General features: G+C 71.2%; 204 protein-coding genes, 2 pseudogenes and 1 riboswitch (2 of these 207 running past the window's edge). Of the genes and pseudogenes, 96 read left to right on the plus strand and 110 right to left on the minus strand.

Annotated elements, in window-relative coordinates:
• On the plus strand, positions 1-1,033 hold the 3' end of the coding sequence (locus ABD830_RS00720; RefSeq protein ID WP_344984233.1) for an AfsR/SARP family transcriptional regulator. It extends 1,895 nt beyond the left edge of the window; only the last 1,033 of its 2,928 coding nucleotides appear in the window; its start codon lies beyond the left edge, outside the window; its stop codon occupies positions 1,031-1,033.
• Between the two features lie 411 nt (positions 1,034-1,444).
• Here the strand turns inward: ABD830_RS00720 and ABD830_RS00725 are convergent, their stop codons facing one another.
• Together ABD830_RS00725 and ABD830_RS00730 are read right to left on the minus strand one after the other, a co-directional pair.
• Positions 1,445-1,894 carry a DUF1772 domain-containing protein gene (locus ABD830_RS00725; protein WP_344984234.1) on the minus strand — a complete coding sequence of 150 codons (450 nt, stop codon included), beginning with the start codon at positions 1,892-1,894 and terminating at the stop codon, positions 1,445-1,447.
• A gap of 48 nt (positions 1,895-1,942) precedes the next feature.
• Positions 1,943-2,311 carry an antibiotic biosynthesis monooxygenase family protein gene (locus tag ABD830_RS00730; protein ID WP_344984235.1) on the minus strand — a complete coding sequence of 123 codons (369 nt, stop codon included), beginning with the start codon at positions 2,309-2,311 and terminating at the stop codon, positions 1,943-1,945.
• A gap of 138 nt (positions 2,312-2,449) precedes the next feature.
• On the opposite strand from ABD830_RS00730, the gene ABD830_RS00735 reads away from it, so the two are divergent.
• A complete protein-coding gene (locus ABD830_RS00735) occupies positions 2,450-3,205 on the plus strand; it encodes a TetR/AcrR family transcriptional regulator (RefSeq protein WP_344984236.1) in 756 nt (251 codons plus the stop codon).
• Positions 3,206-3,650: 445 nt separating this feature from the next.
• Here the strand turns inward: ABD830_RS00735 and ABD830_RS00740 are convergent, their stop codons facing one another.
• From ABD830_RS00740 to ABD830_RS00780, 9 genes are all read right to left on the minus strand, one after another.
• Positions 3,651-3,779, minus strand: coding sequence for a hypothetical protein (locus ABD830_RS00740; protein WP_344984237.1), 129 nt, complete (start codon positions 3,777-3,779; stop codon positions 3,651-3,653).
• Between the two features lie 121 nt (positions 3,780-3,900).
• A complete protein-coding gene (locus ABD830_RS00745; protein ID WP_344984238.1) occupies positions 3,901-5,361 on the minus strand; it encodes an aldehyde dehydrogenase family protein in 1,461 nt (486 codons plus the stop codon).
• The gene (locus ABD830_RS00750) at positions 5,358-6,563 is read right to left on the minus strand and encodes a P1 family peptidase (protein WP_344984239.1); all 1,206 of its coding nucleotides are present in this window, start codon (positions 6,561-6,563) and stop codon (positions 5,358-5,360) included. Before ABD830_RS00750 ends, ABD830_RS00745 begins: the two co-directional genes overlap by 4 nt.
• Positions 6,563-7,735: a M20 family metallopeptidase gene (locus ABD830_RS00755; protein WP_344984240.1), complete on the minus strand. Its 1,173-nt coding sequence runs from the start codon at positions 7,733-7,735 to the stop codon at positions 6,563-6,565. Before ABD830_RS00755 ends, ABD830_RS00750 begins: the two co-directional genes overlap by 1 nt.
• Positions 7,732-8,532 (minus strand): ATP-binding cassette domain-containing protein, encoded by an 801-nt coding sequence (locus ABD830_RS00760; protein WP_344984241.1) that lies wholly within the window; start codon positions 8,530-8,532, stop codon positions 7,732-7,734. Before ABD830_RS00760 ends, ABD830_RS00755 begins: the two co-directional genes overlap by 4 nt.
• Entirely contained in the window at positions 8,501-9,415 is a 915-nt protein-coding gene (locus ABD830_RS00765) for an ABC transporter ATP-binding protein (protein WP_344984242.1), read from the minus strand. Before ABD830_RS00765 ends, ABD830_RS00760 begins: the two co-directional genes overlap by 32 nt.
• Entirely contained in the window at positions 9,402-10,223 is an 822-nt protein-coding gene (locus ABD830_RS00770; RefSeq protein WP_344984243.1) for an ABC transporter permease, read from the minus strand. The genes ABD830_RS00765 and ABD830_RS00770 overlap by 14 nt, the downstream gene beginning before the upstream one ends.
• Before the next feature lie 8 nt (positions 10,224-10,231).
• The gene (locus tag ABD830_RS00775) at positions 10,232-11,170 is read right to left on the minus strand and encodes an ABC transporter permease (protein ID WP_344984244.1); all 939 of its coding nucleotides are present in this window, start codon (positions 11,168-11,170) and stop codon (positions 10,232-10,234) included.
• Entirely contained in the window at positions 11,167-12,663 is a 1,497-nt protein-coding gene (locus ABD830_RS00780) for an ABC transporter substrate-binding protein (protein ID WP_344984245.1), read from the minus strand. Before ABD830_RS00780 ends, ABD830_RS00775 begins: the two co-directional genes overlap by 4 nt.
• Positions 12,664-12,751: 88 nt before the next feature.
• Here ABD830_RS00780 and ABD830_RS00785 point away from each other — a divergent pair, with 88 nt between their 5' ends.
• The 6 genes from ABD830_RS00785 to ABD830_RS00810 are packed head-to-tail and all read left to right on the plus strand — an operon-like array spanning position 12,752 to position 18,430.
• Positions 12,752-13,504, plus strand: coding sequence for a FadR/GntR family transcriptional regulator (locus ABD830_RS00785; protein ID WP_344984246.1), 753 nt, complete (start codon positions 12,752-12,754; stop codon positions 13,502-13,504).
• 58 nt (positions 13,505-13,562) lie between these two features.
• A complete protein-coding gene (locus ABD830_RS00790) occupies positions 13,563-14,528 on the plus strand; it encodes an adenylate/guanylate cyclase domain-containing protein (RefSeq protein ID WP_344984247.1) in 966 nt (321 codons plus the stop codon).
• A 45-nt stretch (positions 14,529-14,573) separates the two neighbouring features.
• Positions 14,574-15,098, plus strand: coding sequence for a SigE family RNA polymerase sigma factor (locus ABD830_RS00795; protein ID WP_344984248.1), 525 nt, complete (start codon positions 14,574-14,576; stop codon positions 15,096-15,098).
• A complete protein-coding gene (locus ABD830_RS00800) occupies positions 15,095-16,096 on the plus strand; it encodes a hypothetical protein (RefSeq protein ID WP_344984249.1) in 1,002 nt (333 codons plus the stop codon). The genes ABD830_RS00795 and ABD830_RS00800 overlap by 4 nt, the downstream gene beginning before the upstream one ends.
• Before the next feature lie 5 nt (positions 16,097-16,101).
• Complete coding sequence (locus ABD830_RS00805; RefSeq protein ID WP_344984250.1) at positions 16,102-16,857, plus strand: aminotransferase class IV; 756 nt, start codon at positions 16,102-16,104, stop codon at positions 16,855-16,857.
• Between the two features lie 55 nt (positions 16,858-16,912).
• Positions 16,913-18,430, plus strand: a complete 1,518-nt coding sequence (locus ABD830_RS00810; protein WP_344984251.1) for an acyl-CoA synthetase — start codon at positions 16,913-16,915, stop codon at positions 18,428-18,430.
• 29 nt (positions 18,431-18,459) lie between these two features.
• Here ABD830_RS00810 and ABD830_RS00815 read toward each other — a convergent pair whose 3' ends face one another.
• The 3 genes from ABD830_RS00815 to ABD830_RS00825 all read right to left on the minus strand — a co-directional run bounded on the left by ABD830_RS00815 (position 18,460) and on the right by ABD830_RS00825 (position 21,116).
• On the minus strand, positions 18,460-19,380 hold the full coding sequence (locus tag ABD830_RS00815) for an NUDIX hydrolase (protein WP_344984252.1): 921 nt from the start codon (positions 19,378-19,380) through the stop codon (positions 18,460-18,462).
• Between the two features lie 2 nt (positions 19,381-19,382).
• On the minus strand, positions 19,383-20,027 hold the full coding sequence (locus tag ABD830_RS00820; RefSeq protein ID WP_344984253.1) for a GNAT family N-acetyltransferase: 645 nt from the start codon (positions 20,025-20,027) through the stop codon (positions 19,383-19,385).
• A 7-nt stretch (positions 20,028-20,034) separates the two neighbouring features.
• Positions 20,035-20,134: riboswitch (SAM riboswitch) on the minus strand.
• Between the two features lie 52 nt (positions 20,135-20,186).
• Positions 20,187-21,116, minus strand: coding sequence for a LysR family transcriptional regulator (locus tag ABD830_RS00825; RefSeq protein WP_344984254.1), 930 nt, complete (start codon positions 21,114-21,116; stop codon positions 20,187-20,189).
• Between the two features lie 54 nt (positions 21,117-21,170).
• Here ABD830_RS00825 and ABD830_RS00830 point away from each other — a divergent pair, with 54 nt between their 5' ends.
• Complete coding sequence (locus tag ABD830_RS00830) at positions 21,171-22,394, plus strand: MFS transporter (protein WP_344984255.1); 1,224 nt, start codon at positions 21,171-21,173, stop codon at positions 22,392-22,394.
• Here the strand turns inward: ABD830_RS00830 and ABD830_RS00835 are convergent.
• From ABD830_RS00835 to ABD830_RS00850, 4 genes are all read right to left on the minus strand, one after another.
• Positions 22,381-23,187, minus strand: a complete 807-nt coding sequence (locus ABD830_RS00835; RefSeq protein ID WP_344984256.1) for a transglutaminase family protein — start codon at positions 23,185-23,187, stop codon at positions 22,381-22,383. The two genes, ABD830_RS00830 and ABD830_RS00835, sit on opposite strands and share 14 nt — an antisense overlap.
• Complete coding sequence (locus ABD830_RS00840; RefSeq protein ID WP_344984257.1) at positions 23,172-24,062, minus strand: alpha-E domain-containing protein; 891 nt, start codon at positions 24,060-24,062, stop codon at positions 23,172-23,174. Before ABD830_RS00840 ends, ABD830_RS00835 begins: the two co-directional genes overlap by 16 nt.
• Before the next feature lie 19 nt (positions 24,063-24,081).
• Positions 24,082-25,599 carry a circularly permuted type 2 ATP-grasp protein gene (locus ABD830_RS00845; protein ID WP_344984258.1) on the minus strand — a complete coding sequence of 506 codons (1,518 nt, stop codon included), beginning with the start codon at positions 25,597-25,599 and terminating at the stop codon, positions 24,082-24,084.
• A 68-nt stretch (positions 25,600-25,667) separates the two neighbouring features.
• Positions 25,668-26,588 (minus strand): MerR family transcriptional regulator, encoded by a 921-nt coding sequence (locus ABD830_RS00850; RefSeq protein WP_344984259.1) that lies wholly within the window; start codon positions 26,586-26,588, stop codon positions 25,668-25,670.
• Between the two features lie 187 nt (positions 26,589-26,775).
• On the opposite strand from ABD830_RS00850, the gene ABD830_RS00855 reads away from it, so the two are divergent.
• Positions 26,776-27,318, plus strand: a complete 543-nt coding sequence (locus tag ABD830_RS00855; RefSeq protein WP_344984261.1) for an MOSC domain-containing protein — start codon at positions 26,776-26,778, stop codon at positions 27,316-27,318.
• Positions 27,319-27,814: 496 nt separating this feature from the next.
• Here the strand turns inward: ABD830_RS00855 and ABD830_RS00860 are convergent, their stop codons facing one another.
• Positions 27,815-28,684: an NAD(P)H-binding protein gene (locus ABD830_RS00860; RefSeq protein ID WP_344984262.1), complete on the minus strand. Its 870-nt coding sequence runs from the start codon at positions 28,682-28,684 to the stop codon at positions 27,815-27,817.
• A 77-nt stretch (positions 28,685-28,761) separates the two neighbouring features.
• Between ABD830_RS00860 and ABD830_RS00865 the strand changes: the two genes are divergently transcribed.
• The 3 genes from ABD830_RS00865 (at position 28,762) to ABD830_RS00875 (ending at position 31,079) form a co-directional block, all read left to right on the plus strand.
• On the plus strand, positions 28,762-29,133 hold the full coding sequence (locus ABD830_RS00865; protein WP_344984263.1) for a winged helix-turn-helix transcriptional regulator: 372 nt from the start codon (positions 28,762-28,764) through the stop codon (positions 29,131-29,133).
• A gap of 346 nt (positions 29,134-29,479) precedes the next feature.
• Entirely contained in the window at positions 29,480-30,238 is a 759-nt protein-coding gene (locus ABD830_RS00870) for a maleylpyruvate isomerase family mycothiol-dependent enzyme (RefSeq protein ID WP_344984264.1), read from the plus strand.
• Positions 30,239-30,371: 133 nt separating this feature from the next.
• The gene (locus tag ABD830_RS00875) at positions 30,372-31,079 is read left to right on the plus strand and encodes a sulfotransferase family protein (RefSeq protein WP_344984266.1); all 708 of its coding nucleotides are present in this window, start codon (positions 30,372-30,374) and stop codon (positions 31,077-31,079) included.
• A 22-nt stretch (positions 31,080-31,101) separates the two neighbouring features.
• On the opposite strand, the gene ABD830_RS00880 is transcribed toward ABD830_RS00875, so the two are convergent.
• The 4 genes from ABD830_RS00880 to ABD830_RS00895 form a co-directional block, all read right to left on the minus strand.
• Positions 31,102-31,773 (minus strand): LuxR C-terminal-related transcriptional regulator, encoded by a 672-nt coding sequence (locus ABD830_RS00880; RefSeq protein ID WP_378520860.1) that lies wholly within the window; start codon positions 31,771-31,773, stop codon positions 31,102-31,104.
• A 160-nt stretch (positions 31,774-31,933) separates the two neighbouring features.
• Positions 31,934-32,242: a YbaB/EbfC family nucleoid-associated protein gene (locus ABD830_RS00885; protein ID WP_344984270.1), complete on the minus strand. Its 309-nt coding sequence runs from the start codon at positions 32,240-32,242 to the stop codon at positions 31,934-31,936.
• Between the two features lie 21 nt (positions 32,243-32,263).
• Positions 32,264-33,142, minus strand: a complete 879-nt coding sequence (locus ABD830_RS00890; protein WP_344984272.1) for a hypothetical protein — start codon at positions 33,140-33,142, stop codon at positions 32,264-32,266.
• Positions 33,142-33,477, minus strand: a complete 336-nt coding sequence (locus tag ABD830_RS00895) for a hypothetical protein (RefSeq protein WP_344984273.1) — start codon at positions 33,475-33,477, stop codon at positions 33,142-33,144. Before ABD830_RS00895 ends, ABD830_RS00890 begins: the two co-directional genes overlap by 1 nt.
• On the opposite strand from ABD830_RS00895, the gene ABD830_RS00900 reads away from it, so the two are divergent.
• Positions 33,440-33,889, plus strand: coding sequence for a hypothetical protein (locus ABD830_RS00900; RefSeq protein ID WP_344984275.1), 450 nt, complete (start codon positions 33,440-33,442; stop codon positions 33,887-33,889). The genes ABD830_RS00895 and ABD830_RS00900 overlap by 38 nt on opposite strands.
• Positions 33,890-33,942: 53 nt before the next feature.
• Here ABD830_RS00900 and ABD830_RS00905 read toward each other — a convergent pair whose 3' ends face one another.
• Positions 33,943-36,777, minus strand: coding sequence for a hybrid sensor histidine kinase/response regulator (locus ABD830_RS00905; RefSeq protein ID WP_344984277.1), 2,835 nt, complete (start codon positions 36,775-36,777; stop codon positions 33,943-33,945).
• A 163-nt stretch (positions 36,778-36,940) separates the two neighbouring features.
• Here ABD830_RS00905 and ABD830_RS00910 point away from each other — a divergent pair, with 163 nt between their 5' ends.
• The 6 genes from ABD830_RS00910 (at position 36,941) to ABD830_RS00935 (ending at position 41,636) form a co-directional block, all read left to right on the plus strand.
• On the plus strand, positions 36,941-37,627 hold the full coding sequence (locus ABD830_RS00910; protein ID WP_344984279.1) for a response regulator: 687 nt from the start codon (positions 36,941-36,943) through the stop codon (positions 37,625-37,627).
• Positions 37,624-38,451 carry a glutamate ABC transporter substrate-binding protein gene (locus tag ABD830_RS00915; protein WP_344984280.1) on the plus strand — a complete coding sequence of 276 codons (828 nt, stop codon included), beginning with the start codon at positions 37,624-37,626 and terminating at the stop codon, positions 38,449-38,451. Before ABD830_RS00910 ends, ABD830_RS00915 begins: the two co-directional genes overlap by 4 nt.
• A gap of 81 nt (positions 38,452-38,532) precedes the next feature.
• On the plus strand, positions 38,533-39,276 hold the full coding sequence (locus tag ABD830_RS00920) for an amino acid ABC transporter ATP-binding protein (protein WP_344984281.1): 744 nt from the start codon (positions 38,533-38,535) through the stop codon (positions 39,274-39,276).
• A gap of 9 nt (positions 39,277-39,285) precedes the next feature.
• Positions 39,286-40,122, plus strand: coding sequence for a glutamate ABC transporter substrate-binding protein (locus tag ABD830_RS00925; RefSeq protein ID WP_344984282.1), 837 nt, complete (start codon positions 39,286-39,288; stop codon positions 40,120-40,122).
• Positions 40,123-40,126: 4 nt separating this feature from the next.
• Complete coding sequence (locus ABD830_RS00930; RefSeq protein WP_344984283.1) at positions 40,127-40,795, plus strand: amino acid ABC transporter permease; 669 nt, start codon at positions 40,127-40,129, stop codon at positions 40,793-40,795.
• A gap of 43 nt (positions 40,796-40,838) precedes the next feature.
• Positions 40,839-41,636 (plus strand): amino acid ABC transporter permease, encoded by a 798-nt coding sequence (locus ABD830_RS00935; RefSeq protein WP_344984285.1) that lies wholly within the window; start codon positions 40,839-40,841, stop codon positions 41,634-41,636.
• Positions 41,637-41,729: 93 nt separating this feature from the next.
• On the opposite strand, the gene ABD830_RS00940 is transcribed toward ABD830_RS00935, so the two are convergent.
• From ABD830_RS00940 to ABD830_RS00960, 5 genes are all read right to left on the minus strand, one after another.
• The gene (locus ABD830_RS00940; RefSeq protein WP_344984286.1) at positions 41,730-43,877 is read right to left on the minus strand and encodes a peptidase domain-containing ABC transporter; all 2,148 of its coding nucleotides are present in this window, start codon (positions 43,875-43,877) and stop codon (positions 41,730-41,732) included.
• A complete protein-coding gene (locus tag ABD830_RS00945) occupies positions 43,874-44,065 on the minus strand; it encodes a hypothetical protein (RefSeq protein ID WP_344984287.1) in 192 nt (63 codons plus the stop codon). Before ABD830_RS00945 ends, ABD830_RS00940 begins: the two co-directional genes overlap by 4 nt.
• Positions 44,050-45,030, minus strand: coding sequence for a TIGR04500 family putative peptide maturation system protein (locus ABD830_RS00950; protein WP_344984288.1), 981 nt, complete (start codon positions 45,028-45,030; stop codon positions 44,050-44,052). Before ABD830_RS00950 ends, ABD830_RS00945 begins: the two co-directional genes overlap by 16 nt.
• A 13-nt stretch (positions 45,031-45,043) precedes the next feature.
• On the minus strand, positions 45,044-46,036 hold the full coding sequence (locus tag ABD830_RS00955) for an MvdC/MvdD family ATP grasp protein (protein ID WP_344984289.1): 993 nt from the start codon (positions 46,034-46,036) through the stop codon (positions 45,044-45,046).
• Positions 46,037-46,129: 93 nt separating this feature from the next.
• Positions 46,130-46,273: a hypothetical protein gene (locus ABD830_RS00960; RefSeq protein WP_344984291.1), complete on the minus strand. Its 144-nt coding sequence runs from the start codon at positions 46,271-46,273 to the stop codon at positions 46,130-46,132.
• A 302-nt stretch (positions 46,274-46,575) separates the two neighbouring features.
• Between ABD830_RS00960 and ABD830_RS00965 the strand changes: the two genes are divergently transcribed.
• The 3 genes from ABD830_RS00965 to ABD830_RS00975 are packed head-to-tail and all read left to right on the plus strand — an operon-like array spanning position 46,576 to position 47,741.
• Positions 46,576-46,929, plus strand: a complete 354-nt coding sequence (locus tag ABD830_RS00965; RefSeq protein WP_344984292.1) for a DUF2809 domain-containing protein — start codon at positions 46,576-46,578, stop codon at positions 46,927-46,929.
• Between the two features lie 46 nt (positions 46,930-46,975).
• The gene (locus tag ABD830_RS00970; protein WP_344984293.1) at positions 46,976-47,416 is read left to right on the plus strand and encodes a hypothetical protein; all 441 of its coding nucleotides are present in this window, start codon (positions 46,976-46,978) and stop codon (positions 47,414-47,416) included.
• Positions 47,406-47,741, plus strand: coding sequence for a hypothetical protein (locus ABD830_RS00975; protein ID WP_344984294.1), 336 nt, complete (start codon positions 47,406-47,408; stop codon positions 47,739-47,741). The genes ABD830_RS00970 and ABD830_RS00975 overlap by 11 nt, the downstream gene beginning before the upstream one ends.
• Positions 47,742-47,760: 19 nt before the next feature.
• On the opposite strand, the gene ABD830_RS00980 is transcribed toward ABD830_RS00975, so the two are convergent.
• From ABD830_RS00980 to ABD830_RS00990, 3 genes are read right to left on the minus strand one after another with little or no spacing between them, the layout of a single operon-like run.
• Positions 47,761-48,396: a CoA-binding protein gene (locus ABD830_RS00980; RefSeq protein WP_344984295.1), complete on the minus strand. Its 636-nt coding sequence runs from the start codon at positions 48,394-48,396 to the stop codon at positions 47,761-47,763.
• A 5-nt stretch (positions 48,397-48,401) separates the two neighbouring features.
• Positions 48,402-49,748, minus strand: a complete 1,347-nt coding sequence (locus ABD830_RS00985; protein ID WP_344984296.1) for a 6-phospho-beta-glucosidase — start codon at positions 49,746-49,748, stop codon at positions 48,402-48,404.
• 10 nt (positions 49,749-49,758) lie between these two features.
• A complete protein-coding gene (locus ABD830_RS00990) occupies positions 49,759-50,538 on the minus strand; it encodes a DeoR/GlpR family DNA-binding transcription regulator (protein ID WP_344984297.1) in 780 nt (259 codons plus the stop codon).
• A 140-nt stretch (positions 50,539-50,678) separates the two neighbouring features.
• Between ABD830_RS00990 and ABD830_RS00995 the strand changes: the two genes are divergently transcribed.
• Genes ABD830_RS00995 through ABD830_RS01015 form a run of 5 tightly spaced genes read left to right on the plus strand, consistent with a single transcriptional unit; the run spans position 50,679 to position 57,599 of the window.
• Positions 50,679-51,869: a carbohydrate kinase family protein gene (locus tag ABD830_RS00995; protein ID WP_344987597.1), complete on the plus strand. Its 1,191-nt coding sequence runs from the start codon at positions 50,679-50,681 to the stop codon at positions 51,867-51,869.
• 7 nt (positions 51,870-51,876) lie between these two features.
• Complete coding sequence (locus tag ABD830_RS01000; RefSeq protein WP_344984298.1) at positions 51,877-53,235, plus strand: ABC transporter substrate-binding protein; 1,359 nt, start codon at positions 51,877-51,879, stop codon at positions 53,233-53,235.
• Positions 53,232-54,128 (plus strand): carbohydrate ABC transporter permease, encoded by an 897-nt coding sequence (locus tag ABD830_RS01005; RefSeq protein ID WP_344984299.1) that lies wholly within the window; start codon positions 53,232-53,234, stop codon positions 54,126-54,128. The genes ABD830_RS01000 and ABD830_RS01005 overlap by 4 nt, the downstream gene beginning before the upstream one ends.
• Positions 54,125-54,925, plus strand: coding sequence for a carbohydrate ABC transporter permease (locus ABD830_RS01010; RefSeq protein ID WP_344984300.1), 801 nt, complete (start codon positions 54,125-54,127; stop codon positions 54,923-54,925). Before ABD830_RS01005 ends, ABD830_RS01010 begins: the two co-directional genes overlap by 4 nt.
• A gap of 19 nt (positions 54,926-54,944) precedes the next feature.
• Entirely contained in the window at positions 54,945-57,599 is a 2,655-nt protein-coding gene (locus ABD830_RS01015) for a sugar-binding protein (RefSeq protein ID WP_344984301.1), read from the plus strand.
• 233 nt (positions 57,600-57,832) lie between these two features.
• On the opposite strand, the gene ABD830_RS01020 is transcribed toward ABD830_RS01015, so the two are convergent.
• Positions 57,833-58,198: a DUF488 domain-containing protein gene (locus tag ABD830_RS01020; protein WP_344984302.1), complete on the minus strand. Its 366-nt coding sequence runs from the start codon at positions 58,196-58,198 to the stop codon at positions 57,833-57,835.
• A 233-nt stretch (positions 58,199-58,431) separates the two neighbouring features.
• Between ABD830_RS01020 and ABD830_RS01025 the strand changes: the two genes are divergently transcribed.
• Positions 58,432-60,369, plus strand: a complete 1,938-nt coding sequence (locus ABD830_RS01025) for an alpha-glucuronidase (RefSeq protein ID WP_344984303.1) — start codon at positions 58,432-58,434, stop codon at positions 60,367-60,369.
• Between the two features lie 9 nt (positions 60,370-60,378).
• Here the strand turns inward: ABD830_RS01025 and ABD830_RS01030 are convergent, their stop codons facing one another.
• The 7 genes from ABD830_RS01030 to ABD830_RS01060 all read right to left on the minus strand — a co-directional run bounded on the left by ABD830_RS01030 (position 60,379) and on the right by ABD830_RS01060 (position 69,543).
• Positions 60,379-61,665 (minus strand): sialidase family protein, encoded by a 1,287-nt coding sequence (locus tag ABD830_RS01030; protein WP_344984305.1) that lies wholly within the window; start codon positions 61,663-61,665, stop codon positions 60,379-60,381.
• Between the two features lie 64 nt (positions 61,666-61,729).
• Positions 61,730-62,605 carry a YesL family protein gene (locus ABD830_RS01035; RefSeq protein ID WP_344984306.1) on the minus strand — a complete coding sequence of 292 codons (876 nt, stop codon included), beginning with the start codon at positions 62,603-62,605 and terminating at the stop codon, positions 61,730-61,732.
• Positions 62,606-62,745: 140 nt separating this feature from the next.
• Complete coding sequence (locus ABD830_RS01040) at positions 62,746-64,383, minus strand: ABC transporter substrate-binding protein (RefSeq protein WP_344984307.1); 1,638 nt, start codon at positions 64,381-64,383, stop codon at positions 62,746-62,748.
• 27 nt (positions 64,384-64,410) lie between these two features.
• On the minus strand, positions 64,411-65,286 hold the full coding sequence (locus ABD830_RS01045; protein WP_344984308.1) for a carbohydrate ABC transporter permease: 876 nt from the start codon (positions 65,284-65,286) through the stop codon (positions 64,411-64,413).
• On the minus strand, positions 65,283-66,263 hold the full coding sequence (locus ABD830_RS01050) for an ABC transporter permease (protein WP_344984309.1): 981 nt from the start codon (positions 66,261-66,263) through the stop codon (positions 65,283-65,285). Before ABD830_RS01050 ends, ABD830_RS01045 begins: the two co-directional genes overlap by 4 nt.
• Complete coding sequence (locus ABD830_RS01055) at positions 66,263-68,578, minus strand: beta-xylosidase/alpha-l-arabinosidase (RefSeq protein WP_344984310.1); 2,316 nt, start codon at positions 68,576-68,578, stop codon at positions 66,263-66,265. Before ABD830_RS01055 ends, ABD830_RS01050 begins: the two co-directional genes overlap by 1 nt.
• A gap of 212 nt (positions 68,579-68,790) precedes the next feature.
• The gene (locus ABD830_RS01060; RefSeq protein WP_344984311.1) at positions 68,791-69,543 is read right to left on the minus strand and encodes a Stf0 family sulfotransferase; all 753 of its coding nucleotides are present in this window, start codon (positions 69,541-69,543) and stop codon (positions 68,791-68,793) included.
• 135 nt (positions 69,544-69,678) lie between these two features.
• Between ABD830_RS01060 and ABD830_RS01065 the strand changes: the two genes are divergently transcribed.
• Positions 69,679-70,242, plus strand: a complete 564-nt coding sequence (locus ABD830_RS01065) for a hypothetical protein (RefSeq protein ID WP_344984312.1) — start codon at positions 69,679-69,681, stop codon at positions 70,240-70,242.
• The gene (locus ABD830_RS01070) at positions 70,242-70,697 is read left to right on the plus strand and encodes a hypothetical protein (RefSeq protein ID WP_344984313.1); all 456 of its coding nucleotides are present in this window, start codon (positions 70,242-70,244) and stop codon (positions 70,695-70,697) included. Before ABD830_RS01065 ends, ABD830_RS01070 begins: the two co-directional genes overlap by 1 nt.
• Before the next feature lie 10 nt (positions 70,698-70,707).
• On the opposite strand, the gene ABD830_RS01075 is transcribed toward ABD830_RS01070, so the two are convergent.
• From ABD830_RS01075 to ABD830_RS01130, 12 genes are all read right to left on the minus strand, one after another.
• Positions 70,708-70,968 carry a hypothetical protein gene (locus ABD830_RS01075; RefSeq protein WP_344984314.1) on the minus strand — a complete coding sequence of 87 codons (261 nt, stop codon included), beginning with the start codon at positions 70,966-70,968 and terminating at the stop codon, positions 70,708-70,710.
• A gap of 207 nt (positions 70,969-71,175) precedes the next feature.
• The gene (locus ABD830_RS01080; protein WP_344984315.1) at positions 71,176-72,786 is read right to left on the minus strand and encodes an acyl-CoA carboxylase subunit beta; all 1,611 of its coding nucleotides are present in this window, start codon (positions 72,784-72,786) and stop codon (positions 71,176-71,178) included.
• On the minus strand, positions 72,773-74,173 hold the full coding sequence (locus ABD830_RS01085) for a cytochrome P450 (protein WP_344984316.1): 1,401 nt from the start codon (positions 74,171-74,173) through the stop codon (positions 72,773-72,775). The genes ABD830_RS01080 and ABD830_RS01085 overlap by 14 nt, the downstream gene beginning before the upstream one ends.
• On the minus strand, positions 74,170-74,712 hold the full coding sequence (locus tag ABD830_RS01090; protein ID WP_344984317.1) for a flavin reductase family protein: 543 nt from the start codon (positions 74,710-74,712) through the stop codon (positions 74,170-74,172). Before ABD830_RS01090 ends, ABD830_RS01085 begins: the two co-directional genes overlap by 4 nt.
• Before the next feature lie 21 nt (positions 74,713-74,733).
• A complete protein-coding gene (locus tag ABD830_RS01095; RefSeq protein WP_344984318.1) occupies positions 74,734-75,168 on the minus strand; it encodes an acyl-CoA thioesterase in 435 nt (144 codons plus the stop codon).
• Positions 75,165-80,810 carry a type I polyketide synthase gene (locus tag ABD830_RS01100; RefSeq protein ID WP_344984320.1) on the minus strand — a complete coding sequence of 1,882 codons (5,646 nt, stop codon included), beginning with the start codon at positions 80,808-80,810 and terminating at the stop codon, positions 75,165-75,167. The genes ABD830_RS01095 and ABD830_RS01100 overlap by 4 nt, the downstream gene beginning before the upstream one ends.
• A complete protein-coding gene (locus ABD830_RS01105; protein ID WP_344984321.1) occupies positions 80,807-81,778 on the minus strand; it encodes an enediyne biosynthesis protein in 972 nt (323 codons plus the stop codon). Before ABD830_RS01105 ends, ABD830_RS01100 begins: the two co-directional genes overlap by 4 nt.
• 5 nt (positions 81,779-81,783) lie before the next feature.
• Positions 81,784-83,736, minus strand: coding sequence for a CRTAC1 family protein (locus tag ABD830_RS01110; protein WP_344984323.1), 1,953 nt, complete (start codon positions 83,734-83,736; stop codon positions 81,784-81,786).
• Positions 83,733-84,743: a DUF1702 family protein gene (locus ABD830_RS01115; protein ID WP_344987598.1), complete on the minus strand. Its 1,011-nt coding sequence runs from the start codon at positions 84,741-84,743 to the stop codon at positions 83,733-83,735. The genes ABD830_RS01110 and ABD830_RS01115 overlap by 4 nt, the downstream gene beginning before the upstream one ends.
• A gap of 162 nt (positions 84,744-84,905) precedes the next feature.
• The gene (locus ABD830_RS01120) at positions 84,906-85,877 is read right to left on the minus strand and encodes a DUF1702 family protein (protein WP_344984325.1); all 972 of its coding nucleotides are present in this window, start codon (positions 85,875-85,877) and stop codon (positions 84,906-84,908) included.
• Positions 85,878-85,887: 10 nt separating this feature from the next.
• On the minus strand, positions 85,888-86,817 hold the full coding sequence (locus ABD830_RS01125; protein WP_344984327.1) for a hypothetical protein: 930 nt from the start codon (positions 86,815-86,817) through the stop codon (positions 85,888-85,890).
• 126 nt (positions 86,818-86,943) lie between these two features.
• Positions 86,944-87,135, minus strand: a complete 192-nt coding sequence (locus tag ABD830_RS01130) for an acyl-CoA carboxylase epsilon subunit (RefSeq protein ID WP_344984328.1) — start codon at positions 87,133-87,135, stop codon at positions 86,944-86,946.
• Positions 87,136-87,403: 268 nt separating this feature from the next.
• Between ABD830_RS01130 and ABD830_RS01135 the strand changes: the two genes are divergently transcribed.
• Both ABD830_RS01135 and ABD830_RS01140 read left to right on the plus strand, forming a co-directional pair.
• Positions 87,404-88,153 carry a 4'-phosphopantetheinyl transferase family protein gene (locus ABD830_RS01135; protein ID WP_344984330.1) on the plus strand — a complete coding sequence of 250 codons (750 nt, stop codon included), beginning with the start codon at positions 87,404-87,406 and terminating at the stop codon, positions 88,151-88,153.
• Positions 88,154-88,249: 96 nt separating this feature from the next.
• Entirely contained in the window at positions 88,250-89,014 is a 765-nt protein-coding gene (locus ABD830_RS01140; protein ID WP_344984332.1) for an alpha/beta fold hydrolase, read from the plus strand.
• On the opposite strand, the gene ABD830_RS01145 is transcribed toward ABD830_RS01140, so the two are convergent.
• Positions 89,015-90,001 (minus strand): LuxR C-terminal-related transcriptional regulator, encoded by a 987-nt coding sequence (locus ABD830_RS01145; protein WP_344984333.1) that lies wholly within the window; start codon positions 89,999-90,001, stop codon positions 89,015-89,017.
• Between the two features lie 230 nt (positions 90,002-90,231).
• Entirely contained in the window at positions 90,232-92,268 is a 2,037-nt protein-coding gene (locus ABD830_RS01150) for an ArnT family glycosyltransferase (protein WP_344984334.1), read from the minus strand.
• 201 nt (positions 92,269-92,469) lie between these two features.
• Here ABD830_RS01150 and ABD830_RS01155 point away from each other — a divergent pair, with 201 nt between their 5' ends.
• The 3 genes from ABD830_RS01155 to ABD830_RS01165 all read left to right on the plus strand — a co-directional run bounded on the left by ABD830_RS01155 (position 92,470) and on the right by ABD830_RS01165 (position 95,597).
• Positions 92,470-92,838 carry a YciI family protein gene (locus tag ABD830_RS01155; RefSeq protein ID WP_344984335.1) on the plus strand — a complete coding sequence of 123 codons (369 nt, stop codon included), beginning with the start codon at positions 92,470-92,472 and terminating at the stop codon, positions 92,836-92,838.
• A gap of 296 nt (positions 92,839-93,134) precedes the next feature.
• Complete coding sequence (locus ABD830_RS01160) at positions 93,135-94,325, plus strand: SagB/ThcOx family dehydrogenase (protein WP_344984337.1); 1,191 nt, start codon at positions 93,135-93,137, stop codon at positions 94,323-94,325.
• A 3-nt stretch (positions 94,326-94,328) separates the two neighbouring features.
• Entirely contained in the window at positions 94,329-95,597 is a 1,269-nt protein-coding gene (locus ABD830_RS01165) for an MFS transporter (protein ID WP_344984338.1), read from the plus strand.
• Between the two features lie 140 nt (positions 95,598-95,737).
• Here ABD830_RS01165 and ABD830_RS01170 read toward each other — a convergent pair whose 3' ends face one another.
• Entirely contained in the window at positions 95,738-96,751 is a 1,014-nt protein-coding gene (locus ABD830_RS01170) for a methyltransferase (protein ID WP_344984339.1), read from the minus strand.
• A 10-nt stretch (positions 96,752-96,761) separates the two neighbouring features.
• Positions 96,762-97,928, minus strand: coding sequence for an epoxide hydrolase family protein (locus tag ABD830_RS01175; protein ID WP_344984340.1), 1,167 nt, complete (start codon positions 97,926-97,928; stop codon positions 96,762-96,764).
• Positions 97,929-98,245: 317 nt separating this feature from the next.
• On the opposite strand from ABD830_RS01175, the gene ABD830_RS01180 reads away from it, so the two are divergent.
• The 5 genes from ABD830_RS01180 to ABD830_RS01200 all read left to right on the plus strand — a co-directional run bounded on the left by ABD830_RS01180 (position 98,246) and on the right by ABD830_RS01200 (position 103,341).
• Positions 98,246-99,538 carry an FAD-dependent oxidoreductase gene (locus ABD830_RS01180; RefSeq protein WP_344984341.1) on the plus strand — a complete coding sequence of 431 codons (1,293 nt, stop codon included), beginning with the start codon at positions 98,246-98,248 and terminating at the stop codon, positions 99,536-99,538.
• A 2-nt stretch (positions 99,539-99,540) separates the two neighbouring features.
• Positions 99,541-100,923 (plus strand): FAD-binding protein, encoded by a 1,383-nt coding sequence (locus ABD830_RS01185; RefSeq protein ID WP_344984342.1) that lies wholly within the window; start codon positions 99,541-99,543, stop codon positions 100,921-100,923.
• Positions 100,924-100,959: 36 nt separating this feature from the next.
• Positions 100,960-101,379, plus strand: coding sequence for an SgcJ/EcaC family oxidoreductase (locus tag ABD830_RS01190; protein ID WP_344984343.1), 420 nt, complete (start codon positions 100,960-100,962; stop codon positions 101,377-101,379).
• A 174-nt stretch (positions 101,380-101,553) separates the two neighbouring features.
• A complete protein-coding gene (locus ABD830_RS01195) occupies positions 101,554-103,044 on the plus strand; it encodes an MFS transporter (RefSeq protein WP_344984344.1) in 1,491 nt (496 codons plus the stop codon).
• 33 nt (positions 103,045-103,077) lie between these two features.
• Positions 103,078-103,341 (plus strand): DUF1905 domain-containing protein, encoded by a 264-nt coding sequence (locus ABD830_RS01200; RefSeq protein ID WP_344984345.1) that lies wholly within the window; start codon positions 103,078-103,080, stop codon positions 103,339-103,341.
• Between the two features lie 66 nt (positions 103,342-103,407).
• On the opposite strand, the gene ABD830_RS01205 is transcribed toward ABD830_RS01200, so the two are convergent.
• Entirely contained in the window at positions 103,408-104,280 is an 873-nt protein-coding gene (locus tag ABD830_RS01205; protein ID WP_344984346.1) for an alpha/beta fold hydrolase, read from the minus strand.
• A gap of 474 nt (positions 104,281-104,754) precedes the next feature.
• Here ABD830_RS01205 and ABD830_RS01210 point away from each other — a divergent pair, with 474 nt between their 5' ends.
• From ABD830_RS01210 to ABD830_RS01235, 6 genes are all read left to right on the plus strand, one after another.
• Entirely contained in the window at positions 104,755-105,753 is a 999-nt protein-coding gene (locus ABD830_RS01210; protein ID WP_344984347.1) for a cytochrome P450 family protein, read from the plus strand.
• A gap of 16 nt (positions 105,754-105,769) precedes the next feature.
• Complete coding sequence (locus ABD830_RS01215; RefSeq protein ID WP_344984348.1) at positions 105,770-107,194, plus strand: MFS transporter; 1,425 nt, start codon at positions 105,770-105,772, stop codon at positions 107,192-107,194.
• Positions 107,195-107,275: 81 nt separating this feature from the next.
• Positions 107,276-108,535, plus strand: a complete 1,260-nt coding sequence (locus ABD830_RS01220) for a glycosyltransferase (RefSeq protein WP_344984349.1) — start codon at positions 107,276-107,278, stop codon at positions 108,533-108,535.
• Positions 108,513-109,229 carry a class I SAM-dependent methyltransferase gene (locus ABD830_RS01225; protein WP_344984350.1) on the plus strand — a complete coding sequence of 239 codons (717 nt, stop codon included), beginning with the start codon at positions 108,513-108,515 and terminating at the stop codon, positions 109,227-109,229. Before ABD830_RS01220 ends, ABD830_RS01225 begins: the two co-directional genes overlap by 23 nt.
• On the plus strand, positions 109,226-110,065 hold the full coding sequence (locus ABD830_RS01230; protein WP_344984351.1) for a ChbG/HpnK family deacetylase: 840 nt from the start codon (positions 109,226-109,228) through the stop codon (positions 110,063-110,065). Before ABD830_RS01225 ends, ABD830_RS01230 begins: the two co-directional genes overlap by 4 nt.
• Positions 110,066-110,086: 21 nt before the next feature.
• Complete coding sequence (locus ABD830_RS01235) at positions 110,087-110,809, plus strand: class I SAM-dependent methyltransferase (protein ID WP_344984352.1); 723 nt, start codon at positions 110,087-110,089, stop codon at positions 110,807-110,809.
• 90 nt (positions 110,810-110,899) lie between these two features.
• Here the strand turns inward: ABD830_RS01235 and ABD830_RS01240 are convergent, their stop codons facing one another.
• The gene (locus tag ABD830_RS01240; protein WP_344984353.1) at positions 110,900-111,598 is read right to left on the minus strand and encodes a class I SAM-dependent methyltransferase; all 699 of its coding nucleotides are present in this window, start codon (positions 111,596-111,598) and stop codon (positions 110,900-110,902) included.
• Between the two features lie 33 nt (positions 111,599-111,631).
• Positions 111,632-117,073, minus strand: coding sequence for a type I polyketide synthase (locus tag ABD830_RS01245; protein WP_344984354.1), 5,442 nt, complete (start codon positions 117,071-117,073; stop codon positions 111,632-111,634).
• 220 nt (positions 117,074-117,293) lie between these two features.
• Between ABD830_RS01245 and ABD830_RS01250 the strand changes: the two genes are divergently transcribed.
• Complete coding sequence (locus tag ABD830_RS01250) at positions 117,294-118,928, plus strand: (2,3-dihydroxybenzoyl)adenylate synthase (RefSeq protein ID WP_344984355.1); 1,635 nt, start codon at positions 117,294-117,296, stop codon at positions 118,926-118,928.
• A gap of 69 nt (positions 118,929-118,997) precedes the next feature.
• Here the strand turns inward: ABD830_RS01250 and ABD830_RS01255 are convergent, their stop codons facing one another.
• The 9 genes from ABD830_RS01255 to ABD830_RS01295 form a co-directional block, all read right to left on the minus strand.
• A complete protein-coding gene (locus ABD830_RS01255) occupies positions 118,998-119,801 on the minus strand; it encodes a TIGR03084 family metal-binding protein (RefSeq protein ID WP_344984356.1) in 804 nt (267 codons plus the stop codon).
• 18 nt (positions 119,802-119,819) lie between these two features.
• Positions 119,820-120,857, minus strand: a complete 1,038-nt coding sequence (locus ABD830_RS01260) for a carboxymuconolactone decarboxylase family protein (protein ID WP_344984357.1) — start codon at positions 120,855-120,857, stop codon at positions 119,820-119,822.
• Positions 120,854-122,512, minus strand: coding sequence for a GMC family oxidoreductase N-terminal domain-containing protein (locus ABD830_RS01265; RefSeq protein ID WP_344984358.1), 1,659 nt, complete (start codon positions 122,510-122,512; stop codon positions 120,854-120,856). Before ABD830_RS01265 ends, ABD830_RS01260 begins: the two co-directional genes overlap by 4 nt.
• Positions 122,509-123,069, minus strand: a complete 561-nt coding sequence (locus ABD830_RS01270) for a DUF5987 family protein (RefSeq protein WP_344984359.1) — start codon at positions 123,067-123,069, stop codon at positions 122,509-122,511. The genes ABD830_RS01265 and ABD830_RS01270 overlap by 4 nt, the downstream gene beginning before the upstream one ends.
• 51 nt (positions 123,070-123,120) lie before the next feature.
• Entirely contained in the window at positions 123,121-123,726 is a 606-nt protein-coding gene (locus tag ABD830_RS01275) for a response regulator transcription factor (RefSeq protein WP_344984360.1), read from the minus strand.
• 111 nt (positions 123,727-123,837) lie between these two features.
• Positions 123,838-126,087: a sensor histidine kinase gene (locus ABD830_RS01280; protein WP_344984361.1), complete on the minus strand. Its 2,250-nt coding sequence runs from the start codon at positions 126,085-126,087 to the stop codon at positions 123,838-123,840.
• 308 nt (positions 126,088-126,395) lie between these two features.
• Entirely contained in the window at positions 126,396-127,865 is a 1,470-nt protein-coding gene (locus ABD830_RS01285; RefSeq protein ID WP_344984362.1) for a SagB family peptide dehydrogenase, read from the minus strand.
• A gap of 27 nt (positions 127,866-127,892) precedes the next feature.
• Positions 127,893-130,166 (minus strand): TOMM precursor leader peptide-binding protein, encoded by a 2,274-nt coding sequence (locus ABD830_RS01290; RefSeq protein WP_344984363.1) that lies wholly within the window; start codon positions 130,164-130,166, stop codon positions 127,893-127,895.
• Between the two features lie 13 nt (positions 130,167-130,179).
• Positions 130,180-130,446, minus strand: a complete 267-nt coding sequence (locus ABD830_RS01295; RefSeq protein ID WP_344984364.1) for a hypothetical protein — start codon at positions 130,444-130,446, stop codon at positions 130,180-130,182.
• A 203-nt stretch (positions 130,447-130,649) separates the two neighbouring features.
• Between ABD830_RS01295 and ABD830_RS01300 the strand changes: the two genes are divergently transcribed.
• Positions 130,650-131,363 carry a helix-turn-helix domain-containing protein gene (locus ABD830_RS01300; protein ID WP_344984365.1) on the plus strand — a complete coding sequence of 238 codons (714 nt, stop codon included), beginning with the start codon at positions 130,650-130,652 and terminating at the stop codon, positions 131,361-131,363.
• A gap of 115 nt (positions 131,364-131,478) precedes the next feature.
• On the opposite strand, the gene ABD830_RS01305 is transcribed toward ABD830_RS01300, so the two are convergent.
• Complete coding sequence (locus ABD830_RS01305; RefSeq protein ID WP_344984366.1) at positions 131,479-133,044, minus strand: DUF11 domain-containing protein; 1,566 nt, start codon at positions 133,042-133,044, stop codon at positions 131,479-131,481.
• Between the two features lie 305 nt (positions 133,045-133,349).
• Here ABD830_RS01305 and ABD830_RS01310 point away from each other — a divergent pair, with 305 nt between their 5' ends.
• The 3 genes from ABD830_RS01310 to ABD830_RS01320 all read left to right on the plus strand — a co-directional run bounded on the left by ABD830_RS01310 (position 133,350) and on the right by ABD830_RS01320 (position 134,788).
• Positions 133,350-133,673, plus strand: coding sequence for a sensor histidine kinase (locus tag ABD830_RS01310; RefSeq protein WP_344984367.1), 324 nt, complete (start codon positions 133,350-133,352; stop codon positions 133,671-133,673).
• The gene (locus tag ABD830_RS01315; RefSeq protein WP_344984368.1) at positions 133,670-134,326 is read left to right on the plus strand and encodes a response regulator transcription factor; all 657 of its coding nucleotides are present in this window, start codon (positions 133,670-133,672) and stop codon (positions 134,324-134,326) included. Before ABD830_RS01310 ends, ABD830_RS01315 begins: the two co-directional genes overlap by 4 nt.
• 78 nt (positions 134,327-134,404) lie before the next feature.
• Positions 134,405-134,788, plus strand: a complete 384-nt coding sequence (locus tag ABD830_RS01320) for a hypothetical protein (protein WP_344984369.1) — start codon at positions 134,405-134,407, stop codon at positions 134,786-134,788.
• A 77-nt stretch (positions 134,789-134,865) separates the two neighbouring features.
• Here the strand turns inward: ABD830_RS01320 and ABD830_RS01325 are convergent, their stop codons facing one another.
• Positions 134,866-135,495, minus strand: a complete 630-nt coding sequence (locus tag ABD830_RS01325; protein WP_344984370.1) for a DUF2306 domain-containing protein — start codon at positions 135,493-135,495, stop codon at positions 134,866-134,868.
• A 116-nt stretch (positions 135,496-135,611) separates the two neighbouring features.
• Positions 135,612-136,271 (minus strand): rhomboid family intramembrane serine protease, encoded by a 660-nt coding sequence (locus ABD830_RS01330; RefSeq protein WP_344984371.1) that lies wholly within the window; start codon positions 136,269-136,271, stop codon positions 135,612-135,614.
• 61 nt (positions 136,272-136,332) lie between these two features.
• Between ABD830_RS01330 and ABD830_RS01335 the strand changes: the two genes are divergently transcribed.
• Complete coding sequence (locus ABD830_RS01335) at positions 136,333-136,983, plus strand: carboxymuconolactone decarboxylase family protein (RefSeq protein ID WP_344984372.1); 651 nt, start codon at positions 136,333-136,335, stop codon at positions 136,981-136,983.
• Between the two features lie 55 nt (positions 136,984-137,038).
• Here the strand turns inward: ABD830_RS01335 and ABD830_RS01340 are convergent, their stop codons facing one another.
• Together ABD830_RS01340 and ABD830_RS01345 are read right to left on the minus strand one after the other, a co-directional pair.
• The gene (locus tag ABD830_RS01340) at positions 137,039-138,085 is read right to left on the minus strand and encodes a LacI family DNA-binding transcriptional regulator (RefSeq protein ID WP_344984373.1); all 1,047 of its coding nucleotides are present in this window, start codon (positions 138,083-138,085) and stop codon (positions 137,039-137,041) included.
• Positions 138,069-140,492 (minus strand): beta-xylosidase/alpha-l-arabinosidase, encoded by a 2,424-nt coding sequence (locus ABD830_RS01345; RefSeq protein ID WP_344984374.1) that lies wholly within the window; start codon positions 140,490-140,492, stop codon positions 138,069-138,071. The genes ABD830_RS01340 and ABD830_RS01345 overlap by 17 nt, the downstream gene beginning before the upstream one ends.
• A gap of 355 nt (positions 140,493-140,847) precedes the next feature.
• Between ABD830_RS01345 and ABD830_RS01350 the strand changes: the two genes are divergently transcribed.
• From ABD830_RS01350 to ABD830_RS01360, 3 genes are read left to right on the plus strand one after another with little or no spacing between them, the layout of a single operon-like run.
• Positions 140,848-142,212: an extracellular solute-binding protein gene (locus ABD830_RS01350; protein ID WP_344984375.1), complete on the plus strand. Its 1,365-nt coding sequence runs from the start codon at positions 140,848-140,850 to the stop codon at positions 142,210-142,212.
• A complete protein-coding gene (locus tag ABD830_RS01355) occupies positions 142,209-143,135 on the plus strand; it encodes a carbohydrate ABC transporter permease (protein WP_344984376.1) in 927 nt (308 codons plus the stop codon). Before ABD830_RS01350 ends, ABD830_RS01355 begins: the two co-directional genes overlap by 4 nt.
• A gap of 1 nt (position 143,136) precedes the next feature.
• Positions 143,137-144,027 (plus strand): carbohydrate ABC transporter permease, encoded by an 891-nt coding sequence (locus ABD830_RS01360; RefSeq protein ID WP_344984377.1) that lies wholly within the window; start codon positions 143,137-143,139, stop codon positions 144,025-144,027.
• Positions 144,028-144,088: 61 nt separating this feature from the next.
• Here ABD830_RS01360 and ABD830_RS01365 read toward each other — a convergent pair whose 3' ends face one another.
• Positions 144,089-145,033, minus strand: a complete 945-nt coding sequence (locus tag ABD830_RS01365) for a LysR family transcriptional regulator (RefSeq protein ID WP_344984378.1) — start codon at positions 145,031-145,033, stop codon at positions 144,089-144,091.
• A gap of 70 nt (positions 145,034-145,103) precedes the next feature.
• On the opposite strand from ABD830_RS01365, the gene ABD830_RS01370 reads away from it, so the two are divergent.
• Positions 145,104-145,988, plus strand: a complete 885-nt coding sequence (locus tag ABD830_RS01370; protein ID WP_344984379.1) for an NmrA family NAD(P)-binding protein — start codon at positions 145,104-145,106, stop codon at positions 145,986-145,988.
• A gap of 12 nt (positions 145,989-146,000) precedes the next feature.
• Here ABD830_RS01370 and ABD830_RS01375 read toward each other — a convergent pair whose 3' ends face one another.
• Positions 146,001-146,360, minus strand: a complete 360-nt coding sequence (locus ABD830_RS01375) for a hypothetical protein (RefSeq protein ID WP_344984380.1) — start codon at positions 146,358-146,360, stop codon at positions 146,001-146,003.
• 507 nt (positions 146,361-146,867) lie between these two features.
• On the opposite strand from ABD830_RS01375, the gene ABD830_RS01380 reads away from it, so the two are divergent.
• Positions 146,868-147,056 (plus strand): hypothetical protein, encoded by a 189-nt coding sequence (locus ABD830_RS01380; RefSeq protein ID WP_344984381.1) that lies wholly within the window; start codon positions 146,868-146,870, stop codon positions 147,054-147,056.
• Positions 147,057-147,080: 24 nt separating this feature from the next.
• Here the strand turns inward: ABD830_RS01380 and ABD830_RS01385 are convergent, their stop codons facing one another.
• Positions 147,081-147,248, minus strand: coding sequence for a hypothetical protein (locus ABD830_RS01385; protein ID WP_344984382.1), 168 nt, complete (start codon positions 147,246-147,248; stop codon positions 147,081-147,083).
• Positions 147,249-147,357: 109 nt separating this feature from the next.
• Here ABD830_RS01385 and ABD830_RS01390 point away from each other — a divergent pair, with 109 nt between their 5' ends.
• Positions 147,358-147,831: a MarR family winged helix-turn-helix transcriptional regulator gene (locus tag ABD830_RS01390; protein WP_378520858.1), complete on the plus strand. Its 474-nt coding sequence runs from the start codon at positions 147,358-147,360 to the stop codon at positions 147,829-147,831.
• Positions 147,832-147,931: 100 nt separating this feature from the next.
• Complete coding sequence (locus ABD830_RS01395; RefSeq protein ID WP_344984384.1) at positions 147,932-149,554, plus strand: IS1182 family transposase; 1,623 nt, start codon at positions 147,932-147,934, stop codon at positions 149,552-149,554.
• Positions 149,555-149,748: 194 nt separating this feature from the next.
• Here the strand turns inward: ABD830_RS01395 and ABD830_RS01400 are convergent, their stop codons facing one another.
• The 8 genes from ABD830_RS01400 to ABD830_RS01435 form a co-directional block, all read right to left on the minus strand.
• Complete coding sequence (locus tag ABD830_RS01400; RefSeq protein ID WP_344984385.1) at positions 149,749-150,264, minus strand: XdhC family protein; 516 nt, start codon at positions 150,262-150,264, stop codon at positions 149,749-149,751.
• A 65-nt stretch (positions 150,265-150,329) separates the two neighbouring features.
• On the minus strand, positions 150,330-151,064 hold the full coding sequence (locus ABD830_RS01405; protein ID WP_344984386.1) for a dienelactone hydrolase family protein: 735 nt from the start codon (positions 151,062-151,064) through the stop codon (positions 150,330-150,332).
• Between the two features lie 243 nt (positions 151,065-151,307).
• Positions 151,308-153,005 carry a CBM35 domain-containing protein gene (locus ABD830_RS01410; protein WP_344984387.1) on the minus strand — a complete coding sequence of 566 codons (1,698 nt, stop codon included), beginning with the start codon at positions 153,003-153,005 and terminating at the stop codon, positions 151,308-151,310.
• Positions 153,006-153,009: 4 nt separating this feature from the next.
• Positions 153,010-154,899, minus strand: a complete 1,890-nt coding sequence (locus ABD830_RS01415; RefSeq protein ID WP_344984388.1) for a glycoside hydrolase family 127 protein — start codon at positions 154,897-154,899, stop codon at positions 153,010-153,012.
• A 28-nt stretch (positions 154,900-154,927) separates the two neighbouring features.
• The gene (locus ABD830_RS01420) at positions 154,928-155,740 is read right to left on the minus strand and encodes a carbohydrate ABC transporter permease (protein ID WP_344984389.1); all 813 of its coding nucleotides are present in this window, start codon (positions 155,738-155,740) and stop codon (positions 154,928-154,930) included.
• Entirely contained in the window at positions 155,737-156,651 is a 915-nt protein-coding gene (locus tag ABD830_RS01425) for a carbohydrate ABC transporter permease (RefSeq protein WP_344984390.1), read from the minus strand. Before ABD830_RS01425 ends, ABD830_RS01420 begins: the two co-directional genes overlap by 4 nt.
• Positions 156,652-156,682: 31 nt before the next feature.
• A complete protein-coding gene (locus ABD830_RS01430; RefSeq protein WP_344984391.1) occupies positions 156,683-157,990 on the minus strand; it encodes a sugar ABC transporter substrate-binding protein in 1,308 nt (435 codons plus the stop codon).
• A 68-nt stretch (positions 157,991-158,058) separates the two neighbouring features.
• Positions 158,059-159,096, minus strand: a complete 1,038-nt coding sequence (locus tag ABD830_RS01435; RefSeq protein WP_344984392.1) for a LacI family DNA-binding transcriptional regulator — start codon at positions 159,094-159,096, stop codon at positions 158,059-158,061.
• Positions 159,097-160,219: 1,123 nt separating this feature from the next.
• On the opposite strand from ABD830_RS01435, the gene ABD830_RS01440 reads away from it, so the two are divergent.
• Positions 160,220-161,011 carry an SAM-dependent methyltransferase gene (locus ABD830_RS01440; RefSeq protein WP_344984393.1) on the plus strand — a complete coding sequence of 264 codons (792 nt, stop codon included), beginning with the start codon at positions 160,220-160,222 and terminating at the stop codon, positions 161,009-161,011.
• A 9-nt stretch (positions 161,012-161,020) separates the two neighbouring features.
• On the opposite strand, the gene ABD830_RS01445 is transcribed toward ABD830_RS01440, so the two are convergent.
• Positions 161,021-162,355 (minus strand): serine/threonine protein kinase, encoded by a 1,335-nt coding sequence (locus ABD830_RS01445; protein ID WP_344984394.1) that lies wholly within the window; start codon positions 162,353-162,355, stop codon positions 161,021-161,023.
• Positions 162,356-162,510: 155 nt separating this feature from the next.
• On the opposite strand from ABD830_RS01445, the gene ABD830_RS01450 reads away from it, so the two are divergent.
• Together ABD830_RS01450 and ABD830_RS01455 are read left to right on the plus strand one after the other, a co-directional pair.
• On the plus strand, positions 162,511-163,485 hold the full coding sequence (locus tag ABD830_RS01450; protein ID WP_344984395.1) for a pirin family protein: 975 nt from the start codon (positions 162,511-162,513) through the stop codon (positions 163,483-163,485).
• A gap of 1 nt (position 163,486) precedes the next feature.
• A complete protein-coding gene (locus ABD830_RS01455; RefSeq protein ID WP_344984396.1) occupies positions 163,487-163,807 on the plus strand; it encodes a tetratricopeptide repeat protein in 321 nt (106 codons plus the stop codon).
• Between the two features lie 9 nt (positions 163,808-163,816).
• On the opposite strand, the gene ABD830_RS01460 is transcribed toward ABD830_RS01455, so the two are convergent.
• A complete protein-coding gene (locus ABD830_RS01460; protein WP_344984397.1) occupies positions 163,817-166,531 on the minus strand; it encodes a helix-turn-helix transcriptional regulator in 2,715 nt (904 codons plus the stop codon).
• A 63-nt stretch (positions 166,532-166,594) separates the two neighbouring features.
• Between ABD830_RS01460 and ABD830_RS01465 the strand changes: the two genes are divergently transcribed.
• From ABD830_RS01465 to ABD830_RS01475, 3 genes are read left to right on the plus strand one after another with little or no spacing between them, the layout of a single operon-like run.
• Positions 166,595-167,323 (plus strand): ABC transporter ATP-binding protein, encoded by a 729-nt coding sequence (locus ABD830_RS01465; protein ID WP_344984398.1) that lies wholly within the window; start codon positions 166,595-166,597, stop codon positions 167,321-167,323.
• On the plus strand, positions 167,317-169,857 hold the full coding sequence (locus ABD830_RS01470; RefSeq protein WP_344984399.1) for an FtsX-like permease family protein: 2,541 nt from the start codon (positions 167,317-167,319) through the stop codon (positions 169,855-169,857). Before ABD830_RS01465 ends, ABD830_RS01470 begins: the two co-directional genes overlap by 7 nt.
• 52 nt (positions 169,858-169,909) lie before the next feature.
• Positions 169,910-171,862, plus strand: a complete 1,953-nt coding sequence (locus ABD830_RS01475; RefSeq protein ID WP_344984400.1) for a protein kinase domain-containing protein — start codon at positions 169,910-169,912, stop codon at positions 171,860-171,862.
• Here the strand turns inward: ABD830_RS01475 and ABD830_RS01480 are convergent.
• Positions 171,859-172,335, minus strand: a complete 477-nt coding sequence (locus ABD830_RS01480) for a MarR family winged helix-turn-helix transcriptional regulator (protein WP_344984401.1) — start codon at positions 172,333-172,335, stop codon at positions 171,859-171,861. The genes ABD830_RS01475 and ABD830_RS01480 overlap by 4 nt on opposite strands.
• 70 nt (positions 172,336-172,405) lie before the next feature.
• Here ABD830_RS01480 and ABD830_RS01485 point away from each other — a divergent pair, with 70 nt between their 5' ends.
• The 3 genes from ABD830_RS01485 (at position 172,406) to ABD830_RS01495 (ending at position 176,914) form a co-directional block, all read left to right on the plus strand.
• Positions 172,406-173,086 (plus strand): hypothetical protein, encoded by a 681-nt coding sequence (locus ABD830_RS01485; RefSeq protein ID WP_344984402.1) that lies wholly within the window; start codon positions 172,406-172,408, stop codon positions 173,084-173,086.
• 87 nt (positions 173,087-173,173) lie between these two features.
• Positions 173,174-173,950 carry an SDR family oxidoreductase gene (locus ABD830_RS01490; RefSeq protein WP_344984403.1) on the plus strand — a complete coding sequence of 259 codons (777 nt, stop codon included), beginning with the start codon at positions 173,174-173,176 and terminating at the stop codon, positions 173,948-173,950.
• A gap of 168 nt (positions 173,951-174,118) precedes the next feature.
• Positions 174,119-176,914 carry an FAD-binding and (Fe-S)-binding domain-containing protein gene (locus tag ABD830_RS01495; RefSeq protein WP_344984404.1) on the plus strand — a complete coding sequence of 932 codons (2,796 nt, stop codon included), beginning with the start codon at positions 174,119-174,121 and terminating at the stop codon, positions 176,912-176,914.
• A gap of 378 nt (positions 176,915-177,292) precedes the next feature.
• Here ABD830_RS01495 and ABD830_RS01500 read toward each other — a convergent pair whose 3' ends face one another.
• Positions 177,293-177,970: a 2'-5' RNA ligase family protein gene (locus ABD830_RS01500; RefSeq protein ID WP_344984405.1), complete on the minus strand. Its 678-nt coding sequence runs from the start codon at positions 177,968-177,970 to the stop codon at positions 177,293-177,295.
• Positions 177,970-179,175 carry a helix-turn-helix domain-containing protein gene (locus ABD830_RS01505; RefSeq protein ID WP_344984406.1) on the minus strand — a complete coding sequence of 402 codons (1,206 nt, stop codon included), beginning with the start codon at positions 179,173-179,175 and terminating at the stop codon, positions 177,970-177,972. The genes ABD830_RS01500 and ABD830_RS01505 overlap by 1 nt, the downstream gene beginning before the upstream one ends.
• 234 nt (positions 179,176-179,409) lie before the next feature.
• On the opposite strand from ABD830_RS01505, the gene ABD830_RS01510 reads away from it, so the two are divergent.
• The 9 genes from ABD830_RS01510 to ABD830_RS01550 all read left to right on the plus strand — a co-directional run bounded on the left by ABD830_RS01510 (position 179,410) and on the right by ABD830_RS01550 (position 189,344).
• On the plus strand, positions 179,410-179,751 hold the full coding sequence (locus ABD830_RS01510) for a hypothetical protein (RefSeq protein ID WP_344984407.1): 342 nt from the start codon (positions 179,410-179,412) through the stop codon (positions 179,749-179,751).
• Between the two features lie 493 nt (positions 179,752-180,244).
• Positions 180,245-180,379 (plus strand): hypothetical protein, encoded by a 135-nt coding sequence (locus ABD830_RS01515; RefSeq protein ID WP_344984408.1) that lies wholly within the window; start codon positions 180,245-180,247, stop codon positions 180,377-180,379.
• Positions 180,379-181,500, plus strand: coding sequence for a methyltransferase domain-containing protein (locus ABD830_RS01520; protein WP_344984409.1), 1,122 nt, complete (start codon positions 180,379-180,381; stop codon positions 181,498-181,500). Before ABD830_RS01515 ends, ABD830_RS01520 begins: the two co-directional genes overlap by 1 nt.
• Positions 181,501-181,813: 313 nt before the next feature.
• A complete protein-coding gene (locus ABD830_RS01525) occupies positions 181,814-182,326 on the plus strand; it encodes a SigE family RNA polymerase sigma factor (RefSeq protein ID WP_344984410.1) in 513 nt (170 codons plus the stop codon).
• On the plus strand, positions 182,323-183,513 hold the full coding sequence (locus ABD830_RS01530) for a TolB-like translocation protein (protein ID WP_344984412.1): 1,191 nt from the start codon (positions 182,323-182,325) through the stop codon (positions 183,511-183,513). Before ABD830_RS01525 ends, ABD830_RS01530 begins: the two co-directional genes overlap by 4 nt.
• A 99-nt stretch (positions 183,514-183,612) precedes the next feature.
• Complete coding sequence (locus ABD830_RS01535; protein WP_344984414.1) at positions 183,613-184,140, plus strand: PadR family transcriptional regulator; 528 nt, start codon at positions 183,613-183,615, stop codon at positions 184,138-184,140.
• Positions 184,137-184,829, plus strand: coding sequence for an ABC transporter ATP-binding protein (locus ABD830_RS01540; RefSeq protein WP_344984415.1), 693 nt, complete (start codon positions 184,137-184,139; stop codon positions 184,827-184,829). Before ABD830_RS01535 ends, ABD830_RS01540 begins: the two co-directional genes overlap by 4 nt.
• Entirely contained in the window at positions 184,826-187,039 is a 2,214-nt protein-coding gene (locus tag ABD830_RS01545; RefSeq protein ID WP_344984416.1) for an FtsX-like permease family protein, read from the plus strand. Before ABD830_RS01540 ends, ABD830_RS01545 begins: the two co-directional genes overlap by 4 nt.
• Before the next feature lie 7 nt (positions 187,040-187,046).
• Positions 187,047-189,344, plus strand: a complete 2,298-nt coding sequence (locus ABD830_RS01550) for a penicillin acylase family protein (RefSeq protein ID WP_344984417.1) — start codon at positions 187,047-187,049, stop codon at positions 189,342-189,344.
• A gap of 12 nt (positions 189,345-189,356) precedes the next feature.
• On the opposite strand, the gene ABD830_RS01555 is transcribed toward ABD830_RS01550, so the two are convergent.
• Complete coding sequence (locus ABD830_RS01555; protein ID WP_344984418.1) at positions 189,357-190,853, minus strand: FAD-dependent monooxygenase; 1,497 nt, start codon at positions 190,851-190,853, stop codon at positions 189,357-189,359.
• 75 nt (positions 190,854-190,928) lie between these two features.
• Here ABD830_RS01555 and ABD830_RS01560 point away from each other — a divergent pair, with 75 nt between their 5' ends.
• The 5 genes from ABD830_RS01560 to ABD830_RS01580 all read left to right on the plus strand — a co-directional run bounded on the left by ABD830_RS01560 (position 190,929) and on the right by ABD830_RS01580 (position 194,093).
• A complete protein-coding gene (locus ABD830_RS01560; RefSeq protein ID WP_344984419.1) occupies positions 190,929-191,540 on the plus strand; it encodes a TetR/AcrR family transcriptional regulator in 612 nt (203 codons plus the stop codon).
• Between the two features lie 172 nt (positions 191,541-191,712).
• A complete protein-coding gene (locus ABD830_RS01565; protein ID WP_344984420.1) occupies positions 191,713-192,147 on the plus strand; it encodes a hypothetical protein in 435 nt (144 codons plus the stop codon).
• On the plus strand, positions 192,144-193,373 hold the full coding sequence (locus tag ABD830_RS01570) for an NRAMP family divalent metal transporter (protein WP_344984421.1): 1,230 nt from the start codon (positions 192,144-192,146) through the stop codon (positions 193,371-193,373). Before ABD830_RS01565 ends, ABD830_RS01570 begins: the two co-directional genes overlap by 4 nt.
• Positions 193,370-193,747 (plus strand): hypothetical protein, encoded by a 378-nt coding sequence (locus ABD830_RS01575; protein ID WP_344984422.1) that lies wholly within the window; start codon positions 193,370-193,372, stop codon positions 193,745-193,747. The genes ABD830_RS01570 and ABD830_RS01575 overlap by 4 nt, the downstream gene beginning before the upstream one ends.
• Entirely contained in the window at positions 193,734-194,093 is a 360-nt protein-coding gene (locus ABD830_RS01580; RefSeq protein ID WP_344984423.1) for a PRC-barrel domain-containing protein, read from the plus strand. The genes ABD830_RS01575 and ABD830_RS01580 overlap by 14 nt, the downstream gene beginning before the upstream one ends.
• Before the next feature lie 81 nt (positions 194,094-194,174).
• On the opposite strand, the gene ABD830_RS01585 is transcribed toward ABD830_RS01580, so the two are convergent.
• Positions 194,175-194,738: a hemerythrin domain-containing protein gene (locus ABD830_RS01585; protein WP_344984424.1), complete on the minus strand. Its 564-nt coding sequence runs from the start codon at positions 194,736-194,738 to the stop codon at positions 194,175-194,177.
• 141 nt (positions 194,739-194,879) lie between these two features.
• On the opposite strand from ABD830_RS01585, the gene ABD830_RS01590 reads away from it, so the two are divergent.
• The 3 genes from ABD830_RS01590 to ABD830_RS01600 all read left to right on the plus strand — a co-directional run bounded on the left by ABD830_RS01590 (position 194,880) and on the right by ABD830_RS01600 (position 197,165).
• Positions 194,880-195,305 (plus strand): nuclear transport factor 2 family protein, encoded by a 426-nt coding sequence (locus tag ABD830_RS01590; protein WP_344984425.1) that lies wholly within the window; start codon positions 194,880-194,882, stop codon positions 195,303-195,305.
• A gap of 178 nt (positions 195,306-195,483) precedes the next feature.
• Entirely contained in the window at positions 195,484-195,621 is a 138-nt protein-coding gene (locus tag ABD830_RS01595; protein WP_344984426.1) for a hypothetical protein, read from the plus strand.
• Positions 195,621-197,165, plus strand: coding sequence for a glycoside hydrolase family 140 protein (locus ABD830_RS01600; RefSeq protein WP_344984427.1), 1,545 nt, complete (start codon positions 195,621-195,623; stop codon positions 197,163-197,165). Before ABD830_RS01595 ends, ABD830_RS01600 begins: the two co-directional genes overlap by 1 nt.
• A 55-nt stretch (positions 197,166-197,220) precedes the next feature.
• On the opposite strand, the gene ABD830_RS01605 is transcribed toward ABD830_RS01600, so the two are convergent.
• From ABD830_RS01605 to ABD830_RS01615, 3 genes are all read right to left on the minus strand, one after another.
• Positions 197,221-197,850, minus strand: coding sequence for a Rid family hydrolase (locus tag ABD830_RS01605; RefSeq protein WP_344984428.1), 630 nt, complete (start codon positions 197,848-197,850; stop codon positions 197,221-197,223).
• A 14-nt stretch (positions 197,851-197,864) separates the two neighbouring features.
• Entirely contained in the window at positions 197,865-199,451 is a 1,587-nt protein-coding gene (locus ABD830_RS01610; protein ID WP_344984429.1) for a flavin monoamine oxidase family protein, read from the minus strand.
• A 118-nt stretch (positions 199,452-199,569) separates the two neighbouring features.
• The gene (locus ABD830_RS01615; RefSeq protein WP_344984430.1) at positions 199,570-200,553 is read right to left on the minus strand and encodes a DMT family transporter; all 984 of its coding nucleotides are present in this window, start codon (positions 200,551-200,553) and stop codon (positions 199,570-199,572) included.
• 138 nt (positions 200,554-200,691) lie between these two features.
• Here ABD830_RS01615 and ABD830_RS01620 point away from each other — a divergent pair, with 138 nt between their 5' ends.
• Complete coding sequence (locus ABD830_RS01620; RefSeq protein WP_344984431.1) at positions 200,692-201,537, plus strand: AraC family transcriptional regulator; 846 nt, start codon at positions 200,692-200,694, stop codon at positions 201,535-201,537.
• 10 nt (positions 201,538-201,547) lie between these two features.
• Here the strand turns inward: ABD830_RS01620 and ABD830_RS01625 are convergent, their stop codons facing one another.
• Positions 201,548-202,912, minus strand: a complete 1,365-nt coding sequence (locus ABD830_RS01625; protein ID WP_344984432.1) for a sensor histidine kinase — start codon at positions 202,910-202,912, stop codon at positions 201,548-201,550.
• Between the two features lie 241 nt (positions 202,913-203,153).
• Here ABD830_RS01625 and ABD830_RS01630 point away from each other — a divergent pair, with 241 nt between their 5' ends.
• Together ABD830_RS01630 and ABD830_RS01635 are read left to right on the plus strand one after the other, a co-directional pair.
• The gene (locus tag ABD830_RS01630; RefSeq protein WP_344984433.1) at positions 203,154-204,833 is read left to right on the plus strand and encodes an HAL/PAL/TAL family ammonia-lyase; all 1,680 of its coding nucleotides are present in this window, start codon (positions 203,154-203,156) and stop codon (positions 204,831-204,833) included.
• A gap of 91 nt (positions 204,834-204,924) precedes the next feature.
• A complete protein-coding gene (locus ABD830_RS01635) occupies positions 204,925-205,617 on the plus strand; it encodes a DUF6069 family protein (protein ID WP_344984434.1) in 693 nt (230 codons plus the stop codon).
• Here the strand turns inward: ABD830_RS01635 and ABD830_RS01640 are convergent.
• Positions 205,599-206,450, minus strand: coding sequence for a class I SAM-dependent methyltransferase (locus ABD830_RS01640; RefSeq protein WP_344984435.1), 852 nt, complete (start codon positions 206,448-206,450; stop codon positions 205,599-205,601). The two genes, ABD830_RS01635 and ABD830_RS01640, sit on opposite strands and share 19 nt — an antisense overlap.
• Positions 206,451-206,588: 138 nt before the next feature.
• Between ABD830_RS01640 and ABD830_RS01645 the strand changes: the two genes are divergently transcribed.
• On the plus strand, positions 206,589-206,933 hold the full coding sequence (locus tag ABD830_RS01645) for a sensory rhodopsin transducer (RefSeq protein WP_344984436.1): 345 nt from the start codon (positions 206,589-206,591) through the stop codon (positions 206,931-206,933).
• An 18-nt stretch (positions 206,934-206,951) separates the two neighbouring features.
• Here the strand turns inward: ABD830_RS01645 and ABD830_RS01650 are convergent, their stop codons facing one another.
• The 7 genes from ABD830_RS01650 to ABD830_RS01680 form a co-directional block, all read right to left on the minus strand.
• Complete coding sequence (locus ABD830_RS01650) at positions 206,952-207,656, minus strand: crotonase/enoyl-CoA hydratase family protein (RefSeq protein WP_344984437.1); 705 nt, start codon at positions 207,654-207,656, stop codon at positions 206,952-206,954.
• 26 nt (positions 207,657-207,682) lie between these two features.
• The gene (locus ABD830_RS01655; protein ID WP_344984438.1) at positions 207,683-208,510 is read right to left on the minus strand and encodes a PIG-L family deacetylase; all 828 of its coding nucleotides are present in this window, start codon (positions 208,508-208,510) and stop codon (positions 207,683-207,685) included.
• 66 nt (positions 208,511-208,576) lie between these two features.
• A complete protein-coding gene (locus tag ABD830_RS01660) occupies positions 208,577-209,476 on the minus strand; it encodes a tetratricopeptide repeat protein (protein WP_344984439.1) in 900 nt (299 codons plus the stop codon).
• Entirely contained in the window at positions 209,401-209,973 is a 573-nt protein-coding gene (locus tag ABD830_RS01665) for a tetratricopeptide repeat protein (protein WP_344984440.1), read from the minus strand. The genes ABD830_RS01660 and ABD830_RS01665 overlap by 76 nt, the downstream gene beginning before the upstream one ends.
• Positions 209,974-210,069: 96 nt before the next feature.
• A complete protein-coding gene (locus ABD830_RS01670; protein ID WP_344984441.1) occupies positions 210,070-211,158 on the minus strand; it encodes a glycerophosphodiester phosphodiesterase in 1,089 nt (362 codons plus the stop codon).
• On the minus strand, positions 211,092-211,841 hold the full coding sequence (locus ABD830_RS01675; RefSeq protein WP_344984442.1) for an RNA-guided endonuclease InsQ/TnpB family protein: 750 nt from the start codon (positions 211,839-211,841) through the stop codon (positions 211,092-211,094). The genes ABD830_RS01670 and ABD830_RS01675 overlap by 67 nt, the downstream gene beginning before the upstream one ends.
• Positions 211,793-212,413: an RNA-guided endonuclease InsQ/TnpB family protein gene (locus ABD830_RS01680; protein WP_344987599.1), complete on the minus strand. Its 621-nt coding sequence runs from the start codon at positions 212,411-212,413 to the stop codon at positions 211,793-211,795. The genes ABD830_RS01675 and ABD830_RS01680 overlap by 49 nt, the downstream gene beginning before the upstream one ends.
• 59 nt (positions 212,414-212,472) lie before the next feature.
• Here ABD830_RS01680 and ABD830_RS54070 point away from each other — a divergent pair.
• The 3 genes and pseudogenes from ABD830_RS54070 to ABD830_RS01690 all read left to right on the plus strand — a co-directional run.
• Positions 212,473-212,623, plus strand: a pseudogene (locus ABD830_RS54070) (IS200/IS605 family transposase); the annotation flags it as partial.
• Positions 212,624-212,897: 274 nt separating this feature from the next.
• Entirely contained in the window at positions 212,898-213,626 is a 729-nt protein-coding gene (locus tag ABD830_RS01685) for an SDR family NAD(P)-dependent oxidoreductase (RefSeq protein WP_344987600.1), read from the plus strand.
• A gap of 126 nt (positions 213,627-213,752) precedes the next feature.
• Positions 213,753-214,931, plus strand: coding sequence for a DUF418 domain-containing protein (locus tag ABD830_RS01690; RefSeq protein WP_344984443.1), 1,179 nt, complete (start codon positions 213,753-213,755; stop codon positions 214,929-214,931).
• 102 nt (positions 214,932-215,033) lie between these two features.
• Here ABD830_RS01690 and ABD830_RS01695 read toward each other — a convergent pair whose 3' ends face one another.
• The 4 genes from ABD830_RS01695 to ABD830_RS01710 are packed head-to-tail and all read right to left on the minus strand — an operon-like array spanning position 215,034 to position 218,849.
• Positions 215,034-216,044: a LacI family DNA-binding transcriptional regulator gene (locus ABD830_RS01695; RefSeq protein WP_344984444.1), complete on the minus strand. Its 1,011-nt coding sequence runs from the start codon at positions 216,042-216,044 to the stop codon at positions 215,034-215,036.
• 24 nt (positions 216,045-216,068) lie between these two features.
• Positions 216,069-216,884 (minus strand): ATP-binding cassette domain-containing protein, encoded by an 816-nt coding sequence (locus tag ABD830_RS01700; RefSeq protein WP_344984445.1) that lies wholly within the window; start codon positions 216,882-216,884, stop codon positions 216,069-216,071.
• Entirely contained in the window at positions 216,881-217,852 is a 972-nt protein-coding gene (locus ABD830_RS01705) for an ABC transporter permease (protein ID WP_344984446.1), read from the minus strand. Before ABD830_RS01705 ends, ABD830_RS01700 begins: the two co-directional genes overlap by 4 nt.
• 1 nt (position 217,853) lies before the next feature.
• Positions 217,854-218,849, minus strand: coding sequence for a sugar ABC transporter substrate-binding protein (locus tag ABD830_RS01710; protein ID WP_344984447.1), 996 nt, complete (start codon positions 218,847-218,849; stop codon positions 217,854-217,856).
• 148 nt (positions 218,850-218,997) lie between these two features.
• On the opposite strand from ABD830_RS01710, the gene ABD830_RS01715 reads away from it, so the two are divergent.
• Both ABD830_RS01715 and ABD830_RS54075 read left to right on the plus strand, forming a co-directional pair.
• On the plus strand, positions 218,998-220,023 hold the full coding sequence (locus tag ABD830_RS01715) for a carbohydrate kinase family protein (RefSeq protein WP_344984448.1): 1,026 nt from the start codon (positions 218,998-219,000) through the stop codon (positions 220,021-220,023).
• 73 nt (positions 220,024-220,096) lie between these two features.
• A pseudogene (locus ABD830_RS54075) lies at positions 220,097-221,154 on the plus strand (NACHT N-terminal helical domain 7-containing protein).
• Positions 221,155-221,172: 18 nt separating this feature from the next.
• On the opposite strand, the gene ABD830_RS01730 reads toward ABD830_RS54075, so the two are convergent.
• Genes ABD830_RS01730 through ABD830_RS01740 form a run of 3 tightly spaced genes read right to left on the minus strand, consistent with a single transcriptional unit; the run spans position 221,173 to position 228,343 of the window.
• On the minus strand, positions 221,173-225,582 hold the full coding sequence (locus ABD830_RS01730; protein WP_344984452.1) for a TIGR02680 family protein: 4,410 nt from the start codon (positions 225,580-225,582) through the stop codon (positions 221,173-221,175).
• On the minus strand, positions 225,579-226,763 hold the full coding sequence (locus ABD830_RS01735; protein ID WP_344984453.1) for a TIGR02678 family protein: 1,185 nt from the start codon (positions 226,761-226,763) through the stop codon (positions 225,579-225,581). Before ABD830_RS01735 ends, ABD830_RS01730 begins: the two co-directional genes overlap by 4 nt.
• Positions 226,760-228,343 carry a TIGR02677 family protein gene (locus tag ABD830_RS01740; protein WP_344984454.1) on the minus strand — a complete coding sequence of 528 codons (1,584 nt, stop codon included), beginning with the start codon at positions 228,341-228,343 and terminating at the stop codon, positions 226,760-226,762. The genes ABD830_RS01735 and ABD830_RS01740 overlap by 4 nt, the downstream gene beginning before the upstream one ends.
• Before the next feature lie 145 nt (positions 228,344-228,488).
• Here ABD830_RS01740 and ABD830_RS01745 point away from each other — a divergent pair, with 145 nt between their 5' ends.
• A protein-coding gene (locus ABD830_RS01745; RefSeq protein WP_344984455.1) for an SRPBCC family protein crosses the window boundary here: on the plus strand, positions 228,489-228,769 show its 5' portion. Its footprint extends 133 nt past the window's final position; the window shows 281 of its 414 coding nt (coding positions 1-281); its start codon is at positions 228,489-228,491; its stop codon lies off the right edge, out of view.

The raw sequence follows: 228,769 nt of genomic DNA on the forward strand, positions 1-228,769 counted from the left end.
GCGGACCCAGCAACGGCACCGCGCCTGGGTGCTGGCCCAGGCGGAGAGCGCCGAGCGCCGGCTCCACGGCCCTCAGGCGGCCGTGCTGCTGGGCCGGCTGACCCGGGAGCAGCCGGAGTTCCGCGCCGCGTTCGCTTCCGCGCTGGCGGCCGGGGACGGCGACTACGCGCTGCGATTGGGCGGAGCGCTGTACTGGTTCTGGTACCGCATGGGCCACATCGCCGAAGGCCTGTCGTGGATGTCGAAGGCTTTCGCCGCGGCGCCGTACGCCGAGCCGGCGGTCCGTGGGAGGGCCCGGCTCGCCGTCAGCGGGCTCAGCTACCTGGCCGGGAAGCCGGCGCAGGCGTACGAGGCCGTCGTGCTGGCGGAGCAGGAGGCACGGGAGGCCGGTGACCTGATGGTCGAGGCTTCCGCACGGATCTACCAGACGCACTTCGGCGTACTCGCCGGAATACCCGTTGACGCTCCGGCGCTCGCCCGCAGCGCGGTCGAACTCGCCCGGCGTGCCGGCGAGGACTGGCTGGTGGCCGAGGCGCTGATGGTCCAGGGCACGCTCGCCCGCGTTCTAGGAGATCTCCCGACCGCCGCCGCGGTCCTGGCCGAAGCCGTCGCGACCGCCGACTCCTGCGGCCACGACTGGGCGGCCGGCTCGTCCGCGTGGGCCGTCATGAAAACCGCGTGCGATCGTGGCGACGGTCGGCGTGCCCTGGAGGTCGCCGGCGGCATCCTGAACGCGCTCGACCGTCACCAAGACGTCACCTCCAGGCTTGTGCTGATCCACACCGCCGCCCACGCCCTCGTGCTGACCGGGCAGGCCGAGCAGGCGGCCGTGCTGATGGGCGGAGTGGAGGCCGTCGGCCGCCGGGTGGGCTTCTCTCCCGAGTTGATGGACCCGGTGGATGGTCCCCGCGAGGCCGCCGCCGTACGCGCAGCCCTACCGCAGGACGAGTACGAACGCCTGACGGCCCAGGGACGCGACCTGTCCCTGGAGGAACTGACCACCCTCCTGGTGGATCTGCTCAAGATCCGCTGACCGAGGCCGGATCGCTCACCTCTTCGCGACGTCGTGCACGAGGTGCGTCACGCGGTCCCCCCGGATGATCTGGGAAGGGTTGTCGAGCAGGATCGGATCGGCGGGCCTGTCGCGAAGAACGGACGGCCCGAGCCGCAGTGCCTGGGATCCGATCGCCGGCGTAGTCGTGAGCGGCGCTGATGGCCGCGACTGCGGGGAGTGGCTGGCCAGACGGCCGTCCGGCCGTCGATCAAACGTGGGCGAAGCACTGGGCCAAAACACCCACTTAGACAGGCCGGCGGCGCCGGGCGGGTACGTACGGTGAGGAATCCGCATGGTGTGCCCCTTTGTGGCGTGGTTGACCAGCGCAGGCCATGGTGAGGCGACATCGTGAGCGCAGCGTTAACCCCCACGTCGCGGCACTGCGGCGGGTCAGCTCGCTGTGGCGAGTACGGCGGACAGGAACGCGGCCGTCGCCGCCGTCGACCGGAGTACGTCGATGCGCGCCCAGTGGCGGATCACGGCCTTCCAGTCGGCCGGTGGAGCGTCGGCCCGCCAGTCGTCGACCTTGATGTTGATCGGCACCGTCCCCAGGAACGACAGCAGCAGGAACACCACCATCGCGATCAACGTCGCCCACCGCAGGGCCAGCCCCGGACCGGTGACGACCACGAGGGCCGTCACGGCGAGGGCCGCGGCGGGCAGCATGACGATCGGCACCACCACGCGCAGACGGCGTACGAGGGCTTGGCGTGCGAGCAGGTGCGTGTGGTCGTCCAGGCCGGCCAGTGCCGGATGGACGCCGTAGCGGACGATCAGCTCCTCGCCCGCGAGGATGCCGGTCAGGAACAGGCCGGCGTACTGCACCAGCTCACCGGTCATGTCGCGCCTTCCGGGTCGAGCGCCACAGCGGTGCTGCCGGCGGCGTGCTCACGACTGCGTACCAGAGGTGGTGGGGCGCGGGTCGGGCGTGACGTGCACGACGGTGTACAGCGCGGGGTGCGCGGACACCGCGTTCCAGCCGCCTGCCTGCCCGCCGCTTTGCCCGGCGTCTTCGCGTCGGCTGGGGCCGGCGAAGTACTTGTCGAACGCCGCCTGCCAGTCCTCGACGCTGTCCCAGCGGGCGATGTTGATGACGGGGTACGTCGCGTCGGGGTCGAGGGACCGGTGCAGGCGGGTGCCCCGGAAGCCGGGCGCGTCCTTGGCGGCGGCGATGCCGGCCTCCCACTGGCCGACGAACCCGTCGACCATCTCGGCGGGCATCGAGAACAGGTTGATCAGGACAAGGGGCTCACTCATGAGACGGCTCCGATCCGTTCGACTGCAATTTCTACTGACACTGAAACATTACGGTGACTGAAGATTGCCGCGCAAGAAGGCGAGCGACACTACTTTCAGTCGCTGGAAAATTACAGGCTCGGAAACTACAGTTGGGGCATGAGCTCGCCCACGGTGGACTGGTGGACGTCCGAGGCCCCCGGCACGGAGGGACTGCGCGAACGCAAGAAGCGGCTGATGCGCCAGCAGCTGACCGACACCGCCACCACCATGTTCCTGGAGCGCGGGTTCGACTCGGTGCGCGTCGCCGAGATCGCCGAGGCGTGCGGGGTGTCGGAGAAGACCGTCTTCAACTACTTCCCCAGCAAGGAAGCGTTGGTCCTCGACCTCCCCCAGGCCACGATGGCCGCGCTGCGCACCGGGCTGGCACGGGCCGACCGCACCCCGACCGAGGCGGTGCTGGAGATCCTGGCCGGCGAGCTGGACGCCTTCCTGTCCTGGCTGGCCGCGCAGCCCGACCCGGCCCAGGCCGGCGCGAGGATCCAGAGCTTCAACGCGATGATCCTGTCCACGCCCTCACTGCGCGCGCACTACCGGGACATGACCGAGCAACTCGCCACGGTCGCCTCCGAAGCGCTCGCCGCCCGGACCGGGACCGACGTCGACGATCCGCTGTGCCAGATCGCGGCCACCGCACTGCTCGGGCTCTGGCGCGTCCAGTTCAGCGCGCTGCGCAGGAGCGTGGACGGCGAGCACACACCCGCGCAGGTCCGCCACGCCGTCACCACCGCCGTACGCGGCGCGGCCCGGCTCATCGAGGGCGGGCTGGCGGACTTCGGCAACAGCCCCGGTCCCCGGCCCGGCCGGACAGCCGATGGCGTACCGCTCGAACACGCCCCCGGCGGGCTGGGGTGAAGTGTCCGAGGGCGGGGGCTGCCTGAGGTCACTGAGCCCCACCTCACCATCGTCCGGTGAGATGGCCGTACGGACCTCGGCGCAGCGCACCCGGGTCGCCCCGACGAAAGCGGACCACGCCTGACGACCGGGTGAGCCGTGCCGGCGATGTAGGCGTCTAGCCGTTCCTGCGTGGTGGCGGGGTCGGCGATCAGCACCTCCCGCTCGGTCTCACCGCGGATCGCCCGAGTGACCAACGGGCACCGCCGGCAAGCCTCGACGCCGACCTGTGTCCACCAGGTGCAGCGCGGCCTCAGGTCGCAGCGTGGCACCGCATGGTCGCTTGCCGGCGGTTGGAGGATCATGATGCGGTCGATCAACCGCCGACTCCGGCGCGTCCACCGGACCGCTGGGACGCCACGTCCGGCCGACATGGTCATCGTTGTCATCGCTGACCGTCATCGAATCACCATTCACCCTTCGGCTCCGTCGTCGTGGCCTTCACGCGCACGGTCGTGCCCCTCCGATGCACCCGCTCGATACGAACGGCGGCAAGATGCGGGAACACGACCGCCAACAGCTCCATGATCGACACAGAGCAGCGTCCCGACACCGGCACCCGCCCGCATCCGGCTCGACATAATTGTGATCCTGGAAGGACGGCTGATCACGGAAAGTGGGCCAGACCCTCTCCAGAGCCGGTGCGGAGAGCTCGATCAGGAAGGCCGGATGATCGCCATTCTGGTCACGGTCAGCTCCTCGATGGCGAACCGCGGCCCCTCCCGCCCGATCCCGGAGTCCTTCACCCCGCCGTACGGCATGTTGTCCGCCCGGAACCCCGGCACCTCGTTGACCACCACTCCCCCGGCCTCGATCCGCTCGATGGCGGCGAAGGCCGTGGCCAGCGACCGGGTGAAGACCGCCGCGTGCAGGCCGTACCTGGACCGGTTCACGGCGGCGAAGGCGGCGTCGATGTCGGGCACCGAGCGCACGACCACCACGGGCCCGAAGATCTCCTCGTCCCAGACGGCTGCCCCGTCGCCGACACCGGCGAGCACGGTCGGGGCGATGGCCCGGCCCTCGCGGCGCCCGCCCGTGACCGCCTCGCCGCCGGACCCGGCGATCCACTCCAGCACGCGGTCGGTGGCGGCCTGGTCGATGAGCGGGGCGACGCGGGTCTCGGGAAGGCGGGGGTCGCCGACCGCGACGTTCTTGACGCGCTCGGCCAGCAGGGACACGAACCGCTCGCGTACGGGCTCCTCGACCAGCACCCGCTGGACGGAGATGCACGCCTGGCCGGAGGCGTAGTAGCCGCCGCGCACGACGGCGTCGGCGGCGGCCTCCAGGTCGGCGTCGGCCGCCACGACGAGCGCCGCGTTCGACCCCAGCTCCAGCAGGACCTTCGTGGGGGCGGCGTTGCGGGCGATGGCGTGCCCGGCGGCGGCCGAGCCGGTGAACGAGACCGCGCCGATCCGCCGGTCCTCCACCAGCGCCCGGCCGACCTCGACGTCCCCGGTGACGAGCTGCACGGCTTGCGGGGGGAGCGCGTTCGCCGAGCGGATGAGGTGCGCCAGCCAGAGCGTGGCCAGCGGGGTCGCGGGCGCGGGCTTGACGATCACGGGGCAGCCCGCGGCCACCGCGGGAGCGATCTTGTGGGCGGCGAGGAGCAGGGGGTAGTTGAAGCCGGTGATCCCGACGACCACCCCGATCGGTCGGCGCGTCCAGAACCCGATCAGTCCCTCGCCCGAGGGCAGCAGGTCGAGCGGCACGGTCTCGCCGTGCAGCCTGGCGACCTCCTCGGCGGCCGTGGCGAGGGTGACGAGCGTCCTGGCGACCTCGACCTTGCAGTCGACCAGAGGCTTGCCGGTCTCGAGCACCAGCAGCCGCTCGAACTCCTCGCGGTTGGCCTCGACGGCGTCGTGGGCCTGCATGAGGGCGGCACGGCGGGCGTGCGACGGCAGCGCCGCCATGGCGGGCGCCACGGCGAGCGCCTCCTCCACGGCCCGCTCGGCGAGGGCCTTTGTGCCTCTCGGAGCCTTGGCCACCACGGAGCCGTCGTAGGGGAAGGTGATGTCGTCGGTCTCCGCCGTTGCCACCCATCCGTCGCCGATGGGCAGGCCGGAGGGCCATGCGGTGTCGATGGGCAGGCCGGAGGGCCACGCGGTGTCGATGGTCATGAATGCTTCCGTTGGGCGCTGGGGAACACGTCGAGGTACGCGGGCGCGTCCTCGCGGCCGGTGGCGGCGAGGACGGCGTGCGCGATGGCGCGGCTGAACACGTCGGCTCCGGCGGCCAGGATCTCCTGGAGAGCGTCATGGCCGGGCTCGGGGCGGGCGCAGGTCGCCAGGGCGAAGATCGTGTCGCCGTCGGTCATGGTGTGCGCCGGTCTGATCGCCCTGGCCAGGCCGTCGTGGGCCACCGCGGCGAGCTTGCCGCACTGCGCCTTGGTGAGGGTGCGGTCGGTGGCCACCACGCCGATGGTGGTGTTGAACGACGGGGCGTTCTCGGGCTGCCAGGCTTCGATCTCCTCCTGGAGCGGGGGCCGCAGGTAGTCGAACTCGCCCGGGAGGCCGTACCTGGCGCCCGCGACGGTGCCGTCGCGGGGGTCGAGGACCGAGCCCACGGGGTTGGCCACGACGAGGGCGGCCACGGTGGTGCCGTCCGCGAGCACGACGCTCGCCGTCCCCACGCCTCCGGCCAGGCCGCCGGCCTGCGCCCCGGTGCCCGCGCCGATCGACCCGCTGGCCGTACCCGGTGCGACCGCCCCACCGATCGACCCGCTGGCCGTACCCGGCGCAACCGCCCCGCCGTTCGACGCACCGCTCAGCGGTAGCCCGCCGCGTGCGCTCGCCTTCCTCTTCCTCCTCCCCAGAGGGACCCCCGCCGCCAGCGGCGGGAGAGCCGCGTCACCCGCGTCCGCCACCCCGGAGAGGGTGAATGGCGCACCGCCGTCAGGGGCGACGGCCGCGTCGTAGGCGGCCGCGCCGAACGTCGCGTCCGGGACGGCGCGGAACGTGCCACCGCGCCCCAGATCGAAGATGACCGCGGCCGGGACGATGGGCACCACGCCCCCGGCCACCGGGTACCCGATGCCCGCGTCCGCCAGCCGGTCCATCACCCCGCAGGCCGCCGACAGCCCGTACGCGCTCCCGCCGCTCAGCACCACGGCGTGGACCCGCGAGACCAGGTTGCGCGGGTCAAGCAGCTCCGTCTCGCGGGTACCGGGGGCGGCGCCCCGCACGTCGACCCCCGCCACGGCCCCCGAGGGAGGGGCCAGGACGACGGTCGTGCCCGTGAGGTGGCCGCCGCCCACCCGCTGCGCGTGGCCGACCCGGAGACCGGACACGTCGACCAGCGAGTTGGAAGGCCCCGGACGCATCAGAGGTCACCGTTCAGGAACCGCCGGGCCGCCTCGGCGAAGACACGGGTGCACTGGACGATCTCGGCGACCTCCACGAACTCGTCCGCCTGGTGCGCGATCCACTTCCCTCCGGGCCCGTACACCACCGAGGGGATGCCGCCCCAGTGCGTCAGCACGGTCCCGTCCGTGGACCCGGGCACCCCGCCGTAGACGGGCTCCTCCCCGGTGACCGCGCGGTGGGCGGCGGCCAGCGCGGCCACGACCGGGTCGGACACGGGCACGTCCACCGGCGGCCGGTCCACCAGCACCGACACCTCGGCCGCGACCCCGTCGTACGAGGCCAGCGAGGCCACCCGGTCGGCGATCAGCTTGTGCTCGACGCCGGGGATCGTCCGCACGTCCACGAACACCGACGCGAGCGCCGGGATCACGTTCACCTGCTCCTCGGACCCAGCCCGGAGCACGGTCGGCGTGACGTACACCTCGCCGAGGTGCTCGTGCGCCGGATGGCGGTCCTGCAGCTCCTCCTGCAGCGACCCCAGCCCCACCAGCAGCGAGCCCACCGCGGGAAGGGGGTTGCGGCCGTGCTGCGGCATGGCGCCGTGCGCCATCTTGCCGGTGAAGTCGACCCGCAGCCGCAGCGCCCCCTTGGCGACCGCGCAGATCTCGCCCGCCTCGGGCTCGGCCACGATCGCGCCGTCCACGTCGGCGGTGAGCCCTTCGGAGACGAAGTGGTGCGCGCCGATCATGAGGCCTTCCTCGTCGGCCAGCGCGCACACCTTGATCCGGCCGGGGAACGGTCCAGCCAGCTGCAGCGCCCGGGTGGCGTACAGGGTGGCGGCCAGGCCGGACTTCATGTCGGCGCTGCCCCGCCCCCACAGCTTCCCGTCGCGGATCTCCCCGCCGAACGGGTCCACGGTCCAGGTGGACAGGTCGCCCTCGGTCACCACGTCCGTGTGGCCCTCGAACATCAGCGTCGGCCCGTCACCGCCGCCGCCCTCGACCACGGCCACCACGTTCGGCCGGTCGGGCTCGACCTCGTACACGGTGGGCTGCCAGCCCCATTCGCGCATCCTGGCCGCCACCAGCTCGGCGGCGGCCCGCTCGCGCCGCCCCGGGTCGTTGGTGCTGGGGATCCGCACCAGCGCCCGGGTGAACTCCACCACTCCGTCGGCATCGACGTCGATCAAAACAATCCCTCCAGAGTCGGTACGGCCTGCAGCAACGTACGCGTGTAGGGGTGGGCGGGCGCGGCCCAGACCTCGTCCACCGGCCCGCTCTCCACGATCTCCCCGCGGCTCATCACCGCGACCGTCTCGCACACGTGCCGCACGACGGACAGGTCGTGCGAGACGAACACGAGGGTCAGCCCCAGCTCGTCCACGAGGTCGGCCAGCAGGTTGAGTATCTGCCCGCGCACGGACACGTCCAGGGCGCTCACCGGCTCGTCGGCGACCAGCACCTTGGGGCGGGGCGCGAGCGCGCGGGCGATGGCGATGCGCTGCCGCTGGCCGCCGGAGAACTGGTGCGGGTACCGGTCGGCGGCCGACGCGGGCAGCCCGACCTCCTCCAGCAGCTCGGTCACGCGGCCGCCGACCGGCAGGCCGAGCGCGACGAGCGGCTCGGCCACGAGGTCGCGGACGCGCATGCGGGGGTCGAGCGAGCTCATCGGGTCCTGGAAGACGATCTGCAGGTTCTCCCGCAGGAAGCGCAGCCGCCGCTCCGGCCTGCCGACGATCTCCTGCCCGTCGAACCGGATGGATCCGCCGGTCGGCTGGTCGAGCCCGCAGAGCAGGCGCAGCAGCGTCGACTTGCCCGAGCCGGACTCGCCCACGATGCCGTACCGCTCGCCCCGCCCCACCGTGAGGGAGACGTCCTTGAGCGCCTGCACGGCGGCGCCCGGCCTGGTGAGCGAGGTGCGCGGCCGGTGGTAGACGCGGCTCAGGTTCCGGGCCTCAATCAGCGGGGTGCCAGCATGCGAAGGCATGGCCGTCTCCTGTCAGCGCCGGTACGGTCTCGCACGTGGGGGTGGCCTGCGGGCAGCGGTTCCGGAAGACGCAGCCGGCGGGGAAGCGCCCGGCCGGCGGGACGCTGCCCTTGATGGTGGGCAGCCGGGTGCCGCGCGGGGTGAGCCTGGAGGCGGCCAGCAGGCCCTCGGTGTAGCGGTGGCGGGGGCTGGTGAAGACCTCGCGGATGGGGCCGCTCTCGACGACGCGCCCCCCGTACATGACCAGGACCCGCTCGCAGACGGAGGCCACGACGGCGAGGTCGTGGGTGATGAACAGCAGCGCGGGCGCGACCTCGGCGATCAGCTCCAGCATCTGCTTCTGCACGGTGACGTCGAGCGCCGTGGTGGGCTCGTCGCAGATGAGCAGGCCGGGCTCGTTGGCCAGGGCGATGGCGAGCATGACGCGCTGCCGCTGGCCGCCGGAGAGCTGGTGCGGGTACGCGCGGGCGATCTGCTCGGGATCGGGCAGTCGTACGCGTTCCAGCAGCTCGGCCGCCTTCCGCCGGGCCTGCGGGCGAGGTGTGCCGTGCAGGGTCATCACCTCGGCGACCTGGGCGCCGATGCGCATGAGCGGGTTCAGCGCGGTCATCGGCTCCTGGAAGACCATGGAGACGTCCCGGCCGCGCAGCCGCTTCAACCGGCTCTCCGGCACGCCGACCAGGTCGTTCCCGCCCATCGTGGCCCTGCCCACGGCGGTGACGCCCTCGGGGAGCAGGCCCATGAGGGAGAGCGCGGTCAGCGACTTGCCGGAGCCGGACTCGCCGATCAGCCCGACGCGCTCGCCGGGCGCGATGTCGAACGACACCTCGTGCACCAATTCCAGGGAATCGGCCCGTACCGTCAGCCCCTCAACTCTCAGCACGGATCCTCCTGAGCTTCGGGTCGAGGAAGTCGCGCAGGCCGTCCCCGAGGAGGTTGAAGCCGAGCACGGCCAGCGCGATCGCCAGGCCCGGCCAGAGCGCCAGGCGCGGCGTCGCGAACAGCAGCTCCTGCGACTCCTGCAGCATCCGCCCCCACGACGGCGTGGGCGGGCGGGTGCCGAAGCCGAGGAACGACAGCGCCGCCTCGGCCAGGATCGCGATCGCGAACGACACCGACGCCTGCACGATGAGCACGGAGCCGATGTTCGGCAGCACGTGCCGGACGGCGATGGCCGTGCGGCGGCGCCCGGCGGCCCTGGCGGCGAGGATGTAGTCGGTCACCATGACCTGGAGCGTGGCGGCGCGCGCCACCCGGGCGAACGCGGGCACGGTGGCCACGCCGATCGCGATCATCGCGGTGAGCGTGCCCGCCCCGTAGACCGCGCCGAGCATGACGGCCAGCAGCAGCGCGGGGAACGCGAACACCAGGTCGTTGACCCGCATGATCAGCTCGGAGAGCCAGCCGCGCGGCGTCATCCCGGCGACCACGCCGAGCGGCGTGCCGATCACGGCGGCGATGCCGACGGCCACGATGCCGACGTACAGGGTCGTCCTGGCGCCGACCATGAGCTGGCTGAACGTGTCGCGGCCGAACTTGTCGGCCCCCAGGAGGTAGCCGCCGCCCGGCCGCTGGAGCTTGCGCGCGGCGTCCACGAGCGTCGGGTCGTGCGGCGTCCAGAAGAACGACACGACCGCCGCCAGCACCACGAGCCCGACCAGCAGGCCGCCGACCACCAGCCCGGCGTTCACGCGGCCCCTCATCGCAGCCTCGGATCGAGCAGGTGGTACGCCACGTCCACCACGAAATTGATCAGCAGCACGGCCGCCACCAGCACCATCACCACGCCTTGGACGAGCAGCAGGTCACGCCCGGCGACGCCGTTGAGCAGCAGGTCGCCGAGCCCGGGGATGACGAAGACCCGCTCGACCACGACCGCGCCGATCAGCAGCGTGGCCAGCTGCAGGCCGAGCACGGTGACGACGGGGATCGAGGCGTTGCGCAGGCCGTGCCGCCACAGGGCGCCGGTGCTGCCCCGGCCCTTGGCGCGGGCCGTGCGCAGGTAGTCCTCGCGCATCACGTCGAGCACGGCGCTGCGCACGTACCGGGTGAGCACCGCGCCCTGCACGAGCCCGAGCGACAGCCACGGCAGCAGCAGGCTGCGCAGCCACTCCCCCGGGTTCTCGGCGATCGGCACGTAGCCGCCGGACGGCAGCGCCTGGGCCTGCACCGCGAACACGAACACCAGCAGGATGCCCGCCAGGAAGGCCGGGATCGCGATGCCGACCTGGCTGACCGCGCTGATGGCCGCGCCCAGAGGGTTGCGGTGATGCACGGCCGCGAACGTCCCGAGGGGCACCGCGATGGCCAGCGCCACCACCATGCCACCGAGCACCAGCACGGCCGTAACGCCGAGCCGGTCGCTGATCTGCGGGCCGATGGGCGAGCTGGTCACGTACGAGGTGCCGAAGTCGCCGTGGAGGAGCCCGCCGAACCAGTCGAGGAACTGCGCGACCGGCGCCCGGTCGGTGCCGAACTGCTTGCGCAGCGCCGCCACCGCCTCAGGGGTGGCGTTCACGCCGAGCGCGACCTCGGCCGGGTCGCCGGGCAGCAGGGCCATGAACGCGAACACCACCACGCCGGCCACGGCGGTGCTCGCGACGAGCACCGCCAGGCGTTTGATCAGGTAGAGCGTCACTGCTGCTTGGCGAGTGCGGTGAAGTCGAAGGACTCCGCGATGGCGTTCTTCGGCAGCCCGGTGACGCCCTTCTTCGCCACGATCAGGTTCGGGAAGAGGAAGAGCCAGTCGGCCGCCGCGTCATCGGACAGCAGCTTGGCGGCCTTCTTCAGGTCGTCGGTCTGCTGCTGCTCGGTGCCCTCGTCGGCGGAGGCGAGCAGCTTGCCGAACTCGGGGTTGTCGTAGCGGAAGTAGTACGACTTATCGGCGAATATGCCCATGTCGCGGGGTTCGACGTGGTTGATGATGGACAGGTCGTAGTCGCCCTGCTTGAACACCACGTCCAGCCAGCGGGCCGGGAACTCCAGAGGCTCGATCTCGGCGTTGATGCCCACCTGCGCGAGCTGCGACTTGACGACCTGGGCGCTGGCCACCGCGTACGGCAGGTTGGGGATGCGCATCTTGACGCTGAGCGTCTTGCCGCCGAGCAGCTGCTTGGCCTTGGCCGGGTCGTACGGGTAGTCGCCGGTGCGGTCCTCGTACCAGGGGTCGGTGGGCGGCACCATCGAGCCGATCAGCTGGCCGCGCCCGGCCCAGGCGGTGTCCAGGAGCGCCTTGTGGTCGATCGCGTAGCGGACCGCCTGCCTGGCCTTCTTGTCGTTGAACGGCGGGCGGCTGTTGTTCATCGACAGCACGACCTCGCCGTTCGTGGTGCCCTCGACCGTCTGGAAGCGGTTGGGGTCGGCGAACTGCTGCAGCGACTCGGGCGCCTGCACGGCCGAGATGACGTCGATGCCGCCGGTCAGCAGCGCGTTGTTCATCGCCGTGGCGTCCTTGAAGTACTTCAGCGTGATGGACGTCAGCGACGGCTTCGTGCCCCAGTAGGAGGGGTTCGCGTTCAGCTGGATGGAGTCGCCGCGCCGCCACGAGCCGAGCGTGTACGGGCCGGTGCCGACGGGCTTGTTGGCCAGGTCGGAGACCCCGGTCCGGCTGAACATGGCACCGAGCCTGGTGGCCATCGAGTAGAGGAAGCCGTTGCTCGGCTTCTTGAGCTGGACGACGGCGGTGGAGTCGTCCTTCTTCTCCACCTTGTCGACGACGTCGAGCTGCGACTTGATCTTGAGCTTCCAGTCCGTCTTCACCCGGTCGAGCGAGAACGCCACGTCGTCGGCCGTGAACGGCGCGCCGCTGCTGAACTTGACGTCCTTGCGCAGCGCGAACGTGTAGGTCTTCCGGTCGGGCGAGACCTCCCACTTCTCGGCGAGCAGCGGCACGATCTTGCCGTCCTGGTCGAGCTTGACCAGGCCCTCGTAGACGTTGACCAGCAGCGCCTGCGGGATGGCGGCGCCCTCGGTCGAGGTGAAGTCCAGGTTCGCGGGCTCGGCCACGAATCCCACGGACAGGCTCTGGTTCTTGGGGGTGCTGGAGCTGCCGCCGCCGCTGGAGGTGCCGCCACAGGCGGCCGTGGCCAGCAGGAGACCGCCGGCGGCGATCCAGATCCCGATTCGCCTCATGTCTTACAGCCTCCTGGCTAGTGCACTGGTCGGACCAGTAGGCTACGCACATTGCCAGTCGACGGCGGCTCGGGTCAAGGGGGCTTACATGGGTGGTCCGCGCTTCGAGCCGGTGCGTACCGTACGCGCCTATGAGCGGGTGGTCGAGCAGGTCGAAGAGGCCATCGAGAGCGGCGCGCTCTCACCGGGCGAGCGGCTGCCGAGTGAGCGGGAGCTCATGGTGCAGTTCTCCGTCAGCCGGTCCACCGTGCGCGAGGCGCTGCGCGTGCTCCAGGCGCGCGGCCTGGTGCGCTCGCGGCCCGGCGACCCGAACGGGGCGGAGGTGCTGCCGTTCTCTCCTGCCGCGCTGCACAAGTCGATGACCACGCTGGCCAGGGTGGCGGAGCTGTCGCTGGCCGAGCTGGTGCAGTTCAGGATGGTGCTCGACTCCTCGGCCGTCCTGCTGGCCGCGCGGCTGCGCACCGACGCCGAGCTCGCCGAGATGGCCGCGGCCGTCTCGGCGATGCGCGACGCCGTGGAGGCGGGCCGGGACGCGTTCGGGGAGGCCGACGTGGTCTTCCATGACGTGGTGGCGCGGGCGAGCGGCAACAAGCTCATCCAGATCTGCACGGACGTGGTGCGCTCGATCGTGCTCAAGCTGATCTCGGAGAAGCTCGCCGACGCCGACGACCGGGAGGCGCTGATGCGGCAGAGCATCCGGCACCACGAGGAGGTGCTGGCCGCGGTGCGGGCGGGCGACGGCCCGCTGGCCGCCCAGCTGTCCAGGAAGGCGATGTACGACTACTACGCGGGCTACGTCCCGGCCGACGAACGCTCCGCCCTCCGGGCCCTGCTGGACTGACCGCCTCCCGGGGCCGGGCCCAGGTCCGACCGGTGGGAACGGGTGTTATGTTGCCTGCGTGGCGGGCGTGGATGGGGACGGGCTGATCGAGGCCTTTCTGCGCGAGCCGCGCCGCTACACCAGCCACCAGGTCGCCGACATGGCGGGGGTGCCGGTCTACCGCGCGCGGCGTTACTGGCGTGCCCTGGGGTTCGCGAACGTGGCCGACGACGCCGTCGAGTTCACCGCGTCCGACGTGGAGGCCCTCAAGACCATGCTCGGCCTGGTCCGCTCGGGCATCTACGACGAGGAGCACATGCTGCTGGTGGCCCGCTCCATCGGCAGCGCGACCGCCAGGCTGGCCGAGTCGCAGGCCGAGATGGGCGTCGAGACACTCGACCAGACGGGCGTCCCGCTGGCCGATCGCCCGCGGGCCTGGCGGCGCCGGGCCGAGCGGGTGGTGCCCGAGCTCGCGCGGCTGCTCGTCTACGCCTGGCAGCGCCAGCTCGCCGCCGCCGCGGGGCGCATCGCCGAGCAGGACATGAGCGCGGTACGCCTGGCCGTCGGCTTCGCCGACCTGGTCGCGTTCACCCGGCTGAGCAGGCAGATCACGGCGACGGAGCTGGCCAGGCTGATCGACAGGTTCGAGGGGCGCTCGGCCGACATCGTGACCTCGACCGGCGGGCGGGTGATCAAGACGCTGGGCGACTCCGTGCTGTTCGTGGCCGACCAGGCGCACGTGGCGGCGGAGATCGCGCTGCGGCTGGTGGAGACGCACGCGCGGGTCAAGGACATGCCCGAGCTGCGGGTGGGGCTGGCGTCCGGGCCGGTGATCTGGCGCATGGGGGACGTGTTCGGCACCACGGTGAATCTGGCCAGCAGGCTGACTGCCCTGTCGCTGCCGGGGACGATCCTGGCCGATCCCCAGTTCGCGGAGGAGCTCGAAGGAGACCGGGCCTTCCGGCTACGGGAGGTCAACCGGCTGTCGGTGCGCGGGCTGGGCGAGCTGGCCCCCTTCACGGTGGCCCGCGCGGGCTCGGTCTGACCCCGGAAGGTTCGTCGGGCCGCGGGCAACCTCGTGTCGCGCTCGATGCGTCACTACCGTCGGCAGGCTCCCATCAGAAGGCAGGACGAGTTGGCGGATAGGGCGATATTTCAGGACTTCGTGGTGGCCAGGTCGGACCGGCTGTTACGCACCGCGTACCTGCTGACCCACGACTGGGCGACGGCGGAGGACCTGCTGCAGGAGTCGCTGGCCAAGGCGTGGTTCGCCTGGCCGGGCATCGACGAGCCCGAGGCGTACGTGCGCAGGGTCCTGGTGACCACGTACACGTCCTGGTGGCGCCGCAGGTGGCGCAGGGAGCTGCCCAGCGGCGACCTGCCGGACGAGCCCGCGCGCGACGACGCGGGCCGGCGCGAGGAGCTGTGGGAGGCGGTCGGCCGGCTGCCCGCCAAGCAGCGCGCGGTGATCGTGCTGCGCTTCTACGAGGACCTGCCCGTGGCGGAGGTGGCCAGGCTGCTGGGCTGCCAGGAGGGCACGGTCAAGAGCCAGACCGCGAAGGCGCTGGCCAAGCTGCGAGTGGACGAGTCGATCGTGAAGGAGCTGCACCGATGACCGTGCAAGACCTGCGTGACGTCCTGCGGGAGCGGGCCGAGTCCCCGTCGCCCGCGAACCCGTACCGGCACGACGAGATCCGCTCCCGCATCCGCAGGACCAGGCTGCGCAGGCGCGTGACGGCCGGGGTGGGGGCGGTGGCGGTCGTCGCGGCCGGCATCTACCTCATCCCCGGTACGGCCGCCGCTCCGGACCGCGACACCACCGCGACGGCGGGCCAGCCCGGCGGGCTGCCGGAGTCGTTCACCTCGCCCGACGGCACCGAGTACCGTCGCGTGGCCACCGCCATGCTCAAGGACGGCGAGGCGAAGACGTCGGTCAAGGTCCCCGTCTCCGGCAAGCCGCTGGAGGTGGCCGCGGCGTGCGACGGCGATGACGGCGGTCCGGCGCCGAATGTCTCCGTGGACGGCCGTGACGACCCCCGATCCAGCTTCACACCCTGCGAGAAGGGGATGAGCCTGCTCCCCCTGACCAGGATCCAGCCCGGCGCCACGGAGGCCACGGTCACGTTCGACACGACCGTCTACGGCTCGCCGGACTGCGGTCAGGGGAAGGGCAGGCCGTGCGGGCCCGAAAAGACCAGCTGGAGGCTGGCCGTCTACGAATGGACGCCGCCCGGCCGCCGGATCCAGCCTGAGCGGGGCAGGGCTCTCCCCGCCCGGCTGGAGGGCTGGAAGCTGGCCCGCTCCGCGACGGGTGTGTCGGACAGGGATCAGACGTTCTCACTGGTGGTCAAGAGCGAGAGCGGGAAGATCGCCATCGAGCAGCTCTGCGCGGGTGACCTCGGCATGCGAGCGTGGTTCACGTACAAGATCGACTTCCAGGAGTCCGCCACCACCACGACTTGTGCCGTCTGGAAGACAGGCCCGTTCCCCATGGCCATGGCTGAGTTCCAGGTGCCCAAGGGCAAGCAGGTGACGATCAACGGGCGGACGGGCGTCTGGGGCGAGTCCACCAACCGCCCCGTTCGCTGGTCGGTCGGAGCGTTCGTAAAGTAGATCGCGTGACGGAACGCGCTGCCATCGAGGGCAGGCCGGTGGACGCCGACGCGCGCTTCATGCTCCACGCGCGCTACGGCCACTTCACCGCCATGCAGGTCAGGGATCGCCGGGTGCGGGGGCTCGAGCTGCACTTCGAGCGGCTGGAGGCGGCCAGCGCGGAGCTGTTCGGCGTCCCGCTCGACCGGGCCGCCGTGCTCGGCTCCGTCAGGGCCGTGCTCGGCGACGACGTACGCGACGCGAGCGTCCGGGTGTACGTCGTCGAGACCGACCGGCCGCACGTCATCGCGACCGCCGCCCCGCCCCACGAGGCGCCCAGCGGCCCGCAGAGCGTGAAGCCGGTCCCCCACCGGCGCTACCTGCCGCACATCAAGCAGGCGTCCGGCATGCTGCAGGCCCACGTCGGGCGGCTGGTCGCGCGTGAGGGCTTCGACGAGGCGCTGCTCACCACCGAGGACGGCCTGATCAGCGAGGGCTCGATCACCAACCTGGGCGCGTTCGCAGGCGGCCGCCTGATCTGGCCGGACGCGCCGATGCTGCACGGCATCACGATGCGGCTGCTGGAGCGGATGGACGTCCCGCAGGAGCGGCGGCCGGTCAAGGTCGCCGACCTGCCGGGATTCGACCAGGTCTTCCTCTGCAACTCCTGGGGCGTGTGGCCGGTCGGCCGGGTGGACGACGTGCCGCTGCCCCAGGACGACGCGCTGATGGGCCGACTGCACGACCACTATGACCGCATTGCGTGGGATCCTCTGGATTGAGCTGTTTGCGGGGTACGATCGCCGAAATCGTTCTGCGATCAAAGGAAAACCCCGCATGACGACTCGCCGGCACGCCCTCGGTGATCTCCTCCGTCGTTCCGCCGCCCGCCACCCGGCCAAGACCGCCATCGTGTACGGCGGCCTGCGCCAGAGCTACGCCGACCTCGACCTCGCGGTGAACCGCACGGCCAACGCGCTGGCCGCGCGCGGCGTCGCCAAGGGCGACCGGTTCGCCGTCCTCAGCCACAACAACCACGCGTTCGTGGTGGCGTACTTCGCGCTGGCGCGGCTGGGCGCGATCTCCGTGCCGATCAACTTCATGCTCGGCTCGGCGGAGGTGGCGTACATCCTGGAACATTCCGGAGCGACCGGGATGCTGGTGGAGGAGGCGCTCGTCCCGGTGGCCGAGGGGGCCGTGGGCCCCGAGGTCGGGGTGCGCGGCGTGATCGGGTCGGCGGACGGCTGGGAGCCGTTCGAGGAGTGGATGTCCTACGGCGACGCGTCGGAGCCGCAGGTGGAGATCGCCGACGACGACCCGATCCAGCTCATGTACACCAGCGGCACCGAGTCACGCCCCAAGGGCGCCACGCTGTCCAGCCGTGGCCTGATCGCCCAGTACGTCACGTGCGTCGTGGACGGCGAGATGAGCCACCACGACGTCGAGGTGCACGCCCTGCCCCTCTATCACTGCGCCCAGCTCCACTGCTTCCTGACGCCCGGCATCTACCTCGGCGCCACCAACCTCGTCCTGCCCGGCCCGAGCCCCGCGGCGATCCTGGCCACGATCGAGGGCGAGCGGGCCACCAAGCTCTTCTGCCCGCCCACCGTCTGGATCAGCCTGCTGCGCCACCCCGACTTCGACCGCCGCGACCTGTCGTCCCTGCGCAAGGGCTACTACGGCGCCTCCATCATGCCCGTGGAGGTGCTGAAGGAGATCGCCACCCGCCTGCCGGACGTCCGCCTGTTCAACTTCTACGGCCAGACCGAGATGGCCCCGGTCGCCACGATCCTCGGCCCGGAGGAGCAGCTCACCCGGCTCGGCTCGGCCGGCAGGCCCGCGCTGAACGTCGAGACCCGGATCGTCGACGACGAGGACAGGCCCGTGCCGCCCGGCGTGGTCGGCGAGATCGTCCACCGCAGCCCCCACGCCATGCTCGGCTACTGGAACGACCCGGACAAGACCGCGGAGGCGTTCAGGGCCGGCTGGTTCCACAGCGGCGACCTGGGCGTCATGGACGCCGACGGCTACCTGTCCGTGGTCGACAGGAAGAAGGACATGATCAAGTCAGGCGGCGAGAACGTGGCGAGCCGCGAGGTGGAGGAGGCCCTGTACCAGCATCCGTCGGTGGCGGAGGCGGCGGTGTTCGGGGTGCCGGACGACAAGTGGATCGAGGCGGTGACGGCGGCGGTGGTCCTGCGCGAGGGTGCGGGGGTGAGCGAGGACGAGCTGATCGCGTTCCTGCGGGAGCGGCTGGCGGCCTTCAAGGCGCCCAAGCGGGTGGTGTTCGTGGACGCGCTGCCCAAGAACGCCTCGGGCAAGGTGCTCAAGCGGGAGCTGCGCGACGCGTTCTAAGGGGCCTCGTCCAGGAGGCCGGCGGCGATCTACCACTCGTACAGGGCGACGGGGACTCCCTCCAGGACGTTCGCGATGGCGGCGGCCGGATAGGCGACCATCTCGCCGTGAGGCAGGTGGCCCACGGGCCACCACGCGAGTTCCGAGCACTTGTCCGGCTCGGCGTTGCAGGGCTCACCGGTCCACTTACGGGTGGCGAAGAAGAGGCCGACACGTTCCGGGGCGCGGTGCATGACGTGGGCGAACGCGAGGTCGGCCGGGTCGATCACCACGCCCAGTTCCTCCCTGGCCTCGCGGACCGCCGCCTCGGTGACCGACTCTCCCGCCTCGAGGTGACCGGAGGGCAGGTGCCACAGACCGTCCCCGAAGCCGGTGCCCTTGCGCCTGCCGAGCAGCACATGGGTGCCGGGGTGAATCGCGGCTGGGCTCCCGCCGTGGATCCCGGGGCGAGTCGCGGCGTGGGACTCACCGTCGGTGCCGCCGCGAGTCCCGCTGTGAGTCTCGCCGTGGATGCCGTCGCCGGACTCGTCGTGGATGTCGCGGAGGAGGAGCACGTGCACGTCGACGATGGCCCGGAAGCGCTCTCGCGGTGCTGCGCGGTCAGGGTCGCTCTCCGCTGAGGGTGGCCGGCGGTCGAGGGCCTGGGTCCATTTGACCGCGACGGCGGCCACCTGGATCAGCTCGGCTCGCAACCGTTCGGGGTCCGTCTCCGCGAACGCCTCCATCACCTCCTCCGTCAGGATGTGTCTCCACGTGAGCACCCCGCCCGCGGCCGCGGCCTCCGTCTCGCGCCTGGCCTGGTCGGACTCGGCCACCGTCCCCTCGTCTCCGGTCCCGTCCGGCAGGATCTGCATGCCCCACCTCGCGTCCTGAGCCGCCCGCTCGGCCGTCACGTCCGCGAGCACCCTCGCCAACGACCCCGGCACCCCCGCGTCGCCATCATGTGTCATGGTCACCAGTTTGGCCCGTCCGGGGCCGATGAAGGGGAGCTCGCGGCGGTGATGCGGGCTTGCAGTACCGGTTCGACGGCAGGCCATTCGGTGGCGACCACGGCGAACATGGCCGAGTCACGGACCTTGCCCTCCTCGCCGCGCGCCCACGACATGGACCAGGCGCGCAGCACACCCTCGAAGGGGATGCCGAGTCGCTCCAAGGCCCGGCGGCAGCGGTGGTTGCGGGCGTCGGTCTTCAGGTCGACGCGGGCGACGCCGAGCACGTCGAACGCGTACGACAGCAGCAACAGCTTCGCCTCGGCATTGATGCCGGTGCCCTGCGCCGAGGCGGCCAGCCAGGTGAAGCCGATCTCGATCGCCCGCAGCTCCGGCCGGTCCGGCCACCTGCGTGGATCCCACAGCCCGGTGCATCCCACCGCCTTGCCGTCGGTGAGCCGGACCTGCGCGAACGGGGTCAGCCCGTCGCGGGCGAGTTGGGCCGCCAGGTAGTCCGGTATCTCGTGAGCGCGCGGCACCAGCGTGAACTCGTAGGACGACCGATCCTCCTCGACCGCCTCCGCGAGATCTGGCGCGTGCCGCATCGCCAGCGGCTCCAGCCGCACCAGATCACCGGCAAGGACAGGAACATCAAGGCGTACGCTCATCAGCTCTCCCTCATCGTTCCTGGCATTGGCACCTTTCCTGCGGAGCTCCGCCGGGGAGGTTGCCGGACCGTCACAGGGCCAGGTCCCTCAGATCCTCTGGATGATCAACGAGTCAGGATCCTGCCTGAAACAGGCGGACACCGTCAATCCGCCGGGAGGTCACGCGGGGCGGAAGCCGGGGCCGAGGTCGGTGGTTCCCGCGCGTGCGTGATCCCTGAAGGCTCGCACGGCCGGCGTCAGCCGCGCCTCCTTCGACCAGCTCACCCCGATCGTCCTGAACACCGGCGGGGACAGCGGTATCTCCACCACGCCCGAGGCGGACTCCGAGCGGGGCAGGATCGCCACGCCGAGCCCCGCCGCCACGAGCCCCCGTACGGTCTCCGACTCCTGCCCCTCGAACGCGATTTTCGGCTCGAACCCCGCCGCCGCGCACAAGTCGTCGGTGATCTGGCGCAGCCCGTACCCGTGCTCCAACGTCACCAGCTCCTCCCCCACCAGCTCGGCCGCCCGTACCCGCGCCCGGCGGGCGAAGCGGTGGGACGGCGGCACGGACAGCACCAGCTCCTGGTCGGCGAGCGGGGTGCTGCCCAGCCCGGGGTCGTCCAGGGGCATGGGGGCGGCGAACACCAGGTCGATCGCGCCCTCGCGGAGCGCGTCGAGCATGTCCTGGCGCGAGCCCTGGACCAGGCTGAAGCGGACGCCCGGGTGGCACTCGCGGAAGCCGCGGATGAGGGACGGCACGAGCGCGCGGCCCAGGAGGTGCAGGAAGCCCAGGACGACACGGCCGGTGGCCGGGTCGATCTCCTCACGGACCTCACGGGCGGCGGCGGCCATCGTGATCAGCGCGCGGGTGGAGGCGGCGGCCAGGGTGCGGCCCGCCCTGGTGAGGCGGATGCCGCGGCCCGAGGGGACCACGAGCGGGGCGCCGATCAGGTCCGCCAGGGCGGCGAGGCGGCGGCTCGCCGTGGGCTGGGGGATGCCGAGGAGTTCGGCGGCGCGCGTCACGTGTCCCGTCTCACCCACGGCGGCCAGGATGGCCAGGGCCGGCGCCAGGCGAGCGGCCAGCTTCTCATCCGATTCATCCGTCACAGTATGAATTATCGCCTATATACGCATTAGACGTATTTATTAGCCTGGCTTAGCGTGGCGAACGTGGTGGTCATCGACGCTCCTCCGGTTCCCGACACGCGGCGGGTCAGTGCCGCTGTGGCTGCGGCCGGCGTGTCGTCCTTCGCGCTCCTGTACGCGCCGCAGCCCGTGCTCCCGCAGCTCGCCGTGGCGTTCCGGCTGGATCCGGGCAGCGCTTCGCTGGCCATCGGAGTGGCGACGGGGTCGCTGGCCGTGGCGGTCCTCCCCCTGGCCTGGCTGGCCGGACTGGTGGGGCGGCGGCGGATGATCCTCTGGTCCGTGCTGCTCTCCGCGGCGATCGGGCTGCTGCTGCCGCTGGCGCCGTCCTTCCCGGTGCTGCTGGTGATGCGGGCGGTTCAGGGGGTGGCGATCGCGGGCTTCGCCGGGGTCGCGGCGGCGTACCTGGCCGACGTGGTGGGGACGGTGCGGCTCGCCGGCGCGGTGGGAGCGATGATCGCGGGCAACTCGGTCGGCGGGATGCTGGGGCGGCTCGGCGCCGGATTCACCGCCGGGCCGATGGGGTGGCACGGCGCGTTGCTGACGGTGGCGGCAGCGTCCGGGTTGTGCGCCCTGTACGCGGCACGGGCTCTCTCTCAGCCCACCGACTCCATGGCTGAGCGCACTGCTGAAGGGGTGACCGGCCAGAAGGACGGCGCCGGGATGCGGCTGGGGGCCGGGCTGGTCGCGCCTTTCGCCGTGGGGGCGCTGGCCATGGGGGCGTTCGTCGCGCTCTACAACGCCGCCGGGTTCCGCCTGACTTCCCCTCCCCTCTCCCTCACCCCCGCCGCCGCCTCCCTCGTCTTCCTCTCCTACGCCATGGGCACCGCCTCCTCGGCCGCCGCCGGACGCGTGGCGGGCCGTCTCGGTCGTTCCAAGGGGCTGGTCGCGGCGCTGCTCGTGACGGCGGCGGGCTCCGTGCTCACCCTCTCCACGTCGCTCCCCCTCGTGGCGGCCGGCTTCGCCGTGCTGACCGCCGGGTTCTTCGCCGCGCACGCCATCGCGAACGCCTGGGTCACCGCCGAGGCCGCGCCGCACGCCCGTGGCCGCGCCGCCGGCGTCTACACCCTCTGCTACTACCTGGGCAGCGGCGCGGGCGGCACGGTGGGCAGCATCGTGTACGGGCACGCGGGCTGGACCTCGCTCATCGCCCTGACCTCGGCCTGGTTGCTGCTGGCGATCGCGGCGGTGCTCATACGCCGGCGCTCACCCGCTCGGATACAGGCGCCTACAGGCGGGTGACGGTCACCGTGATCTCCTGGTGGCTCTCCGGTGGCCCCTGGTAGACGCCCTTGAGCGGCGGCACGTCCGAATAGTCCCGGCCCCTGGCCACCACCACGTGCGCCTCGCCGACGGGCGACCGGTTGGTGGGGTCGAGCGGCAGCCATTCCCCCGCCCAGTACTCCACCCACGCGTGGCTCTGCCCCTCCACCGGCTCCCCGATCTCGGCGTCGGGCCGCGGGTGCAGGTAGCCGGAGACGTAGCGGGCGGGCAGCCCGGCCGCGCGCAGCAGCGCGGCGGTCAGGTGCGCCATGTCCTGGCAGACGCCCTGCCCCAGGTCCCACGCCTCCTGCGCGGAGGTGCGCACGCCGGTCGAACCCGGCATGTACGCCACCCGCGCAGCCACCACCTCGCAGATCGCCTCAGCACTCTCGTGCGGATCGCGACCGGACGCCTGCGTCCTGGCCAGCTCCACCAGCTCCTCGTTCACGGCCGTCATCGGGGTACGACGAAGCAGCTCGTACATCGAGGGATCCGGCTCCGTCACGGCCATCCGGGGCCGACGCGGACCGGACGTCTCCACCCTGCTGACCGCCTCGATGGTCAGCGACCGGTGCGGCTCCGTCACGTCGAACGCCGAGACCGTAGTCCCCCAGTAATCCTCGTATGTCTGGACCGTCGTGGCAGGCCTGACGACGACGCGGCTGGACAGGACGTTGTGCGCGGGCGTCATCCGTACCTCGTTGTAGGACGAATGCGCCTCCCCGTCGTACTCCATCCGCGTCACGTGGGAGATCCTCAAGCGCCAACCCATGCCATCGCCTCCCTGTGCTGGAAGAACCGCTTCGCGATCGCCTCTCCCGCCGCCGCGCACGCCTCCTGGAGGGTGCCGAGGAGCTCGGGCAGCCGGTCTCGCAGCTCGTTCAGGTCGGCGTACTCGAGCCCGGCGCGCACCCGCCCGATCGCCGCCTGCGCCGAGTCGGCCACGCCGGCCCTGGTCGTGTCGGGGGCCAGGGCCCGCAGGCACTTCTCGGCGGTCAGCAGCGAGTAGACGACCGAGCGCGGGAACAGCCGGTCGAGCAGCAGGAACTCCAGCACCTCGCCGTCCCTCGCCCCGTGCGTCCTGGTGAACGACTCGTCCGCTCCGCTGGCCTGCAGCAGCAGCCGCCAGTCGCTGTCCAGGTGGACGGCGAGAAGCCTCGTGGTCATGTCCACACGCTCCAGGCTGCGGCCGAGCACGATGAAGCGCCAGCAGTCGTCCCTGCTCATGGACGTGTCCGCGAGCCCGAAGAACAGCGCGGCCCGCTCACGTACGAACGACAGGTAAGCGTGCGGCGGCTGCGATTCCAGCGCGGACAGGTGGTGCCAGGTGACGTTCAGGCACTCCCACACCTCGCTGGCCAGCACCTCGCGCACGCCTCTCGCGCTGTCCCTGGCCGACTGGATGGAGGCAGCGATCGAGGCCGGCTCGTCCAGGTCGTAGGCCAGGCGCCGGATCACGGCGGGCGCGCTGACGGAGGCGACCGGGCTCAGGCCGAGGACCGCGAAGATGGAGCGGCAGGTCTCGGGCTCGTCAAGCATGCGGTGCACGGACACGTCGAGGAGTCTGGCGGTGTCGTCGGCGCGCTCGACGTACCTTCCGATCCAGTAGAGGGTCTCGGCGATCCGGCTCAGGAGCGGTCGTGTCACGGCATAGCCTCCCAAGAAGTCACTGCTCGTCCTCCCATGCGGCCGTGCGGCTCGGGCTCCACTGCGCGGCGGGCGGCGCGACGGTGGCGGGGATGGCCGCGGCCGGGGTCTCGCCGAGCACCCAGGTGTCCTTGGACCCGCCTCCCCTGCTGGAGTTGACCACCAGCTCCCCTTCCGGCAGCGCCACCCGGGTCAGCCCGCCGGGCAACAGCCACACGTCCTCGCCGTCGTTCACGGCGAAGGGCCGCAGGTCGATGTGGCGTGGCACGGGCCACTCGCCGATCAGGGTGGGTGAGGTGGACAGCAGTACCGGCCGCTGGGCGATCCACCCGCGCGGGTCGTCGCGTACGGCCCGCCGCACCACCGCCAGCTGCTCGTCCGTGGCGACGGGCCCGATCACGATGCCCTTGCCACCGGCCCCGTCCACGGGCTTCAGCACCAGCTCGCCGGCGCGGGCCAGCACGTCGTCGCGTACGTCGGGATCGTCCAGCCGGTACGTCTCCACGTTCGGCAGCAGCGGCGACTCGCCCAGGTAGTAGCCGATCAGGTCGGGCACGTACGTGTAGACGAGCTTGTCGTCGGCCACCCCGTTGCCCACGCCGTTGGCGATCGTGACGTTGCCCAGGCGCGCGGCGTTCACCAGTCCGGGGCAGCCGAGCACGGAGTCGCCGCGGAAGTGCAGCGGGTCGAGGTAGTCGTCGTCGACCCTGCGGTAGACGACGTGGACGGGACGGCGGCCGTACGTGGTGACCATGTAGAGGCGGTTGCCCTCGCAGACCAGGTCGCGGCCCTCGACCAGTTCCACCCCCATGAGGCGGGCCAGCAGCGCGTGCTCGAAATAGGCGGCGTTGTAGACGCCGGGCGTGAGCAGGACCACGGTGGGATCGGACACCCCGGCGGGGGCGGCGGCGCGTAACGCGGCCAGCAGCCTGGCCGGGTACTCCTCGACCGGACGCACGAACTGCTCCGAGAACAGCGTCGGCAGCGTGCGCGTCATGGCGAGCCGGTTCTCCAGCACGTAGCTGACGCCGCTGGGCGTGCGGACGTTGTCCTCCAGCACGTGCAGCGCGCCGCGCTCGTCGCGGATCAGGTCGGTGCCGCCTACGTGCACGCGGACGCCGTTCGGCGGGCGCCAGCCGTGCGCCTCCCGGTGGTAGTGAGGGCTGGAGTGGAGCAGCCGCCAGGGAACCACGCCGTCGTGGAAGACCTGGTGCCTGCCGTACACGTCGTCCAGGAACGCCTCCAGCGCGCGGATCCGCTGGCGCACGCCGCGGGTCACGAGGTCCCATTCGGCGGCGTCGATGATCCGCGGGATCAGGTCGAGCGGGAAGGGCCGCTCGACGCCCGCGTAGTCGAAGGTGACGCCCCGGTGGGTGAACATCCTGGCGAGCTGGTCTGCCCTGGACCGCAGCTCGCGCACCCCCAGCGGCTGGAGAGCGGCGAAGAGCGCCTGGTACTGGGGGCGGGGGACGCCCGCCCGCTCGAACATCTCGTCCCATGCTTCGGCCATGACGTATTTGTCGAAGATGTCCGCCATGTCCGGACACTAGGAAATCCTTGTTTCGTCCGATCGCGTCGCATGTTACGGATAGCGGCCTGGGTGGCTCAATGGTCGGTACGGACCCAGCGTTCGAGCGAGTCGGTCAGCCACAGATGCGTCGAGCCCAGTGTGACCGCCTCACCGCTGACCTCCCCCACGAGCCGCCAGTACCGCCGCATCCGCGGTTCCCTGTCGGGTGCCACGTTCGCCAGCAGCTCGCGCCGGAACTCCGGGGTGTCGCCCCTCCCCCGCACCGAGGCGTGCACCGCCACGAAGCGGTCGAGCTCCGGACCCGACCGGGGCGGCTCGCCCGCGCGCACCATGGGCTCGACCATGCCGCACGCCTCGGCGATCCCGTACATCAGCTCGTTCTCGTCCGCGATCAGCTCGACGTTGACCCGCCCCCTGGCCAGCAGGCCGCGCAGCAGGGACCGGTCGGCGACCACGGTGACCAGCTCGGCGTACGCGACCACCTGCGACGGCGTCGGATCGACGGGCGGCTCGGGCACGGCCATGGCGACGAACCCGGTGAACATCTCCTCCGCGACCTGCGCCACCATCGTGCGCCGCCAGAAGTCGATCAGCGCGTCGCGGGCCGCGCAGCCGTCCTCCACGGCGGCCAGCAGGTCCAGCCGGGCACCCCGCTCGGCTGGGCTCGCCTCCTCGACCGCCCGCAACGAGGCGCGCCGCCACGCGAGGTCCGCGAGCCGTACGTCGAGCGCCGCCCGCTCGGCCGCGACGGCCTCGGCCATGGAACGCTCGCCGTTGAGCACGGCGGTGATGGCGGGCAGACCGAGCCCGAGCCCGCGCAGCCGCCTGACCAGGCCGAGCCGCTCCACGGCCGCCCGGCCGAACCTGCGGTGCCCTCCCGCGCTGCGCACCGACTCGATGATGCCCTCGTCGCAGTAGAAGCGGATGGTCCGCACCGGCACGCCGGTCAGCGCCGCCAGGTCTCCGATCCCAAGCGTCTCGTCACGCAACGGCATGTGAACCTCCGGCCAACTGGATGCCTCATTCATACTCCCCGCTCTCGGCGACAGCCGGGTCCGCACTCGCCCCGGCCCTCGACAGGGTGCCGCCACGGCCGCCACGATGAGCCCGGTCCGTATTCAGCTGTTCGTAAGAGCTAGGCTGCTCTCCGGCGATCAAAACCATGCAAAGGGGTCAAAGGGGATGAACGGGACTGTCATGGCGGTCAGCAGCAGCGGCGAGCACTCTTTCAGCAAGCCGACCCGGGAGAGCATCACTCTGCTGGCCGGACTCGGGGTGGAGGGGGACGCGCACGCGGGCGTGACGGTCAAGCATCGCTCCCGAGTCGCCCAGGACCCGACCCAGCCGAACCTCCGTCAGGTGCACCTCATCCACGACGAGCTTCTCGCCGAGGTGGGTGCGGCGGGTTTCCGGGTCAAGCCCGGCGAGCTCGGCGAGAACATCACCACCAAGGGCATCGATCTGCTCGGCCTGCCGGTCGGCACGCTGCTGCGCATCGGCGACGAGGCCGTCGTGGAGGTGACCGGGCTGCGTAACCCTTGCCTTCAGATCGACGCCTTCCAGAACGGTCTGCTCAAGCAGGTCGTCGGCCGCGACGAGGCCGGGAACGTGGTCCGCAGGGCCGGCGTCATGAGCGTCGTCAGGACGGGTGGCGTGGTGCGCCCTGGCGACGTGATCAAAGTTGAGCTCCCGGCCGAGCCGCACCGACCCCTCGACCGGGTCTGACTGCATGGCGCCGGGCGGTGCTCCCCGGCTCAGCCACCGCACGCCTGCCTGGTCGCCCACGCCGACGCGCAGTGCCCCGCCCGCCCCGGTTCCCGGCACTGTTGGCGAAGTAGATCAGAAAGCAGCGGCCCCGTGATCGCGAACGAAATAGAACACCCAGTTCATCCCGGATCCGGATCGCATGCTGGACACGATCCCGGAACGCGCTGTGACGGCGGGGCTGCTTCGTGCCGGAGGTCGGCAACGCACCGACTCCACCCACGCGCTCATGACCGTGCGCACGATGAACCGTCTGGAGCCCAGCCCCAACCCGCATCTCACCCTTCGCCGCTCTGCGTCCGGCGGCATGATGAGACTCTGCTCAGGCAAACCCGCACCAGAGACGCCAGAAGGTGCCTTCCAACACACTCATGTGATCGTGGTGGAAAATGCTTCAGATGGGGACGGCGATCGCGGCGGGGGCGGGATGCAGGTATGGCGTTTCCGGCGGGCCCGGTCAGCGGAGGTGCAGTGCCTCGGGGTTGGCTGCGAAGTAGTCAGCGATCGACGTGGGGGTGCGGCCGGTGAGGCGTTCGACTGTGTGCGTGGTCACGTCGAACCAGCCTGCGCGCTTGTATGTGCCCAAGCCCGTCCAGCCCTGGACGTACACATCGGGGAGCCCGCGTTCGGACAGCGTCGCGGCCAGAGCGGTGTCCGAGACCTGCTCGCAGCGGACCGGACGGCCGGTGACCTGGGCGAGCGCGTCGGCCACATCCGTGTCCGTCACCGCCTCGGGGCCCGTGACTTCCAGGAGTTGCCCCTCGCAGCCGCCCTGGGCCAGCACGGCCGCGGCCACGGCGGCGCTGTCGTCGCGGGTGATGTGCCCCACCCGGCCGTCACCCGAATTGCTGGGTAGCACGCCGGTGGCGACGGCGAGGGCGGGCACGCCGACGAGGTTCCACATCTCCGGCCACTGGTTGAACCGCAGCGCCGTAAACGTCAGCTCCGACTCAGCCAGCAACCGCTCGGTCTCCTTGTGGTTCTGGATGAGTGCCTGAGGCTGGCCCGGCTCGCCTGCTCTGGCGAACGACGTGTAGATCATGTGACCCACGCCCGCCTTGGCCGCCGCCTCGATGGCGTTGACGTGTCCGCGAGGCGCTCCGCTGAGCGAGCCCATACTGATCATCAGCAGCCGCTCCGCGCCTTCGAACGCGTCGGACAGACTCGCCGGATCGTCGAAATCGGCGTAACGGGCGGCCACGCCGAGGTCGGCGACGGCATCAGGGGTACGGGACAGCGCCACCACACGAGCGGCATCCACCCGCTGGAGTAGGTGCTCGACAATGAGGCGTCCGAGCTGTCCGGACGCCCCGCTGACCACGATCATGCAAATCCTCCTTGAACGTCAAGCTACGTATCCTGATCCTTGGCCAGCAGGAGCGAGGTCCGAAAGAAGGCACATCTATGTCCACTGCCGCCATCACCGTCCCCGTCACGGTGGCCGATCATGACAACTGCCCCGCGACCAGCGTCTTGCGCCGGGTGGGCGACAAGTGGAGCGTCGTGATCCTTTCGGTCCTGGCGCATGGTGCGTACGGCTTCAACGAGCTGGACCGGTCCGTGGAGGGCCTCAGCCGGCGCATGCTCACCCGTACGCTGCGCGCCCTCGAAGAGGACGGGCTGATCAGCCGCACACTCCATCCGACCGTGCCGCCACGTGTCGAATACACGCTCACCGACTTGGGCCGCTCCTTCCTGGAGCCGGTGCGCGCCCTGGGCTTGTGGGCCCTCGCACACCGGTCCGATCTCGAAGCCGCACGCACTCGTGACGGTTAGGAGGCAGCCATATCGCTGGGCGCCCTACTGCTAGGAGTCATCCCAGACCTGGCTTTCATTCCTCTCCGCGCCGTGTTCCTGTGCCGCCACGCCAGGCTCGCGCCCGCCTCATCCTTGTCACGCATGCGCGATACGCCGCTGGGCGGACATCGGCCGTCCGCCTGCGGGCAGATGCGCAGGCGTCAGAGGTGCCGACCGTGACGTCGCCCGAGCACCATCGCCGCTCTGAGACGGGACGATCGTTCGGTTGATGGACACGGGCGCTGCAACGTCCCAGTGGCTACTTGACTTCCAGTGGACTGGAGTTTCTACGGTGCCGGCGTACGAGATAGAGAGGAGATTCGTCATGGCGACACTGGACACCGCGCGGATGGCCGAGGGGCTGCGCGAGCAGACCGCGGGGTTCGCCCGCGCTGCCGCCGCAGGGGAGCCGGACGCGCGGGTGCCGACCTGTCCGGAATGGTCGTTGCGTACGCTCGTGGGGCACATCGGGCTGGGACATCGGTACGCGACCGGGGTGCTGCGCAAGGGTGACCCGCAGCCCGCGCCGGACCCGTGGCAGGCCGCTCCCGGCTCGCCGGACAGGTGGGCGGAGTGGCTGCGCGACGGCGCCGAGGAGCTGATCGGCGCCGTCCAGGAGGCCGGCGCGGACACCGAGGTCTGGACGTTCCTGGGGCCGCGACCCGCGGCGTTCTGGCTGCGCAGGATGCTGAACGACACCGCCGTCCACCACTACGACGCGGCGGTCACGACGGGCGGCGGGTTCGGGATCGCCGACGATCTCGCGGCCGACGTGATCGTCGAGGGGCTGGAGATGCTGGTGTCCCCCGGCGCGGAGGCGCTCAAGCCGCAGCTGGTCGAGCTGCGCGGCAACGGTGAGCGGCTCGGGCTGCAACCCCGTCAGGGAGACGGGTGGGTGATCATCAGGTCGCCCGAGGGGATGTGGTGGGAGCACGGGCCGGTGGAGGCCGATGTGGTGCTGTCGGGAGCCGTCGCGTACGTCATGCTGGTGTGCAACCGCCGACTCCCGCTGGACGACGACCGGGTGACGGTCACGGGCGACCGCGCGCTGCTGGAGCACTGGCTGGCCCACATGGCGATCTAGCTGCGCGCTCGCGCCCGGCCGGGCGTAGGGTCCCACCGGGATGCTCCCCATGACGACGGGAGCTGCGATTGCGGGGACCGCCGTCGCGGGTCAGCATCGAAGATGCCAGCCAAACACCCCATGGAGGCATTCAGTGTTAACGGTGATCGGCGCGGGATTCCCGCGTACCGGGACCACCTCGATGAAAGCGGCACTGGAACGACTCGGGTTCGGGCCGTGCCACCACATGTTCGACATCCTCACCAACCCCGCCCGCGTCGACAGGTGGCTGCCCCTGGCCACCGGCGGGCAGGTGGACTGGGAGGAGGTCTTCGACGGCTTCCGCTCCACGCAGGACTGGCCCGCGTCCTTCTTCTGGCGGGAGCAGGCGAAGGCGTACCCGGAGGCGAAGGTCGTCCTGACCGTACGCGACCCGCACGACTGGTACGTGAGCATGCAAGCGCTCGCCGCCAGCGGCCCGGGAAGGCAGCTCCCGGAGGACATGCCGGAGGCGGCTGCGGCCATGTTCGACGGGATGAGGCGGCTCGGCCCGGTGCTCGAGCTGATCAGCCGGTCCGTGTTCGACGGCCATGGGAGCCTCAGGGAGGGGCTGCCCGACGAGGACGTGGCGGTGGCGGCGTTCGAGCGGCACGTGGCCACCGTCAAGGAGAGCCTGCCCGCGGAGCGGCTGCTGGTGTTCGACGTGCGCGAAGGGTGGGAGCCGCTCTGCCGGTTCCTGGGCGTGGACGTCCCTGACGGGGAGCCTTTCCCGCACCTGAACGACGCGAAGGCGATCCGCCAGACCATGGACCGGCTGATCACCGAGGGCACCGTCCAGTCGCCGCTCGAGCGGCGCGAGTGAGGAACGCGCACCGCGCGGCCGGTCAGGTGTCCAGGTAGCGGAGGATCGCCAGGACGCGGCGGCTGTAGCCGGGGTCGTGAGGCAGGTCGAGCTTCTCGACGATGGCGTTGACGTGCTTCTCGACCGTGCTGAGTGAGACGTGGAGCCGCTCGGCGATGGCCGCGTTCACGAAGCCCTGGGCGAGGTGGCGCAGCACCTCGCCCTCGCGCGGGCTCAGCCTGCTCAGCGGATCGGCGTGGGTGGTGCGGGCCAGGAGTTGCCGCACCACCTCGGGATCGAACGCGGTGCCGCCCGCGCGTACGCGTTCGAGCGAGTCGAGGAAGTCGGCCACCTCCGAGACCCGGTCCTTGAGCAGGTAGCCGAGGCCGCGCGTGGAGCCGGCCAGGAGCCTGGCCGCGTAGTGCTGCTCGACGTACTGGGGCAGGACCAGCACGCCCACTCCGGGATGGCGTTCGCGGATCTCCAGGGCCGCCCGGAGGCCGTCGTCCTTGTGGCCGGGCGGCATGCGTACGTCGATCACGGCCACCTCGGGGAGTGCCGCCAGGTGCGCGCGGACGCTGCGACCCGGATGGAGCGCGCGGGCGTCGAGGAGCGCGCCGACCGTGCGCAGCGGGTTCCTGATCTGGTGGTACGGCACGCCGCGGATCAGCGCGGTGCCGGAGGTGGGGCGGTCGAGGCCGAGTATCAGGCGCATCGTCGTCGACATTCATGTGACTGCTGCGACTGCTCGTGCACCTGATCCTGACCGCTTGTGACGCCGGTCGGACGGCACGGATCGCCGCGTCCCAGGTGAGCGCGGCGCGCGCCGACCGACCGCCCGCCTGACGGCGCGCGGCGAGGTGGACGGGTGGAGGTCAGGTGTCGAACATGGTCTTGGCCAGGTCGTACGACTGTCCGGTCACGTCCTCCTCCGCCAGCCGGAACGCCTCGACGATGGCGTCCGTCAGCGCCTGCGAGCCCAGGCGCAGCGCGCGGGGGTCGATGCGCAGCGCGGCCAGCGAGCCGGTGTGCCTGAGCTCGACGACGACCTGGCCTCCGGCGCTCTGCCCGCGCCCCCTGGTCTCCTCCAGCCGGCGGCTCACCTCCTCGAAGCGAGCCGTCTGCGCTGCCATCTCGGCCAGAGCGCGATCGATTTCCGGGTCACCGGTATGAGGTGTCGTCATGGCTGTTCCTTACTCACTCGATCAGCGCTTGAAGATGAACGCCCTGGGCGCGTGCGCCAGCGCCGAGCGGAGCGCGCCCTGTTCCGTCAGCGAGCCACTCGTGACGAGGGGGTAAATGGTGGCGGCCGAGAGGGTGCGGCGGAAGAACTTGCCCGCAGGGCCCGAGCCCAGCAACGTGTCGGTGACCTTCGTGGCGGGGAAGAACTTGCGCACGTCGCTCAGCGACTTGATGCCGCCGTTGTAGGCCATCTCGGCGACGAAGTGCTTGCCCGCGTACTCCCAGAGGTTGCCCATCGGCTGCCCGGTGGCGGCGGAGCTGCCCGCGTGCACGCCGGTCTTGAGCGCGGTCCACAGGACGGAGTCCGCCAGCGCGTCGAGCCCCTCCCGGACGAGGTAGTTGCCGACGCGGCGCTTGCCCATATGCATCTCCAGGATCATCTTGGTGATCTTCTGGAAGAGCGTGCGCTCCAGCCTGGCCCTGGCCACCAGCCAGTTGAACGCCCTCTCGGCCGCGATCCTGGCCGCCGGGTAGACGAAGCCGAACATCATTGTGAAGGCCATGGCGGCGAGCGCCGTGCCGATCCACTTGAGCTGTTCGCGGTGCTCGTCCACGGCGTGAGCGTACTTCTCGCAGCCGGCCGCCAGGTCCAGCAGCTCCTCCTGGAGCGCGGCGTAGCGGGGGGCGAGCTCCGTCGGCCACACGTCCGCGAAGCGGTCCACGGAGCGGCTGTCGTTCGCCTTGCGTACCTCGGCGACGCCGATGTCGGTGTGGTGGGCGATCTTCTCGATGGACGCGGCGAATTCACGCAGCGCCTTGGCCCGCGCCCGGAGGTTGCTCACGTCGGCCACCGGCACGTATACGTCGGCGAACCAGGCCAGCGCCTGGAAGGGGTCGAACATCAGGCGCCTTCCTTGAGCGGCGGGGCCTGCGGGATCGGGGCCTCACCGACGTCGGGGATGCTGGGCAGCGTGTTGATGATCTCCGTCTCCAGCCAGGTCCAGAGCTTCTCCAGGTCCCGGAAGTTCCCCGCCGAGCTGAAGTTCCTGTCGGCGATGCGCTTCATGGCGTCGGTGAGGGAGTCGTAGCCGTCGCTGTACCACTCGGCGAACGCGCGCCCGTCGTCGTCCCCCCCGACCAGGTCGGAGGTGGTGGCCAGCGAGGTGGACCCGCGATGGAGCGCTACGACGTCGTCGCCGATGTCGTCGAAGAGCCTGGCCAGGCCGCGGATCGACACCCAGTCGATCTGGACCTGGCCGCCGGGGGCACCCGGGTTGGGCGTGGGTTGCGGCGCCGGGGACGGGCTGGGGTTCGGATACGGGTTCGGGTACGGGCTCGGCGAAGGGGAGCCGGACCACGTGGGCGAGGGAGAGCCGGACCACGTAGGTGAAGGGGTGCCCGGCCACGTGGGCGAAGGGCTGCCCGACGGGGTCGGGCTGGGGACCGGAGGGCCCGTCGGCGTCGGAGTGCCCGTCGGGCCGGACGACTCCGTAGGCGTGGGAGTGGGGCCGCTCGTCGCCGTCGGGCTCGGGGAGGCCGTCGGCGTCGGAGTGCCCGTCGTCGGGCTCGCGGTGGCCGTGGGGCCTGGGGTGGCCGTAGGGCTGGGCTCACCGGATGAATCAGCCATCAACCCTCCAATCCGATCATGATCATCAACAATGAGACTGTAACGCGAACAAATTTCTCGGGCGTTAATGTAGTGCTACGGGACGTTCATCCACGAGGGCGTGGCTTTGAGAAGTTCGCCCAGTTCATCGAGCGGCCCCCACTCGACGGCCCCCATACGCGCCAGATCCTCGACGCGCTGACACAGCTCGGCCTCGCGCACGGCCCCGACGGTCGCGCAGCTCCCCTTGAGCCGGTGCGCGAGCGCGGCCACCTCCGCCGTGTCACCGTTCTGGGCCGCCTGTCGCAGCTCCTCGAACGTCCGCATGGCGGTGGCCAGATACGCCTCCGCCACGTCCGTGAGCGCCTCCGGCGACAGGCCCGCCAGCTCGGGCGGAAGCCCGGCGTACGCCGCCCACTCCGGGATCCTGGCCAGCACCCGCGCCCAGTCCACGGGCTTGGCCAGGTGGTCGTCCATCCCGGCCTCCAGGCAGCGGATCCGGTCGTCCGGCATCGCCGCCGCGGTCATCGCGATGATCGGGGTGTGCGTCTCCTCGCGCTGCCTGATCTCCTCGGTGGCGGCCAGGCCGTCGAGCACAGGTAGCTGGCAGTCCATGAAGACCAGGTCGTAGTCGCCGCCCAGCACGGCGCGCACGGCCTGCTCGCCGTCGTCCACCACATCGACCTCGTGCCCGGCCTGCCGCAGTATGAGCATCGCCACCTGGCGGCTGATCTCGTCGTCCTCCGCCACCAGGATCCGGGCGCCCTGCGCCGCGATCTCCGCCCGTTCGCGCGGCTCCCCGGGACACTCGGCGGTGCCCAGCGCGTTCTCCACGGCGGCGAGCAGGCGGCGGCGGCTGAGCGGCCGGGTGATCGACTGCACGGCGCGCTCCCCCGCGGCGCCCGGCCAGGCGAAGCCCGAGCGTCCGGGCGTGACGACCACGACGACGCTGGTGGCCTGGAACATCGGGTCGGTGAGGACCACGTGCGCGATCGACTCGGCATCGGCGCCGAGGTCGAGGGCCACGACCGCCAGCTCGTACGGCCGCCCCTCCGCGACGGCGGCACGCAGCAGCGCGAGGGTGGTCTCCCCGTCCCTGCTCTCCTCCACCTCGAGCCCCGCGCCCGCCAGCGAGTGCACCGCGAGCGCGCGGTCCTCCGGCCGCGGGTCGGCGACGAGCACGCGCCGCCCCTGCAGGGCCTCCACCGACGGCTCGGAGGACGATCGGCCGGGCCAGGTCAGGACGTCCATCGGCAGCCGCACCCAGAAGCGGCTGCCCACGCCCTCCACGCTGTCCAGCCCGATCTCCCCGCCCATGAGCTCGGTGAGCTGCCGGCCGATGGCCAGCCCCAGGCCGCTCCCGCCGGTCCTGCGCGTGATCGGCGAGTCGACCTGGCGGAAGACGCCGAACACCTTCTCCCGGTCGTCGGGACCGACCCCGATCCCGGTGTCGGCGACCGAGAACCTGAGCACCGCGCGCGGGTCGCCCGGCGCGCCCTCGTCCAGCGCGACGTGCAGGTCGACGCCGCCCTGAACGGTGAACTTCAGCGCGTTGCCCACCAGGTTCGTGAGGATCTGGCGCAGCCGCGCCGGATCCCCCGACACCTGCCGCGGCACGTCCTCGTCGAGCCGCAGCGTGAGCCAGAGCCCCTGCTCGTACGCGTGCGGCGCGAACGGCGCCACCACCTCGTCGCAGAGCCTGGGCAGGTCGAACGGCACCTCGTCCACCTGAAGGTGGCCCGCCTCGATCCTGGACAGGTCGAGGAAGTCGTCGAGCAGGCGCAGCACGTTCTGCGCCGACTCCTCGGCGGTGGTGGCGTAATGGCGCTGCTCGTCATTCAGCCGGGTGCTCATGAGCAGGGAGTTCATGCCCAGCACGCCGTTGATCGGAGTGCGGATCTCGTGGCTGATCTTGGCCAGGAACTCGGACTTCGCGCTGGAGGCGCTGACCGCCTCGTCCCTGGCTGCGGCCAGCTCGGAGGCGTACCTGGCCAGCGTGGCCTGCGCCCTGCGGCGGCCGCGCGTCGTGTGGATCTGCAGGCCCAGGCCGATGAGGATGAGCAGCGCCAGCAGCGCGGCGACGGTCATCACGTTCGCCCTGAGCTGCTGTGCCGAGGCCAGCGCCTCGGCGGCGGACACCTCGGCGGTGACCGTCCAGCCGATGCCGGGTATCGGCTCCGAGGCTGACAGCACGGTGCCGTCGATGCCGTGGAACTCGCCGTTCCAGGTGCGCCCGGCGAGCGCGGCGTCCACGCGCGGGTCCTCGCGCAGGGAGGTGAGCGCGAGCAGCTTCCTGTCGGGGTCGGCGACGAGCACGCCGGCCCGGTCGGTGATCAGCAGCCGGATGTCCTGCGCCTCGGCGGCCTCCTTGGCGAAGTCCTGGATGGCGTCCAGGCTGTAGACGACGGCGAGGATGCCGAGCATGCGCTTGCCGTCGGCGCTGAGGATCGGCGCGGCCACCGCGACGGCCCTGGACACCCCGACCATCGTGGGCGTGTACGCCTGCGACACGTTGGCCGCCCGCCGGTCGCGCACCGCGCGGTACCAGTCGGTGGCGCTGATGTCCTGGGGCAGCACGGTCTTGGGCTCGGCGCCCAGCATGCGGCCTTCGGACGAGACCAGGATCAGCCCGCTGACGCCGTCGCGCATCTGCTTGAGCTCGCCGAGGTGATCGCGCATGGCGCCGACGGTGGCGTGCGCCACGGTGTCACGCATGCTCTGCCGCTGCGCGAACGCGGTGACGAGCTGTTCGAGCGAGCCCATCTGCTGCTCCACCACGACCCGGCTCACCGAGGCGGTCGTCCTGACCCGGTCGGTGACCTCGTCGCTGACAGCCTGCTCCGACAGTGAGATGCTGGAGGAGGTCAGCAGCGCCAGGGGCAGCAGGCCGAGCACCACCCACAGGGCTGTCACCGCGAGCAGCCATCTCACCGGCGTCCGTCCTTCCCCCTGTCCGCTCGGGTACAGGGTAGGAGGGAAAAGGGACGAGCGGCGGGTCTCCGTGAGCAGAAGGCGCAAAACTCGATCTTTTGTAACAAAACCCGCTTAAGCTCACTCTGATTTGTAATAACTGGACCTGGACGAGGAGCTGGCGATGCCTGAGGCCCGGGACATCACCGTTCTCATCGTGGACGACGATCCGGTCGTCACCGCGGCGCTGCACGCGCAGGTGAACAGGGTACTCGGGTTCAGGGTGGTGGGGATCGCGCACACCGGGCAGGCGGCGCTCGCCGCCGCGGGCCGCTTCGCGCCCCGGCTCGTGCTGCTCGACCTGCACCTGCCGGACATGCCGGGGCTCGAGGTGGCGCACCGGCTGCGCCGGCCCGAGCAGCCGCCGGCAGACGTCATCGTCATCTCAGGACGCAAGGAGTCGGCCACCGTACGCGCGGCCATCCAGCGCGGAGCCCTGTACTACCTGGTCAAGCCGACCAGGGCGGGCACGCTCGAGCAGACGCTGCTGCGCTACGCGGCCACGACCGAGCAGCTCGAGGCGGGCGATCGCTTCGTCGAGCAGCAGGAGATCGACCGCATCTTCCGCTCGCTCCACCTCGACCAGGGCCCCCGGCCCAAGAGCATCTCGGCGGCGACCGAGCAGCTGGTGCTCGACGCGCTGTCCGCCGTCGAGGAGGACGCCTCGGCGCACGAGCTGGCCGGGATGATCGGCGTCAGCCGCGCCACCGCCCGCCGCTACCTGGAGCATCTCGCGGAACGCGGGCTGCTCGAGGCGCGGCCCAAGTACGGGCCGACCGGACGCCCCCAGCACCGGTACCGCGTCCGGTGAGCACGCTCAGGGTGCTGCTCGCCGCACTGCTCTGCCTCCTGCCCACGGGCTGCGGCACGGACAACCCCTTCCCCGAGAGCTCCACGATGTGGCGCATCAGGGAGCGCGGGATGCTCACGGTGGGCATCAAGTTCGACCAGCCGATGTTCGGCTACAAGGACCCGGCCAGCGGGCGGATCACCGGGTTCGACGCGGAGGTGGCCCGGCTCATCGCGAAGGACCTCACCGGCAGCGAGCGCAACATCCGGTTCGTGGAGACGGTGTCGCGCGAGCGGGAGAACTTCATCGCCCAGGGCGTGGTGGACGTCGTCATCGCCACGTACTCGATCACGCCGGCCCGCGCCCAGCTGGTCAGCTTCACGGACCCGTACTACTACGCCGGGCAGGACCTGCTGGTCAGGGTCGCCGACACCACCATCGAGGACGTGTCGGACCTGGAGGGCAAGAGCGTGTGCACGGCGAAGGGCTCCACCTCCAGCGACCGGCTGCGCACCCTGGCGCCCGGCGCCAGCCTGGAGATCGTGGACGCCTACAGCGTGTGCGTGCCGGCGCTCGTGGCCGGGCGGGTGGACGCGATCAGCACCGACGACACGATCCTGCTCGGCCTGCTGGACCAGCATCCGGACGTGTTCAGGCTGGCGCGCAAGCCGTTCGGGCGCGAGCCGTACGGGATGGGCGTCCGCAAACAGGACACCGGCTTCCGCGACTACCTCAACGGGCTGATCGGCCGCTGGCTGCGTGACGGGGAGTGGGACCGCGCCTTCAAGGACACCATCGGGGTGGCCGGCGCGGCACCTGATCAATCTCGCCCCGCCAATCGCTGAGCAGAAAGCGCATAAGCCTTTCGGTGACACATGCGGCTCCTACGGTTACGCCAACGCTGACCGAGACAAGGAGCGTGACGCATGACTCACGCGGACCTGATCGTGCTGGACCAGGTCAACAAGCGCTTCGGCGACCACCACGTGCTCAGGGACGTCAACCTGACCGTCAGGCAGGGCGAGGTCGTGGTGATCATCGGCCCGTCCGGGGCGGGCAAGTCGACCCTGTGCCGGGCGATCAACCGGCTGGAGACCATCGACTCCGGCACGATCAGCCTGGACGGGACGCCGCTGCCCGCTGAGGGGCGGGCGCTCGCCAAGCTCCGCGCCGAGGTGGGCATGGTCTTCCAGTCGTTCAACCTCTTCGCGCACAAGACCGTCCTGGACAACGTCGTCCTCGGGCAGGTCCACGTGCTGAAGCGGCCGAAGGCGGAGGCCGAGCGCAAGGCCCAGGAGCTGCTCGACCGGGTCGGCATCGGGGGGCAGGCGGCCAAGTTCCCCGCCCAGCTCTCCGGCGGGCAGCAGCAGCGGGTGGCGATCGCCCGCGCGCTGGCCATGGACCCGAAGGCGATCCTCTTCGACGAGCCCACCTCGGCGCTCGACCCGGAGATGGTCAACGAGGTGCTCGACGTCATGACCTCGCTCGCCCGCGAGGGCATGACCATGGTCGTCGTCACCCACGAGATGGGCTTCGCCCGGCGCGCGGCCGACCGGGTCGTCTTCATGGCCGACGGCGAGATCGTCGAGCAGAACACCCCCGACGCGTTCTTCGGCTCCCCGAACAGCGAACGCGCCCAGTCCTTCCTCGCCAAGATCCTCACCCACTAAGGAGCCAACATGTTCGGCCGATCCCTTTACGCGACCTTCACGGTGATCGCGCTCGCCACCGCCGCCACGGCCTGCGGCGGCGGCCAGGACAGCTACGCCTCCGTCGTGGACAAGGCCAAGAACGACAAGAAGCTGGTGATCGGCGTCAAGGCCGACCAGCCGGGGCTGGGGCTGCGCACGCCCGACGGCACCTTCGCCGGCTTCGACGTCGAGGTCGCCAAGTACGTGGCCAAGCAGCTCGGTGTCGAGGCCAAGGACATCACGTTCAAGGAGACGGTGTCCGCCAACCGGGAGGCCTTCCTCGAGCAGGGCCAGGTGGACATGGTGGTGGCCACGTACTCGATCACCGACGCCAGGAAGCAGAAGGTCTCCTTCGCCGGGCCATACTTCGTGGCCGGGCAGGACCTGCTCGTCAGGGCCGACGAGGCGGCGCTGACCGGGCCGGAGACGCTGAACGGCAAGAAGCTCTGCTCCGTCGCCGGCTCCACCCCGGCGCAGAAGGTCAAGACGGAGTACGCCAAGGAGGTGCAGCTGCAGGAGGAGCGGACGTACTCGGCCTGCGTCGACCGCGTCCTCGGCGGCCAGCTCGACGCCATCACCACCGACAACGTCATCCTCGCCGGCTACGCCGCGCAGCACGCGGGCAAGCTCAAGGTGGTCGGCAAGCCGTTCAGCACCGAGAAGTACGGCATCGGGCTGAAGAAGGACGACACGAACGGGCGCAAGGCGGTCAACGACGCGCTGGAGAAGATGTTCTCCGACGGCAGCTGGACGAAGGCGCTGCAGGCCAGCGTCGGCGCCTCCGGCTTCGCCCTCCCGCAGGCCCCCCAGCTCGAGCGGTACTGATCGCATGGAGGCACTGCTGACCGAACGCGACACGATCCTCGCCGCGTTCTGGATGACGATACGGCTGACGGCGGTCAGCGCGCTCGGCTCCCTGGTGCTGGGGACGCTGCTGGCCGCCATGCGGGTGGCCCCGCTGGCCTCCCTGCGCGCCGCCGCGAACTGCTACGTGACCGTGGCCCGCAACACCCCGCTCACCCTGGTGCTGCTGTTCACCGGCCTCGGCGTCGGGGCGAACCTCGGCGTCGAGCTGTCGGACGACATCGCGACCAACAACTACTGGCTCGCCGTCATCGGCCTGACCGCCTACACCTCGGCGTTCGTCTGCGAGGCCCTGCGGTCCGGGCTCAACACGGTGCCGGTCGGGCAGGCGGAGGCGGCCCGGTCGCTGGGGCTGGGCTTCGTCCAGACCCTGCGGCTGATCACGCTGCCGCAGGCGTTCCGCGCCGTGGTGGCGCCGCTGGGCAGCATCCTCATCGCGCTGACGAAGAACACCACGATCGCGCTGGTGGTCGGCGTGAGCGAGGCGTCCGTGCGGATGCGGGAGATGATCGAGACGTACGGGGACCAGGTCATCGAGATCTTCCTCGGCTTCGCGGCCGGATTCGTGCTGCTGTGCCTGCCGATGGGGCTGCTGTTCGGCTGGCTGTCGCGGCGGATGGCGGTGGCTCGATGAGCACCTTGGAGGTCCCCTTGGAGGTCCCCTTGGAGGTCATGGCATGAGTTACGCGAACCTCTACGAGACGCCCGGGCCGCGCGGCATCCGGCGCAACCGGCTGCTGGCGGGCGGCGTCGCGCTCGTGCTGCTGGCGCTGGCGTACGTGGTGTATGTGCGCTTCGACGCGAAGGACCAGTGGACGGCCGAGAAGTGGACGCCGCTGCTGCGCGGCGACGTCTGGGCCACGTTCATCCTGCCGGGCCTGGCCGGGACGCTGGGCGCGGCGGTGGCAGGGGTGATCCTGGCGGGGCTGTTCGGGCTCGTGTTCGCCACCGGCCGCCTGTCCGAGCACCGGTGGATCCGGGTGCCCGCGGCCGCGGTGGTGGAGTTCTTCCGGTCCGTCCCGCTGCTGCTGCTGATCTTCTTCGCGTTCTTCGGCTCGTACGTGCTCATCGGCGTGAACATCTCGGCCTTCGCCGCCGTCGTCTTCGGCCTGACCCTCTACAACGGCTCGGTGATCGCGGAGATCATCCGGGCCGGGGTGCAGAGTCTGCCCCGGGGGCAGGCGGAGGCGGCTTACGCGATCGGCATGCGCAAGGGGCAGGTCATGCGGCTCATCCTGCTGCCCCAGGCGTTCCGCGCCATGATGCCCGCCATCGTCAGCCAGTTCGTGGTGCTGCTGAAGGACTCGGCGCTGGGGCTCATCGTGGGCTACGACGAGCTGGTGGACCGGGGGCTGAACGGGATCGCGGCCAACTTCTCCAACGTCATTCCGGCGGCCATCCTCATCGCGGCCATCTTCATCCTGATCAACCTCTCCCTCGACCGCCTGGCCCACCGCCTCGGCGCGGCCCGCTGACCCGCGGCCCACGACGGCCGGGATCGCCGCCCTCCGGGACGCGTGGGACGCCGGGCCACGCGCGTCCAGGGCCTTGGGCCCATCGGCAAGGCGTCACGACACGGCCCCGCCCACCGTCTGGGCGGCCACCAGTGCGGCGTAACGGCCTCCGCCGGCCAGCAGCCGATCGTGGGTGCCCCGCTCGACGATGCGGCCGCCGTCGACCACCAGGATCAGATCCGCGTCGCGGATCGTGCTCAACCGGTGCGCGATGACGATGCGGGTCTGGGTGAGCCGGGCGAGGTGGCTCTCGATCGCCGCCTCGCTCTCGCTGTCGAGGTTGCTGGTCGCCTCGTCCAGCAGCAGGATCTTCGGCCGGGAGAGCAGGGCGCGCGCGAGGGCGAGCCGCTGCCGCTGGCCGCCCGAGAGTCCGGCGCCCTCGGTGAGCATGGTGTCGTACCCCATGGGCATCTGGCGGATCTCGGCGTCCAGGCGGGCCGTCCTCGCCGCCTCGGCGATCCGGTCGAAGGACGCGCCGGGGTCGTTGAGCGCGATGTTCTCCCTGATCGTGCCGGTGAAGAGCGAGGGGTCCTGGGTGACGACGCCGAACTGCCGCCGCAGCGTGCGCAGGTTGAGCTCGCTCACCGGCACCCCGTCATAGAGGATCTCGCCCGTGGTGGGCGTGTGGAGTGCCAGCAGCAGCCGGGCCAGCGTGCTCTTGCCCGACCCGGAGGAGCCGACCAGCGCGACCTTCTGGCCGGGCTCGATCTTCAGTGAGATGCCCTGGAGCGTCCACGGCGCCCGGGGGTCGTACCGGAATCCGACGTCACGCAGCTCGACCGCGCCGCGCAACCGCAGGACCTCGATGCCTTCGGCGGGTTCGGGGTCGGAGGCCAGGATGTCGGAGAGCCGGTCGAAGTGGGCGCCGGCCTGCTGGAGGCTCCGCATGCTCGACATGAGCGAGGCCAGCGGTGTGAGCGCGCCGACGGCGATGGCGTTGAGCGCGAGCAGTGTGCCCAAGGTGAGCTCCCCGTCCAGCACCCGCCAGGCCCCGACCCACAGCAGGGCGAGCGGGGCGAGCACGCGGATGGCGCCGAGCGCCGCCTCCAGCAGGCCCTGGGTGACGCCGCCGCGAATGTCCGCGTTGAGCTGAGCGGTGAAGTTCGTGGACCACTGGTCGACCGCGTGCTTCTCGGCCCCGGACGCCTTGAGGGTCTCGATCCCTCCGATGGCCTGGATCAGCTGGCTCTGCGTCGCCGAGAGCGCGGTCAGCTCCTGCTGGGCGAGATAGTTGACGCGGCGGCTGGTCACCACCAGCAGCACGATCTGCACGAGGGCCACGCCGAGGAGGCACGCGCCGAACAGCGGGTCCTGCAGGGAGACGAGGACCAGGTACCCGACTGCCAGCGGTCCGTCCAGCAGGGCTGACAGGATCTGACCGGTCAGCATCTCCCTGAGCACCGCGACGCTGCCCGCCCTGGTGACCAGGTCTCCCGTGCCGCGCAGCGCGAAGTAACGGTACGGCAGGGCGATCAGGTGGGAGACCACTCCCCGGGTCAGCTCGGCGTCCGCTCCCGCCCTGACCGCGACCAGCAGGACCGAACGGAGCGCGCCGAGCACGAACTGCGTCACCGTGGCGAGCAGGATGCCCGCCCCGAGCACGCCGAGGAGCGCGTCGGCGCCCATGGGCAGCACCCGGTCCACCAGCACCTGCGAGAACAGCGGCAGCACCAGGCCGAGCACCTGGAGCAGCAGCGAGGCGAGCACGACCTGCGCGAGCATGCCGCGCCGGCGCATGAGGAGATTCTTCAGGAACCCGCGCCGCCACGTGCGCGCCGCGCTGGAGCGCCCCCGTCTGAACGCCGGGCCCGGCTCGAAGGCCAGCAGGACGCCGGTGAATCCGGCGTCGAACTCCTCCGCCGTGAGCCTGCGCCGCCCCCGCGCGGGGTCCACGATGTCGACGCGATCGGGAGCCCAGCGCTCGACCACCACGAAGTGGTTGAACTCCCAGTGGACGACGGCGGGCATGGGAATGCGGGCGAGGTCCTCGGGTTCCAGGGAGAAGGCCTTGGCGGTCAGCCCCGACTCACGGGCGCCCGCCACGACGGCGAGCGCGCTGAGTCCGTCCCTGCCGACCTGGAGCCGGTCGGTGAGTTCGTGGAGCGAGACCCGGCGCCCGTGGAACGACAGCACCATGGCCAGGCACGCCGCCCCGCACTCGGAGACGGTGTTCTGCAGCAGGACCGGCACGCGCCTGCTCATGACGAGATCCCGGACGCCACGACGAACGCGAGAGCGCCCCCGGCGGCGAGGAGCACGGCGACCAGGGCCCAGAGCAGCACGAACCACGCCCGCCGGATGACCAGCGGCTCACTCTCCCGGGCGGCGGGGTCGGCGTACCGGCGCAGCGCCTCTTCGCGGTAGACGGGGCGGCTCACGACCAGTGCCATTCGATCGACGCGCGCTCGCGGCGCTCGCCCAGCCAGGCGTCGAAGGCGGCCTGCCCCGCGGCGGCCAGGGTCGCGGTGTCGTCCTCGGCGGGCCGGCGTTCGATCACCGAGCCGGTGAGGAAGCCCTTCTCATGCCGGACGGGGCCGACGACGCTCCCGGGTTCGGCGCCCCGCAGAGGCTCGGGCAGTTCGCGCTCCCAGCGGTCGCCGACGGCCGCCTGGGCTTCACCGGGGGCCGTCGTGAGCGCGGCGATCAGCTCGGCGGGCGAGGCGGCGCCGAGGGGGGCCGGGCCTGTCACCCACAGAGCCCGTACCCTGGCGAACTCGGCGCGGTGCGCGGCGAGGTAGGCCGGCGCGAGCTCCGCCTCCTTGCGCCGCCGGAACCTGCGGCGGCGGGCTATGCCGCCGACATACTCCTCGAACTGCGGCAGGGACATTCCGACCTGCTCCAGCCAGGCGACGGTCGCCGCGCGGTCGTGCAGGCCGCGCCCTCTGCGGAACTCGTCGGCCGCCGCTTGGAGGTCCTCACCGGCAAGCGGCTCGTCGTCGGCCAGCACCTCGTTGAGGACCAGGCACTGTTCGACGATCTCATCGTGCGGCGACATGGTGGTGCGGGAGAGCGAGCGCAGCATGGTGAGCGCCTGGGCCACGGACAGGTGAACCTGGTCCACGCTGACCAGCTGGCCCGCCGCCCAGTGGGTGGAGTGCTCGATCAGCCAGGGCACGCCCTCGTCGGCCGGGGCGGTCAGCGCGACCGTCCCGCCGTCCGGGTGTGCGAGCAGGAGGTCGTAGTCGACCACAGGTGTGCCGGGCCGGATGTCGACGACGAGCTGGGCATCGGTTCCCGGGTGCTCCACCGTCCACTCCGCGGCGGTCCTGCGGGCCGCGTCCACGTGGGCGCGTCTGCGGGGCAGCCCGCGCAGCAGTTCGACGGCGGACTCCAGCACGGCGCCGAAGTCACTCATGGGACTCTCCCTCTCACGCATGGGCGGCCGCCTGACCGGCGATCTCGTCGCGGGCGAGCCAGGCGGCGATGGCGTCGCTGATGGGCAGGCCTGTACGCATCTCGATGAACCCCCAGGCGCCGTTGGGATTGATCTCCAGGAAGACGTAGTCGCCTTCCGGTGTGAGGATCAGGTCGATCGCCCCGTATGTCAGCCCGAGCGAGGCGACCAGCTCGACGCACCGCTTCTCCACGTCCGCGGGGAGCGCGTGCGCGGCGTACCTGACCCGGTCGTCGTCGTAGTGACGCCAGTCCTCCCTGGCCGTCCGTGACGCCTGCGAGTCGATCTCGGCGGCGAACACCTCGTCCGCCACGACGATCACGCGCAGCTCCAGGGCCTTGGGCACGTACGGCTGAAGGATCACGGGCTCGTGCTGGAGCAGATGCCGTGAGGCGAGGTGACGGCGGGTCAGCACGGTCGTGTACGTGCGGTGGTCCTCGCCGTCGATCGTGAAGTTGTCGGAGTTGATCTGCTTGGTGATGAGCCTGCCCTCGGCGCGCTCGTACGCCGGGACCAGCTCGGCCGGATCGTTGGTGAACGACGTCTCCGGTACGGAGAAACCCATCGCCGCCGCGCGGGCCATATGAATGATCTTGTTGTGGGCCTGCCGCTCCGGCTCGCGCCGCGAGGGCAGCCATCGGGCGGGGACCAGGTCCCACGCTCCGTCCAGGAGGAACTGAGCCTGCCAGGCGACGTGCTCTCGATGGCTCGGCTCCGACACCTCGGCCGACGCCGCCGACCGGGTCGGACGCCTGCGCCACACGGCCGTCACCGTCGAAAGGTCGAGGGTGCCGTTCGCGGTGTGGAGTGTCATGCGGTGCTCTCCGCCCGCGAAGGCCACCGTGAGCCGGCTCCTGGCAGGGAACTCCCCGCTGTCCCACCAGGTCACCGGGATGTTCCGGCGCAGCAGCTTCGGCATCACCATGTCGACCGTGTCGTCCAGACGGTCGCTCAGTATGAGGATCATGTTCCAGTCGCCTCGCTCCACGAAATGGCGGAGCGGGACAGGCCCGCTCCGCCGTCGCTCAAGGAGATCGTGATCAAACTCGCCCGGTACGGGTCAGTTGTTGGTGCCCTCCCACTCGGCGGGCTTGCCACCGACGTACCAGGACACGGACATCCGGCCACCGGTCACGTCGCCCAGCTCGGCGTCGGTCAGCTCGGCACCGTCAACGGCAAGGTCGTTCAGCGAGATCTTCGGCATTTCGTCTCCCCTTCCACCGCTTCCGCGGTGTGTCTTCGTTCCCCCGGCGTTCCGTGGAACCTGTCGTGCTTGTGGTGACGAAGTTAGGGATGGCGACTTGAAGTGCACTTGGACCGGACTTGGAGAGACGCGCGATGCGCCGCCACGTGGCACATCAGGCGCAGGTCTCGTGGGTGGCCGACGTGCTGGCCTCGGCAGCGGTTCGCGTGCCGCCTTCCGACCCGCTGTGAGGGACGAGCTCTATGATCAGTTCGTCCTGATTGTCGAGACTCGGAGAAGACGTCAATCTCATGCGCCGCGCCATGGTCCTTCTGGGTGGCGTCGCCCTCGCCGTCGGCGCGTTCACCCTCTTCTACCGGGGCCCGGGACAACCGTTCATCCGCGGCTACGTGAGCGACGTCAGCGCCACCATGCTGGTCTACGCGTTCTTGGGGCTGCTGTGGCGCACCACCGCCGCACGCCGCACCCTGGCCACGGCCGCGATCGCCGTTGCCGTCGAGTTCTACCAAATTGTCGGCATGACCCCGCCGGGCATCGGCGGTGTCCTGGTCGGCGCGTTCCCCGACCCATGGGACCTGGTCGCCTATGCCATCGGTATGGTCGCGGCCCTGGCCTGGGAACGCCGATCGGTCCGATCCGGTGATCAGACCGGCTGACTCTCGGACGCCATGCCCATCGACGGCCGCTCGCACCCGCCGGAGGATGGCCATTCTCACCGGCATCACCGTGCCCCTTGTGCTGGCCGTCGTCGTTTTCGTGGCCACGGTGCTGATCGGGCCGTTCCAGGAGGACGTCAAGGAAGGGGTGTCCGCCTCGGAGCCTCCCGTACGGGTCGGCATCGAGGAGTCCTGGAACAACGACGTCGACATGGGCTGGGTCTTCGATCGGCCGCTGTCGGCGCAGGCCGTCAACGAGCTGCGCCGCCCACGGCGGCATCCGGTTCTCCGGCTTCTGCCTCACCCGGGCCTGCGACGCGGCCAGGACCCGGTTCAAGCTGTCGCTGACGGGACGGAGGAGGAGCGAGGTCAGGGTCACCGACGTCGTCGGCCGGGTCCTGGCGCGCCGGAAGCCGCCGACAGGCGCCCTTGTGTGGGGGCCCACGGGCGGCTCAGAACAGATCGAGCCCGGCATCGTGTTCTTTGAGGAGAACCCCGCGGTCGAACGCCTGAAGGGTCTCGACGAGTACGAGCGGCCGACCCGCCCGTACTCCGACCAGAAGTTCGTCCATCTCGCCCTCAACGAACCCATCGTCTTCGAGATCCTCGCCGTCAGCACCACCTGGGACGTCGGCTGGGAGCTCGTCGTCAAGCTGTCGGTCGACGGGAAGGCGGAGGAGGTGGTCGTACGGTCCGACGGCACGCCGACCGGCAGGCCGTTCCGCAACCCCGGGAAGATCTATGAGCCTCAGGTCTACAAGGGGAGCTTCAGGTGCGAGGTAGGGGCTCCGACCTGCGACCCCATGAGCTGACCTGCCAAGCGCATGAGCCCTAACGGCCTCTGCGCAAGGCCCATTCGACGCCCGGACAGCGGTCCATCACGACGTCGAGGCCCGCGTCCAGAGCACGCTGAGCCGCGGTCTCGTCGATGACGCCGAGCGGGAGCCAGATCGCCCCGGCCCCGATCGCTATCGCCTCGTCAACGGACTGCCCCGCGAGCTCGGAGCGCCGGTAAACGGCGACGACGTCCACCTTCTCCGGCACCTCGGCCAGTGACGGATATCCGGTCTCGCCCAGCACGGTCTCGGCGGCGGGATGGACGGGGATGATCCGCTTACCTCTAGCCTGGAGCAGCCGCGCCTGGTCGTAGGCCGTACGCTCGGGGTTGTCGCTCAGCCCCACGAAGGCCCAGGTGTGTGCCTCGTGCAGCATCCGCTTGATGACATCGACGTCCGCGAAACGGTTCTCCACGTACCCAGCAACACGGCCGGCGCGCAGGAACTTCCCCTTCCGGGCCACGGACTCGCCCTCGAAAGAGGGGAGCAGGTGCCCGCCGGCACGGTGGCCGGCCTGCCGGTGGGGCTGCAGCTCGTCTGCCGTCCCGGGCGTGAGCTCCATCTCTTCCAGACCGCCGCCCGAGCCCTCGGCACAGCCGCCGGCCGTCCCCTTGAGGAGGCCGCCGGTCACGGCCGCTAAGAGGAGCCCGGGATCGCGGCGGCGAGCTCAGGGATGCGGGCCCGGTAGCCGTCGAGCAGCCGGCGGGCCGTCGTCACCGAGTCGACCAGGGGATGCAGCGCGAACGCCTCGACCGCCAGGCGGGCCGAGCCGGTCGTGGCGGCCTCGATGGCGGTCTGCTCCACCGCCTTGACCTGCTGCATCAGGCCCAGGAAGCGGCCCGGCAAGGGCCGGGTCGCCAGGGGGCGGACGCCCGAGCCGTCCACCGCGCACGGGATCTCGACGACGGCGTCCGCGGGCAGGCCGGGCACCGCGGCGCCGTTGCGCACATTGAGGATCATGGAGGTGGGCTCGCCGCGGGCGATGGCGGCCATGAGGGCCAGCGCGATGCCCTCGTACCCGCCCGCCTCCAGGTCGGCGGCGTCGCGCTCGCCGGCCTCGGTGGCGTCGCGGGCCTCGGCCATGTACGACTCGTCGCGCAGCCTGCGCGTCCTGACCCACTCGGCGAGCGCGTCGCCGGGCCGCGCCCGCACGGCCGCGTAGAAGTCGTCCTGCTGTCGCACCAGGGACTCCCCGCGCGTCTGGCCGGAGATCGCGGCCACCGACTCCCGGGTGAAGTAGTAGTAGTACAGGTACTCGTTGGGCAGCGCGCCCAGCGTGCGCACCCAGTCGGCGCCGAAGATGCGCGCCTCCTCCACCTGCCGCAGCGCGGCGTCGTCCGCGAGCAGCCCCGGCAGCGCGTCGCTCCCGTCGTGGACGAGGCCGCGCAGCCAGCCGAGGTGGTTGAGCCCCACGTAGTCGGGCGACACGCGCGCCGGGTCGAGCCCGAGGGCGGCGGCGGCCCGCCTGATCAGCCCGATCGGCGAGTCGCAGATGCCGATCACGCGGTCGCCGAGCACGTGCCGCATAGCCTCGGTGATCATGCCGGCGGGGTTGGTGAAGTTGATGACCCATGCCTGAGGCGCGAGCGCGGCCACCCGTTCGGCCACGCGCATCGCGACGGGGATGGTGCGCAGGCCGTACGAGATGCCGCCGGGACCGGTCGTCTCCTGGCCGAGCAGCCCCAGGTCCAGCGCGACCCGCTCGTCGGCCGTGCGGCCGGCCAGGCCGCCGACCCTGATGGCGGAGAAGACGAACGTGGCGTCGCGCAGCGCGGTGTCCAGGTCGGTGGTGATCTGGATGTCCGGTGGCTCGTCGTGCCCGGCGGCGAGTTGGCGCAGCACGTGGCGGATGGCCTCGAGCCGGTCCTGCGACACGTCGTACAGCACCACCTGCTCCACGCGCGGCTTGGCGGTGTCGCGCAGGAGCGCGCCGTACACGAGCGGCACACGGAAGCCGCCGCCACCGAGAACGGCCAGTCTCATCGGAATCCTTTCACGCCAGCAGGACCTCGGCGCCGGCGGTCGCGCAGTTGCGCAGCGTCGCCTCGTCGGCGCCCTGGTTCGTCACGATCACGTCGATGTCGTCGGGGCCGCACACCCGCAGGGCGCCGGTGCCGGGGAACTTGTGCCGGTCGACGAGCAGCACCACCTGCCCCGCCGCCGCGATCATGGCCCGCTTCAGCGGCACCTCGGCCAGCGTGGTGTCCACGAGCTGCCCGTCCGGCCGCACGCCGCTGACGCCCAGGAACACGCGGTCGGCGACCACCTGGCTGAGCGCCGCCTCGGTCAGCACGCCCACCAGCGAGTGGTACGGCCGGCGCACCATGCCGCCGAGCAGCAGCAGCTCGACCTCAGAATCGGAGCGCAGCACGTCGAGCACGGCGAGGCTGGAGGTGACCACGGTGACGCGGCGCCCGCGCAGCCGCCGGGCCAGGCGCATGGTCGTGGTGCCGATGTCGAGCAGGACCACCTCGCCGTCGCTCACGAGCTCGGCGGCGCGGGCCGCGACCGCCTCCTTGTCCTGCTCGTCCACGGCCGCCACCTCGGCGAACGGCCGGTCGGTGTCGGTGTCGGTGTCAACGCTCGCCCCATCGTCGAGAAGCAGGGCGCCGCCGCGGACGCGCCGCAGCGTGCCGTCGCGGTCGAGCACCTCGAGGTCCCTGCGGATGGTGGACGGGCTCACGCCGAGCTGGCTGGCGAGATCGCGAACGCTGGTGGCGCCTGAGAGTCGGACCCGGCGCATGATCTCCGCATGCCTGAGGCGCTGAAGCACGGCGCGAGCATATCAGTCAGATTCGCGCAGGAACATGCACCTTTGACCAAAAACTCCCAGGAGAGACTTGAAGTGCGCGAGCAAACGTGCAAGATTTCCCACATCTCGATTCGTGTCGAGGAGGATTCATTCCCGTGTCCATGCAGGCCTACGACCCTCTCGCCGACGAGCGCACCCCGGAGGGGCCGCAGTTCGATGTCTTCCTGGCGGGCACGGTCTTTCTCGACATCATCTTCACCGGACTGCCCGCGATGCCCGCGGCCGGCACCGAGATCTGGGCGGAGGGCATGGGCTCGTGCCCCGGCGGCATCGCCAACCTCGCCATCGCGACCAGCCGGCTGGGGCTGCGCACCTCGCTGGCGGCCGCGTTCGGTGACGACGACTACGGCGACTTCTGCTGGCGGACGCTGGAGGAGCAGGAGTCGGTCGACCTGTCCAGGTCGCGGCGGTTCGAGCACTGGCATTCGCCGGTGACGGTCTCCATGGCGGTCGACCGCGACCGGAGCATGGTGACGCACGGCCACCCGGCGCCCATGGCGGCCTCCGAGATGATCGGCAAGCCGCCCTGCTCCAAGGCGGTGATCGTGCCGCTGTCCACCGAGGAGCCGCTCGACTCCCCCGACAGTCCGTGCAACTGGGCCGAGCTGGCCCGCCGCGACGGCGCCCTCATCTTCGCCGACGTGGGCTGGGACCCCTCGGGCGCGTGGTCGCGGTCGCTGCTGGACCAGCTCGCCCTCTGCCACGCGTTCATGCCCAACGCGGTCGAGGCGATGGCCTACACCGGCGTCGACACCCCGCGCGACGCCCTCTACGTGATCGCCGACAAGGTGCCCGTCGCGGTGGTGACCGACGGGGCCAACGGCGCCATGGCCATCGACTCGGCGACGGGCGAGGAGGCGTTCGTGCCCGCGCCACGGGTGACGGCGCTCGACCCGACCGGCGCGGGCGACGTCTTCGGCGCGGGTTTCGTGCTCGGCACGCTGTGCCGCTGGCCGCTCTCCGACCGGCTGGCGTTCGCGCAGCTCTGCGCGGCGCTGGCGGTGCAGCAGTTCGGCGGCTCGCTGGCAGCGCCGGGCTGGGGCGACATCGCCGACTGGTGGCACGAGGTGCGCGACTCCGCCGACCACAGCGGCGCCTACGGCAGCTCGCTGGCCCGCCGCTACGCCTTCCTCGACAAGCTGGTGCCCGTCGAGCCGGTGGGCGCCGTGCGCCGCGCCGCCGCCACCATCGCCCGGTACGCCGACGTCGGCCCCCAGCTCCCGGGGACCCGGCAGGACCGGCCCGACGACGAGGACCCCGACACGCCTCGCGTGCCCGCGCAGAAGGAGTAGTAAGACCATGAACCCCCCGCTCCGAGCGCTCGCCGTGCTCACCGCCGGCGCCCTGTCCCTCGCCGCGTGCGCCCCGGGCTCCTCGGCTCCGCCCAGTCCGGCGGCCACCCCTCTGTCGTCGGTACGCACCGACGCCCCGAGCCTCGGCAACGTCACGCTCACGGTCTGGGACCAGGAGGTACGCGGCGGCCAGGCGGCCCAGATGAAGCAGCTCAACGACGCCTTCCAGGCGAAATACCCCAACATCAAGCTCAACCGGGTGAGCCGCTCCTTCGACGACCTCAACACGACCCTGCGCCTGGCGTTGAGCGGCAACGAGCCGCCCGACGTCGTGGAGGCCAACAACGGGCGTTCCTCGATGGGCGCGTTCGTCAAGGCCGGGCAGCTCCGCCCGCTCGACGCCTACGCCGAGGCGTACGGATGGAAGAAGCGCTACCCGCAGTCCGTGCTGCGCTATGCGAGCTACAGCCCCGACGGCAAGGTGTTCGGCGAGGGCAACCTGTACGGCCTGCCGCAGGTCGGCGAGGTCGTCGGCGTCTACTACAACAAGGCCAAGCTGACCAAGCTCGGCCTGCAGCCGCCGAAGACGTGGGCCGAGTTCGAGGCCGCGCTGGCCAAGGCCAAGACGGCCGGCGAGGTGCCGATGCAGCTGGGCAACCTCGACAAGTGGCCGGCCATCCACGTGTTCGGCACCGTGCAGAGCCGGGGCGTCCCGAAGGACCAGATCGGCACGCTGGCCTTCGGCCGCAAGGGCGCCTCGTGGAACACGCCGGAGAACACCAAGGCCGCCGAGGAGATCGTCGGCTGGGTCGACAAGGGCTACTTCAACAAGGGCTTCAACGGCCAGGGCTACGACCCGGCGTGGCAGGCGTTCGGCAAGGGCCAGGGCGTCTTCATGATCGCGGGCACCTGGTTGCTCGCCGACCTGCAGAAGTCCCTGGGCAAGGACCTGGGCTTCATGCTGCCGCCGGGCGCCACGGCCGACGCGCCGCCCGTCGCGACCGGCGGGACCGGGCTGCCGTTCGCGATCACGGCCAAGAGCCCGCACCCTGACGCGGCGGCGGCGTACATCGACTTCATCACCAACGCCGACGCGATGAAGGTGCTGACCACCACCGGCAACCTGCCCGTCGCCGACACGGCGCAGCAGAGCGTCCCTGCGGGGCCGCAGCAGGACGTCTTCACCGCGTTCGGCACCGTGACGGCCAAGGACGGGCTGGTGCCGTACCTCGACTACGCGACGCCGACGTTCGCCGACACGCTGGGCGCGGCGCTGCAGGACCTGCTGGCCAAGAAGCAGAGCCCGCAGGAGTTCCTGGCCACGCTGGAGAAGGACTACAAGACGTTCGCCGAGAGCAACGGGTGAGCCGACCCAGGACCTGGGGCCGGCCTCCCGGAGAGCCGCGCCGCGTCGCTTATCTCTACCTGCTTCCGGCGTTCGCCGTCTACGCGGTCTTCCTGCTCTACCCCATCGGGCGCGCGGTGCAGCTGTCGCTGTACGACTGGGACGGGCTGTCGCTCGGCCGCTGGGTCGGGCTGGACAACTACGTCGCGATCGTCGCCGACGAGGGGCTGCGGGCGGCGTTCGGCCACGCGCTGGTGCTGATCGTGTTCTACGCGGCCGGGCCGCTGGTCATCGGGCTGGGGCTGGCCGCGATACTCAACCACGCCAAGGTGCGCGGGCTCGGGTTCTTCCGCACGGTCGTGTTCCTGCCGCAAGTGGTGGCCATGGTCGTGGTGGCGGTGGCCTGGCGGCGCGTCTACGCGCCCGACGGCACGCTCAACACGCTGCTCGGCGCGATCGGGCTCGACTCGCTCACGCGGGGCTGGCTGGGCGACTACACGTTCGCGCTGCCCGCGGTCGGGGTGGTCGGCACGTGGTTCGAGACCGGGCTGGTGACCGTGCTGCTGCTGGCCGGGATGAGCCGCATCCCCGGCGACCTGTACGAGGCCGCGCGGCTGGACGGCGCGGGCGCGGTCAGGGAGTTCTTCGCGGTCACGCTGCCGTCGGTGCGCGGGGAGATCGCCGTCGCGCTGACACTGACGGTGATCGCCGCGCTGCGCACGTTCGACCTGGTGTACGTCACCACGCGCGGCGGGCCCGGCGACTCGACGTCGGTGCCGTCGTACGAGGTCTACCACCGGGCCTTCGGGCTCAGCCAGATCGGCTCGGCGGCGGCCATCGGCGTCACGCTCACCGTCGTCATCTTCGTGGTCTCGTTCGGGATCAACCGGTTCGCGGACAGGAGGGTCTCGTGATCTCGCGCGGTGAGCGGGTGGCCAACTACGTCATCCTGTCGGTGTTCGCCGCGTTCGCGCTCTTCCCCATCGTGACCATCCTGTCCGCCGCGCTCGGCCCCGCCGACAGCGGCGGCACATCCGGGCTGGGCAACTTCACGGCGGCGTGGCAGATCGGCCACTTCGGCACGTACCTGCGCAGCAGCCTGGCGGTGTCGTCGTTCGTCGTGGTCGTGAGCGTGGTGCTGTCGATCATGAGCGGGTACGCGTTCGGCACCATGCGCTTCCGCGGCCAGTCGGTGCTGTTCTACCTGTTCATGCTCGGGATCATGATGCCGAGCGAGGCCATCGCGGTGCCGCTCTACTTCGACCTGCGCTCGCTCGGGCTGATCGACACGTTCTGGTCGGTGGCGCTGCCGCAGGTGGCGCTGTCGGTGGCGTTCGGCACGTTCTGGATGCGGGCGTACTTCCGGGCCTCCAGCCGCGCGATCGTGGAGGCCGCCCGCATCGACGGCGCCTCGACCTGGCGCATCCTGTGGCAGGTGCTGGTGCCGCCGGCCCGGCCCGCCGTCGTCACGCTGACCGTGCTGGTCTTCATGTGGACGTGGAACGAGTTCCTCATCCCGCTGATCATGGTGACCAGCGAGTCGCTGCGGACGGCGCCGCTGGGCCTGGCCTTCTTCCAGGGCCAGTACACCTCCGGCTTCACCCTGCTCGCCGCCGGGTCCGTCATCGTCGCGACCCCGGTGGTGATTTTTTACCTGTTCCTTCAGCGCCACTTCGTCCGCGGTCTGCTCCAGGGGGCAGTCCGCGAGTAGCCGTCCTTCCGGAGGTCCCATGCGTAAACGCCTGTCGCTGGTGCTGGCCGCCACGGTCGCCCTCGCCGTCTTACCCGCCGTACCGTCCGCGGCCTCCGCAGATCCGCCCGTGGACCTCGACGCGCTGTTCGTCGGCGCGCACCCCGACGACGAGGCGTTCAGCCTGTCCACGCTCGGCCAGTGGAAGGAGGACCACGACGTCCGCACCGGCGTCGTCACCGTCACCAGGGGCGAGGGCGGCGGCAACGCGGTCGGGCCCGAGGAGGGCCCGGCGCTGGGGCTGCTGCGCGAGGCCGAGGAGCGGTCGGCGGTCGGCAAGGCGGGCGTGCGCGAGGTGTTCAACCTCGACGACGTCGACTTCTACTACACGGTGAGCGCCCCGCTGACCGACCAGATCTGGGGCGCCGACACCCTGGAGAAGGTCGTGCGGGTGGTCCGGCAGACCCGGCCGGAAGTGATCCTCACCATGGACCCGGCGCCCTCCCCCGGCAACCACGGCAACCACCAGCAGGCGGCGCGGCTGGCCGTGCAGGCGTTCTACGCGGCGGCCGATCCCAAGGCGTTCCCCGAGCAGATCACGCGTGAGGGGCTGAAGCCGTTCGCGGCCGCCCGGCTGCTGGTCGGCGGCGGTCGCGGCACCTCGCAGACCGGCCCGTCCTGCGCCTCGACCTTCCGTCCCGTCAACCCCGCCCAGAACGTGTACGGCGTGTGGGGCGGGCGGCCCTCCCAGAGCCAGGGCAAGACGTGGGCGGCCGTCGAGCGTGAGGCCCAGCGCATGTACGCCTCCCAGGGGTGGGCCGGCTTCTCCGACGTGCCGACGGACCCGGGCCAGCTCGGCTGCGACTTCTTCACGCAGGTGGACTCCCGGGTGCCGTTCCCCGTGCCCGGCAGCGCGGCGGCCGCGGCGCCCACGGCGATCCTCGACGGAGCGCTGACCAGGGCGTCCGGGACGGTCCCGCTCGGGACGTCGTTCGGCCTGAGCACCGGCACGTTCGACGTCCGGCCCGGAACGCCCTTCACCGTCAAGGTCACGGCGACCGCGCCCTCCCGCGAGCCGCTGGGCCGCTCGTCGGTGAAGCTGGGCACCCCCGAGGGCTGGCAGGTCAGCGGCTCCGGAGAGCTCGGCAGGCTCGCCGCGGGACGCGCGGGGACGGCGACGTTCACGGTGACGCCCGGCCAGGGCACCGGTCGGGCCCGCGTCTCGGCCACGCTGACCACCGAGCACGGCGGCGGGTACACCGACCGCCAGGTCGAGGTCAGCCCCGCCGTGCGGGGCACGCAGCAGCTGCTCCCCCAGGTCGCCCAGTTCGAGAAGTGGACGGCCGAGGTCGGCGTGCCGCAGCTGCGCGGCACCGTCACGCCCGTGCTCACGCTGCCCTCGGGCGGCTCCCGGCAGGTCGGCGTCGTGGTGACCAACGTCAGCGACGCCGCCAGATCCGGCACCGTACGCGTCGAGCTGCCCGCCGGGTTCACCGCGGACCGCGTGGAGGCCCCCTACACCGATCTGGCCGCCGGGGCCTCGACGACGGTGCCGTTCACCGTCACCAACTCCGACCCCTCGCTGAAGACCTCCAACGAGGGCGGCGACTACGCGTACACCATCAGCGTGGACGGCGCGGTCGCGAGCAAGCCGGCGCTCGAGCTGGTCCCGAAGGCCTCCGTTCCGCAGGGGTCGCCCACCGTGGACGGCGTGGAGGGCGACGGCGAGTACCCGGGGGCCGCGCTCGACATCTCGCGCCTGTGGGAGGGCACCGCGTGCTCGTCGGCGGCCGACTGCTCGGGCACGGCCAAGCTCGCCTGGCGCGACGACACCCTCTACCTGCTGGTCCAGGTGAAGGACGACGTGCTCGGCACGCGGCTGGCCGCCGCCGACTGCAAGCGGCACTGGCGTACCGACTCGGTGGAGGTCACGTTCGACCCGCGTGGCACGTCCGAGAACACCTCGACCACGTTCAAGGCGGCCGTCCTGCCGGTCACGGCTGAGGGGCCGCCGTGCTTCGAGCGGGACGCCGACAACCGGCAGGGGCCGGGCGAGCAGAGCGCGCCAGGCATGCGGGTGGCCTCGAAGGTCGCCTCCGGCGGCTACAGCGTGGAGATGTCCATCCCGATGGCGCTGCTGCCGGGCTCCGTCGATCCCGCCCACCTGGGCATGAACATCCTGGTCTACGACTCCGACACCCAGGACAAGACCGGCCAGACCCGGATCGGCTGGTCCACGTGGGGCGGCGTGCAGGGCGACCCGTACCGGTGGGGCGTCGCCACGCTGGCCGGCTACCAGCCGCCCGCCGACCGGCCCGTCCCCGACCCGGTGATCCCGGACACGGCCCTGTCCAGCCTGGACTCGCCGCAATCGCTGGAGCAGGCGGTACGGGTGCACGTGCCGCTCGCGGGCGGCCCCGCGGCGAAGGAGTCGGAGAGCGGCTGGGTCACCTCCGCCACGGCCGGTCAGAACGGGGTGAAGGTGACGGTGCGGGCGAACGCGGCGGGCAAGGCGCACGTGTTCGTCCGGGATGGCCAGGGGACGGCGGGCAGCCGCGTCGTCACGGTCTCCCGCAAGGGCACCACGACCGTGACCGTGCCGCTGGCCCGCGCCCTCGCCGCCCACCCGACGGTGGTGGCGGGCTGGGAGGCGTCCGGCGCGGGCACGGCGGCCTCGCAGGTGAGAGTCCGCTGAAGGGTCGGCCGCCCGCCCCCGGATGCGGGCGGCCGCCTATCAGCCGGTCGATTCGCGGGCGACGAGGGAGTACCCTTCGCCAACGCCGATCCCGCCACTGACCGATGGCGGCGCGTACCACCGAGGGGGCTGACATCCCGCCCAGCACCAAGCACGGCGCCATCCTGCCGCTGTGCATCGGCGAATGGGAACGACCGGCCGGCTCTCCGCTCATGCGGTGAGATGGGCCTTGCCTATCTTCCGCGGCTGGTCAGCCACTCGGCGAGCACTGCCGCCTGGCTGTGGCCCACGTCCTTGGTGGCGGTCAGCAGCGTGAGATCGTCATGGGCGGCGAGGTCGTGCAGGTGCCGGGCCGCCTCACGATGTCCGGCGTCCCCCAGCTCGGCGAGGTAGCGGCGGCGGAACTCGGCGAAGCGGCTCGGCTCGTGGCCGTACCACTTGCGCAGTTCGGTGGACGGGGCGATGTCACGCAGCCATTCGTCCAGGTGAGCGTCCTCCTTGCGCATACCCCGCGGCCAGACCCGGTCGACGAGCACCCGCTTGCCGTCCCGTGGTGAGCTCTCCTCGTAGATGCGGCGACAGGCGATCTGCGCGGCCATGGCGGCACCCCTCCAGATCGATCGACTCGCCCGACGGGCGACTCGCGCTCTTCACCGACGTACCCATTTTATCCAGCGAGCCCCCGCGCGAGGTTGGTCAGGGCCCTGGTGCCCGGCTGCTCCGCCGCCCTGTCGGTACCGCGCGGCGCCTGACGGATGTGGGCCCCTGACCACTCGCAGAGTGGGGCTTTCGATAGATTCATCCCTCGGTGCCGCCGTACCGAAGGAGTCCCGTGAGCATTCCCGAACTGACCGACGTCCATCCGGCGTGGTTGCCGCCCGAGGCGTTCAGGGCGATCGGTTCGCGCCGCACCGTCGTGCGGGCGGACGGGCCGCTCGCCGAGACCGTGCGGCAGGAGGTCGCGCAGGCCGGCGGGAGCCTCACGGACGCGGGACCGGCCGACCTCGTGCTGACCCTGTCCGAGGCCGAGGGCGAGGACGGGTACGCGATCTCGCGGCGGGACGGCGTCACGACCGTGGCCGGCGGCGATCCCGCCGGCCTGCTCTACGGGTTCTTCCACGTCGTACGGCTGGGCGAGGCGGCGTTCGAGGGCGAGCGGCCGGTCGAGCACCACCGGCCCGCGATGCGGCGGCGCATGCTCGACCACTGGGACAACATCGACGTGCACCCGGTGATGGGCCAGGTCGAGCGGGGCTACGCGGGCGGGTCGATCTTCTGGGCGGACGGCGCCCTGCGCCCGGACCTGACCAGGGTGCGGGCCTACGCGCGGCTGCTGGCCGCGTGCGGGATCAACGCGGTCGCGATCAACAACGTGAACGTGCACGCCACCGAGGCCCACCTGCTGACCGACCGGCTCGGCGAGGTGGCCGCCATCGCGGCCGCGTTCCGCCCGTACGGGATCCGGGTGCACCTGTCCGTCAACTTCGCCTCCCCCATCGTGCTGGGCGGCCTGTCCACCGCGGACCCGCTCGACGCGGACGTCCGCAGGTGGTGGGCGGAGACCACGGAGCAGGTCTACGCGACGATTCCAGACTTTGGCGGATATGTCGTGAAAGCTGACTCGGAGGGGCAGCCGGGCCCGTTCGCGTACGGGCGCACCCACGCCGACGGCGCCAACATGCTCGCCGACGCCCTGGCCCCCTTCGGCGGGGTCGTCCACTGGCGCGCCTTCGTCTACAACCACCGGCAGGACTGGCGCGACCGCTCGACCGACCGCGCCCGCGCGGCCTACGACCACTTCGCCCCGCTCGACGGCCGGTTCCTGGACAACGCGATCCTGCAGGTCAAGCACGGCCCCATGGACTTCCAGCCGCGTGAGCCGGTCTCCCCGGTGATCCTGCAGATGCAGGGGACCCGCCTGGCGGTGGAGCTGCAGGTGACGCAGGAGTACACCGGCCAGCAGCGGCACGTCTGCTACCTGGCCCCGATGTGGAGCGAGGTCCTCGGGTTCGAGGACGTCGCCGAGGCGGGCGACCTGGTCGCCGTCTCCAACGTGGGCGACGACCGCTACTGGACCGGCCACCCGCTCGCGCAGGCCAATCTGTACGCGTTCGGCCGCCTCGCCTGGGACCCGGCACTCGACCCGGCCGCCATCCTCGACGAGTGGACGGACCTCACCTTCGCGCGGCCCGGCGAGCCGCTGCGGCGCACCCTGCACGCCATGATGGACGGCTCGTGGCGCACGTACGAGCGCTACACCGCGCCGCTCGGCGTCGGGTTCATGGTGCGTCCAGGCCACCACTACGGCCCGGACGTGGACGGGTACGAGTACACGCCGTGGGGCACGTACCACTTCGCCGACCGCGACGGCGTGGGCGTGGACCGCACCCGCGCTACCGGCACCGGCTTCACCGGCCAGTACCCGGAGCCCTGGTCGGACATCTACGAGTCGCTCGAGCGCTGCCCCGACGAGCTGCTGCTCTTCTTCCACCACGTCCCGTACGGGCACGTGCTGCAGAGCGGCTCGACGGTCATCCAGCACATCTACGACACCCACTTCGCGGGGGCCGAGGAAGTCGCCGAGATGCGGCTGCTCTGGGAGAAGCTCGCCGGCACCGGCACCGGCACAGTGGCCGCCGATGTGCACGCCAGGGTGCGGGAGCTCCTCGACGAGCAGCTCCGCTGCGCCGAGGAGTGGCGCGACCAGATCAACGCCTACTTCTTCCGCAAGTCAGGCGTGCCCGACGCGCACGGACGGCACATCCCCTAGAAGTGACAGCTATCCCGGCGGCGGTTCCGGGCGGCCGTTGGCGATCCAGGTGGGGTGGAAGCGGCGGAAGATGATGCTCATGTTCTTGTCACTGCCCGAGCTGTTCTGCTCGCCCCACTCGATGGCCGCGCCGACCTGATTGTCGGCGGTCTGCAGCATGCTGGAGTAGCCCCCTTCGACCCCGTTCACGTTCGGCCTGCCGTCCCGTCCCTTCGGCTGGGGCGCGGGAAAGTCTCCGAGCAGGCGGGTGTACGGCCAGCCGACGCCGTCGTCGTAGCTCATCCAGACGCGCATGGGAGTCCGGCTCCGGGAGACGCCGCCCGGGTGGGGGCCGAGGAACAGGATCCGGTTCGGCGACCCGGCGAAGCGCAGCGTCGAGGCCTGGCAGTCGGGATCGGGCAGGACACGGCCGCCCGGCTCGAGGTGATCGGCGTAGCCGGCGAAGCCGCCGTCGAGGGTGCCGGTGGCGACCAGCCGCTTGAGCAGCGGCGGATCGCCGGCGTTGGCGAACCTGGCACGATCGTTGCGATAGAGGTCGCCTCTGAACCGCTGCAGGATCGTGGCCTCGTCGGTCTTGGTGACGTCGGTGTTCGTCAGCTCCTGGTAGTGCCAGTCGGTATCACCTGGCCGCTTGTAGATGTTGCGCCATTTGGCCGGGATGACCAGGGTTCCGTCGGTCATCCTGATGCCGGCGCCGGGGCCGATCGAGTCGTTGAACCATTTCCTGTTCAACGGATCGCTCGGGTCCTTGTGCGGTTTGAGCGTGTCGGTCTTCTCGGTGAGGGTCCAGCCGCCCGTGGGCAGGCCGTTGACGTCGGTGGCTGACGAGGCCAGCCACACCTCGCGGTCGTCCCAGCTGTCGAAGTCGCCGACGCTCCTCCAACCGGCCGCCATCCGGTTGAAGAACAGGTAGACGGTCTGCCCGTCGAAGACCGCGGTGGGGTTGCCGACGGCGTCCGGCCACCCGGTGGCCACTGCCTTGATCCCGGACCAGGTGCCGGGTTTGCCGGAGTCCCTGGAGGTCTTGTAGATGAGGTCGATGTTGCCGTAGTCGTCGTTGTCGCCGACCCGGCCTTCGGCGAAGGCGATGACCGTGTTCCCCTTGGTACGGATCACGGCCGGCGCGCGGAAGGAGTGGTAGTCGACCCGGTAGGCGCCGTTGACGTAGGCCTCGTTGCCTCCGTCGAAGAGCACTTCCGCGGAGGGCGTGGACGCCGCATCGGCCGGAGCCGCTACGAGGAGGCTCGCGGCGACGAGTGCGACGGCCGCGAGCGATCGGACACGTAAAGGTCTCACCGTCCGAAAAGTACAACTATCTGGTGATCTTGGGAAATCCAGAACAGAGGAGACCAGCAACCGGCTAGGCGGTGAAGCGCTCCCGTACCTCGGCGATCATCGGGCGGCTGTTCCACAGCAGCGCCGCCGCGAACGCCGAGGCCAGCAGCGCCGGCACCAGCTCGGTGACGACCACCGTGAGCCCGCCCGCCACGACCAGCAGGGACGCGTTGCCGAAGGTCGCCTTCGGGTGGCGCATGAGGAAGTACGAGGCCAGCCGCGCCACGTCCACCGCCCGGAACTCGAACAGCGACGTGATCACCAGGGCGTTGGCCACCCACAGCAGCGCCGCCACCGCGATGAGCAGCAGCAGCGCCGCCCACCAGCCGGGAACGCCGGCCACGGCGAAGTTCGCCAGGTTCGTCCCGACGACGGCCAGCCCCGCCAGCCAGGGCACCCAGACCTTCAGCGCCCCGCGCACATTGGCCTTGTAGCCGCGCCAGTACGCCGCCGCCGGGTGGAGGTCGGTCATGTCCCTGCTGCGGTGGCGCAACGCGTAGAGGGCGGCGGACAGCGCGGGGCCGAGCGGCAGCGCGCAGGCGGCCACCAGCGGCACGTTGCTCGTGTCGCCGCCGAGCAGGGTGAGCGCGAGCAGGCCGGGCGCGCTCGCGAGCAGGAACATGCCCTCGACCACCAGCAGGTTGTAGATCAGCGTGGCGGCGCGTGAGAGCGGTCCCTCGCCGAACCGACGCTCGGTCTCAGTGGTCACCTCGCTCATCGGGTCTCCTCTCAGGCCGAGCAGGCGCGCGTCGTCCCACCACGGCGGCGTCTCGTCCACCACTGGTGTGAGCTCGACCAGCGTAACCTCGTGGCGGCCGAGCCTGAGATCCAGCTCCACGTACCCGCCGGTGACCGGCAGGCTGCGTCGGCTCCGGACCGGTTCCGCCGCCTCGCGCGGCACGTCGAGCTTCCGGGCCTTCGGCGACCGGGCGACCCATCAGAGTCTCGGGGAACCGTCGCCTTTGGGCGACCGGGGAATCGAGAACGGGAGGGCCGCCAAGGCCCGAGCGGCCGCCCCGAGGCCTCCGGGGGGAACCCGCATCAGCCGTGGTCCTTCTTGAACCGCTCGTAGGCGGTGTTGACGAGGTTGATGTAGGAGGTCATGTTCTTGCCCTCCAGCTCCTTGACGTAGGCGTCCCACTCGCTGAGGTCGCGCTCGCCGAGGACGAACTTGAGCGTCTGCTGGGTGACGTAGTCCTTCAGCGGCGTCTCCCAGAGCGTGGCCTGCTCGCGCTCCTCGTCGTTGAACGGGTGCGGCGGCTCGATCGGGTACGGCTTGCGCGCGTTCATCACGTTCTGGAACGCCACCTCCTCCTCGGAGAAGGTGGAGTTGAGCAGCTTGGTGGTGCCGCCGTAGGCGAAGACGCCGTTGGAGAAGCCGAAGTCCTTCTGCAGGTGCTTGGGCGCCCCGGGGTTGAGGCCGACGAAGTCGACGTCCTTGGCCAGCTTGTAGTTGCCCGAGGCGTCCTTGGTGTACGTCGTGCCCTCGACGCCCCACTTGGCGAACTCCTCGCCCGCGTCGGAGTACCAGAGCCAGTCGATGAACTGCATCATGGCGACGAAGTTCTTGTTCTCCAGCGCCTTCTTGGAGATCATGATGCCGTTCTCGAGCCGGGTGCCGATCTTGTAGTCGCCGACCGGTCCCATGGGCACCGGGATCTTGGCGACCTTGGCGCCGGGGACGAGCTTGGTCAGCGTCGGCCGGTAGTCGTTGACGATCGTCTGCGCGTTCGCGCCGATCACGAAGGACTTGCCGGAGTTGAACTTCTGCTTGGCCTGCTCGTCCTGCTGGGTGAAGCTCTCCGGGTCGAGCAGCTTCTCCTTCACCAGCTTGTTCAGGTACTCCAGCATCTGCTTGTACTGCGGCATGGCGCCGGTGTAGACGAACTTGCCGCTCGCGGTGTCGAAGGTCGCGTGCTGGTACTCCCAGCCGCCCTTGGTGCCATAGGCCTGCGCGACGAGCTTGAAGAGGTTGCCGCCGGGCGTGGGGACGCCCCACCGGTCGGTCATCGGGTAGAGGTCCGGGTACTCCTTCTTCAGCGCCTTGAGCACGGTGTACAGCTCGTCCCAGGTCTTCGGGACCTCCAGCTTGTGCTTCTCCAGGATGTCGGTCCGCATCGCCAGCGAGTAGTCGACCCAGACCTCCTCGTGGAGACCCGGCAGCAGGTAGATGCGGCCGTCGGCCTGGCGCAGCGTGTCCAGCTCCGGCTCCATCTTCCACTTGGCGACCTTGTCCTTGAAGTTCGGCATCAGGTCGAAGTAGTCGCTGACCGGCAGGACGGCGCCGGAGGAGACGAACGCCTCCTCGGCCGGGTGGTAGGTCTTCGGGATGATGAGCGGGGCCTGGCCGGAGCCCACCAGCAGGCCGCGCTTCTTGTCGTAGTCGCTGAGCGGCACCTCCACCGGCTTGAGCGTCACGTTGGTCCGCTTGGTCAGCTCCTGCCAGAACAGCCAGTCGCTCTTGTCCGGGTAGAACGGGTGGTTGTTGTAGAGCGTGTCGAACGAGACCGGCTCGGTGGCCTTGAACTGCTGGTTGACGCCGTAGTTGGCCATCGCGCCCGCCTTGTTCGCCGACACGTCGGCGGCCTTCTTCGGGGCCTCGTCATCGGCGCAGCCGGCGACGGCGAAGGTGAGCGCACCCAGCCCGATGAGTGCCTGGCGCCGGGAGATGTGCTGCATGGGGGGTTCCTTTCGAACGGACACTGGTTATCCCTTGACCGCGCCGAGCATGACGCCCGAGACGAAGTACCTCTGCACGAAGGGGTAGACCGCCAGGATGGGAAGGACGGTGAGCATGATCGTCACCGACTGGATGTTGGACGCGGCCTGCGACACCTCCGAGAGCGAGGCGCCGGCGGACTCCGCTCCGGTGGCCCCTGCGATGAGGTTGCGCAGGTAGATGGTCACCGGGAACAACTCCGTCTTGCTCAGGTAGAGGAACGCGGTGAACCACGAATTCCAGAACGAGACGGCGTAGAACAGCACCATCGTGGCGATGACCGCCTTCGACAGCGGCAGCACGACCCGCCACAGGACGCCGTAGGTGTTGAGGCCGTCGATGGCGGCGGCCTCCTCCAGCTCGTGCGGCAGCCCCTCGAAGAACGCCTTCATGACCAGGAGGTTGAAGACGCTGATGGCGTTGGGCAGGACGATGGCCCAGATGGAGTTCGTCAGCCCGAGGCTGTTGACCAGCACGTACTGGGGGATCAGGCCGCCGGAGAAGATCATGGTGAAGACGGCGACCCAGATGAGGAGCGTGCGGCCCTTGAGGTGTGGCTTGGACAGCACGTACGCGTAACACGTCGTCAGCACCATGGCGATGGCCGTGGCGACGACGGTGTAGAGCACGGTGTTGCCGTAGTTCGTCCAGAACATCGGGTCCGACACCACGATCTTGTACGTCGTGAGGTTGAACCCGCGCGGTATGAGGTTGACCTGCCCGGAGACGATGTAGCGCTCTTCACTGAACGAGCGGGCGAGGATGTTGATGAAGGGGTACAGCGTCACGATCACGACGCCGGTCAGGATGACGGCGTTGACCCCTTGGAAGACGCGGTAGCCACGGCTCTTGTCGATCGTCACCACAGGCTCGTCCCAACTGCGCGACGGGACATCAGGTTGGCCGACAGGATCAGCACCACGCCGATCAGCGCCTCGAACAGGCCGATCGCGGCGGCGTAGCTCATGCTGCTGGACTCCACGCCCATGCGGTACAGGTAGGTGGAGATGACGTCGGCGGTGGGATAGGTCAGCGGGTTGTACAGCAGCAGGACCTTCTCGAAGCCCGTGGCCATGAACGTGCCGATGTTGAGGATCAGCAGCGTGATCGCCGTGGGCCGGATGCCCGGCAGGGTGACGTGCCAGACCTGCCGCCATCGGCCGGCGCCGTCCATCCGGGCCGCCTCGTAGAGCTGCTCGTCGATGGTCGTCAGCGCGGCCAGGTAGAGGATGGTGCCCCAGCCGACGGTCTGCCAGACCTCCGACGAGACGAAGATCGTGCGGAACCACTCCGGCTTCTGGATGAACGGGGTGGCCTCCCCGCCGAACGCCTTCACGATCTGGTTGATCGGCCCGTCGACGGCCAGCATCTGCATGACCATGGCGGCCACGATGACCATCGACAGGAAGTGCGGCAGGTAGGACACCGACTGCAGGAACCGCTTGACGCGCCGGCTGCGTACCTCGTTGAGCAGCAGCGCCAGCGCGATCGGCAGCGGGAAGCAGAACAGCAGGGTCAGCGCGCCGAGGACGAGCGTGTTGGTGAAGACGCTCCAGAACGACGGGTCGTTGAGGAACATCTTCACGTACCGCAGGCCCACCCAGGACTCGCCGAAGATGCTGCCGCCGGGCTCGAACTTCCGGAAGGCGATCACGTTGCCGATCATCGGGGCGTACCGGAAGATCGCGAAGAAGAGCAGCGGCAGGATCGCCAGCGAGTACAGCTGCCAGTCGCGGCGGATCGCGTGCCGCCACGTGCCCGGTTTCGCCTGCCTGCGCCGGCTGGGCGCCGGCCGTGCGGAACGCGCGTTCTGCGGAGGGTTGTCCAGCGTCGTGCTCATCACGCTCCCTCGCGGGTGATGCCGGCCGTGGCCAGCAGGTGCCTGTCGTGACCGACCTCGCGTTCGGCGCCGGTCAGGCGCAGCGGCACGACCGCTTCCGCCTGTCCGCTGGAGCGCCCGAGGCGCAGCTCGACGTCGCCGGGCTCGACGATGCGCCGGCCGCGTACCCCGGTGAACGAGGCGGCGTCGGCGGGGACCGTGAACGACACGCGCGCGGCCTGACCGGCCTCCAGCGGGACGCGGGCGTAGCCGACCAGCCGCACCACCGGCCTGGTCGTCTGCGCGACCGGGTCGTGCAGGTACAGCTGCACGACCTCCGCGCCGGAGCGCGACCCGGTGTTGCGGACCGTGACTCCCACGGTGACCTCGCCGTCCACCGGCCAGTCGGCCGCGCCGGTGTCGAGGGGCTCCCACTCGAAGGTGGTGTAGCTCAGCCCGTGCCCGAACGGGAACGCGGGCGTCGTGTCCACCGACGACACCTCGGTCCGGCGTCCGAGCGGCGGCGACAGGTACGTCGCGGGCAGGCCGCCGGCGTCGCGCGGCACGCTGACCGGCAGGCGCCCGGACGGGTTCACCGCGCCGGTGAGCACCTCCGCCAGCGCCTGGCCGCCGCGCTGTCCCGGGAAGAAGCCGAGGACGACGGCCGCGGCCGCGTCGAACTCCGGACCGAGCGCGTACGGCCGCCCGGCCAGCAGCACCAGGACCACCGGGGTGCCGGTCGCGAGCACAGCCCTGACCAGCTCGGACTGCACGCCCGGCAGGCGCAGGTCGGTGGCGTCGCACCCCTCGCCGGAGGTGCCGCGCCCGAACAGCCCCGCCCGGTCGCCGACGGCGAGCACGCACACGTCGCTCCGCTCCGCAGCGGCGACGGCGGCCGCGATGCCGGAGGTGTCGTCGCCGGTGATGCCGCAGCCCGGCTCGTACGTCAGATCGGGGACCAGCGCGCCGAGCGCCTCGCGCAGCGACGGGATGTCGAGCCCGAGCCCGAGCTCGGGATGGGGGCCCACGTGCGCGGGGAAGGCGTAGCAGCCGAGCATCGCCATGGGGTCGTCGGCCACCGGGCCCACGAGAGCCACCCGCCGCCCCGGGCCGAGCGGCAGGATGTCGCCGGTGTTGCGCAGCAGGACGACGGACTCGCGCGCCAGGCGCAGGGCGAGCTCCCGGCTCTCCTCGTCGTCGAGGCGCACGTCCTCGGGCTCGCCGGGCAGCGGCCGCCAGTCCTCGTCGAGCAGGCCGAGCTCGGCCTTCTGCGTCAGCACCCGGCGCAGGGCGCGGTCGATGAGCGCCGCGTCGACCTGTCCCGCCTTGACCGCCTCGATCAAGGGCGCGCCGAAGGTGTCGACCGTGGGTAGCTCGACGTCGACCCCGGCCCGCAGGGCCAGGCCGGCCGCCTGCGCCGCGTCCGCCGCGACGCCGTGCAGCTTCTGCAGGAACCGGATCCCGAAGTAGTCGGCGACGACCGTGCCCGCGAATCCCCACTCGTCCCGCAGCAGCCCGGTCAGCAGGGCCTCGTCGGCCGCCGCGGGCAGGCCGTCGATCTCGGCGTACGAGTGCATCACCGACCGTGGGCCGCCCAGGCGCAGGGCCATCTCGAACGGCGGCAGGATCACGTCGGCCAGCTCCCTGCGTCCCATGTGCGTGGGCGCGAGGTTGCGGCCGCCCCGCGAGGCGGAGTAGCCGGCGAAGTGCTTCAGCGTGGCGACGATCCCGGCGCCCTCGAGCCCGCGTACGTAGGCCGCTCCGACCGTGCCGACCAGGTAGGGGTCCTCGCCGATCGTCTCCTCGGTGCGGCCCCAGCGGTAGTCGCGGGTCACGTCGAGGACCGGCGCCAGTCCCTGGTGGATCCCGGCGGCCCGCATGGACCGGCCGATCCGCCCGGCCACCTCCTCGACCAGGTCGGGGTCGAAGGACGCGCCCCAGCTCAGCGGCGCCGGGTACACGGTCGCGCGCCAGGCGGCGAAGCCGGTCAGGCACTCCTCGTGGACCTGGGCCGGGATCCCGAACCTGCTCGCCGCCATGATCTGCGCCTGCGACGCGGCCAGCGAGCGGGCGCCCGCGACCGGATCGACCGGCGCGGTCCCGAACGGACGGGTCAGCTGGCCGAGCCCGTGCGCGATGACGTCGCTCCACTCCACGCCCGTCATGTCGGCCTGGTGCGGGGCGACGCCTCCCCCTGAGGCATCCGCGCCGACCCAGACGCCGACGAGCTGGGCGATCTTCTCTTCCAGCGTCATGAGCGGGATGAGCGCCTCGGCCCGCTCCGCGGGAGACAGTTGGGTGTCCCGCCACTTGTCGATTGGTACCTGGCCCCTCATGCCACCCTTTCGGCTGTTAGCCGGCATGACACCGAAACTTTCAAATAATTCCCGTTAATATTGCGGCAACTTAGGGGTCAGAGTTTCGGCGTGTCAAGGGGGTGGCAAAGTGCCAGATTCACGCAGGTCACCGAGAGCCCAAGGTGAGGTCCGACGCCAAATTTCCAGAAAGTTTCAGCACTCGGCTGAGATATAGCCGTCATGTCAAGAGCTCAGGCCGATTCCCGGCGGTAGCGCTCGATCCAGGCGGCGTTGAGGTCGTCGGCCTGGCGGTGGTGCCGGGGCTCGACCGTGTGCCCTTCGGGCAGGTCGAGCCCGAGGAAGCCGAGGATCCCGCGCGTGACGCCCGCCAGGTCGGCGTCGAGGTCCTCGTACCGCACCGTGTACGGCCGCACGCCCTGCGACGCGAACCACTCCTCCCAGGCCGCGTTGTGCTCGCCGATCTGCTCGATCAGGGCCCGGATGCCGTCCGCGTCGTAGCCGGGCTCCCGCCCGCTCCTCTCGGCGTCGTCGGTCTCGCCGTCGACGCCGACGTACCAGGCGCCGGTCTGCTCGGCGCGCAGCCACGACACCGCCTGCGCCAGGACGTCGTCGCGCCGCAGGTACACGAACCTCGTACGGCCGAAGGCGCGCTCCAGCAGCGGCAGGTCCCGGCCCGCGAGATCGGGGTGGACCACGCCGAGCCTGGCGACCACGTGGTCCAGCGTGCCCCACATGAGCTTCGCGCCGAACACGCCGTTCCCCGTCCGCCCCGCCGCGAGCGCCGCCCGCACGAAGTCGTCGTAACCGGCGGTGCCAGGAAGCCCCCATCGCCCGGCCCACAGTGACTCGTCCGGCTCGCGGAAGTACGCCTGAGGACGACCGGCGACCCTGGTCGATTCCAGCAGGCCGAGCAGGAGCGAGCTGCCGGTGCGAGGGGTGGCGCAGACGAAGTACGCGTCGATCGGCGTGGTCACACCGACCACGTAACGGGATCATGTGGCCGTCCGCAACCCCATGGCGCGGACCCCCGTAACCGGCACCGCACTATCCAAGATGCGACACACCACCTTTGAATGGACATTGGTGTGAAGATCCCCGCCGAGAATTGAGGTTCCCGCATGGCTGTCAACGCCGCGCTCACGCAGCGCGCGGACGGATGGACGCGAAGGCTCAACACCCGGCACCACAAGGCCGCGCTCGGGGTGTTCCTCGTCATCGTCATCGGCCACTGGGCGGAGCACATCGCGCAGGCCGTCCAGGTCTACGTCCTGGGCTGGCCGCTGAAGGAGGCGCGCGGCGTGCTCGGCCTGCCCTTCCCCTGGCTCGTCACCTCCGAGTGGATGCACTACGGCTACGCGCTGCTCATGCTGATCGGCCTGATCCTGCTGAGAGACGGCTTCACCGGCAGGGCACGCCTGTGGTGGAACATCTCGCTGGGCATCCAGATCTGGCACCACCTGGAGCATCTGCTCCTGCTCGGCCAGGCGCTCACCGGCACCAACCTGCTCGGCCGGCCGGTGCCGACCAGCATCCTCCAGCTCTTCCTGCCCCGCATGGAGCTGCACCTGTTCTACAACGCGCTGGTCTTCGCACCCATGGTGGTGGCGATGATCCTGCACCGGCGTCCGAACCGGGCCGAGGCCGGCCGGATGCGGTGCACCTGCGCCGTCGCCCTGAGCTGATGCGGGCCACCAGCAGGCGCTCGCCCGCCTTCACCGTGGCGCTGACCCTCTTCGCGTGCCTGCTCGCCTACCTGGCGACGCCGAACCTCGGCACCGTGGTGCGGGCCGCGCGAGCCGACGGGACGCCGGGCGTGTTCGTCCCGCGGGAGCTGTTCTGCATCCAGCATCCGGGGCACGAGTCGTGCGTCTGGACCGGCGACTTCCGCTCCGACGACGGCGCCGTCTCCAGGTCCGGCGTCGAGATGTACGGCAGCGACCGCACCACGCACCGGGCCGGCCAACCGGCGCGCGCCGTGGACGTGGGGGCCGCCAACCGGGTCTACGGGCCGGGCGGCTCCAACGAATGGATCGTCACCGCGCTGCTGCTGGCCTCGGCGGCGGCCATCCTCCTGTTCCTGTACGTCGGGCCGCGGCGCGGCACTCGTCGCCCACGGGTGGCTGCGGACCGGGAGTGACGCGGGGAGGTCACGAGTCGTCCTGCGGCCGGCAGCCCACCAGCTCCCACCGGTCGATCTCGGGGTTGGCCAGGATCTCCCGCACCCGGTCGCGAACCTGCGCGCTGGTCATCGGCTCGTCGGGACGCACGCGGATGACGATGTCCCCCGACGCCTGCGCCAGGTCCTTGTGCCAGCCGCTGGGCAGCAGCGCCATGATGCGGATCCCGTCCACCGGCGAGCCCGGCAGCGGCAGCCCGCGTACCTGGCGCATCGTCAGCTGGATCAGCACGGTAGTCGCCCTCCTCCCCGGCCGGCGCCCGCCCGCCCTGCTCGCGGGCGGGTCCCCGGCACTGATCGTGCTTCCCACTGTGCGGCCGGCGGAGGGCGCGATCCAGGCAGGGCGGCGGCAGGAAGCTGCACGCGGGCAACCGCATGCTGTCAACCGGGACACGCGAAAGCCCCGCCGGAGCGCATGCGTCCGGCGGGGCGGGCGTTCTCAGAGCGGGACGTTCCCGTGCTTGCGCGGTGCCGGGTGCTTGCGTTTGTCGCGGAGCATGGCCAGCCCGCGGGCGAGCGCCGCCCTGGTCTCCGCCGGGTCGATCACGTCGTCCACGAGCCCGCGCTCGGCGGTGTAGGTGGGGTGGATGAGCTCCTGCCGGTACTGCTCGAGTAGCTCGGCGCGCTCGGCGGCGGGATCGGCCGCCGCGGCCAGCCGCCTGCGGTGGATGACGTTCACCGCGCCTTCCGCGCCCATCACGGCGATCTCGTTGGTGGGCCAGGCCAGCGCCAGGTCGGTGCCGATGGAACGCGAATCCATGACGATGTAGGCCCCGCCGTACGCCTTCCTGATGACGACCGAGATGCGCGGCACGGTCGCCTCGCAGTACGCGTACAGCAGCTTCGCGCCGTGCCGGATCACCCCGGCGTGCTCCTGGTCCTTGCCCGGCAGGAACCCGGGCACGTCGACCAGCGTCACCAGGGGGATCGAGAAGGCATCACAGAACCTGACGAACCGCGCCGCCTTCTGGGCGGCCGACGCGTCGAGCACCCCGGCGAGCACCATGGGCTGGTTGGCCACCACACCGACCACTTCGCCGTCGATCCTGGCCAGCGCGCAGATCACGTTGCGCGCCCAGCCATGGTGCACTTCGAGGTAGTCGCCGTCGTCCACGATCTCCGCCATCACCAGGCGCATGTCGTACAGCTTGTGGGGCTCGGCGGGCACGATCTCGGCCAGGCGCGGCCGCAGGTCGGCGGTCGCGCCCTGCGGCGGCAGCGCGGGCGGGCGGCCGAGGTTGTTGCTCGGCAGCATGGACAGCAGGTCACGGACCGCGAGCAGGCAGCTCTCCTCGTCGTCGTGGACGAACGTGGCCAGCCCCGACTTGCCGCCGTGCACCTGCGCGCCGCCGAGCTCGGCGTGGGTCACCCGCTCGCCGGTCACCGCCTCCACCACGTCGGGCCCCGTCAGGTAGAGCTGCGAGGTGTCGCCGGCCATGAAGGTGAAGTCGGCCAGCGCCGTCGAGTAGGCCGCGCCCCCGGCGCAGGGGCCGAGCACGACGCTGATCTGCGGGATGACGCCGGACGCCTGGACGAAGCGCTGGAAGATGCCGCCGTAGCCGTTCAGCGACATCACGCCCTCCTGGATCCGGGCGCCGCCGCTGTCGTTCAGCCCGATGAACGGCGAGCCGGTGGACAGCGCCAGCTCCATCACCTTCTGGATCTTCAAGGCGTGCGCCTCGCCGAGCGAGCCGCCGAAGACGGTGAAGTCCTGCGCGTAGACGAAGACCCGGCGGCCCTCGACCGTGCCGGACCCGGCGACGACCCCGTCGGTGTGCGGGCGCTGCCGGTCCATGCCCAGCCCCTGCGCGCGGTGCCGGCGCAGCATCTCCAGCTCGACGAACGAGCCCTCGTCGAGGAGGACGTCCAGCCGTTCCCGCGCGGTGAGCTTGCCCAGCGCGTGCTGCCGTTCCACACCCTGGGGCCGGCCTTCGGCGATGTCCCGGCGCAGCCGGCTCAGGTCCTCGCGGAGGCGGGCCATGGAGGGAGGCAGTGCCCGCACGGCCTCTTCCAGGGCCTCCGGGGTGATGTCCAGCTCAAAGATGCTCATCGTCTCGTCCCTCCAGCACGCTGACGGTCATCGGCAGCCCACCGCGTACGCGCAGCGACAGCATCGCCTCGGGAACGGCCCGGCGACCGGGCAGGCCGGTCAGCCGCAGCTCGCGGGAGACCATGGCCAGCACGAAGACGGCCTCCATCATCCCCAGGTGGCTGCCGACGCAGAAGCGCGGCCCGGCGCCGAACGGAATGTAGGCGTATCTGGCGCGGTCGGCGCGCGCGTCGGGGGCGAACCGCTCGGGCCGGAACCGGTCCGCCTCGGGCCAGTGGGCCGGGTGCCGGTGGAGCGTGTACGGGCTGATCAGGACGTCCGCGCCCGCGGGCACCCGGTAACCGCCCACCTCGTCGCTCTCCACCGCCACCCGGGTCAGCGCCCACACCGGCGGGTAGAGGCGCATGACCTCCTCCAGCACCATCGTGGTGTAGGTGAGCCGGTGCAGGTCCTCGTACGCGGGCGGCCGGTCACCCAGCACCGAGACGGCCTCGGCGTGCAGGCGCTCGCGCACGTCGGGATGCCGGTCGAGGAGGTGGAAGGCCCATGACAGGGTGCTCGCCGTGGTCTCGTGCCCGGCCAGCAGGATCGTGACCAGTTCGGCGCGCAGGCGCTCGCGCGCGGCCCGCGGATCGGCGTCCTGGCCGGTGCCGGCGATCAGGAGGGACAGCAGGTCGGTGCCGTCGGTCGGGTGGGCGGCCCGCTCGGCCATCAGCGCGTCGACGATGCGGTGCAGCTCCCTGCGGGCGCGGCGGAAGCGGAGGTGCAGCGGCAGCGGGAGCCAGAGCGGGACCGCCCCCAGCGTGACCATCTCGAACATCGCCTGGTCCTGGACGCCCTCGAAGGTGTGCGCGATCGAAGCGTGCGCCCCCAGGTCGGCCTCGAGCAGCGTCCTGCCGAGGACGCCGAGGGTGAGCGCGGTCATCTCGCCGGCCACGTCCACCGGTCCCGCGCCCGCGTGCGCGCGGAGCCTGGCCACCAGCCGCCCGGCCTCGTCCGCGACGATCGCGTCCTGCCGGGCGAGCCGCTTGTTCTGGAACAGCGGCTGGATCGCCCTGCGCTGGCGCCGCCACACCTCGCCGTGGCCGGTCAGCAGCCCGTCGCCGAGCACGCGCCTGGCCTCGGCCAGGCCGATGCCCTTGCGGTAGTTGGCGTGGTTGTCGGCCAGCACGTGCTTGGCGTGGTCGGGGTGGTTGAACAGGTAGATGCTCTTGGGGCCGATGGTCAGCCGTACGGCGTCGCCGTACCGTGCCGCGGCCCCGGACAGCAGCGCCAGCCGGTCGGTCACCAGCCGGCGGAACAGGCCGGGTCCCGCCCACAGCGGTGGGCCTGGCGGTGCGGCCGCCCCGCCCGTCCGCGTGGCGGGCGGGGTCTGGACCGCGCTCATGCCGTGACCCCCTCGGGCGAGTGGGCGATCTCCGCGAACCTGCCCCGGTAGACCAGCAGCCCGTCGCTGCCGGTCCGCTGCCGCATCGACAGCACCTTGCCGAGGAAGATCGTGTGGTCGCCGCCGTCGTAGGCGCGCCACAGATCGCATTCGAAGCCCACCGCGGCGTCCGCGATCAGCGGCACCCTGGTGACCTTCCCCAGCTCCACGTCGACCTGCGCGAACTGGGCCGCGCCCAGCGCGCGGTAGCGGTCGGCGAAGTGCCGGGCCGCCGCCTCCTGGTGCCCGGCGAGCACGGAGACGCCGAAGAAGGAGCTCTCGCCGAGGCACCGGTGCATCATCGCGGACTTGGCGACGCAGACCAGCAGCAGCGGCGGGCTGAGTGAGACCGAGGTGAAGGAGTTGGCCGTCATGGCGTGGGGGACGGCACCGCCGGTGGTCACCACGGTGACACCCGTGGCGAAGGCGCCGAACGCGGTACGCAGCGCCTTGGGGTCGGTGGCCTGGTCGAGTGTCGGGGTTGATGCGGAGATGTGCACGCTTGCCTCCTGGATCCGCTTCTAGGACGCGTACGGGTCAAGCGCCCTGATCAGGGACTCGGGGATCCGCGCGGGCGTGGTCCTGGTGTTGGGCCCGCGCATGCAGGCCACCCGCTGCCTGCCGCGGGCGATGAGCGTCTCGCTCGAGCCGGGGCCGACCCGTATGTAGTCGAAGCCGAACTCCAGCTGCGTCTGGGCGAGCTCGATCAGGCGCATCCTGATGGACAGCTCGTCGAAGGCCGTGATCTCCGCGAAGAACTCGCAGTCGACCTTGAGCGTGAACAGCTTGAGGTCGTCCTGCAGCTCGGCGAGCACGTCGGGCGCGCGCTCCTTCAGGAACATCTCCCGGCATCTGCCCTGCCAGCGCAGGTAGTTGACGTAGTAGACGTTCCCCACGATGTTGGTCTCCTCGAAGCCCACCGTGTGGAGATATTCGAAGTACTTTCCCATGGTCATGACCGTCCTTCGGTGAGGATGGCGACCACGACGGGCTCCGGCAGCTCCCGTACGGTGGTCGCGAGCGTCGCGATCAGCGAGCCCGCCGCGGCCAGCACCACCCACCCGTCGCGGGTGGCGGAGTGCGGGGCCGGCGGGGCGTCCGCCGTGCGGCCCGCCCGGCGCAGGCATGCCTCGGCGGCGCGGATCCTGGCGGCGGCGGTCTCCTGGCCCTCGGCCGCCTCGGCGGCGATCCGCTCGGCGAGCGCCGCGTGCGGCCCCGGCGGGTCCGCGGAGATCCGTACGATCTCGCAGGCGACGGCGCCCTGGGCCGCGACGCTCAGCGTCAAGCCGGGCACGTGCGCGGTCGCCCGCGCGCCCGACGCGGTGAGACGTTCCCCGGCCAGTTCCGTCACGTCGTCGCCCGGTTCGACGACGACCGCGACCTGCGCGCCGGCCAGGTCGCCCAGGGTGCGCTCCAGGTAGGGGCCGAGCAGCGGCGCCGCCCAGGGGCCGCGCCCGTCCTTCTTCCGCACCGCCTGCAGGCGCAGCCCTTCCCAGCGCTCGACCAGCTCGCCTGTCTTGGTGCGTACGGCGATGTCGTAGACGTAGGTGTCGCCGTCCCTGCTGCGCTCACTGGCGCAGTACCGCACCTCGCCCAGGCCAGCGAGCCGGGCGCCGCCCGGGTGCACCCTGTCGACGGCGGTCGGCAGGAGCGTGGCGTTCGGCACGCAGACCTGGTTGCCGTGCATCAGCGCGTCCCGCATGCCCGGGTCTCCGAGCAGGAGCCGGTCGGGCAGGAAGCCGGCGAACCACGAGCCGTTCTCCTCCACCGCCAGGTCGGCGTCCACGTGGCGGGCCGCCGCTCGGTGGTAGCGGCGCAGCCGCTGGAAGCGCCTGCCCTGGAACAGCACCTCGCCGTACAGGTCGGTGCCCGGGTCGAGCGCCACCGGCGGCAGCCCGTCGGCGACCTGCGCGGGCGGACCCTCCTGGGGGCCTTCGGCGGCGAAGCGGAGCACGGCCCTGAAGTGGTCCACGTCGAAGCCGGTCTCCCCGCTGCGGATCGTCACGGCCACCGTGTCGTGGTCGGTGACGGTCGCGGCGACGCGCAGCGTGGTGCTCGCCTCCTGCGGCACGATGATCGGCCGCAGGAACTCGGCCTGTTCGATGACCGGCGTGCTCTCGCGCGCGATGGCCGCGGAGGCGACCTGGGCCATCGCCTCCATGCCGAACACGGCGGGGAACAGCAGGTTCCCGTCGAGCAGGTGGTCGGCCAGGTAGAGGTCGGTCCCGGCGTTCAGCTCGACCTCGCTGACCAGCTCCACGCCGTGGTAGCGGACCAGCGGCCGGTCCACGAAGCGCAGCAGGGGCAGCTCGGGCAGGTCGTGCTGGATCGTGGGGACACCCTCCGCGCGGCCGGTGATGACCACGGTGCCGGGCGCGTCGGGGTCGGTGACCAGGCGGCGCATGATCTGCACGCCCTGCTCGACGGAGATCGGCGTGATGCCCTGCTGGGCCAGCCGGTCCACGACCGACAGCCGCTCCCCCATGCCGACCTCGGACCACACCGACCACTCCAGGCAGAGGCACCTGCAGTGCGGGTGGCGCCGGCCGGTCTCGGCGGTGAGCTCGGCCAGCCATTCGTTGGCGGTCGCGTAGTGCGCCTCGCCCTGCAGACCCGCGCGGCCGATGATGCTGCCCAGGGTCACCAGCAGCCGCAGCCGCTCGGGCGCCACAGCGTCGAGCACGTTGCGCAGGCCGTCCACCTTGGGGGCGAACGTGCGCAGGATGTCGGGCAGGTCCAGGCTGCCGATGCCGGCGGGCTGGTTGAGCCCGGCGCCGTGCAGCACCGCGGTCACCGGTCCGAGCGCCTGCTCGGCCTCGGCGACGGCCTGCCGTACCTGGTGGGGGTCGGTGACGTCGGCCCTGGCGTAGTGCACGGTGAGCCCGGCGCCGGCCATGCGCCGCAGGTTGGCGGCGAGCTCCTCGTCCTGGGCCGGATCCGAGCGGCCGAGCAGGGCGAGCTTGGCGTGTCCTGCCATCGCGAGCGCGCACTCGGCGGTGATGCCCTTGCCGCCGCCTGTCACCAGCAGCACGTCGTCGGACGAGAGCGGGGCCTGCGCGCGTTCCTGGCGCACCGGCAGCGCGCGCAGGACGGGCACCCGCCGCACGCCGTCCGCGTCGTAGTGGACCTCGGTGTAGTCGGCGGTGGCCGCCACCTCCTCGGCCACCCACGTGACCGCCTCGGGCGCCTGGGGCACGTGCGCGATGGTCGTACGCACTCCGGCGGCCTCCAGGTGGAGCGTCTTGGCCAGTCCCGCCGCGCCGCGGCCGTGCTGGACCAGGACGAACCGGGTGCCCGGACCACCCGCCATCGCGGCCTTGGCGCCGAGCAGCGCCTGCTCCAGGTCTTCGGCGGCGCATTCCGGCGGCAGGCACACCAGCACACCGGATCCGGCCTGCTGCCGTTCGAGTGCCTCCCGCAGTGGCGCCGCGAGCGCGGAACCGGCCGGGGCGAACATCTGCCACCGTCCCGGCTCCCCCGTCGTGGCCCGCCGGGGCCGGGGCCGCTCGACGAGGTCGACGGCGAACGGGCGCACCCAGGTCGCCGCGCCCGCCACGCCCGTGGCCCGCTGGTCGTGCGGCTCGGCCGCCAGCCGGTCCAGCGCCTCGCCCAGCTCGCGCAGGGTGGCGGTGGCGAGGTTGGGCAGCGCCTGTCCCGCGGGGATCCCCAGGTGCTGGGTGGCCTGGTCGAGGATGTGCATCGCGGTGACCGAGCTCAGGTGCAGGCCGTCGAGCGGCCTGCTGTCCTCGGTCACCATCTCCAGGGGCAGTTCGGCGCGCTCGGCGGCCAGACGGCGCAGCAGCTCCGTGGTGGTCTCCCCCGGCGGACCCGCCTGCGGGCGGTCCGCGGCGGCCTCCTGGTGCGTGTCCACCTCTTTGACCGTGGTCTGCGGGGCCGACTCGACGGGGCTGGCGAAGAAGGAGAACTCCGCGCCGATCTCCACCGGCCGGATGAGGCGGCCGTGGAAGAGCTCCTCGTACGCGACGGGCACGCCCGCCACGTGGGCGGCGGCGACCACGCCGAGCAGCCCCGTCAGCGACTCGCCGTCGGTGTCCAGCGCGAGCGCGGGGACGTCGGTCAGCTCGGCCGCCAGGCCGCTGAGCACCCGGCCGGGACCCACCTCGATGAGCAGGTCCAGCCCCGCGGCCGCCTCCTCCAGGGCCTGCGTGAACAGCACGGGGTCGCTGACCTGGCGGAGCAGCAGCGCGGCCACGTCGGTGCCGGGCGGCAGCGTGCTCCCGGTGACCGTGGAGACCACGCGGCGGCCGAGGCGGTGGAACCGCTCGCCGTCCAGCTCCTCCGCCAGCGCCTGCGCGGCCGGCGCCACCAGCGGGGAGTGGAAGGCGTGCGAGACGTTCAGCCTGGACCAGGTGAGCCCGGCGCGGGAGGCGGCGCGGCCGACCTCCTCGACCGCGTCCACCGGCCCGGCGACGACGGTCTGGGTGGGCGCGTTGTAGCCGGCGATCACCACGGGCAGGTCACCGATCAGCTCCGACGCCGTGTCGGGGCCGGAGCGCAGGCTCGCCATGGTGCCGCTGGCGCTGTGCCGCTCCATGGCGCGCCCGCGTCCGGCGGCCACCCGCAGGACGGTCTCCTCGTCCATCGCGCCCGCCCAGCACAGCGCGGAGAGCTCGCCCAGGCTGTGGCCAACCGCGACGTCGGCCTCCACGCCGAGCAGGGACAGCGCGCGCAGCCCCGCCAGCGATCCGGTGACGATGCGCGGCTGGGCCACGGACGTGGCCACCATGTCGCCGGCGGCCGGCAGCCGGGCCTCGCGGTAGAGCTCGTCCACGCAGGCCAGGCGCCTGCGCAGGGCGCCTCCGCCGGTCCCGCGCCCCGAGCCCTGCCCGGGGAAGAGGTAGCCGACTCTGGGCCGGGCGGCGGCGCGGCCGGCGCACGCCCTGCCGTCCTCCGTGAACAGCCTGGCCTCCTCCGGCTCCAGCGCGGTCAGCACGCGCCTGAGCTGCCGTTCGGCGTCCTCCGGCGAGGTGACGACCACCGCCGCGCGGTACGGCAGGCCGCGCAGCCTGCCGCTCAGCGTGGCGGCGAGATCGGCGAGCTGCGCGTACGACACCTCGGGGACGAAGCGGGCGACCTCCGCCACCGACGCCCGCAGCTCGTCCTGCGAGGCGGCGTCGAAGAGGAGGACCTCCGCGTCCTGGGGCGAGCCGGCCAGCGCCCTGGCGCGGCTGGACATCCGCCGCCGCGGGGCGCCGGACTCGAGCACGACGTGCGTGTTGATGCCGCCGAAGCCCATGGCGGTGACGCCCGCGCGCAGCGGGCGCCCCTCGGGCCACGGCTCGGCGGCGCGCAGCACGCGCAGCGCCGCGCCCTCCTCGGTGAGCACCCGATGCGGTTCGACGCAGCCGACGGTGGGGGGCAGCACCTGCTCGTGCAGGGCCATGACGGCCTTGATGAGGCCGGCCACCCCGGCGGCGGCCTTGGCGTGGCCGATCATCGCCTTGACGGAGCCGACGGCCGCGGGCGGCGCGGCCGGGTCGGCGGCCGACCGGGCCTGCGACAGGGCGGTGAGCTCCGTCTCGTCGCCGACCGCGGTCCCGGTGCCGTGCCCTTCGAAGAGCGAGACGGTCCCGACGCCGAAGCCCGCTCGCCGGTAGGCGCGCTCCAGCGCCAGCCGGTAGCCACTGACCTCGGGACGCGTCATGCTCCCGGCGCCGTCGGAGGAGACGCCCCATCCGGCGATGGTGGCGTAGATCCGGTGCCCGGCGGCGAGCGCGTCGGCCTCCCGCATCAGCAGGACGATGCCGCAGCCCTCACCGGGCCAGAAGCCGTTGGAGTGCCGGTCGTACAGCCGGAAGTCGCCCTTGGCCAGGGCCCCGGTCTTGGCGAAACCGATCATCTCGAACGGGTCGATGGACAGGTCCACGCCGCCGGCGATCGCGACGTCAAGGTCTCCGTCGGTCAGCGCCTTGGCCGCCGTCACCACCGACAGCAGCGACGAGGAGCAGGCTCCGTCCACGGTGTACCCGCCGCCGTGCAGGTCGTAGTGGTTGCAGATGCGCCCGGCGATGGTGTTGGACAGCCCGCCGGCGAGGGTGTCCTCGTCCACGGGCGGGAACGGGCTCTTGAAGGCCGTCTCGTAGTCGGCCAGGAACGAGGCCAGCCGGTCGTCGTCCCACCCCTGCTCCTTGAGCGCGGCCGCGAGGGTGCGGCGCACGTACGGCCAGCGCAGCCGCAGGCCCTTCGCCCGGGTGAACTCGCCGGTGAGGGTGTTGCCCACGATGACGCCCGTGCTCTGCCTGGGCAGCCCCTCCGCCCCGGGGAACCCGGCGTCGGCCATGGCCCGGCCCGCCATGTCCAGCGCGAGCCAGTGGGTCAGGTCGGTGGAGCGGTAGGTGCTGCCCGCGATCCGGTGGGCTACGCGGTCGAAGGCGTAGCCCTCGATGACGGCCGCCGTCCGCGCGTAGAACCTGTCGGGGGCGGCGGGATCGGGATGCCAGTAGTCCGCGAGCCGCATGCGCACGTCGGGCAGCCGGCGGAAGGCCCGGCGCCCGGCGACGGCGTTCTCCCACAGCTCACGTGGCGAGGCGGCGTCGGGATACCGGCAGGCCATGCCGACGATCGCGATCTTCGTCATACTTGCGCGACCTCTTTCCCTGTCGCGGAGACCGCCTCGGCCGCGGCCGCGCTCACCCGCGCGGCGTCCAGCGCCCTGGCCCTGTCCACGACGTGCAGCGCCCAGAGGAAGCCGCCGCGGATCAGGCAGACGAGCGCGGTGGCGAAGAAGATCCCGTACGGGATGTTCATGCCCATCAGCAGGCCGTACACCAGGGCGACGCCGCCGCCGAAGGCCACCTGGGACAGCGGTCTCGACGGGGTCGTGCCGGGATCGGTGATCATGTAGTTGCTGAACAGGATGAACGCCACCCCGGTCATCATGGACAGGCCGCCCAGGATCGAGATGTCGTCGATGACGAGCCCGCGGACCACGGCCTGCAGGGCGAACCCGCCGGCCCAGGCGAGGATCAGGGGCATCCGGTTGGTGAGCTTGCCGTTGAGCATGGTGCCGCCGACGATGATGACGCCGGGGATGATCCAGTCGATCGGGTTGTGCACGTTCTCGGTGAAGTGGTACGGCGGCGCGATGCTGGCCCAGGGGAACAGCAGCAGGATCACCGAGATGCCGAGGTTGGAGGGGTTCATGAAGTGCCGGAGGCGGCCGCGTACCGGAGCCCTGAGCACCCACTTGGCGCCGACGGCCACGACGACGCCGAACATCATGACCAGCACCTGGTCGTTGACGTAGGTCAGCATGTTGAGCGCGATGGACGTGATGTGCGCGGGGTAGAGGAACTCGACCAGCCCGCGGAAGCCGTTGCCGCGGAAGCGCGGCGCGCGGCCCTCCGAGCGGGCGCCGATGAGCTCCAGCGCGATCTCCGCGGTGTAGCCGGTGGCGAGTGCCACGAAGGGCCACGTCCAGGGCTGCTCGAAGCCGAACCAGGTGTAGCCGAGGATGTTGAACACCGTGATCGAGATGGCGAATCTGCGCAGCGCCGTGACGACCTTCGGATCGTGACGGGGCGTGCTGCTCGTTTTCTCGGCCATGTCCGTCATTTCTCCTTCGCGGTCGAGCCGAGCTGGATGGAGTGCCAGCCGGGGCTGAGCTGAAGATCCTGCTCGCGGGCCTGTCCCGTGCGGTCGCGCCAGGTCAGGTGGACCTTCAGCGGACCGGTCACGTTCGCGCCCAGGCCGATGTGGACGGCGTGCGCGCGCTTGCCGGAGTGGCCGCTGCCGCCGTCCACGCGGCCGAGGTGGGTGCGCCCGTCCGGGGTCATCACGCACACTTGCGCGCCGATCGCGGGCGAGCCGGCCGCGGGCAGCGGCCCCGCGGAGGCGGCCTCGTCGTACGTGAGCCGCAGCCCGAGGAAGGACCCCGTGGCCTTGCTGGTGTTCTGGTAGTAGATCGGCGCGTCGAACTGCCGGGCGACGGCGAAGTCGATCAGCCCGTCCCCGTTGGCGTCGCCCGTCGCGATGCCGCGCGTGGGCACGGGCACGGCCAGCCCGAGCTGCCGGGAGAGGTTGGCGTAACGCCCGTCGTCCCCCTTGGCGAAGAAGGCCAGCCACTGGTTGCCCGCGATGTCGCCGCCCTCGGTGACGTTGGGCCAGGACTTCGGGTTACGGGTCACGCCGTCGTTGGAGGCGGCCAGCTCCTGCAGCGGCGGCCAGCGGTTGACGTCGCCCTTGACGAACCCGGTCGCCTGCACGATCTCCGCCTCGCCGTCGTTGTCGAAGTCCTCGATCTTGGGGTCCCAGCCCCAGCCCGACCACGCGGTGCGCAGTTCGGCGCTGCGGTCCTGCCACGGCGCCTCGCCGCGCTTGAAGGCGGCGCGCAGCCCGGCCTGGTCCTTGGCGGTGGAGAGGAACTGGAAGTTGCTCTCCTGGATGCCGAAGGGCGTGGTGATGTTGCTGACGAAGAAGTCGTAGACGCCGTCGTGGTTGAAGTCGCCCGCGTCGGACCCCATGCCCTTGAAGGAGTCGTTGCCGAGCGTCTTGGACTTGGGAACGACGGGGCTGCGCACCCCCTTGACCCGCGAGAAGGAGATCTTCCCTGGCGTGGAGGTGTTGTGGAGCAGGTTGTCGGCGCCGAAGTCGTTGTTCAGCAGCAGCTCGGGCAGCGCGTCCCCGTCGAGGTCGAGCGAGGTGGCGCCGAGCTCCCAGCCCGTGGAGACGTCGGCGGGCAGCACGTTGTCGATCTTGCTGAACGTCGCGGTGGGCCGGTCGCCGGCCGTGCCGCCCGTCCAGCGGAAGAAGTAGTCCTTGCCGCCGTTGACCGCGTTGGACAGCGAGTCGTTCATCTCCACGCCGCCGTCGCGCCTGTTGTCGAGGACCGGGCTGCCGTCGGGGAAGTAGTTGCCGACGAAGATGTCCGGTCTGCCGTCCCCGTCGAAGTCGGCGACCGTGGCGACGTTGCTGTTCCACAGCTCGCCCCGGTACGCGCCGGTGGCGCCCGGCACGAGCTCGGCCGGCTCGAACGCCGCGGCGTCGAGCCTGGTCGCCGTCGAGCGCTGCAGGTGCAGGGTGGGGGTGCGGCCCCACCAGTAGACCAGCAGGTCGGTCCGGCCGTCCTGGTTGTAGTCGGCCGGGACGGCGCCCATGGGCGCCATGGTCTCGTTCACGGGCAGGGAGCCGTACGTGAGCGCGAACGGCTGGTAGCGGCTGCCCGTGCCCGGCACCGGGGTGACGACCACCTGGTCGGTGCGGGTGTCGACGATGACCAGGTCGTCGTCGCGGCCGTTGCCGTCGAGGTCGTTCATGGCGATCGCCGCGCCGACCGAGGAGATCCACGCGCTGATGTGCTCGTAGGCCTTGTTCACCTTGCGGATGGTCTTCTGGGGGGCTCCGCCCGGCATCGCGATGGTCATCGGGGCGAAGCCGTACGAGCCGGCCAGCCGCTCCTTGTCCCCGTCGGACGCGAAGGTCGGGCGGCTCGTCACGAACATGGCGATCATGAGCGCCAGGGCGACGACTCCCGCCAGTTGCCTGCGCAGCCATGCGGCCGTCATGGGGTGACACCTCCGAAGGAGTGGAATCGGTCGGCGATGCGCTGCCGCCAGACCTCGTAGGCGGGCGCTCCATCGGCCGCAGCGCTCGGCCGGGTCTCGTAGGCGGGCGCTCCGCCCGCCGCCGGCGCGCTGGGCCGGGTCTCGTGGCTGACCTCCGCCGCGTGCTGCGCGGTGGTGCCGCAGAGCACCTGGACGGCCTGCTCGGTGTGCGGCGCCAGGAGGCCGGCGCGGATCCTGGCCTCGGCCGCGAAGATGCTGCCCTGGGCGAGCTGGGGCGCGTAGCGGCCGGCGCGCTCGCGCAGTTCGAGCAGCTCGGCCTCGGTCGCGCCGCCCGCGTAGGTGGCGGCCAGGCCGGTCCCGCTGTAGAGGTCGGCCCTGCGCGGCTCGGGGAAGCTCTCGATCAATGAGGTGACCCGGTCCACGTCCGTGCCGCCGACGAACCACAGCGCGCGGCCGACGCCCTGGTCCACGGCGCGGGCGGCGTACCGGTCCTGCCCCGCCGGCCAGCGGAAGCGGGTCTCGTGGGCCTGCTCGTGCACGTACCTGCGGGTGTGGAAGTACGCCTGGTGGAAGCCGTAGCCGTCGTGGACGAGCCAGAGCAGCAGCGGGTCGAGCCGGGCGTCGGACGGCCACAGGAAGCGCGGCAGCCGCGCCATGGCCCAGCCGATCCCCACGTAGATCATGTAGTTGTGGTGGAGCCCGCGCCCGCCCAGGAACTCGCGCGTTCTGCGCAGGTCGCCGAAGGTCAGGCAGTCCAGGATGGCGAAGCCCATGCCCGCGCCCTCGTAGGCGAAGCCCCGGAACCTCGCGGGCACCTGCTCAAGCCGCTCCTCCGCCTCGCCAGGGCGGCGCGCCTCCACGGCGTAGGCGAAGCCGCTCAGAAACGTCTCGCCGATCGTCTCCAGCAATTCCTTGGATATCGCGTCCTTCACCCGGAAGCCGCGCTTCTCGAGCCTGGTCTCCGCGATATCCGGCGTCAGTATTTTTCGGCGCAATGACCGCAGCACACTGGTCAAACCGTCCTCCAGCTTCTCGTCAGCCGACTTTTCCTCATTGACACACGCGCCCGGACAGCCGGACAACTCCGGATTTGCTCGCCTCAGGAGGCTTTTCCGGGCAGCACTCATGAACGGCCGGGCGTATGTTCCCGCCGTTTCATCGAAGGCAGATCAGCGATATGTTTTTTCCGCGTCGGCGGTGAAATGCGCGCGTATTCGGCCGCGCCACGTCTCGTAGCGGTCGGCGGCGGCCTCGTCCGCGAGCGCGGCGGCGCGGCCCGTGGACAATCCAGTGAGAATCTCCACCGCGGCGTCGCTGTGGGCCGGCACGGAGCCGGAGTAGTGCCGCGCCTTCAGCGCGAAGACCGACCCTTGGGCCAGCTCGGCGCGGTGCTCGCCGGCCTCCTCGCGGAGCCCGGCCAGCGCGTCGTTGCCGCATCCCCCGGCGAAGGTCGCGGCCAGGCCGACGCCGCTCCACAGGTCGGGCTGCCGGTGCGCGGCGAACCCCCGTACCGCGGCGGAGACGTCGGGGACGCGCGCGCCGTGAATGAACCACAGGGCACGCCCGATGCCCTGGTCCACCGCGCGGGTGAAGTAGCCGGCGTCGCCCTGCCACGGGTAGGGGTCGGGCACCCGTTGCTCGCCGACCCATCGCCGCGTGTGGAAGTAGGCCAGGTCGAAGCCGTATCCGTCGACGGCGAGCCAGCTCATGGTGGGGTGGTACGGCGTGCCGCCGAGGTCCGGCAGCACCTTCTTCCACAGCGGCCTGGGCAGGCGGGCCATGGCGAAGCCGATGCCGATGTAGGCCAGGAAGATGTGCGGCCGGCCGGGGCCGAGCAGCAGGTCACGGGTGCGGCGCCGCTTCCCGCCGCCCATGGCGTCCAGCACGGTGAACGCCATGGTGGCGCCCTCGTACGCGAAGCCGCGCAGCTCCGTCTCCACCATGGCCAGCCTGCGCTCCAGCTCCCACTGGTCGCGCGCGTCGATGCCCCATTCGAAGCCGCAGACGACGGCCTGCGGGATCGCCTCCAGCCGTGCCGTGGCGGGGGACGGCGCGCAGGGGAACCCGCGCCCGGCGAACGTCACCTCCTCCAGGGAGGGGGCCAGAATGAGCCTGCGCAGCGAGCCGAGCAAGGTTGACATCGTCGTCTCCTCAGGACCAGGGCGCGACGGGGTACCAGGGGATGATGTCCCTGCGGGCCAGGAGCCGAAGGTCCCAGTACAGGAAGGTGAACACGCCTGCGACGATCAGCGTCACCGCGGTCAGCGCGGCGGCGCGGCCGGGCCTGGCCTCCAGCCACCGCCGCAGCCTGCTCCCGGCGAACCTGGCCATGATCAGGAACAGCAGCGCCATGATGACGATGTTGCCGAGCGACTGCAGGACGAAGGCGGCCGCGCCGTACAGCGGGTTGCCGCTCTCCGCGGCGTCCCTGAACAGGTGGCGGAACATGGGGTAGGGCCGCCCGATGAGGAATCCGCCGATCAGGGCGCCCATGAACACCAGCCGCGCACGCGGTGCGCGGGCGAACGGGTCGGGCACCAGGCCGATCGCGGCCAGGCCCAGGTAGAGCATGGCCAGGCCGACGAGGCCGAAGACCACCATCGACTGGATGCTGCGCGGCGAGAGGGTGCCTGCCGCGTTCTGCGCGGTGGAGAACTGCGGCATCGCGGTGCCCACCGCGCCGACGACCGCTCCGTAGACGGCCGAGACCGCGACCATGCCGGCCGTCAGCAGGCCCAGCGGCGCCAGCGTCCGCGTCAGCCTGTTCCCCGTCGTCACCATGGGGGCGACCGCGCCGAACACGGCGATGTTGCACGCGGTGAACGTGCCCGCCAGGCCGCTGACGAAGGCGAACACGATCCCGGCCGCGAAGCCGACGATGGGCTGCTCGCCCGCGTGCTCGCCGAGGAAGGCGTCAGCCACCGCGCCTCCGATGGTGCTGTCGACGAAGCTCGCCGACCAGACCACCGTCAGGGCGAACCCGGCCAGGCTGCTCAGCGCGACGAGCAGCAGGCGTCTGCGTGGCAGGCCGGTGCTCGTCGTGCCGGTTTCTCGCCTGGACAACGTCGCTGTCTCACTCATGGTGGGGCCTCCCTGGGCGTCAGTACGGCCGTGCGTCCTCCTCAGGATGTGCCGCGACGCGGAGGCGGGCACATCGCAAAATGCGCTATCCGCCGGTGAGCCGGAGGAAGAGCACGATCCGATAGATCAGCCGGCCCAGCCGCTCAGCCGCCACTCGCTCCGGCCGCCGGCGGCCAGCGGCCCGCGCAGCGACCGGGCGGGGTCGGCCCAGCCCGCGGCCTCGGCGCCGGCCTTCCTCGCCAGGCACCGGGCCATGGCCAGCTTGATCGCTTCCAGTTCCTCAGGGGTCGCCTGGCCCCGCACCACGGTCAGTTCCATGGCTTCGACGCTCGCCCGGGCGCGGGCGCGCGCGCATCTCCGGCCGTGCCGCCGAATATCCGCGGAAAACCGATGGCAGCTTCTTGCCACCCGTCGGCAACTAGGTGACGGCCATTTCTCTGGATACCGATGGCCGGCCCCGGCACCATGAAATTACGAAAGCAATCGGAGCACAATCCAGAGGAGCAGACAATGTGCCCGAAATTCCTGATCCAGCTGTTTTCCCGGGTGAAGTCCAACGGCACCACGTGGGACTGATAAATCTATTATGCCGATAAAACAGCTCGACGACGATGAATGCCACATTTGGTGGGCGGACGCCCAGGATTTCCCCGTCGAGGCCCTCCGCGCCGACCTCGCCGCCACCGAGGTCATCCGGGCGAGCAGGTATCGCAACCCGGCGGCCCGGCGGCAGTTCGTCACGGCCTGCTGGCTGCTCCGCACCACGGCGGCGCGGCAGCTCGGCGTGGCGCCCGCGGAGGTCCGGATCGATCGCCGCTGCCCGGACTGCGGCAGGCCCCATGGCAAGCCGCAGATCCTGGGCACGAGCCGGCCGCTGTACGCGTCCGTGAGCCACTCCGGCGGCCGCGTGGCGGTGGCCCTCTGCCCCGCCGTGCCGATCGGCGTCGACGTCGAGTCGGTACGTGACGTGCCGGTCGCGGAGACCGCGTTGGCCTCGGCGGAGCTCGCCGCGTTACGATCCCTACCGATGCGTGAGCACAGGGCCGGGTTCGCGAGGGCATGGGTGCGCAAGGAGGCGGCGCTCAAGGCCACCGGCCACGGTCTGCGCATCCCGCCGGACAAGGTGATCGTCTCGATCGCCGAGGAGCCCGCCGAATTACTCGACTGGCCGCTCGATCTGCCGTCCCGTTCGGTCCGGCTCCACACGCTCGCCCCCGGCCACGGCTACATCGGGGCCATCGCGCTCCTGGACGAAAGCCGCTCCGTGCGGGTCTCCGAATCGGATGCGACCCGTCTCTGCTCTTCGTACGCCGAAGAATTCACCGTTGCCGCATGATGCCAATGGGTGCTCTGAATCTGCGAGATCTGGGGAATCTGGGGAATCTGGGGAATCTGGGAAATACTGCCACCGCGAGTTTCCAAGAGGCGCGTCATGAGGAGCTACATACTTGTTCCCGGTCTGTGGGCCGGAGCATGGGTATGGCACCGGGTCGAGCGGCGGCTGAGGGCCGCCGGCCACCGTGCCTTCGCCCTCACGCTGTCCGGCCTGTCGAGCGATCCGGCGGGCTCCGGCAGCGAGGCGAGTGACGTCACGCTCGCCGACCACGTCGATGACGTCCTGTCCGTCCTCATCGAGCACGACCTGGACGACGTGGTCCTGGTCGCCCATGACTACGGTGGCGTCGTCGCCGGCTGCGTGGTCGACCGGGCGCCGGAGCGGGTGTCCCACACCGTCTACGTGGAGGCGTTCCTCGCGCACGACGGCAGGTCCATGCTCGACGCGTTCCCCGACGGCGTACACGCGGAGGAGCTGCGTCTCATCGCCGACAACGGCGGCCGGCTTCCCCCGCCGCCTCTCGCGGCCATCGCCGACGGGCAGGACCTGTCCTCCAGGGACGCGCGCTGGCTCGCCAAGCGCTTCGTCGCTCATCCCGGGCGTTCGATCTCCGGCCCGGCGACGCTCGGGCGGCCGGCGGCGGGTCACCCGGCGACGTACGTGGTGTGCGAGCAGGATCATTTCGCGGGAAGCGTCGGCGACGACATCGACCGCCTGCGTGACGAGCCGGGGTGGACGTTCCGCACGCTGCCGACGGGCCGCTGGCCGATGCTCTCCGTCCCGGACGAGCTCGTCGAGCTGCTCCTCGACGTGGGCCGTGCGGCGGGAGCCGTCAGGGCCGAGACCGCGGCGGGCGAGTGACTAGATCCAGTTCTCCTCTTTGGCGCGCAGAGCCGCCTGGAACCGGTTCACCGCTCCGAGGCGGGACATGAGGTCGGCGACGTACCGCCGGTAGGTGCGGACGGAGATGCCGAGGTCTCTGGCCGCTATCTCGTCCTTGTCCGCCGAGGCCAGGGCGGTGAGGACGCTTCGCTCCAGCTCCGACAGCCCGGGGCCCTCCTGGCCCTCCCCCTCGTGCCCCCCGAAGTCGTCGGCGGCCTCCCACAGCCCGTCGAAGTAGATGACGAGCTGGGAGACCAGGCCGGGCTCGCGTACGAGCAGCGCCCCTCTCGAGCTCTCCTTGGGATCGATGGGCACCACCGCCACGCTCCGGTCGAAGACCACCATGCGGTCCATCCGCTCCTCCGTGATGCGGACCTGACCGCCGAGCTGGGTGAACTCCCTCAGGTACGACGACACGTGGGGCACCTCCAGCGCCTGCGGATGGTAGATGCTCTTCACCGCGAGACCGCGCCGGAGCAGGCGCGTGTCCGCCAGCCTGGCCGTCTCGATGGCGGGCTTCGACAGCCCTCCCCCAGGGTGCAGGCACAGCACCTCGGTGTAGGAGAAGAACGCGAGATCGTCGATCTGCCGCCTGACCCGGTCGATGCCCTCGATGCGCTCGATCGCCAGGCTCGTGTCCCGCGCCGCGCCGCGCCGGCGGTCCTCGACGAGGGAGGTGATCGCGTCGCGGGCGGCCATGACGCGGCGGATGTCCTGGTTCAGCTCTTCGATCCGCTGCTCGACGAGGCGCTCTATCGCGATGCGCGGGTCTTCGGCCACCACGTGGTGGCGATCGGCGAGGTCGAGCAGGCCGAGCTCGCCGAGAGACTCGACGGCGGCCTCGACCGAGTCGGGGTCCAGGTCCAGCGCCTGCCGGACCGATCCGATCTCGTCGCCCTCCCGGCGGAGGAAGAACCGGTAGATCGCCTCGGCCTCCGGGGAGACGCCCACGGCCTCCAAACGCATCTTCTCACCTCACCCCCGCGACCCCGCCGCGCCGCCGCGGCCAGGCGGACGGCACGCACCTCCCGAACGCGTCGCCGATCGGACGGGCGGCGGGGCACCACCCAGACACGTCACCGACCGGATGGGCGGGGCGGCGCTGCGGCGCGGCAGTCCCGCCTGAGCGCGTTGCCGACCGGGCGGGCGCGGCTCCGTGGCCGGGCGCCCGCCCGGTCTCGTTCGTGAACGCCGCGTCAGCCGCACCGGTACAGCGTCGCGTCGCCGAAGCTGGGGAGCGGCAGCAGGCGCTCCTGCGGCGGGGTCCCGCCGTAGGCGGCCGGGTCGACGGCGCTGCAGTTGCCCACGACCCAGGCCACGCGCTCCTTCTGCCGCTCGCCCCCCATGCCCGCGAGGCCGCCCATCCGGGGCCCGCCCGGCGCGGCCGAGAGCACGAACCTCAGCTTGCCCTGCGCGACCCACTGGCGGAGCTGACCGACCGAGGGCACGTTGTCGGCGCCCAGGTACCCGCCCATGCTGACGACCACCGCGTCGCTGTCGATGATGAACGACGACGCCGCGAGCCCACCGCCCTCGACGGCGAGAGCGATCTCCGCGTTCCCCGAGTTCCGTACGGCGTAGTCCAGGGCCTTCCGGTTCTCGGCGGAGAGCGTGGCGCCGGCGAACCCGCCGCCGCGCGGCGGCCGGGCCTGGACGTCCTCCAGGCCCGGGATCTTCACCCCCGGCGGCAGCTCGCCCCTGGTCAGCGCGTTCAGGGCCTCGTTGGGCGGTCCGGCAGAGGGGAAGCCGCCGTTGGTCTTGTGCTCGATCGCGGTGCCCGCCGACCACACCGCCGGGGTGACGAGCATCGACACCACGCCGGCGAGCAGCGCCCAGCGGCCCGGCGCCGCCCGCCCGCCCCCCGCCCTGCCGGCGACCAGGCCGAGCACGGCGAGGACGGCGGTGGCGAGCACGACCCAGCGCGTCCAGCCGTGCCACGAGGTGTCCCTTGAGATCAGCACGATCGTCCAGGCCGCGGTCAGGGCGACCGCCGCAGGGAGCAGGATCCACGAGCGGCCGCCCCCGTGGCGGTACTCGCGCCACAGGCCGGCGAGTCCGGCCGCCGAGATCGCGGCGATCGCCGGCGCCAGGCTGGTCGTGTAGTACGGGTGCCAGATGCCCTCCGTGAAGCTGAAGACGGCGATCGTCACCAGCAGCCAGCTGCCCCACAGCAGCCAGCCAGCCCGCTGAAGGCGGTCCCCCGGGATCGCGTGCCAGAGCCTGCGGTATCCCGCCGCTCCCACGACGGCCAGGATGAGCAGGCTGAACGGGAGCAGCCACGAGATCTGGCCGCCTGCCTCGGGGCCGAACATCCGGGTGACGGTCGGCTCGCCGCCGGACATCCCGACGGCCCCCAGCTGGACGTTGAGCCCGGATCCGCCGTACTGCTGGCCGAAGTTGAAGATCTTGCCGAAGCCGTTGTAGCCGAAGATGTTCTCGAGCGCGCCGCCGTTCAGCGTCGCGCCCATGAACGGCTTGCTTCCGGGCCACAGGTCGAACAGCACCGGCCACCAGAACGACGTGACCGCCAGCACGGCTCCCGCGCCCAGCAGGTCCGCCACCCGGCGCCTGATCGGGGCGGCGGCGCTCACGAGATACACCAGCGCGATGGCAGGGACGACGACCCACGCCGCCATCAGCTTGGTCAGGAACCCGCAGCCGACGTAGCACGCGCTGAGGTACAGCCAGCGCCCGTTGCCGGTGTGGACGGCGCGCGTGCACGCGTACGCGGCCGCCACGAGCAGCAGCACCAGCAGCGTGTCGGTGTTGTTGCTGCGGTTGATGGCGACCGTCACCGGGGTGAGCGCCAGGATCAGCGCCGCGACCAGCGCCACGTTCTGCCCCGCCCAGATCCGTACGGTGCGGTGCAGCAGGAAGACGGCGGCGACGCCCTCGATCACCTGGGGCAGCATGATGGACCAGCTGTGGAAGCCGAACGCCCACACCATGAGCACCTGCGGCCAGAAGGCCAGGGGCGGCTTGGCGGCGGTGACGGAGCCGTACGGGTCGCCCGCCGCGAAGAGGAAGTTCGTGAAACTCCCGGTCATCGATTTGACGGCGGCCGAATAGTAGGCGTTCGCGTAGTCGCCCGAGTCGAGGGCCCACCCGTACAGCAAGGCCGCGAGCGCGCAGATGCCCAGAAGGGCCCACGTGTGCTTCCGCGTGGCGCCGCGTGCCGCGCTTCTCGGCGTGGGCGGGGCGGTCAGCGGTGGGCTCTGCGTGGCAGAGGACATGCGATTTCCTTCCGACGTTGCCGGCGGGGGCCCTCACAGCGTTCACCGCCGCCGGCCACGCGGCATCTCCGGAGTTGCCCGTCTCGGGGCGGCGGTGTGAGAACTTCACGCCCAGTCGGTGTTCAGCGCACTGTTCGCCGAGGTCAGACGTCATCCAGACTCGGATGGCGAAAGGCCGGACCCGACAACCGAGGAGAGACGATGAAATACGCGATCTTCATCTACAGCAATCCCACGACCTGGGCGCACCCCACGTTCATGCACCAGGAGGGACTGACGCAGGATGAAAGAGACGCGCGGATGAACGAGTTCGGGCTGCTCATGAAGGAGATATCCGAATCCGGGGAGCTCGTCATCGGGCAGCCGCTCGACGACCCGGCCCGCGCCCGGACGATCCGCCTGCAGGGCGATTCGCTGACCACCGTCGACGGGCCTTTCCACGAATCTCCCCAGCGGCTCGCCGGTTACTTCATCGTCGACTGCGAGAGCATCGACCGCGCCGTGGACATCGCGTCCAGGTTCCCGGACGCACGCGACGGGGCGACCGAAGTAAGGGCTCTCGTGGAGTAGCAATTTAAAAGTAGTGGCGCCGCACGGACCCTTGTCATTCTGGACACAGAACGGATCACATCAGCGCCGTTCTTGGTTCCCGACAAGAAGGAGAAAGACATGAAGGTCTCCGTGAAGGTTCGCCAGACCCCCCTCAAGGCCAAGAAGATGCTGGGCTGCAAGGCCAGCTGAACGGCCTGAATCCCGAGTTGCGCCATCACCCCATTAGCTGCGCAGCTTGAACAAATGGGTTGACGGGGGCGGGTCTTCTCGACCCGCCCCCTCAACATTTTTCCATCACATTGAGGAGTCCTTCAATGGAACTGCGCCGGGCACGCTCACTGGTCGGTTACTGGATCGACGGCGAACTGGTCCTGGACAACTATCTCGACGCCGCCTCCGAGACCGGCGAAAGGAACGGCGTCGCGGTGGACGGGCCGAGCGTCGACATCCTCGAGCAGTTCGACGACTGGACCGACCCGGAGACGGTGCCGGACCGCCTCGACCGCTACGACGCCTCCTCCGTCAGGGACGCGATCAAGGCGCTCACCGAAGCCGGACTGCTCCGTACGAGGGACGAAACCACCGTCGAGGACCAGGTCATGGACGCCTGGCAGCCGTGGGGCGAGCCGGCGACCTTCTTCCACTTCGGCACCAAGGACACGGCCTACGTCAGCGTCGACGGCGCCGTCGCCGACGCGGGCATGGCGGCCAGGCGCGAGGAGATCCGCGCCGAGATCGCCGCCGACGGACCGCCTCCGGCGATCTTCGCGCGCCGCCCCGACGCAGAGCGCATCCATCTGACCAGGGCGTTCCTTCCGCTGCGCCGGGACTTCGGCGAGGTGCTGGTGTCACGCCGGACGCATCGCACGTACAAGGACGAGCCGGTGCCGCTGCGGAGCCTGTCGACCGTGCTGCACTACACGTTCGCGCCGATGTACTTCTACGACGCCGGGATGCTCGGCAACCTCATGCTGCGCACCAGCCCGTGCGGCGGCGCCCGGCACGAGTCCGAGTGCTACGTGATCGTGCGGAACGTGGAGCAGATCCCGCCAGGGATCTACCACTACTCGCCCGAGGACCACAGCCTGGAGATCGTCTCCGCCGGAGTCGACCAGCGGCTGATGGACCGGGTCCTCTTCTCCCAGAAGATGATCACGACCGCCGGGTTCGTCTGCTTCCTGACGGTGAACCTGCCGCGCGCGATGTACAAGTACCGCAGCGCGAGAATGCTCCGTACCGTCCTGCTCAACACGGGTCACCTGGCGCAGACCTTCGCCCTGACCGCGACCGCGGTCGGGCTCGGCCCGGCGCAGAACGACGCGTTCTCCGACTCGGAGGTGGAGTCGATGCTCGGCATCGACGGCATCTCCGAGACAGCCGTGTACGTCCTCGCCGCCGGCGTGCCGGACCGGCGCACCGACGGCTTCCCCATCGAGGACGGGCACGAGGACCTGGAACGGCGCGTCGGCGAGTCGCTCGCGCGGGCGACCGGGCCGGGGCGGTGAGGCATGGGCAGCGTGACAGCCGAGCATGCCGGCACGGACGGTCAGGTCCGGCGCATCCAACGCCGGATCATCGTGTCGCTGGTCATCGTGCAGGCGGTGTTCTCGCTCGCGTTCGCCATGACCGGTCCCCTGGTGTCGCTCATCGCCGATGACGTGACCGGTTCGCCGGGCAAGGCAGGGCTGGCCCAGGCGATGATCTACTGCGGTGGCGTGGTCTTCAGCGTTCCGCTGGCGGTTCTCGCCGTCGCACGTGGCAGGCGGATCGGGATCGCGACCGGGTACTTCACCGGCGCCGTCGGAGCCGCGCTCGTCGTGGTCGGCGCCGTGCTGGCCAGCTTCACGGCGATCCTCGCGGGCGCGGCCGCGATCGGGGCGGCCCTCGCCGGCGGCCTGCAGGTCAGGTTCGCGGCCACGGACCTGGCGTCGACCGACCGCGCGGGCCGGTCCATGGGCGCGTTGAGCTGGGGCTCGACCGTGGCGGCCGTGCTCGGCCCGTCGCTGATGGGCGTGCTCGAGGGGATCGGCGGCGACTGGCTGCCCGGGCTCTCCGGCCCCTATCTGGCGATCTCGGTCGTGCTGGCCGTCAGCGCGGTCATGATCCTGCTGATGCTGCGGCCGGACCCGCTGACCCTCGCCCGCGCGCTCGACAAGGAGCCGCCCGCGCAGCGGCAGCCGCTCCGCGTCATGCTCGCGACCGTGCTGCGCCACCCGAACGTGCTCCGCGCCATCCTGGTGCTGGCCACCGTCCACGCCGCGATGATCTCCCTCATGAACATGGCGGCGATCCACATGCAGCACGGCGCCGCCTCGCTGGGGATCATCGGCATCGCGATCAGCGTCCACACCGCGGCGATGTACCTGCCCGGCCACCTGGTCGGCTATCTCGCCGACAAGTTCGGGCCGCGGCCGATCCTGCTGATCGGGCTCGTCGTCCAGCTCCTGGCCGCCGCCACGCTGGCGCTCTCGCCGGCGACGAGCGCGGTGGGCGTGGGCGCGGGCCTGCTCCTGCTCGGCCTCGGGTGGTCGTTCGGGTACCTCGGCGGCTCCGTGCTGCTGACAGTGTCCGTGACGGGGCCGCTGCGCACGATGGCGCAGGGCACGTCCGACTTCGCCATGCAGCTGGCCTCCGCGGTCGGCGCGCTGCTCGCCGGCGTGGTCGTCACGGCGTTCGGCTACTCGGTGCTCTCGATCGCCTGGGGCGTCGGGCTCTCGTTCCTGCTGGTCTCGCTGCTGGTGGCGTGGCGCTCCCGCGGCACGGCCGCCGCCGGGTGAGACCTCGACGCGCCTCCCGTACGGTGACGCCGCCCACCATCCCCCCGGTGGGCGGCGTCACTGCGCCCCGTGAAAACGCGAAATCGCCGGGCGGGGCAGCACGCCCGCCCGGCGACCCGCGCGTCATCGCGATCAGGGGATCATTCTCTGCCCAGCTCGACGATCGAGATGAACGGACGCGCCCCGACCGGATGCGTGCCGCGCACCACCAGGCCGGCCTGCGCCGCCAGCGCGCCCAGCTCGGCGAGCCCGCGTTCCTTCCCGCCGGTGTAGACGAGCATGCGCAGATCCATGGCGGTGTCCGGGGACGCGCCGTCCGCTCCGACGGCCTCGATGACGAGCACGACACCGCGCTCGCCCACCGCGTCCGCGCACCGCCGCAGGATCTTGACGGCCGCGTCGTCGTCCCAGTCGTGGATGATCGCCGACAGCACGTACGCGCCGGCTCCGGTGGGCAGCGGGTCGAAGAAGCTGCCCGTGACCACCTCGGCCCGATGCGCCAGGCCCTTGTCACGCAGCGCCCGGCGGGCGCCCGCGGCCGGGCCGGGCAGGTCGACGACGGTCCCCCGCAGCCCGGGGTGGGCCTGCAGCAGCACGGAGAGCAGCGCGCCGCTCCCGCCGCCCACGTCCACGACGTGCCCGAGGGCCGCCCAGTCGTAGGCGCCGGGGAGCCCCGCGTGCTCCATCTCGATGTGGTGGCTCATCAGCGCGTCGAACGAGGCCGACAGCGCGGGGTCCGCGCCCAGGTCCTCCCAGAACGGGACGCCGTGGCGTACGGCATAGGCCGGCTGGCCGGTGCGGACGGAGTACGCCAGGTCGACGAAGCTCAGGTCTCCCTTGCCGACGGCGCCGTCGGCGGCCAGCCACTTGCGCCTGCCCCCCGGGTGGTCGTCGCGCAGCTGCTCGCCGAGGTCGGTCAGCGTGTACGCACCCGCCTCGTCCCGGTCGAGCAGCCCGATCGTGACCAGGTGGCGAAGGAGGCGGTCGAGCGCCCCCGCGTGCACGCCGAGGGCGCCGGCGGCGGCCGGCGCCGTCCGGCGCCCGGCCGCGATGTGGTCGGCGACTCCGAGCGTCGCCGCGACCCGGATCGCCATGGGCGTCGCGAGATCCGCCAGCGCCCGCAGCCCTGGCGGCCGGTGTCCGGGCTCGGACATGTTGGCTCCCTTACTGTCCGGACGGCAGGGCGGACTTGAACGCCCGCAGGTCGCTCACGAAGAGGTCGGGCTCCTCCATTGCGGCGAAGTGGCCGCCCCGGTCGTACTCGGCCCAGTGGATGATGTCGGGGTAGAGCGGGTCGGCCAGCCTCCGCACGGGCAAGGCGGGGTCCCGCGGGTACACGGCCACGCCGAGCGGCACGGGCAGGGGCGGCGGCGTCGGCGGGGGCGTCGGCGCGGTCGGCAGCAGGTCCGCGTTGTCGTAGTAGAAGTGCGCGGAGGAGGCGCCGGTGGCGGTGAACCAGTAGAGGGCCACGTTCGTGAGCAGCTGGTCGCGGTCCACGGCGTCCTCGGGGGCCTTCTCCGAGTCGGTCCAGTCCTTGAACTTCTCGACGATCCACGCGAGCTGGCCGACAGGCGAGTCGGTCAGGCTGTAGGCGAGGGTCTGCGGCCGGGTCGCCTGCAGCTTCATGTACCCGGACAGCTCGTCGGCGTAGCGGGTGAGCAGGCCCAGCCGCGCGAAGTCGGCCTCGGCCAGCCCGGCCAGCTCGGCCGGGTCTCCCGACGGCGGGGTGATCAGGAAGTTGACGTGCACCGCGATGACGTTCGCCGGACGGATGTGGCCGAGCAGCAGCGAGATCCAGGCCCCGATGTCCTCGCCCTGGACGACGTAGCGCTGGTAGCCCAGCCGGTCCATCAGCTCTCCCCACGCCTGCGCGACGCGCGGGAACGTCCAGCCGGACTCGGGCGGAGGCCCGGAGAACCCGAACCCGGGCAGCGTCGGGATGACGAGGTGGTAGGCGTCGCCCGGGTCGCCGCCGTGGGCACGGGGGTCGGTGAGGGGCCCGATGACGTCGAGGAACTCGGCGGGCGACCCGGGCCAGCCGTGCGTCATGATCATCGGTGTCGCGTCCGCCTCGGGCGAGCGGACGTGCATGAAGTGGATGTTGGCGCCGTCGATCGTGGTGGTGAACTGGGGGAACGTGTTGAGCCTGGCCTCGGCGGCGCGCCAGTCGAAGCCCGTACGCCAGTATTCGGCGAGCTCCTTCAGATAGGCGGCCGGCACGCCCCGGGACCAGTCCGCGTCGAGCGGGTCGGCAGGCCAGCGCGTGCCGGCGAGTCTGTTCCGGAGGTCATCCAGGTCCGCCTGTGGGATGTCAATACGGAAGGGTTCCATCCGTGGCTCCTACGGGGATTCAAAGGTGATTGGGCAGCGAAATTCCGCTGCGTGTCCCAATGTCGTCAGAATAGGCAGCCCGGTAAACCCGGACAACGGGCCCCTGAATAATGCGCACCGGAGAAGAAGAGGCCGCGGACATCGCATTTCCGGAGTAGCCGTACGGCCCCGCGCGATCGTTAGTGTCGGCAGCAGAGTCAGCTGTCGACCCGAAGGACCCGGCCATGGACGGCAATGTAGGCAACCACGCGTTGGTCCTCGGCGGAAGCATCGCCGGTCTGCTTTCCGCGCGCATATTGTCCCGCTATTACGAGACCGTGACGATAGTGGAGCGCGATTGGGTCAGCGGCGCGAGCGGGCCGCGCCGGGCCATACCGCAGGGTCACCATATTCACGCCCTCCTGGCGAGGGGGCAGCAGATTCTCAACGAGCTGTTCCCCGGTTTCACGGAGGAGCTCGGCTCCGCCGGCGTGCCCGTCGGAGATTTCGGCACCAGTCTCAGCTGGTATTTCAACGGCGAAATGATCAGGAAGGCGGAGACGGGGCTGGTCTGCGTGGCGGCCGGCCGGCCGCTGCTGGAGGAGCGGATCCGCCGCCGGGTCGCCGCGATCGGCAACGTCGTCATCCGCGAGAACACCGACATCCTCGCCCTCGTCGCCGACCGCCGCGCCGGACGCGTCACCGGGGCGCGGGTGCAGAGCCGGTCGGGGGACCCGGCGATCGAGACGCTCGACGCGGACCTGGTCGTCGACGCCACGGGGCGGGGCACGAGGACCCCGCGGTGGCTGGCCGAGCTCGGTTACCCGGAGGTCGAGGTGGAGCAGGTCAAGATGGACCTGACGTACACCACCTGCGACTTCCACGGGCCGCTCACCTTCGACCCGATCGGCGACGGCATCGCCCTCCTCCCGGTCGCGACTCCGGCCGTCCCCCGTGGCGCGATCTTCGCGCGGCTGCCCGACCGGTACGCGCTGTCGCTCACCGGCCTGCTGGGCGACCGCCCGCCGACCGACCACGAGGGGTTCCTCGCCTACGCCAGGTCGCTCCCCGTTCCCGAGATCTACGAGGCCCTCCGCGACGCGGTGCCGATGGGCAGGCCGATGATGTTCCGGTTCCCGGCGAGCATCCGGCGGCACTACGAGCGCATGGCGCGCTTCCCGCGCGGCCTGCTGGTCATCGGCGACGCGGCGTGCGTCTTCAACCCCGTGTACGGCCAGGGCATGACGGTGGCCGCGATCGAGTCGACCGTGCTGGACCGGCTTCTCGCGGCCGGTCTGCCGCCGGATCCCCGCCGGTTCTTCGCCGAGCTCGCCGAGGTCATCGACGCGCCGTGGGAGATGGCCGCGAGCGCGGACCTGGGCTTCCCCGGGGTGGTGGGCCGCAGAACGCTCAAGGCGAGGATCGGCAACGCCTACGTGCCCAGGCTGCAGTCCGCCGCGGTGCACGACGCGTCGTTGAGCGTCGCGTTCCTGCGGGCGGCGGGGCTCGTCGCCCCTCCGCAGAGCCTGATGCGTCCCGGTGTGGTGTCGCGCGTGTTCAGGCGGCGGAAGGCGGCGTCCCCGGCCCCGAGCCGGCCGGATCTGACGCCTGTGTCCCCCGCCGGTGAATGACCATGGCTGACACCTCTCCGGCCGGACTCCGCCCCGCCACCGGCGCCGGGCGGGGCCCGGCCGGTGCCGGTTACGCCGACACAGACGGTCTCGACGGCGTGCCCGCACCCTCCGACGGCGTGCCCACGTTCGACGGCGTGCCCGCGTTCGACGGCGTGCTCAGCACTCACGATCGCGATCTGGCCGCGGCGTCCACGGACTTCGGACGCCACGTGCACCGGCGGCCGTCCGCGGTGCTCCGGCCGGCCGGCGCGTCGGACGTCGCGGCCATGGTCCGGTTCTGCCGGGGCAGCGGGCTGCCGGTGGTGGCGCGCGGCACCGGGCACTCCGTGGACGGCCGGGCGCTCACCCAGGGCGGGGTCGTGATCGACATGACCGCGCTGGCCGCGGTCCGGGAGCCGGCGCGTGACCGGGTCGTCGTCGAGGCCGGAGCCCGGTGGAGTGCGGTGCTGGAGGTGACCCTGGCGGCCGGCACGGCGCCCCCCGTACTGCCCGACTACCTCGGGCTGTCCGTCGGCGGCGTGCTGGCCGCCGGCGGCATCAGCGGCGCCAGCCATCGTCACGGCTGCCTGGCCGACCACGTCCACGACCTCGACGTGGTCACGCCGTCCGGCGCGCTGGTCACGTGCTCGCGGACGGAGCACCCCGCGCTCTTCGACGCCGTACGAGGGAGTCAGGGCCGGCACGGCATCATCGCCCGCGCCACGCTCGCGCTGACCCCGGCGCCCACGGCGGCCCGTCGCTACCGGCTCCCCTACCAGGAGCTCGAGACGTTCCTCGCCGATCAACAGAGGCTGGCCGCCGACCGCCGCTTCGACCACATCGAGGGGCACGCGGCCCATGCGCAGGACACGGGGTGGGGCTTCACGCTCAGCGCAGTGGCCGCCTTCGACCCTCCGGCGGAGCCCGACGACCGGGCCCTGATCGGCGACCTCGCCCATGACCGCGCCGGAGAGCAGATCGACACCGTTCCCTACCGGGACTTCCTCCACCGTGCGGCGCCGGCGGAGGCACGGCTGCGCGCGAACGGATCGTGGCACCATCCGCACCCGCGCTCCACGCTCCTCCTGCCCGGCCGCCACGCCGCGGCGCTCCTGTCGGGCGCGCTGCGCGACCTGGACCCAGGTGACCTCGGCGCCGGCGGGCAGCCGCTCATCTATCCGATCCCCACCGCGTCCATCCTGGCGCCCAACGTCCCGAGGCTGCGGGACCCGATGACCGTGGTCCTCTCGATCCCCCGTACGGCGCCGCCGGACGACCCCGCAGCGCTCGACCGGATGCGGCACGCGAATGACGCCCTGCGGACGGCCGTCGAACGAGCGGGCGGCTCCTGCTATCCGCACGATCCCGCGCATTTTCCGGCGGGCGATTCGTACGACGCCTGAGCCCTCAACAGAAAACCAAAAGAAAGGACTGCATCAATGTCCATCACCGACCAGACCACCCCAGCCATCACGGACGCGGACAAGGCGGCGGTCGCCGGACTCACCGCGCGCATCGTGGCGGCGTGGGCCAGGCACGACGCGTCCGCCTTCGCCGGTGTCTTCACCGAGGACGGCACCATGATCCTGCCCGGCGTATTTCGCAAGGGCAAGGAGGAGATCCGCGCATTCATGGCCACGGCGTTCGAAACCTCTTACAAGGGGACACGGGTCACCGGCACCCCGATCGACCTGCGATTCCTGGGCGACCGCGTCGCCGTCCTGCTGACGCAGGGCGGAATCCTCGGCCCGAGCGAAACGGCCGTCGCGGAAGAGCGCGCGGTCCGGGCCACGTGGCTGGCCGTCAAACAGGACGGCGAATGGCGCCTGGCCGCCTATCAGAACACGCCTCGTAACTGACCCGCAGCCCGCTGCATTACTGATAACGGAGAAACGTCTGACATGTCGTGTTAGTGAGAAATTCACACCGACATCGTGCGCGTATCACTTCATCGAGCAACCCGATGATTCCATACTGTGACAGCGTGCGGATGGATTCTCCGAAGCGACCATGAACACCGAAAGGAGATGATCATGGCCGATGTACATACCGACAAGGCCCCGGAGAGCGAGGAGCCCCAGCGGCACGCGGATCCGCGGCGATGGCGGGCGCTCATCCTGCTCTGCGGCTTACAGTTCATGATTTTGCTGGACATGACCGTCGTGAACGTGGCCCTGCCCCACATCCAGGACTCGCTCGGCTTCTCGGAGTCGGGGCTGGCCTGGGTCGTCAACGGCTACGTGCTGATGTCCGGCGGGCTGCTGCTGTTCGGCGGCCGCTCGGCCGACATCTTCGGCCGCAGGCGGCTGCTGCTGATCGGCGTGGGACTGTTCGCGCTCTCCTCGGCCCTGTGCGGCGCGGCCGTGTCCCAGCCCATGATGATCGTGGGCAGGATCGGGCAGGGCATCGCCGAGTCGATCGCCGCCCCGGCCTCGCTGGGCATGATCGCCCTGCTGTTCACCGATCCCAAGGAGCGCACGAAGGCGCTGGGAGCGTGGGGCGGCATCATCGCCCTGGCGGGGACCTCGGGTTATGTGATCTCCGGCGTTCTCACCGACGTGGTGTCGTGGCGCTGGATCTTCTTCATCAACCTGCCGATCGCCCTCGCCGTCCTCGTGCTCCTGCCCCGCATGGTCTCCGAGAGCCGGATGGTGCGCGCCAAGAACGCCAAGCTGGACCTGGCCGGCGCGGTCACGTCCACCGCGGGCCTGTTCGCCATCGTCTACGGCCTGCTGAAAGCGGCCGAGAGCCCGTGGGGCTCCGCGCCCGTCGTGCTGCCGCTGGTCGTCGGCGCCGGCCTGATCCTGACCATGCTCATCATCGAACGGCGTGCGACGGATCCGCTCATCCCGCTGAGCTTCTTCGCCAACCGGACCAGGACCGTCATCAACGGCGTGGCGCTGCTCTTCATGGCGGCGTTCATCTCCTACACCTTCATGATGACCCTGTTCGAGCAGCACATCCTGGACTACTCGCCGCTGCAGACCGGCCTGGCCTGGCTCCCCCTCGGCATCGGGATCGGCATCGGGATCGGCCTGGGCACCGCGTTCGTCCCGCGTGTCGGCGTCAAGGCCGTGGCCGGGGTGGGTTACATCGGAGCGGGCGTGGGGCTCGCCCTCACGAGCATGATCACCGTCGAGAGCACGTACTTCGGCGGGATCCTGCCGGGCATGGCGGTCTTCGGCCTGTTCGCGGGCCTGTCCATGCCGGCCGCGACGAACGCGGCGCTGCACGGGGTGACCGCCCAGGACTCCGGTCTGGCCTCCGGCGTGCAGAACACCGCGCTGCAGGTCGGCAGCGCGCTCGGCCTGGCCGCCCTGGTGACGCTCGCGCTCCGCAACGCCGGCGAGCAGATCCAGCGGGGTGTCGCGGCGGAGATCGCGACCACGGCGGGTTACAGTACCGCGCTGCGCGCCGGAGCCGTTCTCATGGTCCTGGGCGGGGTGCTCATCTTCGCGCTCCTGGAGCGCGTGGCCACCAAGCTGAGGGACCCGGTGGCGGAGACGGTGGAACAGGCCGGCTGAACGGCCGGCACCAAGCAGAGAGAGGAGTGGGAGATGGCCAGCGTCGACCTGACGTTCACGGTGCCCATCCAGCAGTCGGACGGGTGGACGTTCATCACGTGGCCCGAGTCCGTCGAGGTGTTCGGCACCCGCCGATCGGTCAAGGTGGCCGGCACCATGGACGGGCACGAATTCCAGACGGCGTTCATGCCCTGGGGTGACGGCACGCACCGGCTGCCCATCAACAAGCGCCTGTTCACCAAGCTGAAGAAGCAGGCGGGCGACAACGTCGATGTGCATCTGAAAGAGCGCCTCTGACATAGGCGCGGCTCACGCCGAGAGGCCCGTCCCCGTGCAGCGGTGACGGGCCTCTCGGTGCTCCGGCTACGGGCGGAAGAACTCCACCATGAGGGGAGCCACCTTCTTCTGGTCGTAGAGGTGCCCCTCGTCCGGCAGGCGGATGAGGCGGGCGTCGGGAAGCTCCTCGGAGAGGGTCACGCACGCCTCCTGGATCGCCGGCACGCTCTTGCGGCCGCTCACGAGCAGCGTGGGCGTCGTGACCCGGGGCAGCAGCTCGAACGGGATCGCGTTCTGCTGCCGGCTGATGATCGTGTCATAGACGGCCGACGGGGCCATGGAGAGGAACGCCTGCCAGGCCGGGTGGTGCCGGACCTTCTCCAGGGTCTCCTCGGTGATGAACCCGACGATGCTCATCCCGAAGTGGATGACCGCCTCCTCCCTGCGCCCCTCGGCGACGAGCCGCTTCAGGATGGCCAGCTGCTCGTCGGTGGCCCTGGGCGCGTCGTACGGCGGCTCGTACAGCCCCAGCTTCGCGAGGGGCAGCCCCATCGCCGCGGCGTGGATGGCGACCATGCCACCGGTGCAGTTCGCGAAGAGCGCCGGCGGCTCGCCGATGTGGTCGATCACCGCCGCGAGGTCCTCGACCTCCCGCTCGATCGTGTACGTCTCCGGGTCCCCGTAGTCGCTGTCACCGTGACCGCGCCGGTCGGTGTTGTAGACGGTGAAGTGACCGGACAGGATGTGCGCGAAGGGCGCGAACATCGCCTTGTCGTTCAGCCCGCCGCCGATGACCACGACGGGCGGCCCGCTCCCCGACTTCTCGAACGCGATGCGGGTGCCGTCGGCGGAGACCACGGTCTCGACCCGAAGGTCGCGCGGCCCGGCGTAGTCGTTCTCGAGCCGGAGATCCTCTGGCGCCAGTCCGTGGTCGGCCGCCGCCTGTGCCGCTTCTGCCATCAGCACGCTCCTCTGCCAAGCGAGATTGGGAATTCTCTTACGCTAGCGGCCGCACGTTCCGGCCTTTCTTCCGAATTGCTGCGGGCGCCGGTTCGGCTTTTTTGAAGATGTCCCTCTCTTGCCCAGCCCCACCCGGACAGCGCAATTTAGAAGGTTTCCGGAAAAGCGCCGCACAATACCATGCGGTATATCCGCCTGAATGACATCTTCCGGCGATTCCCGTTCTCTGGAGGCACCCGATGGAAGCTCGCTGCCCGGTGGTCCTGGACACCGCCGGCCTGGACGTCCACGCCGAGGCGGCGCGCGTCCGCGCGAACGGCCCGATCTCTCAAGTGGAGCTCCCCGGCGGCATCGTCGCCTGGGCGGTCACCGGGCACGACGTGGCCAGGCAGGTGATGTCCGACAGCCGCTTCGCCAAGGACCCCCGCAACTGGCCCAAGGTGGCGAACGGGGAGGTCCCCCCCGGACTGGCCGATGATCACGTGGGTGGTCATGGACAACATGACCACCAGGGACGGCGACGACCACAAGCGGCTGCGCAAGGTGATCGCCAGGGGGTTCACCGCCCGCCGCGTCAAGGAGACCCGGCCGCTCATCGAGAAGATCACCCAGGAGCTGCTCGACGACCTGGCGGAGACGCCGCCGGGCGAGGTCGTGGACCTGAAGGCGCGCTTCGCGTACCCGCTGCCCGCACGGGTGGTCTGCGACCTGTTCGGCGTCCCGGAGGAGGCCAGGGCCGACGCGCTGCGCGGCGGCGAGGTGAACGTCAGCACCTCCATCACCCCCGAAGAGGCCGAGGCGAACGTCGAGCAGTGGCACCGGGCGATGCTCGAGCTCGCCGAGCACAAACGACGTGAGCCCGGCGACGACCTGACCAGCCTGCTGGTCAAGCCCGACGGGGACGACGGCTCGCAGCTGTCCGACGAGGAGATGGCCGGCACGCTCCACCTCATGCTGGGCGCGGGCTCGGAGACGCTGATGAACGTCCTCAGCCACGCCGTACGCCATCTCCTCACCCACCCCGGGCAGCGTGCGCTCGTCGAGTCCGGCGAGGCGAGCTGGGACGACGTCTTCGAGGAGACGCTGCGGGTGGACTCCCCCGCCGCGATGCTCCCGTTCCGCTTCGCCACGGAGGACGTCGAGATCGCCGGCGTGGTCGTCAGGAAGGGCGAGCCGGTGCTCATGGGCTTCGCCGGCATCGGACGGGACCCGGAGATCCACGGCGACAGCGCCGGCGCGTTCGACATCACGCGCGCGGACAAGACGCACCTGTCGTTCGGCCACGGCCTCCACTACTGCCTGGGCGCGCCGCTGGCCCGGCTGGAGGCGATGGTCGCGCTGCCCGCGCTGTTCGAGCGGTTCCCGCGGATGGAGCTCGCCGTCGCACCCGAGGACCTGGAGCCGCAGGGCACCTTCATCATGAACGGCCACCGCGCCCTGCCCGTGCGGCTGAGCCCGCCGGCGGCCTCGTAGGCGTTGGGGAGAACAGATGGTCCTGACCGAAGTCGTCGATCACCAGCCGGACACGCGCCGATGGACGGCGCTCGTGCTGCTGTGCACGGCCAACTTCATGGTGATCCTCGACTCCCAGATCGTCATCCTGGCGCTGCCCTCGATCGCGGCGGACCTCGGGATGACGCCCGCCCAGGCGCAGTGGGTGCTGAGCGCGAACCTGCTGACCTTCGGCGGGCTCCTGCTCCTCGGCGGCCGGGCCGCCGACCTGCTGGGACGCCGCCGCATGTTCATGTGGGGCACGGCGCTGTTCCTGGGCGTCTCGGTGCTGTCCGGCGTCGCGTGGAGCACGGAGGTCATGCTGGCCGCCCGGGCCCTGCACGGCGTCTCCGCCGCGTTGATGGCGCCGGCCGCGCTGTCCATCCTGACGACCACGTTCCCCGAGGGCGCGGAGCGCAACAAGGCGCTGGCCGGCTGGTCCGGCATCGCCGGGATCGGCGCCACGGCCGGCCTGGTCATCGGGGGCACGCTCACCGCGAGCCTCGGCTGGCAATGGGTCTTCCTCGTCAACGCCCCCGTGGCGCTCGTGATGCTGCTGCTGAGCCCGCCGCTCCTGCCGGAGAGCCGCGACCGGCGGGCCCGGCCGACGTACGACGTGGCGGGCGCCGTGACCATCACCGCGGCGCTTGCCCTGGTCGTCTACGCCGTCGTGGAGGCGCCGGCCGCCGGCTGGGCCAGTGTGCGGACGGTGGGGCTGTTCGCGCTGGCCGCGGCGGTGGCCGGGCTCTTCGTGATCCTCGAGAGACGCTCCCCGGAGCCGCTGGTGCCGCTGCGCATCTTCCGGAGCCGGTCGCTGACCGGCGGCAACCTGGTGACGGCGCTCATGGGCATGGCCGCCTTCGGGCTGTCGGTCACCATCTCCCAGTACGCGCAGCAGGCGCTGGGCTACTCGCCGCTGGAGTTCGGCCTCAAGCAGGCCGTCATGCCCGGCATGGCGTTCGTCGGCGCCTACGCGGGGCAGGCCGTCGTCACGCGGACGGGCTACCGGCCGGTCGCCGCGGTCTGCGCGGCGCTGATGGGCGCGGGCGCGTTCCTCCTGACCCGGGCCCCGGCGGACGGCCAGTACCTGCGTGACCTCTTCCTCGCGCTGCTGATCTTCGGTGCGGGCCTGGGCGCGGGCACCGTCGCCGCCGCGGCCGCGGCGCTGTCCCGGGTCGGCGAGCGGGACGCCGGGCTCGCCTCCGGGATCAACACGGCGGCGCTCCAGATCGGCGGCGCGATCGGTGTCGCGACCGTCTCCACGGTGATCGCCGTCAACGCGACCGGCACCGACCCCGCCGGGCTGACGGCGGGCTACCAGGCGGGATTCGGCGCCTGTGTGATCTTCGCGGCTGCCGGTCTCGTCCTGACGGCTGCCGTGCGCTCACGCTCGCGGCAGCCGAGCGGCGTCCCGTCCGAGTGAGTTCGCAGCGGTGGCCGCACCCCTGTGGCCACCCGACGTTCGCCCGCCCCCCGTGATACTCGAAATGGACACGGTGCCACAGTGAAGAATCTAACCGAGCCCGTTCCCCTGGCGGATGCTCCGTCATCCGCGCCGGTCGTCGAGATCGTGGTGCCCGTCTACAACGAGGAGAAGGTCCTCGAGACGAGCATCCGCCGTCTCAACGCCTATCTCACGGCCAGCTTCCCCTACTCGTTCCTGATCACCATCGCGGACAACGGCAGCACGGACAGCAGCTGGGAGCGGGCCACGTCGCTGGCCGAGGAGCTCGCCAACGTCAACGCCCTCCGCATCGAGACGAAGGGCCGCGGGCTGGCCCTGCGCCGCGCGTGGACGCAGAGCCGGGCGGAGATCGTCGCCTACACCGACGTCGACCTGTCGATCGACATCGTCGCGTTCCTGCCGCTGGTCGCCCCGCTGCTGTCGGGCCACAGCGACATCGCGATCGGCACCCGGCACGCCAACGGCTCGCGGGTCGACCGGACCGTGAAGCGGGCCGTGCTGTCCAGGACGTACAACTACCTCCTGCGGGCCACGCTGGGCGCCCGCTTCACCGACGCCCAGTGCGGCTTCAAGGCCGGTCGCCGCGAGGTGGTCCAGGCCCTGCTCACGGCCGTCGACGACAACAAGTGGTTCTTCGACACCGAGCTCCTGCTCGTCGCCCAGCGCAACGGCCTGCGCATTCACGAGGTGCCCGTCGACTGCCTGGACGACCCGGACAGCTCCGTCGACCTGTGGCGCACCTCGTACGAGGATCTGCTCGGTCTCGTCCGGGTCGCCCGCAAGGCCGTCGCCGACGCGCTGCACGTGCCGCTGCCGCTGTCCCCCTACCGCGCCGCCGGCTCGGCGGGCGGGGCGTGGCGCCTGGCGCGGCTCGCGGTCGTCGGTGTCCTCAGCACGCTCACGTACCTGCTGCTCTTCCTCGTCCTGCGCGCCGTCGCGCCGGTCATGGCCGCCAACGCGATCGCGCTGCTCGGCACCGCCGTGCTCGGCACGGCGGTCAACCGGCGCTTCCCGTTCGGCATCAGGGGCATCCAGTACGCGACCCACCACCAGCTCGAGGCCGCGGGCGACTTCCTCATACGCGTCGTGCTGAGCAGCGCGGTCATCCTCGCCTTCCAGGGCTTCGCGCCGGCCGTGTCGGGGACGGCCGAGGTCCTCGTCGTCTGCGCGGTCGTCATCGTCGCCCCGCTGCTCAGGTTCCTGCTGCTCCGCCCGTGGCGCGGCGCCTCACGGAGACATCCGGAAGATCGGCCTGAGGAACGGGTGGTGAGGCAGCGTGAGCACACGCCGTCCCGATGAGCGGGAGTACGTTCACGAGCGGCTCGGGGAGCGTTTCGAGGAGGCGCTGTCCCCCTACGACACCGCCCGCCGGGTCGAGACGCTCGTCGACGAGTTCCTGACCGACGACATGGTGCGCGGCAAGGAGGCCCTCGACGTCGGCTGCGGGCTCGGCTACTTCAGCCGGCGCCTGCACGAGCGCGGGGCCCTCGTCACCGCCACCGACCTCGGTCCCGGCCTCGTCGAGGAGACGCGGCGCCGGGTCGGCTGCCGCGGCGAGGTGGCCGACGCGCTGCGCCTCGTGGACCACTTCGGGCCCGGCCGCTTCGACGTGGTGGTCTCCTCGGAGTGCGTCGAGCACACGCCCGACCCCGCCGAGGCCCTGCGGCAGATGGCGGGCGTGCTCAAGCCGGGCGGCCACCTGGCGATCAGCACGCCGAACCTCCTCTGGCGCCCGGCCGTCATGCTCGCGACCCGCCTCGGCCTGCGGCCGTTCGACGGTTTCGAGAACTTCAGCACCTGGCGCTCGCTCCGCGCGCCCCTGGAGGAGAGCGGCGTCACCGTGCTGCGGGAGAAGGGGCTGCACCTGTTCCCGTTCCAGTTCGGAGCGCACGCCCTCTCGCGCCGCTGTGACACGCGCCTGCAGCCGCTGCGCTCCCTGATGATCAACCTCTGCCTTCTCGGGCGGAAGCGCGGCCCGTACGTGAGCTCATGAACAGGCTCCTGATCATCAACGCGGACGACTACGGGCTGACCGAGGGGATCGCCCGCGGCATCCTGCGCGCCCACCGGCACGGCGTGGTGACCAGCACGTCCGTACTCGCGGTCGCGCCGTGCCTGCGGCGCACCGCCCGCTGGCTCGCCGACGCGCCCGCGCTCGGCACCGGTGCGCACCTGGCGTTGATCGGAGTGGACCCGCCGGTGCTGACCAGCAGGGAGATCCCCACGCTCACGACGCGGCGCGGCGGGTTCCCGAGGGAGTGGCGGTCCTTCCTGGCCAGGGCCGCGGCGGGGCGGATCGACCCCGCCGACATCGAGCGCGAGTTCTCCGCCCAGCTCGAGCGCCTCACCGGCGAGTGCGGCCTGCGGCTGACCCACCTGGACACCCATCAGCATCTGCATCTGTGGCCGCCGGTCTCCCGCGTGGTCGTCGCTCTCGCGCGCCGCTGGGGCGTCAGGGCCATACGGCTGCCGTCCAGCCGCGCCCGCGGGCCGAAGGGAGCGGGGATCCGGCGCCTGGGCGGCCGGCTGGAGCGGCTGACCGGGGCGGCGGGGCTGCTCGGCACCGAGGCGTACGCCGGGCTCGACGAGGCGGGCTGCCTCACCCTGCCCCGGCTCATGACGACGGTCGGCCGGCTGGCCGCTTCGGGGGCCGCCACCGTCGAGATCAACTGCCACCCCGGCGAGGGTCACGACGCCGCCGCCCGCGCCCGCTACTCGTGGGGCTTCCACCGGGCCGGCGAGCTCGCGGCGCTGACCAGCCCGGAGCTCCGGGACGAGATCGCCAGGTACGGCTTCCGCACCGGCACCTACGCCGACCTGCCCATGTAGCGGCCTCGGAGGAGAGATCACATGTCTGCCTGGCTCGACGCGTGGAACGGTGACCAGAGCCTGTACGTCAACGACCGCCACAGGCGGTGCCACTACAGCGCGATGGCGGAGGAGATCATCGCCCTGCTGCCGCCCGGCGCCCGCCGGGTCCTCGACTACGGCCCGGGTGAGGCGCTGTCCGCCGGGCGTGTCGCGGAGGCCTGCGAGGAAGTGATCCTCTGCGAGGCGGCGGACACCATGCGGGCCGCGCTCGCGGGACGGTACGCCGGTCATCCGGGCGTGACGGTGATCGGCCCCGACGGGCTGGCCCGGCTCGCCGACCGCTCCGTGGACCTTGTCGTCGTGCACTCGGTGGTGCAGTACCTCAGCGCGGACGAGCTGGACGTCCTGCTGCGCGAGGCGCACCGCCTGCTGGCGCCCTGCGGCCGGTTGGTCCTCAGCGACCTGGTGCCTCCGGGTGCGGGACTGCTGTCGGACGCCGTGGAGCTGCTCCGGTTCGGCTTCAGGTCGGGCTTCCTCGTGGCCGCGGTGGTCTCGCTGGCCCGCACGGCGTTCTCGCCGTACTCGCGGGCCCGCCGCCGCCGTGGCCTCACCCGGCTCTCCGAACGCCAGATGGCCGGCCTGGCACGCCAGGCGCGGCTCACGGGCAGGCGCCTGCCGGCCAATCTCGGCAACAACCGGACCCGCTGGGCGTTCCTCGCCCACCGGGCCGACACCACTGCCGGGGCGGGCCGCGTCGAGTAGCCCGCCTGGCCGCAGCGCTGGCCCTCGCCCGGGGTCCCAGCCGGCGCGGCCGCCGGGCGTTGCGGCGGCCGGGCCGGCTGGGCGGCACCGTCATGGGGCTCGGTGCGCCCGCAGGATCAGTGAGACCCCGTTGAGCGACCGCACCGGAAGGTGGCGCTCGGCGGCCACGATCGCGGTGAGGCAGGCGTTGACCCAGGCGGGCGGTGCGACGACGTCGCTGCCGGTCGCCCGCCGCCGGTGCCAGGCCGCGACCGGCCGCAGCAGGACGTTCCAGCTCCACAGCTCGTCGATGACGAGCCCGGCCCCCTCGACGCACCGGGCCAGACCTTCGCGGCCGTACCTGCGGAAGTGCTGCGCGACCTCGTCGTGCGCCGACCACAGGCGCATGTCGGCGGGAACGGTGATCAGCGCCGTGCCTCCAGGGCGCAGGACGCGGAAGATCTCGGCCGCCGCGAGGTGATCCTCCTCGATGTGCTCGAGGATCTCGAACGCGGTGACCAGATCGAACGTGCCGTCCGGCCAGGGGAGGTCGCGCGCGTCGGCGTGCACGGCGTTGAGCCCGCGGGCGCGCGCGATGTCCACGGCGGTCTCCGAGATGTCGCCGACCACGGTGTCCCAGCCGTGTTCGACCAGGACCTGGGAGTTTCCACCGCCGGCGGCCCCGATGTCCAGGGCACGTCCCGGCGGGCCCAGGCGGCGGATCTCGCGAGCGAGAATGTTGCGCTTCTCCCTGAACCACCAGTGACGTTCCTCGATGTCCGCCATGCGGTGGATCTCAGCCGATCTCACGGTGCTCCCTTCCCGGTCCTGTCACCGCTCGCCCTAGACGAGCGCCGCCAGCGGTTCGGCCGCCGCCACGTCCGCCTCCTGTCGCGCGCGCACGCTCTCGATCAGGTACTCGGCCAGCGCGACGACGTTCGGCTTGGCCCAGAGGATCGTCGGCGCCAGCTCGACCCCGTACCGCCGTTGCAGCCGCATGCGCAGCGGCACGGCCAGGACGGAGTCGACGCCGAGCTCGATGAGCGGCCGCTTCAGGTCCACGTCGGCGGGATCCAGGTTGAGCTCGGCCGCCACCTGGGCGCGCACGTCCTCGGTGACCAGCTCGCGGGCCTCGTCATCGGGGAGCGCGGCCACGTCGACGGCGATGGCGTCCGCCGCCGCGGCGGCGTCGCCGCCGTCGGGAGCGGTCAGCTCCCTGAACATCGGCAGCCGCGGCGCGTTCGGCGGGGTCGGCAGCACCCGGAGGATCGCCTGGTACGAGGACCGGAACCGGTCGCCGAACGCCCACGCCCGGAAGGCCTCGGACGCCGTGACGGCCTCCAGGCCGCGGGAGTTGGCCTCGAGCATCGTGGCCGAGAGGTTCGCGGACAGCCCCAGGCCGCGCCACGAGGTCCAGCCGAGGCTGATCGTCTCGGTGTGCCCGCCCGCGTTGCGGTGCCGGGCCAGGGCGTCCAGGAACGAGTTGGCCGCCGCGTAGCTCGCCTGCCCGGTGAGGCGGGCGAACTGTCCGCACGAGGAGAACAGCACGAAGAAGTCGAGCCGGCCGGGCGGGAAGAGCCGGTGCAGCGCGAGTGCGCCGTCGACCTTGGGCGCGAGCACGTCACGCAGGCCGTCGAGCTCGACCTTGTCGACCATCGCGTCGTTGACCACGCCGGCGGCGTGCACGACACCGGTGATCGGCGGCAGCCCGAGCGCGCCGGGCGTGAGCACCTCCGCTACCTGGTCGGGGTCGGTGAGGTCGAGCGGTACGACGGCGACCGTGACCCCCTGCGCCTCGAGCGCCAGGATGCTCGCGATCCGGTGGCGGACGTCGGGGTCGGCGACCGAGCCCCATGCGGCGCGCGGAGGCAGCCCGCTCCTGCTCGCCAGGAGCAGCCTGCGCGCCCCGCGTTCCGCCAGCCATCGGGCGACCTCCAGGCCGAGGGCGCCGAGGCCGCCGGTGATGAGGACGGTTCCCGACGGGGAGCACCGCAGCGGGCTGCCGTCGGCGCTGCGCTCGATCGGGCTCAGCCGAGCGGCCTCAGCTCCGTCGCCGGTCAGCGAGATGACGTCCTCGTCACCCGCGGCCCCGCGCATGAGGTCGAGCAGACGGGAGCCGGTGTCGTCCCGTACATCGGGAATGTCCACGGCCCCGCCCCACAGATCGGGGTGCTCGCCGGCGATGATGCGGGACACGCCCCACAGCGGGCCGTGCGCGAGCGACCGCTGGTCGCGCGCGTCCCGCACGCCGCGGGTCACGCACCAGAGCCGCTGCGGCGCGGCCCCGCCGTTCCTGCCGATCTCCACGAGGCGCTGCGCGGTGCGGATCAGCGTCCAGGTCGCGCGTTCGGCCGCCGCTTCCACCTCGCCGGGGCCCGCCGACGCTGCCAGGCCGCCGGACCCCATGGATGCCTCCACCTCGCCGGGCTCGCCGAGTGGCGGGACGACGACGACGGCGCCGGGCCGGGCGAGGATGCCCCGATCGATCCCGGCCGCCCAGGAGTCGTCCGTGCCGCCGGGAGACACCACGGCGCAGGGCGTGCCCGCGCTCTCGAGCTGGGCGGCGAGCACGGCGGTCGCGTCGTCGCCGCCGACGAGGACGACCTGCTCGACGGGCGTGTTCCCGCCGGATGACACGTTCCGCCACACCACCTCGTGGACGAGGTCCCGCGGCAGTACGGCGGTGCCCAGATGGTCGACGGGAGCGAAGCGCAGGCCGGTGACCTCGCAGACGATCTCGCCGTCCTCGTCGGCGACGATCACGTCCACGGTGTCCTGGGGTGAGGCGGGTGAGCGCTCGCTGTGCACGATGATCCGCGCGGGCGGCTCGCCGCGGAAGGCCACCCTCCCGATCGAGCGTGACATCCACAGCACGTCGGCGTCCCCCGGCGACACGACCGCCGCGCTGATCGTCAGAGCCCCGTCCAGCACGTGGGCCCAGCTGCTCGCGCGCGTGGCGGGTCCCGGCTCGATGACCATGAGGGCGATCTGTTCCTGGTCGTCGCCGCGCAGCTCGTCGAGCTCCCACGGGAAGGCGTACCCCTCCACCCCCATCCGCTGGAACATCGTGTCGATCCTGGCGGGCACGCTCAACGGCAGGCGCGCGCGGACGGCCGCGTGATCGAGCGTGCCGGAGGGCAGGACGCCGCCGGCGTCGACGGTCGCGGTGGTGTGCGTGATCCACTCGTCGCCGTCGTCACCGGCGTCGGCGAGCCGGGTGGCCAGCGACAGCGACCCGCCCTCCCGTACGATCTGGACCACGCGCGGGGGCTCGACCGCGAGCGCGGTGCGCAGCCCGATGTCGGTGAGCGCGGGCTGAGCACCGCCGTCCTCGGCCGCCGCGGCCATGAACGTGTTGAGGATCGACGCCGCCGGGGTGACCTCCACGCCGTCGAGCCGGTGGCTCTGCGGGTAGGGCCGGCTGGACAGGTCGAGGTGGGTCTGCCAGACCTTCCTGGAGGAGGCGCCGCTGACCGTCATCCTGCCGCCGAGCAGCAGATGGCGGTCCGCCTCGTGCCCCTGTCCGAGCCCCGTGCCCGCCGTGGACTCCGGGAAGATCCAGTACGGGCGGTGCTGCCAGGCAGCGGCCGGCAGGTCGAGCAGCGCGCCGTGGGCGTGGTGCCGTGACCAGTCGATCTCGGCGCCGTTGCAGTGGAGCTTGGCGAGGTTGGCGAGGATCGTCTCGGTCTCGTCGGTGTTCCTGCGCGACGTGACGGCCTGCACCGCGTCGTCCACGTCGAGGTACTGGCAGGTCTCCATGATCGAGTGCGTCACGATGGGGTGCGACGAGATCTCGAGGAACAGCCGGTGGCCGTCCAGGACCGCCGCCTGGACCGCCTCCGAGAAGCGGACCGGGTTGCGCAGGTTCGCGGCCCAGTAGGCGCTGTCGCGCGCGGCCGTCGATCGCGGGTCGGCCATGGCCGTGCTGTAGAGGCGGACGCGCGGCGGTGCGGGCGTGAGGTCCGCCGCCGCGGCTTCGACCTCGGCCACGACGCGGTCCACGTGCCTGCTGTGGAACGCGATCTCCGTGTCGACCCGCCTCAGCTCCACGCCGTCCTCGGCCCAGCGCGTGACCAGGCGGTCCACGGCGGCCCTGTCGCCGGAGATCACCGTCGACTGCGGGGCGGCGGCGATGGCCGCCTCGAGACCGTCCTCCCCGGCCAGGCGCCGGCTGACCTCGTCGAAGGACAGCCCGGCCATCACCATGGCGCCCTGTCCTTCCAGACGCTGCAGCGCGGCCGCCCGCCGGCAGGCGAAGCGGGCTGCCTCCCGCAGGTCGAGCGCGCCCGCGGCCACCGCGGCGGCGATCTCTCCGACGGAGTGCCCGACGATCGCGTCGGGCTCGACGCCGTACCCGCGCCAGACCTCGGCCAGACCGACCTGGATCGCGAACGTCAGCGCCTGGACGTGCGCCGCCGTCCACGGCCCGCCGCCCTCGATCGCCTCGCGGGGTGTCCAGCCCAGCTCGGCGCGGAAGATGTCCGCCAGGGAGTCGATCGCCGCCGCGAACCCCGGGTGGGTGGCGAGCAGCCGCCTGCCCATGCCGGGCCACTGGGCGCCGTGTCCGGAGAACACCCAGACGAGCGAGTTCGCACGGCCGGAGGGGACGCGGTCGGACACCACGCCGGGCGAGGTCCCCTCGTCGGCGAAGGCACGCAGGCGCTCGGTCAGCTGCGTGGCGGAGCCGGCGATCACCACCGCGCGCTGCGCCATGTGGGAGCGGCGCCGGGACAGCGTGTGCCCGACCGACGCCGGTGCCGTGCCCGGGTGAACGGTCAGCCAGTCCGCGACGGAGCCCGCCAGCGCGCGCAGCCCTGACTCCGACATGGCCGACAGGGGAAAGACCGCCGCCTCACGCGCCGCGCCCGCTGACACGAGCTGCCCGTGCCCATTCACACCCACCGAAGCCGTACGCCCATCCGCTCCTACGGGTGCCGTGAGGTCGTGTGCACTCGCGGGTGGGGCGGGCGCGTCGCCTTCCTCCAGTACGAGGTGGGCGATCGTGCCGCCCACGCCGTAGCTCGAGACCCCGGCGATCCTGGCCCGCTCGCTCCTGGGCCACGACGTGGGCGTGCCGACCAGGTGCAGCCCGGTGTCGGCGAGGGCCGGATTGGGCTCGTCGTGGAGGCTCGGCGGCAGCTGCTCGTGCTCGAGGGCGAGGACCGTCTTTATGACCCCGGCGATCCCCGACCCGCCCTCGACGTGGCCGATGTTCGGTTTGGCCGACCCGATCAGGCAGGGACGCCCGTGCGCTCTCCCCGCGCCGAGCACCCTGGCGAGGGCCTTGATCTCCATGCCGTCGCCGGCCGGGGTGCCCGTCCCGTGCGCCTCCACGTAGTCGACGTCCTGCGGCGCCACCCCGATGCGGGCGTAGATCTCGCGGAGCATGTGCTCCTGCGCCTCGGCGCTGGGCGCCATCATGCCGTCGGAGCGCCCGTCCTGGAAGACGCCGCTGCCGAGGATGACCGCCCGTACGGGGTCGCCGTCGCGGCGCGCGTCGGACAGCCGCTTGACGACGACCACTCCCGCGCCCTCGCCCCGGCCGTAGCCGTCGGCGCCACTGTCGAACGCCTTGCTGCGGCCGTCGGGCGACATCGCGCCCGCGCCTTCGAGGGCGACGTTGAGCGCGGGAGTGGCGATGATGTTGACGCCGCCGACGATCGCGAGCGAGGTCTCCCCCGATCTCAGCGCCTGGCCGGCGACGTGGAGCGCGGTCAGGGAGCCCGCGCAGGCCGTGTCGACGGCCATGCTCGGCCCGCGCAGGCCGAGGAAGTACGAGACCCGGTTCGCGATGCCGTAGAACGTGGTGCCGTTCACCGCGTACGCGCCGGTGCGCGGGATGTCCTCCAGCAGGCGCCGGCCGTAGTCGTTGGAGTTGGCGGCGACGTACACGCTCGCGTCGGTGCCGTTCAGCGACAGCGGCGCGACGCCGGCGTTCGCCAGGGCCTCCCAGGAGAGCTCGAGCATGAAGCGCTGCTGCGGGTCGAGGAAGTCGGCCTCTTTGGGCGAGATCCCGAAGAAGTCGGCGTCGAACCCTTCGATGTCATCGAGGAACGAGCCACGGCGGGTCGTCTCCCGGATGATCACTGTGGCCTGGGGGCTGCTCGCCGCGTACGGCTTCCAGCGTTTCTCCGGCATATCACCGACCGCGCTCTTTCCTGCGACGAGAAATTCCCAGAGCCGCTCGGGAGAGTTGAGGTCCGGCGCGAACCTGCAACTCATTCCGATAATGGCAATGGGCTCGCCGGACGCTGCGTGCTCACTCAAGTGATCTCTCCTCTGCAACGGATACCGTGGAAAATCAGGGGGGAGCCGACAATCCTGGTGAGGCTATTTTCGGCGGGGCGATTCCCCGGGACATCTCCAGTCGTGCCGCTCGGGCCACGCAATAACCGAGATGCCGGATTCAGCCGGCGCTTCTTATGCTCCGGGCGGAGAAGTGCGAGCCGTTGTTCCGGGGAGTGTCATGTCGGTTGCAGCAGCAGTACACCCGACCAGATCGGGCATGGTTCCGTGGCCGGAGGAGGCGGTGGCCCGCTACACGGCCAGGTCGTACTGGGAGGGGCTGTCGCTGGGCACACACCTGGCGCGGTCCGCACGGGACGATCCGGACGCCACATGCCTCGTCGACGGCCCGACCCGGATGACCTATCGGGAGCTCATGGCCAGGGCCGACGGCGCCGCCGCCCGGATGGGCGCGCTCGGGGTGCGTCCCGACGACCGGGTCGCGATACAGCTGCCCAACCGCTGGGAGTTCGTCGTCATGACCGTGGCCTGCCTGCGGCTCGGCGCGGTGCCGGTCTGGCTGCTGCCCCAGCACCGCCGGAGCGAGGTCCTCGGCGTGGTGGCGCATGCGGAGGCCAGGGCGCTCGTCGTGCCCGGCACGTTCAAGGGGTTCGACCACCGGGCGATGGCGCTGGAGATCGCGGCCGCCGTCCCCAGCTGCGACCACGTCATCGTGGTCGGCGCCGAGGCCGGGCCCGGCGCGATCGGCTTCGGACCGTTGTGCGAGCCCGCGGAGGATCCGGAGGCGACCGCGAGGGATCTCGACGCGGCCGCGCCGGGCGGGGACGCCGTCGCGACGCTGCTGCTCTCCGGTGGGAGCACGGGCGTTCCCAAGCTCATCCCGCGCACCCACAACGACCTCACGTACATGATCAAACGCGCCGCCGAGATCTGCGCGTTCGGGCTGGACACGACGTATCTGGCCGTGCTGCCGCTCGGCCACGGGTTCGTCAACACCGGCCCCGGCGTGCTCGGCGCGCTCCTGGCCGGCGGCAGGGTGGTGATCGCCCGGTCCCCCGCCCCCGAGCAGGCGCTGCCGCTGATCGAGCGGGAGCGGGTCACCGCCACGTCCGTGGTGCCGGCCATCGTGCAGCGCTGGCTCGAGCACCGCGCCGCGGACCCGGGCGCGGTCCTGAGTTCCCTGCGCCTGCTCCAGGTCGGCGCCTCCAGACTGGCGGACGGCGTCGCCGAGGAGATCGGCCCGAAGCTGGGCTGCACGCTACAGCAGGTGTTCGGGATGGGCGAGGGCCTGCTGTGCCTGACGCGTCCCGACGATCCGTACGACGTCATCACCAGGACGCAGGGACGCCCGATCTCCGCCGACGACGAGATCCGCGTCGTGGACGAGGAGGGGCGGCCGGTACCGGCCGGAGAGCCGGGGATGCTGCTGGCCCGCGGCCCCTACACGATCAGGGGCTACTACCGCTCGCCCGAGATCGACCGCCGCTCGTTCGTCGGGGACGGCTGGTACCGCACCGGCGACATCGTGCGCCGCACCGCCGACGGCAACCTGGTGGTGACAGGGCGGGACAAGGACGTCATCAACCGGGGCGGCGAGAAGATCAACGCCGAGGAGGTCGAGAACTTCGCCCATCGGGTGCCCGGCGTCCGGCAGGCCGCCGCGGTGGCGATGCCCGACCGGGAGCTCGGCGAGACCGTCTGCCTCTACGTCGTCCCGGTCCCCGGCGAGCGCGTGACCCTGGAGGAGGTCCGTGCGGTGCTGATGGACGCGGGCGTGGCCCGGTTCAAGTTCCCCGAGAGGGTGGTCGTCGTCGACTCCCTGCCGGTGACCAACATCGGCAAGCTCGACAAGGCGGCGCTGCGGGAGGACGTCAAGCGGCGGCTGCTCGCCTGACCGGGATGGAATGACCGGCACCCGCCGACCGTCGCGGTCGGCGGGTGCCGGTCATTCCCCTGCGGTCCGTCAGGCCGGGACCCGCGCGAACTGACCGGGGCGGCGGCCCGGTCCGGCGGGGCCGCGGTAGGCCTGGGCGATGTCCAGCCAGGCGTCGGCGTCGGCTCCCACCGCGATGACGTCGCAGTCGGCGCGGTGCCGGCGCCGGGTCACCAACAGGCAGAAGTCGAGCGCCGAGCCGGTGATCCGCTGGTCGGCGCTCTCGGGGCCGTAGGCCCACAGCTCGCCCGACGGCGCGGTCAGCTCGTACCTGAACTGCACGTCCGGCACGGTCAGCCCGCGCGCCTGGTAGCCGAAGTCCCAGGTCAGCACCGCGAACAGCACGAGGTACCTGAGGCGGTCGGTGGGCACGCGCGGGATCTCGAGCGCGTCGAGGATGTCCTGGCCGTGGGCGAACGTCTCCATGATGCCGGCCGAGGACAGGATCTCGGGCGGGAGCGGCCGCACCAGCCAGGGGACCACCTGCCCCTCCGGCACCGCGGCCAGGGCGCGGATCCCGTCCGCGCGCTCCTGCCGCCAGCGTGCGAGCAGCTCCTCGGGCGGCAGCACGATGTACTCCTGCACGGCGGCGTTGACGGCCTCGTTGAAACCGCCCTTGATGGACGCCGTCATCGCACGGAACGCGTCGGGGTCGGACGCCGCCAGCCCCGCGATCCGGAACATGAAGGACAGGTGCCCCACCTGGTGCGCGACCGTCCAGCCGGGGGCGGGCGTCGGCTCCGCCCATTGCGGGGCGGCCAGGCCGGCCAGGATCCGGTCCAGCTCCGCGCTCTCCTCGGTGAGGTCATGGATCACTTTCGGCAGTTCGCTCATGTGTCGGTCCTCTCTGGTTTACCTGAGTGCTCGCCGTACTGCCGTGCTCGCCCAGTGCCGGGCGGCCGTGAAGCTCGCCCACGCGGTGAGCTCGACGAGCCTGCGGTCGTCCGCCGCGTCCCGGCGGAAGTCGTCGATCACCGTGGCGTCCACCTGGTACGCGGCGATCGCCGTCAGCAGCGCCAGCCGGCCGGCGGCGCGCTCGCCGGGCCGCAGCCGCGCGGCGGACTCGTCCGCCCAGCCGCGGCCGAGTCCCGGTGGCCATCCCGCGCGTGCCGTGAGCTCGGTGCGCACCAGCTCGCGCACGTCATCGGGCACCGCCGCCGGCCCCGCCTGCTCCAGGACCGCGGCGGCCCCGGCGAACGCCTGCCGCACGGCGGCGTTCCCCGAGGCCCAGCCCAGGTCGTCCGGGAGCGCGGCGGGGGCGAGCAGGCGGGCCGACGCCCCCGGTGCACGGCCTCCCCGTACGAGCGGCCGCGTGAGCAGGCCGATCAACCGGCGCGGCACGGACCGCCCGGCCGGGAACAGACCTCCCGGCAGGAACACGTTGACCATGCGGTTCAGATAGTGGAAGGTCACGGCCGTGCCCCAGAGCTCCGGCGCCTGCCCGGCCGGTACCGGCACGTCATCGAGGCCGCCCGCGGCCCACACCACGGCGCGGCGGACCTCTGCGTCGGCGATCTCCCCGGTCCTGCCGGCGGCCACGGCGGCGGCGTCGGGCCCGGTCATGAGCCCGTACGCCATCGTGCCGTGCACGTCGAGGCAGTACGGGCACGCGTTCCGCCTCGACACCGCGGCCGCCACCGCCTCCTTGACCGTGCGGCTCACGGCACCCGAGGCCACCAGCGACTCGCGCAACATCGCCCAGGCCGCCGCCAGCACGTCGGGCGCGGGCGAGTGCAGCGCGATCGGCGGCGCGAGCATCCCGAAGTCGCGCTCGACCTGGGCGTAGACGTCCGCGACCAGCCCGCGTGCGGCGCCGGGCGGGACCGGGGCGACGTGGCGCACCCGCTCCAGCGCCCCGCGCCGGACGACCCGCCCGAGCAGGGCCGTCATCGCCGGCCCACGAGGTGCGCCACGCCCCGTCGCCCGCTGGTGCCGCCGTCGGGGGCGGGCGCGCCGTAGCGGACCTGCACGCCCCGCTCGCGCGCGGCCTCGACGATGCCGGGGACCGCGCGCTCGGCGAGCGCCGCGATCGTCATCGCCGGGTTGACCGTCAGCGCGCCGGGCACCGCGGCACCGTCGGTGACGAAGATCCCGGGGTGGCCGCGCAGCTCGTGGCGGTCGTCGAGAGCCGACGTGGCCGGGTCGTCCCCGATCCGGCACGAGGCCAGCGGATGCACCGTGTACGCGCCGACCACGTCGTTGGACCAGGCCTCGGCGTGTCCCAGCCCATCGCGTTCGAGGATCTCCTTGGCCTCGGCGTCCGCCTGCGCCCAGGCCCGCAGCGTGCTGGGCGACGGGTCGTAGCGCAGCGTGCCCCGCCCCAGCATCTGCTGGCTGATCCGGACGGCGTTGCCGGTGGGCGGAGGCGGCCCGAAGACGCCCTCGTTGCTGTCCTCGATCATCTCGAAGATGATCAACCAGGACTTCCAGCGCTTGAGCATCTCCTTCTTCGACGCCCCGAACCACGAGGGTCCCGTGCCCTGCGCCAGGCCGCCGGGCACCTGGGCCAGGATCGTGCCGAGGCCGGGCGGGAAGTAGAGCTGTTCCAGCGAGTAGCGGGTGAACTCGGGCAGCGAGCCGTCCAGCCGGTCCCAGTTGGCCACGCAGGGCCCCTTGCCGATGTGGAAGGCCTCGTACGCCGTCCCGTCCTCGCGCTCGAGCCCGAGCACGTCGCGCACGCGCTCCTCGTTCATGACGGCGGTGACCAGCCGTTCGCCGTTGCCGGAGAAGTACCGTCCGACCGCGTGCGGCATCGGGCCGAGCTCCGGTTCGCTGCGCTGCAGGATGACGGGGGTGGCGCCGGCGCCGGCCGCGAGGACGACGATCCTGGCGTCGATCGCGCCGGACTCACCGCGGATCCGGTAGTCCTCGCCGTCGATGACGTCGTAGTGCACGCGGTAGCCGCCGTCGTCGTTCCGGGTGATGCGCTGCACCTCGTGCAGCGGCCGCACGCTCGCGCCATGCGCGACGGCGGCGGGCAGGTAGTTGGTGAGCAGCGAGCGCTTGGCCCCGAACCTGCACCCGGCCATCATCCAGTTGCACTTGACGCACGTGTCGTTGTCGATCGCGACCGGGACGGGGTTCGCGGTGCGGCCGGAGTGGTCGCAGGCCGCGGCCCACAGGCCGCCGGGATAGGAGACGTCCTCCCATCCCTGCGTGCTGACGGGGATCGACTCCGCGACGCGGTCGTACCACGGGTCCAGCGTGTCCCGGCTGATGCTCGCCGGCCACATCCTCCTGCCGATCCCGCCCTGCCGCTCGAACACGAACCGGGGCGCGCGCGGCATGGCGGCGAAGTAGATGACGCTGCCGCCGCCGACGCAGTTGCCGCCGAGCACGTTCATGCCGTCGCCCACGGTGAAGTCGAAGATCCGTGTGTACGACGACCCCAGCTTGTAGTCGTGCTCGAACTCCTCCGTCTCCAGCCACGGCCCGCGTTCGAGGATGACGACGCCGGCGCCTCCGGCCGCGAGGTGGTAGGCGGCGATGGCGCCGCCGAAGCCGCTGCCCACGACGAGCACGTCGGTCCGTTCCACGCCGGTCATCGCAGGCTCCCCGAGGGGGTGGTGTCCGGGTGCGGGCGGGCCAGCGGCCGGCCGTAGGAGTTCTTGGGGTGTCGCCAGAGCCCGTCCGGGTCAGGGGGCGTGATCCCCATCGAGGTGAGCCCGGGATGGCCGCCGGCGATCGCCTCGGCGGTGTGCAGGTGCGGGGCGGCGTCGTACGACATGTAGCAGAACAGCGCGAGCAGGACCCACAGCTCCTGCTCGGGGTGGCCGGGCGACGTCAGGAGCGTCACCAGCTCGGTGCGCCGCTCGAACGACAGGGCGGCGAACGGGGGCAGGGCCGGATCCAGCGTCAGCCGGTGTTCGGCGGCGAATTGCCGCGTGTGCGCGTTGAGGTCTCTGACGTAGTCGTCGAGCGCGCCGGTCAGGCCTGTCGCGTCCCATTGCAGCAGCGGCAGCGCGCCCGCCGCGACGGCGCCGCCGCCCTCCGAGGCCCCCGCGACGGCGACATCGCCGGGAAACCGTTTCTCGCCGGGAACGATCGTGTCGGCGAACGCCTCCAGGGTGAGCGTGCGCTCATGAGCTCGGTCCGAATCCATGGCTCCATGGTCGGAGCGCCGCAAACGGCGCGCATCTCCTTGCGAGCCCGGTCAGCACCAGCCGGCTTCGGTGGCGATGCGGATGGCGTCCACCCGGTTGCGGGCGTTGAGCTTCACCACGATCTTCGACAGGTAGTTGCGTACGGTCCCGGGTGACACGTGGAGGCTGGCCGCTATCTCCGGCGGCTCCGCGCCTTTCGCGGCAAGGCGTAAGACCTGGATCTCGCGCTGGGTCAGCGGGTTCTCGCCCACGTCCCAAGCGGTCAGGGCCAGTTGCGGGTCGATGACGCGGCCGCCGGCGGCGACCTCTCTGACCGCCGTGGCCAGCCGGTCCGCCGGCGTGTCCTTGAGGAGGAACCCGGACACCGACGCGGCCAGCGCCCGCCGCAGCGTGCCCGGCCGGCCGAGCCCGGTCAGGATCAGGCTGCGGCAGGTCGGCACCTTCTGGTGGAGCTCCTGCGCCGCGGTGAGGCCGTCCATCACCGGCAGGTCGATGTCGATGATCGCCACGTCGGGGCGTTTCTCGAGCGCGACGGGAACGATCCGGTCGCCGCTCTCCACCTCGGCCACGACGGTGAGGTCGTGCTCGATCTCCAGGAGCGCCACCAGGGCTCCCCGCACGATCCGCACGTCCTCGGCGAGAAGCAGCTTCAGCATGTGCACCACCTATCCATCCGGCCGTCGATCCGGGGCGGCTCGCTCGCGTGCCTGCTGCCCTCGTCGTGCGCTGTCACGTCTCGCCGCGACGGATGCCGGCTCGCGCGCAGGTCATGCGTGCGCCGGGTCGGGCGTGACATCCGACGGCAGCTCGGCCGTGAGGTGGAACCAGTCCTCCGTCGTCTCCATCCGCAGGCTGCCGTTGACGGCATCCAGGCGCGCCCGGACATGCTCCAGCCTTTCCTCGTCGCTCTCGGACAGCGTAGTGCGATAGCGCGAGATGCGCAGTCTCAGGCGGCCGTCCTCGCGGGCGGTGGCCGTGGCCCGGTCGTGCGAGACGCGCAGCCGTACGTAACCGTTCTCGGGGCCGTACTCCCGGGTGAGCGTGACGACGCAGCGGCGCACGCCGCTCCGCCGCACCGTGTCGGTGATCGCGTCGCGCAGCACCATGGCCAGCACCACGTCGGACTCCTCCGCGAGCCGGCCGGAGGCGATGTCCAGCTGGGCCTCGATCCCCGCCGCCGACAGCGCCGCACGGGTCGACTCGACCTCGGCCGCCAGCGACACGTGGCGGTAGCCGCTCGCCGTGGAGCGGACCTCGGCCACCAGGCGGCGCGCCGCTACCAGGACCTCCATGATGTGCTCCTGGGCGCGTTCCGGCTCGGTCAGCGTGAGACCGCGGGCCACGCCGCAGTTCCACATGATCGTGGACAGGTCGCGGTCCAGCAGCTCGTTCACCTTGCGGGCCACGCCCAGCCGTTCCTGCTCCACGGCGAGGCGCACGATCTCCTTCCTGGTCGCGTGGAGCTCGGCGACCAGCGCCGACAGCGACGTCAGCCCGTAGATCACCAGCCCGGTCTGCAGGGTCGAGATCACCAGGTAACCCAGCAGCGCCGTCTCGTCCCCGCTGGCCACCGCGAGGACCAGGACGACTCCCCCCACGGCCAGGTACAGCAGCCAGCGCCAGCGGGTCCGCAGCACCAGCGGGATCGACCCGGCGAGGAAGCCGCCCATCGAGCCCCACAGCGCGTGCACCCACAGCACAGGGAGGAACGACGCCGCCGCCTGGACCGTCAGCGTGGCCACGCGGACCGGCGTCGGCCATACGCGGGGGCCGAAGAAGGAGTGCGCGAACTGGGTGAGCAGGAGAACGGTGAGGCAGATCCCGACGTCCACCGTGAAGCCCGCGGGGTTCCGCCAGAGAATGTTCGTGATCAGGATAGGGATATAGCCCAGTAAAACCGCCAATGTCAGGAGATTGACGGTTCCGGGGGCCCAGCGGACGGCGGTCTGCCGGAGGAGATCCGCGGGTTTCCCGGCGTCGGCGGGTGGAGCCGACGTCTCGGCCGGCACGTCGGACAGCCGGATCTCGGCGAGGAGACGGAACCAGCCGTCCTCCCGGGTCACGGTGAGCCGTCCGCCGACCGCGGCCAGCCGCGACGACAGGTTCTCCAGCCCGCTGCCGTCAGATGAGACCGCCTCGGAGGCGACCCGGTCGCCATCATCACTGTCGTCGTCGGCCCCGTCGTTCGCCACGCTCAGCCACGCCAGCCCGTCGCGCACGCCGCCTTCGACCTCGCACTGCCGCGCCTTGCTGTGGCGTAACACGTTGGTGATCGCCTCGCGCAGCACGATGGCCAGCACCGAATCGACCGCCCCGGAAAGGCCGTGGCTCGAGACGTTCGTGCGGACCTCGATCTGCGCCACCGACAGCGTGGACTCGATCGACCTGACCTCTCCGGCCAGCGACAGCTTCTGGCAGCCCATCGGGATCATCCGCAGCGCCGCGGTCGCCCGGCGGGCGATCCACAGGGCCTCCGACATCACCTCTTCGGCCCGCTCCGGCGCGCGCGGCAGCAGGCGGTGGGCCAGCTCGTTCTTCAGCGTGAACGCCAGCAGATCGTGTCCGACCACGTCGTGGAGGTCCCTGGCGATGCGCACCCGCTCGCCGGCCGCCGCGATCCGGCCCAGTGAGCTGCGACCGCCCTCCAGCTCCTGCGCGAGCTCGGCCAGGAAACTGAGGCCGTAGAAGACCAGCCCCTGCACCAGGGTGAACACGAAAACGAAGACGATGTTGACGGCGCCCAGTCCCTGCACGAAGTAGAGCACGGGGTTGAGGACGCAGGTCAGTCCGTACAGCACCCATCTGTAAGGGACGGGGACGACAAGGAGGATGGACGCCGCAAGGAGCGGGACCACGGCGGCGGCCTGCGGGCCGATCCACAGGGCCGGGGCGAGCACGACGACCGCCAGCGCCGTCACCGAGGTGATCCGGGCGCTCAGGGACCAGCACCATGGCCGTCCGAAAGAATGGGCGATCTGCAGCCCGATGGCCACCGCCATGCAGGCGCCGAAAGCCACAACGCCCGAAATGTCAGCTGATTCCCGGCCAATGCCATTGAGCGTATTCAAGATCGCATTCAGCGCGAATCCAAGGAGCACTCCAGCGGTGACCATCAGCGCAAGGCGCGGCGCCGGCAGTGCGGCGCCGCCGTTCCGCCGCGCCGAGGAGACCAGAGAGAAGATCCGCAACAATCGGACATCCCGCGCTCGCGCCACGAGATTCTTCGCCATTCCCTCTCCGCCCCCCGGCGAACTGTCCACCCCCAGTCGTCAGACAGGCTATATCAGGCCAATCAGCTCGAGTAGCCGGATTTCGGGCCGAGAGCTCAGCAAATCAGATCAATGGCGTCCGCCGGCCACGCCGCGTCATTGATCGGATGCCTCGTTTCATCGCACTCCGGACGGGCGCCACCGGACCTGCCCACCACCAGCCCGGCCACGCCTGACTCGATCTTCCAGTCCAGGCCCAGCACGCGTGCCGACACGTCCACATCGTCACAGTCGAGCGCGCACGCGGGCAGCCCCATCGCCGTGCTCACCAGCGACAAAGCCTGGGTGAAGGCTCCGACGTCCTTGAGGACAAGAGCGTAGCTCAGGCCGTTGTATTTCCACGACAAGCGGCGGAATCGCGCGGTCAGCGTGATGAGAACCGGGGGAACCGCGGCCAGATTGGCCTCCAGACGGGCGTTCTCGAGGAGCTCGTCCCCCCTGTCCGCGATCCGGTACAACCGATGGGCCAACGGGTCATAGTGGTATACCCCGCTGGGAAGCCCCGTGCAGTCGTCCACCGTGACGTAGACCTCGATGCCGTAACAGTCGCCGGCGCTCCGATAGGGCCGGTCGCTGGTGGCGACGGCGGACGTCCCGTCCGCCGCACCGGTCACAGACCGCACCCGGGCCGTCCGGTAGAGCAGCTCGCCGAGATCGTCGATGGACGGTACGCGCTCGACGTCGGGCGCCCCGCCGTTGGCCGCCTCCAGGACGGCGCTGAGCGGCGGATCGTTCGCGATCAGCTCCCGCCACCGCGGTCTCGGCAGATCGATGTGCTTGTCGCCTGCCGGCGGCTTGACGACCGGCTCCACCGCCCGGTTGCCGAGCCGATAGGTCGCGCCGAAGTCGTGGTCGTGCCGCCCCAGCGTGGTCCTGCTGTGGAACATGAGATCGAGCGGGTTCCAGCCGACCAGGACGGAATCGTCGTCCTCGTCGAACTCCGCCTGCGCCGACACGCGCGACGCCTGGACGGCCATCCCCGTGGCGACCAGGCACGCGGCGACGTGGCGCTCTCCCGGGCTCAACGCGGACGGCAGAACGGGCCGGCCCAGCGCACCGACCAGCGCCACGGCCCCGGCCTGGTGCAGCAGCACCCGGTGCAGGGAGAGCGGCGACTCCATCCGCCAGTCACGCTTGCCCGGCAGGATCGCGGCGAACCTGGACATCCGCAACGGCATGTCCTCCGCCAGCGGTGCCCGGCGGAAGACGGCCCGGGGCGAGATCGGCGCCACGGAGATCAGCGCCTGTTCCGGGTCCGGGCCGAAGGAGCGGACCACCAGGTGGTGGACCACCTCCAGGATCCGGCTCAGCTCCTCCGAGTCCGCGTCCCGCGTGATCACGTTCTCCAGGGAGATCGGCCCCAGGCACATGCGCCGCAGCGCCTCGGCCACCTGCCGCCCCGGCATGGGCGCGGAGACGTCCTCCCACCGGCTGCGCAGAATCAGCCCGTCATCCTGAAACTCCAGGTAGACGTCCTCTCTGAAGGACCACAGCGCGAACCACGGCGCCTCCGCGGACCCGGACATGTATATCTTCTCCTCGCGACAGAGCCGTCACAGGAACAACGGGATCGGATTGAGCTCGTCGTACGAAGTCGCTGTTTCGAGCCGGCCCAGCCGGACCGGCACGTCATACAGCCTGCCTTCGGCGAATCTGGCCCAGAAATGCCGGAGGCCCGGGACAATGATCTTAACGACGGGCATGCCGATGTCGGGCCGCGTCTGGTCGAGCACGAGAAGCTCCGAACCCATCCGGCTGACCAGGCCGCGAACATGGTCGATGTCGTCGCGCAGATCGGTGCGCGGCACGTACGCGTAGTCGGACCGGTGGCGGGGCGGCCGCAGGGAGTCGGGCAGCAGGTAGGGGTGCGCCGCCGTCGTCGCCGTCCGCCACCAGCCGAGGAGATGCGGGTCGGCCAGGCCGTAGCCGGTGCCGTCGGCCCTGGCCCCGGCCACGGCGGGCAGCAGCTGGCCGAGCTCGGTGAGTGCCCGCCGGAGCGCCACCTGCGGATCGAAGTGCGCTCCGAACCCGAGCATGATGTCCTCGGCCGGCTTGTCCACCCGCTTGGAGATCGCCGCCATCGCCGGGATCCCCAGGTCGGTGGTGAGATCGAGCACCCAGAGACGCCGCCCGGTCCGGGCGTACCGCTCGCGGAGATCCATGATCCACGCGTCGTCGAACGAGGCCAGGTCGACCCCCGGTTGGCGCGTGCGGTTGTACCACCACAGGGCCACCGCGTCCCGCTCCACCAGCTCCAGGAAGCCCTGGACGATCGCGTCCTCCAGGCTCGAGCCCGCGGCGTTGCCGTTGGAGTCGGCCCGCACCGGCGCGTCCGCCGCGTCGGCGCGGTAGTAGAGAAGGTCGGTGGGCAGGTAGCGGTGCCGTCCTGTCGTGAGGGACCACACCGGCGTCCACTCCACCGCCGCCGTCTCGTCGAACGGCGCCGGGACATGGTGGAACGCCATGTGCGCGGCGTTCCAGCGCTCACGCCCGCCGAACTGGCGAGGGTGGAAGAGCTGGCAGTCCTGGGGATGCACAGCCTGCGGGCCGAGACCGCGGAAGGTGTCGAGCACCGTCTCCTCGTCCCCGAAGCGGGAGGCGCTGTACCGTTCCACCGCCTCGCACAGGGCGCCCACCTTGGCCTCGATGTCGCTGGCCCCTTTGCCGCCGCTCCGCGACCGCAGCCCCGCCCTCGCCACGTCGAGGCGGTCCGAGCGCAGCGCGCGGTTGTGCCCCGCCAGGTAGCAGTGCAGGAACGAAGGCGCGCGCGGGTCGCGCCGGATCTCCCCTGTGACGCCGGTGACGGGATCCGCCAGGTGGCCGTAGCGCTGCCACACCTGCTCGGCGGAGAGCGACCTGTGGCCGTTGCCCGACGTGGTGGCCTTGGGCCGGGACCGTACGACGATCGGCGCCCTGGCCTGAGCGGCCACCGTCTCCGGGTCCCCGCACGAAGGACACTGCGGCCGGCGCTCCACGACATGCCGCCGGAGCTCCAGCGTGGTGGTGTCCATCGTCCACAGGTGACCGGACAGGTCGCCGCGCGTCCCCGCCAGCCACTTGGCCGCCTGCAGGATCGCCAGCTGGACCCCGATGGCGCGTGTCGCGGGGAGCGACGCCCGCGGAGGGCGGGTGGACCCGCTCCCGCCCAGCTCGCGGCGCATGCAGCTCTCGCCCTGCCGGTGCTCGCTCAGGCGGGCGGCCAGGCAGGACCAGCACGGTCCCGCCTCCGGGTCGAAGACCGGGCCGATCCAGTGGACGGCACCGGAGGTGACGGCGGGCAACCAGGCTCGTCCCAGAGCGCGGTGCCGCCGGTCGATCGCGTCCAGTTCCCGGTCAAGGTAGTCGTCGCAGAAGACCAGCGAAAGATCCACCGCTCCCGTGCCGTCTGCCCTGTTCAGTCCCATGGCCCGGCACGCTTCCCCGACCTGCTCCGCGTCGATCTTCCCGACCGGCACGATGTCCACGGAGGCCCGGCCGAGATCGACGCGGTCTCCGTCGTACCCGGCCAGGTCCCAGTAGGTGTCGGCCTCCGTGTCCCGCGGCTGCCACGCCTTGGAGGAGCCGCGGAACCCGACGAGGTTCGCCTTCGAAAGCCGGCCGAGCATCTGGCCGAGCTCTTCCGACGAGCAGGTGGAGGCGAGCGCCTCCCGCACCTCGGCCAACGTCCTGGTGCCGTCGAGCAGCGTGGCGACCGCGCGCGCATGCGTGCCCGACAGGGCGAACGTCCCGTTGTGCGAGACAAGATAGACGGATCCCCCGGGGATCAGCTCAACGCGTACGTGCCGTTTGAAGCTGATGCGCGGGGCTCCGAGGGAGGTGGATTCCATCGCCCGGCCGCGTTCACCCGAACGACGGCATGGCGGCGACCTGCTCACTCGGGTGGTCGAGGTCCTCGATCTCGATACAGACCTCCTTCGGTAACCCCATCCGGAGCTCCGGCGCCTCTTCCTCGCTGCGGATGACGATGCCGAAGCCGGCCAGTGTGCCCACCGGGTCCTGGAGGTAGCGGTCGGCGAGCTGCGGCTCGACCCATGTACGCATGACCAGCTCGGCGAACCGCCAGTCCTGTTCCTTGATCTTCTCTGCCTGCGTGCTGAGCGCGGCCATGTCCGCCTCCTCCGGTTTCGATCGACCATGCCATCCAGGATTGTGAGGTAGCCGGCTCGGGTGGGAAAGTTACCGATTCACCAATGCGTATATGAATATTTCACACCAGGGTCGTGCTCGGTTCTATATATCAGGACAAAAGGAGTTACTACACTCCATTTCCACGATCATCCACCCGTGGACACAGCAGGACGGGGGCTGAGATGGACAAGGCGATCGAGGAATCCATTAAAGCCGTCATCGCAATGCTCCATGAAAATCTGAGCGAAGAGGTGACCATCGACGACATGGCGCGCGTCGCCATGTTCAGCAAGTTCCACTTCTCTCGTATCTTTCAGCGGGTCACCGGGGTTTCACCAGGGCGCTTCCTTTCCGCACTGCGGCTGCACGAGGCGAAGCGGCTCCTCCTGGAAACGTCGTACAGCGTGACGGAGATCTGCCACATCGTGGGTTATTCCGCGGTGGGGACGTTCAGTTCGAGATTCAAGACCATGGTGGGCATGGCGCCTGTCGAGTATCGGCAGAACGGGGGCTTCCGGCCGGCGCCGCCGGCGCGCACCGGACCGGCGGTCATCCGGGGCGTCATCACGGTGCCGCCAGGGGCGGGGAGCGATCCGACCTTCGTCGGGGTCTTCCCGCACCAGGTTCCCAGGGGGCTGCCCGCGCTGACCACGATGGTCCCGTACGCCGGGCCGTTCGAGCTCAGCGGTGTCGCGCCCAAGGTCTGCTATGTGCTGGCCCGCTCTTTCTCGCGGGACGGCGCCGAGTCGATCGCGGTGCACGGCCCGGTCACCACGCGCGCCGAAGCGCCGGCGGACGTCGTCCTCCGGCTCAGGCCGGTGCGCGTGGTGGACCCGCCGATCCTCCCGGCCCTCCTGGACCGGGAGACGTCGGCGGCGATCGGCCTCTCCCTCTAGCCGTACTGCTTTCGGCGCGGGGCTGAGGACGACCGGCGGCCTCCTTGCGTACTCGCGGGCGGCCGCCGGTCGTCGCGGACGGGCTCCGCCGCGAAGGGGTTGCGGCGGAGCGGAATCAGGCCGGCGAGCCGACCGCTATCAGCAGACCAGCTCTGCTCCTCGGCTCCTTTCGCGGTGTGCAGTACGGGCAGTCGGGCGCGGGATCGACGCAGACCTTGACGCTGTCGCTGTCGTTGGACGGGTCGAGATCCAGTTCCTTGCCGCCGACCGTGGCCGTGTTGATGGTTTCGGCGACCGCGGTGGCCTTGGCCCGGACGGTCAACGTGGCGGTGTCGCCGGCGGCGAGCGTGCCCACCGTCCACTTGTCGCCGGAGTACGTGCCCGTGGAGGGCGTGGCCGACAGGAGGGCGAGCCCGGCGGGCAGCGCGTCCTTGACCACGACACCAGTGGCGTCGTTCGGCCCGGCGTTGCGGACGGCCAGCTGGTAGGTGACCGTGCCGCCGACGGTGACCCGTGTCTGCTCGGCGGCCTTGACCACGCTCAGGTCGACCGCGGGATTGACCTCGGTCACGGCGTCGCCGCTGGTGGAGGTCAACGGCACGGGCTCCGGCCCCAGTCGGTTCTCGTAGTCGACCGCGGCCCGGTTGGTGACCTTGCCGCCCGCGGCGGCCCGGCCGACCTTGACCTGGAACTCCACGGTGGTGCCGTCGGGCAGGACGCCGCTGTCGGGCAGCCGGCCGCCGGCCGTGGCGGTCGCGCCGTCGCCCAGAGTGAAGGCGACCTTCCCGGTGGCGGGGTCGAACTCGGCCTGGTCGTCGCCGGCCTGGTCGGTCTTGGCTCCGCCATTGGGGCCGTCGGCGACCCGGAGCGAGCCGGGCACGAAGGTGGTGCCCGCGGGGATCGTGTCGGTCAGCCGGGTGCCGTCCGCCGCGCCACCGCCCTTGTTGACGGCGGTCAACCGGTAGGTGATCACGTCCCCGACGTTCACGGGCCCCTCAGGACGTGCGGACTTGGTCACGATGACGCAGGGCGGGGTGCCGAAGAAGATGTCGTCGAGCAGGTTGCCGAAGGTGGGGTTTCCCCCGGCGGCGGAAATGGAGCGGAAGGCGAACCTGGTGGTCGTCTGCCCGGCGGGCACGGTGTAGGTGCCGGAGTAGGTGCCCCACCGCCCGTTGCCGTCGGACATGGTCGCCTGCTCCGCCGGACGCGCGGGATCGCCGATGTCCAGGGCCATCGTGTCGGTGCCGAGGCGGCCCCGGTGAGAGAGCCGCCAGTACAGCTTCTGGCCCGGGGTGGTCGGGCGGTCCTGGTAGAGGGTCGAGACCTGGTTCGCGTTCAGCTCGGCGAACTGCCCGCCCTCGACGGGTGGGACGCCCATCCGCGTGGTCCAGAGTTCGATCCTGTGGTCGGTGGCGGTCGTCCGCCACCCCGGGACCGAGTTCGCGCCGCCCTGCGAGGCGTCGGGGAGCGGGGCCCACGGCCCGCCGGTGACGACGGGCGCCTCGAAGCCGCCGTTGACCAGCGACACCTGCTCGGGGCAGGACGTCGGGTCCTGCACGGCGCGCTGACCGGCCGGGGTCCGGACGGAAGACCCGGCGTTCGCGTGGGCCGGGGTGAACAGTGTCAGGGGCAGGGCCGCCGCCAGGGCGAACGGGTAACACATCCGTGGGATGTGCCTCATATTGTTGTTCCTCTCGTCGAGCGGAAACCACCTTCGACCGCCAGGGCCGGATGACCGGCACTGGCGCCGAAGGGCAGATTCGCCCCACGGAGTCATCACAGGGGACGTGACACGTGCCTTCTGTCAACACTTGGCACGATCTTGCTCTGTGCGGACACTCCGGCCCCGCCTGCACGTGGGCGCGATGCGCCGGCCGGCGGACGCGTCCCAGGTGCGGCCGTACTGCTTTCGGTGTAGGGCGTAGCACGCCAGGTGCAGGTGCGAGTGACGAGTCACGGACGACGCGGACGCGGCGCGGCCTGCGGGTGACCCTCGACGAGCGCGGCGACCCCTCGGCCGTCCCCGCCGCGCCGGCCGTGGCCGTCTACCGCATCGTCCAGGAGGCCCTCACCAACGCGCTCAAGCATTCGGGGGCGGCCAAGGCCCAGGTCACGATCGCCTGCGGGCCGCGCTCGGTCGTCGTGGAGGTCACGGACGACGGCCGGGGGTGTGACGAGATCGTCGAGAGGCACGGCCTGGCCGGCATGCGGGAACGGGTGAGCGCGCTCGGGGGCACGCTCACCGTGGAGCCAGTGCCGGGCGCCTTCTCGATCCGGGCCGAGATCCCTGTGGCAGGCTCCCCCGTATGACGATCAAAGTGCTCCTCGCCGACGACCAGGCACTGGTACGGGCCGGCTTCCGCAGCCTGCTGGCCCGCTCCCGGGACGTCGCCGTCGTCGGCGAGGCGGCCACGGGCGACGAGGCCGTGCGGCTGGCCGCCGGCACGCGTCCCGACGTCGTCCTCATGGACATCCGGATGCCCGGGATGGACGGCATCACCGCCACCCGCCACATCGTGTCCGGCACCGGCTGCCGGGTGATCATCCTGACCACGTTCGACACCGACGAGCACGTCTTCGACGCGCTGTGCGCCGGAGCCAGCGGCTTCCTCACCAAAGAGGTCGAGCCGAGCGAACTGCGCCGCGCGGTCACCGCCGTCGCGGCCGGGGACGCGCTGCTGTCGCCCGGCGTCACCCGCCGGGTGGTGGAGCAGTTCGCCCACCGGCAGGGGCCGGCCCCCGTCGCCCGGCAGCGGCTGACCGCCCTCACCGCCAGGGAGCTGGAGGTGGTGCGGCTGGTCGCGCTCGGCCTGTCCAACGACGAGATCGCCGAACGCCTCACGATCAGCCCGTTCACCGCCAAGACCCACATCACCAGGGCCATCGCCAAGGTGGAGGTACGCGACCGCGTCCAGCTGGTCATCCTGGCCTACGAGAGCGGCCTGGTCCGGCCCGGCGGCTGAAGTCCCCCAGATTTCTCTGAACTTTGCTGGTGAAATCATCGTCATTTCCTACGGAAAACATCACCGACAGGGGGCAAAGTGAGAAAACTGCTGCTCATCACCGCCATTGCCGGACTAGGTGTCACCGTCATGGGATCGACCGCCGCGTCGGCCACCGCGCAGGCGCATCCGGGGGCTTATCTCACCAACCGTCACGGGGACGTGCTGGCCGAGGCCCAATTGTCCGGCCACAACAGAATCCTGGTCTGCGACCGCAGCACCGACCACCGGTACGCGATGGCCAAGGTGCGGTACCAGGGCCACACCTACCAGTACGTCAACTACTACAAGGACCAGGACTGCATCGAGCAGAAGACCGTCAGCATGCCGCACGGCACGATCGAGCTGTGGGCCTGCGTGAGCAAGCCGTACAAGGTGAAATTCGCCTACTGCGGGCCCAAGAAGACAATAGTCAGGCGGTAACGCCGATGGGCCGCCGGTTCATTCCGGCGGCCCGTTCTCTGCTTTTCCGATGAGCGGAGCCGTAATACTCGCTGCTTTTATCGCGGGAAGCGCCGGCGAATGACCCATTCGGCCACGGCGAGGTTGATGATCCAGGCCGCACCGAGCAACAGCGCCCGCGTCACCCCTTCGGGCGCGACGCCCGCGACCAGGATCCAGGGGAGCTGGGTCGCCGCCTGGGTGCCCGCCCCCATGCCGATCGCGTACCCGCGGATCATCCAGGCGCGGTGCCGGACGACGTCGCGCCGCAGGATCGCGGCGAAGCCGAGCACGATGCAGCCGGCCATGGCCGAGCCGAACACGAGCCGGAACCCGGTCAGGAGCCCCGCGTCGCCGGCAGGAAGATCGGCGAACACCGTCATCCACAGGCCGGAGAGCGCCGCGACCAGACCGGACGGCACCAGCACCCGCCCGGCCACCCGGTGCCACGCGGGCCTGCGGCGGCGGAACCCGGGCGCGAACTGGAAGGCCCCCAGGACGCCGTAGACGGTGACGCCGACGATGTGCAGTATCACGGGAACAGGTGCGGCGAAGAAGCGCGCGTTGTCCGGCGTGATGTCGGCGCCGATGGTCAGCTCGGTCATGCGGACGGCGCCCGCCGCTACCGGGACGAAGCTGAGGGCGAGGAGCCCGGCGGGAATGAGCCGGGCCGCCTTGGTGTCGGTCATGTCTCGATGGTGACGACGGCGGCGGCCCGGGACATCGGCGGAACGGCTCGCGCCGGTTCGGCCTTTCAGCCACCGGCGAGGTCGTACTTTCGGCCATGCCCCGCCGGACGCGCAGGTCAGAGCCCGAGATCGTCCAGTTCCTTCAGCAGCGCGGCCCTGGTGTCCTGCTGCGGGGCGGCCGGCGCCGGCCGGGGGCGCTTGCGGTCGCGGAACAGCCAGCCGCCCGCCACGCCGCCGACGAAGCCGAACACGTGAGCCTGCCAGCCGATGCCCTCCTGGGGCAGCAGCCCGGCGAACGTGTAGGCGAAGCACAGGGCCATGACCACGCCCACCACGATGTCGATCAGATGCCGGTCGAAGGCGCCGCGCACCAGGATGTAGCCGAAGTAGCCGAAGACCACGCCGCTCGCGCCCGCGCCGACGCTCTGCGGGCTGGCGGTGAACCATTCGCCGAGGCCGCTGACCACGATGATGAGCCCCGTGACGCTGAAGAACTTGGCGACGCCCCGATAGGCGGACAGGAAGCCGAAGATGAACAGCGGCCCCGAGTTGGCCTCGATGTGCTCCCAGCTCCAGTGCAGGAACGCCGACGGGACGATGTCGGGCAGCCGTGCCAGGTTCCATGGCTGGACGCCGTACTGGTAGCTGAGCGCGTAGCCCGACAGCCAGTTGGGGATCTGTACGATCCAGATGACGGCCAGGAACCCGACCATCACCCAGAACGCCTTGCGCGCCTCCGCGACCATGATCTCGGCGGTACGACCCTTGGCCTCCACCCGGTCCCTCCTCGGTCCCACGTACTGCACCGGGAACCAGTATCAGGACGGAAGGTCACGAATGCAGCAGCCTGACGATCAGGATGAGCGTGGGGGCGCCGGGCACGGACGGATCCCCTGGCACGACCCGCGCGCCCTGACCGCCGAACAGCGCGCGGTGTACGACGAGATAGCGTCAGGACCGCGTGCCGCGGGCCCGTTCCGGTTGACGGACCCGGAGGGCCGCTTGGAGGGCCCGTTCAACGCGATGCTCATCGCCCCGGGCGTCGGCGGGCCCCTGCAGCGGCTGGGCGCGGCGATCCGATACGCGACGGACCTGCCGGCCCGATGGCGCGAGATCGCGATCCTGGAGGTGGCCGTCGCGCGCCGCAGCGACTTCGAGTGGTACGCGCACGAGCGCGTGGGCCGCGACGCGGGCCTGACCGGCAAGGAGCTGGCCGCGCTGCGCTCGGGGGCGGACGCCGGGACGTTCGGCGAGGCCGAGCGCACCGTGCGCGCCGCCTGCCGGGCCCTCGTCCTGCACCGCGGCCTCGACGACGACCTCTACGCCCGTGCCGAGGCCGCCCTCGGCACGGCACGCCTGTACGAGCTGGTCGTCCTGGTCGGCTACTACGACACGCTGGCGCTGTCGCTGGCCGCGTTCCGCACGCCGCTGCCCCCGGGCGAGCCGCCGGTCTTCGACGAGGACGCCGGGCGGCACCCCCGCCCGTGACACGCTCGCCGGCACCGAGGCCCTCACGGCACGTGCGTGTACGACAAGCGGGTCGTCAGGCATGCTCCGCGCAGGCCACGTCCGCCGTGGAGGCGCGGACGATCAGCTCGGTGGCCAGCTCGACGTGGTGGGAGTCGATCTTCTCGCCGTCCGCCAGGCGCAGCGCCGTACGCAGCGCCACGCCGCCCATCTCGCGCAGCGGCTGGCGGACGGTGGTCAGCGGCGGCGAGGTCATCCGGGCGATCTGGGTGTCGTCGAAGCCCACGATGCTCAGGTCCTCGGGAACGCGCAGGCCCCGCGCCCTGGCGGCCTCCATGACGCCGAGCGCCACCTCGTCGCAGCCGGCGAAGATCGCGGTCGGCGGCTCCGGCAGGTCTAGCACGGCCGCGCCGTGGTCCATGCCGTCCTGGTAGCGGAAGCGGCCGAAGCGGGTGTAGCCGGGCGGCACCGGCACGCCCTCGGCCTCCATGGCGGCGCGGTAGCCGTGCAGCCGGGCCTGGTTGCAGGTCGCGGTGGCCGGGCCTCCGATGTAGGCGATGCGGCGGTGCCCGAGGGACAGCAGGTGCTGGGTGGCGGCCAGCCCGCCGGCGAAGTTGGTCGAGCCGATGCTGGTCACCTGGTCGTGCTGCAGGTTGAGCGGGTCGATCACGACCAGGGGCAGCTGGACGCGGGACAGGGCCCGCAGCTGCCTGTCGTTCAGCTGCTCGCACGTGACGGCGACCAGCGCCCGGCGCCCGGCGGCGACCAGGTCGCGGGCCCACGAGGCCGGGTGGTCGACCGTCTTCCTGACGCTGACGACGACCCCGACGCCCAGCTCGGCACCGGCCGAGACCACCCCCTGGACGATCTCCGTGGAGTAGGCGCTCAGGTCGCTGTCGAACTGCACCTCGACCGTGCACATCGCGACGGCCCCGTTGGCGCCCGGGCCCCGGCGCGGCGACGGCGCCATGTAGTCGTGCTCCCGCAGCAGCGACTCCACCAGGGAACGCGTGGCCGGCGCCACGTCGCTGCGGCCGTTGAGCACCTTGGACACGGTCGCCACCGACACGCCGGCCGAAGCCGCGACCGTGGCCAGCGTGGCACGTCTAGGACTGGCCGGCATCGCTTCCCTCCTGCTCTGAGGCCTCCGGGACCTCCGAGACCGTTACGGGGGTGACAAGGCGCCGGTCGTGGCCGACGACCCGGACCGGGCCGGTCAGCCGGACCGTGCCCCAGCATGGCAGGTCGGCCGCCGACGTGCCCACGAACACCTCGATCTCCCCCGGCTCCACGATGCGCCTCAGATCGCGTCCGGTGAAGGCCGTCCGGTCGGCGTGTACCAGGAAGGTCACGCGGGCGCTCGCCCCGGGCTCCAGCCGGACCCTGGCGAACCCGGCCAGCTGCCGGACCGGCCGGGTGACCTGGGCGAGGACGTCGTGCAGGTAGAGCTGGACGACCTCCTCGCCGGCCCGCCCGCCGGTGTTGCGCACGCGGACCGACACGGCGAACTCGCCGTCCGTGGGCACCTCTGCGGCGTCGACGCGCAGGTCGCCGACCTCGAAGGTGGTGTAGGAGGCGCCGTACCCGAACGGGAACAGCGGGGTCGGGTCGAGGTTGCTGATGCCCTGGCTGTTGGTGCCCAGCGGCGGCTGCAGGTAGGTGCCCGGCTGCCCGCCGTGCCCGCGCGGGATCTGCACCGGCAGCCTGCCCGAGGGCTGGACCCGCCCGGACAGCACGCCGGCGATGGCCGCGCCGCCCTCCTCTCCCGGCATGAACGCCTGGACGAGCGCGGCGGCGCCGGCGTGGGCCGCGCCCAGCGCGTACGGGCGGCCGGAGACCACGACCACGACGACCGGCGTGCCCGTGGCGGCGAGCTCGGCCAGCAGGTCCTCCTGGACGCCGGGCAGCCGCAGGTCGTCGGCGTCGCAGCCCTCCCCCGACGTCCCGTGGCCGAACAGCCCGGCGAGGTCGCCCACGGCCACCACGCACAGGTCCGCCTCGCGTGCTGCGGCGGCCGCGGCCGCGAAGCCGGAGCGGTCCTCGCCCTGCACGTCACAGCCCCGCTCGTGGACGAGCTCGGTGTCCGGCAGCTCGGCCCGCAGCGCGTCGAGCAGGCTGGGCGCCTCGACGCCGAGCCCGAGCCCGGGGTGTCGGGGCAGCACGTGGTTGGGGAAGGCGTAGCAGCCCATGAAGGTACGCGGGTCGTCGGCGCACGGCCCGACGACCGCCACCCGCCGCAGCCCCGGCCGCAGCGGCAGCGCGGTCCCGGCGTCCAGCAGCACGATCGACCGCTCGGCCAGCTCGCGCGCCAGCGCCCGGTTGCCCGGCGAGTCGAGGTCCACGGCGGCGGCCGCCGACACGGACTTCTCGGGCGTCCAGTCCGGGTCGAGCAGCCCCAGCTGGACCTTCTGGGTGAGCAGGCGGCGCACCGCCCGGTCGATCAGCGACTCGGGGAGCTCGCCGCCGCGCACCCGCTCGACCAGGTGCTGCCCGAAGCCGAGGGTGTCCGGCAGCTCGACGTCGATCCCGGCGGCCAGCGCCTGCGCGCCCGCCTCGAGGGTGTCGGCGGCGACGTGGTGCATGGTCGCGAGGAACGGGACGGCCCAGTAGTCCGACACGACCGTCCCGGTGAAGCCCCACTCCTCGCGCAGCACCTCGGTCAGCAGCCAGGGGTCCGCCCCGGCGGGCACGCCGTCCACGTCGGAGTAGGAGTTCATCACCGAGCGCGCCCCGCCGAGCGCGATCGCCGTCTCGAACGTCGGCAGGATCATGTCCATCAGCTCGCGCCGCCCCATGGGGACCGGCCCGTGGTTGCGCGCGGCCCGCGAGGCCGAGTATCCGGCGAAGTGCTTGAGCGTGGCGATGATGCCGGCGCTCTCCAGTCCGCGCACGTAGGCGGCGCCGAGCATCGAGACGAGGTACGGGTCCTCACCCATCGTCTCCTCGACCCGGCCCCACCGGTAGTCGCGTACCACGTCCAGGACCGGTGACAGGCCCTGGTGGACGCCCACGGCGGCCATGTCGCGCCCGATCGCGGCCGACATCCGTTCCACCAGCTCAGGATCGAACGTCGCGCCCCACGCGATGGCCGCGGGATAGACGGTCGCCCCGTACGTGGTGAACCCGGTCAGGCACTCCTCGTGGACGATGGCCGGGATCCCGAACCTGGACCGCCCGACCACCTCCCGCTGCAGCCTGACCACCTCGGCGGCGCCCTCCTGCGGAGTCACGGGAGCGCTGCCGTGCACCCGGGTCAGATGCCCGAGCCCGTGCCTGATCGCCTCGTCGAAGGGGACCGTGCCCGAGGCCGCGAACACGTCCTGCATCGGCGCCACGTTCACCGTCTCGGCGTCCTCGATCGGCTCGTGCTGCATGTCGTTGCCGATCCACCGGCTGCCGAGCTGGCCGACCTTCTCCTCCAGGGTCATCTCCGCGAGGAGCGCGTCGACCCTGTCGGACACGGGGAGTGCCGGGTCCTGCCACGGATGAAGCACACCGTCCACCGCGGGCGTCCGATCCAGAGCCGTCATCTGCTGCTCTCCTTCAAGGCGATGTCCACCGTGAGTTTTCGAAATGTTTCGAGGTCGTGAACGTTCCGCGACCGACCTGTGAGCAGGACCTCCTCGGCGCCAGACCACCAGTTGAACGCCGCGCCTGAGTACTTTACACACGCCCTGGCCGGATGGGCAGGTTCGCAGGCACGACGGTCTTGACAGGCACATAGCCGAAACCTAGATTGACGGACCACGCGGTATGTCGCAAATGTTTCGACAGGCTAACTCAACAGAAGCGAAATAGGGGCCGGCTCCACGGCCCCCGCCACCACACCTCACGATCAACGAGCCGCGCGGCCCATCCCCCCGGCGTTCAGTTACGGAGATCAGCGTGGAGACCAGGACATCCTCTCGCCGTACCTTCCTCACCCTCTCCATGGGCGTTCCCCTGGGAGCCGCCCTGGCCGCCTGCGGCAGCTCCGGGCCCACCCAAGCGGGCGCGGGTGGCGGCGGCGGCAGCACCAGCGGCGGTGGCGGCGGTGGGGGCAAGGCCACCTACTGGTACCTCACCGGCCAGCCGAACGAGGGCGTGCGCACCCGTGCGGTGGAGCGCTTCAACAAGGCCAACCCGAGCAGCCAGCTGGCGACGACGACCTTCCAGAACGACGCGTTCAAGACGAAGATCAAGACCGCGATCGGCGCGGGCGAGGCCCCCACCATCATCTGGGGCTGGGGCGGCGGCGGCCTGCGCAGCTACGTGCAGGCGGGCCAGGTCGACGACCTCACCTCCTGGTTCGACCAGAACGCGGCCTACAAGGACCGGCTCTTCCCGTCCTCCCTCGGCGCGGCCACGGTCGACGACAAGATCTACGCGGTGCCGGTCGAGTGCGTGACGCCGATCGTCCTCTACTACAACAAGAAGGTCTTCGAGAAGGTCGGCGCGCAGCCCCCGCAGGAGTGGGGCGACATCATGGACCTGGTCAAGAAGTTCAACGCCGCGGGCGTCGCGCCGTTCTCCCTCGGCGGGCAGTCGCGCTGGACGAACATGATGTGGCTGGAGTTCCTCTTCGACCGCATCGGCGGCCCCGAGGTGTTCAAGGCCATCTACGACGGCGAGAAGAACGCCTGGAACAACCCGGCCGCCATCGAGGGCCTGACCAAGATGCAGGAGCTCATCAAGGCCAACGGCTTCGTCAAGGGCTTCTCGTCCATCACCGCCGACTCCAACGCCGACCAGGCGCTGCTCTACACCGGCAAGGCCGCGATGATGCTGCACGGCGGCTGGACGTACGGGTCGATGAAGACCGACGGCGGCGACTTCGTCACCGGCGGCAGCCTCGGCTACATGAACTTCCCGGCCGTCCAGGGCGGCAAGGGCGACCCCAGCGACACCGTGGGCAACCCGGCCCAGTACATGTCGATCTCCTCCAAGGCGACGCCGGAGGCGAAGGAGATCGCCAAGAAGTTCTTCCTCACCGAGATGAACTCCGACGCCCAGTCCAAGGACTGGGTCGGCACCACCCAGGTGCCGATCGTCAAGGGCGTGGACGCGCAGTTCGGCTCCGGCGCGGACGCGCCGTGGCAGAAGTTCGTCTACGACACCGCCGCCAACGCCAAGTCCTTCCAGCAGTCCTGGGACCAGGCGCTCAGCCCGACCGCGTCCGAGGTCCTGCTGGACAACATCGCCAAGCTGTTCCAGCTGTCGATCTCGCCGCAGCAGTTCGCCACGAACCTCAACGAGGTCATCGGCAAGTGACCGTCCCCCCTGTCCCCGCCAGGGGGAATGCGTCCCTGACCGCCGCGCCGGGCGGCCAGGGACGCGGCCTGGCCTGGCTGGCCGTGCCGGCCCTGCTGTTGTTCGTCGCGTTCGCCGTGATCCCGCTCATCGGGGTCTTCGTGCTCAGCTTCACCTCCTGGGACGGGCTCGGCGAGATCCGCCCGGCCGGCTTCGACAGCTGGCGGGCCGTTCTCAGCGATCCCGGCCTCCCGCACGCGCTGTGGGTGACGTTCCTGGTCATCGCCCTGTCGTGGGCGGTGCAGACGCCGGCGAGCATCCTGCTCGGCACGTTCCTGGCCGGCTTCCAGCGCTACCGCGCGGTGCTCTCGGTGGTGTACTTCATCCCGCTGCTGCTCAGCTCGGCCGCCATCGCGATCACGTACAAGGCGCTGCTCGACCCGAACTTCGGGCTCGGCGCCGGGCTGGGGATCCCGATCCTCGTGCAGGACTGGCTCGGCGAACCGGTCCTCGCCTTCAGCGTCGTGATCTTCGTGGTGTCGTGGCAGTTCATCCCGTTCCACTCGCTGATCTACCAGGGCGGCGTACGCCAGATCCCGCGCTCGATGTACGAGGCCGCCGAGATCGACGGCGCCGGCCGGGTGCGCATGTTCTTCAGCATCACCCTGCCCCAGCTCAAGTACACGATCATCACGTCCTCGACCCTGATGGTCGTGGGCTCGCTGGTCTTCTTCGACCTGATCTTCGTACTCACCGCGGGCGGCCCCGGCGACGCCACGCGGGTGCTCGCGCTGGAGATGTACAAGAGGGGCTTCCAGGCCAACCTGATGGGCCCGGCGAGCGCGATCGCCGTCATCCTCGTCCTGGTGGGCCTGGTGCTGGCACTGCTGCTGCGCCGGCTCGGCGGCCGGAACTCGAGCCACAGCCAGCTGGAAGGGGCCTGACATGGCGACGACCCTCGCGAAGGACTCCTCGCAGGCCGCGGCGAAGCACGACACCGCCCACCCCAAAGGGGTGACGCGCCGCCCCAACTGGCTGGGCGGCGCGATCGCCTGGCTCTGGCTGGCGGTCGTGGTCGTGCCGATCTACTGGATCGTCATCACCAGCTTCAAGTCGCAGAGCAACTACTACGCCGAGAACCCTCTCGTGCCGCCGTCCGAGCCCACGCTGGCCAACTACCAGATGGTCATCGAGTCGGACTTCATCCGGTACTTCATCAACAGCGTCGTCGTCACGGTCGGCGCGGTCGTGCCCGCCGTGGCGGTGTCGTTCATGGCGGCGTACGCGATCGTCCGCAGCGGCAGGGGGCGGTTCCTGCGCTGGACGAACTCGACGTTCCTCATGGGCCTGGCCATCCCGCACCAGGCCACGGTCATCCCGATCTATCTGATCATCATCAAGCTCCACCTCTACGACACGCTGCTGGCGCTGATCCTGCCGTCGATCGCGTTCGCGATCCCGCTGTCGGTGCTGATCCTGGCGAACTTCATCAGGGACGTGCCGAAGGAGCTGTTCGAGTCGATGCGGCTGGACGGCGCGACCGAGATGGGCACGCTCTGGAACCTGGCGCTGCCGCTGACCAGACCGGCCGTGGTGACGGTGACCATCTACAACGCGCTGACGATCTGGAACGGCTTCCTGCTGCCGCTGATCCTCACGCAGAGCCCCGAGCAGCGCACGCTGCCGCTGGCCCTCTGGACGTTCCAGGGCCAGTACAGCATCAACGTGCCCGCGGTGCTCGCCTCCGTCGTCCTCACCTCGCTGCCCATCCTGATCCTGTACGTGGTGGGCCGCCGCCAGCTGCTGGCCGGCCTGACCGCCGGGTTCGGCAAGTGACGGCCGCCTGAGACGCCGGGCCGCCCGGGGGAATCCCCCTCGGGCAGCCTTTCGCGGCGTTTCAGATGGCCGCCTTCTGGGGTGTCTCCGTTCCCGCCTGAGCGGTTGCCGCGACCGAAACGGCTGCGCGTACGAAAGCGGCGACCGCGGCCGAGCGCATGTCCTGTGGCCAGGCGACGGCCAGGGTGGCCGGCTCGAGGTCGCCGACCGGCCGATAGGCGATCTCGGGCCACGCGTAGCGGCGCGTCACCCAGGCGGGGAGAAGGCAGACGATCTCGCCCAGCTCGATCAGCCTGAAGACCTGCGTCAGGTCCGCGGCCACCTGCCCGCTGCCGGCGACGAGCCCGCGGTGCGCCGTCCGCGGCGGCTCCCCCGTGCTGTCGAACGCGGCGGCGGACAGGCCCTGGTCGGCGGGCATTCCGTCGGGAAGTCTCCGGCCGGCCAGGTCGGCCAGCCGCAGGCATGACCGGGCGGCCAGCGGATCGGTCGCCGCCAGGGCGGCCAGGCGGGGCTCGGTGAGCAGCGGCTCGACGTCCAGGCCGCGCTCGTCGAAGGGGCTGACCAGCAGCCCGACGTCGGCTCGCCCGTCACGCAGCGCCTGCGCCTGCTCGCCCCGTCCGCCCAGCACCAGCTCCACCGCGATCGCCGCTTCCTCGTGCTGGTAGGCGGGGAGGATCTGCGGCAGCAGCCCGCCGTCGTTGTCCGCTTTGAGGGCGAGCCGCAGCCGCGGCGTGCCCTGGCCGGCGTGCCGGGCCCGCCGGCCGGCCGCGGAGACCGCGTCGAGCGCGGTCCGTGCATCCCGCAGGAAGCTTTCCCCCGCCGCCGTGAGCGTGACGTGACGCGTGGTGCGCTCGAACAACCGCACGCCCAGGTGGCGTTCCAGCTCGCGGATGGCGCGGGAGAGCGGGGGCTGCGCCATGCCCAGGCGCTCGGCGGCGCCGCCGAAGTGGAGCTCCTCCGCGACCGCGACGAAGTACCGGAGCTGTCGAACCTCCAGGTCATTCATACTTGCAGGGTATCAATGGCGATCGGATCGGTCCTTCAGGTGCGCCGCCGGAGCCGCTTGACTGAGCCACATGATCGTCATCACCACTCCCACCGGCCAGATCGGCCGGCAGGTCATCGACAACCTCCTGGACAGCGCCGCGGCGATCCGCGTGATCGCGCGCGATCCCGCCCGCCTGGCCCCGCGCGTACGCGAACGGGTCGAGGTCGTACCGGGATCGCACAACGACCCCGGCGTCCTCACCGAGGCATTCGCCGGCGCCGACTCCGTCTTCTGGGTCCTGCCCCCCGATCCCAGAGCCGCGAGCGTCGAGGGCCACTGCCTGAGCTTCACCCAGCCGCTGTGCGAGGCCCTTGTGAGTCAGGGCGTCCGGCGCGTCGTCGGCGTCTCGACCCTGGGCCGCGGGGTGGCCGAGAACGCCGGGCAGATCTCCGCGGCGCTGGCCATGGACGAGCTGATCGAGAAGACCGGCGTGAGCTACCGGGCCTTGGAGATGCCGGGCTTCATGGAGAACATGCTCCGGCAGATCGAGCCGATCAGGAGCCAGGGCACGTTCTTCCTGCCGATGTCCGGGGATCGCAAGCTCCCGTCCTGCGCCACCCGCGACATCGCGGCCGTCGCGGCCGAGCTGCTGCTCGACGACTCCTGGAGCGGGCAGGAAGGCGTCCCGGTCCTCGGACCCGCGGACCTGTCCGCCCACGACATGGCGCAGATCATGTCGGAGGTGCTGGAGAGACCGGTCCGTTTCCAGCAGGCCCCCGGCGACGCCTACAAGGCCACCCTCATGCGGCACGGGATGAGCGAGGCCTGGGCCCAGGGCATGATCGACATGACCGCCGCGATCGATCGGGGCATCTACAACGCGCAGCCACGCACCCCGCGCTCCACCACGCCCACCAGCTTCCGCCAATGGTGTGAGGACGTACTCAAGCCGGCGTTCTCACAGTCACCGTGACGGTCCCGCCCTTCACAGGGAGGCCAGCCACCGCCAGCGCGGCAGCTCCAGGACCAGGGTGAGCAGCGCCAGTACGGACACCAGCGCGGCGGCGAACACGTGCCACGCGGCCCACGCCGCCGCCACCGCGGCCACGAGCTGCACGAGAACCAGCAGGATCGTCACCGGGCCCGGCACCGCGACGATCACGTTCCGCTTGTCGCCCGGAGTGGACAGCAGCGTCGGCAGCCCGATCAGCACCACGACCGACAGCACGGCCAGCAGCACGGAGTGCGGGGCGAGCGCCCAGGGGGTCGCGATCCAGGCGATCAGTTCGGTGGCGAACCGGAACGCGGACGCGACACGGTCGTCCGGGCGTGGGGCGGAGGACATGCGCGTAATGTACCGCTCCCGCCCAACGCGTCCCTCCGCGGAACATAACTTGCGCGGATTCTGGCTAGGCATCCTGCCAGCGCCCCCAGGAATCGGATCGACGGCACCATAGTCCTCCATCGAGCAGAGGGTTCGCAGCTGCTGGTGTTTGAGTGTGTATGAAGCTGCGTGATGTGGCCCTGGTGACGTCATCGCCAGAGCGCAGATTCGACGGCGTGTGTGCGCAGGGGTAGTCCTTGTCCCGCATACCGCTGTCGTGCCCGGGGCGCTCTGCTTGGATGCCGGCCCAACCTGTGGGGCTACATTGCGCAATGCATATTCGCCGACACTTATCTCGCACACGTTCAACCCAACACAGTTAACTCTTGGTATCGTTACGATCACACAAGGCAAAGGCCGGGAGGGGGCAAGCGTACTCTTGTGCCCCCTTCACGCCCCGCTCGACATCACCGGCAAGGACCCGAGCTTCGCCCACCGCTACCGCGGCGGCTGTCGGCGTGGATGCCGGTGGGCATCCTGGCGATCCTCGCCGTGACTGCCCTGCACGGCACCTTCGCCGCCGACCCGCAGGCGACGCTGTACGCGCTCCTCGCCGGCTCCGTCACCGCGGGCGTCCACCTCGCCTTCGGCCGCCGCACAATTCTGAGTGTCGGGATCGGCACCGCCGTCTACGTCGTCCTCGTCAACGCCTTCTGACGTCCATACGCGCCCGCGGGGTCATCAGGAGTAGAAGTGCATGGCGATGGCCAGCCCGACCACGTGGGTGAGCACCACCACAACGAGCAGAGAGACGAACACGAACTTGGCCGGGCCGTGCTCGAAGTGCTTGCCCTCCTTCAAGGGACGCAGCTCGGCCTGGCGCTCCTCCAGCGGCTTGCGGTGAAACACGAAGACATCCTTCCGACGCCGGCTCCCAGGTGATTTGCCTGGCAACTATTTGTAGGCTATTAGTTTGTACACAAAGTAAGTTACCAGGCGCAGCGGGAGGTGCCTGCACATGGAGCCTGTGAGAGAGGCAACAGATCTTCTGGCGCTGGACCGGCAGGTCTGCTTCGCCTTGAGCATCGCCTCGCGCAGCGTGATCGGCCTGTACCGGCCGCTGCTCCAGCCCATGGGGCTGACCCACCCGCAATACCTGGCCATGCTCGCGCTCTGGCAGTACGAGCCCCTGTCGGTCAAGGAGCTGGGCGAGCTGCTGCGGCTCGACCCGGGCACCCTGTCCCCCCTGCTCAAGCGGCTGCAGGCCCTCGGCTACATCCATCGCGAACGCAACAGCAAGGACGAGCGCGCCCTGGCCGTGACTCTCACTCCCGCCGGCAGGGAGCTGAGAGCGCAGGCGGAGAAGATCCCGCCCGCCATCGTGGCCCGTCTCGGCATGGACATCGACGAGCTACAGGGCCTGCACCAGGTGCTGATGCGGGTGATCGCGGCGACACGTGACGCCGACGACCCGCAGCCGCAGGACGACTGAGGCCCTAGGTGACTGGTGTTTTTGATCTATCTCGCGTCGGTCTCGCCTGTTGTGCCATGGTGATCGGTGTTGGTCACCGGGAGCGGGGAGAGACCGAGCGATGGCAGTGGGCCAGACTCCGATGCAGCCGGGGTTGCTGTCCTCCACGGTGAGTTTTGTCGAGGGTCGGCTGGCGCCGAACTCGATCTACACGGTGCTGCACCGTGAGTGCCGGAATCTGTTTCCGGACGAGATGTTCGCCGACCTGTTCGCTGAGGATGGGCGCCGGTCGGTGCCGCCGATGATCGTGGCGGTGGTGATGGTGCTGCAGCGGCTGGAGGGGCTGTCGGATCGCGAGGCGGTGGATCGGTTCGCCTTCGATGTGCGGTGGAAGTACGCCGCCGGCGGGCTGGACTTCGACCATCCAGGGTTCGTGCACACCGTGCTGGTGGACATGCGGGCCCGGCTGGCCGCCTCCGACCGGCCAGACCGGATCTTCGAGCGGACCGTGGAGGTGGCCGCCCGGGCCGGGCTGATCGGCCGCAAGCGGGTGCTGGACTCGGCACCGATCTATGATGCGGTGGCCACCCAGGACACCATCACGCTGATCCGCTCGGCGATCCGGGGCGTGCTGCGCGCCTCCGACCGGGAGTTGCGGGTCGCGCTGCGGGCGGTGATCTCCAGCGGGGACGCCTACACCGATCTCGGTAAGCCGGTCATCGACTGGACCGAACAAGCGGAGCGGGAGGCGCTGATCGACTCGCGGGCCCGCGATGGGTTCGCGCTGCTAGCCGTGCTGGACGGACGGAAGGTGGCTGAGGAGGTCGATCAGGCGGCACGATTGCTGGCCACCGTGCTCGGCCAGGACCTGCAGCACGGCGAGGACGGGGTGTTTCGGATCGCCCGCAAGGTGGCCAAGGACCGTGTCATCTCCACCGTCGATGCCGAGGCGCGACACGGCCGCAAGACGGTGGAGCGCTCGTTCGACGGATACAAAGGCCACATCGCCGAAGACCCCGACAGCGAGATCATCACTGCCACCCGGGTGACGGCAGGCAACGTGGGCGATGCCGAACCGGCCGCCGAACTCCTGGCTGACCTCCTGTCCGAGCAGGCCGAGCACGCCGAGCAGGCCGAGCAGGCCGAGCAGGCCGAGCACGCCGAGCAGGCCGAGCAGGCCGAGGTTTATGGTGATGCCGCCTACGGCACCGGGCCGATGCTTGCCAAGCTCGACCGGGCTCAAATCGAGGCGATGGTCAAGACGCAGCCCTCCAGCGCGCCCGGAGGTCGCTTCACCAAGGATGCCTTCACCGTCGATCTGGAGGCCGGGCGGGTGATCTGCCCGAACCAGATCGTCAAGGAGATCCGCTGGCATCGCAATGGCAGTGGCGTGGCGGCCTTCGGCTCCGCATGCGCGGGATGCCCGCTCCGGGAGCGGTGCACCACCGCCAAGGACGGCCGCGACATCAACCTCAGCCCGCACGAGGCACACTTGGCCCGGGGCCGGGCCAACAGTGCCGATCCCGGCTGGCTGGCCCGATACCGCGCCACCCGGCCCAAGGTCGAACGCAAGATCGCGCATCTGATGCGGCGACGGCATGGCGGACGCCGCGCCCGCATGCGCGGCACCGCCAAAGTCGACGCGGACTTTTCTTTGCTGGCCGCCGCTGTCAACCTGGCACGCCTGGCGGTGCTCGGCGTTACTTCCACCTCAACCGGGCGATGGGCAGCGACAATGGCCTGACCAGGGAGAACAACCGCACGCCACGGTTACGGAAGGCCAGCGGACACCCTTCGGAACCCCTGTGGATAACTCGGCAGAGCAGGGCTGACCCGAACCCCGCAAAGGCCGGGCCACCCAAGCTCGATCACAGGCCCGGCTCAGCAGATCGCGATCGAGATTCAACCGGCCGGGATCGACCGCTTAACACCAGCGACCTAGAAGAGGAAGCCGCCCGGACGGCCGTTGCGGTCGGCGATCAGGCCGGCCAGGGTGGCGACGGCGATCTCCGGTGGCGTGCGCGAGCCGATGTTGAGCCCGATGGGCCGGTGCACCCGGGCGATCTCCTCCGGCGGCACGCCGAGGTCGGCCAGCGCCCGCACGTGCGGTGCCACGTGGCGGGCGCTGCCCATGATGCCGATCCACCGGACAGGGAACTTGAGCACGTCGCGGAGAACGGGCCCGATCTCCTCGCGGTGATGGTCGGTGAGCACCACATCGGCCGCGGCGTCGAGATAGTCGCCGAGCTCGGTCACCACGGTGAACCCCTCGACGCGGCGCTCAGGGTCGGGCTCCAGGAGGATCGGGCGGAAGCCGAGCTCGGCCCCGAACCTCAGCAGGCAGTCGGCCACCGGAGAGGCGAAGACGGCGACCAGCGTCCGCCCGGCGAGCTCGCCGGGAGCCTCGTGATGGGCCACCTCACACGCCGGGTCCTCGTCATGGGTGTGGGTCATATCCGCAGTCTGACATGACCGCGGTGAAGCCGCCTCCGATCGGGTGAGGACGGCAACCCGGCGCCCTAGGCGTGGTTCGCGACGTGTTTGTCGAAGAAGTCGAAGGTGCGCTGCCACGCGTCGTCCGCCGCGGCGCGGACGAGGCCGTGACGCAGCGGGAACAGCGCGAGTTTCGCGACGGGGTGGTGGCCGTCGGTCATGAAGGAGTGCCCGGCGTCCGGATAGATCTCGACGTCGTGCTCGATGCCGAGTGCCCCCATGTGCTCCCGCAGCCGCCTGCCGTGCGGGCCGAAGCCTTGGTCACGGCCGCCGTAGGAGCCCACGACCGGGCACACCGACCGCAGCTCTTCCCGGTCATGGGGAACCGCGCCGTAGTTCACCGACGCGGCTCGCACACCGGGCGGCGCGCTCGCCGCGTATGCGAGGGCGAACCCGCCGCCCATGCAGAATCCGATCACCCCGAGCCGATCAGCGTCGACGTCTTCGCGGCCGGCCAGCCACCGCCGGGTCGCGTCGATGTCGGCGGCCGGCCGGCCCGGCTTACCGGTGACGAACTGGTGCATGGCCCGCGACAGACACCCGACCCTGGTGCCGTGGCTGTACAGATCCGGAAGCACCGCCGCGTAGCCACGTTCGGCGAACAGGTCAACCACATCCAGCATGTCCGGTTCGACGCCGTAGATTTCGTGCACCACCACGACCCCCGGCCATCCGGCCGCGGGCGCGGTCCCGCCAGGCAGTGCCAACGTCCCCGCCAGCGAACTGGCGTCGGGCAGCGAAATGCGCACGTCTTTTCTCATCAGCACTCCTTTAGCCGCTTTCCCAAACGAAACGCAACGTAGCGGAGTTCGAGCGGCCCAGGGGCATGAAATTTTCACCGCGTGCGCCGTCGGCCTCCCTGGTCAGCCGCGCGTTCCCGCACCGCGAGCGTCACCTCGAGCGCGTTCGCCGTGAGCGACGGCCTGACCACCCGGATGCCCGGCACGTACTGACGAGGCAGCCCCGGCGATCCGGCGCGATCGCGCCGGATCGCCGGGGTCAGGTCAGGTGAGCTGGATGTAGTCGAGCTCGGCGTATCCCGTGCCGCCCGCGAAGTACGGCGAGCCCTTGGCCAGGCGGATCACGTTGTAGCCGGCCTTGAGCGTGACGGTGGTGCTGACCGTGGCGCCGAACTGCCCCCAGCCCGAGGTGGGCGGGTAGCTGACGGTGCTCCACGAGCCGCCGTTGTAGGCCAGCCCCTGGGTCGCCGTGGCGCCGGTGCCGTTGGCGTACCCGATGGTCATCGTGTACGAGCGCGCGGTGGGCATGTTCACCACGAAGTCGACGTAGCTGTCGGTGCGCGGCGTGCCCGAGTTGTCGATCCGGCCGACGTAGCCGCCGTCCGACGCGCTGGAGGCGCTCAGCCGCTGGGCGCGGAACACGGAGGCGTTCTCGGCCTCGTACCGCTGCTGGTAGGAGGGCACCCCACTGGCCGGCTCGACGGTGAGCTGGTATCCGCTGGTGGCGACCATGTTGGGCACGGACACGCTGAGCTGCCCGCCGCTGACCGTCCGGGTCGTCGTGGAGATCGTGGTGGGCGCGGTGACCGCGGTGAAGCGGCCACTGGACGGGGTGGACGAGAGCGTGACGCGGACGCTGGAGCCAAGTGCGCCGAGGCCGGTGAGGTTGACGGTGTTGGTGCCGGACTCGTTGCCGAACACCACGTTGACGGTCTTGCGGGTGCCGTCGTAGGAGGCGAACCCGTCCAGCCCGGTCTGCGTGGTGGACGTCGTCGTCACCATGTTCCCGGCCATGTCGCCGTACCACTTGTACAGCCACCAGGTGCCGGTGGGCTGGCTGTTGTTGACGACCAGGCCGTTCATGGTGCCGTACTCGTACCAGAAGGCCCGGTGCGCGGACTCCACGCCGCCGCGCTCGAACTTGGCGACGTAGCTGGCGATCCGGCCGGGGACGTCCACCTCGCCGGTGGCGGCGTACTCGTTGATGGAGATGCGGCGCGGGCTGATGCCGAGCGAGGCCTCCAGGTTGCGGTAGTCGGCGATGTCGCCGGCGATCCTGGCGGGGTCCACCAGCTCGTGCCAGCAGATGATGTCGGGCAGCGTGCCGGTGTTCTTGGCGTTGGTGAGGAACGACTGCATCCACGAGCGGTTGTACGTGGCGGTGCTGGGGCCGACGACGGGCGTCAGCGTGTCGAGCGCGCGCACCGCGCGGTACGTGCGCACCCAGCCGTCGTTGAAGGCGCCCGCGGCGGAGGTGTTCCACGTCCAGTCGGGCTCGTTCCAGAGCTCCCAGCCGAGGATGTTCGTGACCGTGGTGGCCGACAGCCGGGCGTTGACCATGGTGTTGACCTTGGCCAGCCAGTCGTTCCAGCTCACCCACCTGTACGGGAAGTTGGGATAGATGTCCGGCATCCGGATGAACTCGCCCGCCCCGACCCGGGTGGCCTGCGGCGCCACCAGCAGGGAGTCGCCGCCGGGCGGCTGGCCGTTGGGGCGCTGGCCGACGCCCGGCGCGGGCTGGGTGAGGGAGTTCACCTTGATCGGGAGGAGGGTGGAGTCGGCCGGACGGGAGTTCTCGGCCAGGCCGTACAGGCCGCCGGAGGCGACGTGGGTGACCGGCCTGAACGGCTGCGCGACGTTGACGGTCAGCGTCGCGCCCGCCGCCGCGGCCGGGGGCGCGGTGGTCACCAGGGCGGTGGCCGTGGTGACCAGGGCTAAGGCGAGCACTCGGATTCGGGACATCGTGTCACTCCTTGTCGATGGGCAACCAGATGCGCATGCTCGACGGGCCGCGATGGGCCCATGAGTGGTACGGCCGCAGCGGCACGTCGATCCACTCGACGTCCGCCGCGGAGGCGGCCGTGGCGGCACGGGAGTACGCCCACGGCCGGTCGGGGGGTGCGGCCAGGCGGCCGCGGACCCGGGCGCCGCCGGGCTCGGCACGCGGACCGGACAGGGGGTCGATCGCCAGGGCGTCGAGCCCGCCGGGATGCGGGAGGTCGTGCGACTCGGCGCACAGGACCTCCGGGCCGCGCTCGACGGCGACGCAGCCGCGTACGGCGTCGATGCGAGGGTCCGGCCAGGTGAAGCGGGGCTCCATCGGGAGTTCGAGCGTGATGACCTCGCCCGCGCGGAAGTCCCGCCGCACCGTGGCCATGCCCGGTTCGACCGCTCGCGCCCGCCCCTCATCGGCGAGCGTGGCCCCGGCGGCCCAGGCGGGGACCCGCAGGGCGAGCGTCCAGAGTCCGTCGTCCAGGATCCGGACGCGGACGGTGCCGCTCTCCGGATAGTCGGTCTCGACCTTTACCGCTGCCCGCCGCCCGTCCGGCAGCTCGGCGCGGATGGTCGAAGCTGCGTACTGGTGGATCTGGAGGCCGTCGTCGTCGGCGGTGGCGAGGTAGCCCTGCAGGCCGGCCAGGGTGCGGGCGACGTTGGTGGGGCAGCAGGAGACGTCGAACCAGGCGGCCCTGACGCCGGCCTCGGCGCGCGGGCTGACCTCGGCCGCGTCCGCCGGCCTGCCCGGGGAGCGCTGGTGCAGGGGGTTGGCGTAGAAGAACGCCCGGCCGTCGGGGCTCGGGGAGGTCGCGATGACGTTGTAGAGCGTGCGCTCGATCAGGTCGGTGTAGCGGACGTCGCCGGTGGCGAGGTGCAGGCGCCAGGAGACCATGATCGAGGCGACGCCGGCGCACGTCTCGCAGTAGGCCCGGTCCGGCGGCAGCTCCCAGTCCTCGCCGAAGCCCTCGTCCTGGTGGCGCGAGCCCATGCCGCCCGTGATGTAGGTGCGGCGCGCGACCGAGCGCTCCCACTGCCGCTCCACGGCACGCAGCAGCTCGTCGTCGCCGCGCTCGACGGCCACGTCCACGGCCGCGGCGGTCAGGTAGAGCGCGCGGACGGCGTGGCCGCGCCACACGTCGGCCTCCCGGATCGGGATGTCGTCCTGGAAGTACGCGCGTCCCAGCGGGATGTCCCTGAGCGTGCCGTGCCCGCGGCGGTCGAGGAAGAGGCGGGCCTGCTCGACGTAGCGTTCCTCCCCCAGCGCCCGGCCGAGTTCGGCGAGGCCTACCTCGATCTCCGGGTGCCCGCAGATGCCGGGCACGCCGTCCGGGCCGAAGGTGCGGCACACGTGGTCGGCGGCCTGCCGCGCGACCCGTACCAGCTCGTCCTCGCCGTACGTGCGCAGCCGGGCCACCGCGGCCTGCAGGAGGTGCCCGGTGTTGTAGAGCTCGTGGCCCATCTCCAGGTCGCTGTAGCGCGGCTGCTGCTCGCCGTGCCCGAAGCAGGTGTTGAGGTACCCGTCCGGGTCCTGGGCGCGGGCGACGCGCGCGGTGAGCCGCTTGATCGCCGCCTCCGCCTCCGGGTCGCCGGTACGGCCCCACTCCCAGGACAGGGCCTCCAGCAGCTTGTAGACCTCCGAGTCGGAGAACGACCAGCCGGGACGGTCGGGCGCGGTCGTCCCCTCGGCGACGCGGTCGAAGTTGGCCAGCCAGCCGAGGCGCTCCATCCACGACTCGCAGTGGGCGAGCGTGGCCGTGGCGTTCACGGCCTGCCGGCTCCCCCAGAACCCTCCGGTGATGGAGACCTGCGCGAGCCCGAGAGGGCGCACCCGGCCCTGCGACGGCAGCACGGGGCTGGTCATGTGGTGAACCTTTCGACGAATGGGTGTTTCAGTCCTTCACGGCGCCCGCGGTGACCCCGGCGGCGATGTAGCGCTGCGCGAGGACCAGGAGGAAGGCCGCGGGGATGGACGCGATCACGGCGGTCGCCATGATCGAGTTCCACTGCGTGGTGTTGTTGCCGATGTAGCGGAAGATGCCGAGCGTGATCGGGATCACGTCGCTGTTGCGGTTGAGGGTCGAGGCGAAGATGAAGTCCGACCACGCCCACAGGAACGCGAAGAGCGAGACCGTGATCACCGAGTTGCGGCTCAGCGGCAGGATGATCGACCGGAACGTGCGCCAGGTGCTCGCCCCGTCGATCTGCGCCGCGGCCATGAGCTCGCCGGGGATGCTCGCCATGAACGCCCGGAAGAGCAGCACTCCGAACGGCACGGCCAGCGTCGAGTCGGCGACGATCAGGCCCGGCACGGTGTTGAGCATCCCGAGCCTGATGTAGATCGCGTAGAAGCCCATGGCCATGACGACGCCGGGGATCATCTGCGCGACGAGGAGCAGGAAGTCCATCCCGCGCGCGCCGAGCGGGCGCAGCCTGGCCAGCGAGAACCCCGCAGGAAGGGCCACGACCAGCGTGAGCGCGACGGTGCCGAGGCCGATGAACAGGCTCGTGGCCAGGGCCGGCAGCTGCTGGGCGAACGCCGCCGCGTACCCCTCGAACGTGGGGTTCCACGGGAACCAGTGCGGCGGGTCCGCGCGCAGGTCGCCCGTCCTGGTGAGCGAGACGTTGAACATCCAGTAGACCGGGAAGAGCATCAGCCCGACGAGCACGACGCCCACCGCGGTCTTCCAGGGAAAGGTCTTCATGCGCGTTCCTCCTTGCGCTGCAGCCGCACGTGCAGGAGCCCCGCGGCCAAGGCGATGAGGATGAGCAGGTTGCCGACGGCCGCCGCCGGCGAGAAGTCGGGCTGGCCGGTGCCGAACGCCTCGCGGTACGACCAGATGGCCAGCGTCGTCGAGGCGTCCGCCGGCCCGCCCTTCGTCATGATCCAGATGATGTCGACGACCTTGAGCGTGTAGATCAGGCCGAGCAGCAGCGTGATCGCCGACACCGGGCGCAGCAGCGGGAAGGTGATGCGCCAGAACCGCTGCCACCCGTTCGCCCCGTCCAGGCCGGCGGCCTCGTACAGGTCGGCCGGGATGTTCTGCAGCCCGGCGTACAGGATGACCAGGTTGAACGGGATGCCGAGCCAGATGTTGGCGACGGTGACGGCCAGCAGCGAGGTGCCGGGCGAGGTGAGCCAGTTGATCTGGCCGATCCCGAACGCCTGCAGGGCCGCGTTGACGATGCCGTTGTCGCTGTTGAGCATCCACGACCAGGTGGAGGCGGAGACGATCAGCGGCAGCAGCCACGGCACGAGGAACATCGCGCGCAGCACCGCGGACAGGCGGAAGTTGCGGTGGAAGAAGACCGCGAGCGCCAGGCCGAGCGCGTACTGGGCGGCGATGGAGACCAGGGTGAACACGGCCGTGTTGCGCAGCGCCCGGACGAACGTGTCGTCGGACAGGATGTCGGCGTAGTTGTCCAGCCCCGTGAACTCGGCGTCGCCCCGCACGAACGCCCGCGGCGTGTAGTCGTGCACGCTGAGGTCGATGTTGCGGTAGAGCGGGTAGGCGTAGAAGACGGCCAGGTAGATCACGAGCGGTGCGAGGAAGGCGAGAGCCGTCCACCTCCCCGACCGCCGCCGGGGAGCCGCGTGGACTGCTCTGCGCGCCATGACCGCTTCGGTGCGAAGGGATGTCATCGGATCAGTTGCCGGTGGCCTGCTTCGCCTGCGCCTGCGCCTGCTTGAGCGCGTCGGCGGGGGTGGCCGCGCCGCTCAGCGCCTTCTGCACCCCGGTCCACAGGGCCTCGGAGATCTTCGGGTACTTGGTGCCGAGGTTGTCGCTGGTCCGGCCCTTGGCCGAGCGCACGGCGTCGACCCACGGCTTCAGGTCGGGCTCCTTGGCGAGGATCGCCTGCTGGCCCTCGGCGGTGGAGGGGATGTAGTACGCGAACGTCGTACCGGTCTCCACCAGGCCCTCCGGCGTCGTCATGCACTCGAGGATCTTCTTGGTGACGTCGTAGCGCTTGGTGTCCTTCTGCACCGGGACCGTGATGAACTCGCCGCCCGTGGGCGTGGCCGCGGTGCCGCCGTCCTTGCCGGGGATCTGCACGATCCCGGTGGGGAAGCCCGCCTTCTTGGCGCTGTTGATCTGCCAGGTGCCGTTCTCGGCGAACGCGAACTCCCCGGTCAGGAACTGCTCCCAGGTGGTGTTCTGGGAGTTGCTGATGACGGAGTTGGGCGCGACACCGTCCTTGACCCACTTCGTCCACAGGTCGAGGGCCGCCACGGCCTGCGGCGAGTCGAGCTGGGTGAGCTGCGCGCCGGAGCCCCAGAACCACGGCAGGAACTGGAACGAGCCCTCCTCCGTGCCGATGGCCGAGAACGTGATCGGCTTCTTGCCCGCGGCCTTGACCTTCTTCAGCGCCGCGTCGAGCGAGGCCCAGTCCTTGATCGACTTGGGGTCGACGCCGGCCGCGTCGAGGATCTTCTTGTTGTAGTAGAGCGCGAGGGTGTTCGCGCCGATGGGGATGCCGTACGTCTTGCCGTCCAGCTCGCCCGCGGCGATGAGGTTCTTGTCGAATCTGGCGGTGTCGAGGCCGAAGTCGGACGTTGTGCCGGACCCGGGCACGTCGGACATCGCGGTGAGCATCCCGGCGTCGGCCAGCGTCGAGACGGCGGGGTTGTCGAGGAGGATGACGTCCGGCGCGTTGCCCTCCTGGCCGGCGAGCAGGGCCTGGTTGGTCAGCGCGGTGGTGTCGTACGCGGTGCGCTTGATGGTGACGCCGGCCTGCTGCCCGCAGGAGTCGACCCGCTTCGCCCAGGCGGAGGACGCGTCGTGCTGCGGGTACGGGTCCCACCACGTGTACGCGCCGCTCCCGTTCGCGCCGCCGTCGGTGGGGGCGGCGGTGGCGCCGCCCTGGGGGGCGGACGCGCAGGCGGCCAGGGCGGACAGGGCCAGGACGGCGGTTCCCAAGACCGCCGCCCTCGTGGACATCGACGGACGGTTCATCGATCTCACTCCAATGTGAGCGCTCACAACGAGCGCGGCCAGAAGGTGTCGAAGAGTCGGGCCCGCGGCTAGCGGGCGTTCGGGCGAGGTGCTCCCGGAGGGGCGGTGCTGCCCCGGGAGATGAGTTCGGGAGAGATGAAGCGCACCACGAACGGCTCGTCGCGGGCCGCCGGCGACTCCACACGGCGGACGAGCTGGCGCACCGCCATGGACCCGAGGCGGTCGGGCGCGCTCTCGATGAACGAATAGGGCAGGGAGAAGGTCGCGGCGAACTCGGCGGAGTAACGCCCGATGACCGACAGGTCCTCGGGCACGCGCAGCCCTCGCTCGTGGGCGACGGAGGGCAGCGCCGCCGTGGCCGCCTCGTTGTTGACCATCAGGCCGGTCGCCGACGGGTAGGCGTCGAGCAGCGCGTTGAGCAGGCGGCCGACGGCCGGCTGGCGGGACTCGCCGTACACCGCGTGCAGCGTGACGCCGAGCTGCCTGGCCCGTTCGAGCGCGGCGTCGCGGAGCCGCCACACGTACGCGCCGCCCCGCTCGACCACGTGCTCGGGCTGCGAGATCAGGATGAGCTCGCGGTGGCCGAGGCGGTGGAGGTGGTCCACCATCACCCTGCCGGCCTCCTCGAAGTCGAGGTCGAACACGTCCAGCCCGGAGCAGTCGCCCGGCAGGCCGACCAGGGCGCCCGGCTGCGGCGCCGCCCGCAGGATGGGCAGCCTCTGGTCGTCCTGCGCGATGTTCATGAGAACGACACCGTCGACCATCCGGGAGTCGGTGATGCGCCGCAGCGCCCGCGCGCCGTCGGCCTCGGTGACCAGCAGCGTGTCGTAGCCCAGGTCGCGGGCGGTGTCGGTGACGCCCAGGAGGTACTGCATCATCGCGGGCGCGAACTCGTCTTCGTGGAACTGGGCGAGCAGACCGAGGACCTTGGTCTGGGACGTGGCGAGCGCACGGGCGCCTGCGTTCGGCGTGTACGCGAGCGCCTCGGCGGCCGCCAGCACGCGCCGGCGGACCTCCTCCGAGATGGGCCGCTTGCCCGACAGCGCGTACGACGCCGTGCTGCGGCTCACCCCGGCCTCCCGGGCCACGTCTCCGATCGTCGCCACACTCACCTCCTGTAGTTGAACCGGTTCGACAGTTACGTTGCGAATGTCCTCACATCGTCGACCGGATGACGCCCTGGCCTGGTGTTGGGCAGGATCGACCCGGACCGGGGCGAGAAGCTCTCGCCCTACGGCCGCCGGAGTCAGCGAACCGGTTCAACGATGTGGCTCGACTGTCGCGCCGCCAGGCAGCAGGCGTCAAGGGCGAGGGCAATCGGCGATACAAAATCGTGACATGCCGGAAACACAACAGATCGACCCATTGACGCGCGGGGCGCGGCTACGTAACCTCAGCGAAACTGTTCCTGGAGTCTGAGCAGGAGTGCTCAGTCGTGCGCCCCGAACGGTGTTGGGCACACTGGTCGCCCGCGTTCTCGCCACGGTCCGGCGGCATGCATCGTGTGCATGATCCGGTGTCCGGGGGGCGGGTTCCCTCACGCCCGCGGGCGTCCGATCGGGCCTGGACGCCGCGCCCAGGCTGATCGCGATGCCGGCAGCCAGCGCCGAGATCGCGGCGGTCGCCTCCGGATCGCCGGGGAGGACCGCCATCGCGCGGCGCAGGTCGGGCACGGCCGAGGGCGGATCCGCGACCTAGCCCGTACGCAGATGCGGCCCGGCAAGGGCGGCGCCCCACGCCGTGGCCTGGTCCGCTCTCCGGGCGCCCCTTCCACCAACATCACGTGGTACCCACCCAGGTCAGTGGAGACGCTCTCGACCAGCCGGCCGACCTGTGACGGCACCGCCACGGCGACGCCCGCGCCCGCACGGTCCAGCTCGGCCACGAGCCGGGCCCTGGCCGTCACCGCCGCGAGGTCCCGGCGCCAGGCCGGAACGGCACGCAGGAATCGGGCACCGTGCGGGAAGGCACCGTGCGGGAAGGCACCGTGCCTCACCACGAACACATGCGTGGCGCTCGAACGGACGAAGCACGAACGGCCCGGCCCGATCCCCCATGGGGCGGCGAGAGCGTCCGCGACGGGGCTGTGCCACGTCTCGTCCAGGGTCCCTGCTCATGGCGTGGATCTCGCTGAGCGGCATCATCACGGCCATTCTGACCTGCGCCCCTCGCCCCAGGCACGCCGTTTTCGCCGGTGGGCCGATCGGGAAGATCGGATACGCTTTCGGAATGGACGCCGACCCCAGGATCGACCGTACCAAGCCGCATTCCGCCCGGGTCTGGAACCACCTGCTCGGCGGAGAGGACAACTACCCCGTGGACCGCGAGGCCGGGGACGCTCTCCTGCGCATGTTCCCCGATTTCGCGCAGGTGGCCAGGCTCCAGCGGGAGTTCCTCCGGCGAGCGGTGACGTACCTCGTCGCCGAGGCGGGCATCAGGCAGTTCCTCGACATCGGCGCAGGTCTGCCGACCGCCGACAACACGCACGAGGTGGCGCAGCGCATCGCGCCCGAGTGCCGCATCGTCTACGTCGACAACGATCCGCTGGTGCTCGTGCACGCCCGCGCCCTGCTCTCCGGCAGCCCGGAGGGCATGACCGACTACGTCGACGCCGACGTGCGCGAGCCCGGCACCGTCCTCGCGGCGGCAGCCAGGACGCTGGACTTCGCCCGGCCGATCGGCCTGATGATGCTCAGCATCGCCGGTCAGGTGCCCGATTACGGCCTCGCCACCGATCTCGTCCGCCGCTATGTGGCGGCGCTGCCGTCCGGCAGCCACCTGGCGCTGTCCGACGGGGTCGACGTCAACCCGGCGCTGGTGGAGGCGGTGAGCTTCTACAACGAGCGGGCCGCCTTCCCCTACACGCTGCGCAGCCCCGAGCAGTTGGCCGGCTACTTCGAGGGGCTCGAGCTCGTGGAGCCGGGCGTGGTGTCCACGCCGCTATGGCGGCGGCCGTCCGGGTCGCCGCAGCCGCCGGCCACCACGGTCCACGCGGTCTGCGGTGTGGGCCGCAAACCGTGACGGGCGCCGTCAACAGGTCTGGGGCCAGCAGGTGAAGGGGTTGTCCATCGTGGAGGGCTGCCACTGCGTGGGAGCGGGTGGCGGGGCGGTGGTCGTCTCTTTGGTCGGTTCGGGGGCACTTCCCGAGCTCGGGTCGGGTGTCGAGCGCACGCCGGAATCGACGTCCACCGACGTGCTCACGGGGCGCTTGGTGCGGGTGGGCTTGGCGGTGGGCGCCGACGTCTTGGGGCGGGACGTCTGACTGGGCGCCGGGGGCATCGTCCGCCGTGCCGTGATCTTCGTCTGTGACGGCAGCGTGGGCTGGGCCGTGCCGGACGAGACCGGCGGCTGGGAGGCCGGGCTGCTCTCCGGAGCCGAGCTCACCGGCTGGCCGGCCTGGTTGAGCAGCACGCCGCCCGCGACGATCAGCGCCGCCGCCGCACTGCCCGCGAGCGTCAGCAGCACCGCACGGCGCCGCCCGCGCGCCGGAGGAGACGCGGGCGCCGGAGAAAGCGCGGGCGCCGGAGGAAGCGCGGGTGCCAGAGGAGACGCGGGCGCCGTGGCCGCCGAGGTCAGCCGGGCGACCAGGTCGTCGGCGCTCGGCCGCCTGGCCGGATCCTTGGACAGGGCGGCGGTGACGAGCTCGAGCAGCGTCCCGCTGAGCCCGGAGATGTCCGGCTCCTGGTTGAGGATGCGGTTGATCACCGCCGCGGTGGAGTCGGCGCCGAACGCGGACCGGCCCGAGGCGCCGAACACCACGGTCCCGCCCCACGCGAAGATGTCGGCCGCCGCCGTCACCGGCACCCCGCCGAGTTGCTCCGGCGCGAGGTAGGCCGGCGTCCCCATCACCGATCCGGACGAGGTGGTGCCCGGGGCGTCCAGGGCACGGGCGACCCCGAAGTCGATCACCACGGGACCCTCCGGCCCCATCAGGATGTTGCCGGGCTTGAAGTCCCCGTGCCGGATGCCGGCGCGGTGGATGGCGGCCAGCGCGGTGGCGGTGCTGATGGCCAGGCGGTCGAGCGCGGCGCCGCGCCGCGGCCCTTCGAGGGTGACGAGGTCGTGCAGCGAGGGCCCCGGCACGTACTCGCTGACGATGTACGGCTGCTGGCCCGCGATGTCGGCGTGGAGCACGGGCGCGGTGGAGAACCTGGCCACCCGCTGGGCCAGGTGCACCTCGCGCAGGAACCTGCTCCGCGCGCCGGGGTCGGTCAGCAGGCCGCGGTGCAGGAGCTTGACGGCGACCGGCTCCCCGGTCTCCGCCCGCCCGAGATAGACGACGCCCTGCCCGCCCTCGCCGATGCGGGCGACGATGTCGTACGGACCCAACCGCCGCGGATCGTCCTCCACCAACGGCTGGTTCACCGTAAGCCCCCCATAGATCAACAGACAGTGCAGAAACCTATCAGTGGGCGAGTTGGGATGTCCCGCAATTGCGATCAAGGTAAGCCGGGAATGCCCGGCGGCGTTCACGTGTTGAGGCGGGCAAGAAGTTGAACATTCAACAAGCAGGAGGGGTCATGCCCGCCATCACCGCCGACACCCTGACGCTGCCGCGCGTCGCCGTACCGGACCCGGCCGCCGTCGCGCGGCGGCCCGTGAGGTCGGTGACGACCGCGCCCAGCGGGTTCGAGGGCGAGGGCTTCCCGGTCCGGCGCGCGTTCGCCGGCGTGCCGCAGTCCGCGCTGGACCCGTTCATCCACATGGACCAGATGGGTGAGGTCGAGTACGCGCCCGGCGAGCCCAAGGGCACCCCCTGGCACCCGCACCGCGGCTTCGAGACCGTCACCTACATCATCGACGGCATCTTCGAGCACCAGGACTCCAACGGCGGCGGCGGCACGATCACCGACGGCGACACCCAGTGGATGACCGCGGGCTCGGGCCTGCTGCACATCGAGAAGCCGCCGGAGCACCTGGTGGTCTCGGGCGGGCTGTTCCACGGCGTCCAGCTGTGGGTCAACCTGCCCCGCGCGCACAAGTTCCACGTGCCCCGCTACCAGGACATCCGCGGCCGCCAGACGGCGCTGCTCGCCTCGGCCGACGGCGGCGCGCTGCTGCGGGTGATCGCCGGCGACCTGGACGGGCACAGCGGTCCCGGCGTCACGTTCACGCCGATCACGATGGTGCACGCGACCGTGAGCCCCGGCGCGCGGCTGGAGCTGCCGTGGAACCCGGCCTTCAACGCCCTCGCGTACGTGCTGGCCGGTCAGGGCTTCGCCGGTGACGAGCGCAGGCCGGTCCGCAAGGGCCAGCTGGCCGTCTTCGGCCAGGGCGGGGCGCTCACCGTCGCCGCCGACACGGCTCAGCCGCAGGCCGAGCCGAACCTGGAGGTGCTGCTGCTCGGCGGGCAGCCCATCCGCGAGCCGGTCGTCCACTACGGCCCCTTCGTGATGAACAACCGCGCCGAGATCCTTCAGGCGATGGAGGACTACCAGGCCGGCCGCCTGGGCGTCGTCCCCGCCGGACGCGTCCCGCACACCGGAGAGGAGTGACATGCCGATCGAGAGGCTTGCCGAGGAGTACCAGCGTGGTCGCCTGTTCTTCGACTCGGAGGACTACATCGGGGCCGCGCGCATCCTGGCCGAGGTAGTGGCCGCGGCGCCGGACAACCTGTCGGCCCGGCTGCTGCTGGCCCGCGCCTACTACCACTCGGCCCAGCTCCGCCGGGCCGAGGCCGAGCTCCGGGTGATCCTGGAGCGCGACCCGGCGGAGGGGTACGCCTGCCTGCTGCTCGGCCGTACGCTGCAGCGCCAGAACCGGCCGAAGGACGCCGAGCCGTACCTGCGGCTCCACGCCGCCATGACCGGCGCGTGAGATGCCCGATCAGCCCAGCTCGAGGCCGGCGAGCTGGGCCCGGCTCGTCACGTTGAGCTTGGGGAAGGCCCGGTAGAGGTGGTAGCTGACGGTCTTGGGGCTGAGGAAGAGCCGCGCGCCGATCTCCTTGTTGGTGCGGCCGGCCGCGGCCAGGCGGACGATCTGCAGCTCCTGCGGGGACAGGACGTCCTGCGGGGAGGCGCCGGACCGGGCCTCGGCCGCGACGGCGGACGGACCCGTGTCGCCGGCGGCGCGCAGCTCGCTTCTCGCGCGCTCGACCCAGGGCCGGGCGTCCAGGCGCTCGAAGGTCTCGAGCGCGGCACGCAGGTGGGGGCGGGCCGCGCTCTTGTGCCGGTCCCTGCGCAGGCGCTCGCCGTAGACCAGCGCGGTGCGCGCCGCCTCCCAGGGGCGGCCTGCGCCCGTGTGCAGCCGTACGGCGGTGCGGAAATGATCGTGTGCCCGATCCCCGTCAGGTTCGAGCAGGGCCTGGCAGCGGTGCATGACGGCCTCGGCCCAGGCCAGGCCGGAAGCCCGCGCCCAGCACTCGTAGCGGCGTAGCGCCCCGTCGGCGGGCAGGCCGAGCCGGGCCGCTGCCTCGACCTGGTCGGGGGCGAAGTGAACGGCCTGGAACTGGTGGCGCACCGGGCCGGCCATGGCCGCCTCCAGCCGATCCAGCGCCTCGGCGAAGCGGCCCAGGCCCAGGTCGAGCAGGGCCTGCGCCCACAGTGCCCAGGCCAGGCCGTTGACGATGCCATTGGCGTCGTAGTGCGCGTGCGAGGCGGCGGCCAGCTCGGCGCAGCGGCCCGCGTCGCCTCGTACGGCGGCGATCCAGGCGAGCATGCCCTGCATGCAACCGGCCCGGCTCGGCCTGCCGGTCTCGGCGGTCAGCCGCAGTCCCTCGCTCGCGGTGGCCGTGGCGTCCGTGAACCTGCCGAGGAAGATCTCGCTGGTGGCGAGCGTGATGTGGAGCACGGCGAGCTTGCTGATCTCGCCGTTGGCCCGGCATTCCTCGGCGGCCGCTCTCGCGATCTCCCCCGCGGCCTGGAAGTCGCCGACCTGGAGGGCGAAGTAGGAGGCGTTGATGCGGCGTGAGTGCATCTCCGGGGTGATCCGGCTGCCCCTGGCCACCAGCTCGCGCATGATCGGCAGCGCGGTGGCGGGGCCCTCGGTCAGCAGCGACGCCGATCCCAGGGCGGCCTGCCGGGCGAGGTCGAGGTCGTCCTCCGGGCGAAGGTCCAGTGCGCGCAGGCGGGCGGCGGCCTCGACGAGCCCGTCGGCGTCACCGAGACGGTTGGCGTTGCGTGCCGCTTCGACCAGCATCAGAGCGGCGGCGGCGCGGTCGTCGCCGGCCACGTCCGCCGCGCCCTTGAGCAGCAGCTCGTGGGCCCGCCGCGGGGCGCCCTGGCCGAAGGCGATCCTGGCGCGCAGCGTGGGCAGCGTGGCGCGGGCCGAGACGTCCGGCACCAGGCCGGTGGCGGCGTCGATGAGGCGCTGGGCCCGCTGGAGCCGGCCCTCCTCGGTGGCGTCCACGGCGGCCGAGAGCAGCCGCCGCCCTTTGAGCTCCCGGTCCTCGCTCAGCTCGGCGGCCCGCTCGAACGCGGCGGAGGCGCTGACGTTCGCGCCGCGCTCCCTGGCCCGGTGGGCGCTCTCCTCCAGCGCCCGCGCGGCCGTCTCGTCCGGGCCCGTCGCGGCGGCGGCCAGGTGCCAGGCCCGCCGGTCGGGCTGACCGGCCAGCAGCCCGGCCAGGATCCGGTGCGCCTCCAGACGCAGGTCGTACGTGCTGAGCTGGAAGACCGCCGCGCGCATGAGCGGATGGGCGAAACTCACGTGCCGCCCGGTGATCCTGACCAGCCCGGAATGCTCGGCCGCTCCCAGAGCGGCGGGTTCGATGCCGAGCGCGGCGCAGGCGTTCGTGATCACGTCCAGGTCGCCGCCGTCCGCCAGCGCGGTGACCAGCAGCGCGGTCCGGGCGGCGTGGGGCAGGCGGCCGACGCGGGCGGCGTAGGCGAGCCGCAGGCGTTCCGGCAGCGGCAGCGGGCTGTGGTCGTAGGCCGGCAGGTCGGCGGTGCGCGGCAGTTCGAGCAGGGCGAGCGGGTTGCCCGCGCTCTCCTTGATGATCTTCACGCGCGTCGCGCCGGTGAGCTCGGGCGCGGCGTCGGCGAGCACCTGGGCGGCGCTGTGGTCGTCCAGGCCGGCCAGCCGCCGCTCCGGCAGGCCCGCCGGGTCGAAGCCGTCGCGCGCCCCGAACAGCAGCACGACGCCCTCCGCGTGCAGCCGGTGCGCGGCGAAGCGCAACGCGCGCGCTGACGCCTGGTCCAGCCAGTGCGCATCGTCGACCAGGCAGAGCAGGGGCCGCTCCTCGGCCAGCTCCGCCAGCAGCGACAGCACCGCCACGCCGACGTGGAACCGGTCGTCGGCTCTGGCCGGGGCCAGCCCCAGAGCGCCCGCCAGCGCCGCCGCCTGGGGCTCGGGCAGCGCGCCGAGGCGGTCCAGTCCGCCGCGCAGGAGCAGGTGGAGCGAGGCGTACGGGATGTCCGCCTCGGTCTCGATGCCGAGGCCGCGCAGCACCTCCATGCCCTCCGCGCGTTCCTCGGCGTACGCCAGGAGCGAGGTCTTGCCGATCCCCGGCTCGCCCTTGATCACCAGGACGCCGGAGCGGCCGTCACGTGCCTGGTCGAGCAGCACGTCGATGGCTCTCTGATCAGACTCCCGCCCCCGAAGCACGGGACGAATCCTAGTCATTCGTCCGGTACCCCACAGATGTTCGCCCCCATAGCGTCGTCGCCCATGAATCCCATGCAAGCGGTCGACCTGTCCTCGGTCACCAAACACTACGCACACGGCGTCACAGCGCTCGACGACGTGTCTATCGGCTTCGGCGCCGGCACGTTCACCGCCGTGATGGGGCCGTCAGGGTCGGGCAAGTCGACGTTGCTGCAGTGCGCCGCCGGGCTGGACCGGCCGGACACGGGGCGGGTGATCGTGGACGGCCGGGACCTGGCGACGCTCGGCGACAGGAAGCTGACGCTGCTGCGGCGTGATCGGATCGGGTTCGTGTTCCAGTCCTTCAACCTGCTGCCGTCGCTCACCGCCGCCCAGAACGTCGCCCTGCCGCTGCGCCTGGCCGGCCGCCGGCCCGACGCCCAGCAGGTGCGCCAGAGCCTGGCCGCCGTGGGCCTGGCCGAGCGCGCGAACCACCGGCCCGCCGAGATGTCCGGCGGCCAGCAGCAGCGCGTCGCCATCGCCCGCGCCCTGGTCACCCGGCCCGCCGTGCTGTTCGCCGACGAGCCCACCGGCGCCCTGGACGCCAACACCAGCCGCGAGGTGCTGCGCCTGATGCGCGACCTGGTCGACCGGCAGGCACAGACGATCATCATGGTCACCCACGACCCGGTGGCCGCCTCCCACGCCGACCGCGTGGTGTTCCTGGCCGACGGCCGGGTCTACGGCGAGCTCCACGACCTCTCCGCCGAGCAGATCGCGACCCGGATGCTGCAGCTGGAGGCGTCGTGCTGAGGATCGCCTGGTCCACGCTGCGTACCCGGTGGCTCTCCTTCGCCGGCACGTTCGTCGCCCTGGCGCTCGGCGCGACCCTGATGGCGGCGCTCGGGCAGGTGCTCGCCTCCAGCGTCTCCTCGCCCGACCGGGGCCCGCAGCGGTACGCCGCCGCGCCCGTCGTGGTCGTGCCCGACGAGCGGCTCACGGTGCGGAGCCCGTTCGGCCGGAGCAGCGCCCCGCTGGCCGAGCCACGGGGGCTGGCTCCCGAACTGGCCGCCCGCCTGCCCGGGGCCGTGAGGGACCGGGTCTTCCCCGCGCAGCTCGCCGGGGGCCCGCCCGCCGTCGGCCGTCCCTGGTCCGCGGCCCGTACGGCGCCGCAGCGGTTGTCCGCGGGAAGGGCGCCCGCGGCGGACGACGAGATCGTCGTCACCGCCGGCGCCCAGGTGGGCCGGCGGGTGCGGGTGGTGACCGCGGCGGGGGCCCGGCCGTACCGGGTGGTGGGGATCGCCTCGGCGGGGCCGCAGCCCACGGTGTTCTTCACCGACGAACGCGCCGCCGCGCTGTCGCCGCGCATCGACGCGCTGGCCGTGTGGCGGCCCGCCGCCGAGGTACGCGCCGCCCTGGGCGCGGCGGCCGAGCCGGAGACCGCCCTGGGCGCGGCGGCCGGGCCGGGATCCGGCCTGGGCTCGCCGGCCGGCTCCCCACCTGTTCCGGGCGGAACCGGGAGCCCGGCGGTCTCCAACAAGGTCAGGGTGCTGACCGGGCAGGACCGGGCGCTGCTCGACCCGTCCCGCGAGGCGGACGAGCGGGCACGGAACAACGCCGACACGATCGCCGGAATCGCCGCGGGTTTCGCGGGATTCATCGCCATCTTCGTGGTCTCCTCCACCTTCGCCTTCGCGGTCGGCCAGCGGCAGCGCGAGTTCGCCCTGCTCCGCACCATCGGCGCGACCGCCGGGCAGGTCAGGCGCATGGTGTACGGCGAGGCCCTCCTGATCGCGGTCGCCGCCTCGGCGCTCGGCGCGTCGATCGGCCCGCTGGCCACCCGGCCGATCCTGGACCGGCTGAGCGCCCTCGGGATGGCGCCCGCCTGGCTCGTGCCCTCGACGTCCTCGGTGCCCTCGTACCTGGCCTTCGGCACGGGTGTGCTGGTCGCCGTGGTCGGCGTGGTCGTCGCCGCGCGGCGGGCGGGCCGGGTGCGGCCCGCGGAGGCGCTGCGCGAGGCGGCGGTGGAGCCGAAGAGCATGACGATCGGGCGCTGGATCGCCGGAGGCGGGCTGCTCGCCACCGCGGTCATCAGCATGCTCGTCAACGCCGTCACCGACCCGGGCGGCGCGACCAACAACAAGACGTTCATGCCCATCGTCATGCTGCTCATCGCCTCCGTCGGGCTGCTCGCCCCGGTCTTCGTCCGGCCGGTCACGAACCTCCTCGCCGCCCCGCTCGGACGGCTGCGCGGCGCGGGCGGCCTCGTGGTCCCCGCCGGCGCCGTCGTCTCGACGCGGCGCACCGCCGCCACGGCCGCGCCGGTCCTGGTCACCGTGGCGCTGGCCGCGACGCTGCTCGGCGGGGCGGCGATGACCGACGCCACCAAGTCGGCCATGCAGACCGCCCCCGTACGCGCTGACTACCTGGTGCTGCCCGCGGGCACGGGCGGGCTGGACCGGCAGCTCGTCGAACGCCTGCGCACCGTCCCCGGCGCCGACGTCACCACCATGACCACGACCAGCCTCTACACGCTCGAAGGCGAGGGCACCCAGATCGTCGAGCGGCCCGCCGAGGCCGTGGACCCGGCCACGCTCACGACCGCGCTGTCGGTGCCCGTGAGCGCCGGATCGCTCGCGGAGCTGCGGGACGACACGATCGCGGTCTCCCCCACCTGGGAGCTGGGTCTGGGGCAGCGGGTGAAGATGTGGCGGGCGGACGGCAGCCAGGTCAGCCTGAAGGTCGTCGCGCTGCTCGGCACCGGCTCCGCGGCGGACTCGTACGTCACCCCGGCGCACGCCTTCTCGGCCCTGCCCTCCGCCGCCTACGTGAAGCTGCGCCCCGGCGCCTCCGCCACCGAGGTCGGGAGGGCGTTGGAACAGGCCGCCAAGGGACACAACGCCCGCGCCGCGACCAAGGCCGCCTGGGCCGCGACCGCCGCCGACCGCCGCGCCTCCGCCAGCCGCCTCGGCCTGCTGGCCGTGCTCGGCATCATGCTGAGCTACACCGTGATCGCCCTGGTCAACACGTTGCTGATGGCGGCCCCCGACCGGGCGCCGGAGCACGGCGCGCTGCGGCTGCTCGGCGCGACCAAGGCCCAGCTCCTGCGGTACGTCATGGCGGAGGCCCTGCTGGTGGTGGCGGTGGGCGTGATCCTGGCCGCCGTGGCCACCGCGCTCGGGCTGCTCGGACTGTACGCCGCGCTGGTGCAGCTGACCGGTCCCGGCGCGGTCGACGTGCCGTGGCAGCCTGTCACCGGGGTGATCGGCCTCTGCGCGGTGCTCGCCGTACTGGCGGCCGTCCTGCCCGCGAGCCGGACCAAGGGGGTGGCGATCCCCCGGGCCTGAGGCAACGGCGTCCTCGGGACGGGTCCCCGAGGGCGCGGGCTACGTTCGCGACATGCCATCCTCCGCACCGCTCATGTCCGGCGACCCTCAACGGTTCGGGGACCTGGAACTGCTTGGCAGGCTGGGCGAGGGCGGGCAGGGCGTCGTCTACCTGGCCAGAACCTCCGAGGGCGCGCACGTGGCCGTCAAATGGCTGCGGCGGGATCAATCGGACGACGCCGTCAGCGTCGGACGCTTCCTGCGCGAGGCGGAGGTCGCCCGGAGCGTGGCGCCGTTCTGCACCGCGGCCGTGCTCGGCACGGGTGTCGAGCTGGACCGGCCGTACATCGTGAGCGAGTTCGTCCAAGGCTCCTCCCTGCAGCAGATCGTCCAGGAGGACGGCCCGCGGACCGGGCCCGCCCTGGACCGGCTGGCCATCGGCACGGCCACCGCGCTGGCCGCGATCCATCAGGCCGGGATCGTGCATCGTGACTTCAAGCCGGCCAACGTCATCGTCGGCCCGGACGGGCCGCGGGTGATCGATTTCGGCATCGCCCGCGCGCTGGACGCCACCTCGACGTTCAGCGACACGCCGGTCGGCACGCCCGCGTACATGTCTCCCGAGCAGATCATGGGGCACACGGTCGGACCGGCGTCCGACATGTTCGCCTGGGCCGGCATGATGGTCTTCGCGTCCAGCGGGCGGGCACCGTTCAGCAACGACGCCCTGCAACCGGTCATCAACCGGGTGCTCAACTGCCCGCCCGATCTGGGGCTGCTCGAAGAGCCGCTGCGCGAAGTGGTGCAGAGGTGCCTTTCCAAGGATCCGGCCCAGCGGCTGACGGCCGAGCAGGTGATCAAGCGGCTGCTGGGGTACCCCGTGCCCGACTCGAGCCTCCTCCTGTGGGGCGCCAAGGAGGCCGCGCCGACCGACCGGTCCCACGTCAAGCGGACGAAGAGCAGGAGACCTGTCGTCATCGGCGTCACAGCGGCGGTCGCCCTGATGCTCGTGCTCGCCGGGGCCGCCGTGCTGAGCCCGGCACTGCGGAACAACCCACCCAAGGCGGGACCCACGACCGCGGCACCGAAGGAGACGGCTCAGGCGCCGAGGCCCGCGCCCTCGAAGATCACACTACCCGGGGGAGCGATCACCCTGTACGAGCAGCCGTCCGATCCGATCACGCTGACGGCGTACGAGATCTACAACAAGAACCTCGACGACGACGTCGACTACGCCAGGCAATCGCGGCACGGCCCGTTCGAGAAGTACCCCGGCAACTGGGAGTCGATGGTCTCCCCCGACGGCCGCTACCTCGCGGGCCGATCCCAGTACTACACCTCGGACGACTACGACTCGGTTCTCATCACCGACAGGAGGTCGGGCTCGAGTTTCCGGGTCAAGACCGTACGCGAACCGCTGGTCAGCCCGATCCGCGGCTGGTCCAAGGACGGCTCGAAGGTCCTGCTCGACATCGAGAAAAAGGTGAAGGGCAAGAAGGGCGCAGACTGGATCACCCTGGGCTTCGCCATCGTCGACGTGGCCGGGGCCAAGGTCAGCGTCGTCGACGTGCCCGACACCTCGATCCAGGCCGGCTCCTTCGGCTGGGACGGCGACGGGCAGGGCGTGGTCATCGTCTACGGCGACGACCAGGGGCTGCGACTCTTCGACGCCTCCGGCAAGCGCACGCGCGACATCCCGGGCGTCGGGTCACCGGCGGCCGGCACCAGGCGCGTCTTCTCGCCCTCGGGCAAGATGTTCGTCACCGACTGCCCGCGGAAGGCCGACGGCGACCACTGTATCTGGGACACCGCCACCGGCCGGCGGATCCGCACGTTCTCCTCCGACTGCGACAAGGTGCTCGGCTGGTACGACGAGGCGCACCTCTACTGCTGGGAGCTGGACAACCACGCCTCACGCAGCGAGGTCCGGGTCGTGGCATTCGACGGCAAGCTGGTGCGCAAGCTGCTGGAGGTCCCGGAGGAACTGGACTTCACCCCCTATTTCACGCCGTCTGCGTCGAGCTAGGGCCGGTCGCGTGTCCGGCGGGCGCGTTCCAGCTGCTGTTCGTACAGCTGCCGGGAGCGGCGCAGGAAACCCGCCAGCAGCTCCAGGTCAGCGGTGGTGTAGTCGCGCATGAGCGCCTCGCCCTCGGTGACGAACGGCCCGTACAACTCCCAGGTCTTCTGGCGGGCGATGTCGGTGAGCTGGAGCAGGATCTTGCGGCGGTCGGTGGGGTCGGGGCGGCGGGTCACGTAGCCGAGGCGTTCCAGCCGGTCGACCATCGCGGTCACGCTCCCGGTGGTCAGGCCGAGCCCGGCCATGAGCCGGCTGTGGGTCAGGTCCTCGTGCTGGTTGAGCAGCTCCAGGCAGCGCAGGTCAGTCCGGTTGACGCCGAGCAGCTTCGCGGCCGCCTCGTCGTAGGCGTCGACGGCCGACTGCATCGCCTCCATCTCCTCGGCGACGGCCCGGCGGAGCACGTCCCAGGTTTCGTTTGACATTCAAGCCTCTCGAGTATCAAGATAAATATGTCTCGAAGACCAAGATACATGACTGTCGAGAGGAATTGCCATGGACCCCATGACTGCCGACCGCGCTACCAACCCCCGCAGGCTCAAGCCGGTGCTGACGATCGCCCCGCTGGCGGCGGCACTGGGCGCACTCGGCGGCCTGGCCGCCTCCTCCCCCGTCTATGTGGCGGCCGGAGCGGCCGGCGGGCTCGTGTGGACCGCCCTGGCCGCCCTGCTGGCCGTCCCCTTGCTGCGGCTACGCGCCCGGCACCCGATGTTCCCCAGCGCCGTCACGCTCGCCGCCGCGTTCGTCGCCGCGCTGACGCTCGGCGCCGGGCTGGTCCAGCACGTGATGTACCCGACGCCGGAGGCGTACCTGCAGCTGATGCGCTCGAACGCCGCCGGTGGCGCCACCGGCCTGTACATGGCGATCAATCCGCTGCTGGAGTGGGTGCTGCTCCCCGCCGCCCTCGCCCTGGCGTGGCACTCCAAGCAGCGGCGGTTGCTGCTGATCGCCGCCACGGTGTACTACCTTCAGCGCCTGACCACGTACGTGTACTTCGCCCCCACCGTCCTGAGCTGGACCACCGGCGGCGACACCGTGCCGCTCTCCCAGGTCGGGCTCTGGCTCAACCTCGACCTGGCCAGGATGACCCTCGACCTCACCGTCATCGCCATCCTCGCCGCCGCGGCACTGAGCCGGCGCACCCACACCCCCGCCCTGGCCCACGCCATCGCCTGACGGAAGCCGCCAGGTCGGCCCTGATCAGAATCAACAACGGGGCCGCCCTCCTCCTCTCGACAAGCAAACGCTTGGTAAGATCTGGATGTGCTGCTGGGCGGCGAGGTCTCGATCGTCACCGGGGCGGGTCCCGGGCTGGGGCGGACCCTGGCGAGGCTGCTGAGCGAGGAGGGCGCCAGGGTCGTCGTGGCCGCCCGCACCGCGGCCACCCTCGAGAGGACCGTCGCCGAGGTCCCGGACGCCCTGGCCGTCCCCGCGGACGTGACCCGGATCGACGACATGCTGCGGCTCGCCGACACCGTGATCGACCGGTTCGGCCGCGTGGACGTGCTGGTCAACGCCGCCTTCCCCGGGTCGCACCGCAGGAACGTGCTCGACATGTCCGCCGGCGACCTCGAGGCGTGGCGCCGGGCCGTCGAGACCGGCGGCTACGGCACGCTGCTGGCCTGCAGGTTCATCGCGCCGCACATGGTGGCGCAGGGCTCCGGCTCGATCGTGAACATCACCTCCATGTCGTCCCGCACGGGCTACGCGGGGCGCAGCGACTACGCCGCCGGCAAGGCCGCCGCGCACCTGCTGTCCCACTGCCTGGCCGACGAGCTCGGGCCGTACGGGGTGCGGGTGAACTGCGTCGCGCCCGGCTGGATCGCCAGCGAGGTGCTCGACGAGTGGATGCGGACGCGGGCCGCGGCGGAGGGCGTGACGTTCGAGGAGATCCGCGCGCGTGACGTCTCGGCGATGGCGCTGCGCCGCATCGCCACGGAGGAGGACGTGGCCCGCGCCGTGATCTACCTCGCCTCCCACCATGCGAAGGCGATCACCGGCGCCACCATCGACGTCAACGGCGGCCAGCTCTTCGCATGACCGGCCCACAAGTCTTGCGGTGCCGCCGCCGCTCGACCCCCGTGACCTGGGCTCAAGGACTGCACCGCAGTAGGTATCCTGGGCGGTTCGGCCCCGCCCTGGCCGGGGGCCGGACCGGGTCCTAAGATCCACATCGACCCGCGGCGATGACTTCAAGGGAGCTCCACCGTGACTGATCCTGACTCGCGGCGGCTGGGCGCGCCCGACCAGGCGACCCTGGCCGCGGTGGAGGCCGCCGTGCCCGGCATCGCCCGCACCCGGGCGAGCGACCGGCTCGGCATGGCGCACGACGCCTCCCACTACCTGCTCACCCCTCAGGCCGTGCTGGTGCCCGAGAGCGCCGGGCAGGTGGCGGCACTGATGCGCGCCGGCCTGCCGCTGACCTTCCGCTCGGGCGGCACCAGCCTGAGCGGGCAGGGCGTGAGCGAGCACCTGCTGGTCGACACCCGCCGGCACTTCCGCGGCATCGAGGTGCTCGACGACGGGGCGCGGGTGCGGGTGCAGCCGGGGGCGGTGCTGCGGCAGGTCAACGCCCGGCTCGCCCCGTACGGCCGCAAGCTCGGCCCGGACCCGGCCAGCGAGTCGGCCTGCACGATCGGCGGGGTCGTCGCGAACAACTCCAGCGGCATGACCTGCGGCACGCACGCCAACACGTACCGGACACTGGAGTCGATGACCTTGGTGCTGCCCAGCGGCACCGTCCTCGACACCGGAGCCCCCGACGCCGACGAGCGCCTGCGCGCCCTCGAACCCGACCTCGCGGCCGGCCTGGAACGGCTGCGTGACCGCGTCCGCGGCAATCCCGACTCGGTGCGTCGCGTCACCGCCCAGTTCTCGCTCAAGAACACCATGGGCTACGGCCTCAACAGCTTCCTCGACCACGACTCGCCCGCGCAGATCCTCGCCCACCTGGTCATCGGCAGCGAGGGCACGCTGGGGTTCGTCGCCGAGGCGGTGCTGCGTACGGTCCCCGCGCACCCGCTGGCCGCCACCGGCCTGCTCGTCTTCCCCAGCCTGCGCCAGGCGATGGCGGCGATGCCCGAGCTGGTGGCAGCCGAGCCCGCCGCCGTCGAGCTGCTGGACGCCGAGTCCCTGCGGGTGGCCCAGACCGACCCCAAGGCCGACGACGTGCTCCGCACGCTCGCCGTTCAGGAGCACGCCGCGCTGCTGATCGAATGGCAGGAGTCCGACGCCGATCTGCTCGCCGAGCGCGAACACGCGGCCGAGCGCGCGTTCGCCGGGCTGCGGCTCGCGGCGCCCGCCCGCCTGAGCAGGGACGCCGGCGGCCGGGCCGCGCTGTGGCACATCCGCAAGGGCCTGTACGCCTCCGTCGCCGGCGCCCGCCCCAGCGGCACCACCGCCCTCCTGGAGGACGTCGCCGTGCCGGTGCCCGGACTGGCCGACCTCTGCGACGAGCTGACCGACCTGTTCGCCAAGCACCGGTACGAGCGCAGCGTCATCTTCGGCCACGCCAAGGACGGCAACCTGCACTTCATGCTCAACGAGCGCTTCGACACGGACCTGCGGCGCTACGCCGACTTCACCGAGGACATGGTCGAGGCCGTCCTGGGCCGGGGCGGCACGCTCAAGGCGGAGCACGGCACCGGCCGCGTCATGGCGCCCTTCGTGCGCCGCCAGTACGGCGACGAGCTGTACGAGGTGATGCGCGAGGTCAAGCGCCTGTGCGACCCCGCGGACACCCTCAACCCCGGCGTCCTCCTCACTGACCGGGACGACGCCCACCTGCGCGACCTCAAGGCCGTCGTCACCGTCGAGCCCGAGGTCGACCGGTGCGTCGAGTGCGGCTACTGCGAGCCCGTCTGCCCGAGCCGCGACCTCACCACCACCCCGCGCCAGCGCATCGTGCTGCGCCGCGAACTGGCCGCCGCCCACGAGGCGGGCGATCACGCGCTCGCCCGCCAACTGGAGGAGGAGTACGGCTACGACGCCGTGGACACCTGCGCCGTGGACGGCATGTGCGCCACCGCCTGCCCCGTCCTCATCAACACCGGCGACCTCACCAAACGCCTGCGGGCCGAGCGGCACGGGCGCCTGGCGCAGAAGGGCTGGAAGACCGCCGCCGGCCACTGGGACGGCATCACCCGGGCGATGAACCTGGCCCTGGACACCGCGGCCGCGGCCCCGCCCCGGCTCGCCGAGGGCGCCAGCCGCGCCGCCCGCTCCGTCGCGGGCCCCGACGCGGTCCCCCAGTGGACCCGCGACCTGCCCCGCGGCGGCACGCGCCGCCGCCCTGCCCCCGTCACCGGAGCCGACGCGGACGCCGTCTACGTCCCGTCCTGCCTGAACACGCTGTTCGCCCCCGCCGACGGCGGCCCCGGAGTCATGACCGCGTTCCGGCGCCTGGCCGAGCGCGCCGGCCTGCGGCTGCACGTCCCGGAGGGGATCGGGAGCCTGTGCTGCGGCACGCCCTGGTCGTCGAAGGGCTACACCGACGGCCACGAGGCGATGGGCCGCCGCGTCAGCGACAGCTTGCTCGCGGCCACCGACGGCGGCCGCGTCCCGGTCGTCAGCGACGCCGCCTCCTGCACCGAGGGCTACGGACATCTCGTCCCCGGCCTTCAGGTGATCGACGCGGCCGCCTTCACCGCCGAGCACATCCTGCCCCGGCTGCCGGACGCCCGCCGCCTGCCCTCCCTGGCCCTGCACCCCACGTGCTCGTCCACCCGGCTCGGCCTGGACGCCGCCATCACCCGGATCGCGCAGGCCGTAGCGGAGCGGGTCGTCGTTCCCGACGGCTGGCAGTGCTGCGCCTTCGCCGGCGACCGCGGCCTGCTCCACCCGGAGCTGACCGCCTCGGCCACCCGCGCCGAAGCCGCGTCCGTGGCGGCCGGGGACTTCGCCGCGCACGCCTCGGTCAACCGCACTTGCGAGCTGGGCCTGACCCGCGCCACCGGCAAGCCGTACCACCATCTGCTCGAGCTGCTCGACCAGGTCACCGCGTGACGGCATAGTTTCCTGCCTCCTCCGCGTCCTTGCTTGGTGACACAGGCAAGGAGGCCGGGTGGATCCAGATCGTGAAGCGGAGTTCCGGACGTTCATCGCAGCAGCGCCGCGCGCCCACTCGATTGACCTTTCCGACGCATCTTCCGACTGCCGCCGCACCCACTCTTCCAGAGCGGAGTTCACCACCTTCTTTCGATTTCCTCGGTTGGGGGTCTGCGGGTTGCTCGCTTGGCATCACCTCCTTTCAGCGGATGGCGTGCGGCCACTTCATCGCTTTCCTGACGTTCCTCCTCCCTGGTGAGACCGCGTCTCAGCGACGGCGCACGGGGGAACGCGAAGCCCAGAGTGGCCGGACGGGCTGACCGTTCGCCCCCAGGCTTATTGCCCGGAGAGCGGTATGCGGGAAATCTCTTGCCATACATACGCGCGTTGCCGTCGCTCAAGCAAGACGAGCGAAGTTTCCTTGACCGCGACGTCGGCGGAGGGAAGAGCATGTAGTTTCTCGACTGTTGCAATAGCCTCTGCTGCGGGAATATCGGCAGTATTGCAGTAGGCTATTGTCACGTGCGGATTGAATTTGGAATCTTTGATGGGCGCATCCGGATGGACCGAGAGAGTTGCCTCGCGAAGGATCTCGCGAAGATTTCTGATCGGGCCGCCAGGCGAAGCGCTAAACCCGAGCGCGCCGGGGGTGCCACCCAAAGAGTCGATGGAAATGTTGAACGGCGCTATTTCCCTGCAAGCACGCATCGCGGCAGCTTCGATGAGACGTAGCTGAGTCGACGTCACCTCGCGCTCGAGCGCAATCCTGTCGAGCGTGAGATGCAAGCCGCTTTCAGGGATCAAATCATAATAAGGAAAGGAGATTGCTTCCTGGCATTGCTTGACGAGGGGCCGCAGTTGCGGCGACGCCTCGAACGTCAGGTACCAGTAATAGGCACGCGGGGCGGCGGGGCGATCCCAATGGTTGGTGAGATATCGAAGCGTCCGGAAACGCTCGTTGACTCCGTCAACGTTGGAAGAATTGCGAAAATCATCGTGGCACGGTTCGCTCATCAACGCACTTCCCGTGCATATATCGCATCGCGAATGTCGCTGAATCTACCCGCTTCGCCCCATCGTTGAGCAGCTAGGCGAGCAAATTCCATAGCGCGCTGCTGAATCGATATTATCGGACGATCTGCCGAAATATTTAGCGCATCAAGAACGAGATCCTCAACGTGTTGCAGATCGGCTTCTTTGGAGGAAATCAGCGAAACGGCGTAATCTATCATAACGAGAGAACGACTCCAAGGCGACTCCGACTTATTAATGTCAGGCAGAGCTATTTTTATGTATTGCTGAACCTTTTCCGGCATTCCAAGCGACACGTAGGCGGTTGCCGCATTGCTCGCTATTTGGGCCGAGCTGTAGCATTCAAACGAGATGCTAGAAGGAAGCCCTTTGGGGGACTCATTGCACGACACGAGATCGTATGCTTGATCGATAGCACGATGAACGCCTTCGGCATCTCCAAGTTTTCCCAATGCCCGAGCCATGCAATTAATTGTAAGCCGCACGCCCTGTGGCCCAGAATTCGCATAGGCCAGGCCGTCTAGCGCCAGGCTCAGCGCCTCATCGTATTTCCGAGCGTAGTATTCGCAGAAGCTTTGCATACCTCGCGCCCAAGCCTGTAGGTTAGAATCTTGCGCGAAGTCGCCAAGCTGGAATGCTTCAGCACAGTACGCTCGCGCCAGCGGAAACCTACCGCGTCCGACAGCTATGTAACCGAGTATGCCCGATGTCCCGCACGCGATTTCAAACAGCTGCTGACGCTCCCTCGGATGACTGCATTCGTCAAGAAGAGTATCTATCCAGGTTCGCTGGCGGAGGAGAGCAGGAACAAGATCCGAATGATCTAGCTGGTCGTATCGGAATATGATATCACCGAGGTTGTCTCTTAGCTGGCGAATTATCTCTGGGCTGACTGCTCTATTTAGTCTGTCGATGCGACTGAGCACATCAGTTATATCTTCTGATATCTTCAAGCCTGGGCGGCTGAGAACTTTATGGTCTGGTGCGGACGGCGCTAGAGCCACCAGTTCGCCCTTTGCCCCGAGTGCTCTATCGAGTGCCGTTGCGATGGCCAAGCTGGGCGTGCGTCGCCCGTTTTCGAGATCGGAAATATAGCTTTTGCCAACGTTGGCTAGGCGGGCTGCGTCACGGATGGACATATCGCCACGTAGGCGTCGAAGTGCCGCGCCGAAGGTTTCTATGCCCATGCGGTGCTCCCTGCCCTGTCCGCGCCCTGCCCGCGAGTGCTGCGGACACCTCGCGGACAGCCAACCCCTAGACCATGGCTTCCGGTATTAGCAACGTTATCCCCGTGGGCTGCTGTTTTCCGCACCCTCGCCATAAAAGGCGGCCCCGGCCCGGTGCGCTAACACCGGGGGATCCGGAGCCTTGATCAGGAATCGAGGTCCTGACCCATGCAGAAGCCTAGCTTCCGAGGAGGCATGGACGCCTTGACCAGGCCACAAGTGCCCTCCTTCGACAAGCTGGACGTCGAGATCAGCGGCATGTTGATCTTCGTTCCGAAGAACACGGTGAACCTGTATCTCGTGCAGGCTTACGTCAACCCTGTCCAGCCCGACCAGGTCTCCGGATCGATCCTCACGACCGATCTCATGTTCGCCTGGACGTGGTTGATCGAGGGACTCGCCGAGGGCGGTTGGGGCGAAGTGGTCGCGTTCGACGTGGCGATCAAGAAATGCCCCCGCTGGCGCCGCAACCTGGGCAGAATCGACGGGCCGACCAAGCACCCCAACCCGCTGCGGCACACCCCCGTCGAGCCATGACCGCGCCATGCAGGTCCCGCCTTGAGTGGGCCCCGTACAACTCGCACGGGACGCGAGCAAGGATCAAGGAGTTCGTCACCTGGGGGTCCGTCGAGTATGAGCAGTGCATAGAGGGCGGGTCGTACCTGATCCGGCGGACAGAGCGAAACAGCGACACTGGAGTGCGCACGGTCATGGAGATCGGTCGTGGCATGACGCGGATCCGCGTGCTTGATCTCTGGCAGTTGATCGTCAGCGGAGATGCGAGCTAAACATTCTGCACGGTGTGCGCCGCACATCATTCGCCATCATATCCAAAGGAGGCAAGAAAAAGGTTTAGCCAAAAAGGAAATCATTATCCCGCTTCGCACAAGTGGGATAATGGCGCTTTTTCAAAAATGGACAACAGTGGCTAGGGGCCCAATTTTCTCACCGAACAGCTGTATCGACGCCAAGGCTTAGAAGCTAACGTGGACCCAGAGCGGACGTCGAACCGCATGGCGGAAGGAGTATCATGGGCAAGGACAAGGACGACAAGGACGACAAGCCCGCACCGAAACATGCAGGCGAACAGAAGAAAGACGTACCATTCAAGCCGAAAGAACCGACAGGGCCGGAGAAGAACGGCAAGGGCGGCGGAAGGCACTAGTGAATCCCGAAGAACTCAATGTTGCGATGGTCAACGCTTTGGCCTCCAACGGTGAGTTGACGGATGAGGCATGGCGGGCAGCATTGCTCGCCGTGCCCCGTCACCTTTTCGTGCCGGCGGTTGCCTGGGCCGCACCGGACGACGCCCCCGGCTACCTGATCGATCGGGCGAGCAATCCCGACGCATGGCTCAAAGCGGCCTATGCCGACCATGCGATCATCACGCAATTCGACGACGGGGCCACCGAGATCAGCAAAGGGCCAGGGCGCTATACCTCGTCCCTGTCGGCTCCGGGGGTTGTGCTGGACTTCCTTGAACTTCTCGGGGCCGACACGAACGATCGGGTGCTGGAGATCGGCACGGGGCCAGGATGGACGGCTGGTCTGCTGACGCATCGGATCGGTGAGGGATGTGTGACAAGCGTAGAGATCGATGAGGAGGTGTTCTCGACAGCAGTCGGCAATCTCAGGGAGGCTGGCCACCGACCACACTTGGTGCGAGGCGATGGTGGACGAGGATGGGTCCGGGGGGCTCCCTACGACCGTGTCCATGTCACCTGTGGCGTGTTCGAGGTCCCCTATGAGTGGGTGCGGCAGACACGGTGTGGCGGGGTGATTGTGCTGCCGTGGATGCCCCGTTATGAGCCTGGGTATCAGTTGCGGTTGTCAGTTGGCCCGCATGGTACGGCATCCGGGAATTTCACGGGGTACGCCGGGTACATGCTGCTAAGAAGCCAGCGCGCTGCTCCTCCACCGTTTTTTGAGGCAGATTTTCGGTCCAGGTCCACGGAGATCGATCCGGTGACGGTATTTCGCGCAGGGTACGGCGCGGACGTGGCCATCGCTGGAATGTTGCCCGACATCGCTGCAAGTGTGGACAGGGAGAACGGCTTTCAAGTTTGGCTGTGGGCCGGTGATTCCAAGGCTTACGTATCGGGCCTTGAAGTCTGGCAAGCCGGGTCCCGCAACCTGTGGGATGAGGTAGAGAGGGCTTTTTCCCAGTGGACGGAATGGCAAAGGCCCGAACTGGGCAGGTTCGGGATGCGCGTCACACCCAGCGGCCAATATGTGTGGCTGGACTCTCCGGACAACCCTGTCACGCTACCTGAGTCGATGCGTTGATCTTCGCGCCTCTCCACGCAGCTTGTGAGAGCAAGAGATGGGCCTGTTCTCGCGCGGCCAGTGAGCCACTGTCAGTAACTGGAGATCGCCTTGTGCGACACCGAAATGGTCCAGTTGTGCTCGCGATGAAGTAGGGCGCACGCTCCCCTGGCCCTGCGCAGGCCGCGCAGGCGACACACGAGCTCGGCCTGACCCGCGCCACCGGCCGGCCGTAACCACCATCTGCTCGAGCTGCTCGACCAGGTCACCGCGTGACGGCATAGTTTCCTGCCTCCTCCGCGTCCTTGCTTGGTGACACAGGCAAGGAGGCCGGGTGGATCCAGATCGTGAAGCGGAGTTCCGGACGTTCGTCGTCGAGCGTTCGGCGGCCCTGTTCCGTACCGCCTACCTGCTGACCGGGGACCGTCACTCCGCCGAGGACCTCGTGCAGTCGGCGCTGACCAAGACGGCCGCGAACCTGGCCAGGCTGCGCGATCTCACCGCCGTCGAGGGCTACGTCCGCCGCGCCATGTACCACGAACAGGTGAGCTGGTGGCGGCGGCGCTCCAAGGCGGCCGAGGTGTCCACCGATCACCTGCCCGACCAGGCCGACGACGGGCACGCCGATGTCGCGGACCTGCGGCTGGTGATGCGCTCGGCGCTGGCCCGGCTGACGCCTCGCCAGCGCGCCGTCCTCGTGCTGCGTTACTTCGAGGACCTGCCGGAGAGCGAGATCGCCAAGGTGCTCGGCATCAGCGTGGGGTCGGTACGGAGCCAGACCCACAGGTCGCTGGAACGGCTGAAGAAGGTCGCCCCCGAACTGAGGACCATGAGGGAGCCCGCGTGAACATCGAAGAACTGCTCCGCGAGACGTTCGCCGACATGTCGCGCGAGGAGGAGCCCCCACCGCCCAGCCGATACCTGCGCGCGCGGCCCGCACGCCGACGCGTCTGGCGGCCGGTGGCGGCGGCCGCCGGGGTGGCCGTACTCGTCGCCGCCACCACCGTGGTGATCCAGCGGGCCGTGCCGAACAAGCCGGACGGCCCGGTGGCCGCCGACATGAGCCGTCCCGTGCCGGTGTCGGAGCTGTGGCCGCGTGCCACGCACGTCCTGTCGAAGCAGCTGCCGAACGGCCTCGCCTACCGCCCGGAGGCGTTCCTCGACGAGCACACGCTGCTGGCCAGGACCGGCAAGGGCGACACGGTCTGGTGGTCGTACGACGTCCGCACCGGCACCGTGAAGCGGCTGGTCGCGTTCGTGCCGCCGCCCAGGACGGACTACACCTCGCCCGTCGTGCTCAGCACCGGGCGGCTGCTCTGGTACACGGTCTCCTCGGGGAAGGTCAAAGGCCTGCTCGACATCTGGACGGCCCCGGTGACGGGGGGCACGGCTCGCAAGGTCACCTCAATCCGCCAGAGCATGAAAAATGGCGACATCGACCTGATGACCGTCGTGGACGACAAGGTCGTCTGGTCGCGCTTCACCGAAGGCGGCATCTACCAGGCCCCGCTCTCCGGCGGCGCCCCGGCCCCGATCCCCGGCACCGAACGGTTCCACCTGCTGCAATGGCCCTGGGCGGGAGCGCCCAAGAGCCTCGCCGGCGAGCCGTCCGATCCTCAGCCCACGTTCCGGCGCCTGGTCAACGTCGTGACAGGAGAACGGCGCGACGCCAGGACAGATGACGGGACCTGCTCGCTCACCTGGTGCGTCAACCGGGCGGCCGCGCAGGCGTTCCGCCGTGACGGCTCCGGCCGGCACGTCCTGACCGCCAGGCCGGTGCCGGTGGGGCCGCCCATTCTCGACCGCTTCCTCGTGCTCACGCGGGACTCGTCCCCGGCCGACAACCGCCTGTTCCTGTACGACCTCAAGACCCGCAGGACCGGCGATCTCTTCAGCTTCAAGAGCCACATGCCCGACAAAGCCGCCTCTGACTACATGGAGGCCGTCACCATCGACCACACCACGCGCTACGTGCTCACCTACAACCTCGGCGACAAGCGGGTGGTCATCGATCTCCCCGCCATCCCGGGATAGGGATCACCCGCGGGCGGGACGGTGCTGCCGCGGAAGACGAGCTCGGGAGCCAAGAGCCTTATACGTCGTGAATATACTCTCGGTGTATAATCTCCGGGCATGAGCGTCCCTCTAGCACTGCTCGGCCTTCTCGAGCGGCAGCCGAGCCACGGATACGACCTGAAACGCGACTACGACACCTACTTCGGCGGGGGAAAGTCGCTCCCCTTCGGCCAGGTGTACTCCACGCTCGCCCGCCTGACCCGCGACGGCAAGATCACCGCGGGGCAGAGCGAGCCGGGCGACGGCCCCGACCGCAAGCGCTACGCCATCACCCCGGTCGGCACGAGCGAGGTCGAGGCGTGGCTGGCCGAGCCGGTCGCGGCCGAGCCGTACCTGCAGACGGTGTTCTTCACCAAGGTCGTGCTGGCGCTGATGCTGGGCCGCGACGCGGCGGGCTACCTGGACGCCCAGCGCGCGACGCATCTGCGGCGCATGCGGGAGCTGACGGAGATCAGGCGCGAAGGCACGCTGGTGGACACGCTCCTCGCCGACCACGCCCTGTTCCGCCTCGAAGCCGACCTGCGGTGGATCGACGTCACCCAGGCCCGGCTCGAGGCGCTGGCGGAGACGGTGCGCAACCGATGATCGTCAACGCTCTGCTGCGGGCCGAGGGGATCAGCCGCTCCTTCGGCAGCACGCCCGCGCTGCGGGAGGCCAGCCTGTCGGTGACCGCGGGCGAGGTGCTGGCCATCATGGGGCCGAGCGGCTCCGGCAAGTCGACGCTGCTGCACTGCCTGGCCGGGATCTTCACCCCGGACAGCGGCGAGGTCTGGTTCGACGGGCGGCGGCTGGACACGCTGGACGACAGTCGCCGCAGCGAGCTGCGGCGCACCGCCTTCGGTTTCGTCTTCCAGTTCGGCCAGCTGGTGCCCGAGCTGACCGTGACCGACAACGTGGCGCTGCCGCTGCTGCTCGGCCGCGCCAGGCGCAAGGACGCCTACGAGCGGGCCGCCTCCTGGCTGGAGCGGCTGGAGCTGGCCGGCCTGGGCGGCCGGCGTACCGCGGAGCTGTCCGGCGGGCAGGCGCAGCGGGTGGCCATCGCCAGAGCGCTGGTCACGCGGCCGCGGGTGATCTTCGCCGACGAGCCGACCGGCGCGCTCGACTCGCTCACCGGCGAGCACGTGATGGACCAGCTGGTGGGCCTGGCCCGCGAGGAGGGCGCCGCCGTGATCGTGGTGACGCACGACGCCCGGGTCGCCGCCTGCGCCGACCGGGAGGTCGTCGTGCGCGACGGCAAGGTGACCGACCCGTACGCCAGTGGGATCGTCCGATGATCTCGCTGGGTCTGCGGTTGTCGGTGCGCAGCGGCAGGGAGACGGCGGCCCGGCTGGCGCTGATCGTGGCCGGGGTGGCGGTCGGCGTCGCGGTGCTGCTGGCCACGCTGTCGCTGTTCAACGCCTTCCAGGCCACCTACGACCGGCCCTGCTGGGAGTGCACGCAGGGCACGGCGCCCAGCGGCTGGGCCCTGGACGCCACCGCCGACGGCGCGCTGTGGAACCTCCGCGAGGACTACTACGCGGGCCGGATGATCAAGAGGCTCGACGCCGCCGCGCTCGGCGCCCGGGCGCCGGTCATCCCCGGCCTGCCGGGGATGCCCGCCCCCGGCCGCTATTACGCCTCGCCCGCGCTGGCCAGGCTGCTGGACTCGGCGCCGCGCGAGCAGCTCGCCGACCGCTTCCCCGGGGAGCGCGCGGGCCTGATCGGCCACGCGGCGCTGTCCGGCCCCGACGAGCTGGCCATCGTGGTGGGACGGACGCCGCAGGAGGTCGCCGCCATGATCGGCACCCGGCAGGTCGACACCGTCGCCACCGAGCCCGCGGTCGACGACAGCGCGGAGGTCTACCAGGTCGGGTTCGGCATCGCCGCGATCGGGCTGATCGTCCCGCTGCTGGTGCTGGTGGGCACCGCCACCCGCCTGGCCGCCGCCCGCCGCGAGGGGCGTTTCGCGGCGATCAGGCTGGTCGGCGCCACCTCCCGGCAGATCAACGTCCTCGCCGCGGTGGACGCCGCGCTGGGCGCGCTGCTCGGCGCGCTGGCCGGTGTCGTGCTCTTCCAGCTCGTACGCCCGGCCGTCGCCGAGGTGCGGATCACCGGTTCGCGCTTCTTCCCCGAGCTGGCCGTCCCGAGCCCCAGCCAGTACGCGGCCGTGCTCGCCTGCGTGCCGCTCGTCTCGGCCGGCGCCGCCCTGTGGTCGCTGCGCCGGGTCCGGATCTCACCGCTCGGCGTGGCCAGGAAGGCCGCCCCGCCGCCGCCGAAGGCGTGGCGGGTGATCCCGCTGCTGGCCGGGCTGGGGCTGTTCGCAGGTCCGGCGTTCAAGGAGGGCAAACCCGACGCTTTGCTGGCCGACACCGGGATCGCGCTCATCATGGTCGGGCTCGTGCTGGCCGGGCCGTGGCTGACGATGCTGGCCGCCCGCCTGGCCGCCCGGCTGACCCGTGGCGCGGCGACGCTGCTGGCCGCGCAGCGCCTGGCCGCCGACCCGAAGACCGCCTTCAGGTCGGTGAGCGGGCTGGTGCTGGCGGTGTTCATCGGCACGACGATCGCGGCCCTCGTCCCCACGGTGGTCAAGGGCCAGCAGGCCGTGGCCGGCGGCACGCTCAACGGCGTGCTGGGCGCCACGCTCTACCGGCCGGGCATCGAGGGGCTGTCACCGCGGGCGGGGGCGGACCTGCTGGCCCGGCTGCGCGCCGACCCCGGCGTGGACGTACTGCCGATCTACGCCAGGGCGGACCTGGACAAGCTCCGCCCGACGCCTGACGGCCCGCCGCCCGCGACCTCCGTCGTCGAGTGCTCGGGCCTGGCCCGCTTCCCCGTGCTCGGCCGGTGCCCCGCGGGCGCGCAGGCCGTGCTGGGCCGATTCGACCGGATCGTCGGCGCCGACAACCCGCTCACCATCGACAGGCTCCTCCCGCTGGCCGGCCCCGCCAGCGAGTCCACTTCCGCGACGGGGCTCGAGCTGAGAGCCGTCATGGTCCGCGCGGGCGACACGGCGACACTGGAGCGGCTGCGTACGCTGCTGGCCGGCTACACCGCCGAAGCCCCGATGACCTTCGCCGAGATCGCCCAGGTCAGAGCCGACCTGTACGTCCGGGCGGAGAACATCGCGCTGGCCATGGTGGCGCTCACCCTGGTCGCCGGCGCCTGCAGCCTCGTGGTGGCGGTCGGCGGTGGCCTGGTGGAGCGCAGGCAGCCGTTCACGCTGCTGCGGCTGGCCGGCACGCCCATCCGCACCCTGGCCACGGTGGTGCTGTTGGAGTCGGCGCTGCCGCTCGTGCTGGCCGCCGTGCTCGCCGCCGGCGCCGGCTTCGGCGTGGCCGAGCCGTTCATCGACCAGCTCGCGATGAAGGGCGCCTCTCTGGCGATGCCCGGGCCCGTCTACTTCGCCTCCCTGGGCGGCGGCCTGGCCGCCTCCCTCCTGGTGATCCTCACGGCCCTGCCGCTGCTCCGGCGCATGACCGCGCCCGACAACGCGCGTTTCGAATAGGAGTCGTATGAAACACATCCTGACCGCGCTGGCCCTGGTCGCCGCCGCCCTGGTGGCGTTACGCCCCGGCGCGCCGGCCCTGGCGGCGGACGGCCGCTACTCCGCCGAGATCCGCCGTACCGAGTACGGCCTGCCCCACGTGTCCGCCAAGGACTACGGCGGGCTCGGATTCGGGTACGGCTACGCCTTCGCGCAGGACAACCTCTGCGTGCTGGCCTCCTGGGTGGTGACCCTGCGGGGCGAGCGGTCCAGGTACTTCGGCCCCAAGGCGGACTCCGACGACCCGGTCCGGCCGGTCGCCAACCTGGTCAGCGACGTCTACTACAAGAGCGTCGCCGACTCCGGCGTCGTGCGCCGACTGCTGACCCAGCCGCCGCCGGTGGGCCCGAGCGACGAGCTGCGCCGGCTCGTCGACGGCTACGTCGCCGGGTACAACCGCTATCTGGAGCAGACCGGGGCCGCGAACCTGCCGGACCCCACCTGCCGGGGCAAGAGCTGGGTCGGCCCCATCACCGCCACCGACATCTGGAACAACATCCTCGACCTCGACCGCATGGCGAGCGGCTCCCAGCTCAAGGAGTTCATCGTCGGAGAGGCCGAGGCCGAGGGGGCGCAGCCGGGGCCCGCTCCGGGCAGCAACGCCTGGGCGCTCGGCCGCCGCGCGACCCGTGACGGCCACGGCATGCTGCTGGCCGACCCGCACTTCCCCTGGAACGGGATCCGCCGCTTCTACCAGGTGCAGCTGACCATCCCCGGCGTGCTCGACGTCTCCGGCGGCAGCCTGTACGGCATGCCGGTCGTCCAGATCGGTCACAACGCGACCGTGGCCTGGACGCACACCGTCTCCCACGCCCAGCGCTTCACCCTCTACCGGCTCGACCTCGTGGACCCCACGAGCTACCGCGTGGACGGCCGGACCGAGCCGATGGGCCGCCAGCAGATGGAGGTCACCCTGCAGGACGGCACCGTCGTGGAGCACACGCTCCTCACCTCACGCTACGGCCCGGTGCTGGCCGCCGGCCACACCGACAAGGTCGCCTACGCGCTGGCCGACGTCAACGCCGCCAACCTGCGCGCGGCCGACGAGTGGCTGGCGATGGCGAAGTCGCGGAACCTCGCCGAGCTGAAGGCCGCCCAGGCCGCGCACCAGGGCATGGCGTTCGTCCACACGCTCGCCACCGACGCCGGCGGGACCGCCTACTTCGCCGACGCCTCGGTGGTCCCCCATGTCACCGACGCCCAGGCGGAGCGCTGCGCCAAGCCGTCGCCCATCCCGGGCCTGGAGGAGTACGTCCTGGACGGCTCGACCTCCGCGTGCCTGTGGGGCAAGGACCGCGACGCCGTCGTCCCCGGCATCTTCGGGCCGGCGAGCCAGCCGAGGCTGACCCGCGCCGACTACGTGGCCAACTCCAACAACACCTCCTGGATGACGAACCCGTCGGCGCCGCTGACCGGCTACCCGCGCGTGTGGGGCAAGGCGCGCACCGACCTGGAGCCGCGCCCCCGCGTCAGCCTGGACATGATCGCCCAGCGGCTGTCCGGGACCGACGGACTCGGCGCTCCCGGTTTCACCTTGGAGACGCTGCAGGCCACCTCGCAGGGCAAGCGCAACTACACCTTCGAGCTCATGCGCCCGGACCTGCTGAAGCTGTGCCGTACTGACTCCGAGCCGACCGCCTCCGACGGCACGCAGGTCGACGTGGGCGAGGCCTGCCGGACGCTGGCCGCCTGGGATGGGCGCGCCACCCTGGACGGAGAGGGGGCCGTCCTGTGGCGTGAGTTCTTCACCCGGCTCGAGCGTCCGACCAAGCCGGGAGACCCCGTGTACAGCCCGTGGCGGGTGCCGTTCGATCCCGAGCATCCGCTGACCACCCCGCGGGGCCTGAAGCACGACGACCCGGTGGTGCGCCAGGCCCTGGCCGACGCCGTGCTCTACTTCCAGACCAACGGCATCCCCCTGACCCTCACCCCTGGCCGGGCGCAGCATTACTCCTCGATCCCGATTCCCGGCTGCACCGAAGGCGAGGGCTGCTTCGACAGGGTGCGCATGCGCGGCCGGCTCGGCGCCGACGGCCGCTACCCGGAGGTGGACACCGGTTCGAGCTTCATGATGGCCGTCGAGCTCACCCCGGACGGCCCCCGTACGCGGACCATCCTGACCTATTCGCTCTCCACCAACCCGAGCTCGCCGCACCACACCGACCAGACGGCCCTGTTCTCGCGCGGCCAGTGGGTCACCGAGCGTTTCACCGAGGCCGAGATCGCCGCCGACCCGAAGCTGACCACGGCCACGGTGCGCGGGTGAGGCACATCGCTCTCACGCGGGCGGCAGCCAGGCGCGGAGGGCGGCCGTCAGGGTGACCGTGTCGGCGGGGCCCGGGCCGGACGCCCACGCGACCGTCCCGTCCGGCCGGATCAGCGCGGACGCCAGGTCGTCGCGATCCCGTACGGTCACCTCGGCCACGTCCAGCGCCCCGCGCCACGGCTGCGCCGCCTCGGCGGCCTCGGGCTGGAACGGCGCGTGGACGAGGAGCGGCCGCCCCGACCCGCACAGCTCCGAGAGCGTGCGGGTCCCGCCCGTGCCCGTCACCAGCCGCAGGTCCGGACAGGCGCGACCGGCCAGCGGGTGGGTGGCGGGGTACGGGAGCTCGTACCGGGTGCCGAGCCCGCTCAGCATCCGGCCGAAGTAGCGGTTGACCTCCAGGAAGTCGAGCAGGTCGGACACGATGTCCCGCATGGCCGCCACGTGCGCGCCGGGCAGCAGCAGCGCGGACTGGGCGCGCGTGTTGTGCAGGACGGCCGCGCCGACGGGGTGGCGTTCCGCGGTGTAGGTGTCGAGCAGGCCCTCCGGCGCGCGCCCGGTGACCGTGGCGGCGAGCTTCCAGCCCAGGTTGACGGCGTCCATGAGGCCGAGGTTGAGCCCCTGGCCGCCGTTCGGCGAGTGGACGTGCGCGGCGTCGCCCGCCAGCAGCACCCTGCCCACCCGGTAGGTGGCCGCCTGGCGCGCGCCGTCGGTGAACCGCAGCCCGCCGCGCACCTCCGGCAACTCGACGTCCACGCCCGTCACCCGGAACAGGCTTGCCCGCATCTCCTCGGCGGTCAGCGGCAGCCCGCGGTCCTCGGGGAACCCGTCGAACTCGACCGTCGCCACCATGCCGGGCGCCCGCATCAGCATGCCCGTGCCGGTCCAGCCCGATTCGGGCAGCTTGTCGAGGCCGGGAGCGTCGGTCAGGACCCGCCGTACGACGCTCGTGGGCTCCGTGCCGGGGAAGTCGAACCCGGCCAGCTTGCGTACGGCCGAACGTCCTCCGTCGCAGCCGACCAGGTACGGCGCGGACAAGCGTCGCTCTCCGTCCGGGGTGCCGACGGTGACGGTGACGCCGGAGTCGTCCTGGGTCAGCGCGATCACCTCGTGCCCACGCAGGACGGCGGCGGATGAGCCGCCGGTCAGCGAGGTGAGGTGTGCGGCGAGGACGCGTTCGAGGTCCGGCTGCCAGATCAGCGTGCCGACCCGGTCCGGCTCCTCCTGCAGCGCAGGGTCGATCTTGAAGATCTGGGCGAAGTGCCCCTTCTCGCTGCCGTGGTCGCGTGCCTTGTCGGCGAGACCCCGCTCCTGGTGCGCGGCCAGGGCCTCGCCGAGCCCACGGCGGCGCAGCGCCTCGGTGGCCAGTGCTCCGATCCCGCGGGCCTTGGGCTCGGCGCCCGGCTCGGCGAGCCGTTCCAGCACCAGCGGCCTGGCTCCGGCGAGCCGTAACTCGGCGGCGAGCAGCAGCCCCACCGGGCCGGCCCCGACCACGATGACGTCGGCGTCCATGGTCACTCCTCAAAACTAGACTAGACCGTCTCGTCTCGTAGACTAGACCACAGTCGTAGAAAGTGGGTACAGACCATGGCCGACCACCGCCCGCGCCGCTCCCCCGTCAAGCGCCGGGCCATCCTCGACGCCGCGATCAAGGTGTTCACGGGCCAGGGGTACGCCCGGACGAGCGTGGACGCGATCGCCGCGGTGGCGGGGGTGGGCAAGCAGACGGTGTACAGCCATTTCGGGGACAAGGAGCAGCTGTTCCTCGCCGCGATCCAGGAGGCCAGATCGGCGGTGGGCGCCACGCCGGCCGGAGGTCCGGTCCCTTTCAGCGGCGACCCCCGTGAGGACCTCGCCCTGCTCGGCGAGCGGATTCTCGACATCGCGCTCTCGCCCCGTGTGTCCGCGATGCACCGGCTGACCATCGCGGAGGTGGCACACCATCCGGAGCTCCAGCGCACGTGGCGGGGGAGCTCGGTGTCAGCGGACCAGGACGTGGTCGGCTACCTGCGGGAATGCGACGGCGACGGCCGGCTGCGGGTCCCCGATCCGGACAAGGCGGCACGCCAGTTCGCGCATCTGGTGATCACCGAGGGCCGGGTCGAGACGGCGTACGGGATGCTGCCGCTGCGGCCCGAACGGCGCCACGCCATCGCCGCCGACGCCGCCGACCTCATCGTCCGCGCCCACCGCCCCTGAACCGGACAGCGTGGCTTTACCGGCACCTGCCCCGACCTGCCCGGATGCCTAAACGGTCTTGACCGGGGCAGTGGCCTCCCATGAAGGACGAAGGGCTTGTCCTGCTGGCGGCGTGGGGGCAGTACCTGGCTCTGCTGGGCGTGCTCGCTTACGTGGTGCTGCGGCGGCGTGCATGACGAAAGTGTGGCCGGCGGTGCTGGCGGGTGTACTGGTGGTGGCGGGCTGTTCGAGCCCGGCGTGGAACGACCGTGACTACGAGCTGAAGGCGGCCTCGTCGGCTGAGACGGTCGGCTCGACGGTCGAGGTGGTGCGGCTGGCCGTCGGCGGCGACGGGCGGCTGACCCGGCCGTACCTGAAGGTGCTGCTGACGAACGCGGCCGAGCAGGTGCAGGGGGTCAACGACCAGTTCGGCGGCGTGCAGCCGCCGACCGAGCGGGCCGAGCAGCTGGGCGAGCAGTTGCTGAAGGTCACCGAACAGGCCGAGAAGGTCGTCTCGGGACTGCTGGTGGAGGTCAGGCGCGATCGCGTGAAAGATCCGTCCAGTGCGGTACGGGAGCTGACACAGCTCGGCGAGAGCCTGCAGCGCTTCCAGGATGAGCACCAATGAAGAAGTTCCTGGGCATCACGCTGGGCATCCTCACCGCGATCGGTGGTTTCGTGGACATCGGCGACCTGGTCGCCAACGCCCTGGTGGGCTCGCGCTTCGGCATGTCGCTGGCGTGGGTGGTGCTGCTGGGCGTCGTGGGCATCTGCGTCTTCGCCGAGATGTCCGGCCGGATCGCGGCCGTCTCCGGGCGGGCGGTGTTCGACCTGGTACGCGAGCGGCTCGGCCCGAAGGCGGGGCTGGCGAACCTGGGCGCGTCGTTCTTCATCCTGGGGATGACGGTCGCGGCGGAGATCGGCGGCGCGGCGCTGGCCCTGGAGCTGGCGACCGGCGTCAACTACCTGCTGTGCGTGCCGGCCGTGGCGTTCGCGGCATGGCTGGTGATGTGGCGGGTGAAGTTCGAGACGCTGGAGCGGGTCTTCGGGCTGGCCGGGCTGGCGCTGGTCATCTTCGTCGTCGCGCTGTGGCAGCTCGGGCCCGACTGGGCGCAGCTGTGGCACCAGGCCAGCCATCCCGTCCCGCCGCAGGACGAGGGGGTCCCCACCTACCTCTACTACGCGATCGCGCTGCTGGGCGGGGCGATGACGCCGTACGAGGTGTTCTTCTTCTCCTCCGGCGGGGTGGAGGAGAAGTGGACCCGCCGCGACCTGTCGGTCTCGCGGGCGAACGTGCTGATCGGCTTCCCGCTCGGCGGGCTGCTGTCGCTGGCCATCGCGGCGTGCGCGGCGACGGTGCTGCTGCCGGCGCACGTGCAGGTGGACTCCCTCGACCAGATGGTGCTGCCGGTCGCCCTCGGGGCCGGCCAGGTGGGGCTGGCGCTGGTGATCCTGGGCGTCTTCGCGGCCACGTTCGGCGCGACGCTCGAGGTGGCGCTCTCGTCCGGGTACTCCCTGAGCCAGTACTTCGGCTGGCAGTGGGGCAAGTTCGTCCGTCCCCGCGAGGCGGCCCGCTTCCACGCCACCATCCTCGTGGTGATGATCGTCGCGACGGCGCTGATCCTGACCACCGTCGACCCGATCATGGTGACCGAGTACTCGCTGGTGTTCTCGGCGGCGGCGCTGCCGCTGACGTACCTGCCGGTCCTGATGATCGCCAACGACCGCGACTACATGCAGGACAAAGTGAACGGCGTCTTCTCCAACACCCTGGGCACGATATTCATGATCCTTCTTGTCGCGGTGTCGATCGCCGCCATCCCGCTCATGCTGGCCACGAAGGCGGGCCAATGACCAGGGCCCGCGTGCTGCACGCGCAGCTGCACCTGCTCGACCGCCAGGTCGTGCACGACCGCGACGGCCGCCTGGTGTGCAAGGTCGACGACCTGGAGCTGGACTTCGACGACCAGGGCCGCCCGTACGTCACCGCCATCCTGATGGGCCCGCTCGCGCTCGGCCCGCGCGTGGGAGGCGTGCTCGGCAGGCTCATGGAGGGCGCCGCCCGCCTGCTGGGCGCCGAGGCTCCGCCCCGCATCCCCATGGCGGACGTCAGCCGCGTCGCCAGCGCCGTGCACGTCGGCGGCGACCTGGAACGTCCCGCGCTCGAACGCTGGGTCCGCACCCACCTCATCGAACCCATCCCAGGAGCCCGGCATGAGGCTGAGTGACCTTCTCGGCAGCCCGGTCCGCGACAGCTCGGGCGAGGTCGTCGGACAGGTCGCCGACGTGCGGCTGGTGCAGGACGGGCCGCTGCTCCGGCAGGTCCAGCACGCCTTCCGCGTCGCCGGCCTGATCGTCGTCGCCCGTCACACGGGACGCCTGTTCGGCTACGAGCGCGGCCCGGCCATCAAGGGCCCCTGGCTGGTCAGGGCCGTGGTACGGGCACTGCACCGCCACACGCGCTACGTTCCGTGGGAGCAGGTCGACCGGATCGACGGCGCCGACATCCTGCTGCGCGTGCCCAAGCGCGACCTGGCCCACGTCTCCGACCTGTACGCGGAGAGAACTTCCTGACGCGGCCGCCCTGTTCGGTCACCGACCGCTCGCGCGGATCCCGCCTGATCGACAGGCGGGATCCGCGCGTCCGGCCGGTCGCTAGGAACGTCCCCGGCCGCTGAGGGCGTCGCGGACGCGATCCACCAGGCCGGCCCCGGGCGCCAGCAGCTTGTTCGCCGGCGGGGTGTCCGGCGCCGACGGGTGCGGCCGGGTGGGGGCCAGTTTCTTGGCACGCTGCACCTTCTCCCCCAGCTCGACCAGCTGCTCGGGCGGGCAGGCGGCGCGCAGCTTCGGGAAGAGGTCGCCCTCCTCCTCCTGGAGGTGGTGGCGGATCTGGCGCATCAGGAGTTCGGTGGTGGGCCAGAAGTCGTCGTCGCCCGGCTCCAGCGCCTCCAGCCGCTTCATCGTCTCCTCGGCCTCGGAGTGCTCGGCGATCTCGTGGTCGGCGATCTCGTCCCCGCCGGGCACGTGCTTGCGTACGGCCGGATAGAGGTACTCCTCCTCGGCGACCGAGTGCCGTACCAGCTCGATGACCACCTGCTCGGCCAGCGTCTTGGCCTCGTCGCTGATGCCGCCCTTCATGTGCTCGAGCTTGGAGAACATCTGCTCGACCTCGCGGTGGTCCTTGACCAGGACCGCGATCACATCCTGCTGCGTGTCCACACGGACTCCCCTCGTTTCGCCTTTGCGGTGGGGATGTCCCGTTCCCCCAGGCAGCCGCCGAAACCTGCCGGCCGGGACGGCCTTGCCCAGAGATACCGTATGCTGTACGGTACATCGTACGGTTTAAAGAGAGGGGCACACATGTATCAGCCGAGCGGCGAGGAACTGAAGAGCATCGAGGCCTGGTTCGCCGAGTACGACGCGCTGGCCGAACAGGGCGCGATCGAGGAGCTGGCCGACCTGGCCGTCTTCCCGATGAACCTGGCCACCGACGTGCCCGACGGCTACGCGGCCGTACGGCAGTGGACGCGGGCGGAGTACATCGAGGCGATGAAGGAGGCCATGGGTGGCGGCACGGCGGGGCTGGATCTCCAGTCGAAGCGGACGCCGCGCTTCATCAGCCCGAACCTCGTGGTCGTGGAGACCGAGGCGACGATGACGATCGCGGACCGGAAGGAGAGCATGCACTACGCCGATCTGCTGGTCCGCACCGAGGACGGCTGGGCCTTCCAGACCATGGTCCAGGGCGGCTGGGGATACGGCTGGCCGGCCGCGAAACGCGGCTGACCGGCGGCGGCCGCCCGAGCCCGCCGCAGTCGCCCGATGTCAATGAGGTGCGAGGAGTGGCCCTGCGCTGCTTCTTGACGACCACCTGGCGCGCCGACTTTACATTCCGCCTGAATAGCCAGGCGGAAGTGAATAGAATTCACACCTTGTGCGATCAAGGGATAGAAGAAAGACCCGCATGACGGCAGAACCTCTCTTCGGCGCGCTGCAGGTCCTCGACGTGGACGCCCTCGCCGAGGCGCAGGCCCGCCAGGACGCGCTGGCCGCGCAGCGCATCGCCCGCAAGGCGCTGCTCATGGCCCAGGTGGACGGCTGATGGGGGAGGTCACGCGCGTCGCCGGAGCCTGGCGCGAGGCGGAGATCACCCTCACCGCCTCGGCCGACGTCCCGGACGCCTACACCGCCGTCGACGTCTGGGCCGACTTCACCCACGACAGCGGGCTCACCCTGCGCCGGCCCGCGTTCTACGACGGCGGCCGTACCTGGCGGGTCCGCTTCAGCTCGCCGCTGCCGCACGGCCAGTGGCACTGGAGCACCGGCGCGTCCCTCGACGAGCCCGGCCTTCGCGGCGTGAGCGGGACCGTCGAGGTCGAGCCCGCCGAGCCGGGGGCACACCGGTTCCGGCGGCACGGCTTCTGGAGGATGTCTCCGGGCGGGCGCAGCCTGGTCCACGCCGACGGCGCCCCCGCGATCCTCGTCGCCGACACCGCCTGGGCCCTGCCCTGGCGGGCCACCGAGGAGCAGGTACGCGTCTACGCGGCCGACCGGCAGGCCAAGGGCTTCAACGCGGTGCTGCTCATGTCCGTCCAACCCGACATGCGCGCCGTGGGCCCGCGCGACCGTACGGCCGACGAGGGCTTCGACGTCGCCTTCGAGGACCTGCCCACCGGCCACCTCAACGACCTCGACCCCGCCTACTTCCAGTACCTGGACCGGCTCCTGGACATCCTGGTGGAGCACGAGATCGTGCCCGTCCTGCAGCCGGTCTTCCAGGGCTTCGGCTGGAAGGGCCTCGACGTGGCCGGCACCGTCGTACCGGCCGCCGAGTACGCCCGTTACTGCCGCTACCTGGTGGCCCGCTACGGCGCCCGCCCGGCGATCTACCTGGTGGGCGCCGACGGCTCAGGTCGCGAGCCGCAGATTCCGGCCGGCGGCGCCGAGGTCCACGCCTGGGACTGCTACGCCCAGCCCACCGGCATCCACTACCGCCCGCACGCCGACAACCGCGCCTGGCAGGACGCCGACTGGCTGGACTTCCAGTGGTGCCAGACCGGCCACCGAGGCGAGCACGTCCCCGAACGCGTCGCCGACATGTGGCGCAACATCCCGGTCAGAGCCGTCGCCAACGGCGAGCCGACCTACGAGCGGACCCGCTCCCGTGACAACGCCGCCGGCTGGTGGCAGGGCCACGAGGCGTGGAGCAACCTGTGCGCCGGAGGCACCATGGGCGTCGTGTACGGCGCCGCCAACATCTGGCAGTGGAGGCTGCACGAGGACGAGCCGGGCCACTCGGCGTACTTCCTGGCGCCGTCCGGCGGCTGGCGCGACTCCCTCGCCTTCGAGGGCTCCACGTACGTCGGGCTCCTCGGCAAGATCCTGGACGGCCTGCCCACCACCGACATGGAGCCCGACTGGCAGACCTTCAACACCACCCGCGCCTTGCGCGTGCCCGGCCGCCTGCACCTGATCTACCAGGAGAACGGCACCCCGCTCCGCACGGTGCACGCGGAAGGGCTGCCCACGCGTTATCGCATCATCGACCCGCGGACCGGACGCACCCTGGAGCAGGGACCGCGCGAGCCCGGACAGCAGATCGGCGAGGAGTGCCGTGAGCCTCGAGTGGTCGTCCTCCACGACTGAAGACGCGCCACCGGGCCGTCGGGCCTCGGCTCGACGGCCCGCTCCAATGTGGCGGTCAGTGCTTGTACGCGGCGACGACCTCCACCTCGACGAGCCAGCCCGCGACCGGGAGGTTGGCGATCTCGATCGTCACGCGGGCCGGGCGGGCCGGGTTGGCCTCCATGGGCGGGGCGGGCGACGCCGTGCCGAGCGGGACGGGTACGGCCTGGCCGGTGGCCAGGTCCGTGTTGGCGAAGAACTGACGGTAGGCGCGGTTCCAGCCGGCGAAGTCGGCCGCCTCAGCTCCCGGAGGCTTCTCCAGGTAGGCGCGCATGGAGACGACGTCGGCGAGCTCCAGGCCGGCCGCGGCGAGGTTGGCCTTGATGCGCTTGAGCACGTTGAGTGCCTGTGCCTCGGTGACGGTGACGCCCGGGGGCAGGGTTCCGCCGGGGAGGTCGACGTAGCGTTCGGGAGCGTCGGCGGGGGCCGCGGGGTTGGCCGCGGCCGGGCCAAGGCCGCTGGCGGTGTACGTGGCCACCTGCTTTCCGAGCGCCACTCCGTCGGCGATCGCGGGGTTGCTGTTGCCCGCGGGGAGGAACGGCTTGACCTCCTGCGGCCGGGGCGACCAGGTGGGGGTGGCGGCAGCCGTGCTCGTGCCGAGGACGAGGACGACGGCCGCGGGGAGAGCGATGGTGCGGAACTTCATGCGGTGGTGTCCTCTCATGAGGTGCTCAGGACGCGCTGGTGCAGCTCGGTGACGACCTTGCGGGCGGACTCCAGGGCTCCCGCCTGCCAGGCGATCAGGTAGCTCAGCCAGTCCCCCGCGAAGTACACGTGCCCGGCGGGTTTGCCGAGGAGCTGGTACGCGCCCTGCCGGGACGGCCAGCCCACCCACGCGCCCTCGATGTGCGGCTGAAGTTTCCAGGCGATGGACACCGACGACGCCAGTTCGTCGCGGTATTTCGCGCCATGGATCTTCATGCCCTGCTCGATCGCGCGGCGCTCGCGCTCGGCGGGCTTCAGCGCGGCGTACGCGTCGGCCTGGGCGCCGAAGTTGTAGTAGCCGACGACCATGCCGCGCGCCGTCCCGTACCCGTAGGAGGGGTACCAGATCGTGGCCAGATCGAGGTCGGTGGCGGTGACGCCGCCGTAGATGTCCTCGTCGGTCTCCCACCACCGGCGACGGTACTCCAGACCGATCTTGCCGGCGTTCGCGACGGTCGGGGTGGCGAGGGCGGCCTGGACCTCCGCGCCGAGGTTGTGCGCGGTCTTGGCGAGGATGTGCGGGGGCATCGCGGCGACGCACAGGTCCGCCTTGATCTTCTGGGTACGGCCGTGGCGGTCCTGATACTCCACCTCCACGCCGTCCTGCAGATCGGTGATCCTGGTGACCTTGGCCCGCAGCCGGATCCGCTGCCGCCCGATCTTGTCGGCGAAGGCCCGTGGGATCGCGTCCATGCCGCCCACCGGCTGGAACATCAGCATCGCCTGCTCATAGCCGAACTCGAACGCGAACCGCTGCCCGACTCCGCTCGCCAGCACCTCCGACAGCGACGGCACCGGCCCGAGAACCGTACCCTCCTGCTCGCCCGCCCCCGGGTTCACGCTGTGGCCGCGGCGGGAGGTTGCGGAGTACTTGAATCCGCTCGCCTTGTCGCCCACCGCCCCGAAGCTCGACAGAAAGGCGATCAGCCGCTCTTTGTCCTGCGCGGTGAGGGCGGCGTCCAGCGCCCCCGCGTCGGTCGCCCGCGACAGCAGCTCCGAGACGTACCCGTACACGTCGGCCTTGGCGGTACGCCAGCGGACGGGGGCCGACATGTTCTGGTGGTAGATGTAGGCCTGGGCGTTGGAGTTGGTGAAGACCTCCAGGTCCACGCCGAGCTCGCGGCAGTAGTCCATGGTGACCATCCACTGCGCCAGCCGGGCCGGGCCCGCGTTGAGGTAGAGGCCGTCACTGAACCGCGCGACCTGCGTGGAGCCGTCGAGCTCAGTCACCCGGTCGCCGCCACGGACGGTCCAGTTCCGGCCGCCGACCCGGTCGAGCGCCTCCAGGATCGTGCAGTCGTAGCCCGCCTTGCCCAGCTCGTACGCCGTGGTGAGGCCGGCTATCCCCGCGCCGAGGATCACCACCTTCTTCGCGGACCGCCCGGTGAGCGAGAAGTCGGACGGCTGCGGCGGGCCGAAGGTTCCCTTCGTGGCCGCTTCGGCGGACGGCGCAAGCCCGAGCGCGCCCATGGTCGCGAAGAGCGCGCCTGCCCCGCCGGAAACACCGACGGCGGACAGGAAATCGCGTCTGCTGTGCCCCAACACTTACCTCCAAGGTTTTGCTGGAGGTAAGTGTTGGGATGCTTTGTTGCCGATCACCCGCTCTTGTGTTGTTTGTGAGTTTCAAGCTGATCATCGCGTTTGGGGTGAAAAGTGAGTTTCAAGCGTCTTCTGTGCCACGCGAGGTGGGCGCGGGTTCCGGCGTGGCGGCGCGGCGCCGCGCCGGGAGCCTGCCCTGGGTGACGGCGAGGACGGCTCCGACCAGGAGGACGGCCGCGCCCGCCGCCTGCACCGTGCCGAATGATTCGCCCAGGAACACGGCGGAGCAGGCGGTCCCGACGACGGGGACGACGAACATCATGATGGACGCCGAGGCCGGGCCCACGGCGCCGATGCCCCGGTAGTAGAGCAGGTTCGCCACCGCGGTCGGGCCGAGCGCCACGAAGACGACGTTCAGCCAGACGTAGGCGGGCACGTCCTGCCAGGCGACCTCGACGGCCGACGGCGCGCTGTAGATCGCCAGCAGGATCGACCCGCTCAACGTCGCGTACGTCGTCGCCTTGAGCGGGTCGATGCCGGCCAGGACCCGGCGCCCGGACAGCGTGAACGCCGCCCAGCAGCAGGCGCTGAGCAGGAAGAGCAGGTCCCCCACGAGCCGGCCCTGACCCGCGCCCGCCTCCCCGCCCGAGCCCACGAAGAAGATCACGGCGCCGGCCGCGCCGGTCGCCAGCCCCGCCACCCGCGCCGCCGACGCCTTCTCCTGGCCCGCGATCAGCAGGAAGGTCGTGGTCAGCACGGGACTCATGACCGGGACGATGGTGCTCCCGTCGATCGCCGGAGCCAGCGACAGCCCCCAGAAGAAGAACAGGTTGTACACGAAGACGCCGAGCACGCCCGCCCCGGCCGCCCTCATCCAGTCGCGCGGCGACGTCCGCTGACGGCCGCCTGCCTGCCGGGAGAGCTTCAGGGCGACCAGCAGCGCCAGCGCGCCACCGCCGAACCGCAACGTCGCGACCACGGAATGGGGCAGATGGTCGACGATCACCTTGGAACTGCTGAAGCCACTCCCCCACAGCAGCATCGTCGTGGCCAGCAGGAGGTACGGACGACTCCCTACCGGGCCACTCGATACAGTGTTTGACATGGGGTTCCCTCCGCAACACGACTTCCCGCGCCCGGCGGCCGAGCAGGCGGGCGCGGCGGCAGCGAACATCCTGCGCCCGAGGCGGCACCCCGGTCTTGTACGCTCGTGCGCCGCCGAAGGCCGCGGGCGGGTGACGGCATGACCGGCAGGGCCGCGCAGGAGTGGGCCAGCTACTGGCGCTCGCCGGAGATGCCGCTGGAGGCCATGTACGCGCGGTTCCTGCGCCACCGCTACCACCGGCACAGCCACGAGACCTACTCCTTCGGCGTCACCGAGTTCGGCGCGCAGACCTTCACCTGCCGGGGCGCCGGGCACACGAGCGCGGCCGGGATGGTGATGGCGTTCAACCCCGACGAGGTGCACGACGGACACGCGGCCCACGAGCTGGGCTTCACGTACCGGATCGTCCACATCGGCCAGGAGCTGATCGCCGACGCGCTCGCGGACATCGGCGGTCGCCCAGTTGGGCTGCCCCTGTTCGACACCCCGGTCCTGAGCTCGCCCGTGCTCGCGACGCGGCTGCGCGAGCTGCACACCGCGCTGCTGCACGGCGCCGGCCCCCTCGAGCGCGACGAGCTGCTCTCCTCCGCCGTCGCCGCCCTGGTGAACCTCGCCGCGCGTACGCCGCCCCGGCCGGCCGCCGCCCTCGGCACGCCCGCCGTCACGCGCCTCGCCGCGAAGGCGCGTGAGCTGATCCACGACCGCTACACCGACCCGATCGGCGCCGACGACCTCGCCGCCTGGACCGGTTCCAGCAGGTACGCCCTCTACCGGGCGTTCCGGACCGCCTACGGGCTGGCGCCGAGCGAGTACCAGCGCCAGCTGCGGCTGCGCGCCGCTCGCCGCCTGCTCGCCCAGGGGAGCCCCGCCGCCCGGGTCGCGAGCGAGTCGGGGTTCACCGACCAGGCCCACCTCACCCGCTGGTTCACCCGCTCGTACGGCGTCACGCCCACCCAGTACCGGCTGGCGAGAACCCCCGGCTGACCCCCGCCGCTCAGCCGGCTCGGGCCGGGATGCGAAGGACGAACCGCGCGCCGGTGTGGGAGTCCTCGATGGTGAGCGTCCCGGAGTGGGCCTTCGCGATCTCGCGGGCGATGGGCAGGCCGAGTCCGGAGCCGCCGGCGTCCCGGCTGCGCGAGTCGTCCAGGCGGGTGAAACGCTGGAAGACGACCTCGCGCTTGTCGTGCGCGATGCCCGCGCCGTCGTCGAGGACCTCCAGCACCGCCTCGCCGTCCTGCTGCCGCACCGTCACGATGATGTGCGTCTCGGCGTGCCGCTCGGCGTTGTCGAGCAGGTTCGTCAGCAGGCGGGCCAGCTGCAGCCGGTCGGCCGTGACGATCACACCTGACTGCAGGTTGGGGACGACCCGCTTGGCACGCGGCCTGGCGATCTCCTCGGCGGCCAGCTCGCCCAGGTCCACGGGCTCGCGGCGGTCCGGGGCGCCCGCGTCCAGCTTGGTCAGCGTGAGCAGGTTGGTGACGATGGCCTGGAGCCGGTTCAGGCTGGCGAGCACCTCATTGCCCGTCTCCCGCCAGTCGGTGTCCTCGGGATAGAGCAGGGCCTCCTCGACCTGGGCGCGCATCGCGGTGATCGGGCTGCGCAGGTCGTGCGAGGCGTCGCCGGCGAACCTGCGCTGCTGCTCTATCGCGGCCTCCTGGCGTTCCATCGCCGCTTCCAGCTGCTCCAGCGTGTGGTTGGCGGTCTCGGCCAACGCCCTGATCTCGTCGTCGTTCTCCGGGACGGGGACGCGCATCCCGCCGCCGCCCGCGGTGATCTTCGCCAGCTTCTTCGTGATGCTGTGGACGGGCGCGAGCGTCCTGGCCACGACGCGCGACACACCGAACCAGGTCAGCGCCGTCAGCAGCGCCGTCACGCAGATCTGGAAGATGATCACTTGCGGGCTGACGTACCAGGGCACCGCCGGGTCGAAGGCGTAGATCACCCATGCGCCGTCCGGCTGGTACGCGTGCATGGCGACCGCGACCTCGCACCGGCCGGGGAACGCGCGCAGGTCGCAGAGCTCCGCGACGTCGTTGGCCCGGTTCCGGCCCGGGATCGCCCTCGTCAACGGGGGCAGGCCGGCCAGGTTCGGCGTCGAGGAGACCACCCGCCCGACCGGATCGACGACCTGGATGCCGTCGAGGTCCTGGGAGATCACCTGCTGGGGCAGCTGGTTGCGTTTGATCAGGAGAAGCACCCGCAGGGCCTTGCTGGACACTTCCTGCGCCCGGGCGTCGACGACCTCGTTGCGGAGGCCGAACAGCACGAAGCCGCTGACGACGACGTTCAGCAGCAACATGGCGATGCTGGCGAACAGTGCCAGCCGTATCCGCAGCGACCGGCGCAACAGTGTGGTCACGCGCCTTCCCCCGGCCATCAGGGGACCATATTCCCCGCGTTCGCCGCTAATCCAGGGAGATTCCCTGACAAAGACGACAAACCAGCCGCAGCCGATGGTCGAGTAAGTGACCGTCCTAAAACCCGGTAGAGATCACGTCAGCACTCGTCCCGCCGGTGTCGCGCCGTCTCCGGCGCTCCCCCGTCCCGTGGCTATATGGCAGCGGCATTGATCTTCGTAGTGCGAGCCGTGGGACGAGTCGATGAGCAAAGTAGGACGTGTGGCCGCCGGCGTCAGCCTGCTCGCCGCCCTGTGCGTGCCCCCGGGCCAGGCCCTCGCCGATCCGGAATCGTCCCTCGTCGGGGCGGCACCGGTCCCGGAGCTGGTGCTGGACGGGGATTCGTTCTCGCTCCAGGACGCCTTCGCCATCCTCGAAGGCCGTCCCGTGACCGCGCGGCTCGCACCGGACGCCCAGGCGAACATGGGCAGGACGCGGGCGGGAGCGCTGGCGGCCCTGGACAACCAGCGGGTGTACGGCTGGAACCAGGCGCTCGGGCCGCTGAAGGACCGCCCGCTCTCGCCCGAGCAGGCGGAGCAGTTCCAGCGCAACGTCCTGCGCTCCCATGCCGCGGGCGTCGGGGAGCCGCTGCCCGACAACGTGGTCAGGCTGGCCCTGATCCTCAAGGCGAACCAGATGGCCAGGGGCACCGTGGGGGTGCGGCCCGAGGTGCCCCAGCGCCTGCTGGACATGGTCAACGCCGGGGTCGTGCCGCGGATGCCGCAGGTCGGCTCGCTGGGCACCGGGGACCTGCAGCCGCAGGCGGCGGCGGGGCTGGCGGCGCTCGGCGAGGACGCGCCGGTCCGTTACCGGGGCGAAGAGGGACCCGCCTCCGAGCTGCTGCCGAAGGCCGGCCTGCCCAGGGACTTCACGTTCGAGGCGGGAGAGGCGCTGCCGATCATCAGCGGCAGCACCGTCCTGGCCGCCACGCTGATGGACGCCGTGCACCGGGCCACCGTGCTCGCCGACCAGGCGGAGGCCGCCTTCGCCCTGTTCATGGAGGCGACCAGGGCCGAGCGAGGATCGCTCGGCGCCCGTACCCACAAGGAACGCCACATCCCCGAGGAGAACGCGGTCGCCGCGCGACTGCGCGCGATGGTGGCGGGCTCGGACTGGATGACCGAGGAGGGCCGCAAGCGCCTCGACCCGGCGAACTACCATCCGCGCGTCCAGGACGCGGTGTCGGTGCGGGCCGCGCCGCACATCATGGCCGGACTGCGGCACGTGCTCGCCGACGCGCGCCGGGCGCTCGTCCGCGAGGCCAACTCCTCGACCTCCAACCCGCTGATCTTCAAGAGCGACAAGGGCCCGGGGTACGAGTTCGTGATGGGCGGCAACTGGGACGGCTCCGTCATGGGGCATCTCGCCGACACCCTGAACGCGGAGATCACCGACCTCGGGGTGCTGTCGCAGGAGCTGTCGGGGCGGCTGCTGTCTCCCAGGTGGAGCTACGGCCTGCCGGCGAACCTCGCCGGCGGGACGGTCGGGCTGAACTCCGGGATGGTGCAGGTGCAGACGGTCGCCGCGGCGCTGATCCCGGAGATGCAGGCCAGGGCCACGCCGGCGGGAACGCTGTCCCGGCCGGTCAAGGACGGTCAGGAGGACCACAACACGATGGCCATGGCCTCGGCCCGGCACCTGCACGAGAACCTCGACCGGCTCGAGGTCGTCCTCGCGGTCCAGTACCTGATGGCGGCCCAGGGCATCGACCTCATCGCGTCGCAGATGTCCGGCCTGGCGCTCGGCGCCGTGACGCGGAGCCTCCTGACCGAGATCAGGAGGTACGTGGCGCCCCTGGGCGAGGACCGCTATCAGACCCCTGACCTGGAGCGGGCCGTCTGGCTGGTGCACCACGGATACCTGACGCCGTCCCTCGCGCGCTGACGTGCGCACGCCACAGCCGGTCCGCGCCTCTTGACTGTGCGTGTAAGGTGCTCGAAGCGCCTGATCAGCATCCGCGACAAGGGTGATTCGTATGTCATACCCCTCCCATGATCGCTATGACCCCCGCCAGGGGGCGACCCGGCCGAGGGTGAATCCGGCGAAAGTGTGGGGAGGAGGCGTGGCCGCGGCCGTGGTGGCCGCGCTGATCGTGGTCGTCGGAGTCATGATCAGTAAGAGGCTCCTCGGCATCCGCGTCCTCACCCCCGACGGCGCGCCCGCCTACGGCAGCGCGGCGACCACGGGATACGCGATCTCGGCCGCCGCCTTGGCGCTCATCGCGACGCTGCTGCTCTACATCCTCATGCTGTCGACGCCGGAGCCGGCCAAGTTCTTCAGCTGGATCGGCGGGCTCTGCACCGTGATCATCACGTTCCTGCCGTTCATGTACTCGGCGGACATCCTCCCGCAGATCGCGACGGCGGCCATCAACCTGATCATCGGCATCGCCGTCCTCTCGCTGCTGGCGACCATCGGACGTACGGCCGTCGACCACGTACCGGATCCGGCGCCGTATCCGTACGAGCAGCCCCGCGGGTACGACCCATCACCCGGATACGAGCAGCGGGGATACGAGCAGCCCCGGTACGAGCAGCCCCAGCCCCGGTACGAGCGGCCTCGCGAGCACGGGCAGTCCCGTGATCACGGGCAGCCCCGCGATTACGGGCAGTCTGATGATTACGGGCAGCGCAGGCACCAGCGCCGGGACTACGACCCGTACGACTGACCGCGCGCTGCGAACAGGATGTGGGTGCCGCCGTCCAGGGCTCCGCGCTCCTGGCAGGCGGCCACCTCATGCTCCATGAACCGGGCCCACCGGGAAGGGTCGGCCTCCAGCACGGCGAGCGCGTCCAGGTCGCCCAGGGAGGCCCAGTTGCCGGCGCTCGCCGCCACGATCTCGCCGCCCGCGGCACGGGCCAGCTCCGCCAGGTCGCGGTGGCGGAACATCTGGCACACGTGGGTGTCGATGCCCTGACCGGCCTCGTGGCGTAGGTCGCCGGTGCGCAGGATGCGGTCGTTGGCGTCCTCACCGATGGTCTCGGCCACCTTGACGACCCCGGGGAGAAAGTGCCGCCAGGTGCCGAGCAGCGACATGACCGAGCCGACGACCGGCCCGCCCGGCCGGGTGATCCGCAGCAGGCCACGCATGGCCTCCTCGGCGTGCTCGAAGGCGTACGACAGCGGCCCGCCGTACGCGAGCACCAGGTCGAACTCGCCGTCGGCGTACCGGCTGGTGTCGCAGACGTCGAGCACCTCCCGGCGCTCCACGGCGGCCTCGCTCACGGTGCCCCGCAGGTGCTCGGCGTTGAGCGCCAGCTGGACCGGGGAGAGGTCGGTGACCACGACGGTCGCGCCGAGGGCGGCCAGCTCGATGGTGAACCGGCCGGGCCCCGCGCCCACCTCCAGCACCCGGTCGCCCGGCTGGACGAAGCGGGCCAGGAAGCGGCGGTGGATCTCCAGGCTGACCCGGCCCCGGACATCGCCGGTGAGCCGGTCCCACTCGGCGTCCCCGAACTCGTCGAAGTACCGCCGCACCCGTTCCCGTGACTCGATCGTCATGGGGAGCATGATGACAACGGGATGCCCGGCCGTCGACCGAATTACGGGTCAGGCGGCGCAGCGGTCGCCGGGCACCGGATAAAGGCCGGCTTATCGGGGTAGAGCCAGGACTGTCGCAGAAGAACGCGGGAGTCGCGCATGAGCACAGTGGTTGGGACCCGGAAGATGTCCGTCACCGATGGATGCGCTCCGGGCGACCTGCTCCATCTGGACAACGTCAGCCCCACGAACGCCCACGTCGAGCTCACCCTCTGCGCCGAGGGCGAGACGCCGCTCGGCCCGTTCCGCTCGATGGTGCCCGCGCAGCGCACGCGGGCCTTGAGCCTGGACGACCTGGTCGACTCCGACGACCTGTCCCCCGACACCCCTTACTCCGTCGTGGTGGTCTCGGACGCGACCATGGTCGTGCATCTGGCTCAGCGATCGGGCGAGGAGGAGGCGTCGGAAGACCGCGCGAGGACGCCCTCGTACTCTCCTCGCTGACCAGCGGAGGAGAGCCGGTCAGGCCGGCGGCCAGGGCGCCTCGGGTCCGAACTCCTCGTCGATCCCCGCGCGGACCGCCTCCAGCATCCGGCGCCGGGCGCGTAACTTGCTCGCCGCATGCGCCCGCATGTTGAGCGCGGTCAGCGATCCGGCCGTCTCGCGGGCCACCTCGCGCACGCGCTCCGGCTCCACCACCCGATCCAGGAAGCCCGCCGCCACGGCGTCGCCGGGCGAGAACGTCTCGGCCAGCGTCACCGCCCGCGAGAAGCACGCCGGGGTGAGCCGGTGGCGGAGGATCTCGATCCCGACGTACGGCATCGTGATCCCGATCGCCACCTCGTTGGTCGCCAGCCGGTACGGCCCGGCCGCGCCCACCCGGTAGTCACCCGACAGCAGCAGGAACGCGCCCATCGCCATCGCGTGCCCGGTGCAGGCGATCACCACCGGCGTCGGGAACGACAGCAACCGCGCCGCCAGCTCCCACCCGCCGCGCACCAACGCCTTGGCCCCGTCGCCGCCCGCCGCGAGCGTGGTCAGGTCGAACCCGGCCGAGAAGCGCCCCTCACGGCCCTCCAGCAGCACGACCGCCGAGTCGGCGACCGCCCGATCGAGGGCGGCGCCGAGCTCGGTGAGCATCTGGATCGAGATCGCATTCGCCTTGCCGTCGTCCATGGCGATCGTGGCGACGGAGTCCTTGAGCCGGTAGCTGACGAGATCACCCATGATCCACAGAATAATATTCTGCGGCCTCAGGTGTCACGCAGGCCCGCGAACAGATCCTCCTCGTGGTCAGGCGCGTCCACCTTGCACAGCTTCCGCTCGAACGCCTCATGCGCGAACGCCTGGTGCTGCGCCTCCTCGGGCATGCGGAGCAGGAAGATGTTCTCCCCCTGGCTTTCGTGCGCCTGGAGCGCCTTGAGCTTGCGCTCGACGAAGGGCGTGACGTCGACGAGGCTGGTGACGCGCTCGTCAGGGGTGCCGAAGTCGTCGGACGGCTCGAAGCCGCCGAGATCGACCCCGCTGTCGCGCATCAGCTCGAACATCCGCTTGATGGCGGCACGCGGAATGGCCGTGTAGTAGAACTTGTCGGGAATGCCGGTCGCCTCGATGGCCGCCACCGTGATGCGGTGGGTCTGGACGTGGTCGGGATGGCCGTAACCGCCGCCGCCCGTCTCGTCGTACGTCACCACGACCTGAGGCCGGTAGTGCTCCATCAGCGCGGCCAGCTTGGCGGCGGCCGTCTCGACGGGCACGTTGGCGAACGCGTCGGGGTGGGCGTTGGCGTCCCAGCCGTCCATGCCGGAGTCACGGTAGCCGAGCAGCTCCAGGTGGTCGATGCCCAGGTGGGACACCGACTCACGCAGCTCGGCCAGCCGCCGCTCGGCCACCGCCGCGTCGTCGTGACCGGGCTCGCCCGGCTTCACACCGCCCTGGTCGTCGCCCTGCTCGCCGTTGGTGCAGGTGACGAGGACCGTGCGGATGCCTTCGTCGGTGTATCGGGCCAGGATGCCCCCGGTGCTGAGGCACTCGTCGTCAGGGTGGGCGTGTACGACCATGAGGGTGAGTTGGCGATCCATGTGCCGAAACACTACCGCCCGGCCCCGACAGTTCGGCGCTCTACACCTGCCGCCTAGTCCGGCCCCCTAGTCCGGCCCACCCTGGCGGGCCAGCTCATCGGCGCGCAGGCGGGCGGCCGCCGCCGCGCCCCGGTCGCCCAGGGTCTCGGCGAGGGCCGCCTGCTTGAGCCAGTTGTACGGGCTGCACGGGCGGACGTTGACGCGCTCGCTCACCAGCACCCGGGCCACGTCACGCCGTCCCGCCCGCAGGGCCGACTCCAGCAGGGTCCGCTGTACGGCGTCCCGCTGCGCGTGGCTGCCGCCGAACTCGTTGACCCGGTGCCGGATCGGGTACAGCGCGTCCACCACCGCGTCGTGGTCGCCCTTGCCGAAGGCCACCAGGGAACGGCACACCGGCAGGCCCACCCGCAGAGTCATGTCCTGGTTGGTGACGCCGGGGCGCGGCGCCAGCACGTACGCCTCCCGCGAGGCGATCAGCTTCTCCGCGTCCCCGATCCGCCCGGCGCCCACGTACGACATGACCGCGTGCATGTCGTTGAACGCGTAGAACGGCTCCCCCACCTTGGCCGGCCACGCGTCGGCCAGGGCGCGCCACCGTTCGTCCTGTTCCGAGCCCTCCAGGTGGAGGCGCCAGAGCAGGGCGGCGGCGTCCAGCAGCTCCATGCAGGACTGCCCGCCGGCCAGCACCGCGTCGTAGATCGCCAGCGCCCGTGCCTCGTCGCCGGACTCCAGCGCGTAGAGACAGTAGTGCCACCACGTGTGCACGTTGAAGAACGTGCCGGTCGACCAGTCGGGGAGCCGCGCGTCGAGGTAGCGCACGCCCTCCCCGAACCGCCCCTGCATCTCGTACGTGTGCACCACCGCGTGGATGCCCCACACGTCGCGCGGGTTCAGCTCGACCGCCCGCAGTCCGACCTCCTCCGACCTGTCGTAGTGGCCCGCCTCCTCGAGGCCGAAGGCGTACATGCCCAGCACATGGCCGAAATGCCGGTCCCCCGCCAGGCGTTCAGCGCCCCGCCGATCCGGTCGCGCAGCGAGCGCGCGTCGCCGGTGAAGAAGTCGACCTGGTGCCCGGCGGCCAGCGCGAGGGCGTCACGCGGATGCTCCACGGTGATCTCGCCCAGGAGCCGCCCGCACGTCAGCCAGTCGCCGCCGAGCAGCGCCCCCACCGCTGCCACGTGCGCACGCTCACGCGGCAGCAGCGACGCCTCGTCGACCCGGCGCAGGAACACGGAGAAGCGCTCCCGCGCCGCGCGCGCGTCCTCCACGTCGGTGGTGAGCAACCCCAGGTACGCCGCCAGGACGTTGCCCATCGGGAAGTCGGGCGACTCGGCCAGCGCCGCATTGGTCTCGGCGTCGACCTCCACCCGCAGGTGCAGCAGCTCGTCGATCGCCCGGTCGTAGTGCCGTACCGCGGCGGCACCGGCGCCGGTCATCGCCAGGCCGTGCTGGTCGTTCGTCATCGAACCAATGTACCTACCGACCCGGTGGGGAATAGGGCCAAAGCCTTCGATCGCCGCGCCGGACCCCGGGCGCGGCGATCGAGCTCTCGACGGCCCCTATGCCGACCGGCCGGTCACCACGGCCCGCCCCATGGCCGGATCGTCGCAGAACGCCCCGTCGATCCCCAGCTCGACCAGCCTCGACAGCCAGCCCATCACGTTCCCGGTGGCCCGGGCGTAGACGGGGCTGGCCGGGTTGCCGAGCCGGTAGTCCGTCGGGAGCTGCGAGTTCTCGTTCCGTACGGTCCACACGTGCACGGCGAGCCGCCGCCGGTGCGCGTCGGCGATCAGCGTGGTGGGCTCGAGCGTCTTGCCGGAGGCGTCCTGGGGCACCACGCGCCGCGTGTCCACCCCGATCCCGTTCGCGTAGGCGGCCACCTCGCGCAGCCCGTCCGGCGTCACCATGTCGTCATAGGTGCGGGTGTTGCCGGAGGCCACCCAGTCGTACGGCGCGCCCCCGAACGTGATCAGCTGGATCAGCGGCAGCCTGGTCTTGGAGCGCAGCTCGCGCAGGTTCGCGGTCTCGAACGACTGGATGTACGCCTTGCGCACGTGGTAGCGGTTCAGCACGTCCAGCAGCGGCTCCTCCAGCGACAGGCCGATGGAGTCGAAGTACGTCGGGTGCTTGGTCTCGGGGTAGACGCCGACGCCGTGCTCCTGCGCGAGCTTCACGACCTCCTCGAAGGTCGGGATCTCCGGCAGCCCGTCGAAGGCCGTGTTGTCCGGCCGCAGGTCCGGCACGCGCTCCTTGGCGCGCAGCGTCTTCAGCTCGGCCAGCGTGAAGTCCTCGGTGAACCAGCCGGTGACCGCCCGCCCGTCCACGGTCTTGGTGGCGCGCCGGTCGGCGAACTCCGGGTGCGCGGCCACGTCGGTCGTGCCGGAGATCTCGTTCTCGTGCCTGGCGACCAGCACGTGGTCCTTGGTGGAGACGAGGTCCGGCTCGATGTAGTCGGCGCCCATCGCGATGGCGGTCTCGTACGACAAGAGGGTGTGCTCGGGCCGGTGGGCGCTCGCGCCCCGGTGGCCGATCACGATGGGAGCGTGGCCGCGGCGGTCTGCCGTGGCGGGGGTCGTCTGGGTCAGCACGACGGCGACAGTACCGCCGGCGAGGACACCGGCCAGCACGCTCGCGAGAAACCTGCGCACCCGGCCGCCTGTCCTCTGGCTTTGATGTTCTTGGCAGCGTTCACGTCGGCATGCTCGACATACCCGCAGGAGGTGCATCGGAAGGCCGCCTGGCTCTCGCGAGACTTGCGATCCACCCGCCCACAGGCCGAGTTCGAGCATGTTTGTGACGTGTACGCGGGATCGACAATGCGAATGTCGGTCCCGGTGTAGCGAGCCTTGGACCGCAACGCGGTCTCCAGCCCGTACCAGCCCTTATCCAAGATCGATCGGTTCAGTCCGGCCTTCGCCGCGCGCCCGTTGGCCAGGTACGCGCCCGGCGCGGCGGGATCGGGTTTCGGCGCGACCGACGCGGTCATCGCCCGGACGTTCAGCTTTTCCAGCGTGACGATCGCGTAGTCGCGGGTGAGCCTGTGCGCGGCCTGGGCATTGAAGTCCGCACGCCGCCACCGCGCCCGCCGCATCAGATCCCCCATCGCCCGGACCACCTGCTTACGCCGGTTCGACCCCTTCTTCGAACGGGCGAGCCGCCGCTGCAGCCGCACATACCGCCTCGCCTCACCCGCCGCGAGGAACCCCGTATCGCCGGGATTGCCGGGATTGCCCTGATCGTCGCCGGTCGCATCCGGCGGCGGCACCATCGACGACACACCGTTCACGCCGGCGTGACGGCGATCGAAGAACTCCCCGTCACTGGTGACCACGCTGGTGACCACCCCCGGTCCGCCCCGGCATGCCGGCCGGGACGAGCATGTTCACTCACCTCGGCAAGGCCATCGTCCACCAGGAAGCTGATGAACCAGTGCGCGCCGTCGCGGGCCACGGTCGCCGACTTCACCTTCCCGCCCAAGGGGCGAGACAGGCGGAACTTCACCCACCCGAACTTCGGCAGGAACACCCGCCCCCACCTGCGGCTGACCCGCTCGACGGGAATCTGCTGGGCGGTAGGGAACCGAAACGACGGCCTCCACCTCGCCCGCACCTTCCACCGCACCTTCCACGTGCCGTGCTTGCGGCACGTCTCGTCCAGATCCTTCAGCGTCTGCTGGATGACCTGCGCCGGCGCATCGGCCAGCCAGACACAGTCCGGGTCGTTCTTGGCCTCGGCGAGCTGGCGGCACTGCTCCGCGTAGCCGATGAACGCACCCCGGCGCCGATAGGCGCGGCGCTGCTCCAGCCCGGTGTTCCACACGCTGCGGCAGATCCCGCCCAGCCGTTCAGCGAACAGCCGCTGACCGAAGTCGAACTCCAACCGGTACCTCCGGCCCACCAGCACGCGCAAAACACCTCCCCCAACAAGCCTCCAACGCCACACCAGTTCGAACATACTATCGCCTGGTCGCGAGCCAGGAGGCGGAATACCGGCGCGGCAGACATGTGGTCTCCGCGACGCATGTCGGTCTGGTCTTCGTCACCACATTCCGCAGAAACGTCTTCGATGAGGCAGATGCTGCGCCGCTGCGAGGACCTCACGATCGAAGTATGCGAAAGGGTCATCAGGCAGTACATCGAACAGCAGCGCCGACCGGCCTGAGCCCCTGGGTCCCCGCTAGGCGCTCCGGTCTGTCCCGGCTCCGCCAGGCCATCCCCCTGGCGGGGACCGCATTCATCCCCAATCCGAAGGCCGAGGCTTTCTGCGGACCTTCGATAAACCACGCAGGTGGACCGGAAGTTACGCGTGAGCACACAGAGGAAGACGTACGGAAACGCCCCTTTCCAACCTCCCCTCGACGCATCCGTCACATGGAAGATAGGTGACCATGACGGATCTCAACGGGCGCGTGGCCCTGCTGACCGGCGCGTCGGGCGGCATCGGGCAGGCCATCGGACGCCGGCTCATCGCCGCGGGGGTCAGGACGGCCTTCACGTACGGCACCCGCTCCGGGCACGCCGACGACCTCGTCGCGCAGGCGCGGGAGGCCGGCGTGGACGCGATCGCGCTGGCAGGCGACCTGGCCGACCCCCAGATCCCCGCCGCCCTGCTCCGCGCCGCGGCCGACGCGCTCGGCCCCGTCGAGCTGCTGATCTCCAACGCCGGCTACGCCATCCAGCAGGACTACACCGCGGTGGACGCGGTGACGTGGGACCGCACGATCGCCGTCAACCTGCGCGCCCCGTTCCTGCTGGCGCAGCGTGCGCTGCCGGGGATGGCGCAGCGCGGGTTCGGGCGGGTGCTGTTCATGTCGTCGATCGCGGCCTTCACCGGCGGCATCGTCGGCCCGCACTACGCGGCCTCCAAGGCGGGACTGCACGGCATGCTCCACTTCCTGGCCTCGCACGTCGCCTCGCACGGCGTGACGGTCAACGCGCTGGCGCCCGCGCTGATCCAGGACACCGCCATGCTCCCCGCCACGGCCGACCCGCATCTCCTGCCGGTCGGCCGGTTCGGCCGCCCGGAGGAGGTCGCCGACCTGGCCCTGGCCGTCCTGCGCAACGGCTACCTCACCAGCCAGGTCCTCAGCCTCGACGGCGGCGCCTACCCCCGCTAGAGCACCGCTGGAGCCGGCCGCCCCCACCAGCTGGTCTCGGATCTGGTTTGCATAGCGACTTTGGTCGCTCCCAGGGCCTGCCTTGGACCGATGCCCGCCAGGCAAGGCGTCTCTAGCGTCGTGGCCATGACGCAGAAGCTGGAATCCAGGCGAGTGCACGAGATCGACGCGGTCCGCGGGTTCGCGCTGGCAGGCATTCTGGTGGCCAACATCGGGTTCTTCTCCGACCCGCGCTACGCCGTGAGCATCGGCACGATGCCCATCACGGACGGGCCGGTCGCATGGTTGGTCAGCACGCTGGTGCTGACGAAGTTCTACATCCTGTTCTCGTTCCTGTTCGGCTACTCCTTCACGCTCATGTCGCGTGACGGCGTGAGCGTGAAGGCCAGGATGGCGCGGCGGTGCCTGGGGCTGTTCGCGATCGGGGTGGCGCACGGGTTTCTGCTGTGGATCGGCGACATTCTCACCCTGTATGCCGCGCTGGGGCTGATCCTGCTGGCCATGCGCGGCGCCTCGGTCAGGAGGGCCTTCGCCGTCGGCTGCTGGATCATAGGGGTCATGTCGGTGCTCTGGCTGGGGCTGGCCGGACTCAGCCTGCTGGACCCGGCGGGCGGCACGGCGCCGATGGTGGACGCGGCGGCCGGGGCGCGGGTGGAGGAGCTGGTCAGGACCGGACCGCGGGGCGTGCTGACGTTCCAGGCTCAAACGTATCCCGGGCTGGCCGCGATGGTGTGGATCGGGCAGGGGCCGATGGCGATGGCGCTGTTTCTGTTCGGCATGGCAGCGGGCAAGTCGCGGGTGTTCGAGAATCCGGAGCGCTGGGCCCGCCTCGTGCCGAGGATCCAGTGGGTCGGCTTCGGCGCCGGGCTGCCCGCCGCGATCTTGTTCACCTGGGCGCAGACCCAGGGGGACGCGCTCGCACTGGTCTCGCTGGCCGTGAACAACGTGGCCTCGGTGCTGCTGACCGCCGCCTACGTGGTCACCTTCCTTCAGGTGATCAGGCGCGTGCCCGCCGTCGGCCGCGCGCTGGCTCCGGCAGGACGGGCGGCGGCCTCGAATTACCTCGGGCAGTCGGTGCTGTGCTGCCTGGTGTTCACCGGCTACGGGCTGGCGCTGGCGGGCAGGCTGTCGCCGCTCGCTGTGATGGGCGTCGCGGCGGTCATCTACGCGGTGCTGCTCGCCCTCAGCGCGTGGTGGCTGCGCGGCCACCGGTACGGCCCGGTCGAGTATGTGCTGCGCTGGTTCACTCGATGGGCCAGGCCACGGGATGACATGGCTCGCAGACGTCGATTTCGCGCTGTGTGAGGGGGCCGGTGGAGCGGACGGTTCACCGCCGGAGAGACCGCTCCTAGCCGAGGCCGGTGGATCGGGCGGTTCACCGCCGGAGGGACCGCTCCTCGCTGAGGATCATCGGGGCGCGGGCAGCTCGCCCGAGCCCCGGACGACCAGCCGGGTGGGCACCAGCGTCCTGCGCGCCTTGGACCTGTCGCCGTCCAGCCGCGACAGCACCAGCTCCGCGGCCTCCGCCCCCATCCGTGCCGGGTCCTGGGCCACGACCGTCAGCGGTGGGTCCAGGCACTCGGCCAGGGGCAGGTCGTCGAAGCCCACCAGCGCCACGTCCTTGCGGCCGGCCCGCGCCAGCGCCACCACCGCGCCCATCGACGCGAAGTTGTTGGCCGCGAACAGCGCCGTCGGCGGATTGGTTAGCGCTAACAGTCGCATCGTGGCGCGGGCCGCGGCCTCCTGGTCGTGTCCCGTCTCCACCAGGGCCCGCTCGAACGGCAGGCCGGCCGCCTCGAGCGCGTCGCGGTAGCCCTGGAAGCGTTCGCGGCGGGTGTAGAGGGCGGCGGGCACGTCACCGACGAAACCGATCCTGCGGTGGCCGTGGGCGATCAGGTGGGCGACCCCGGCGCCGGCGCCCTCGCGGTTGGCGCTGACCACGCTGTCGGCGGTCAGGCCGACGGCCGGGCGGTCGAGGAAGACGATCGGCAGGCCGGCCACGCGCTCGTTGCGCAGCTGACGGTGGTCGCTCGTGGCCGAGGGGACGACCATGAGCGCGCTGACCCGCCGGGCCAGGAACGTCGTTATCAGCGACTGCTCGAGCTCCGCCGTCTCGCTGGAGTTGCCGACGATGAGAGTGAGCCCGCGGGCGCGGATCGCGCTCTCGATGCCGCCCGCGACCGTGCCGAAGAACGGGTTCCCCATCTCGGGGATGACCAGGCCGATGGCCGCGTCGCGGGCGCCGACCCGCATGTTGCGGGCCATCAGGTTGGGCTGGTAGCCCAGCTTCCTGACGGCGGCCATGACGCGCTCGCGGGTTTCGACGGCGACCGGGCCGTCGTCGTTGAGCACCCGCGAGACCGTCTTCGCCGTGACGCCGACCTCACGCGCCACATCTGTCATCGTCGGACGCCGCATTGCGCCCATGTTAGTGACCGCCCATCAGGACAATCCGATGGCCTCCGCCGCGCCCTGGTCAGCCACCACCGCCTTGCCGTCCGAGACCTGGAGGGCGCCGGTCATGATGGCCACGACCTCGGCCATGCTGTGGTCGCCCGGCTTGATCTGGGCGACCCGGCGGCCGAGGCGCTGGATGTGGATGCGGTCGGCGATCTCGAACACGTGCGGCATGTTGTGGCTGATCAGCACCACCGGGGTGCCCCGGTCGCGGACCCGTCTGATCATGTCGAGCACCTGGCCGGACTCCTTGACGCCGAGCGCGGCCGTGGGCTCGTCCATGACCACGACGTGCGTGGCCCACGCCACCGCCCTGGCCACGGCCACGCCCTGCCGCTGGCCGCCGGAGAGCGACTCGACCGGCTGGGTGAGCGAGCGCAGCCCGATCTTGAGCGCGTCCATGTGCCTGGCCGACTCCTCGCGCATGCGCTTCTTGTCGAGCAGGCGGAAGACGCTGCCGAGGATGCCGGGCTTGCGGAGCTCGCGGCCGAGGAACATGTTCGTGGCGATATCGAGCGAGGCCGCGACCGCGAGGTCCTGGTAGACGGTCTCGATGCCGTGCTTGCGCGCGTCGATCGGCGACCGGAGGCGCACCGGCTCGCCGTCGAGCAGGATCTCACCGGAGTCGGGCTGGAGCGCGCCGGTCAGCGCCTTGATGAGGCTGGTCTTGCCGGCGCCGTTGTCACCGATGACGGCGAGCACCTCGCCGGGCATCAGGTCGAAGTCGGCGCCGTCGAGTGCCGTCACGTGGCCGTACTTCTTGACCAGGCCCCGGGCCTGGAGGACGGGGGTCGTCGTCATCGGTTCCTCCTGCGCGAGAGCTGGTCCACGGCCACGGCGAGGATCACCAGGACGCCGGTGATGAGCGTCTGATAGATCGACGGTACGCCCATCAGCTGCAGGCCGTTGCGGAACACCCCCACGATAAGGGCGCCGACCAGCGTGCCGATCACCAGGCCGCGCCCGCCGAACAGGCTCGTCCCGCCGAGCACGACCGCGGTGATGCTGTCCAGGTTGTCGGTCTGGCCGGCCTGCGGGTCGCCCACTCCGGTACGCGAGACGAGCAGCAGGGCCGCGATGCCGTACACGAAGCCGGCCAGGGTGTAGACGCCGACGGTCAGGCGGGCCGTCCTGATGCCGGTCAGGCGGGCCACCTCGGGGCTGTTGCCGAGCGCGTACACGTGCTTGCCCCAGGCCGTGGAGCCCAGCAGGTACGCGAACAGCAGGAACAGCAGGATCGTCAGCAGCGAGCCGTAGGTGACGTTCGTCTGGCCGACCTGGAACGTCTGCCCCAGGAACGTCAGCAGCGGCGGCAGGTCCGTGACCGTCTGCTCGTTGGAGTAGATGTGGGTCAGGGCGAAGACCACGTTCAGCATGCCGAGCGTCACGATGAACGGCGGCAACGAGATCCGCGTCACCAGCAACCCGTTGACCAGACCGAACAGCGAGCAGATCGCGAGCCCGGCGACGAGCGCCAGCACCGGCGGCAGGCCGCTGTCGACGGCCAGCTTGGTCATCACGATGCCGCCGAACGCCATGATGGCGCCGTTCGACAGGTCGATGCCCGCGGTGAGGATGATCAGGGTCTGCCCGATGGCCAGGGTGCCGACCACCATGACCTGCTGGATGATCAGGGAGAAGTTCGGGCCGGTGAGGAACTGGTCGGTCCTGAGCCCGAAGAACACGCAGGCCAGCAGGAGCGCGACCAGGGGGCCGGCGACGGGCGTGGTGATCAGGCGACGCGGCAGCGTCGCTTCCATGACAGCCATGTCAGCCCCAGCAGTTCGCGAGGCCGAAGGTCGTGTCCTTGGCCTCGACGCCGGAGGCGGGCTTGTCGGTGATCAGGGTCACGCCGGTGTCGGTGTAGCCGGAGACCTTCTTGCCGGACTTGGCGAAGTCGGCCACCGCCTTGACGCCGTCCTCGGCCATCTTGAGCGGGTACTGCTGGCTCGTGGCGGCGATCTCGCCGGACTTCACGGCCTTCGTGCCGGTGCAGCCGCCGTCCACGGAGACGATCAGCACGTCCTTCTCGCGGCCCTTGGCCTTCAGCGCCGTGTACGCGCCCAGCGCGGCGGGCTCGTTGATCGTGTAGACGACGTTGATGTCGGGGGCCTTCTGCAGGCAGTTCTCCATGGCGGTCTGGCCCTTGGCCTGGTCGCCCCTGGTGTCCTGGGAGCAGACGACGGAGGGGTCGCCCTCCTGGATCCCGTACCCCTTCAGGAAGCCGTCGTGCCTGAGCTGGCCGACCGTGACGCCGGGGGCGAGGTCCAGGGTAGCGATCTTGGCGGGCTTGCCGGCCATGGCGGCCTTGGCGTACTGGCCGATCAGCTCGCCGGCCTTGAGGTTGTCGGTGGCGAACAGGGCGTCCGTGGCGTCCTGGGGGTCCGTCGGGGTGTCGAGGGCGATGACGAGCACGCCGGCGTCACGGGCCTTCTTGATCGCGGGGACGATCGCCTTGGTGTCGCTCGGGGTGATGAGGATGCCCTTCACACCGGCGGCGACCATGTTCTCGATGGCCGTGATCTGGGAGGCGTTGTCGCCGTCGAACTTGCCGGCGGCGCTCATCAGCTCCAGGCCGTTGGCCTGGGCGGACTTCTGCGCGCCTTCCTTCATCTTGACGAAGAACGGGTTGGTTTCGGTCTTGGTGATGAGCCCGACCTTGGGGGTGGAGGAGGAGGAGTTCTGACCGCTGCCTCCGTTGCCACCGCCGCAGCCGGTGACGAGAAGGGCGGCGACCAGGAGTCCGGCCGAGAGCTTTGCATTCATGAGCGGTTCCTATCAGGGGGGACCCGATGTCATCGTTGACATATGTCAACGTTGACATCCGCTGTGCTGCGATGATGGACTCCGATCCGAGAAACGTCAATGCCCTCATGCCGTAACAAATCGGCAACGTGCCTGAAAGGCAGGCTCGATGATCGCTGTCCTGGGCGAGTGCGTCGCCGACGGCTTCACCACCCGCTCCCCCGGCGACCACCCCCTCGGCCCCCGCCCCACCACCCCCACCTCCTCGCCTCCCCCTGTCACCACCGAGCGCCTCGACGACCAGGGCGCGCGGCGGGAGGGCGGTGGCGATGGCGCGGCGGGGTTGGCGTTGCAGGTGCTGCCGGGCGGCGGCCCCGCGAACACGGCAGTGGCACTGGCACGGCTCGGGACCTCCACGCGTTTCCTCGGCCGCATCTCCGGCGACGTGTTCGGCGAGATGTTCCGCCGGCACCTCACCTCGTCCGGCGTGGACCTGTCGGCAGCGGTCGAGGCGAGGGAGCCCAGCACGCTCGCCGTCGCCGCCCTGGACCCCGGTGGGCAGGCCGAGTACACGTTCTACGCCGACGGCACCGCCGACTGGCAGTGGAGCCCGTACGAGCTGGACCTGAAGCGGCTCGGCCCGGCCGCCTGCCTGCACACCGGCTCGCTCGCGCTGGTCAGGGAGCCGGGCAGGACGGCGGTGGAGGCGTTCGTGAGAGAGGCCTCCGAGCACGCCACCATCTCCATCGACCCGAACGTCCGCCCCACCCTCGCCGGCCGGGAGGACTACCCGGTGTCTCGCTGGTGCGAGTGGACCGACATCCTCAAGCTCAGCGACGACGACCTGGGCTTCCTGCTGCCGGGCGTGCCGATCGAACGCGCCTGCGACACCTGGCACGCCGCCGGCGCCCGCCTGATCGTCGTCACCAGGGGCGGGGCGGGCGCGCTCGTGTCCCTGGACGGGGAGAGAGCCGAGGTACGGGCGCCGAAGGTGAACGTCGTGGACACGGTCGGCGCGGGCGACTCCTTCACCGCCGGCCTCCTGCACAGCCTGTCCGCCAAGGGGCTCCTGGGCGGCCGGCTGGACGGCCTGGACCTGGCGACGGCGGCGGAGGCGGCGGAGTTCGCGGCCAGGGTGGCGGCGCTCACGTGCTCGGTCGCGGGGGCGAACCCGCCCTGGGCCGCCGCGCTCTGACTCTTCGGGCTCCCCGGGAAGCGGAGCGGTCGAAGATCGGCCAGACTTGGCTCATGCAGTCAGTGGAGGTGGCATGCGCCGCGAGCCGAGCCTGACCTATCGGGGCGCACTGGCCATCCTCGGCCGCCACGACCGCCCCCGGATCGCCCGCTTGGACAAGCTCCTGGGCGGCGTCATCCTGACCGCCGGAGCCGTGGCGCTCGGAGGTACGGCGCTGGCGCCGCTGGCGGTGTTCGCGGCGGTCTGGGGGTGGGTGGACCAGAAGAACGAGGCGATCTCGCTGCTGCGCGCGGCCCTGGACAGCGCCACCGACCGGCTGATGAAGACCTCCGGCTACGAACGGCACCAGCTCATCTGCGCCGCGCACACCACGATCGTCATGGCGGCGTTCTTCGAGCAGTCCAGGAGCACCTCGGCAAGCAACTCCGTCTCACGGACGCTGACAAGAAGCGTCTCGTCACGGGGGAGGAGCTTGATCATCACAAGGCTCTGCTTGACGTGCTGTACACCGCCGAGGTCCCCACGCCATCGTCCGCGCGAGGGTTCGAGGAGAATCTCAATGAGGTGTGGAGGTGGCTGAACAGGCTCAACGTGCGCCTCATCGATCTCCTCGCAGCGGAGACAGTGTACGAGCCCCTGGAGCGGATACCCGACGCTGCGATCGAGCGCTACCACTCCCACTACCTGTCGCTCTGCGCGACCGTACCGGAGTTCCTCGTCTGGGCGAGCCTGGGTGAGCACGCCGCCACGAGGAGCGCGGTCGCCGGAGTCCGCGAAGACGTCCGCGCCGCGCTGGACAGCCACTCGGCCGCACTCTCACGCCTGGAGCGGGTGCTGGAGTCGATGGCAGGAGACCGGCGCCAGGAGCCGGACCTGTGCGCGATCATGAGCCGCGCCAACCAGGGAGCGTTACGCGAGCACATCGTCGCGGAGGACGCCATGCGGGCCAGCCCCGAGCTCGTCTTCCCCACACTCGAAGAAGCCTTCATCGATCCCCGATATCGCGTCAGCTCGGGAGGCAGGAAGGAGCAGCTGGCCAGCGAGCGCTGGTGGGAGGAGCAGCCGGTCTCGCGGCCTACCGCTTGGACGCCACGCTGGACATCGACGAGGTGGGACACACCCAAAGTGTGATCATCGAACGTGATCAGCTCACCATCGATGATGTTCCGTTTTAGCCACCGACGAGGTCCCGTAGCCGTTCCAGACGAAACGGGCGGTCGTCACCGCGTCGTCCCCGTCGCCCGTGATGAGCTGGTGGATCGCGATCCCATCAAGCTCGCGATACTCGCACCATTCGTGGTCGGACGTGAGCACGAGATCCAGCCCCAGGTTCACCAGCAGGTCGAACACCAGCCCGCGGTTCGCCTTGTCCACCCCCACGAACACCTCGTCCAGCAGGATGAACCGCGGGCACCCGGGATCGGTCTGGTAGTGCGCGGCCACGGCGGCGAACAGCGGCAGGTGCAGCGCGATCGCCTTCTCACCGCCGGACAGCGCCCCGTGCAGCTTCCTGGTGAGCTCCTGCCACCCCTGCCCGTCGCCCCGGTCCAGCTTGACCACGAAGCGGTGCCAGGCCGTGTAGTCGAGCACCTTCATGAGCTGGTCCTCCCAGCCGGCCGACGAGTTGCCGGCGCGGGCCTCCTCCACGCGGTCCCTGAAGAAGACGTAGAGCGCCTCCGTGTCGGACTCGCTCAGCCCCGACGGGTCGCGCAGCAGCAGGTCGCGGGCGGCCCGCGTGCCGGGCGGCTGGGTGGGATCGACCTGCCAGACCAGCCGGACGGCCACCCGGGAGGCGGTGCGGACCCGTTCCAGGCGCTGGTTCATGCTCTCCACCAGGGCGGTCGCCTGCCTGATCCGGTCGGCGAGGTGCCGCCGCGTGTCACTCGCCAGCGTCCGGTCGAACAGGTCCCGCTCGGCCACCGTGATGTGCGAGCGCCGCTCGTCGCGCTCCTTGCGCAGCGCCTCACCGAGCGCCGCCGCCCCGGCCCGGACGCCGCCGACGGTGGCGGTCAGCACCTGAACGTCCTCGTCGGCCGCCAGCTCCAGCTCCGCGCGGCCGGCGAGGATCTCCCTGGCCTGGTGGAAGGCGTCCTGCAGCCGCGCCTCGGCCTCCTTGACGTTCCGCTGCTCGTACGGCACCTCCGCGAGCTGCTCGGCGACGGCCGCGGCCGACTCCAGCACGGCCCGCGCCCCGGTGTCGCGCACCGGCCCGGCCGCCACGCGCGCGTCCGCCGGCAGGTGCCCGGCCATCAGGCGGCGGAACCGTTCCGACGCCTCCTCCCGCGCGCGGCCCGCCTCGGCGTGTCTCCCCTCGGCCGTGCCGAGCTCGCCCCTGAGCCGGCCGAGCCGGGCGTTGAGCCGGATCAGGTCGTCGGTGATCGAACGGATGATGCGGCGGCAGGCCTGGTACGCGAGCTGCGTCTCCTGGAGCAGGTCCAGCACCCGGGCCTGGTCGGCGTCGACCACGGACTCGACGGCCGCGAGCTTCTCCGCCAGCACCACCGCGGCGGCCGCGGCGGCCTCGGCGCGCTCGACGGCTCTGACGGCGAGCTCCTGGTATTCGGCCGCGCTCTCGGCGGCGTGCCGGGCGCGTTCCCTCGCGGCGCGGGCGTCGGCCCTCCGGTCGTGCCAGGCGGCGCCCGCCGCCTCGGCGGCGCGCAGGGCCTCTTCCAGGTGGTCGAGCGCGGGTGTCGCGGTGGGCAGGGCGTGGCCCGCCGCCAGCTCGGTGAGCCGCCGCAGCGACCGGCCGGCCTCCTTCTCGCGCTCGCACAGGCGCTGCTCGTACGCCCGCAGCTGATCCTCCAGCAGCGCGACCTTCTTCACCGCGCCGTCGAGCGCCTCGACCGCCCGGGCGTACGGCTGCCTGTCGGGCCTGCGCCGCAGCTCGGCGGCGAGCGTGTCGCGGTCGGCGTCGACCACGGCGAGCAGGTGGTCGCACTCGGCGATCGTGCCCGCGAGCTCGCCGAGCCGGTCGTCCAGCTCCGCGATGCGGCGGCGCCTGGCGCGCTCGCGGGCGGTGGCGCCGATGTAGAAGGGTTCGGGCTTGACCCAGCGGCCCGCCGCCGGCCCGAGCCGCCAGGTGCCGTCGGCGCCGACGACCGCGGGATGGTCGACGCCGATCGCGCTGGGCGCGAACGCGATGCCCGCCAGCACCGTGTCGGCCCGCACCGGCGAGTCCGCCTCGGTGAGCAGCACGTGGGCCAGGCTGTAGCCGGGCGCGGGCTTGGCCAGCGACGCCACGGCGAACGCGTCATGCTCGCCCTGGTCGAACCCGCCGTCCGGGCGCAGCCACAGGTCCAGCAGGCCCGCCGCCTCCAGTGCCGCCTCCACGCCCGCCTGCGCGACCGGGTCGAGCCCTGACCTGAACGCCACGGCCCGCCACAGCGGGGCGCCGGGGCGGCCGTCCCTGGCGGCGGTGTCCCGGGCGTGCGAGGTCGGGGGCTCGATGACGGCCTGGTCGTTGAGCCGTTCGCGTTCGCGGGTCAGCCCGGCGCGCTCGGCCAGCAGCTTGTCGCGCAGGCCCGTCAGGTGCTGCTCTCGGGCGGCCAGCCTGACCGCCGCCGCCGTGCGCGCGACGGCGACCAGCTCGTCGGCCTGCTCCGACCGTTCGGCCGTGCCCGCCGTCTCCTCGGGGTCGAGCTTGAGCTGTGTGCAGCCTTCCGCCCAGTCGGCGAGGGCGGCGGCCAGGTCGCGGGATCGCTCGTCGCGCAGGCGTTCCGCCTGGTCGTGTGCCGTCCGGGCGGCGGCCAGGGCGTCCCGGGCGCGGTCGCGGTCCTGCTCGGCGGCGGTGCGGCCGTTGATCGCCTGCTGGTGCTCGGCGGCTCCGGCGCGCACCTCGCGGATCTGGGCGACCCGGCTGGTGACGGCGGCCCGCGACAGCTCCCGCGCCCGATGCACGACGTCGTCGCCGTCGAAAGCACACCCGCCCTCGGGTACGCACCCGCTGCCGGACGTCGGCCCGCTGCCGATGGTGGACCCGCCCCCCGACACGCGCCCACCATCGGACGCAGGACCACCGTCTGACGCAGGGCCGCCCTCGGACGCAGGGCCGCCCTCGGACGCAGGGCCGTCACCGGGCGCAGGGCCGTCCTCGAACACAGGGCCGCTGCCGGGCACAGAGCCGCCTCCCGACGCATGATCACCGTCCGGCGCAGCGTCGGCATGGGTGGCACCGGCTTCGGCCTGGGCGACGCCGGATCCGGAAGGCGCGGTGCCGAGGCCAGGCGAGTCCGGGAGGGCCTCGGGGTGGGCGCCGTCGAGGTCGTCGGCCTCCCAGGTGGATCCCGCTCGCTCGGACTCCTCGTGCGCGGCGAGGAGGCCGGCGCGTTCGGCCGCGTGGCGGGCCTCCGTCCTGGCACGGTCGGCGAGCGCCATGGCGGAGCGGGAGACGGCGGCGGCCGCGGAAGCCAGCTCCTGCCTGGCGGCGGCGGACCGGGCGGCCGCGCCCGCCTGGTCGCGGAGGCGGGCGGCCGTCTCGTGCGCGTCCTGCGCCTCCGTGCGGAGCCGGTGCAGCTCGGAGCCCGCCCGGTACGCCTCGCTCTCCTTGAGCCCGTCGATCTGCGCGGCCAGCGCCAGCTCCTGCGCCTCCTCCTCGCCGAGCCGCGCGGTCGTGGCGGCCAGCTCGTCCTCGGCCTCCTTGAGCGCTTCCCGCCTGGCCTCGGTCTCGGTGACCAGCGTGTCCAGGGCGTGTCCCGCGGACATCACCCCCGCGGCGGCGGCCCGCAGCACGCGCTGGGCGTAGTCGCGCTGCCGGGCGGCCAGCCGGTCGGCCTCCTCCACGTCGCGGTCGAGCAGCCGCAGCTCCTCGCGCTGCCGGTCGAGCCGTTCGAACCCGTCGGCGATCTCGTGGATCTCCCCCTCGCCGAGCGGCGGCAGGGCGCTCGACAGCAGGTCGGACAGCAGGCCGGGGTCGAGGCGTTCGGAGAGCTTGGGGGTGCGCAGCTGGCGCAGCGCGGTGAGGAGCGAGTCGTAGCGCTCCTCGTTGAGTCCCGGGTAGAGCGTCTGGCGCACGACGGCGCGGTAGGCGTCGGCGGAGTCGTGGACCTGGCCCGACGTGCCGAGCTCCTCGATGAGCTGGGCCTTGGTCAGCGGCTGGCCGCCCTCGCCGGTGAGGCGGATGCCGTCGGAGGCGTCGACGCGGGCCTCGGTCGTGAAGTAGACGGCGCTGACGTTCCTGGTGTGGATGGTGGCCTGAAGCCGGGCGCCGCAGGTGAACCAGCGGCCGTCGGCATGCCGGAACTCCAGCCACACGTAGCCGACGCGGGTGGTGCCGCCGGCGCCGTCGCCCATCAGGTTCCAGTGCATGGTGCGCTCGGTGCCGCCGAACGTGGACAGCCGGCTCGGCTTGAGGCTGGCGTCGAGCACGTATGGGAACAGCAGCTCGAGCACCTTGGACTTGCCGCTGCCGTTGGGCCCGCGCAGCAGCAGCCTGCCCCGGTGGAACTCGAACACCTCGTCGTAGTAACGCCACACGTTGAGCACTCCCGCGCGTACGGGGATCCAGCGGGCGTCCATCCCGTGCATGGCGCGGGCGGCGGCGGTGAGCTCGGTGACTGTCATGAATCCTCCTGAACGGCCGGGTCGACCCGGTAGCGGGCCGCGGCGGGCAGGGCGGCGACCCGGTCACCCGTACGGCGGGCCAGCCCGAACATCGTGAGCACCGCCAGCGCGTCGGCGGCCAGCCGCGGCCCGCCCTCGTCCGACTGGTACGCCCTGGCCCACTGCGGGAAGCGGCGCAGCAGCTGCGTGGCCTCGGCGTCGAGCCGGGCGGCGGTGACGGGGCGGCCGACGGAGACGAGCAGGTCGAGCATGAGCAGGGCGGCCACCTTGGCGTGGCTGCCGTCGTCGGGGAACCTGGTGTCCGTGGCGGTGGCGTCGGTGTCGACGAGCAGGAAGCCCTCGGCGCGTTCCTCCAGCACGAAGCCGGCCTCCTCCGCGGCGCGCCTGATGAGCCGGCGGCCGGGGAGCGAGGCCGCGTAGGCCCACTGGTCGGGGGTCAGTTCGTCGCCGTAGACGACGGGCTCGTCGAGCAGGCGGCGGATGAGCGAGTGCCTGGCCCACAGGTTGCGCTGGGTCTCGGTCGGCTCGTCGCCGCCGTACCGCGCCTCGGTGGTGAGCGCGTCCCATGAGCCGGACGCGATCCGGGAAGGGGGCACGGGGGCGGCGAGCAGCCTGATCACGCGGGTGGTGTCGACGCGGTAGAGCACCTTGGCCTCCTCGTCGTCGAGGTAGGCGTCGGTGGCGCCGTCCATGGCGATGATCGCGCCGTGCTGTTCGAGCAGGGTGAGCGCGTCCACGAACGCGGCCCGTTCCTCGCTCCTGACCGGGTCGAACGCGGGCACCTCCGACTCCACCGCGGCCGCGTGGACGACGCGCCGGGCCAGCATGCCGATCGTGGTGACCGGCGAGGTGAGCAGCTCGGCCGCACACAGGCAGAGCAGCGTGTAGCGGCGGCGGTCGAACGGGGCCCTGGTGGCGCGGCGGCGCCGGGCGGGCCGGGTGGCGCTCGGCTCCGTTCTGACCTTGATCAGGCGGGCGTACCCCTGGCGCGGCTCCACGACCAGCCGCCAGCCGCAGAAGTAGTCGAACCACTGGATCAGCGGCTGCCGCCGCTTCCTGATCAGGTCGAAGGCGGCGGGGTCGTCGTGCTGGGAGACGAGGGGGCGGCGGAGCAGGGTTCTGATCGCCCGCGCGATCTCCTCCTTCTCGGCTCTGACGAGCTGGTTGGCCAGGCTGCTCATGCTCCCACCACCCACCTGTGCAACCCCTCACCGGCCTCCCGGTCGTGAGGCGCCTCGATCGAGCGCACGTCGATCAGGTAGTCGGGCCCCCGGAACCACCCCTCCGAGGTACGCAGCACCGCCACCGCCCCGTCATTTGGCCCGTCGTCGGGCGCCCGCAGCACGATCTCCACCCGCCCGTCGGAGGTCACGGCCCGCCGGAACCCGGTCGAGTCGGGCCGTTCGGCCAGGGCCCTGCCGAGCAGATCGAGCAGCCGGCCGAACGTGTCGTGGTCGAGCTCCCCCATCTGCGACAGCCGCATGGCCCCGGTGGTGGCCAGCGCCGACCAGGCGGCCTCCAGCTCCGCCCGCTCCTTCTCGGCCCGCGCCCTGCGCTCGGCTCGCAGGCGGTCGACGTCGCGCACCCTGCCCGTACGTCCCATCCGCTCGTTGCGCCCGCGCGTGCGCAGCAGCGCCGACACCTCCACGGGTTCGGCCTCCGACCACGGCACCCCGGCCGGGATCAGCTCGGCGTCCGCATGCCCCAGGTGCGCGTGCCGGGCGGAGCCCAGCCCGAAGGCCGCGTCCCACAGCCGATGGGCGTCGTCCTCGCTCGGCGCGCCCGCGAACCAGCGGGCCAGCGTGCGGAAGTCGGCCGCGGCGCTGGAGGAGCGGCGGCGGGAGTCGGTGATCCGGTCGAGCACCTCCAGCAGCGAGACGATGGCCCGCCGCGCCAGGTCGTGGAGCAGCCGCACCCGCGCGACCTCACCATCGTCGGGCGCGAACCACAGCCGCAGCGCCTCCCACCTGGCCGCCCTGGCCGCCAGCCACGCCGTGGCCCCGTCCGTGCCAGGCGCCTCCGGCAGCTCGGCCCCGTTGAGCGCCCGCGCGTGCAGCACGTCGACGCCGTGCCCGGCCACCGCGCGCAGGGCGGCGGCGACGGTGTCGCCGCGCTGCTCCAGCGTGCCGGCGAACTCCTGCAGGTAGGCCACCGTGGCACCCTTGACCTCGTGGTACGTGCTCAGCTCCGCCGCCTCGACGCGCAGCAGCCGCTGCAGTTCGCCGTTGAACCGCCCGGTGTTGTCACGCAACGCGTCGAGGTGGCACTCCAGCTCCAGCAGGGCGGCGAAGATGCGCCGGTCGCGCCGGGGGTCGGGGTCGCTCAGCAGCCGCTCCAGCTCTCCCAGCCGCTCGGCGATCGCGTCGAGCACGCCGGTCTGCAGCGCTCCCGCCGAGTTCAGCACCGCCATCGCGTGCCGCGCGCCGGCGAGGGCCGCCTCGCCCCGTCTGGTCAGCGTGTACTGCAGGTTCTTGCGCTCGTACTCCTCGGCGGTGGCGAAGCTCCCGGCGTGGTTGAAGACGACGTCGAGCAGCCCCCACCCGGCGAGCTGCCTGAGCGCCCCGGCCAGCTCCTGCTCGCCGACCGGCGCGACCGCCCACTCAGCCGTCCGCAGCCCGTCCCGCACCTCGTCCGCCGTCAGCACCGTCTCGAGCCGCTCGGCGGCCTCGCCGAAGGCGTGGAGGACCGCCGTGTGCAGGTCGGCCCGCTCGGTGGTGGCGAACCGGAACATCTCCGGCGGCACCCGTGGCTGCTCAGCCATCGCCCCGCTCCCCTCGCCGCGCGATTCCCCCGCGATTCCCCCGCGATTCCCACGCGCGCAACCGTAGCGGGAAGCCCCCGCGCGACGGCCGCGGTTTGCGAGCAGATCACACGGGTACGGCGGTGCCATTGGAAGGGAGGCCGGGATGGCGGAGCTCGAGGCGACGCGGAGCATGCCCGCAAACAGCACGATCGTGTACGGTGTCGCGTCCGATGTGGACATCATGGACAGATGGCTTCCGCAGGGCCTGTCGGTCGCCGACGCCGGCCCTGGCACGCTGGAGGCCGACGGCGACCTGGTGCCCGGTCCGGGGCCGCACGAGGGGCTGTTCCGTGCCTCGGAGGAGCAGCTGCGCGTGGAGTGGGGCGGCCGCGACCACCCCGGCTACGCCGGCTGGCTCCAGGTGTCCGACGCGGCCGCCGGCAC

The sequence above is a fragment of the Nonomuraea helvata genome, from assembly GCF_039535785.1.
GTDB classification, from domain to species: Bacteria; Actinomycetota; Actinomycetes; order Streptosporangiales; family Streptosporangiaceae; genus Nonomuraea; species Nonomuraea helvata.

Coding starts and splice junctions, on each gene's coding strand:
- ABD830_RS00725 (WP_344984234.1), bottom strand. CDS start 1,894: ATGACCGGTGAGCTGGTGCAGTACGCCGGCCTGTTCCTGACCGGCATC.
- ABD830_RS00730 (WP_344984235.1), bottom strand. CDS start 2,311: ATGAGTGAGCCCCTTGTCCTGATCAACCTGTTCTCGATGCCCGCCGAG.
- ABD830_RS00735 (WP_344984236.1), top strand. CDS start 2,450: ATGAGCTCGCCCACGGTGGACTGGTGGACGTCCGAGGCCCCCGGCACG.
- ABD830_RS00745 (WP_344984238.1), bottom strand. CDS start 5,361: ATGACCATCGACACCGCGTGGCCCTCCGGCCTGCCCATCGACACCGCA.
- ABD830_RS00750 (WP_344984239.1), bottom strand. CDS start 6,563: ATGCGTCCGGGGCCTTCCAACTCGCTGGTCGACGTGTCCGGTCTCCGG.
- ABD830_RS00760 (WP_344984241.1), bottom strand. CDS start 8,532: ATGCCTTCGCATGCTGGCACCCCGCTGATTGAGGCCCGGAACCTGAGC.
- ABD830_RS00780 (WP_344984245.1), bottom strand. CDS start 12,663: ATGAGGCGAATCGGGATCTGGATCGCCGCCGGCGGTCTCCTGCTGGCC.
- ABD830_RS00785 (WP_344984246.1), top strand. CDS start 12,752: ATGGGTGGTCCGCGCTTCGAGCCGGTGCGTACCGTACGCGCCTATGAG.
- ABD830_RS00795 (WP_344984248.1), top strand. CDS start 14,574: ATGCGTCACTACCGTCGGCAGGCTCCCATCAGAAGGCAGGACGAGTTG.
- ABD830_RS00800 (WP_344984249.1), top strand. CDS start 15,095: ATGACCGTGCAAGACCTGCGTGACGTCCTGCGGGAGCGGGCCGAGTCC.
- ABD830_RS00810 (WP_344984251.1), top strand. CDS start 16,913: ATGACGACTCGCCGGCACGCCCTCGGTGATCTCCTCCGTCGTTCCGCC.
- ABD830_RS00815 (WP_344984252.1), bottom strand. CDS start 19,380: ATGACACATGATGGCGACGCGGGGGTGCCGGGGTCGTTGGCGAGGGTG.
- ABD830_RS00820 (WP_344984253.1), bottom strand. CDS start 20,027: ATGAGCGTACGCCTTGATGTTCCTGTCCTTGCCGGTGATCTGGTGCGG.
- ABD830_RS00835 (WP_344984256.1), bottom strand. CDS start 23,187: ATGGGTTGGCGCTTGAGGATCTCCCACGTGACGCGGATGGAGTACGAC.
- ABD830_RS00845 (WP_344984258.1), bottom strand. CDS start 25,599: ATGGCGGACATCTTCGACAAATACGTCATGGCCGAAGCATGGGACGAG.
- ABD830_RS00850 (WP_344984259.1), bottom strand. CDS start 26,588: ATGCCGTTGCGTGACGAGACGCTTGGGATCGGAGACCTGGCGGCGCTG.
- ABD830_RS00855 (WP_344984261.1), top strand. CDS start 26,776: ATGAACGGGACTGTCATGGCGGTCAGCAGCAGCGGCGAGCACTCTTTC.
- ABD830_RS00860 (WP_344984262.1), bottom strand. CDS start 28,684: ATGATCGTGGTCAGCGGGGCGTCCGGACAGCTCGGACGCCTCATTGTC.
- ABD830_RS00865 (WP_344984263.1), top strand. CDS start 28,762: ATGTCCACTGCCGCCATCACCGTCCCCGTCACGGTGGCCGATCATGAC.
- ABD830_RS00870 (WP_344984264.1), top strand. CDS start 29,480: ATGGCGACACTGGACACCGCGCGGATGGCCGAGGGGCTGCGCGAGCAG.
- ABD830_RS00880 (WP_378520860.1), bottom strand. CDS start 31,773: ATGCGCCTGATACTCGGCCTCGACCGCCCCACCTCCGGCACCGCGCTG.
- ABD830_RS00885 (WP_344984270.1), bottom strand. CDS start 32,242: ATGACGACACCTCATACCGGTGACCCGGAAATCGATCGCGCTCTGGCC.
- ABD830_RS00890 (WP_344984272.1), bottom strand. CDS start 33,142: ATGTTCGACCCCTTCCAGGCGCTGGCCTGGTTCGCCGACGTATACGTG.
- ABD830_RS00900 (WP_344984275.1), top strand. CDS start 33,440: ATGTCGTCGAAGAGCCTGGCCAGGCCGCGGATCGACACCCAGTCGATC.
- ABD830_RS00910 (WP_344984279.1), top strand. CDS start 36,941: ATGCCTGAGGCCCGGGACATCACCGTTCTCATCGTGGACGACGATCCG.
- ABD830_RS00920 (WP_344984281.1), top strand. CDS start 38,533: ATGACTCACGCGGACCTGATCGTGCTGGACCAGGTCAACAAGCGCTTC.
- ABD830_RS00925 (WP_344984282.1), top strand. CDS start 39,286: ATGTTCGGCCGATCCCTTTACGCGACCTTCACGGTGATCGCGCTCGCC.
- ABD830_RS00930 (WP_344984283.1), top strand. CDS start 40,127: ATGGAGGCACTGCTGACCGAACGCGACACGATCCTCGCCGCGTTCTGG.
- ABD830_RS00935 (WP_344984285.1), top strand. CDS start 40,839: ATGAGTTACGCGAACCTCTACGAGACGCCCGGGCCGCGCGGCATCCGG.
- ABD830_RS00940 (WP_344984286.1), bottom strand. CDS start 43,877: ATGAGCAGGCGCGTGCCGGTCCTGCTGCAGAACACCGTCTCCGAGTGC.
- ABD830_RS00945 (WP_344984287.1), bottom strand. CDS start 44,065: ATGGCACTGGTCGTGAGCCGCCCCGTCTACCGCGAAGAGGCGCTGCGC.
- ABD830_RS00950 (WP_344984288.1), bottom strand. CDS start 45,030: ATGAGTGACTTCGGCGCCGTGCTGGAGTCCGCCGTCGAACTGCTGCGC.
- ABD830_RS00955 (WP_344984289.1), bottom strand. CDS start 46,036: ATGATCCTCATACTGAGCGACCGTCTGGACGACACGGTCGACATGGTG.
- ABD830_RS00960 (WP_344984291.1), bottom strand. CDS start 46,273: ATGCCGAAGATCTCGCTGAACGACCTTGCCGTTGACGGTGCCGAGCTG.
- ABD830_RS00965 (WP_344984292.1), top strand. CDS start 46,576: ATGGTCCTTCTGGGTGGCGTCGCCCTCGCCGTCGGCGCGTTCACCCTC.
- ABD830_RS00970 (WP_344984293.1), top strand. CDS start 46,976: ATGGCCATTCTCACCGGCATCACCGTGCCCCTTGTGCTGGCCGTCGTC.
- ABD830_RS00985 (WP_344984296.1), bottom strand. CDS start 49,748: ATGAGACTGGCCGTTCTCGGTGGCGGCGGCTTCCGTGTGCCGCTCGTG.
- ABD830_RS00995 (WP_344987597.1), top strand. CDS start 50,679: ATGCAGGCCTACGACCCTCTCGCCGACGAGCGCACCCCGGAGGGGCCG.
- ABD830_RS01000 (WP_344984298.1), top strand. CDS start 51,877: ATGAACCCCCCGCTCCGAGCGCTCGCCGTGCTCACCGCCGGCGCCCTG.
- ABD830_RS01015 (WP_344984301.1), top strand. CDS start 54,945: ATGCGTAAACGCCTGTCGCTGGTGCTGGCCGCCACGGTCGCCCTCGCC.
- ABD830_RS01020 (WP_344984302.1), bottom strand. CDS start 58,198: ATGGCCGCGCAGATCGCCTGTCGCCGCATCTACGAGGAGAGCTCACCA.
- ABD830_RS01040 (WP_344984307.1), bottom strand. CDS start 64,383: ATGCAGCACATCTCCCGGCGCCAGGCACTCATCGGGCTGGGTGCGCTC.
- ABD830_RS01050 (WP_344984309.1), bottom strand. CDS start 66,263: ATGAGCACGACGCTGGACAACCCTCCGCAGAACGCGCGTTCCGCACGG.
- ABD830_RS01055 (WP_344984310.1), bottom strand. CDS start 68,578: ATGAGGGGCCAGGTACCAATCGACAAGTGGCGGGACACCCAACTGTCT.
- ABD830_RS01065 (WP_344984312.1), top strand. CDS start 69,679: ATGGCTGTCAACGCCGCGCTCACGCAGCGCGCGGACGGATGGACGCGA.
- ABD830_RS01070 (WP_344984313.1), top strand. CDS start 70,242: ATGCGGGCCACCAGCAGGCGCTCGCCCGCCTTCACCGTGGCGCTGACC.
- ABD830_RS01080 (WP_344984315.1), bottom strand. CDS start 72,786: ATGAGCATCTTTGAGCTGGACATCACCCCGGAGGCCCTGGAAGAGGCC.
- ABD830_RS01085 (WP_344984316.1), bottom strand. CDS start 74,173: ATGAGCGCGGTCCAGACCCCGCCCGCCACGCGGACGGGCGGGGCGGCC.
- ABD830_RS01095 (WP_344984318.1), bottom strand. CDS start 75,168: ATGACCATGGGAAAGTACTTCGAATATCTCCACACGGTGGGCTTCGAG.
- ABD830_RS01100 (WP_344984320.1), bottom strand. CDS start 80,810: ATGACGAAGATCGCGATCGTCGGCATGGCCTGCCGGTATCCCGACGCC.
- ABD830_RS01105 (WP_344984321.1), bottom strand. CDS start 81,778: ATGGCCGAGAAAACGAGCAGCACGCCCCGTCACGATCCGAAGGTCGTC.
- ABD830_RS01110 (WP_344984323.1), bottom strand. CDS start 83,736: ATGACGGCCGCATGGCTGCGCAGGCAACTGGCGGGAGTCGTCGCCCTG.
- ABD830_RS01120 (WP_344984325.1), bottom strand. CDS start 85,877: ATGTCAACCTTGCTCGGCTCGCTGCGCAGGCTCATTCTGGCCCCCTCC.
- ABD830_RS01125 (WP_344984327.1), bottom strand. CDS start 86,817: ATGAGTGAGACAGCGACGTTGTCCAGGCGAGAAACCGGCACGACGAGC.
- ABD830_RS01130 (WP_344984328.1), bottom strand. CDS start 87,135: ATGGAACTGACCGTGGTGCGGGGCCAGGCGACCCCTGAGGAACTGGAA.
- ABD830_RS01135 (WP_344984330.1), top strand. CDS start 87,404: ATGCCGATAAAACAGCTCGACGACGATGAATGCCACATTTGGTGGGCG.
- ABD830_RS01140 (WP_344984332.1), top strand. CDS start 88,250: ATGAGGAGCTACATACTTGTTCCCGGTCTGTGGGCCGGAGCATGGGTA.
- ABD830_RS01145 (WP_344984333.1), bottom strand. CDS start 90,001: ATGCGTTTGGAGGCCGTGGGCGTCTCCCCGGAGGCCGAGGCGATCTAC.
- ABD830_RS01150 (WP_344984334.1), bottom strand. CDS start 92,268: ATGTCCTCTGCCACGCAGAGCCCACCGCTGACCGCCCCGCCCACGCCG.
- ABD830_RS01155 (WP_344984335.1), top strand. CDS start 92,470: ATGAAATACGCGATCTTCATCTACAGCAATCCCACGACCTGGGCGCAC.
- ABD830_RS01160 (WP_344984337.1), top strand. CDS start 93,135: ATGGAACTGCGCCGGGCACGCTCACTGGTCGGTTACTGGATCGACGGC.
- ABD830_RS01165 (WP_344984338.1), top strand. CDS start 94,329: ATGGGCAGCGTGACAGCCGAGCATGCCGGCACGGACGGTCAGGTCCGG.
- ABD830_RS01170 (WP_344984339.1), bottom strand. CDS start 96,751: ATGTCCGAGCCCGGACACCGGCCGCCAGGGCTGCGGGCGCTGGCGGAT.
- ABD830_RS01175 (WP_344984340.1), bottom strand. CDS start 97,928: ATGGAACCCTTCCGTATTGACATCCCACAGGCGGACCTGGATGACCTC.
- ABD830_RS01185 (WP_344984342.1), top strand. CDS start 99,541: ATGGCTGACACCTCTCCGGCCGGACTCCGCCCCGCCACCGGCGCCGGG.
- ABD830_RS01190 (WP_344984343.1), top strand. CDS start 100,960: ATGTCCATCACCGACCAGACCACCCCAGCCATCACGGACGCGGACAAG.
- ABD830_RS01195 (WP_344984344.1), top strand. CDS start 101,554: ATGGCCGATGTACATACCGACAAGGCCCCGGAGAGCGAGGAGCCCCAG.
- ABD830_RS01200 (WP_344984345.1), top strand. CDS start 103,078: ATGGCCAGCGTCGACCTGACGTTCACGGTGCCCATCCAGCAGTCGGAC.
- ABD830_RS01205 (WP_344984346.1), bottom strand. CDS start 104,280: ATGGCAGAAGCGGCACAGGCGGCGGCCGACCACGGACTGGCGCCAGAG.
- ABD830_RS01210 (WP_344984347.1), top strand. CDS start 104,755: ATGATCACGTGGGTGGTCATGGACAACATGACCACCAGGGACGGCGAC.
- ABD830_RS01215 (WP_344984348.1), top strand. CDS start 105,770: ATGGTCCTGACCGAAGTCGTCGATCACCAGCCGGACACGCGCCGATGG.
- ABD830_RS01230 (WP_344984351.1), top strand. CDS start 109,226: ATGAACAGGCTCCTGATCATCAACGCGGACGACTACGGGCTGACCGAG.
- ABD830_RS01235 (WP_344984352.1), top strand. CDS start 110,087: ATGTCTGCCTGGCTCGACGCGTGGAACGGTGACCAGAGCCTGTACGTC.
- ABD830_RS01250 (WP_344984355.1), top strand. CDS start 117,294: ATGGTTCCGTGGCCGGAGGAGGCGGTGGCCCGCTACACGGCCAGGTCG.
- ABD830_RS01255 (WP_344984356.1), bottom strand. CDS start 119,801: ATGAGCGAACTGCCGAAAGTGATCCATGACCTCACCGAGGAGAGCGCG.
- ABD830_RS01260 (WP_344984357.1), bottom strand. CDS start 120,857: ATGACGGCCCTGCTCGGGCGGGTCGTCCGGCGCGGGGCGCTGGAGCGG.
- ABD830_RS01265 (WP_344984358.1), bottom strand. CDS start 122,512: ATGACCGGCGTGGAACGGACCGACGTGCTCGTCGTGGGCAGCGGCTTC.
- ABD830_RS01270 (WP_344984359.1), bottom strand. CDS start 123,069: ATGGATTCGGACCGAGCTCATGAGCGCACGCTCACCCTGGAGGCGTTC.
- ABD830_RS01275 (WP_344984360.1), bottom strand. CDS start 123,726: ATGCTGAAGCTGCTTCTCGCCGAGGACGTGCGGATCGTGCGGGGAGCC.
- ABD830_RS01285 (WP_344984362.1), bottom strand. CDS start 127,865: ATGTCCGGGTCCGCGGAGGCGCCGTGGTTCGCGCTGTGGTCCTTCAGA.
- ABD830_RS01290 (WP_344984363.1), bottom strand. CDS start 130,166: ATGGAATCCACCTCCCTCGGAGCCCCGCGCATCAGCTTCAAACGGCAC.
- ABD830_RS01295 (WP_344984364.1), bottom strand. CDS start 130,446: ATGGCCGCGCTCAGCACGCAGGCAGAGAAGATCAAGGAACAGGACTGG.
- ABD830_RS01300 (WP_344984365.1), top strand. CDS start 130,650: ATGGACAAGGCGATCGAGGAATCCATTAAAGCCGTCATCGCAATGCTC.
- ABD830_RS01305 (WP_344984366.1), bottom strand. CDS start 133,044: ATGAGGCACATCCCACGGATGTGTTACCCGTTCGCCCTGGCGGCGGCC.
- ABD830_RS01315 (WP_344984368.1), top strand. CDS start 133,670: ATGACGATCAAAGTGCTCCTCGCCGACGACCAGGCACTGGTACGGGCC.
- ABD830_RS01325 (WP_344984370.1), bottom strand. CDS start 135,495: ATGACCGACACCAAGGCGGCCCGGCTCATTCCCGCCGGGCTCCTCGCC.
- ABD830_RS01335 (WP_344984372.1), top strand. CDS start 136,333: ATGCAGCAGCCTGACGATCAGGATGAGCGTGGGGGCGCCGGGCACGGA.
- ABD830_RS01340 (WP_344984373.1), bottom strand. CDS start 138,085: ATGCCGGCCAGTCCTAGACGTGCCACGCTGGCCACGGTCGCGGCTTCG.
- ABD830_RS01345 (WP_344984374.1), bottom strand. CDS start 140,492: ATGACGGCTCTGGATCGGACGCCCGCGGTGGACGGTGTGCTTCATCCG.
- ABD830_RS01360 (WP_344984377.1), top strand. CDS start 143,137: ATGGCGACGACCCTCGCGAAGGACTCCTCGCAGGCCGCGGCGAAGCAC.
- ABD830_RS01365 (WP_344984378.1), bottom strand. CDS start 145,033: ATGAATGACCTGGAGGTTCGACAGCTCCGGTACTTCGTCGCGGTCGCG.
- ABD830_RS01370 (WP_344984379.1), top strand. CDS start 145,104: ATGATCGTCATCACCACTCCCACCGGCCAGATCGGCCGGCAGGTCATC.
- ABD830_RS01375 (WP_344984380.1), bottom strand. CDS start 146,360: ATGTCCTCCGCCCCACGCCCGGACGACCGTGTCGCGTCCGCGTTCCGG.
- ABD830_RS01390 (WP_378520858.1), top strand. CDS start 147,358: ATGGAGCCTGTGAGAGAGGCAACAGATCTTCTGGCGCTGGACCGGCAG.
- ABD830_RS01395 (WP_344984384.1), top strand. CDS start 147,932: ATGGCAGTGGGCCAGACTCCGATGCAGCCGGGGTTGCTGTCCTCCACG.
- ABD830_RS01400 (WP_344984385.1), bottom strand. CDS start 150,264: ATGACCCACACCCATGACGAGGACCCGGCGTGTGAGGTGGCCCATCAC.
- ABD830_RS01405 (WP_344984386.1), bottom strand. CDS start 151,064: ATGAGAAAAGACGTGCGCATTTCGCTGCCCGACGCCAGTTCGCTGGCG.
- ABD830_RS01410 (WP_344984387.1), bottom strand. CDS start 153,005: ATGTCCCGAATCCGAGTGCTCGCCTTAGCCCTGGTCACCACGGCCACC.
- ABD830_RS01415 (WP_344984388.1), bottom strand. CDS start 154,899: ATGACCAGCCCCGTGCTGCCGTCGCAGGGCCGGGTGCGCCCTCTCGGG.
- ABD830_RS01420 (WP_344984389.1), bottom strand. CDS start 155,740: ATGAAGACCTTTCCCTGGAAGACCGCGGTGGGCGTCGTGCTCGTCGGG.
- ABD830_RS01425 (WP_344984390.1), bottom strand. CDS start 156,651: ATGGCGCGCAGAGCAGTCCACGCGGCTCCCCGGCGGCGGTCGGGGAGG.
- ABD830_RS01430 (WP_344984391.1), bottom strand. CDS start 157,990: ATGAACCGTCCGTCGATGTCCACGAGGGCGGCGGTCTTGGGAACCGCC.
- ABD830_RS01440 (WP_344984393.1), top strand. CDS start 160,220: ATGGACGCCGACCCCAGGATCGACCGTACCAAGCCGCATTCCGCCCGG.
- ABD830_RS01450 (WP_344984395.1), top strand. CDS start 162,511: ATGCCCGCCATCACCGCCGACACCCTGACGCTGCCGCGCGTCGCCGTA.
- ABD830_RS01455 (WP_344984396.1), top strand. CDS start 163,487: ATGCCGATCGAGAGGCTTGCCGAGGAGTACCAGCGTGGTCGCCTGTTC.
- ABD830_RS01465 (WP_344984398.1), top strand. CDS start 166,595: ATGAATCCCATGCAAGCGGTCGACCTGTCCTCGGTCACCAAACACTAC.
- ABD830_RS01475 (WP_344984400.1), top strand. CDS start 169,910: ATGCCATCCTCCGCACCGCTCATGTCCGGCGACCCTCAACGGTTCGGG.
- ABD830_RS01480 (WP_344984401.1), bottom strand. CDS start 172,335: ATGTCAAACGAAACCTGGGACGTGCTCCGCCGGGCCGTCGCCGAGGAG.
- ABD830_RS01485 (WP_344984402.1), top strand. CDS start 172,406: ATGGACCCCATGACTGCCGACCGCGCTACCAACCCCCGCAGGCTCAAG.
- ABD830_RS01500 (WP_344984405.1), bottom strand. CDS start 177,970: ATGAGCGAACCGTGCCACGATGATTTTCGCAATTCTTCCAACGTTGAC.
- ABD830_RS01505 (WP_344984406.1), bottom strand. CDS start 179,175: ATGGGCATAGAAACCTTCGGCGCGGCACTTCGACGCCTACGTGGCGAT.
- ABD830_RS01510 (WP_344984407.1), top strand. CDS start 179,410: ATGGACGCCTTGACCAGGCCACAAGTGCCCTCCTTCGACAAGCTGGAC.
- ABD830_RS01515 (WP_344984408.1), top strand. CDS start 180,245: ATGGGCAAGGACAAGGACGACAAGGACGACAAGCCCGCACCGAAACAT.
- ABD830_RS01535 (WP_344984414.1), top strand. CDS start 183,613: ATGAGCGTCCCTCTAGCACTGCTCGGCCTTCTCGAGCGGCAGCCGAGC.
- ABD830_RS01540 (WP_344984415.1), top strand. CDS start 184,137: ATGATCGTCAACGCTCTGCTGCGGGCCGAGGGGATCAGCCGCTCCTTC.
- ABD830_RS01545 (WP_344984416.1), top strand. CDS start 184,826: ATGATCTCGCTGGGTCTGCGGTTGTCGGTGCGCAGCGGCAGGGAGACG.
- ABD830_RS01550 (WP_344984417.1), top strand. CDS start 187,047: ATGAAACACATCCTGACCGCGCTGGCCCTGGTCGCCGCCGCCCTGGTG.
- ABD830_RS01555 (WP_344984418.1), bottom strand. CDS start 190,853: ATGGACGCCGACGTCATCGTGGTCGGGGCCGGCCCGGTGGGGCTGCTG.
- ABD830_RS01560 (WP_344984419.1), top strand. CDS start 190,929: ATGGCCGACCACCGCCCGCGCCGCTCCCCCGTCAAGCGCCGGGCCATC.
- ABD830_RS01565 (WP_344984420.1), top strand. CDS start 191,713: ATGACGAAAGTGTGGCCGGCGGTGCTGGCGGGTGTACTGGTGGTGGCG.
- ABD830_RS01570 (WP_344984421.1), top strand. CDS start 192,144: ATGAAGAAGTTCCTGGGCATCACGCTGGGCATCCTCACCGCGATCGGT.
- ABD830_RS01575 (WP_344984422.1), top strand. CDS start 193,370: ATGACCAGGGCCCGCGTGCTGCACGCGCAGCTGCACCTGCTCGACCGC.
- ABD830_RS01580 (WP_344984423.1), top strand. CDS start 193,734: ATGAGGCTGAGTGACCTTCTCGGCAGCCCGGTCCGCGACAGCTCGGGC.
- ABD830_RS01590 (WP_344984425.1), top strand. CDS start 194,880: ATGTATCAGCCGAGCGGCGAGGAACTGAAGAGCATCGAGGCCTGGTTC.
- ABD830_RS01595 (WP_344984426.1), top strand. CDS start 195,484: ATGACGGCAGAACCTCTCTTCGGCGCGCTGCAGGTCCTCGACGTGGAC.
- ABD830_RS01600 (WP_344984427.1), top strand. CDS start 195,621: ATGGGGGAGGTCACGCGCGTCGCCGGAGCCTGGCGCGAGGCGGAGATC.
- ABD830_RS01605 (WP_344984428.1), bottom strand. CDS start 197,850: ATGAAGTTCCGCACCATCGCTCTCCCCGCGGCCGTCGTCCTCGTCCTC.
- ABD830_RS01615 (WP_344984430.1), bottom strand. CDS start 200,553: ATGTCAAACACTGTATCGAGTGGCCCGGTAGGGAGTCGTCCGTACCTC.
- ABD830_RS01620 (WP_344984431.1), top strand. CDS start 200,692: ATGACCGGCAGGGCCGCGCAGGAGTGGGCCAGCTACTGGCGCTCGCCG.
- ABD830_RS01630 (WP_344984433.1), top strand. CDS start 203,154: ATGAGCAAAGTAGGACGTGTGGCCGCCGGCGTCAGCCTGCTCGCCGCC.
- ABD830_RS01635 (WP_344984434.1), top strand. CDS start 204,925: ATGTCATACCCCTCCCATGATCGCTATGACCCCCGCCAGGGGGCGACC.
- ABD830_RS01640 (WP_344984435.1), bottom strand. CDS start 206,450: ATGACGATCGAGTCACGGGAACGGGTGCGGCGGTACTTCGACGAGTTC.
- ABD830_RS01645 (WP_344984436.1), top strand. CDS start 206,589: ATGAGCACAGTGGTTGGGACCCGGAAGATGTCCGTCACCGATGGATGC.
- ABD830_RS01650 (WP_344984437.1), bottom strand. CDS start 207,656: ATGGGTGATCTCGTCAGCTACCGGCTCAAGGACTCCGTCGCCACGATC.
- ABD830_RS01655 (WP_344984438.1), bottom strand. CDS start 208,510: ATGGATCGCCAACTCACCCTCATGGTCGTACACGCCCACCCTGACGAC.
- ABD830_RS01660 (WP_344984439.1), bottom strand. CDS start 209,476: ATGTACGCCTTCGGCCTCGAGGAGGCGGGCCACTACGACAGGTCGGAG.
- ABD830_RS01665 (WP_344984440.1), bottom strand. CDS start 209,973: ATGACGAACGACCAGCACGGCCTGGCGATGACCGGCGCCGGTGCCGCC.
- ABD830_RS01685 (WP_344987600.1), top strand. CDS start 212,898: ATGACGGATCTCAACGGGCGCGTGGCCCTGCTGACCGGCGCGTCGGGC.
- ABD830_RS01690 (WP_344984443.1), top strand. CDS start 213,753: ATGACGCAGAAGCTGGAATCCAGGCGAGTGCACGAGATCGACGCGGTC.
- ABD830_RS01695 (WP_344984444.1), bottom strand. CDS start 216,044: ATGCGGCGTCCGACGATGACAGATGTGGCGCGTGAGGTCGGCGTCACG.
- ABD830_RS01700 (WP_344984445.1), bottom strand. CDS start 216,884: ATGACGACGACCCCCGTCCTCCAGGCCCGGGGCCTGGTCAAGAAGTAC.
- ABD830_RS01705 (WP_344984446.1), bottom strand. CDS start 217,852: ATGGCTGTCATGGAAGCGACGCTGCCGCGTCGCCTGATCACCACGCCC.
- ABD830_RS01710 (WP_344984447.1), bottom strand. CDS start 218,849: ATGAATGCAAAGCTCTCGGCCGGACTCCTGGTCGCCGCCCTTCTCGTC.
- ABD830_RS01715 (WP_344984448.1), top strand. CDS start 218,998: ATGATCGCTGTCCTGGGCGAGTGCGTCGCCGACGGCTTCACCACCCGC.
- ABD830_RS01730 (WP_344984452.1), bottom strand. CDS start 225,582: ATGACAGTCACCGAGCTCACCGCCGCCGCCCGCGCCATGCACGGGATG.
- ABD830_RS01735 (WP_344984453.1), bottom strand. CDS start 226,763: ATGAGCAGCCTGGCCAACCAGCTCGTCAGAGCCGAGAAGGAGGAGATC.
- ABD830_RS01740 (WP_344984454.1), bottom strand. CDS start 228,343: ATGGCTGAGCAGCCACGGGTGCCGCCGGAGATGTTCCGGTTCGCCACC.